206 protein-coding genes, 3 tRNA genes, 1 pseudogene and 1 riboswitch (1 of these 211 only partly in view) are annotated in these 226,101 nt (G+C 70.1%); of the genes and pseudogenes, 132 read left to right on the top strand and 78 right to left on the bottom strand.

What is annotated here, in order from left to right; all coding sequences use genetic code 11:
- The 3 genes from ABZ470_RS01050 to ABZ470_RS01040 all read left to right on the top strand — a co-directional run.
- Positions 1 to 551, top strand: partial view of an HdeD family acid-resistance protein gene (locus ABZ470_RS01050; RefSeq protein WP_362909172.1) — the 3' portion only. It extends 16 nt beyond the left edge of the window; only the last 551 of its 567 coding nucleotides appear in the window; the start codon falls outside the window, past its left edge; its stop codon occupies positions 549 to 551.
- A 113-nt stretch (positions 552 to 664) separates the two neighbouring features.
- A complete protein-coding gene (lat, locus tag ABZ470_RS01045) occupies positions 665 to 1,966 on the top strand; it encodes an L-lysine 6-transaminase (RefSeq protein WP_362909170.1) in 1,302 nt (433 codons plus the stop codon).
- A 492-nt stretch (positions 1,967 to 2,458) separates the two neighbouring features.
- Entirely contained in the window at positions 2,459 to 3,574 is a 1,116-nt protein-coding gene (locus ABZ470_RS01040) for a glycosyltransferase family 4 protein (RefSeq protein ID WP_362909168.1), read from the top strand.
- 902 nt (positions 3,575 to 4,476) lie between these two features.
- Here the strand turns inward: ABZ470_RS01040 and ABZ470_RS01035 are convergent.
- A complete protein-coding gene (locus ABZ470_RS01035) occupies positions 4,477 to 4,872 on the bottom strand; it encodes a hypothetical protein (protein ID WP_362909166.1) in 396 nt (131 codons plus the stop codon).
- A gap of 132 nt (positions 4,873 to 5,004) precedes the next feature.
- On the opposite strand from ABZ470_RS01035, the gene ABZ470_RS01030 reads away from it, so the two are divergent.
- Complete coding sequence (locus tag ABZ470_RS01030) at positions 5,005 to 6,345, top strand: APC family permease (protein WP_362909164.1); 1,341 nt, start codon at positions 5,005 to 5,007, stop codon at positions 6,343 to 6,345.
- Positions 6,346 to 6,649: 304 nt separating this feature from the next.
- Here ABZ470_RS01030 and ABZ470_RS01025 read toward each other — a convergent pair whose 3' ends face one another.
- Positions 6,650 to 7,834, bottom strand: a complete 1,185-nt coding sequence (locus tag ABZ470_RS01025; protein ID WP_362909162.1) for a hypothetical protein — start codon at positions 7,832 to 7,834, stop codon at positions 6,650 to 6,652.
- A 246-nt stretch (positions 7,835 to 8,080) separates the two neighbouring features.
- Here ABZ470_RS01025 and ABZ470_RS01020 point away from each other — a divergent pair, with 246 nt between their 5' ends.
- From ABZ470_RS01020 to ABZ470_RS01010, 3 genes are all read left to right on the top strand, one after another.
- Complete coding sequence (locus ABZ470_RS01020) at positions 8,081 to 8,449, top strand: STAS domain-containing protein (protein WP_352010548.1); 369 nt, start codon at positions 8,081 to 8,083, stop codon at positions 8,447 to 8,449.
- A gap of 87 nt (positions 8,450 to 8,536) precedes the next feature.
- On the top strand, positions 8,537 to 9,505 hold the full coding sequence (locus tag ABZ470_RS01015) for a helix-turn-helix domain-containing protein (protein ID WP_352010549.1): 969 nt from the start codon (positions 8,537 to 8,539) through the stop codon (positions 9,503 to 9,505).
- A 209-nt stretch (positions 9,506 to 9,714) separates the two neighbouring features.
- Positions 9,715 to 10,971, top strand: a complete 1,257-nt coding sequence (locus ABZ470_RS01010) for a DJ-1/PfpI family protein (RefSeq protein ID WP_362909159.1) — start codon at positions 9,715 to 9,717, stop codon at positions 10,969 to 10,971.
- A gap of 14 nt (positions 10,972 to 10,985) precedes the next feature.
- On the opposite strand, the gene ABZ470_RS01005 is transcribed toward ABZ470_RS01010, so the two are convergent.
- Positions 10,986 to 12,083, bottom strand: a complete 1,098-nt coding sequence (locus ABZ470_RS01005) for an ROK family transcriptional regulator (protein WP_362909157.1) — start codon at positions 12,081 to 12,083, stop codon at positions 10,986 to 10,988.
- Between the two features lie 45 nt (positions 12,084 to 12,128).
- Here ABZ470_RS01005 and ABZ470_RS01000 point away from each other — a divergent pair, with 45 nt between their 5' ends.
- Positions 12,129 to 13,298: an MFS transporter gene (locus ABZ470_RS01000; protein WP_362909155.1), complete on the top strand. Its 1,170-nt coding sequence runs from the start codon at positions 12,129 to 12,131 to the stop codon at positions 13,296 to 13,298.
- 4 nt (positions 13,299 to 13,302) lie between these two features.
- Here the strand turns inward: ABZ470_RS01000 and ABZ470_RS00995 are convergent, their stop codons facing one another.
- On the bottom strand, positions 13,303 to 14,049 hold the full coding sequence (locus ABZ470_RS00995) for a hypothetical protein (RefSeq protein ID WP_362909153.1): 747 nt from the start codon (positions 14,047 to 14,049) through the stop codon (positions 13,303 to 13,305).
- A 133-nt stretch (positions 14,050 to 14,182) separates the two neighbouring features.
- Here ABZ470_RS00995 and ABZ470_RS00990 point away from each other — a divergent pair, with 133 nt between their 5' ends.
- Positions 14,183 to 14,860: a DUF427 domain-containing protein gene (locus ABZ470_RS00990; protein WP_362909151.1), complete on the top strand. Its 678-nt coding sequence runs from the start codon at positions 14,183 to 14,185 to the stop codon at positions 14,858 to 14,860.
- Here the strand turns inward: ABZ470_RS00990 and ABZ470_RS00985 are convergent, their stop codons facing one another.
- The 4 genes from ABZ470_RS00985 to ABZ470_RS00970 all read right to left on the bottom strand — a co-directional run bounded on the left by ABZ470_RS00985 (position 14,861) and on the right by ABZ470_RS00970 (position 16,957).
- Positions 14,861 to 15,286 carry a type II toxin-antitoxin system VapC family toxin gene (locus ABZ470_RS00985; protein ID WP_362909149.1) on the bottom strand — a complete coding sequence of 142 codons (426 nt, stop codon included), beginning with the start codon at positions 15,284 to 15,286 and terminating at the stop codon, positions 14,861 to 14,863.
- Positions 15,286 to 15,537: a type II toxin-antitoxin system Phd/YefM family antitoxin gene (locus ABZ470_RS00980; RefSeq protein ID WP_362773636.1), complete on the bottom strand. Its 252-nt coding sequence runs from the start codon at positions 15,535 to 15,537 to the stop codon at positions 15,286 to 15,288. The genes ABZ470_RS00985 and ABZ470_RS00980 overlap by 1 nt, the downstream gene beginning before the upstream one ends.
- A 60-nt stretch (positions 15,538 to 15,597) precedes the next feature.
- Positions 15,598 to 16,317 (bottom strand): glycosyltransferase family 2 protein, encoded by a 720-nt coding sequence (locus ABZ470_RS00975; protein ID WP_352010556.1) that lies wholly within the window; start codon positions 16,315 to 16,317, stop codon positions 15,598 to 15,600.
- A gap of 355 nt (positions 16,318 to 16,672) precedes the next feature.
- On the bottom strand, positions 16,673 to 16,957 hold the full coding sequence (locus ABZ470_RS00970) for a hypothetical protein (RefSeq protein WP_352010557.1): 285 nt from the start codon (positions 16,955 to 16,957) through the stop codon (positions 16,673 to 16,675).
- A 228-nt stretch (positions 16,958 to 17,185) separates the two neighbouring features.
- On the opposite strand from ABZ470_RS00970, the gene ABZ470_RS00965 reads away from it, so the two are divergent.
- Genes ABZ470_RS00965 through ABZ470_RS00955 form a run of 3 tightly spaced genes read left to right on the top strand, consistent with a single transcriptional unit; the run spans position 17,186 to position 20,007 of the window.
- Positions 17,186 to 18,643 (top strand): XRE family transcriptional regulator, encoded by a 1,458-nt coding sequence (locus ABZ470_RS00965; RefSeq protein WP_352010558.1) that lies wholly within the window; start codon positions 17,186 to 17,188, stop codon positions 18,641 to 18,643.
- Complete coding sequence (locus ABZ470_RS00960) at positions 18,643 to 19,548, top strand: aminoglycoside phosphotransferase family protein (RefSeq protein ID WP_352010559.1); 906 nt, start codon at positions 18,643 to 18,645, stop codon at positions 19,546 to 19,548. Before ABZ470_RS00965 ends, ABZ470_RS00960 begins: the two co-directional genes overlap by 1 nt.
- 24 nt (positions 19,549 to 19,572) lie before the next feature.
- Positions 19,573 to 20,007: an SRPBCC family protein gene (locus tag ABZ470_RS00955; protein ID WP_352010560.1), complete on the top strand. Its 435-nt coding sequence runs from the start codon at positions 19,573 to 19,575 to the stop codon at positions 20,005 to 20,007.
- A gap of 140 nt (positions 20,008 to 20,147) precedes the next feature.
- On the opposite strand, the gene ABZ470_RS00950 is transcribed toward ABZ470_RS00955, so the two are convergent.
- A complete protein-coding gene (locus ABZ470_RS00950; RefSeq protein WP_362909146.1) occupies positions 20,148 to 20,399 on the bottom strand; it encodes a hypothetical protein in 252 nt (83 codons plus the stop codon).
- Between the two features lie 446 nt (positions 20,400 to 20,845).
- Here ABZ470_RS00950 and ABZ470_RS00945 point away from each other — a divergent pair, with 446 nt between their 5' ends.
- The 3 genes from ABZ470_RS00945 to ABZ470_RS00935 all read left to right on the top strand — a co-directional run bounded on the left by ABZ470_RS00945 (position 20,846) and on the right by ABZ470_RS00935 (position 23,466).
- On the top strand, positions 20,846 to 21,679 hold the full coding sequence (locus tag ABZ470_RS00945) for an SDR family oxidoreductase (RefSeq protein WP_362909144.1): 834 nt from the start codon (positions 20,846 to 20,848) through the stop codon (positions 21,677 to 21,679).
- An 82-nt stretch (positions 21,680 to 21,761) separates the two neighbouring features.
- A complete protein-coding gene (locus tag ABZ470_RS00940) occupies positions 21,762 to 22,241 on the top strand; it encodes a MarR family transcriptional regulator (RefSeq protein WP_352010563.1) in 480 nt (159 codons plus the stop codon).
- Between the two features lie 10 nt (positions 22,242 to 22,251).
- Positions 22,252 to 23,466: an alpha/beta fold hydrolase gene (locus ABZ470_RS00935; RefSeq protein ID WP_362909142.1), complete on the top strand. Its 1,215-nt coding sequence runs from the start codon at positions 22,252 to 22,254 to the stop codon at positions 23,464 to 23,466.
- A 58-nt stretch (positions 23,467 to 23,524) separates the two neighbouring features.
- Here the strand turns inward: ABZ470_RS00935 and ABZ470_RS00930 are convergent, their stop codons facing one another.
- Positions 23,525 to 24,499 (bottom strand): aldo/keto reductase, encoded by a 975-nt coding sequence (locus tag ABZ470_RS00930; RefSeq protein WP_362909140.1) that lies wholly within the window; start codon positions 24,497 to 24,499, stop codon positions 23,525 to 23,527.
- A gap of 346 nt (positions 24,500 to 24,845) precedes the next feature.
- Between ABZ470_RS00930 and ABZ470_RS00925 the strand changes: the two genes are divergently transcribed.
- Positions 24,846 to 25,562 carry a DUF998 domain-containing protein gene (locus ABZ470_RS00925; RefSeq protein WP_362909138.1) on the top strand — a complete coding sequence of 239 codons (717 nt, stop codon included), beginning with the start codon at positions 24,846 to 24,848 and terminating at the stop codon, positions 25,560 to 25,562.
- Positions 25,563 to 25,671: 109 nt separating this feature from the next.
- Entirely contained in the window at positions 25,672 to 27,114 is a 1,443-nt protein-coding gene (locus ABZ470_RS00920) for a WGR domain-containing protein (RefSeq protein WP_352010567.1), read from the top strand.
- Positions 27,115 to 27,238: 124 nt separating this feature from the next.
- Here ABZ470_RS00920 and ABZ470_RS00915 read toward each other — a convergent pair whose 3' ends face one another.
- Both ABZ470_RS00915 and ABZ470_RS00910 read right to left on the bottom strand, forming a co-directional pair.
- Entirely contained in the window at positions 27,239 to 29,575 is a 2,337-nt protein-coding gene (locus tag ABZ470_RS00915) for a Tex family protein (RefSeq protein WP_362909136.1), read from the bottom strand.
- An 86-nt stretch (positions 29,576 to 29,661) separates the two neighbouring features.
- Complete coding sequence (locus ABZ470_RS00910; RefSeq protein ID WP_362909134.1) at positions 29,662 to 31,380, bottom strand: sialidase family protein; 1,719 nt, start codon at positions 31,378 to 31,380, stop codon at positions 29,662 to 29,664.
- Positions 31,381 to 31,535: 155 nt separating this feature from the next.
- Here ABZ470_RS00910 and ABZ470_RS00905 point away from each other — a divergent pair, with 155 nt between their 5' ends.
- Positions 31,536 to 33,149: a beta-N-acetylhexosaminidase gene (locus ABZ470_RS00905; RefSeq protein ID WP_362909132.1), complete on the top strand. Its 1,614-nt coding sequence runs from the start codon at positions 31,536 to 31,538 to the stop codon at positions 33,147 to 33,149.
- 47 nt (positions 33,150 to 33,196) lie between these two features.
- On the opposite strand, the gene ABZ470_RS00900 is transcribed toward ABZ470_RS00905, so the two are convergent.
- On the bottom strand, positions 33,197 to 33,673 hold the full coding sequence (locus tag ABZ470_RS00900) for a GNAT family N-acetyltransferase (RefSeq protein ID WP_362909130.1): 477 nt from the start codon (positions 33,671 to 33,673) through the stop codon (positions 33,197 to 33,199).
- A 115-nt stretch (positions 33,674 to 33,788) separates the two neighbouring features.
- On the opposite strand from ABZ470_RS00900, the gene ABZ470_RS00895 reads away from it, so the two are divergent.
- Both ABZ470_RS00895 and ABZ470_RS00890 read left to right on the top strand, forming a co-directional pair.
- Entirely contained in the window at positions 33,789 to 34,007 is a 219-nt protein-coding gene (locus ABZ470_RS00895; protein ID WP_362773604.1) for an EF-hand domain-containing protein, read from the top strand.
- A gap of 185 nt (positions 34,008 to 34,192) precedes the next feature.
- Positions 34,193 to 34,594, top strand: a complete 402-nt coding sequence (locus ABZ470_RS00890) for an ATP-binding protein (RefSeq protein ID WP_362773601.1) — start codon at positions 34,193 to 34,195, stop codon at positions 34,592 to 34,594.
- A gap of 35 nt (positions 34,595 to 34,629) precedes the next feature.
- On the opposite strand, the gene ABZ470_RS00885 is transcribed toward ABZ470_RS00890, so the two are convergent.
- From ABZ470_RS00885 to ABZ470_RS00870, 4 genes are all read right to left on the bottom strand, one after another.
- The gene (locus ABZ470_RS00885) at positions 34,630 to 34,899 is read right to left on the bottom strand and encodes a hypothetical protein (protein ID WP_352010574.1); all 270 of its coding nucleotides are present in this window, start codon (positions 34,897 to 34,899) and stop codon (positions 34,630 to 34,632) included.
- A gap of 117 nt (positions 34,900 to 35,016) precedes the next feature.
- Positions 35,017 to 35,385, bottom strand: a complete 369-nt coding sequence (locus ABZ470_RS00880; protein WP_352010575.1) for an STAS domain-containing protein — start codon at positions 35,383 to 35,385, stop codon at positions 35,017 to 35,019.
- 128 nt (positions 35,386 to 35,513) lie between these two features.
- The gene (locus ABZ470_RS00875; protein WP_362909128.1) at positions 35,514 to 36,314 is read right to left on the bottom strand and encodes a hypothetical protein; all 801 of its coding nucleotides are present in this window, start codon (positions 36,312 to 36,314) and stop codon (positions 35,514 to 35,516) included.
- 134 nt (positions 36,315 to 36,448) lie between these two features.
- On the bottom strand, positions 36,449 to 36,751 hold the full coding sequence (locus ABZ470_RS00870) for an isoamylase early set domain-containing protein (RefSeq protein WP_362909126.1): 303 nt from the start codon (positions 36,749 to 36,751) through the stop codon (positions 36,449 to 36,451).
- A gap of 310 nt (positions 36,752 to 37,061) precedes the next feature.
- On the opposite strand from ABZ470_RS00870, the gene ABZ470_RS00865 reads away from it, so the two are divergent.
- Positions 37,062 to 37,691, top strand: coding sequence for a uridine kinase (locus ABZ470_RS00865; protein ID WP_362909124.1), 630 nt, complete (start codon positions 37,062 to 37,064; stop codon positions 37,689 to 37,691).
- A gap of 62 nt (positions 37,692 to 37,753) precedes the next feature.
- Here ABZ470_RS00865 and ABZ470_RS00860 read toward each other — a convergent pair whose 3' ends face one another.
- Positions 37,754 to 38,056 (bottom strand): hypothetical protein, encoded by a 303-nt coding sequence (locus ABZ470_RS00860; RefSeq protein WP_352010579.1) that lies wholly within the window; start codon positions 38,054 to 38,056, stop codon positions 37,754 to 37,756.
- Positions 38,057 to 38,146: 90 nt separating this feature from the next.
- Positions 38,147 to 38,359, bottom strand: coding sequence for a hypothetical protein (locus ABZ470_RS00855; protein ID WP_352010580.1), 213 nt, complete (start codon positions 38,357 to 38,359; stop codon positions 38,147 to 38,149).
- A gap of 115 nt (positions 38,360 to 38,474) precedes the next feature.
- Here ABZ470_RS00855 and ABZ470_RS00850 point away from each other — a divergent pair, with 115 nt between their 5' ends.
- Together ABZ470_RS00850 and ABZ470_RS00845 are read left to right on the top strand one after the other, a co-directional pair.
- Positions 38,475 to 39,380, top strand: a complete 906-nt coding sequence (locus ABZ470_RS00850) for a hypothetical protein (protein WP_362909122.1) — start codon at positions 38,475 to 38,477, stop codon at positions 39,378 to 39,380.
- A gap of 240 nt (positions 39,381 to 39,620) precedes the next feature.
- On the top strand, positions 39,621 to 40,502 hold the full coding sequence (locus ABZ470_RS00845; RefSeq protein WP_362909640.1) for a helix-turn-helix transcriptional regulator: 882 nt from the start codon (positions 39,621 to 39,623) through the stop codon (positions 40,500 to 40,502).
- Here the strand turns inward: ABZ470_RS00845 and ABZ470_RS00840 are convergent, their stop codons facing one another.
- Positions 40,503 to 41,309 (bottom strand): SAM-dependent methyltransferase, encoded by an 807-nt coding sequence (locus tag ABZ470_RS00840; protein ID WP_362909120.1) that lies wholly within the window; start codon positions 41,307 to 41,309, stop codon positions 40,503 to 40,505.
- A gap of 275 nt (positions 41,310 to 41,584) precedes the next feature.
- Between ABZ470_RS00840 and ABZ470_RS00835 the strand changes: the two genes are divergently transcribed.
- Entirely contained in the window at positions 41,585 to 42,298 is a 714-nt protein-coding gene (locus ABZ470_RS00835) for an SGNH/GDSL hydrolase family protein (RefSeq protein WP_362909118.1), read from the top strand.
- Positions 42,299 to 42,407: 109 nt separating this feature from the next.
- Here the strand turns inward: ABZ470_RS00835 and ABZ470_RS00830 are convergent, their stop codons facing one another.
- The gene (locus ABZ470_RS00830; RefSeq protein ID WP_362909116.1) at positions 42,408 to 42,581 is read right to left on the bottom strand and encodes a hypothetical protein; all 174 of its coding nucleotides are present in this window, start codon (positions 42,579 to 42,581) and stop codon (positions 42,408 to 42,410) included.
- Between the two features lie 16 nt (positions 42,582 to 42,597).
- On the opposite strand from ABZ470_RS00830, the gene ABZ470_RS00825 reads away from it, so the two are divergent.
- From ABZ470_RS00825 to ABZ470_RS00800, 6 genes and pseudogenes are all read left to right on the top strand, one after another.
- Entirely contained in the window at positions 42,598 to 48,621 is a 6,024-nt protein-coding gene (locus tag ABZ470_RS00825; RefSeq protein ID WP_362909114.1) for an amino acid adenylation domain-containing protein, read from the top strand.
- 72 nt (positions 48,622 to 48,693) lie between these two features.
- Positions 48,694 to 48,873: pseudogene (locus ABZ470_RS00820) on the top strand (MbtH family protein); the annotation flags it as partial.
- Entirely contained in the window at positions 48,870 to 50,540 is a 1,671-nt protein-coding gene (locus ABZ470_RS00815) for a condensation domain-containing protein (protein WP_362909112.1), read from the top strand. The pseudogene ABZ470_RS00820 and the gene ABZ470_RS00815, both read left to right, overlap by 4 nt.
- 190 nt (positions 50,541 to 50,730) lie before the next feature.
- Positions 50,731 to 52,305, top strand: a complete 1,575-nt coding sequence (locus tag ABZ470_RS00810; protein WP_352010586.1) for an MFS transporter — start codon at positions 50,731 to 50,733, stop codon at positions 52,303 to 52,305.
- A gap of 313 nt (positions 52,306 to 52,618) precedes the next feature.
- A complete protein-coding gene (locus ABZ470_RS00805; RefSeq protein ID WP_362909110.1) occupies positions 52,619 to 53,752 on the top strand; it encodes an esterase-like activity of phytase family protein in 1,134 nt (377 codons plus the stop codon).
- 62 nt (positions 53,753 to 53,814) lie between these two features.
- Positions 53,815 to 54,057 carry a hypothetical protein gene (locus ABZ470_RS00800; protein ID WP_352010588.1) on the top strand — a complete coding sequence of 81 codons (243 nt, stop codon included), beginning with the start codon at positions 53,815 to 53,817 and terminating at the stop codon, positions 54,055 to 54,057.
- A 39-nt stretch (positions 54,058 to 54,096) separates the two neighbouring features.
- On the opposite strand, the gene ABZ470_RS00795 is transcribed toward ABZ470_RS00800, so the two are convergent.
- Positions 54,097 to 55,605, bottom strand: a complete 1,509-nt coding sequence (locus tag ABZ470_RS00795) for a GMC family oxidoreductase N-terminal domain-containing protein (protein ID WP_362909108.1) — start codon at positions 55,603 to 55,605, stop codon at positions 54,097 to 54,099.
- Positions 55,602 to 56,441 carry an SDR family oxidoreductase gene (locus ABZ470_RS00790; RefSeq protein ID WP_362909106.1) on the bottom strand — a complete coding sequence of 280 codons (840 nt, stop codon included), beginning with the start codon at positions 56,439 to 56,441 and terminating at the stop codon, positions 55,602 to 55,604. Before ABZ470_RS00790 ends, ABZ470_RS00795 begins: the two co-directional genes overlap by 4 nt.
- Before the next feature lie 193 nt (positions 56,442 to 56,634).
- On the opposite strand from ABZ470_RS00790, the gene ABZ470_RS00785 reads away from it, so the two are divergent.
- From ABZ470_RS00785 to ABZ470_RS00775, 3 genes are all read left to right on the top strand, one after another.
- Positions 56,635 to 57,693, top strand: coding sequence for an ABC transporter permease (locus ABZ470_RS00785; protein ID WP_352010591.1), 1,059 nt, complete (start codon positions 56,635 to 56,637; stop codon positions 57,691 to 57,693).
- 143 nt (positions 57,694 to 57,836) lie between these two features.
- Positions 57,837 to 58,955, top strand: coding sequence for a sugar ABC transporter substrate-binding protein (locus ABZ470_RS00780; protein ID WP_362909104.1), 1,119 nt, complete (start codon positions 57,837 to 57,839; stop codon positions 58,953 to 58,955).
- Between the two features lie 106 nt (positions 58,956 to 59,061).
- Positions 59,062 to 60,573 (top strand): sugar ABC transporter ATP-binding protein, encoded by a 1,512-nt coding sequence (locus ABZ470_RS00775; RefSeq protein WP_362909102.1) that lies wholly within the window; start codon positions 59,062 to 59,064, stop codon positions 60,571 to 60,573.
- Between the two features lie 660 nt (positions 60,574 to 61,233).
- Here the strand turns inward: ABZ470_RS00775 and ABZ470_RS00770 are convergent.
- Positions 61,234 to 62,412, bottom strand: coding sequence for a transcriptional regulator (locus ABZ470_RS00770; protein WP_362909100.1), 1,179 nt, complete (start codon positions 62,410 to 62,412; stop codon positions 61,234 to 61,236).
- 237 nt (positions 62,413 to 62,649) lie between these two features.
- Between ABZ470_RS00770 and ABZ470_RS00765 the strand changes: the two genes are divergently transcribed.
- The 3 genes from ABZ470_RS00765 to ABZ470_RS00755 all read left to right on the top strand — a co-directional run bounded on the left by ABZ470_RS00765 (position 62,650) and on the right by ABZ470_RS00755 (position 64,413).
- Positions 62,650 to 62,865 (top strand): hypothetical protein, encoded by a 216-nt coding sequence (locus ABZ470_RS00765; protein WP_362909098.1) that lies wholly within the window; start codon positions 62,650 to 62,652, stop codon positions 62,863 to 62,865.
- A 1,048-nt stretch (positions 62,866 to 63,913) separates the two neighbouring features.
- Entirely contained in the window at positions 63,914 to 64,159 is a 246-nt protein-coding gene (locus ABZ470_RS00760; protein WP_362909096.1) for a hypothetical protein, read from the top strand.
- Between the two features lie 32 nt (positions 64,160 to 64,191).
- Positions 64,192 to 64,413 carry a BldC family transcriptional regulator gene (locus tag ABZ470_RS00755; protein ID WP_362909094.1) on the top strand — a complete coding sequence of 74 codons (222 nt, stop codon included), beginning with the start codon at positions 64,192 to 64,194 and terminating at the stop codon, positions 64,411 to 64,413.
- A 435-nt stretch (positions 64,414 to 64,848) separates the two neighbouring features.
- Here ABZ470_RS00755 and ABZ470_RS00750 read toward each other — a convergent pair whose 3' ends face one another.
- Positions 64,849 to 65,838 (bottom strand): helix-turn-helix domain-containing protein, encoded by a 990-nt coding sequence (locus ABZ470_RS00750; RefSeq protein ID WP_352010600.1) that lies wholly within the window; start codon positions 65,836 to 65,838, stop codon positions 64,849 to 64,851.
- 241 nt (positions 65,839 to 66,079) lie between these two features.
- Here ABZ470_RS00750 and ABZ470_RS00745 point away from each other — a divergent pair, with 241 nt between their 5' ends.
- The 3 genes from ABZ470_RS00745 (at position 66,080) to soxR (ending at position 69,925) form a co-directional block, all read left to right on the top strand.
- The gene (locus ABZ470_RS00745) at positions 66,080 to 67,585 is read left to right on the top strand and encodes an aldehyde dehydrogenase family protein (RefSeq protein ID WP_362909092.1); all 1,506 of its coding nucleotides are present in this window, start codon (positions 66,080 to 66,082) and stop codon (positions 67,583 to 67,585) included.
- Between the two features lie 401 nt (positions 67,586 to 67,986).
- Positions 67,987 to 69,282, top strand: coding sequence for an esterase-like activity of phytase family protein (locus ABZ470_RS00740; RefSeq protein ID WP_362909091.1), 1,296 nt, complete (start codon positions 67,987 to 67,989; stop codon positions 69,280 to 69,282).
- Positions 69,283 to 69,433: 151 nt separating this feature from the next.
- Positions 69,434 to 69,925 carry a redox-sensitive transcriptional activator SoxR gene (gene soxR, locus ABZ470_RS00735; RefSeq protein WP_352010603.1) on the top strand — a complete coding sequence of 164 codons (492 nt, stop codon included), beginning with the start codon at positions 69,434 to 69,436 and terminating at the stop codon, positions 69,923 to 69,925.
- A gap of 65 nt (positions 69,926 to 69,990) precedes the next feature.
- Here the strand turns inward: soxR and ABZ470_RS00730 are convergent, their stop codons facing one another.
- Complete coding sequence (locus ABZ470_RS00730) at positions 69,991 to 71,388, bottom strand: MFS transporter (protein WP_362909089.1); 1,398 nt, start codon at positions 71,386 to 71,388, stop codon at positions 69,991 to 69,993.
- A 174-nt stretch (positions 71,389 to 71,562) separates the two neighbouring features.
- On the opposite strand from ABZ470_RS00730, the gene ABZ470_RS00725 reads away from it, so the two are divergent.
- A complete protein-coding gene (locus ABZ470_RS00725; RefSeq protein ID WP_362909087.1) occupies positions 71,563 to 72,510 on the top strand; it encodes a serine hydrolase domain-containing protein in 948 nt (315 codons plus the stop codon).
- 101 nt (positions 72,511 to 72,611) lie between these two features.
- Here ABZ470_RS00725 and ABZ470_RS00720 read toward each other — a convergent pair whose 3' ends face one another.
- The 3 genes from ABZ470_RS00720 to ABZ470_RS00710 all read right to left on the bottom strand — a co-directional run bounded on the left by ABZ470_RS00720 (position 72,612) and on the right by ABZ470_RS00710 (position 75,635).
- Complete coding sequence (locus ABZ470_RS00720; protein ID WP_362909085.1) at positions 72,612 to 73,250, bottom strand: GPP34 family phosphoprotein; 639 nt, start codon at positions 73,248 to 73,250, stop codon at positions 72,612 to 72,614.
- Positions 73,251 to 73,334: 84 nt separating this feature from the next.
- Positions 73,335 to 74,744: an APC family permease gene (locus tag ABZ470_RS00715; protein ID WP_362909083.1), complete on the bottom strand. Its 1,410-nt coding sequence runs from the start codon at positions 74,742 to 74,744 to the stop codon at positions 73,335 to 73,337.
- A 321-nt stretch (positions 74,745 to 75,065) separates the two neighbouring features.
- Positions 75,066 to 75,635, bottom strand: a complete 570-nt coding sequence (locus tag ABZ470_RS00710; protein ID WP_352010609.1) for a YceI family protein — start codon at positions 75,633 to 75,635, stop codon at positions 75,066 to 75,068.
- Between the two features lie 181 nt (positions 75,636 to 75,816).
- Here ABZ470_RS00710 and pabB point away from each other — a divergent pair, with 181 nt between their 5' ends.
- The 6 genes from pabB (at position 75,817) to ABZ470_RS00680 (ending at position 80,575) form a co-directional block, all read left to right on the top strand.
- Complete coding sequence (pabB, locus tag ABZ470_RS00705) at positions 75,817 to 77,964, top strand: aminodeoxychorismate synthase component I (protein WP_362909638.1); 2,148 nt, start codon at positions 75,817 to 75,819, stop codon at positions 77,962 to 77,964.
- Between the two features lie 141 nt (positions 77,965 to 78,105).
- Positions 78,106 to 78,357: a carbohydrate-binding protein gene (locus tag ABZ470_RS00700; protein ID WP_362773525.1), complete on the top strand. Its 252-nt coding sequence runs from the start codon at positions 78,106 to 78,108 to the stop codon at positions 78,355 to 78,357.
- A 136-nt stretch (positions 78,358 to 78,493) separates the two neighbouring features.
- Positions 78,494 to 78,757: a hypothetical protein gene (locus ABZ470_RS00695; protein ID WP_362909081.1), complete on the top strand. Its 264-nt coding sequence runs from the start codon at positions 78,494 to 78,496 to the stop codon at positions 78,755 to 78,757.
- A gap of 204 nt (positions 78,758 to 78,961) precedes the next feature.
- Positions 78,962 to 79,264: a hypothetical protein gene (locus ABZ470_RS00690; protein ID WP_362909079.1), complete on the top strand. Its 303-nt coding sequence runs from the start codon at positions 78,962 to 78,964 to the stop codon at positions 79,262 to 79,264.
- A gap of 94 nt (positions 79,265 to 79,358) precedes the next feature.
- Complete coding sequence (locus tag ABZ470_RS00685; protein WP_362909077.1) at positions 79,359 to 79,772, top strand: hypothetical protein; 414 nt, start codon at positions 79,359 to 79,361, stop codon at positions 79,770 to 79,772.
- A gap of 11 nt (positions 79,773 to 79,783) precedes the next feature.
- A complete protein-coding gene (locus ABZ470_RS00680; protein ID WP_362909636.1) occupies positions 79,784 to 80,575 on the top strand; it encodes a nucleotidyltransferase domain-containing protein in 792 nt (263 codons plus the stop codon).
- A 52-nt stretch (positions 80,576 to 80,627) separates the two neighbouring features.
- On the opposite strand, the gene ABZ470_RS00675 is transcribed toward ABZ470_RS00680, so the two are convergent.
- On the bottom strand, positions 80,628 to 81,206 hold the full coding sequence (locus ABZ470_RS00675; protein WP_362909075.1) for a TetR/AcrR family transcriptional regulator: 579 nt from the start codon (positions 81,204 to 81,206) through the stop codon (positions 80,628 to 80,630).
- A 79-nt stretch (positions 81,207 to 81,285) separates the two neighbouring features.
- Between ABZ470_RS00675 and ABZ470_RS00670 the strand changes: the two genes are divergently transcribed.
- On the top strand, positions 81,286 to 81,699 hold the full coding sequence (locus ABZ470_RS00670; RefSeq protein WP_352010617.1) for a VOC family protein: 414 nt from the start codon (positions 81,286 to 81,288) through the stop codon (positions 81,697 to 81,699).
- 77 nt (positions 81,700 to 81,776) lie between these two features.
- Here ABZ470_RS00670 and ABZ470_RS00665 read toward each other — a convergent pair whose 3' ends face one another.
- Positions 81,777 to 82,613 carry a helix-turn-helix transcriptional regulator gene (locus tag ABZ470_RS00665; protein WP_352010618.1) on the bottom strand — a complete coding sequence of 279 codons (837 nt, stop codon included), beginning with the start codon at positions 82,611 to 82,613 and terminating at the stop codon, positions 81,777 to 81,779.
- A 102-nt stretch (positions 82,614 to 82,715) separates the two neighbouring features.
- Here ABZ470_RS00665 and ABZ470_RS00660 point away from each other — a divergent pair, with 102 nt between their 5' ends.
- On the top strand, positions 82,716 to 83,927 hold the full coding sequence (locus tag ABZ470_RS00660; RefSeq protein WP_362909072.1) for an MFS transporter: 1,212 nt from the start codon (positions 82,716 to 82,718) through the stop codon (positions 83,925 to 83,927).
- Between the two features lie 67 nt (positions 83,928 to 83,994).
- Here the strand turns inward: ABZ470_RS00660 and ABZ470_RS00655 are convergent, their stop codons facing one another.
- Genes ABZ470_RS00655 through ABZ470_RS00635 form a run of 5 tightly spaced genes read right to left on the bottom strand, consistent with a single transcriptional unit; the run spans position 83,995 to position 90,554 of the window.
- On the bottom strand, positions 83,995 to 86,601 hold the full coding sequence (locus tag ABZ470_RS00655) for a family 78 glycoside hydrolase catalytic domain (RefSeq protein ID WP_362909070.1): 2,607 nt from the start codon (positions 86,599 to 86,601) through the stop codon (positions 83,995 to 83,997).
- A gap of 14 nt (positions 86,602 to 86,615) precedes the next feature.
- Complete coding sequence (locus ABZ470_RS00650; RefSeq protein WP_362909068.1) at positions 86,616 to 87,605, bottom strand: serine hydrolase domain-containing protein; 990 nt, start codon at positions 87,603 to 87,605, stop codon at positions 86,616 to 86,618.
- Positions 87,602 to 88,420: a carbohydrate ABC transporter permease gene (locus ABZ470_RS00645; protein WP_352010622.1), complete on the bottom strand. Its 819-nt coding sequence runs from the start codon at positions 88,418 to 88,420 to the stop codon at positions 87,602 to 87,604. The genes ABZ470_RS00650 and ABZ470_RS00645 overlap by 4 nt, the downstream gene beginning before the upstream one ends.
- Positions 88,417 to 89,271 carry a sugar ABC transporter permease gene (locus ABZ470_RS00640; protein ID WP_362773502.1) on the bottom strand — a complete coding sequence of 285 codons (855 nt, stop codon included), beginning with the start codon at positions 89,269 to 89,271 and terminating at the stop codon, positions 88,417 to 88,419. Before ABZ470_RS00640 ends, ABZ470_RS00645 begins: the two co-directional genes overlap by 4 nt.
- Positions 89,265 to 90,554: an ABC transporter substrate-binding protein gene (locus ABZ470_RS00635; RefSeq protein ID WP_352010624.1), complete on the bottom strand. Its 1,290-nt coding sequence runs from the start codon at positions 90,552 to 90,554 to the stop codon at positions 89,265 to 89,267. The genes ABZ470_RS00640 and ABZ470_RS00635 overlap by 7 nt, the downstream gene beginning before the upstream one ends.
- A gap of 167 nt (positions 90,555 to 90,721) precedes the next feature.
- On the opposite strand from ABZ470_RS00635, the gene ABZ470_RS00630 reads away from it, so the two are divergent.
- The 5 genes from ABZ470_RS00630 (at position 90,722) to ABZ470_RS00610 (ending at position 96,360) form a co-directional block, all read left to right on the top strand.
- The gene (locus tag ABZ470_RS00630; RefSeq protein WP_362909066.1) at positions 90,722 to 91,732 is read left to right on the top strand and encodes a LacI family DNA-binding transcriptional regulator; all 1,011 of its coding nucleotides are present in this window, start codon (positions 90,722 to 90,724) and stop codon (positions 91,730 to 91,732) included.
- A gap of 71 nt (positions 91,733 to 91,803) precedes the next feature.
- A complete protein-coding gene (locus ABZ470_RS00625) occupies positions 91,804 to 93,387 on the top strand; it encodes a hypothetical protein (RefSeq protein WP_362909064.1) in 1,584 nt (527 codons plus the stop codon).
- A 277-nt stretch (positions 93,388 to 93,664) separates the two neighbouring features.
- Positions 93,665 to 94,522: an alpha/beta hydrolase gene (locus ABZ470_RS00620; protein ID WP_352010738.1), complete on the top strand. Its 858-nt coding sequence runs from the start codon at positions 93,665 to 93,667 to the stop codon at positions 94,520 to 94,522.
- Between the two features lie 70 nt (positions 94,523 to 94,592).
- On the top strand, positions 94,593 to 94,766 hold the full coding sequence (locus tag ABZ470_RS00615; protein ID WP_362909062.1) for a hypothetical protein: 174 nt from the start codon (positions 94,593 to 94,595) through the stop codon (positions 94,764 to 94,766).
- A 1-nt stretch (position 94,767) separates the two neighbouring features.
- Positions 94,768 to 96,360 carry an AMP-binding protein gene (locus ABZ470_RS00610; protein WP_362909060.1) on the top strand — a complete coding sequence of 531 codons (1,593 nt, stop codon included), beginning with the start codon at positions 94,768 to 94,770 and terminating at the stop codon, positions 96,358 to 96,360.
- Positions 96,361 to 96,448: 88 nt separating this feature from the next.
- On the opposite strand, the gene ABZ470_RS00605 is transcribed toward ABZ470_RS00610, so the two are convergent.
- Positions 96,449 to 97,456: a LacI family DNA-binding transcriptional regulator gene (locus ABZ470_RS00605; protein ID WP_362909059.1), complete on the bottom strand. Its 1,008-nt coding sequence runs from the start codon at positions 97,454 to 97,456 to the stop codon at positions 96,449 to 96,451.
- A 206-nt stretch (positions 97,457 to 97,662) separates the two neighbouring features.
- Here ABZ470_RS00605 and rhaI point away from each other — a divergent pair, with 206 nt between their 5' ends.
- The 6 genes from rhaI (at position 97,663) to ABZ470_RS00575 (ending at position 106,232) form a co-directional block, all read left to right on the top strand.
- Positions 97,663 to 98,829 carry an L-rhamnose isomerase gene (gene rhaI, locus ABZ470_RS00600; RefSeq protein ID WP_362909057.1) on the top strand — a complete coding sequence of 389 codons (1,167 nt, stop codon included), beginning with the start codon at positions 97,663 to 97,665 and terminating at the stop codon, positions 98,827 to 98,829.
- A 49-nt stretch (positions 98,830 to 98,878) separates the two neighbouring features.
- Entirely contained in the window at positions 98,879 to 100,933 is a 2,055-nt protein-coding gene (locus ABZ470_RS00595) for a bifunctional aldolase/short-chain dehydrogenase (RefSeq protein WP_352010631.1), read from the top strand.
- A complete protein-coding gene (locus ABZ470_RS00590; RefSeq protein WP_362909054.1) occupies positions 100,930 to 102,357 on the top strand; it encodes a rhamnulokinase family protein in 1,428 nt (475 codons plus the stop codon). Before ABZ470_RS00595 ends, ABZ470_RS00590 begins: the two co-directional genes overlap by 4 nt.
- A gap of 498 nt (positions 102,358 to 102,855) precedes the next feature.
- The gene (locus tag ABZ470_RS00585; RefSeq protein WP_362909052.1) at positions 102,856 to 103,632 is read left to right on the top strand and encodes a hypothetical protein; all 777 of its coding nucleotides are present in this window, start codon (positions 102,856 to 102,858) and stop codon (positions 103,630 to 103,632) included.
- A 439-nt stretch (positions 103,633 to 104,071) separates the two neighbouring features.
- Positions 104,072 to 104,806 carry a polysaccharide deacetylase family protein gene (locus ABZ470_RS00580; protein WP_362909050.1) on the top strand — a complete coding sequence of 245 codons (735 nt, stop codon included), beginning with the start codon at positions 104,072 to 104,074 and terminating at the stop codon, positions 104,804 to 104,806.
- 352 nt (positions 104,807 to 105,158) lie between these two features.
- Positions 105,159 to 106,232 carry a PDZ domain-containing protein gene (locus tag ABZ470_RS00575; RefSeq protein ID WP_362909048.1) on the top strand — a complete coding sequence of 358 codons (1,074 nt, stop codon included), beginning with the start codon at positions 105,159 to 105,161 and terminating at the stop codon, positions 106,230 to 106,232.
- A gap of 861 nt (positions 106,233 to 107,093) precedes the next feature.
- Here the strand turns inward: ABZ470_RS00575 and ABZ470_RS00570 are convergent.
- The gene (locus tag ABZ470_RS00570; RefSeq protein WP_362909046.1) at positions 107,094 to 107,276 is read right to left on the bottom strand and encodes a hypothetical protein; all 183 of its coding nucleotides are present in this window, start codon (positions 107,274 to 107,276) and stop codon (positions 107,094 to 107,096) included.
- 236 nt (positions 107,277 to 107,512) lie between these two features.
- Here ABZ470_RS00570 and ABZ470_RS00565 point away from each other — a divergent pair, with 236 nt between their 5' ends.
- From ABZ470_RS00565 to ABZ470_RS00555, 3 genes are all read left to right on the top strand, one after another.
- Positions 107,513 to 110,335 (top strand): hypothetical protein, encoded by a 2,823-nt coding sequence (locus ABZ470_RS00565; RefSeq protein ID WP_362909044.1) that lies wholly within the window; start codon positions 107,513 to 107,515, stop codon positions 110,333 to 110,335.
- Positions 110,336 to 110,478: 143 nt separating this feature from the next.
- On the top strand, positions 110,479 to 111,159 hold the full coding sequence (locus ABZ470_RS00560) for a GntR family transcriptional regulator (protein WP_362909042.1): 681 nt from the start codon (positions 110,479 to 110,481) through the stop codon (positions 111,157 to 111,159).
- A 39-nt stretch (positions 111,160 to 111,198) separates the two neighbouring features.
- The gene (locus ABZ470_RS00555) at positions 111,199 to 112,107 is read left to right on the top strand and encodes an aminoglycoside phosphotransferase family protein (protein WP_362909040.1); all 909 of its coding nucleotides are present in this window, start codon (positions 111,199 to 111,201) and stop codon (positions 112,105 to 112,107) included.
- On the opposite strand, the gene ABZ470_RS00550 is transcribed toward ABZ470_RS00555, so the two are convergent.
- On the bottom strand, positions 112,104 to 113,348 hold the full coding sequence (locus ABZ470_RS00550) for a hypothetical protein (RefSeq protein ID WP_362909038.1): 1,245 nt from the start codon (positions 113,346 to 113,348) through the stop codon (positions 112,104 to 112,106). The genes ABZ470_RS00555 and ABZ470_RS00550 overlap by 4 nt on opposite strands.
- Before the next feature lie 453 nt (positions 113,349 to 113,801).
- On the opposite strand from ABZ470_RS00550, the gene ABZ470_RS00545 reads away from it, so the two are divergent.
- The 19 genes from ABZ470_RS00545 (at position 113,802) to ABZ470_RS00455 (ending at position 127,571) form a co-directional block, all read left to right on the top strand.
- Entirely contained in the window at positions 113,802 to 113,972 is a 171-nt protein-coding gene (locus tag ABZ470_RS00545; protein WP_362909036.1) for a hypothetical protein, read from the top strand.
- 11 nt (positions 113,973 to 113,983) lie between these two features.
- The gene (locus ABZ470_RS00540) at positions 113,984 to 114,379 is read left to right on the top strand and encodes an RNase adapter RapZ (RefSeq protein WP_362909034.1); all 396 of its coding nucleotides are present in this window, start codon (positions 113,984 to 113,986) and stop codon (positions 114,377 to 114,379) included.
- 284 nt (positions 114,380 to 114,663) lie between these two features.
- Entirely contained in the window at positions 114,664 to 115,257 is a 594-nt protein-coding gene (locus ABZ470_RS00535) for a hypothetical protein (protein ID WP_362909032.1), read from the top strand.
- A gap of 18 nt (positions 115,258 to 115,275) precedes the next feature.
- Positions 115,276 to 115,446: a hypothetical protein gene (locus ABZ470_RS00530; RefSeq protein ID WP_362909030.1), complete on the top strand. Its 171-nt coding sequence runs from the start codon at positions 115,276 to 115,278 to the stop codon at positions 115,444 to 115,446.
- A gap of 104 nt (positions 115,447 to 115,550) precedes the next feature.
- On the top strand, positions 115,551 to 116,120 hold the full coding sequence (locus ABZ470_RS00525; RefSeq protein WP_362909028.1) for a WhiB family transcriptional regulator: 570 nt from the start codon (positions 115,551 to 115,553) through the stop codon (positions 116,118 to 116,120).
- Positions 116,121 to 116,306: 186 nt separating this feature from the next.
- On the top strand, positions 116,307 to 116,762 hold the full coding sequence (locus tag ABZ470_RS00520; RefSeq protein ID WP_362909026.1) for a hypothetical protein: 456 nt from the start codon (positions 116,307 to 116,309) through the stop codon (positions 116,760 to 116,762).
- Positions 116,759 to 117,496 carry a M48 family metalloprotease gene (locus tag ABZ470_RS00515; protein WP_362909024.1) on the top strand — a complete coding sequence of 246 codons (738 nt, stop codon included), beginning with the start codon at positions 116,759 to 116,761 and terminating at the stop codon, positions 117,494 to 117,496. The genes ABZ470_RS00520 and ABZ470_RS00515 overlap by 4 nt, the downstream gene beginning before the upstream one ends.
- A complete protein-coding gene (locus ABZ470_RS00510; protein WP_362909022.1) occupies positions 117,493 to 117,732 on the top strand; it encodes a hypothetical protein in 240 nt (79 codons plus the stop codon). The genes ABZ470_RS00515 and ABZ470_RS00510 overlap by 4 nt, the downstream gene beginning before the upstream one ends.
- On the top strand, positions 117,729 to 118,766 hold the full coding sequence (locus tag ABZ470_RS00505; RefSeq protein WP_362909020.1) for a hypothetical protein: 1,038 nt from the start codon (positions 117,729 to 117,731) through the stop codon (positions 118,764 to 118,766). Before ABZ470_RS00510 ends, ABZ470_RS00505 begins: the two co-directional genes overlap by 4 nt.
- Entirely contained in the window at positions 118,766 to 119,065 is a 300-nt protein-coding gene (locus ABZ470_RS00500; RefSeq protein ID WP_362909018.1) for a hypothetical protein, read from the top strand. Before ABZ470_RS00505 ends, ABZ470_RS00500 begins: the two co-directional genes overlap by 1 nt.
- Entirely contained in the window at positions 119,062 to 119,412 is a 351-nt protein-coding gene (locus tag ABZ470_RS00495; protein ID WP_362909016.1) for a hypothetical protein, read from the top strand. Before ABZ470_RS00500 ends, ABZ470_RS00495 begins: the two co-directional genes overlap by 4 nt.
- 25 nt (positions 119,413 to 119,437) lie before the next feature.
- The gene (locus ABZ470_RS00490; protein ID WP_362909014.1) at positions 119,438 to 119,818 is read left to right on the top strand and encodes a hypothetical protein; all 381 of its coding nucleotides are present in this window, start codon (positions 119,438 to 119,440) and stop codon (positions 119,816 to 119,818) included.
- Positions 119,818 to 122,130, top strand: a complete 2,313-nt coding sequence (locus ABZ470_RS00485) for a hypothetical protein (RefSeq protein WP_362909012.1) — start codon at positions 119,818 to 119,820, stop codon at positions 122,128 to 122,130. The genes ABZ470_RS00490 and ABZ470_RS00485 overlap by 1 nt, the downstream gene beginning before the upstream one ends.
- Before the next feature lie 334 nt (positions 122,131 to 122,464).
- On the top strand, positions 122,465 to 122,878 hold the full coding sequence (locus ABZ470_RS00480) for a hypothetical protein (RefSeq protein ID WP_362909010.1): 414 nt from the start codon (positions 122,465 to 122,467) through the stop codon (positions 122,876 to 122,878).
- Positions 122,875 to 123,963 (top strand): DNA cytosine methyltransferase, encoded by a 1,089-nt coding sequence (locus ABZ470_RS00475; RefSeq protein WP_362909008.1) that lies wholly within the window; start codon positions 122,875 to 122,877, stop codon positions 123,961 to 123,963. The genes ABZ470_RS00480 and ABZ470_RS00475 overlap by 4 nt, the downstream gene beginning before the upstream one ends.
- Positions 123,960 to 124,286 (top strand): hypothetical protein, encoded by a 327-nt coding sequence (locus tag ABZ470_RS00470; protein ID WP_362909006.1) that lies wholly within the window; start codon positions 123,960 to 123,962, stop codon positions 124,284 to 124,286. Before ABZ470_RS00475 ends, ABZ470_RS00470 begins: the two co-directional genes overlap by 4 nt.
- A gap of 94 nt (positions 124,287 to 124,380) precedes the next feature.
- Complete coding sequence (locus tag ABZ470_RS00465) at positions 124,381 to 125,901, top strand: YfjI family protein (RefSeq protein WP_362909004.1); 1,521 nt, start codon at positions 124,381 to 124,383, stop codon at positions 125,899 to 125,901.
- A 27-nt stretch (positions 125,902 to 125,928) separates the two neighbouring features.
- The gene (locus tag ABZ470_RS00460; protein WP_362909002.1) at positions 125,929 to 126,123 is read left to right on the top strand and encodes a helix-turn-helix domain-containing protein; all 195 of its coding nucleotides are present in this window, start codon (positions 125,929 to 125,931) and stop codon (positions 126,121 to 126,123) included.
- Entirely contained in the window at positions 126,120 to 127,571 is a 1,452-nt protein-coding gene (locus ABZ470_RS00455) for a tyrosine-type recombinase/integrase (protein ID WP_362909000.1), read from the top strand. The genes ABZ470_RS00460 and ABZ470_RS00455 overlap by 4 nt, the downstream gene beginning before the upstream one ends.
- A 20-nt stretch (positions 127,572 to 127,591) precedes the next feature.
- Here ABZ470_RS00455 and ABZ470_RS00450 read toward each other — a convergent pair whose 3' ends face one another.
- Positions 127,592 to 128,641: an abortive infection family protein gene (locus tag ABZ470_RS00450; protein ID WP_362908998.1), complete on the bottom strand. Its 1,050-nt coding sequence runs from the start codon at positions 128,639 to 128,641 to the stop codon at positions 127,592 to 127,594.
- A gap of 339 nt (positions 128,642 to 128,980) precedes the next feature.
- Positions 128,981 to 129,054, bottom strand: a tRNA-Arg gene (locus ABZ470_RS00445).
- A 210-nt stretch (positions 129,055 to 129,264) separates the two neighbouring features.
- Here ABZ470_RS00445 and ABZ470_RS00440 point away from each other — a divergent pair.
- The 5 genes from ABZ470_RS00440 (at position 129,265) to ABZ470_RS00420 (ending at position 136,462) form a co-directional block, all read left to right on the top strand.
- Positions 129,265 to 130,065, top strand: coding sequence for an aminoglycoside phosphotransferase family protein (locus ABZ470_RS00440; RefSeq protein WP_362908996.1), 801 nt, complete (start codon positions 129,265 to 129,267; stop codon positions 130,063 to 130,065).
- Entirely contained in the window at positions 130,049 to 130,996 is a 948-nt protein-coding gene (locus ABZ470_RS00435) for a cobalamin biosynthesis protein (RefSeq protein WP_362773448.1), read from the top strand. Before ABZ470_RS00440 ends, ABZ470_RS00435 begins: the two co-directional genes overlap by 17 nt.
- Before the next feature lie 230 nt (positions 130,997 to 131,226).
- Positions 131,227 to 132,792 (top strand): cobyric acid synthase, encoded by a 1,566-nt coding sequence (locus tag ABZ470_RS00430; RefSeq protein ID WP_362908994.1) that lies wholly within the window; start codon positions 131,227 to 131,229, stop codon positions 132,790 to 132,792.
- 3 nt (positions 132,793 to 132,795) lie between these two features.
- Positions 132,796 to 133,005: an SHOCT domain-containing protein gene (locus tag ABZ470_RS00425; protein WP_362773442.1), complete on the top strand. Its 210-nt coding sequence runs from the start codon at positions 132,796 to 132,798 to the stop codon at positions 133,003 to 133,005.
- 82 nt (positions 133,006 to 133,087) lie between these two features.
- Positions 133,088 to 136,462, top strand: coding sequence for an NACHT domain-containing protein (locus ABZ470_RS00420; protein ID WP_362908992.1), 3,375 nt, complete (start codon positions 133,088 to 133,090; stop codon positions 136,460 to 136,462).
- Positions 136,463 to 136,465: 3 nt separating this feature from the next.
- Here the strand turns inward: ABZ470_RS00420 and ABZ470_RS00415 are convergent, their stop codons facing one another.
- Positions 136,466 to 137,497 carry a 1-acyl-sn-glycerol-3-phosphate acyltransferase gene (locus ABZ470_RS00415; protein ID WP_362908990.1) on the bottom strand — a complete coding sequence of 344 codons (1,032 nt, stop codon included), beginning with the start codon at positions 137,495 to 137,497 and terminating at the stop codon, positions 136,466 to 136,468.
- Positions 137,498 to 137,511: 14 nt separating this feature from the next.
- A complete protein-coding gene (locus tag ABZ470_RS00410; RefSeq protein WP_352010648.1) occupies positions 137,512 to 138,342 on the bottom strand; it encodes a patatin-like phospholipase family protein in 831 nt (276 codons plus the stop codon).
- A gap of 84 nt (positions 138,343 to 138,426) precedes the next feature.
- On the opposite strand from ABZ470_RS00410, the gene ABZ470_RS00405 reads away from it, so the two are divergent.
- Positions 138,427 to 139,779: an FAD-dependent monooxygenase gene (locus ABZ470_RS00405; protein WP_362908988.1), complete on the top strand. Its 1,353-nt coding sequence runs from the start codon at positions 138,427 to 138,429 to the stop codon at positions 139,777 to 139,779.
- A 15-nt stretch (positions 139,780 to 139,794) separates the two neighbouring features.
- Here ABZ470_RS00405 and ABZ470_RS00400 read toward each other — a convergent pair whose 3' ends face one another.
- Genes ABZ470_RS00400 through ABZ470_RS00370 form a run of 7 tightly spaced genes read right to left on the bottom strand, consistent with a single transcriptional unit; the run spans position 139,795 to position 147,225 of the window.
- On the bottom strand, positions 139,795 to 140,754 hold the full coding sequence (locus ABZ470_RS00400; protein ID WP_352010650.1) for a quinone oxidoreductase: 960 nt from the start codon (positions 140,752 to 140,754) through the stop codon (positions 139,795 to 139,797).
- Between the two features lie 57 nt (positions 140,755 to 140,811).
- The gene (locus tag ABZ470_RS00395; protein WP_362908986.1) at positions 140,812 to 142,557 is read right to left on the bottom strand and encodes a serine/threonine-protein kinase; all 1,746 of its coding nucleotides are present in this window, start codon (positions 142,555 to 142,557) and stop codon (positions 140,812 to 140,814) included.
- A 40-nt stretch (positions 142,558 to 142,597) separates the two neighbouring features.
- Positions 142,598 to 143,269 carry an HAD family phosphatase gene (locus ABZ470_RS00390; RefSeq protein ID WP_362908984.1) on the bottom strand — a complete coding sequence of 224 codons (672 nt, stop codon included), beginning with the start codon at positions 143,267 to 143,269 and terminating at the stop codon, positions 142,598 to 142,600.
- A complete protein-coding gene (locus ABZ470_RS00385) occupies positions 143,259 to 144,302 on the bottom strand; it encodes an ABC transporter ATP-binding protein (RefSeq protein ID WP_352010653.1) in 1,044 nt (347 codons plus the stop codon). Before ABZ470_RS00385 ends, ABZ470_RS00390 begins: the two co-directional genes overlap by 11 nt.
- Positions 144,299 to 145,162 carry an ABC transporter permease subunit gene (locus ABZ470_RS00380; protein ID WP_362908982.1) on the bottom strand — a complete coding sequence of 288 codons (864 nt, stop codon included), beginning with the start codon at positions 145,160 to 145,162 and terminating at the stop codon, positions 144,299 to 144,301. The genes ABZ470_RS00385 and ABZ470_RS00380 overlap by 4 nt, the downstream gene beginning before the upstream one ends.
- A complete protein-coding gene (locus tag ABZ470_RS00375) occupies positions 145,150 to 146,034 on the bottom strand; it encodes an ABC transporter permease subunit (protein ID WP_352010655.1) in 885 nt (294 codons plus the stop codon). Before ABZ470_RS00375 ends, ABZ470_RS00380 begins: the two co-directional genes overlap by 13 nt.
- Positions 146,035 to 146,037: 3 nt before the next feature.
- Positions 146,038 to 147,225 (bottom strand): ABC transporter substrate-binding protein, encoded by a 1,188-nt coding sequence (locus ABZ470_RS00370; protein ID WP_362908979.1) that lies wholly within the window; start codon positions 147,223 to 147,225, stop codon positions 146,038 to 146,040.
- Between the two features lie 232 nt (positions 147,226 to 147,457).
- On the opposite strand from ABZ470_RS00370, the gene ABZ470_RS00365 reads away from it, so the two are divergent.
- Together ABZ470_RS00365 and ABZ470_RS00360 are read left to right on the top strand one after the other, a co-directional pair.
- Entirely contained in the window at positions 147,458 to 148,252 is a 795-nt protein-coding gene (locus tag ABZ470_RS00365; protein WP_352010657.1) for a GntR family transcriptional regulator, read from the top strand.
- A gap of 68 nt (positions 148,253 to 148,320) precedes the next feature.
- Positions 148,321 to 148,587 (top strand): DUF6504 family protein, encoded by a 267-nt coding sequence (locus ABZ470_RS00360; protein WP_352010658.1) that lies wholly within the window; start codon positions 148,321 to 148,323, stop codon positions 148,585 to 148,587.
- Here the strand turns inward: ABZ470_RS00360 and ABZ470_RS00355 are convergent.
- Both ABZ470_RS00355 and ABZ470_RS00350 read right to left on the bottom strand, forming a co-directional pair.
- On the bottom strand, positions 148,527 to 149,276 hold the full coding sequence (locus tag ABZ470_RS00355; RefSeq protein WP_362908977.1) for a DUF4328 domain-containing protein: 750 nt from the start codon (positions 149,274 to 149,276) through the stop codon (positions 148,527 to 148,529). The genes ABZ470_RS00360 and ABZ470_RS00355 overlap by 61 nt on opposite strands.
- 66 nt (positions 149,277 to 149,342) lie before the next feature.
- Positions 149,343 to 149,993, bottom strand: coding sequence for a response regulator transcription factor (locus tag ABZ470_RS00350; RefSeq protein ID WP_352010660.1), 651 nt, complete (start codon positions 149,991 to 149,993; stop codon positions 149,343 to 149,345).
- Between the two features lie 115 nt (positions 149,994 to 150,108).
- Here ABZ470_RS00350 and ABZ470_RS00345 point away from each other — a divergent pair, with 115 nt between their 5' ends.
- The 17 genes from ABZ470_RS00345 (at position 150,109) to ABZ470_RS00265 (ending at position 172,609) form a co-directional block, all read left to right on the top strand.
- A complete protein-coding gene (locus ABZ470_RS00345; RefSeq protein ID WP_352010661.1) occupies positions 150,109 to 150,801 on the top strand; it encodes an ABC transporter ATP-binding protein in 693 nt (230 codons plus the stop codon).
- Positions 150,798 to 152,768 (top strand): ABC transporter permease, encoded by a 1,971-nt coding sequence (locus ABZ470_RS00340; protein ID WP_362908975.1) that lies wholly within the window; start codon positions 150,798 to 150,800, stop codon positions 152,766 to 152,768. The genes ABZ470_RS00345 and ABZ470_RS00340 overlap by 4 nt, the downstream gene beginning before the upstream one ends.
- Positions 152,769 to 153,033: 265 nt before the next feature.
- Complete coding sequence (locus ABZ470_RS00335; protein ID WP_352010663.1) at positions 153,034 to 153,930, top strand: ABC transporter substrate-binding protein; 897 nt, start codon at positions 153,034 to 153,036, stop codon at positions 153,928 to 153,930.
- Positions 153,931 to 154,069: 139 nt separating this feature from the next.
- The gene (locus tag ABZ470_RS00330) at positions 154,070 to 155,539 is read left to right on the top strand and encodes a sulfatase (protein WP_352010664.1); all 1,470 of its coding nucleotides are present in this window, start codon (positions 154,070 to 154,072) and stop codon (positions 155,537 to 155,539) included.
- A gap of 63 nt (positions 155,540 to 155,602) precedes the next feature.
- Positions 155,603 to 156,334: a (Fe-S)-binding protein gene (locus ABZ470_RS00325; RefSeq protein ID WP_362908973.1), complete on the top strand. Its 732-nt coding sequence runs from the start codon at positions 155,603 to 155,605 to the stop codon at positions 156,332 to 156,334.
- Positions 156,335 to 156,366: 32 nt separating this feature from the next.
- Positions 156,367 to 157,752, top strand: coding sequence for a lactate utilization protein B (locus tag ABZ470_RS00320; protein WP_362909633.1), 1,386 nt, complete (start codon positions 156,367 to 156,369; stop codon positions 157,750 to 157,752).
- Positions 157,749 to 158,378 (top strand): LUD domain-containing protein, encoded by a 630-nt coding sequence (locus ABZ470_RS00315; protein ID WP_352010666.1) that lies wholly within the window; start codon positions 157,749 to 157,751, stop codon positions 158,376 to 158,378. Before ABZ470_RS00320 ends, ABZ470_RS00315 begins: the two co-directional genes overlap by 4 nt.
- Positions 158,379 to 158,447: 69 nt before the next feature.
- Positions 158,448 to 159,050 (top strand): GNAT family protein, encoded by a 603-nt coding sequence (locus ABZ470_RS00310; RefSeq protein WP_362908971.1) that lies wholly within the window; start codon positions 158,448 to 158,450, stop codon positions 159,048 to 159,050.
- A gap of 125 nt (positions 159,051 to 159,175) precedes the next feature.
- On the top strand, positions 159,176 to 160,003 hold the full coding sequence (locus tag ABZ470_RS00305) for a sirohydrochlorin chelatase (RefSeq protein WP_352010668.1): 828 nt from the start codon (positions 159,176 to 159,178) through the stop codon (positions 160,001 to 160,003).
- Positions 160,004 to 160,053: 50 nt separating this feature from the next.
- Positions 160,054 to 161,121 (top strand): nicotinate-nucleotide--dimethylbenzimidazole phosphoribosyltransferase, encoded by a 1,068-nt coding sequence (cobT, locus tag ABZ470_RS00300; RefSeq protein WP_362773404.1) that lies wholly within the window; start codon positions 160,054 to 160,056, stop codon positions 161,119 to 161,121.
- Positions 161,122 to 161,278: 157 nt separating this feature from the next.
- Positions 161,279 to 162,511: a uroporphyrinogen-III C-methyltransferase gene (gene cobA, locus ABZ470_RS00295; RefSeq protein WP_352010670.1), complete on the top strand. Its 1,233-nt coding sequence runs from the start codon at positions 161,279 to 161,281 to the stop codon at positions 162,509 to 162,511.
- Complete coding sequence (locus tag ABZ470_RS00290) at positions 162,508 to 165,660, top strand: GTPase (protein WP_362908969.1); 3,153 nt, start codon at positions 162,508 to 162,510, stop codon at positions 165,658 to 165,660. The genes cobA and ABZ470_RS00290 overlap by 4 nt, the downstream gene beginning before the upstream one ends.
- Positions 165,657 to 167,297, top strand: a complete 1,641-nt coding sequence (locus ABZ470_RS00285) for a YfjP family GTPase (RefSeq protein WP_352010672.1) — start codon at positions 165,657 to 165,659, stop codon at positions 167,295 to 167,297. The genes ABZ470_RS00290 and ABZ470_RS00285 overlap by 4 nt, the downstream gene beginning before the upstream one ends.
- Positions 167,298 to 167,577: 280 nt before the next feature.
- Positions 167,578 to 168,348, top strand: coding sequence for a single-stranded DNA-binding protein (gene ssb / locus ABZ470_RS00280; protein WP_362908967.1), 771 nt, complete (start codon positions 167,578 to 167,580; stop codon positions 168,346 to 168,348).
- Positions 168,349 to 169,348: 1,000 nt separating this feature from the next.
- Positions 169,349 to 170,404 carry a GGDEF domain-containing protein gene (locus ABZ470_RS00275; protein ID WP_352010674.1) on the top strand — a complete coding sequence of 352 codons (1,056 nt, stop codon included), beginning with the start codon at positions 169,349 to 169,351 and terminating at the stop codon, positions 170,402 to 170,404.
- 26 nt (positions 170,405 to 170,430) lie between these two features.
- Complete coding sequence (ettA, locus tag ABZ470_RS00270) at positions 170,431 to 172,095, top strand: energy-dependent translational throttle protein EttA (protein ID WP_352010675.1); 1,665 nt, start codon at positions 170,431 to 170,433, stop codon at positions 172,093 to 172,095.
- Positions 172,096 to 172,192: 97 nt separating this feature from the next.
- The gene (locus tag ABZ470_RS00265) at positions 172,193 to 172,609 is read left to right on the top strand and encodes a thioesterase family protein (protein ID WP_352010676.1); all 417 of its coding nucleotides are present in this window, start codon (positions 172,193 to 172,195) and stop codon (positions 172,607 to 172,609) included.
- 62 nt (positions 172,610 to 172,671) lie between these two features.
- Here ABZ470_RS00265 and ABZ470_RS00260 read toward each other — a convergent pair whose 3' ends face one another.
- The 4 genes from ABZ470_RS00260 to ABZ470_RS00245 all read right to left on the bottom strand — a co-directional run bounded on the left by ABZ470_RS00260 (position 172,672) and on the right by ABZ470_RS00245 (position 176,362).
- A complete protein-coding gene (locus tag ABZ470_RS00260; RefSeq protein ID WP_362909631.1) occupies positions 172,672 to 174,201 on the bottom strand; it encodes an alpha-amylase family glycosyl hydrolase in 1,530 nt (509 codons plus the stop codon).
- A 29-nt stretch (positions 174,202 to 174,230) separates the two neighbouring features.
- Complete coding sequence (locus ABZ470_RS00255) at positions 174,231 to 174,629, bottom strand: globin (protein WP_362773388.1); 399 nt, start codon at positions 174,627 to 174,629, stop codon at positions 174,231 to 174,233.
- 9 nt (positions 174,630 to 174,638) lie between these two features.
- Positions 174,639 to 175,682, bottom strand: a complete 1,044-nt coding sequence (locus tag ABZ470_RS00250) for a mechanosensitive ion channel family protein (protein ID WP_352010678.1) — start codon at positions 175,680 to 175,682, stop codon at positions 174,639 to 174,641.
- Between the two features lie 431 nt (positions 175,683 to 176,113).
- The gene (locus ABZ470_RS00245; protein ID WP_362908964.1) at positions 176,114 to 176,362 is read right to left on the bottom strand and encodes a hypothetical protein; all 249 of its coding nucleotides are present in this window, start codon (positions 176,360 to 176,362) and stop codon (positions 176,114 to 176,116) included.
- 555 nt (positions 176,363 to 176,917) lie between these two features.
- On the opposite strand from ABZ470_RS00245, the gene ABZ470_RS00240 reads away from it, so the two are divergent.
- Entirely contained in the window at positions 176,918 to 178,303 is a 1,386-nt protein-coding gene (locus ABZ470_RS00240; RefSeq protein WP_352010680.1) for an XRE family transcriptional regulator, read from the top strand.
- Positions 178,300 to 178,791 (top strand): GNAT family N-acetyltransferase, encoded by a 492-nt coding sequence (locus ABZ470_RS00235; RefSeq protein ID WP_352010681.1) that lies wholly within the window; start codon positions 178,300 to 178,302, stop codon positions 178,789 to 178,791. The genes ABZ470_RS00240 and ABZ470_RS00235 overlap by 4 nt, the downstream gene beginning before the upstream one ends.
- A 173-nt stretch (positions 178,792 to 178,964) precedes the next feature.
- Here the strand turns inward: ABZ470_RS00235 and ABZ470_RS00230 are convergent, their stop codons facing one another.
- Entirely contained in the window at positions 178,965 to 179,402 is a 438-nt protein-coding gene (locus tag ABZ470_RS00230; protein ID WP_362908962.1) for an NUDIX domain-containing protein, read from the bottom strand.
- A 144-nt stretch (positions 179,403 to 179,546) separates the two neighbouring features.
- Between ABZ470_RS00230 and purU the strand changes: the two genes are divergently transcribed.
- Positions 179,547 to 180,449: a formyltetrahydrofolate deformylase gene (gene purU / locus ABZ470_RS00225; RefSeq protein WP_352010683.1), complete on the top strand. Its 903-nt coding sequence runs from the start codon at positions 179,547 to 179,549 to the stop codon at positions 180,447 to 180,449.
- Between the two features lie 48 nt (positions 180,450 to 180,497).
- Here purU and ABZ470_RS00220 read toward each other — a convergent pair whose 3' ends face one another.
- Positions 180,498 to 182,570 (bottom strand): prolyl oligopeptidase family serine peptidase, encoded by a 2,073-nt coding sequence (locus ABZ470_RS00220; RefSeq protein WP_362908960.1) that lies wholly within the window; start codon positions 182,568 to 182,570, stop codon positions 180,498 to 180,500.
- Between the two features lie 347 nt (positions 182,571 to 182,917).
- On the opposite strand from ABZ470_RS00220, the gene ABZ470_RS00215 reads away from it, so the two are divergent.
- The 3 genes from ABZ470_RS00215 to ABZ470_RS00205 all read left to right on the top strand — a co-directional run bounded on the left by ABZ470_RS00215 (position 182,918) and on the right by ABZ470_RS00205 (position 184,666).
- Positions 182,918 to 183,427, top strand: a complete 510-nt coding sequence (locus ABZ470_RS00215) for an HNH endonuclease (protein WP_352010685.1) — start codon at positions 182,918 to 182,920, stop codon at positions 183,425 to 183,427.
- A gap of 59 nt (positions 183,428 to 183,486) precedes the next feature.
- Positions 183,487 to 184,311, top strand: a complete 825-nt coding sequence (locus ABZ470_RS00210; protein ID WP_362908958.1) for a GNAT family N-acetyltransferase — start codon at positions 183,487 to 183,489, stop codon at positions 184,309 to 184,311.
- A 133-nt stretch (positions 184,312 to 184,444) separates the two neighbouring features.
- Complete coding sequence (locus ABZ470_RS00205) at positions 184,445 to 184,666, top strand: zinc ribbon domain-containing protein (RefSeq protein WP_352010687.1); 222 nt, start codon at positions 184,445 to 184,447, stop codon at positions 184,664 to 184,666.
- Between the two features lie 45 nt (positions 184,667 to 184,711).
- Here ABZ470_RS00205 and ABZ470_RS00200 read toward each other — a convergent pair whose 3' ends face one another.
- The 3 genes from ABZ470_RS00200 to ABZ470_RS00190 all read right to left on the bottom strand — a co-directional run bounded on the left by ABZ470_RS00200 (position 184,712) and on the right by ABZ470_RS00190 (position 188,134).
- Positions 184,712 to 185,218 carry a WYL domain-containing protein gene (locus ABZ470_RS00200; protein ID WP_352010688.1) on the bottom strand — a complete coding sequence of 169 codons (507 nt, stop codon included), beginning with the start codon at positions 185,216 to 185,218 and terminating at the stop codon, positions 184,712 to 184,714.
- A 106-nt stretch (positions 185,219 to 185,324) separates the two neighbouring features.
- Positions 185,325 to 187,163 carry a dihydroxy-acid dehydratase gene (gene ilvD / locus ABZ470_RS00195; protein ID WP_362908956.1) on the bottom strand — a complete coding sequence of 613 codons (1,839 nt, stop codon included), beginning with the start codon at positions 187,161 to 187,163 and terminating at the stop codon, positions 185,325 to 185,327.
- 146 nt (positions 187,164 to 187,309) lie between these two features.
- On the bottom strand, positions 187,310 to 188,134 hold the full coding sequence (locus ABZ470_RS00190; protein WP_352010690.1) for a nuclease-related domain-containing protein: 825 nt from the start codon (positions 188,132 to 188,134) through the stop codon (positions 187,310 to 187,312).
- 299 nt (positions 188,135 to 188,433) lie between these two features.
- Between ABZ470_RS00190 and ABZ470_RS00185 the strand changes: the two genes are divergently transcribed.
- From ABZ470_RS00185 to ABZ470_RS00175, 3 genes are read left to right on the top strand one after another with little or no spacing between them, the layout of a single operon-like run.
- Positions 188,434 to 188,730: a hypothetical protein gene (locus ABZ470_RS00185; RefSeq protein ID WP_352010691.1), complete on the top strand. Its 297-nt coding sequence runs from the start codon at positions 188,434 to 188,436 to the stop codon at positions 188,728 to 188,730.
- Between the two features lie 31 nt (positions 188,731 to 188,761).
- Positions 188,762 to 189,133, top strand: coding sequence for a DUF5130 family protein (locus tag ABZ470_RS00180; protein ID WP_352010692.1), 372 nt, complete (start codon positions 188,762 to 188,764; stop codon positions 189,131 to 189,133).
- Positions 189,134 to 189,152: 19 nt separating this feature from the next.
- Positions 189,153 to 189,785 (top strand): hypothetical protein, encoded by a 633-nt coding sequence (locus ABZ470_RS00175; protein WP_362908954.1) that lies wholly within the window; start codon positions 189,153 to 189,155, stop codon positions 189,783 to 189,785.
- A gap of 6 nt (positions 189,786 to 189,791) precedes the next feature.
- Here ABZ470_RS00175 and ABZ470_RS00170 read toward each other — a convergent pair whose 3' ends face one another.
- Together ABZ470_RS00170 and ABZ470_RS00165 are read right to left on the bottom strand one after the other, a co-directional pair.
- Complete coding sequence (locus ABZ470_RS00170) at positions 189,792 to 190,754, bottom strand: hypothetical protein (protein ID WP_362908952.1); 963 nt, start codon at positions 190,752 to 190,754, stop codon at positions 189,792 to 189,794.
- Positions 190,755 to 190,766: 12 nt separating this feature from the next.
- Entirely contained in the window at positions 190,767 to 192,287 is a 1,521-nt protein-coding gene (locus tag ABZ470_RS00165) for a serine/threonine-protein kinase (RefSeq protein ID WP_362908950.1), read from the bottom strand.
- A 117-nt stretch (positions 192,288 to 192,404) separates the two neighbouring features.
- On the opposite strand from ABZ470_RS00165, the gene ABZ470_RS00160 reads away from it, so the two are divergent.
- Positions 192,405 to 193,124 carry a winged helix-turn-helix domain-containing protein gene (locus tag ABZ470_RS00160; RefSeq protein ID WP_352010696.1) on the top strand — a complete coding sequence of 240 codons (720 nt, stop codon included), beginning with the start codon at positions 192,405 to 192,407 and terminating at the stop codon, positions 193,122 to 193,124.
- Positions 193,125 to 193,187: 63 nt separating this feature from the next.
- On the opposite strand, the gene pepN is transcribed toward ABZ470_RS00160, so the two are convergent.
- Positions 193,188 to 195,755 carry an aminopeptidase N gene (gene pepN / locus ABZ470_RS00155; protein WP_352010697.1) on the bottom strand — a complete coding sequence of 856 codons (2,568 nt, stop codon included), beginning with the start codon at positions 195,753 to 195,755 and terminating at the stop codon, positions 193,188 to 193,190.
- Between the two features lie 221 nt (positions 195,756 to 195,976).
- Between pepN and ABZ470_RS00150 the strand changes: the two genes are divergently transcribed.
- From ABZ470_RS00150 to ABZ470_RS00140, 3 genes are all read left to right on the top strand, one after another.
- The gene (locus tag ABZ470_RS00150) at positions 195,977 to 196,597 is read left to right on the top strand and encodes a disulfide bond formation protein DsbA (RefSeq protein ID WP_352010698.1); all 621 of its coding nucleotides are present in this window, start codon (positions 195,977 to 195,979) and stop codon (positions 196,595 to 196,597) included.
- Positions 196,598 to 196,786: 189 nt separating this feature from the next.
- Entirely contained in the window at positions 196,787 to 198,196 is a 1,410-nt protein-coding gene (locus ABZ470_RS00145; protein WP_362908948.1) for an aldehyde dehydrogenase family protein, read from the top strand.
- A 108-nt stretch (positions 198,197 to 198,304) separates the two neighbouring features.
- Positions 198,305 to 198,742 carry a hypothetical protein gene (locus ABZ470_RS00140; RefSeq protein ID WP_362773354.1) on the top strand — a complete coding sequence of 146 codons (438 nt, stop codon included), beginning with the start codon at positions 198,305 to 198,307 and terminating at the stop codon, positions 198,740 to 198,742.
- A gap of 13 nt (positions 198,743 to 198,755) precedes the next feature.
- Here the strand turns inward: ABZ470_RS00140 and def are convergent, their stop codons facing one another.
- Positions 198,756 to 199,244 carry a peptide deformylase gene (def, locus tag ABZ470_RS00135; protein ID WP_352010701.1) on the bottom strand — a complete coding sequence of 163 codons (489 nt, stop codon included), beginning with the start codon at positions 199,242 to 199,244 and terminating at the stop codon, positions 198,756 to 198,758.
- Positions 199,245 to 199,341: 97 nt separating this feature from the next.
- On the opposite strand from def, the gene ABZ470_RS00130 reads away from it, so the two are divergent.
- Positions 199,342 to 199,809, top strand: coding sequence for a ribose-5-phosphate isomerase (locus ABZ470_RS00130; protein ID WP_352010702.1), 468 nt, complete (start codon positions 199,342 to 199,344; stop codon positions 199,807 to 199,809).
- Here the strand turns inward: ABZ470_RS00130 and ABZ470_RS00125 are convergent.
- Together ABZ470_RS00125 and ABZ470_RS00120 are read right to left on the bottom strand one after the other, a co-directional pair.
- Positions 199,788 to 199,985 carry a hypothetical protein gene (locus ABZ470_RS00125; RefSeq protein WP_352010703.1) on the bottom strand — a complete coding sequence of 66 codons (198 nt, stop codon included), beginning with the start codon at positions 199,983 to 199,985 and terminating at the stop codon, positions 199,788 to 199,790. The genes ABZ470_RS00130 and ABZ470_RS00125 overlap by 22 nt on opposite strands.
- Positions 199,986 to 200,022: 37 nt before the next feature.
- A complete protein-coding gene (locus ABZ470_RS00120) occupies positions 200,023 to 201,255 on the bottom strand; it encodes a GNAT family N-acetyltransferase (protein WP_362908946.1) in 1,233 nt (410 codons plus the stop codon).
- Positions 201,256 to 201,373: 118 nt separating this feature from the next.
- On the opposite strand from ABZ470_RS00120, the gene ABZ470_RS00115 reads away from it, so the two are divergent.
- Positions 201,374 to 202,489, top strand: coding sequence for a PP2C family protein-serine/threonine phosphatase (locus tag ABZ470_RS00115; RefSeq protein ID WP_352010705.1), 1,116 nt, complete (start codon positions 201,374 to 201,376; stop codon positions 202,487 to 202,489).
- 8 nt (positions 202,490 to 202,497) lie between these two features.
- Here ABZ470_RS00115 and ABZ470_RS00110 read toward each other — a convergent pair whose 3' ends face one another.
- Positions 202,498 to 203,103 carry a response regulator transcription factor gene (locus tag ABZ470_RS00110; protein WP_362908944.1) on the bottom strand — a complete coding sequence of 202 codons (606 nt, stop codon included), beginning with the start codon at positions 203,101 to 203,103 and terminating at the stop codon, positions 202,498 to 202,500.
- A gap of 193 nt (positions 203,104 to 203,296) precedes the next feature.
- On the opposite strand from ABZ470_RS00110, the gene ABZ470_RS00105 reads away from it, so the two are divergent.
- Together ABZ470_RS00105 and ABZ470_RS00100 are read left to right on the top strand one after the other, a co-directional pair.
- Complete coding sequence (locus ABZ470_RS00105; protein ID WP_352010707.1) at positions 203,297 to 204,598, top strand: site-2 protease family protein; 1,302 nt, start codon at positions 203,297 to 203,299, stop codon at positions 204,596 to 204,598.
- 42 nt (positions 204,599 to 204,640) lie between these two features.
- The gene (locus ABZ470_RS00100; protein ID WP_352010708.1) at positions 204,641 to 205,159 is read left to right on the top strand and encodes a MarR family winged helix-turn-helix transcriptional regulator; all 519 of its coding nucleotides are present in this window, start codon (positions 204,641 to 204,643) and stop codon (positions 205,157 to 205,159) included.
- Between the two features lie 14 nt (positions 205,160 to 205,173).
- Here ABZ470_RS00100 and prfH read toward each other — a convergent pair whose 3' ends face one another.
- Positions 205,174 to 205,818, bottom strand: a complete 645-nt coding sequence (gene prfH / locus ABZ470_RS00095) for a peptide chain release factor H (protein WP_362908942.1) — start codon at positions 205,816 to 205,818, stop codon at positions 205,174 to 205,176.
- 7 nt (positions 205,819 to 205,825) lie between these two features.
- On the bottom strand, positions 205,826 to 207,001 hold the full coding sequence (locus ABZ470_RS00090) for an RNA ligase RtcB family protein (protein ID WP_362908940.1): 1,176 nt from the start codon (positions 206,999 to 207,001) through the stop codon (positions 205,826 to 205,828).
- 317 nt (positions 207,002 to 207,318) lie between these two features.
- On the opposite strand from ABZ470_RS00090, the gene ABZ470_RS00085 reads away from it, so the two are divergent.
- Entirely contained in the window at positions 207,319 to 207,984 is a 666-nt protein-coding gene (locus tag ABZ470_RS00085) for a winged helix-turn-helix domain-containing protein (protein ID WP_362908938.1), read from the top strand.
- Here ABZ470_RS00085 and ABZ470_RS00080 read toward each other — a convergent pair.
- From ABZ470_RS00080 to ABZ470_RS00060, 5 genes are all read right to left on the bottom strand, one after another.
- The gene (locus tag ABZ470_RS00080; RefSeq protein ID WP_362773333.1) at positions 207,981 to 208,958 is read right to left on the bottom strand and encodes a hypothetical protein; all 978 of its coding nucleotides are present in this window, start codon (positions 208,956 to 208,958) and stop codon (positions 207,981 to 207,983) included. The two genes, ABZ470_RS00085 and ABZ470_RS00080, sit on opposite strands and share 4 nt — an antisense overlap.
- Before the next feature lie 2 nt (positions 208,959 to 208,960).
- Positions 208,961 to 209,095: riboswitch (cyclic di-AMP (ydaO/yuaA leader) on the bottom strand.
- Positions 209,096 to 209,166: 71 nt separating this feature from the next.
- Positions 209,167 to 210,246, bottom strand: coding sequence for a galactose-1-phosphate uridylyltransferase (gene galT / locus ABZ470_RS00075; protein WP_362908936.1), 1,080 nt, complete (start codon positions 210,244 to 210,246; stop codon positions 209,167 to 209,169).
- A complete protein-coding gene (locus ABZ470_RS00070) occupies positions 210,243 to 211,031 on the bottom strand; it encodes a DeoR/GlpR family DNA-binding transcription regulator (protein WP_362908934.1) in 789 nt (262 codons plus the stop codon). Before ABZ470_RS00070 ends, galT begins: the two co-directional genes overlap by 4 nt.
- Before the next feature lie 82 nt (positions 211,032 to 211,113).
- Positions 211,114 to 211,710, bottom strand: a complete 597-nt coding sequence (locus ABZ470_RS00065) for a metal-dependent phosphohydrolase (RefSeq protein ID WP_362908932.1) — start codon at positions 211,708 to 211,710, stop codon at positions 211,114 to 211,116.
- Positions 211,711 to 211,882: 172 nt separating this feature from the next.
- Positions 211,883 to 212,455, bottom strand: coding sequence for a TIGR03086 family metal-binding protein (locus ABZ470_RS00060; protein WP_362908930.1), 573 nt, complete (start codon positions 212,453 to 212,455; stop codon positions 211,883 to 211,885).
- A 123-nt stretch (positions 212,456 to 212,578) separates the two neighbouring features.
- On the opposite strand from ABZ470_RS00060, the gene ABZ470_RS00055 reads away from it, so the two are divergent.
- Positions 212,579 to 213,796 (top strand): NAD(P)/FAD-dependent oxidoreductase, encoded by a 1,218-nt coding sequence (locus tag ABZ470_RS00055; RefSeq protein ID WP_362908928.1) that lies wholly within the window; start codon positions 212,579 to 212,581, stop codon positions 213,794 to 213,796.
- A gap of 1 nt (position 213,797) precedes the next feature.
- Here ABZ470_RS00055 and ABZ470_RS00050 read toward each other — a convergent pair whose 3' ends face one another.
- Complete coding sequence (locus tag ABZ470_RS00050; protein WP_362908926.1) at positions 213,798 to 215,528, bottom strand: SpoIIE family protein phosphatase; 1,731 nt, start codon at positions 215,526 to 215,528, stop codon at positions 213,798 to 213,800.
- Positions 215,529 to 216,007: 479 nt separating this feature from the next.
- Positions 216,008 to 216,078, bottom strand: a tRNA-Gly gene (locus ABZ470_RS00045).
- 87 nt (positions 216,079 to 216,165) lie between these two features.
- Here ABZ470_RS00045 and ABZ470_RS00040 point away from each other — a divergent pair.
- A tRNA-Pro gene (locus ABZ470_RS00040) sits at positions 216,166 to 216,239 on the top strand.
- An 86-nt stretch (positions 216,240 to 216,325) separates the two neighbouring features.
- Here ABZ470_RS00040 and ABZ470_RS00035 read toward each other — a convergent pair.
- Entirely contained in the window at positions 216,326 to 216,835 is a 510-nt protein-coding gene (locus ABZ470_RS00035) for an ATP-binding protein (RefSeq protein WP_352010720.1), read from the bottom strand.
- A gap of 243 nt (positions 216,836 to 217,078) precedes the next feature.
- On the opposite strand from ABZ470_RS00035, the gene ABZ470_RS00030 reads away from it, so the two are divergent.
- The 6 genes from ABZ470_RS00030 to ABZ470_RS00005 all read left to right on the top strand — a co-directional run bounded on the left by ABZ470_RS00030 (position 217,079) and on the right by ABZ470_RS00005 (position 225,493).
- Complete coding sequence (locus tag ABZ470_RS00030) at positions 217,079 to 217,945, top strand: helix-turn-helix transcriptional regulator (RefSeq protein ID WP_362908924.1); 867 nt, start codon at positions 217,079 to 217,081, stop codon at positions 217,943 to 217,945.
- A 208-nt stretch (positions 217,946 to 218,153) separates the two neighbouring features.
- Entirely contained in the window at positions 218,154 to 219,542 is a 1,389-nt protein-coding gene (tig, locus tag ABZ470_RS00025; RefSeq protein WP_362908922.1) for a trigger factor, read from the top strand.
- 436 nt (positions 219,543 to 219,978) lie between these two features.
- Complete coding sequence (locus ABZ470_RS00020; protein WP_352010742.1) at positions 219,979 to 220,572, top strand: ATP-dependent Clp protease proteolytic subunit; 594 nt, start codon at positions 219,979 to 219,981, stop codon at positions 220,570 to 220,572.
- Between the two features lie 11 nt (positions 220,573 to 220,583).
- Positions 220,584 to 221,228, top strand: a complete 645-nt coding sequence (locus ABZ470_RS00015; RefSeq protein WP_352010723.1) for an ATP-dependent Clp protease proteolytic subunit — start codon at positions 220,584 to 220,586, stop codon at positions 221,226 to 221,228.
- 192 nt (positions 221,229 to 221,420) lie between these two features.
- Complete coding sequence (gene clpX / locus ABZ470_RS00010; protein ID WP_184724068.1) at positions 221,421 to 222,701, top strand: ATP-dependent Clp protease ATP-binding subunit ClpX; 1,281 nt, start codon at positions 221,421 to 221,423, stop codon at positions 222,699 to 222,701.
- A 215-nt stretch (positions 222,702 to 222,916) separates the two neighbouring features.
- The gene (locus ABZ470_RS00005; RefSeq protein ID WP_362908920.1) at positions 222,917 to 225,493 is read left to right on the top strand and encodes a valine--tRNA ligase; all 2,577 of its coding nucleotides are present in this window, start codon (positions 222,917 to 222,919) and stop codon (positions 225,491 to 225,493) included.
- Positions 225,494 to 226,101 lie beyond the last annotated feature (608 nt).

Below are 226,101 nucleotides of genomic sequence, written 5' to 3'. Positions count from 1 at the left end.
GCACCTGGTGGGTGTATCTGGTCCGTGGTGTCTGCGCGATCCTGTTCGGCGTGCTGGCGCTGATCTGGCCCGCCATCACCGTCCTCGCCCTGGTCGTCGTCTTCGGCGCCTACGCCATCGTGGACGGTGTCTTCGCCCTGTTCGGCGCGGGCAGGGGAGCGGGCCTCGGTTCCCGGGGATGGATGATCTTCTACGGCGTCGTCAGCATCCTGACGGGCGTCGCGGTCTTCGTCTGGCCGGGCATCACGGCCCTGGTCCTGCTGTTCTTCATCGCGGCCTGGGCGGTCGTCACCGGCGTCCTGGAGATCGTGGCGGGGATCAGGCTGCGCGGGACCGCGGCGAACGAGTGGATGTTCGTCATCAGCGGCGCGCTCTCGGTGCTGTTCGGCGTCCTGCTGTTCATCCGGCCGGCTCCTGGCGCGCTGGCCCTCGCCTGGCTCATCGGCATCATGGCCATCCTGTACGGCATCGCCCTGGTGGCGCTGTCCTTCCGGATCAAGGGGCTCGCCTCCCGGTGGCGAGGGCCCTCGGGCACCCCTCGCGTCGTGTGATCCAGGACAATCTCCCGAAAAATCAGCTTCTCCGCGTAATGTCTCCATATAGAAGTGTCATTTACGGGGAATAATCCCTTCGAATCGCTATGGGGGAGACCTGTGGAGGGGACATGGACGTGCACGACCGCCTCGCTCGACATCTGCTCGTGGACGGCTACCGGCTGGTCCTCGACCTCGACCGGAGCAAGGGCTCCCGGCTCGTCGACGCCCGGACGGATCGCCGCTACCTGGACTTCTACACCTTCTTCGCCTCGGCGCCACTGGGCCTGAACCCCTTCGACGACGACCCCGAGTTCCTGGCCCTGCTCGGCAGGATCGCCGCCAACAAACCCGCCAACTCCGACCTCTACACCGGCCACCTCGCCGACTTCGTCGAAACGTTCGACCGCGTGCTCGGCGACCCGGAACTACCGCACCTGTTCTTCGTCGAAGGCGGGGCCCTGGCCGTGGAGAACGCGCTGAAGTGCGCCTTCGACTGGAAGAGCCGGCGCAACGAGGCGGCGGGCCGTCCCAGGAGCCTCGGCACCAGGGTGCTCCACCTCACCCGCGCCTTCCACGGCCGCAGCGGCTACACCCTCTCCCTGACCAACACCGACCCGGTCAAGACCGACCGCTTCCCGATGTTCGACTGGCCCAGGATCGAGGTGCCCGCCATCCACTTCGGGAACGTCGAGGCGGCCGAGACGCGGGCACTGGCCCAGGCGCGGGCCGCCTTCGAACGGCACCCGCACGACATCGCCTGCTTCATCGCCGAGCCCATCCAGGGTGAGGGCGGCGACAACCACATGCGCCCCGAGTTCCTGCAGGCCATGGAACGCATGTGCCACGAGTACGACGCCCTGTTCGTCATGGACGAGGTGCAGACGGGCGCCGGGATCACCGGGACCCCGTGGGCGCACCAGCAACTCGGCCTGCGCCCCGACATCGTGGCCTTCGCCAAGAAGATCCAGGTCGGCGGGATCATGGCCGGCCGCAGGGTCGACCAGGTGCCCGACAACGTGTTCCGCGTCAGCGGCCGGATCAACTCGACCTGGGGTGGCGGCCTGGTCGACATGGTCCGTTCCCGCAGGATGCTGGAGATCATCGAACGCGACGACCTGATCATCCGCGCGGGCGAACTCGGTCAGGACCTGCTCACCTCGCTGCAGAAGATCCAGGCCCGCTTCCCCGGCCTGGTCCGCAACGCCAGGGGGCGCGGCCTCATGTGCGCCTTCGACCTGCCGGACACGACCGCCCGCGACCGCCTGGTCGCCAGGCTCAGGCGCGAGGAGGGCGTGCTGGTCCTGCCCTGCGGTGACCAGTCGGTACGGCTGCGCCCCGCCCTTTCGGTGACCGCCGAGGAACTCGCCGAGGGCACGAACGCCCTCACCAGAGCCCTGGAGGCCTCCCAGGACCTTCGCCTCTCCGCGTGACGGTGTCTCTTTGCGCCCTGCCTCTTTGCGACGCCTTCGGCGTCGCGGGCTTGGGCGCTTCGGGTCGGCGCTTTCCCTCGTCACTGCGTCGCTGCGCTCCTGCGTTCCTCAGTCCAAGCACCGACGCGCCCAAGCCGACACTCTTCACACACGGCACCGGGAAAGCACAAGACATGTTGTCCCGCGTCACCTTCGGCGTCGCGGGCTTGGGCGCTTCGGGTCGGTGTCTTTTCCCTTGTCACTGCGTCGCTTCGCTCCTGCGTTCCTCGGTCCAAGCACCGACGCGCCCAAGCCGTAACCCCTTGTGTGACACCGGTACCCCCGGACAAAACCTTAGAGGGGGTGACGGGATCCGAGGCATCGGCAGGGTCTTGGGGAGTTCGTGGGGTCCGGGTCGTCGTGGGCGTGGGCGGATGGTGGCCTGAACGGGGGTTCTTCCGTGGGGTCCCGGGGGCGCGGGGTGGGGTGGGGCGGACGCTTTAGGCTGGCACGGTGAGGATCCTCCACGTCAGTGACTGTTACCTGCCGCGTCTGGGTGGGATAGAGGTGCAGGTGGCCGATCTGGTCCGGATGGAGCGGGAGGCGGGCCACGAGGTCGAGGTCGCGACCGCGACGCCGGGGGAGACACTGCAGGGCGTGTATCGGATCGTTGCGAAACTCCCCTTCGACCTGCCTGTTCACCCGTTCGGCGTCGGTCACCTGTTGCGTCTGGTGAAGGCACGACGGCCCGACGTGGTGCACGTTCACATGGGCGCGGTCTCACCGTTCGCCTGGATGGGGGTCCGCGCCGCCGTACGGGCAGGGCTGCCCGTCGTGGTGACCGTGCACAGCATGTGGGACCCGGTGACCCGTGCCCTCTACCGGGGGCTGCGGCTGCTGTTCGAATGGCACCGCTGGGGGCTGGTCGGCACCGCGGTGAGTGAGGCCGCGGCCCGGCCGATCCGCTCGGTCGCGGGGCGCAGGGTGCCGGTCCACGTGGTCTCCAACGGCCTGGACGTCTCGGCCTGGCGCCAGGCCGTTCCCGGCTCCGGCGGCGAAGCCGATCAGGACGCTCCCGTGCACGTCGTGGCGGTCGGACGGCTCGCACCCCGCAAGCAGCCGGTCAGATTGCTCAGGCTCCTCAAGGAGGCCCGCGCCCTGGTGCCCGCCGAGACGCGGATGCGGGCGACCGTCGTGGGTGACGGCCCGGCGCGCTCCCAGATGGAGCGCTATCTGCGGGCGAACGAGATGACGGAGTGGGTCTCGCTCCCCGGCCGCTACAGCCGTGAGCGAATCCGTGAGCTGCTCGCCTCCGCCGACGTCTTCGTCGCCCCCGCTCCCAGGGAGTCCTTCGGACTTGCGGCGCTTGAGGCCAGGGTGGCCGGGGTGCCGGTGGTGGCGCGGGCCCAGAGCGGAGTGGCCGACTTCGTCCGTCCCGGCAAGGAGGGACTGCTCGGCGAGAGCTTCGAGGGTCTGGTCGCCTCGGTGGCCAAGCTGGTACGCGACCGCGGTCTGCGCGAGTCGATCGCGGCCCACAACCGTGAGACGGAACCGGTGCGCTGCTCGTGGCCCGCCGTGCTTGAGGGCTTCGAGCAGTGCTACGCCGAGGCCCGTGCTCTGCGGGGCTGACAACGGGCTGACACCCGGTAAAGAACCCCCTGGATCAGCCTCACTGTCTGGCGCGCGATGCATGTTTATGGCACGCGGCGCACAGTCGGCAGGAGGCTGCCGGACGACGAAGCCCCCACCGGACGGCGGGGGCTTACCGGACACGGCATGAACTCGGCCCGGCCGAGCTCGGGTTCCCGGCCCGGTCGAACTCAGGCTGGGGAAACGCCCTGGGCGCCGACCCGGGCTCACCCGACCCCCAGAGCCATCGGTTCGGACGCCGATCTCTCAACGGTCCCAACCCGGGTGTCCAACACCAGAGCGTCGTTCTCCGCGTGGGTGTCCCCGTAACGCGCCTCAACCCAGGGCGCCCGGCACTGGAAACGAAGAGTTCGCCCCGTCTTTCCCGGCGTCAAGCGCGAGGAGCTCGGCTTTTGTGCTTCCCCGGCGCTAAGTGTGGAGAGTGCCGGTTTGGGCGCGTCCTCGGATCTGGACTGCGGAGCGAGGGGGCGTATCGGACGGACGATGAGGGAAGACGCCGACTCGAAGCGCCCAAACCCGCGCCGCCGAAGGAGCCACAAAGCAGCACATCTTGTGCTTTACCGGCCCCAAGTGTGAGGAGTTTCGGCTTGGGCGCCGTCGGTGCTTGGACTGAGGAACGCAGGAGCGAAGCGACGGAGTGACGAGGGAAAGCGCCGACTCGAAGGCGCCCAAGCCCGCGACGCCGCCAGGCGGAGCAAAGGGGACACAGCGACGAGGGAAAGCGCCGACTCGAAGGCGCCCAAGCCCGCGACGCCGAAGGCGGAGCAAAGAGACACAGCGCCGCCCCGCGCTGCCCCCCGCAGGCGGAGCGGCGCTGTGTCCCTCGGGTGTGCCTCCCTGGGAGCGGGAGGCACGGGGTGGAGAGGTCAGATCAGATCAGATCAGGAGGAGCAGGCCTTGCCCAGCTTGACGGTGGCTTCCTGGGCGCTCTTGGCCATGTTCTGCACGGTGGCGCCGGCTCCGGCCAGGTCCTTGGGGTCGATCTTGAAGTCACCCCAGGTCTTGGCGAGGTCGTTGAGCGCGGAGGCGAGGTCTCCGTCGGTCTTGCCGGCGAGCTCCTTCAGGTCGGCCGACAGCTTCTGGCTGGCGTCGTTGAACTTGCTGAAGTCGGTGCCGGCGCTGGCGGTGGCGGTGGTGTAGTCCGTGAAGGCCTTGGTCCAGGGCGCCTGGGCGCAGAACTCGGCGTTACCGGACCCGCCACAGGCGGCGGTCAAGGAGAGAAGTGCGGCTCCCGCGACGGTGGCGGCGATACGACGGGAGGAGAGGACGGAGAACATTTCTGCCTTTCATTACTTCTTGTGACAGAGAGAACAGTAGGGGATCTCCTTGCGGCGCACTTTCATGACGCTTACAGGTGGTGCCCGAGTGACGGTGGGTGAGATCCGCCAGAGTGCGGGTAGGAGCGCGGCATGGCTGAGGCGGTGATCGATTCCGGCGCGGCCCAGCACTCGCTCAAGCGGGTGATCGGGCGCCGGGTCCTGTTGCTCTTCGTGGTCGGCGACATCCTCGGTGCGGGGATATACGCCCTGGTGGGGAAGGTCGCCGGATATGTCGGCGGCGCTCTGTGGCTGCCGTTCCTGGTGGCCTTCGTGCTGGCCGCGCTGACCGCGACGGCCTACGCCGAACTCGTCGGGAAGTATCCCCAGGCCGCCGGGGCCGCGCTGTACACGAACAAGGCGTTCAACATCCCCTTCCTGACCTTCGTCGTGGCCTTCGCGGTGCTGATGAGCGGGATCACCTCGGCGAGCGCGGCGGCGCGCGCGTTCGGCGGCAAGTACCTCGGGGAGTTCGTCACCCTGCCGGTGATGGCCGGGGCGTTCGTCTTCCTGGGGCTGGTGACGCTGGTGAACTTCGCGGGCATCTCCGAGTCCATCAAGGTCAACGTGGTCCTGACCGTCATCGAGGCGTTCGGGCTCGTGGTGATCATCGTGATCGGGATCTACGCGTTGCTGTCCGGGGAGGGCGAGCCCGCCCGGGCCCTGGAGTTCCACCCGGCGAACGGCGCCTTCCTCGGTGTCCTCGGCGGTACGGCGCTCGCCTTCTACGCGTTGCTCGGCTTCGAGGACTCGGTCAACCTGGCCGAGGAGTCGAAGAATCCGCAGCGCGACTACCCCAGGGCGCTCTTCGGTGGTCTGGCGGTCGCGGCGCTGATCTATCTGGCGGTGGCGTTCACCGCGACGATGCTGGTGGACGCCAAGACCCTGACCAGTTCGACGGGCCCGCTCCTTGAGGTCGTCAAGGTCGCGGGCCTGGCGTTCCCGCCCAAGCTGTTCGCGCTGATCGCGCTGCTGGCGGTCGGCAACACCGCGCTGATCAACATGATCATGGCCTCACGCCTGGTGTACGGCATGGCCCGAGAGGGCATCGTGCCGAAGGTCTTCGCCTCGGTGCACTCGACCAGGGCGACGCCCTGGGTGGCCGTCCTGTTCACCACCGCGATCGCGGCGGTGCTGGTCGCGACCGGCGATGTCGGCGATCTGGCCGACACGACGGTGCTGCTGCTGTTGCTGGTCTTCGCGCTGGTCAACGTGGCCGTGCTCGTGCTGCGCAAGGATCCCGTCGGCCACGACCACTACCGGGCGCCCAGTTGGATGCCGGCGCTCGGCGCGGTTGTCTGCCTTGTGCTCGCGCTGCCGATCACGGGGCGCGGCGCCGACGTCTACGTGCGGGCGGGTCTGCTGCTCGTCGTCGGGGTGGTGCTCTGGTTCGTCAACAGGTTGTTCCTGTCAGAACGGGAGCGCTCGTCCTGAGGGGGTGCGCAGGTCGAGAGAGACGGGCTGACGTGGCGGCCGAGGCCTTTGGGTGATTCTTATGCGTTTCATGTCAGACTCCCTCTTTATTGGAGTTTGGGAGAGAGTACGACATTCCAAGGGCGATTTGGGGTGTCCATGGGTGATCGAATTTGTTTCGAGCCGTCCGGAGAGTTAAAACGGAGCATTCTCCGGATCGTGGGCGGGCTGGGAAGTCCGATGGGGCAGGGGATGCGTACGCCGGTTGCCGGTCTGAAGATCACGGCGAGGCGACAGGTAAAACTTGAAGTCGGAAGGAACGGACTCAGCGTCTGAGGACGAAATCGTCCTCGTCGTCACCGACGCCGACCGAGCCGACCGCCCACAGCGTGGCCGTACCGGGCGCCCGGGTGACACCCGTCCTGGTGACGTGGTCACTGTCCTCGTACTGCTGGTCGGGACGGCGGGGACGTAGGAGCGGGCCGTACTCGCGTGTCCACGCCGTGCCGTCGAAGCGGAGCATGAGCGCCTGCCCCGGATGGTCGGCGTCCACCCCGCTGATCCACACCTCGCCGGGACCGGAGGCGGTGACGCCCTGCAGGGCACCGCGGGCGACCGGCACCTCGGCCCTGGCCCACCGGGTCCCGTCCCAGTGCAGGACCAGCGGCTGCCCCTGCCTGATCCGGGCTCCGTCCCGTACGGCCCCGGCGGGCGCGACCTCGCCGACCGCCCACACGTCGGACGGGGAGACCTGCCAGACCCGCCGTAGCGTGCCACCGGGGATGGCGGGTGTCCGCGACCGCTCCCAGCGGTCGGGGGAGCCGTGCCAGACCAGCGGTGTGCCGTCCTGGGCCGCTCCGACCGCCCAGACGTGCCCCTGCCTGGCGGTGACCGCCTCGAAGGTGCCGCCGCCGGTGGGCACGTTGCGGAAGGCCGTGCCGTCCCACCGGATCAGCACCCCGCCGGACGGGCCGTTCCCGGTGAACCACGCTGTGCTCCCTGTGCCGCCCGTGGCGGCGACGTCCGTCAGCCGGTAGTCCTCCGCGACGCCGAAGGGCCGCCGCGCCGTCCAGCGCCGCCCGTCCCAGCGCGCGGCGAACGCGTTCACCCCGTTGCCCGCGACCCAGACGTCCCGGGGGCCGGCCACGCTGACGCCCGTCAGGTGGTTGACGTCGTGATCGTTCAGCCCGGTGACCTCGCGCCATCTCACACCGTCCCACCTGGTCACGGCGGGAGTGCCCTCCCGGTCCTCGGCGCCCCTCTGGTAGCCGACCGCCCACACCTCACGCGGCCCGGCCGCCGCCACGTCGAGCAGCGCGGAGCTCGCCGCCAGCTGGGCGGGCCTGACGGCCTTCCAGGCGGGGGAGACCGGCGACGGGTTCCGCTGCGCCGTACGGCTCGGCGGCGGTGCCTGGGACGCGGTGGGGGACGGCTCGGGGGGATGCGCGCCGCAGGAGGCCATCAGGGTCACCCCGGCGAGCACGAGCGTGACAGAGCGTAGATGTCCCATGCGGGCATCCTCCCTCAGAGTGCCCTCCGGACGGTGCCGATCCTGAATAGACCTGTCAGCCCTGGGCACCCTGACAGGGCGAGCGAGGACGCGTTCTCCGCCGCCTGGGCCGGGGACGAGGCACGTCAGACGGGACGGTGGGGCAACAGGGGGGATACGTCCGGCGGCATGGCCGCCGGGCTCACGAAGGGACCCGTTCCGTGTGAGACAGTTACACGGCTGGGAGAGGTTCGGTACAGAAGGTTGATGATGTTCGCGGGAAAAGAGCCGGAGCCGAGTTTCAGCGCCACGTCCGGGCTGCACGGTACGACGCTCGTGGTGCGGGTGAGCGGGGAGCTGGACCACTACCACACGCCGTTGCTGCGTGCGGAGCTCGGCAGGGCGTGGGAGCTCCTGCAGTCGCCGACCCTCATCCTCGACCTGTCGGCTCTGACGTTCTGCGACTCCTCCGGCATCGGTGAACTGCTCCAGGCCCGTCACCAGGGCCAGCTCGCGGGAGTACGGCTCATCCTCACCGGTGTCCAGGGAAACCTGGCCCGCAGGCTCAACCTGGCGGGCCTGACCCAGGTCTTCGAGGTCTTCCCCTCCGTCGCCGACGCCCTTGAGGCGGCCTGACCGGAGGTTCACGGTGTCCTGATCCGTCCGGTGCGAGGCCCGTACGGCCCTGCCGGGGCCGGGGTGACGGCCGGTAGCGTCGGCGTCGTGGCTGATGAGGGGACCGGAAGTACCGGCAGGGTCGTGGTGCTGGTCCTGCCCGAGGTGAACCTGCTCGACCTGGCGGGTCCGGTGCAGGTGTTCGACACCGCCGCGTTTCTCGGCGCGGGATACCGGATCGAGCACGTCGCCGACGCCGAGCGGGTGGCGACCGCCCAGGGGGTGAGCCTCGCGGGGCTCGGCGCCCTGCCGCAGGTCGCGGCCGGTGATCTGGTGCTGGTCCCGGGCCCCAGGCTGCGTGAGCACCGCGAGCCGTACGTCTCGGAGACCGTGGTCGGCTGGCTGCGTGCGGCGGCCGCCACGGGGGCGCGGCTGGCGTCGGTCTGCACCGGCGCGGTGGCGCTGGGCGAGGCGGGCCTGCTGGACGGGCGCCGCTGCACCACGCACTGGTCGCTGGTCGAGGCGATGCGCGCCAGATACCCGGCGGCGAGGGTGCAGGAGGCGGTGCTCTACGTCCACGACGGCCCGGTCAGCACCAGCGCGGGCGTCTCGGCAGGGGTCGATCTGGCGCTCTCGCTGGTCGAGCGGGACCACGGCCCGGCCCTGACCACGGCCGTCGCCCGCGAACTGGTGGTCTACCTGCGCAGGGACGGCGCGGGGGAGCAGATCAGCCAGTTCCTGAGGCACCGGTCGCACCTGGACTCCGCCGTCCACCGGGTGCAGGACCATCTCGCGGGGAGCATCGACGCCGCGCACACCCTGGCCGAACTGGCCGAGGTGGCGAACCTGTCCCCCAGGGGGCTCAGCCGGGCCTTCACCGCGGCGACCGGGATCACCCCGCTGGAGTACCGGCAGCGGCTGCGGCTCGAACGCGCCATGTCCCTGCTGCGCGAGACCAGCCTGCCGGTCGACGCCGTGGCCGTCCGGTGCGGCTTCCGCGAGGGACGGCACTTCCGCCGCCTGTTCAAGGCCAGGTACGGCGGGCCGCCCTCGGAGTTCCGGCGGGAAACCGGCTGACCGTCCGGGTTCTTCTCGTTCCCTTTCTTCCGCCGTCACGCGGCGTTCTCGTTCTTCTCGTTCCCGGTTCCCGATCGGGCCGGGACCCCTCACACCTCAGGAGCTTCCGCATGCCTCAACGCGCCAGATTGCTCGTACGGATAGTCCTTTTCATCGCCATCTGGGGTGTTCTCGTTGGTGGAACATGCGCGGCCGGGGTCGTGGTCTCCATGCGGGACAGCTACCCGGGGGCCCCGCGAGCCGTACCCGGGAAGCCTCCGGCGGGAGAGGCGCCGCGGGGACGGATCAAGGTCGCGGTCGTGGTCGGGACGAGCGGTTCGGTGACCACCGACGTGCTCGGGCCGTACGAGGTCTTCGCCCGCTCCGATCGGTTCCTCGTCCGCACGGTGGGCGCGCGCAGGGAGCCGGTCCCGTTGTCCGGCGGCCTGCGCCTGCTGCCCGACCGCACGCTTGAGGAGACGGAGACCGGGGACGCGGTGCCCGACGTGGTCGTGGTTCCGGCCGTGGTCGACCCCGAGGGCGAGGCCGAGGCGCCGCTGCGCGCCTGGATCGCCCGTCGGGCCGCCGCGGGCGCCCGGATCCTGGGCGTCTGCGCGGGCTCCCGGCTGGTCGCGGCCGGTGGCCTGCTCAGGGGACGCGCCGCGACCTCGCACTGGGGGGTCATCGGCGCTCTCCGGAGTGACTATCCGGACACCCGCTGGGTTCAGGGCAGACGTTACGTCGAGGACGGCCCGGTCACCACGACCGCGGGTGTGACCTCCGGCGTCGTCGGCGCGTTGCGGCTGGTCGAACTGCTGGCGGGGGAGGCCGAGGCCCGGCGTGTCGGCGCCGAGGTCGGTTATCCCGGCTGGTCGCCCGGCGCCTCGACCGTGATCCCGGCCGACGAGCCGGCTCTGGCGGACCTGCCCTACGCGCTCAACGCGGCCTTCCCCTGGTTCCGGCCGGTCGTCGGCATCGGGCTGAACCCGGGGACCGGTGAGATCGACGTCGCCGCGGCGTTCGAGGTCTACGCGGGAGGCTCCTTCGCGGCCCACGCGGTCGCGCTCGCGGGCACCCCTGCGGTCACCACCCGGCACGGCGTGACCCTGGTGGCCGAACCGGCGGACGGTACGGCGCCGGCCCTCTCCCGGCTGGTCGTCCCCGGGGTCGGCGCGGCAGGGCAGGTCGATCCCGCGCTCACCCGTCTGGCCGCCGGGCGTGGGCTGGCCGTCGAACTGCCGCACGCGGGGCGCGCCGCCGCCGAGTCCGGCTTCGACCCGGTACTGCGCGACCTGGCCGTCCACACCGACGTGGCCACCGCCCGCGCGACCGCGAAGTACAACGAGTACCCCGTCGAGCACCTCGCGTTGACCGGTCCCGCCTGGTCGTGGCGGCCGACGCTGTTGTTCCTGCTGACCGTGGCCGGTGCCGGGCTCATCGCCCATGTCGCCCTCCGTTCCCTCCGCCGTCGCCGTACCGGGCCCTGACCGGAGGGCGGTCGTCACATCGGGGGGTCGCCGGGGGCGTCGCCGAAGACGTCCCGCTGGGCGATGGACAGGGCCGTGAACAGGGCGCCGTTGAGGATCGCGTTGCCCTCGACGGTGCCCGCGCGGACCTGGGTGGGGACCGGTGAGAGCGTGTCGAGGTGCTCGCCGACCCGCGCGGCCAGTTCCTCACCGCCGGAGCGGCCCGTCTCCCCGCCGAGGACCACGAGTCCCGGGTCGAGGACGGCGACCGCGGTGAAGGCCATCCGGGCGATCCTGGCGGCCAGGGTGTCCTGGTCGAGCCCGGCGGCGGCCTTGGCGTCCAGCAGGTCGCAGAAGGAGCCCTCGGGGAAGCCGAGCGGCGTGATCTCACCCGCGCCACCCGAGGCGCCCCTGCGCAGCCTCCCGCCGAGGGTGACCGCGGCGCCCACGGCGTCGTCGAGCCAGAGCAGCACGAAGTCCTCGCGTCCCTGCGCGGAACCGGCGCGGTGCTCGGCGACGGCGGCGAGGTTGACGTCGTTCTCCAGGTCGATCCGCGCGTCGATCCTGCGGCGCAACGTCTGGAGCAGGTGCGGCTGCCAGCCGGGCACGCCGTTGTCCACGGCCAGTTCGCCGCTGTGCGGGTCGACCATCCCCGGCACGCCGAGGACGACGGCGTGCAGGCTCCGGGAACCGGCCGCCTCGGCGACGGCGTCGGCGACGACCCCGGCCAGGGGGGTGGCCGCCCTGGCGTGCTGGGGGTAGGTGGGCGAGGCGATCAGGGCTCCGTTCCCGGGGCCGATCTCGCGGCTCGCCGAGCCGACCGGGCTTCCGGTGATGTCGGAGACGGTCACGGTGACCGTGTCACGCCGTATGTCGGCTCCGGCCACGTGGGCACGGCCGGCCACGATGCCGTACAGGCGGGCGTTCGGCCCCCGGCGTTCGTCGCCGCTCTTGCCGACGACCTCGATGAGCCCGTTGGTCTGCAGGCGTTCGATGAGGTCGGACACGGTCGGGCGGGACAGCCCGGTGAGCGCCCGTAGCTGCGGGGCGGTCAGCGTTCCGTGTTCGAGCAGCAGGTCCAGGGCGAGGCGGTCGTTGATCGCCCTGGCCATCTGCGGAGTCGCGGTCCTCATTTATCCCCTTTTAATCAGGAAGCCTGCCTGTTAGTTTCTCACACCATGCGCAACGACAATCAACGCGCCCGCATCGCGGTCGCGGCGGTGTTCGCCGTCCACGGGGCGGTAGCGGGAAGCATGGCGACCCGCGTCCCGTGGCTGCAAGACCATCTGAGTCTCGATCCCGCTGCACTGGGGATCGCCCTGTTCTGTCCTGCGGTGGGGGCTTTCGTGGCGATGCCGATGGCCGGCCGCCTCGTCCACCGCATCGGCGGGCGCGCCGCCACGAGGATCCTGCTCGCCCTGTGGTGCGTCGCCCTCGCGATCCCCTCCCAGGCCCCCGGGTTCGTCTGGTTGTGCGCGATCTTCCTGGCGTACGGCGCGGCGGCGGGCACGTGCGACGTCACCATGAACGCCCAGGGGGTGATCATCGAGCGGCGCCTGGGACGTTCGATCATGTCGGGGCTGCACGGCATGTGGAGTGTGGGCAGCCTGGCCGGTGCCGGGATCGGGGTCGTCGCCGCCCAGGCCGGAATCGACGCGCGCCTGCACCACGGCGCCGTCGCGCTCGTCCTGCTGGTCGTCGGTTTCGTGGCGAGCCGCGGCCTGCCGGACGTCCGCCCTGAGCCGGGCGAGCAGGCACCGCCCCGCTTCGCCGTACCCTCGCGGGCCATCCTGGCGATCGGCGCGGTCGGGTTCTGCGCGACCTTCGCCGAGGGGGCGAGCATGAACTGGTCGGCCGTCTACGTCACGGACGTCACCGGGGCGGGGCCGGGCATGGCCGCCGCGGCCTACGCGACCTTCGCCCTGGCCATGGCCGTGACCAGGCTGCTGGGAGATCTGATCGTCCAGCGCCTCGGGCCGGTCGCCACCGTACGGGCCGGTGGCCTGCTCGCGGTCGCCGGAGGGACGGTCATCGTCACGGCGCGCGACCCACTGCCGGGCGTCGCCGGGTTCGCGCTGTTCGGCCTGGGAATAGCCGTGATCGTGCCGCTGACCTTCGCCGCCGGAGGCAGGGCGACCGCGGCGCCGAGTCAGGGCGTCGCGGGGGTGGCGACGATCACCTACCTGTCGGGGCTGCTGGCCCCCGCGGTGACCGGCTGGGTCGCCCACCTGACGTCGCTTCCCGTCACCTTCGCCGTGCTGTCGGTGATCGTCCTGACGACCGTCGTCACCGCGGGCGCGCTACGCCCCCGGGCCCCTCTGGGAGGCCGGACAGAGGCGGGCGCCTGAGCTCTCAGTGGGCCGCCCGCTCGGCGTAGCCGTTGATCGCTCCGGTCGCCGTGCAGGTCTGGGCTCCGGCGTCGCCGTAGGGCACGATCCGGTAGGGCGCCCAGACCTTCGATCCTCCCCGCCAGACCCGCGCGTACATGCAGTTGCCGTCGGGCCCCTCCCTGAGCGCGATCCCGACCGTCCTCCCCTTCTCCGTCTCCCCCTCGGCGATCTCCCGGACGACCCGCGGGTCCAGGTCCAGCCGCTGTACGGCCTCCCGGACCTTGGCCAGGTCCGGTCTGCCGGGGAGCGTCTCCTGCAACCGCTCATACATCCGGGGAGGAAACCTGGCGTGGGCCCTGAAGCCGAGGGGAGTGGTGGCCGGGCACGTGACCTCCTTGAGGGAGACGTCCGCGAAGAAGTCGGGAAAGGCGTTGCCGGAGGCGACGGCCTCGAAGCAGCCGACGACGTCGGGAACGGCACGGAGCGTCTCACGCCTGCCCTCCCAGACCTTGATCATTCCCTTGCCGGTCACCCTGACCACGGCACGGAACGGGTCCCGCCGGGTCCGCTCGGCGACGGACAGGACCTCGACACCCTCCCGCCGGGCGATGAGGAAGCCGAGATCCTCACTCTCCTTGAACCGGGTGCCCTTCAGAGTCTCGGTCAGGGTGCCGGCCTTCGCCCAGAAGTCCGCCCGTGCGGGGTCGTTCACGCCGCATCCCGTCAGCAGGAGCGCCAGCGCGGCCAGGGGGAGGAGAAGTCGGCGCACAAGATCATGTGTATCCCACGCGGGGAAACCGGTGCGAGACCTGTGCCGGAATAGTCCCGAGACGGTCAGGGTTGGCGGTGGCATGGAACCGGTTACACGTGGGCGTGTCCGTGTGGAGCGGAGCGCGAAGAGAGTGCGGGTCCTCTTCGGGGGCAGGGTGGCCGCCGACACCACCCGGGCACTGCTGGTCTGGGAGGTGCCCTACTACCCGACCTACTACTTCCCCCGGCGGGACGTCGCCGTCGAGCTGGAGCCCAACGGCGGGAGCGCGCACTCGCCGAGCCGGGGCGAGGCGGTGCTGTACGACGTGGCGGGAGTCGCCGGCGCGGCCCTCGCCTATCCCGAATCGCCCATCGAGGAACTGCGCGACCACGTGCGGTTCGAGTGGGAGGCGGCCGACGCCTGGTTCGAGGAGGACGAGGAGGTCTACGTCCATCCCCGCGACCCCTACACCCGGGTCGACGTCCTGCCGTCCTCGCGGCACGTGCGTGTCGAGGTGGACGGCGTCGTCGTCGCCGACTTCCACCACCCCAGGATCCTGTTCGAGACGGGCCTGCCGCCGCGTTACTACCTGCCGAAGACCGACGTCCGGCTCGACCTTCTCGTTCCCACCGAGACCGTGACCCGCTGCCCGTACAAGGGGGTGGCGGAGTACTGGAGCGTCAACGGCCGGCCCGACCTGGCCTGGTCCTACCGGACCCCGCTTGAGGAGAGCGGGCGTGTCGCCGGGCTCGTCGCGTTCTACGACGAGAAGGTGGACGTCTACGTGGACGGCGTCCTGCAGGAACGCCCGAAGACGAAGTTCGCCTGATCAGGCGGGCGGCAGGTCGAACGGATCGACGAGCGAGACCCCCGTCCCCTCGAAGTCCTTGACGTTGCGGGTGACCAGCGTCCAGCCGTTCACCCTGGCCGTCGCGGCGATCAACCCGTCCGCCGTGGGAATCGGCCGCACGGCGTTCAGCCGTCCCCACTCCTCGGCGACCTCGGGGGTGATCGGGGCGATGCGGTCACCGAACTGCCGCAGCAGTTCGGAGAGCCAGCGTTCCAGCACGGCGGCCTGTGCGGGATCCCTGCGCCTGCGGAGTTCGACCCCGCGGCGGATCTCGCCGACGGTCAGGCCGCTGAGGTGGAGGACAGGGCCGTGCGTGGCGGCGATCCACTCTCTGACCAGGGGATTCCCGTTCCGCTTACGCGCCTCGGAGACCACGTTCGTGTCGAGGAGGTACCCGGTGCCCATCAGTCGAGGTGAACCGTTCGGGGAAGGTCTCGGTCACGGGGGAACTCGACGTCGTCGTCCCAGTCGGGGGCCGAAAGCAGGAAGCGTCCGAAGTCGGGGGTCTCGCCCCTGAGACGACGGTATTCGGTGATGTCGATGACGACGGCGACCTCCTCCCCGTGCCGGGTGACGGTCTGAGGCCCTTCGCTCAGAGCACGCCGGATGACCTCGCTGAAACGCTGCTTGGCCTCCTGGAGTTGCCATCCGCCCATGGGTGCCTCCGCCGGGATCGACTGTCCAGTCTGTCTAGACGCACATATTGGCCGCCCGGGTCAGACGGAGGCGTGCTCGCGCCGGGGAGAGGCGGTGCGGCGGCGCTCGCGCAGAATGGTCCTGAGCACGCGCAGGCCGTCCCGTACGGCGTGCAGGTTGCTGACGCCGTGGATGCGGCTGCGCTCGTGGCTGGGCACCTCGCGGATCACGAGCCCGGCCTTGGCGGCGCGCACGTTCATCAGCGTCTCGATCTCGAAGCCGTCGCAGTCGAGGTTCAGGACCTCCAGATGACGCGCCCAGAAGGCGTTGTAGCCGTAACACAGGTCGGTGTAGCGGGTGCCGTAGAGACGGTTGGTGATCATCGTGAGGACGCGGTTGCCCAGGGAGCGGGTCCGGCTGATGTCGTCGGAGCCGCCGCCGGGGATGTAGCGGGAACCCTTGGCGAAGTCGGCGCCCTCGGTCAGGGCGGTCACGAAGGCGACGATCTCCCGCCCGTCCGTCGAACCGTCGGCGTCGATCATGACGATGATGTCGCCCTTCGCGGCGGCGAACCCCTCGGTGAGGGCGTTGCCCTTGCCCCTGCCGGTCTGCGTCACGACACGCAGCCCCGGACGGAGCCTCTCGGCGACGGCGACCGTGTCGTCGGTCGAGTTGCCGTCGACCAGTATGACCTCGTCCACCCACTCCGGCAGCGTCGCGAAGACGTGCGGCAGGTTGGCGGCCTCGTTCATGGCGGGGACCACCACGCTGACACTGACGGTGAAGAGAACGCTGCTCATGGCCGCAAGGATGGCCCGGGACCCCTGCAAAGTACTTGAAGTTACCTTGAAAGGGGGACTCAAAAAAGGAGAAATTTCCCTTGAAAGGGGCTCCTAAGGGGAGAGAGGCGACGCGCTCCGCGGCCGTGACCCGTCGCTGCGGCGCGGGGCGGCCGCCGGAGGGCGGCGGTCAGAAGGGGATGTATGGCGCTGAAAGGGGTCAAAAAGGGAGGGCTCTGCCCGAGGGAGTGCGCAGGTCGAGCGGAACCGGCTCACGCGGGGGCCGGGGGCGCTGGATGAGGTGGATCCTTTTCACGTTCCCGCTCCTTTCTGGGCTTGATCATCGGGTGTTACCCATGTGGAGCCCAAGAATCACCTATCGACGTATCACATGGAGCACACTGGCCACACGCTCCGCAGCCGTCGCGACGTCCTCGGCCTGACCGATACGCCCCGCCCACGAGAGCCAGAACCACCATTCGCCGTCCTCGTCGTGGGAGGCGAGGACGTCCTCCGTCATGGTGGGGGCCATCGGGTTGACCACGTGGAGGCGGGGATAAGGTCCGTGGGACGACCTCAGGTGCACCTGGAAGGAATGGGCCTCCAGCTGGGAGGCGAGCCGGCGCAGATGGTCGACGGCCTCGCCGCGCTTTGCCGTCATGTGGATCACTCCTGGCGGACGGTGTTGGCTTTAATGTGCAGAGTGCGGTTCGGGGGCATGTGAGGCAATCGGCCTTCGGGCCGGATCGGCGCCGGATCAGTGGAATACCTGGGAAAGTTGTCGCCGTTCCGTGCGTAAACCGCGAATAAAGGGAAAGCAATGCATGAGCATGCTTACGCTGTGCTTCGCTCTCGTTAATCTTGTGTAAACAGCGACGGGGAGGGCGCCGTGGCCCGAGGTGAACATTCTCCCGCGTGTGCGCGCCGCTGGCGTGAGCAGGCCGGTTCCGAGCAGTGGACGCCCTGGCAGACGGCGCAGGCCATCCACGGTTGCTGCGGGGTCAGCCTCCTGAAGGCCCACCGGCTGGCCAGGGGGTGGTCGGCCAGGCAGGCCGTACAGGAACTTGAGGAGATGTGCCTGCGCCAGGACCTGGGGGAGGCCCGGGCCAACATCGACCTCCTCAACGCCTGGGAGAACAAGCGCGCCCGTCCCCGCCCGCAGACCATCGACCTGCTGGCCCGGCTCTACCGGGCCAACGCCGTACGGCTCGGCCTGGCGGGTGACTACTGCGACGACGAGAGCGAGGCCAGGGTCGTCGTGCTCTCCGGGGGTGAGGGGCGCCAGCCGTACCGGGCCGAGGAACGGCGCGAGGGCGACGGCGCGGCTGACGGCAGGAACGACATGGAACGGCGGGCGCTGTTCCACCACGCGCTGCTCGGCTCCCGCTTCGTGATGAACGGGCGGCTGCTGGCCGAGGTCGAACGGACCCGCCAGGAGCTCGACCGCACCCTCGCCCGCGCCACCGTCACCGAGGACCAGCTCGACGCGCTCGACGAGCAGGTGCTCCGCTACCGCCGCGAGTACATCACCAGTGCCCCGCTGCCGATGCTCTACCGGCTGATGCTCGAACTGTGCGACGTGCGCGCGCTCGTCACCGCCCGCCAGCCCGCGATGGCCCAGCGCCGCCTGCTGAGCGCGACCGTGATGCTGGCGTTGCTCTCCGCGGACGCGCTGATGAAGCTCGGCGACACCCGCCAGGCCCACGCCTGGTACGGCACGGCGCGCACCGCCTCCGACGACATGGGCGACCTGCGGCTGCGAGCCCTGGTCAGGGCGCAACAGGCGATGCTGCCCTACTACTACGGGGACCTCGCCGAGACCGTACGGCTCGCCAGGGAGGCCAGGACACTCGCGGGGAACGCGCCCAGCTCTCCGGCGGCCCTCGGGGCGGCGGCCGAGGCGCGGGCGCTGGCCAGGCTCGGCGAGCACAAGGCCGCCAGGGCGGCGCTGGCCGAGGCGGAGCGGATCTTCGCCAGGATGCCTCCCGAGGGGCACGACCACCTGGCCTTCCGCTTCTCCGAACGCCGCCTGCAGTTCTACCGGATCGGCACGCTGATCGAGCTGGGGGAGGAGGTCGACTGGACGCCGGGTCCCTCCGGGGCCTACACCATCGACCCGGTGCTGCTCCTGCTCGACCAGGCCGCGCACATGGCCCGCGGGGGCAAGGCCGACGACGCCTGCCACCTGGCGGAGAAGGCCCTGCTCCAGGTGCCGCCGGAGCACCGCACCTCCATCGTGCTCAGCCGCGCCAGGGTGGTGCTGTCGGAGGTGCCGGAGGGCAGGCGCAGAGCCGCGGCGGTGCGCCGCCTGACAGACCTGGTCGTCGATGCCCTGCCGGTGAGCTGATGGGCCCGCTCGCGGAGGGGGCGTTCCGGGTCCTGCGCGAGGTCTGCGAGGATCTCGGGATCGATCACCGGGACGCCGAACTCCTTCGTGTGCGAAGCAACGCCGTCTTCAAGCTGCGCGGCGGGATCGTGGTCAGGATCGCCACCGCGCCGAACGCGCGGACCAGGCTTCCACTGGTGCTCGCGGTCGCCCGCTGGCTCGCCCAGCAGGGCTTTCCCGCGGTGCGTCCCGCCGACGAGATCTCCGAGCAGCCGGTGACCCACGAGGGCGGCGTCGTGACCTTCTGGCACTACGTGCCCGCGAGCGGCCGTCCGACGACCACCGAGCTGGGAGAGATCCTGCGCAGCCTGCACCTGCTGCCGGTGCCCCCGGTGGCGTTGAAGCGCTTCGCCGATCCGCTGGCCGAACTGCGGGTGACGGTCGACGGGTCGGCGGTGCTCACCCCCTGCCAGCGGGCCTGGCTGCGCGACCGCATCGCCGAGCTCTCCGAGCGCTGGGCGGGGCTGGACATGGACGGCTCGCCGGTGCTGCTGCACGGGGACGCCTGGATCGACAACCTGCTGCGCTGCACGGACGGTCACGTGGTGCTGTGCGACTGGGACGGCGTCGCGGTCGGACCCCGTGAGTGGGACCTGGTGCACACCTACCACGGTCAGCGCCGGTTCGGGCTGAGCGCGGCCGAGGTGGACGCCTTCGCCGACGCCTACGGCAGTGACCTGCGCTCCTGGCCGGGCTACTCGACGCTCATGGAGATCCGGGACATGTACGCCGTGGGCATCCACATCCGCAACGCCGGGGCCGACCCGTTCTCCCGCAGCGAGCTGCCCCGCAGGCTCGACTCCCTCACCCGAGGTGAGCAACACACCCGGTGGTACATGTCGGAACCGGCTACTGTCTCCCCCTAAAGATCATGATTTGGGGGACATGTCATGCCGAAAGTCACGCTGCACAACACCTTCCATGTGCGTAACACCCCGGCGGCGCTCCGGGCGCACCTGAGCCAGCCGCAGAGCTACGTGGGGCTCTCGCCGCTGGTGGTCGCGGTCAGGGACGTCAGCACGGTGGACGGGGAGACGCGCTACGTCTCGGTCGAGCGGCTCAGGCTGCTCGGTCTCGTCAGGTACGAGAGCCTGGTGAAGGTGACGCTCAGGAGCACTCCGGAGACCGTCGAGGGGGAGGCCGCGGGTCCCGGCGGGGTCAAACTCGGCTACCGGTTCACCCTGCGGGACCGGGACGGCGGGACCGAGGTCGAGGACAGGCTCGTGGTGCAGGCCTGGAACCGTACGCTGCTGGGTCGTGCGGTGCGGAGGGCGCGCGAGGCGCAGCTCGCGCGTGCCGGGGTCCTCGTCTCACGCCTGGGCTGAGCCGGTCTCCGGGAGACTCACCGGGCCTTCATCGGGCCCTCACAGGACCTCCACAGGGCCCTCGTGGGTCTTCGCGGGGTCTTCGCGAGGTCTTCATGGGGGTTCTTCCGCGAGGACGGAGTGGGGTGCGGGACGTGGGATCAGTGCGTTCCGCGCCTGCCCAGGCCCGAGGGCTTCAGGGTGTTCGTCCATGAGATGCCCGGCTCGACCTCGCCGGGATCCACCGGTTCTCCCATGCCGGAGCCGGGCCCGGTGGCGGGGGCGACGGTGGAGACAGGGGCGGAGGCGGCGGGGCCGGCGGCAAGGGCGGGCAGGGGCGCGAGCGCCGCGAGGGCGACTCCCAGGGCGGTGACGGACAGGGCGCGGGCGGGTCTGTTCCCAGGGCGCATCATCACTCCATGAAAAATAGTCCGAAGGTGGAAAAACGCCGCGACATGCTTCCGGGCGCGAGTTCAATACTCCCCTGGTGCTCTTCTTGGTAAACGACACGCAGCCCGTATCAATGTTCGAGTAAAGTGCCATAATTGGCGTGAAAAATAATGATATTTCGTGGATTTTCGTGATGATGCGGCCTTTTCTGGGCGGTCCTCCGAGTTCGTCGGCCATGACCTTCGCGCCCACCGGTGTGGCACCGCGGCCCGGAGGGATCGGGATGTCCCCGGGGAGGGCGGGCTCGGGAAGGCTGGAGTTGACAGCGGTATACGGCCACCCGTCAAGTGATTCGGATGGGCGATCTAATGTCTTATGGGGCATGCCGCCGGGGATTTGTCGCTTTCCGCTGAGTCGTCCGGGGGCATGCCTGCCCGGTGGCCGTGAGGGGCGCCAGTACCTTTCAAGCATGACCACCATCGCTGTCACAGGAGTAACCGGCAGGCTCGGCGGGCGTGTCGCCGCCAGGCTCGCCGCCGCGGGGACCAGTCAGAGGCTCGTCGTCCGCGATCCCGCTCGCGCGCCCCGGTTGGACGGGGCCCAGGTCGCGCGGGCGGACTTCGCCGACGGGGAGGCCGCGCGCCAGGCCCTCGACGGGATCGAGACCCTGCTCATGGTCTCGGCCTCCGAGGCCCCCGACCGCGTCGCCCAGCACCGGGCCTTCGTGGACGCCGCGGTCGCCGCGGGCGTCGGCCACCTGGTGTACGTCTCCTTCTACGGGGCCGCCCCCGACGCCACGTTCACCCTCGCCCGCGACCACTGGGCGACCGAGGAGCACATCCGGGCCACGGGGGTGCCGTTCACGTTCCTGCGGGACAACATGTACGCCGACCTGCTGCCCCTGATGGCCGGTCAGGACGGTGTGCTGCGCGGTCCCGCGGAGGACGGGCGGGTGTCGGTCGTCGCCCTCGACGACATCGCCGACGCCGCCGTCGCGGTCCTGGGCTCACCCGGCGAACACGCGGGCGCGACGTACGACCTGACCGGCCCCGAGGCGATCACCCTTGAGGAGGCCGCCGCGATCATCACCGAGGTCACCGGGCGTCCCGTCACCTACCACCGGGAGACCGTCGAGGAGGCCTACCGCTCCAGGGCGCACTACGGCGCCCCCGACTGGGAGGTCGACGCGTGGGTCTCGACCTACACGGCCATCGCCAAGGGTGAGCTGGCCGGGGTCGGCGACGCCGTACCGCGGCTGACGGGGCATCCGGCGACCCCGCTGGCCACCGCGCTGGCCCGCTGAGTCCCGTGGTTCCCTCGGGAGGGGGTTCGCCCCCTCCCGAAATAGATAAGCAACTTATATAAGTCGGTGATACAGTCCTGCCGTGTCGCCGCACGAGTCATCGGACGGCCTCGACGTCGAGGCCCTCGCCCTCGCCGTGGAGAGGTTCACGGGAGTCTTCATCCGCCTCGCCTCCGTTGAGCGGATGAGCTTCACCACACTGGGGGTGCTGCACACCCTGGCCGGCAGAGGGCCGTTGCGCCTGTCGGAGCTGAAGGAGAGCGAACAGGTCACCCAACCGGCGATCACCCAGCTCGTCACCCGTCTCGAACGCGACGGCCTGGTCAGGCGGCGGCCCGACCCGACCGACGGCCGGGCCGTGCTCGTGCACATCACCCCCGCGGGCGCCGAGATCGTCCACAGCCGCCGCGAGAACCGGATCGCCAGGCTCGCCGAGCTGGCCCGGCACCTGGACGCCGGGCAGCGACGGGCGATCGCCGAGGCGCTGCCCGCGCTGTCGGAGATGTCCGCCCTCGCCGTACGGCCGCCGGACGAACCGCCGCCCGCCGCCGGTGACCGGTGAAAGGAACCGCATGATTCCCCTCGAACCGACCCCGATCCACGTGCCCGACCAGGTCCTGGACGACCTGAGGGTACGGCTGAGCCTGACCCGCCCACCGCTGGAGGAGGACGGCGACTGGTCCTACGGCGTCCCCCGCGGCTACCTGAACGAGCTGGTCACCTACTGGCGCGAGGAGTACGACTGGAGGGAGGCCGAGGCCGCGATCAACGCCTACGAGCACTACCGGGTGACCGTGGACGGCACCCCGGTGCACTTCATGTACAAGGCGGGGGCAGGACCCCGGCCGGTTCCGCTGATCCTCACCCACGGCTGGCCGTGGACGTTCTGGCACTGGTCGAAGGTCGTCGACCGGCTCGCCGACCCCGCGGCCTTCGGCGGCGACCCGGAGGACGCCTTCGACGTCATCGTGCCCTCCCTGCCCGGGTTCGGGTTCTCCGGTCCGCTCCCAGGGAGCCACGACGTCAACTTCTGGAAGGTCGCCGACCTGTGGCACAGCCTCATGACCGGCGTCCTCGGCCACTCCAGATACGCCGCGGGCGGGTGCGACATCGGCGCCCTGGTCTGCGGTCAGCTCGGCCACAAGTACGCCGCCGAGCTGTACGGCATCCACATCGGCTCCGGCCAGAAGCTCACCCTCTTCAACGGCGACCGGGCCTGGGACCTCGCCCAGGGCGCGCCCATCCCCGAAGGGGCGCCCGACTCCGTCCGCGAGCGGATCCTCGCCCTCGACCGGCGCTTCGCGGTGCACCTGGCCGTGCACATGCTCGACTCAGGCACCCTCGCCCACGCGCTGAGCGACTCACCCGCGGGCCTGCTGGCCTGGCTCCTGGAACGCTGGACGGCCTGGAGCGACAACGGCGGCGATGTCGAGACCGTCTTCGACCGGGACGACCTGATCACGCACACGATGATCTACTGGGTCAACAACGCGATCGGCGCCTCGATGCGCTACTACGCCAACGCCAACCGGCACCCCTGGGCGCCCTCCCACGACCGAGAACCCGTCGTCGAGGCCCCGACCGGCATCACCTTCGTCGGCTTCGAGAACCCGCCCGGCGTCACCACCGACCGGCGGGTGCGCTCCTTCCTCGACGGCGACCGGGCGGGCTGGTACAACCACGTCAACCTCACCGCCCACGACCGGGGCGGCCACTTCATCCCCTGGGAGATCCCCGGCGCCTGGGTCGACGACCTGCGCCGCACCTTCCGCGACCGCAGGCCCTGAGGCCCTGCGGTCCTGGGCCCGTGCCCGGCACGGGCCCGGGACCGTGTGACGGTACGGCTCAGCCCTCGATCAGCGCCATGCTCGGGTAACGATCACCCTTGACGCTGTCCGGGGGCACGGCCGCGTCGAGCGCGGCGAGCTGGTCGGCGGTCAGGGTGACGTCAACCGACGCCGCGTTCTCCTCCAGATAACGCAGCCGCTTGGTGCCGGGGATGGGGATGACGTCCTCACCCCGGCCCAGCAGCCACGCCAGGGAGAGCTGGGCCGGAGTGCAACCGGCCTCCTCGGCGATCTTGCGGACCTCGGCGGCGAGCTCCTCGTTGCGCGAGCCGTTCTCCCCGGCGAAGCGGGGAAGATACCTGCGGAAGTCGTCGTCGGGAAGCCGGTCTCCCGTGCCGAGGCCGCCGAGCAGTCCCCTGCTGATCGGAGAGTAGGCGACGAGCGCGACGCCGAGCTCCCTGGCCGCGGGCAGGATCTCCGTCTCAAGACCCCGGGCGAACAGTGAGTACTCACTCTGCAGCGCGGCGATCGGGTGCGTGGCGTGGGCCCTCCTCAGGGTGTCCGCGCTCACCTCCGACAGGCCGATCCGGCCGACCTTGCCCTGCGCGACCAGCTCGGCCATCGCGCCGACGGTGTCCTCGATCGGCACCTGCGGGTCACGGCGGTGCAGGTAGTACAGGTCGATGTGGTCCACGCCGAGCCTCCTGAGCGAGGCCTCGGCCGCCTGCCTGACGTAGCCGGGGCTGCCGTCGACCCCGCGCTCCTCGCCCTCCCCTCTGACGACGCCGAACTTGGTGGCCAGCACCACCTCGTCCCTGCGGCCCCTGATCGCCCGGCCGACCAGTTCCTCGTTGTGGCCCCTGCCGTACATGTCGGCGGTGTCGAGGAAGTCGATCCCCAAATCGAGCGCGCGACGGATGACCGCGACCGACTCGGACTCGTCGGCCTGACCGTAGAATTCCGACATCCCCATGCAGCCGAGTCCGATGGCCGAGACCTCCGGCCCGTTCTGACCAAGACGACGCCTGTTCATGTGAACTCCTGTGCCCTGTAGAAGTCGATCAAGTGATCGAGGCCCCTGTGTTCGGGGCGGCCCCGGTGTCCCACGATGTCTCTTCGAGCGCGCTCAAGGTCAAGTCTCGGGTAGCCCCAGCTCTACCCTGAGAAGGGCTACCCTGATGAGGTCTGCCCTACCCTGGGTGGTCTTCTCCCAGTTCAGCGCCCTGGGGTGACGAACGGCCCCCTGAAGGTGACCCCACCCCGCCCCGGGGTTCCTCCGGGAAGGCTCAGGGATCACTGGGGACCGTCTCCGGTACTGCGGAACGAGGCCGCTCGCCAAGGTTGAACCCATGGCACGTCAGGCTTTTGCGGGATCGAAGATGCTTGTGGGCGGTTACGTGGCGATCGGCGCCGGGGCCGTGACGATGACGGGACTTCACCTGGTCACCGGGCTCGACCCGGTGCACACGGTGATCAGTGAATACGCCTTCCAGACCGACGGCTGGCTGCTGCCCGTCTCCCTGGGCCTCTTCGCCGCGGCCGCGACCACGTTCGGCGTCCTGCTCGCCCGGCGCGGTGAGGACCGGGGGGCCGCGACGCTGATCGCCGTCTGGGGGCTGTGCATGCTGCTGATCGGCGCCTTCCCCACGGACAAGCCCGGTGTGCCGCTGTCGATGTCCGGCGGCATCCACAGGTACGCGGCGTTCGTGGCCTTCCTGGCGATGCCGCTGGCGGGCCTGATCCTGGCCAGGAGGTACGCGAGCAGCCCGTACTCCCGCCCGGTCCGGCTGCTGAGCCTGGCCTCCCTGGGCGTGCTGGTCCTGGTGGTCGCCCCCTACGTCGTACGGATGCTCGGCATCGACCTGACCAACGACGACATCCCGGCCGGGGTGACCCAGCGGCTGGTCGTGCTCTTCGAGGTCGGGGTGCTCGTGATGCTCGGCCCGGTGCTGCGGGCCTGCCACAGCCGGGAGCGGGCCACCGCCAGGGACGCAGTCAGGGCCACCGTCCAGGCCACGGTCCCGGCCTCTCCGGCGGGCGTGGCCGTACGGGGGGACAGGGGGCAGGGCGCGCCCGCTTCCATGGCGCTTCGATAGGCGGTTCTTGAGTGGGTGACCTGCGGTTCAGCGGAAAACATCTGTTTTGTCGCCCATCTGCCGTACGCTCCCGGAAAATCGATCGACCGAATCGACCGAGAGGTGTGGCATGGCGGCGCGGAGCACGTACCTGGAGCTGTCCGAGGACGGCGGAGGCTCCCACAAGTTCTACGAGGTCGTGCACGACGGGCTGCAGGTGACCATCAGCTACGGCCGCATCGGCGACTCGGGCCAGACCAAGATCTCCTCGTTCACGACCGAGGAGAAGGCCGCGGCCGCGGCCGCCAAGAAGATCGCGGAGAAGGTCAGGAAGGGCTACGCCCCGGCCGTGCGCGGGGTGCGGCAGCGCCGCTCGGTCACCCGGCGCAGCGTGGAGAGCGTCCGCTCGACCGCCTCCCAGGCCCCGGTGCTGTGGCGCTTCGCCAGTGGAGCCGCGGCCTTCGGCATCTTCGTCGACTCGGAGCGCTGCTGGGTCGGCAACCAGAACGGCGACGTCTACACCGTCACCCACGGCGGCACCGTCACCGGCCGTTTCCGGCTGCCCGATGGGGTGAAGTGCATCGTCGCCGACGACTTCTGGATCTACGCGGGCGCCGACGACGGCAAGGTCTACGACCTCAGCGGGAAGGTGCCCAGGGTCGCCTACGAGATCGCCGACGACGTCGACATCTACTGGCTGGACATCCACGACGGCGTGCTCGGCGTGTCGGACAGGGCGGGCCGGATCACCACGATCGACCACGAGGACGAGTTCCAGTGGGCACGCAAGGGGCGGGGCGAGTACGCCTGGATGGTCCGCTGCGACGACGACGCCGTCTACCACGGTCACTCCACCGGCGTGGCACGCTACGACGCCGCCGACGGCAAGCCGGTCTGGGAGACCGGTGTCGCGGGCGCGGTGCTGTTCGGCTGGCAGGAGGCCGACTCGGTCTACGCGGGCACCGGCCGGGGCGCCGTGCACAGGCTCGCCAAGTCGGACGGCAGGACCGAGGCGGTCTACCGCTGTGACGCCACCGTCTTCTCCTGCGCGACCGCCCCCGGCGGCCGGTACGTCTTCGCCGGCGACAACCACTCCTCGATCTACTGCTTCGACCAGAGCGGCGAACGCCTGTGGAAGCTGGGTACGGGCTGCGGCTCGGCCTTCTCCATGCAGTACCTCGACGACCGCCTCTACATCGTGACCACCGACGGCACCCTGGCCTGCATCGACGCCACCGAGGAGGCGATCAGGGCGGCCCAGGCGGGCACCGTCCCCCAGGCGGTCGACGTCAAGGCCGCCGCGAGCCTGGCCGCGGTCGAGCCGGTCGCGACGCTGGAGACCGTGGTGTTCGACGCCGTCACGGACGCCGCGGGCGGCGTGGTCGTCGAGTGCTTCAGGGAGGGTGACCGGCTGCGGGTGCGGGTCGTCAGTGAGGGCTACGACCCGCGCTGGAACGTGCAGTTCCCCAAGGAGGTGCGCGAGGCGGGTGCCCGCTACCTCGTCGAGGGCGTCCGCCAGTCGGCGCGGGGCGGCTTCTACCGTGCCTACGGCGACATCAGGCGCCTGCTCTGACCTCACCGCCCGCGGGCCCGGCCGGGAGACACAGCGGGCCCGCGGGAATCAAACAGCCGCGGACTCGGCGGGAAGGACACAGCGGGCCCGGCGGAAGAGCCGCCGGGCCCGCGTCGCCGTACGGCTAACGCCCTGAGTCGGAGCCGCCGAGACCGGCCCGGCGCAGGGCGTCGGCCATCGCGCCGCCCGGCGCGCTCCGCCGGTCGCCGCCGCGCTCCTGCCGCTGCCTGCCGCCGCCGTTCTCCCTGCCGCCACGCTGACGGTCGCCACCCTGCCCCCTGGGGGCGCCGCCCTTCGCAGGCCCCTGGGCGGGCTCGTCCTCAAGGCGGAGGGTGAGCGAGACGCGCTTGCGCGGGATGTCGACGTCGAGCACCTTCACCCTGACGATGTCGCCGGGCTTGACCACCTCGCGCGGGTCCTTGACGAAGTTGCGCGACAGCGCGGAGACGTGCACCAGGCCGTCCTGGTGCACGCCGACGTCGACGAACGCCCCGAAGGCCGCCACGTTGGTGACGACGCCCTCCAGCAGCATGCCGGGCTTGAGGTCCGACAGCTTCTCCACGCCCTCCTTGAACGTCGCGGTCTTGAAGGCCGGACGCGGGTCACGGCCCGGCTTCTCAAGCTCGGACAGGATGTCGCTGACGGTCGGCAGACCGAAGGTCTCGTCAACGAAGTCCTGCGGCCGCAGCGAACGCAGCACGGTGCCGTTGCCGATCAGCCGGGTGATGTCGCCACCGGTCGCCGACAGGATGCGCCGTACGACCGGGTAGGCCTCCGGGTGCACGCTTGAGGCGTCGAGCGGGTCGTCGCCACCGGGGATGCGCAGGAAGCCCGCGCACTGCTCGAAGGCCTTGGGGCCGAGCCTGGCGACGTCCTTGAGCGCCTTGCGGGAGCGGAAGGGGCCGTTGGCGTCGCGGTGCTGGACGATGTTGTCCGCCAGCGTCGAGCCGATGCCGGAGACCCGGGTCAGCAGCGGGGCCGAGGCGGTGTTGACGTCGACGCCGACCGCGTTCACGCAGTCTTCGACCACCGCGTCGAGCGAGCGGGACAGCTTGGTCTCCGCGAGGTCGTGCTGGTACTGCCCGACGCCGATCGACTTGGGGTCGATCTTGACCAGCTCGGCCAGCGGGTCCTGCAGGCGGCGCGCGATCGAGACGGCGCCGCGCAGCGAGACGTCCAGCCCGGGAAGCTCCTGGGAGGCGAAGGCGGAGGCCGAGTAGACCGAGGCCCCGGCCTCGGAGACCACGATCTTGGTGAGTCCCGGGACCAGCTTGACCAGCTCGCCGGCGAGCTTGTCGGTCTCCCGAGAGGCGGTGCCGTTGCCGATGGCGACCAGCTCGACGTCGTGCCGCTTGGCCAGTGCGGCCAGCGTGGCCAGCGACTCGTCCCAGCGCCTGCGCGGCTCGTGGGGGTAGATCGTGTCGGTGTCCAGCACCTTGCCGGTCGCGTCGACGACCGCGACCTTGACGCCGGTGCGCAGCCCCGGGTCCAGGCCCATGGTGGCGCGGCTGCCCGCGGGGGCGGCCAGCAGCAGGTCACGCAGGTTGGCGGCGAAGACGCGCACCGCCTCGTCCTCGGCCGCCTGCCACAGGCGCATCCGCAGGTCGATGCCCAGGTGCACGAGGATGCGGGTGCGCCAGGCCCAGCGGACGGTGTCGGCAAGCCACTTGTCGGCGGGCCTGCCCTGGTCGGAGACGCCGAAGCGGTGCGCGACGCGCCCCTCGTAGGTGCCGGTCGGCTCGGGCTCGGGCTCAAGGGTGAGGGTGAGCACCTCCTCCTTCTCGCCCCGGAACATCGCCAGGATGCGGTGGGAGGGAAGCTTGGTGAACGGCTCCGCGAAGTCGAAGTAGTCGGAGAACTTCGCGCCGCCCTCCTCCTTGCCCTCGCGGACCGCCGCGACCAGGCGGCCCTTGGACCACATCCGCTCACGCAGCTCGCCGACCAGGTCGGCGTCCTCGCTGAAGCGCTCGACCAGGATCGCCCGCGCCCCGTCGAGGGCGGCGGCGGTGTCGGCGACCCCCTCGCCGACGAACGCGGCGGCGGCCGCCTGCGGATCGACGGACGGGTCGTTCAGCAGGCCGTCGGCGAGCGGTTCGAGCCCGGCCTCCCTGGCGATCTGCGCCTTGGTGCGCCGCTTCGGCTTGTAGGGCAGGTAGATGTCCTCAAGGCGGGCCTTGGAGTCGGCCGCCGCGATCTGCGCCGCCAGGGCGTCGTCGAGCTTGCCCTGGGAGCGGATCGACTCCAGGATCGCGGCACGCCGTTCCTCAAGCTCACGCAGGTAACGCAGACGCTCCTCAAGCGTGCGGAGCTGCGCGTCGTCGAGCGCCCCGGTGACCTCCTTGCGGTAGCGGGCGATGAACGGCACGGTGGCCCCGCCGTCGAGCAGCTCGACCGCCGACTGCACCTGCCGCTCGCGCACCCCCAGCTCTTCGGCGATCCGCTGATGAATAGACGTCGTCACGATCTCTCTTCCCTTGTGATGGCAGCCACCAAGCTACCGCGTGACGGGCGGCGCCGACCTCGGGGAAGGCGGATCGAACGGGACGGTCAGAGCCGGGCGCGATCCCGGCGGAAAGGGGTCAGCCGTGTCCACTCGACGGTCGCCTCGGCGGCGTTCCCGCCGGGCGTCCCGGTCACCCAGTGGGCGAGCTGGGGCCGTTCCCTGCTGTCCTGGACGACCCAGGTGACCCCGGTGTCCGCGCCGTCGCGGAACAGGCGGGCGACCCCGGCGCTGTCCACGTCGACCCGCCACGTCGCGAGCGCTCCCGCACCGCCGAGGGGGTGGACCCGTTCCCAGACGGCCGAGCCCTTGCGCATCGTCCAGACCCCGCCGCGCTGGACGGTCAGCATCAGCCTTCTCGCGCCGTTGGCCACCTTCGCGCCGAGGCAGACGCCGGCGCCGGTGCGCGGGTCGAGCGCGCTGTCGTCGTCGACCCGCCCCCTGAACTCCAGGGTGAAGTCGCACCCCCTGGAGACGTCGAGGGGGCGCCAGGCGTGGGAGGGCACGGGGCCGGTGCTCCTGAGACGGATCCGGCCCGCGTCGATCCGCGCCCCGCCGGTGAGCGTCCAGTCGCCGGTCGGCAGGTCGCCGTCAGGGAAGGGGCGGGAGATGTCGAGCCTGGCGACCTTGATGTTGGTCTGGTTGTGCTCCCAGACGACCACGAGACGGCCGGGTTCGTACTCGTCGGCGCTGGGGTAGACGTCCCACCCCCTGGCCGCCCCCCTGGTCAGCCTGGGGCCGTCGGCGAAGAGCCGTCCGGGCTCCCACGGTTCGCCGGGACGCCTGACCTTGTAGTGCAGGACCTCGCGGTACTGGTCGGGCTTGGCGGCCGAGGGGCCGGTGAACGGCCCGGCGAAGGTGTTGTAGATCGCGAGGTGGCGGCCCTGGGAGTCGCCGCAGAAGAACGTCTTGACGTAGTAGTTGGGCAGTTCGGGGTCCGGTCTCATCGGCGACCACGTCAGCCCGCCGTCCCGGCTGACGGCCGTGGCGCAGTAGGCGGCGTTCGCGCGGTAGTGGGCGTCCCGTTCGGCGGGGGAGGTCCCTCCGGTCAGGTCGAGGGTCCTGGCCACCATCACGATCGCGCCCGGCTCGTCCTGGGACGGAGCGATCTGCGGCTCCTCGACCGCGACGCCCGGCGGGTTCTCCGCCAGGCCGCCGGAGGTCCAGGTGACCAGGTCCGCCGAGCGCAGCACTCCCGCCCTGGTCGTGTTCCCCGCCCGCCGCCAGTACGGCACCAGCCACAGTCCGTCGTGCCTGAGCGGTCTGCCCGCGACGACCACCCCCCTGGCGTTGCCGGGCACGTCGACGACGACGGGGAGGTCGGCCCAGGACACGCCGCCGTCGAGGCTCCGCTTCGCGGTCATCGTGACGGGGAAGCCGTCGAGGTCGCCGGAGGGGTCGCGGTCCTCGGCGACCGTGATCCGCCCGAGCAGCGCGTACAGCGCGTCCCCGTCCTTCAGGAAGATCACGTAGTGGTAGCGGTGGACGGCGGTCGCCCCGGCCAGCGTGCCGACCGTCCAGGTCCTCCCGCCGTCGGCCGACCTGGCGTACATGATGGAGCCCTGGTCGGTCGGCGCCGGGTCGCGGGGGTCACCCACCCCGGCCCGCCAGGCGACCACCAGGCGCCGGGCGTCGAGGGCGACGATGTCGGGGACCCGGTTGCCCTCGTGCGCCAGCTCCCCGTCGGGGGTCCGTTCCGCGACGCCGTACACGATGACGGGGGTGGTGACGTCCGATCCGACGGCTTCGGTGTCCGGCCAGGCCATGGAGCACAGCGAACAGGTGCCGGATGGCCGGGGGGTTGCCGGGAGGTTACGTCCCGGTGGTCATGATGGCTTCCCCTGGGCGCCGTGTCCTGCTTGACGCCGATCGTCCCGTCGGCGAGGGTTGTCAGCCAGAGATCATCCGGTGAGGGGACGCCATGGCACCGACTCCGGCCCGCCTGTGGCGTTCCAGGCCCGTACGTCTCACCGCCGTCGCGGCTCTCGTGCTCGGCGCGGGCGTGGTGGCGCTGACCACGGGTGCCCGTACGGCCCCCGCCCCGATGGGGGAGGTCCTGCCGGTTCCCGTCTCGGTACGGCCCGCGGCGGACGCCTCCTACACGCTGCCGCCGGACGCGGTCGTCCACACCGAGGCGGGCTCCGCCGAGGCGGCGAAGGTGGGCGCCTACCTCGCCGGGCTGCTGCGCCCCTCGACCGGCTACGCCCTGCCGGTCGTCCAGGACGGGGGAGGTAAGGGGATCTCGCTGCTGCTCACGGGGGCGGACCCGGTCGTCGGCTCCCAGGGGTACCGGCTCGACGTGACCGGCGAGGCCGTGGTCATCCGCGCCAGGACGGGCGCCGGGCTCTTCAACGGGGTGCAGACGCTGCGCCAGCTCCTGCCGCCGAAGGTCGAGAGCCCGACCGCCGTGCCGGGGCCGTGGACGGTACGGGGCGGGCGGATCGTGGACTACCCGCGCTTCCCCTACCGGGGCGCGATGCTGGACGTGGCCCGCCACTTCCTCCCGGTCGAGACGGTCAAGCGGTACATCGACCGGATCGCCCTCTACAAGATCAACCACCTGCACCTGCACCTCTCCGACGACCAGGGCTGGCGCATCGCCGTGGACAGCAGGCCGAGACTGGCCGCGTACGGCGGGCGCACCCAGGTCGGCGGCGGCCCGGGCGGCCACTACACCAAGGCGCAGTACAGGGAGATCGTCGACCACGCGGCGCGGCGGTACGTCACGGTCGTCCCCGAGATCGACCTGCCCGGCCACACCAACGCGGCGCTGGCCTCCTACGCCGAGCTGAACTGCGACGGCAGGGCCAGGCCGCCCTACACCGGGACCGACGTCGGGTTCAGTTCGCTGTGCACCACGAAGGAGGAGGTCCACACCTTCGTCAAGGACGTCCTGGGAGAGGTCGCCGCGCTGACCCCCGGCCCCTATCTGCACATCGGCGGCGACGAGGCACGGGCCACCCCGACCGCCAGGTACGCCGCGTTCATGAACCGGGTCCAGCCGATGGTCGCCGCGACGGGCAAGACGGTCGTGGGCTGGCACCAGATCGGCGAACCCGGGGTGCGCCACCAGGAGGGACGCGTCCTGCAGTACTGGGGGCGAACCGGCTCAGACCCGCTGGTGGCCGAAGCCGTGGCCCGGGGCGCCCGGGTGGTCATGTCACCGGCGAACCGGGCCTACCTCGACATGAAGTACGACCCGGAGACCGTGCCGGGCCAGAAGTGGGCGGGCTACGTCGAGGTGCGCGACGCCTACGACTGGGACCCGGGCTCCCACCTGGAGGGCGTGCCCGCCTCGGCCGTGCTCGGCGTCGAGGCGCCGCTGTGGACCGAGGCGATCTCGACGGAGGAGGAGATCGAGTACATGGCCTTCCCCCGGCTGCCCGCCGTCGCCGAACTCGGCTGGTCGCCCGGGGCCACCCACGACTGGGCGGCCTTCGCGCGCCGCCTCGGCGCGCAGGGGCCCCGGTGGGCGGTCATGGGCATCGACTTCCACCGATCACCGCAGGTCAGCTGGGACGAACAGGGCGACTGAGCCCGTTCCCTCCGGAGGCCGCCCGGGACGAACAGGGCGGCCGAGCCCTACCGTGCGGCGAGCTTCTCAAGCGCCTGCCCGGTGATCCGGTACGGGATCCACTCCTGCTGGGGCCCGGCGCCGAGCGAGACGTAGAACTCCGCGGCCGGGGTGTTCCAGTCGAGCACCTGCCATTCGAGCCTGCCGTACCCCCGCGCCACGCAGAGGCGGGCCAGCTCGGCCAGCAGCCGCCTGCCGTACCCCCGCCCCCTGGCGGACGGGAGGACGAAGAGGTCCTCAAGGTGGATGCCGTGCCTGCCGAGCCAGGTCGAGTAGGTGACGTACCAGATCGCGAAGCCCACGACCCGTCCCTCGTCGGGGTCCTGCGCGACGTGGCAGAACACCGCGGGCTCGGGGCGGAAGAGGGCCTCGTGCAGCTGCTCGGGCGTGGTCTCGACCTCCCGCAGGGCCTTCTCGTACTCGGCGAGGCCGCGGATCAGGTCGACGATCGCCGGGACGTCCTCCGGCGTTGCGGGACGAATCATGCCCGCAGTCTAGGGTCACGGGCCGGGCGGCCCGGCGTGGCCGTACCGGGGGTGCGTCCCGTAGGTTGTCTGGTCACACACGGGATGTCGGAAACGTCGGGAAAGGCGGGCAACCATGCGGGAAGAGCCGACCGGTGAGCGGTTGACGGAGCTCAGGCGGAGGTTCGACGCCATCGACGCCGACGGGGACGGCTTCGTCACCGAGGAGGAGTTCGGCGCTCACTTCCCCGGCCTGCCCGCGGAGGCCCTCGGCTCGCTGAACCGGGACGCGGACGCCGACGGCGACGGGCGGCTGTCCTTCGAGGAGTTCGTCAGGATCGTCGCCGGCGACTGACGGGTGGCCCTTCGAAGATCGCTTTCAGGGGGTCGGGTAGTGTGACGATACCTGGACCACCAACGGATCTCTCGGTGAGGACATGGCCATTCGCCCGGACAGACGGACGGACCTCGACGGGTCCCCCGTTCTCGTCCCGGCCGGTGAGCCGGGGCGGACGGTCCGCGCCGCGGGGGACGACCCCCGTGGCTGAGACGACCCGTGGCGAGGCGCGCAGGACGTCCTTCCCGATCGGGGATGACCTGTCCGAGATGCGGCGCCGGGCCAGGGAGTTCCTCGCGGCGGCGGCGCTCGGCGAGCTGCGGGAGACCAACTTCGTCCTGGCCATCAGCGAGGCCGCGAACAACGTGCTCGACCACGCGGGCACCGAGGGCCTGGTCGTCCTGCGCTGTGACGCCGAGCGGGTCGTCGCGGAGATCATCGACGAGGCGGGACTGCTCACCGACACCGGGGCGGGACGTGTCCAGCCGCCGATCGGCTCCCGCAGGGGCTACGGGCTGTGGCTGATGCGGGAGATGTGCGACTCGGTGGAGATCCTCACCGAGCGTGGCGCCTCGACGGTACGGCTGACCATGCTGCGTTCCTGAAGGTTCCTGAGGGTTCCTGAAGGCCACCGGGAGGGTCAGTCGCGGGAGAGCGGGTCGCGTCGTTCGCTGATCAGCGTCGCGCACCTGCGCACCCGGGCCTCGTTGAACGTGCGGGCCCCCGGGATCTGCAGCAGGCTCGCGCGCAGCGTCTCGTAGACCTCCTCGACGGGGTGCCCCTCGTGTGAGGCGCCGACCCGGCGGATCACCTGGGAGGCCCGGACGTCGAAGCCCGCCTCACGCGCGGCGGCGCCGGGCACCACGTCGCGCAGCGCGGCGTTGTCCATCGTGATGCGGACACGACGCATCCCTGGCTCCCCCTGTGGGCTCGGCCTACCTGGCCCGATCACCCTAGGAAGCCGTGCGGGGCCCGCGACGTCGTCGTTGCCGTGTCACGGCCCTTTCGTCGACGGGTCTTTACCCGTTCAGCGGGGGGTGGGGACGCTCTCCCCGAACACCCTCATCTGGGACTCCTGCACGTCCCGGTCGATGGGGAACGCGTCGGCCAGCCTGGTCAGTTCGAGCATCCGGCCGAGCACCCCGTGCACGCCCGCCAGACGCAGCCAGCCGTTGAGCTCGTAGGCCCGCCGCAGCGTCGTGAGCAGGGTCCAGACGCCGCTTGAGTCACAGAAGCCGAGTCTCGTCGTGTCGATGATGACGCGCGACTGTCTCCGCGTCAGCACCTCGGTGAGCGTCTCCTCAAGCCGTGGGGCCGATGTTTTGTCGAGATCGCCGTCGAGCGAGACCACGGAGAACCGTGGATGGTCGTTCACGGTGACGGAAAGCCGTGTCATGATGCCCCGCTGTCTACCTCAGCCTGAGACAGCGCCCTTATGGGAGCCGTGCGAAGACGGAAACCACTCCAACCACCGTACGCCCATGGCTGAGGACAGTTCAACGGGCGGGCAGGAACGGCGGACGGTCAGCGGACGGCCCGTCCCCGGCGGGAACCCGCGTAGGCGGCGAGCCGGGTCGCCTGCAGCCGCTCCGAGGGCCGCAGCGCGGGGTGGCTGTTCAGGACCGGGTCGAATCCCGGCGGATCACCGGCCTGGTCCGGCAGGGGGGTGTGGACGCTCAGCCGTACCAGGGGACGTCTGTCCGCGCCGTCGACGCCGAGGGTGAACTCCAGCGGCCCGTCCGCGACGGCCTCCCCGAGGAGGGCGGGTACGGCGGGCACTCCGGCGGCCGGGCCGTGCCCGACGGCGAGGAAGCGCAGCGGTTCCCCCGCGCGGTCGTAGGCCAGGATCGTCGAGTAGACCCCGGGGACGAAACGGCGCCGGGGCAGGGGCAGCAGGCCGGGCCACAGCGCCGAGCACAGCAGCAGGTCGAGGTCGCCCCCCGCCCCGCCCGCCCCGGGCAGCCGTACGGCCAGGCCGAGCACGTCGGGCAGGGGAGCGGGCAGGAGCCCGGCCCTGGACAGGCGGACCAGCGCGGGATGGTCGCCGGGTCCGTCGAGGGCGGGGACGCCGAACATCGGATGGTCAAGCGGGCGGAGCGTGGCGTGGAAGGTGGCGCCGTCCGCGAAGATCGCGCGTTCGCCGCGCGCGGAGGCGAGTCCTCGCGCGAGGGTCCCGGCGGCGGCCCTGAGGGTGGCCCTGGCAGTGGCTCCGACGTTGGCTCCGACAGTGGCCCCGACGTTGGCCCCGACGGTGGCTCCGGTGACGGTTCCCGCGACGGGCCCGGTGGCGGTGCCGGCCGCCCGGCCGGTGTGGGTCGTCCGCATCCGCTCCCCCTGTCGTCGTGCCCACCGTTACGGATACCCGCCGGTCGGGCGTGAAACAGGCGGGACGTGCGGGGGGAGGCCGTCTCGCCGGAGGTGACCGTGGAGACGGCGAGATCCCGTCGTACCGTCCGTCCCTAGGCGCCGGCGAGCTGTCCGGCGGGGTGGAGGTGGCCTCCCTGCTCGTCGTGGTGGTCGGCGTCCGCGTCGTCGAACCAGACCCCGCCGTCGGCGAGGTAACGGAAGCGGATCGGCTGCTGGGACGGGACGGTGAGGGTCACCTGGTAGGTGCCGTTCTCCTTGCGCTCCATCGGGTGGGCGTAAGGGTCCCAGCCGTTGAAGTCGCCGACCAGTGAGATTCCGCCGACGGCCCGGTCGGACGGCACGGTGAAGGTGAGTCTGACCTTCCCGTTCTTGGTGGGCTTACCACGCTTGATCATCGAGTCTCTCCTGACATCACTGTCTCCGTAGGTAACCGACCGTGATCGGCCAGGCGGCACGGGCCTCGGCCGCGACCCTCACCTGTGGGCCGCGATCAGGAAGCCGACATCCGGGTCACGACTGGCGGTAACGATCCACATGGATGGTTACCGCCAGTCATCGATCGGCAACATGGGGTGGTGAGTTTTGGCCGGGTTCACGTCCGACCTTGACTGGATCGTGATGCTCGGGTGGTTCGGGTTAACCTGCCGATGCTCGTGGAGATGGTCGGCGGAGTCCACGGTGCGGGTGGTTCGATAAAGATGTCCCGTGGACATCACTCCTATCTCGCCATCACACCTCGTCGAGGACCTCGCCGACCGGATCGCCGCGGGACCCCGTGCCTCCTGGGTGCGGGTGGCTCTCGACGGCGCGCCCGCCGCGCGCCCGGAACGGCTGGCCGAGGAACTGGTCGCCCCGCTGCGGTTGCGCGGGCGCGAGGTCATGCGGGTGTCCGCCGGTGACTTCCTGCGTCCGGCGTCGCTGCGCTTCGAGTACGGCAAGACCGACCCCGACGCCTTCTACACCGACTGGCTCGACGTCGGGGCCCTGGGCAGGGAGGTGCTCGGCCCGCTGGAGCCGGGGCGTTCGGGCAGGGTCCTGCCCACGCTGTGGGACGTCAGGACCGACCGGGCGACGCGTGCGCCGTACGTCACCGTGCCGCCGGGCGGGGTGCTGCTGCTGGACGGCGCCCTGCTGCTCGGCAGGGGGCTCGCCTTCGACCTGACCGTGCACCTGTGGCTCTCGCCGGGCGCGCTGGCCAGGCGGACGGAGGAGGGGGCGCGCTGGACGCTGCCCGCCTACGAGCGTTACGAGCGGGAGGTCGGGCCGGTCGGTGCCGCCGACGTCGTCGTCCGGATGGACGACCCCCGGCATCCCGCGCTGGTCGGACAGAGATGAGACGGCAGAGGTGAGACAGGGGTGGGGGCGGGCGGTGGTCGGCCGCCCGCCCGGCCGGGTCGTCAGACCCCGGTGCGCGAGGGCATCCTGCCCTCGGCGTAGCCCGCCTCGATGAGTTCGTCGCGCGTGCCGTGCGTTTCCCTGGAGGAGATCTCCGGGCCGTGGGTCTCCTCGATGCGCAGGGCGACGCCCAGTGCGAAGAAGGTCGGCGCCCACTGGCCGACGAAGATGCCCCAGCGGTCGGCCCGGTCGATTCCGGCGTGCTCGGCCGAGCGGGACGCCACCCAGGACGCCACCGACAGGCCGATCGACGCGAAACCCGCGGCGTACATGGTGCCGGACTTCACGCCCATCTTGCGAAGCATGTTGATCATTGTTCCCCCCGATGAGTGTTCGCTGGTATCGGTACCCTTTCGGGTTTTGTGTAACCAAATGTCCCGATCGGGGGGTGTGTTCTAGAGGTCGCCGACCTGTTTGAGCAGGCGCTCCCGCCGTTCCTCAAGCTCGTCCGCGAGGGCCTCCTGCTGGTCGGCCATGGAGATCAGCGCCGACCGGTCCATGGCGTCCGTCGGGCCGAGGTCGCCGACCTGTTCACGCAGCCCGGCGACCTCGGAACGCAGCCTGGCCAGGTCCTCTTCGACCTGGCGGAGTTCATCGTGGATGCTCATCCGCTGTCCATACCCCCATCCGGGGGGCCGATTCCACGCCCTACTCCACGGGGCGTAGCCGAGGGGCCCTCCCCGGTGGGATTCCCGCACCGGGGAAGCGGACGAGGCTTGGACCATGCGCCCTCATCAACGGTTCTGGTACGGCGTCGCGGCTCTGCTGCTCGCCGGGAGCGCCTTCCACCTGGCCGTCTACGCCGTGGACGGCGGCGGCTGGGCGGGGCCGGTCTCCTGGCGCAAGCCGATCCTGTTCGGCTTCTCCTTCGGTCTGACGCTGGCATGCCTGGTCTGGGTCACCGGCAGGCTCAGGCCGCCTCCCGCGCGGCCCCGGCTGCTGCTGGGCGCGCTCGGCACGGCCTGCGTGGTCGAGGTGGCGCTGATCGACCTCCAGCGCTGGCGCGGGGTGCCCTCCCATCTGAACTTCGGCACCCCGTTCGACACGGCCGTCTCGGCCGTGCTGGCCGTGACCGCGTTCGCCGGGCTGATCCCGCCGATCGTGGTCATCGCGGTCCGGGCCTTCCGGGGGCTCGACGCCTCGCCGAGCATGAGCCTGGCGATCAGGGCGGGGCTGGCCGTACTGCTGCTCAGCCAGGTCGCGGGCGGGGCGCTGATCGCCAACGGCAGGATCATCGGGCTGCCGCCGGACCGAACCGACCTGTCGATCCTCGGCGCGGCCGGTCAGCTGAAGGTCCCGCACGCGGTCACGCTGCACGCCCTGCAGGCGCTGCCCGCGCTCGCGGCGCTGCTCACCCTGACCTCCTGGGGTGAGCGCGCCAGGACGCGCCTGGTCGCCCTGGCCGTCGCGGGGTACGGCGGGCTCGTCGTGGTGAGCGTGCTCCAGGCCGTCCAGGGGCTCGCGCCGGCCGACCTCACCCCGCTCTCGGGGGCCGTGCTACTGGCGGCGGTGGCGGCCCTCGGCGTCGCGGCCGCGGCGGCACTGGTACGGCTGGACGCGCGCCGGGTCAGGGCGCTGGTCAGGCCGTCGGCGGGGACATTGGTCGGACGAAACGCCCGAAATGCATAGAACGCATGGAATATGCGAGGTTTGCACGACATGCGAGGCGTAGGGGATTAACGAAAAAGACGAACGCTTTCGAACACCACCTTAAGTCTCCATTAGGGAAAGATCCCATGTCATCCAGATATCCAATGTGTGGACAAGGCTGCCAAAGTTGTACTATCCGCGTCTGGAACAGAAGCCGTTGCACCGTCCTCGGGTGACAGGGAGCAAGCCATGGGCATACAGCATGCCGAAGACGGTGCGATGGGTGGTGTCCTCGCCTACTCGGGCGGGAGCAGTCCGACCATCCTGAGGATCCTCCTCGGCACGCAGCTGCGGAGACTGCGCGTGGCCAGGGGCGTCTCCAGGGAGGACGCCGGGTACGCCATCCGCGCCTCCCATGCCAAGATCAGCCGTCTTGAGCTCGGGCGGGTCGGCTTCAAGGAGCGCGACGTCGCCGACCTGCTGACCCTGTACGGCGTGATCGACCCCGCAGACCGGGACCCGCTGCTCGCGCTGGCCAGGCAGGCCAACGCCCCCGGCTGGTGGCACAAGTACGGTGACCTGCTGCCCGGCTGGTTCCAGGTCTACGTGGGCCTGGAGGAGGCCGCCTCCGTCGTCAGGAGCTACGAGGTCCAGTTCGTCCCCGGACTCCTGCAGGGCGCCGACTACGCCCGCGCGGTCATCATGCTCGTCCACGGCACCGCCTGCGCCGAGGAGATCGACCGCCGGGTCTCCCTCAGGCTGGCCAGGCAGGAACGGCTCAGCAGGCCGAACGCGCCCATCCTGTGGGCCGTGGTCGACGAGGCCGTGCTGCGCCGTCCCATCGGGGGGCCGCAGGTCATGGCCGCCCAGCTCGACCACCTGCTCCGGGTCACCGAGCTGCCCAACGTCAGGCTGCAGATCATGCCCTTCCACCGGGGCGGGCACGCGGCGGCGGGCGGCCCGTTCTCCATCCTGCGCTTCCCCGACAAGGACCTCCCCGACGTGGTCTACATGGAGCAGCTCACCAGCGCGCTCTACGTGGAGAAGCGGGAGGAGACCGACCACTACACGCAGGTCATGGACAGCCTGTGCGTGCAGGCCTACTCGATCTCCGACAGCAGGCGCTTCCTCGGCGAGCTGCGCGAGCGGCTGCCGTACTGATCAGGCCGGTTCCGCGCCGCCCTTCCTGGCCACCCCGCCGAGCACGATCATGCTCGTCGGGCGGGACGGCATCCGGGGGTGCCACGTCGCCACGTCGACCAGGCCCGGTTCGACCAGGTCGAACCCGTCGAAGAACGGCAGGATCTCCTCGTGCCTCCTCAGGGTGACCGTGACCGGACCGCCGGCGAGCGCGGCGCGGGCCCGCGCGACGGCCTCCTGGTCGCCCTCCGCGCTCGGGTGGCTGACGGCCAGGAGGCTCCCCTCGGGCAGGCGCTCACGCAACGGTCCGAGGACGCGTTCCGGCGTCTCGCCGGGGAACAGCTGCAGCACCGAGAGCAGCAGCACGCCGACCGGTTCGCCGAAGTCGATGAGCCGCAGCAGGTCGGGGTGGTCCAGCACGGTCCCGGGGCTCCCGAGGTCGGCACGGATGGAGACCAGCAGGGCGTCGGTGGCCAGGAGCACGTCGTTGTGGACCGAGACGACGGGGTCGTTGTCCACGTAGACGACCCGCGCGTCCGGGTGGGTCTCGCGGGCGACCTCGTGCACGTTCGGTGAGGTGGGGATGCCCGCGCCCAGGTCGAGGAACTGCCGGATTCCCGCCCGCGCCATGTACTCGACCGCCCGGCTGAGGAAGCTCCGGTTCGCCCTGGCCAGCACGGGATAGTCGGGCATCTGGGCGACGATCCTGTCGGCGTACTCGCGGTCCGCCGCGTAGTTGTTCTTGCCGCCCAGCACGTAGTCGTACACGCGCCCCACGTGGGGGGTGCCGGCGTCGATGCCGTCGGGCGGGGACTGGTCGCGGCTCACGCGGCGAGTGTAATCACCTCATCCTTAAACGATCTAGGGCGCCTCCGGGGTCTGACCTTCCTTACCGATCCGTGAGGAAGCAGTCGTTCCGCTTGTCAGGACTCGGGAAGCGGCCCACATTCTGAGCACCGGAACCGACGAATCCGCAGCTCAGGAGGCCTGGTTTGTTCGCCCCCCGTCTTTTTCCAGCTGTCGCCCTCTCTTTTTCCGTGGCCCTCGCACCCGCCCTCGCCCCAAGTGCGGCCACCGCCCGGACCCGGGCGCCGATCACCTCGATGGCCTCGCTCGGAGACTCCATCACCCGTGGCTTCAACGCCTGCGGCTTCTACCTCGACTGCCCCTCCCGATCCTGGTCGACGGGTTCGTCCTCGTCGGTGAACAGCCTCTACCTGAGGCTGAAGGAGGACAACCCCGACATCGTCGCGCACAACGACGCCAAGACGGGGGCCAAGGTCGCCGAACTGCCCGGCCAGGCCGAGAAGGCGGTCTCCCAGCAGGCCGGATACGTCACGATCCTGATCGGGGCCAACGACGCCTGCACCGCCTCCGAGGAGGACATGACCTCGGTCGCCGACTACGAGGCCGCCTTCCGTACGGCGCTGCGGACCCTGAGCGGCGGCCTGCCCGAGGCGGAGATCCTCGTCGCCAGCATTCCCGACGTCCGGCGGCTGTGGGAGGTCGCCAAGGACAAGACGGCCGCCCGCGTGGCCTGGGCCACCCTGCACATCTGCCAGTCGCTGCTCGAACGGCCCCGCTCGAACGACCCGGAGGACGTGGCCAGGCGTGAGCGGGTGCACGCCAGGGTCGTCGACTTCAACCTGGTCGCGGAGAAGGTCTGCGCCGAGTACCCCACCTGCCGCCACGACGCCGGAGCGGTCTTCGACCGGCGTTTCGAGCTGTCCGACATCAACGCCTGGGACTACTTCCACCCCAACGCCGGCGGCCAGCGCCTGCTCGCCGAGCTGGTCCACGCGGCGGACGATCGGTGAGCCGGTGGGCCGGCCACACACCGTGACCGGCCCGGCGATCCGACCGTTCCGCGACGAGGCGAGGGCGTTCCCGGGGGAGTCATATTCCCCGGGGGCGCCCTCGCCGCTGTCAAAAGGCGTTCTTACTTGAAAGTGTCTTTAAAGTTGGCGCCGATTCGTCAATGCGGCACACCAGCGTCGAGAGAGAAAGTCCTGCAAAAGGGGGCTTGTAACGCTCCAGCAACGCGTGGTTCACTGTCGCCGTCTCGGCAATTGTAAGTAAACTTTCCAGTAAGTGCGTCATAGTTGGGTGGTAAGCCATGGAACAGATCCAGCCGCTCTCCTACGGGCAGGAACGGCTCTGGTTCCTTCACCGCTTCGACCCCCGCGACCACTCCTACAACACCTGCCACGCCTACCGGCTACAGGGCGAACTCGACGTCCCCGCCCTCGAAGCCGCCTTCGCGGCGGTCGTGCGCAGGCACGAGACCCTGCGCACCCGCTTCGACGAGATCGACGGCAGGCCCGCCGCCGTGGTCCTGCCCGCCGGGACCGTGACGATCGACCGGTTCGAGGCCGGCTCGGAGGAGGAGGCCAGGCGGATCGTCGCCGAACGGGCCAACGCCCCCTTCGACCTGTCCGCGGCGCCGCCGGTGCGGGCCTCGCTCGTCCGCCTCGGCGCGCAGGACCACGTCCTGGCCGTGACACTGCACCACATCATCGCCGACGGCGCCTCGGTCATCGTGCTGCGCGACGAACTGGCCCACCACTACGCGGGCCGCGACCCCCTGCCGCCGCTGGCCCTGCAGTACGGCGAGCACGTCCGTGAACAGCGCGCCAGACAGGACGAGGCCGACGTGACCGAGTGGGCCGCGCGCCTGTCGGGCGTCCCCGCGCTCGACCTCCCCACCGACAGGAAGCGCCCTCCGCAACGCAGCGGCGACGGCGCCGAACTGGTCTTCGGCCTGCCCCCGGAGCTGGTCGCGCGGGTCACGGAGTTCGCCCGCGCCCGGCGGGCCACGCCGTTCATGGTGCTGCTGACCGCCTACCAGGTGCTCCTGTCACGGCACAGCGGCCAGACGGACTTCTGCGTCGGCACCCCCGTCGCGGGCCGCGACAGCACCGAGCTGGAACCGATGATCGGCTTCCTGTCCAGGATGCTCATGCTGCGGGCCGACCTGTCGGACGAGCCGTCCTTCGACGAGGCGCTCAGGCGCACCCGCAGGACCGTCATCCAGGCCATGGGCGCCTCCGACGTGCCGCTCGAACGGCTGCTCGGCGAACTCGGCCTCGAACGCGACGCCAGCAGGACCCCGCTGTTCCAGACGATCTTCGCCCTGCACACCCAGAGCGGCGAGGTGAGCGAGGGCCCGCTGCCCGGCCTGCGCGAGGAGTCCTTCCCGCCCGGCTGGGCCGCCGCCAGGACCGACCTGTCCCTCGACCTGTGGCCCCTGCCCGACGGAGGCCTGTCCGGCTCCCTCGTCTACAGCACCGACCTGTTCGACCGGGAGAGCGCGGAACGGCTCGCCGCCCGGCTGCCCGTCCTGCTCGCCGCCGCGCTCGACGCGCCGCACACGCCCGTCGGCACCCTGGACATCCTGCCCGACGGGGAACGCCGGTGGCTGCTGGACAGGGCGAACCCCGCGGAACGGCCGAGCGAGACGCTGGCCGACATGTTCCTCACCCAGGTGGCCGCCCGGCCCGACGCCGTCGCCGTCACCGCGGAGAACGGCCCCGGCCTCACCTACGCCGAACTCTGCGCGAGGGCGACCGCGCTGGCCGTACGGCTGCGCGAGGCAGGCGTCGGCAGGGGGTCGCTGGTCGCGGTCAGGGTGCGCAGGGGCCCCGGCACACTGGTCGCGCTGCTCGGCGTCACCCTGTCCGGCGCGGCCTACCTGCCCGTCGACCCCGCCTACCCGCAGGCGCGGGTGGACTACGTGACCGAGGACTCCGGCGCCGCGCTCGTCCTCACCGACGACGACCTTCTCGACCTGCCCCCGGCGGACCCGGCCGTCACCCTGCCCCGTCCCCACCTGGACGACACCGCCTACGTGCTCTACACCTCCGGCTCGACCGGCCGTCCGAAGGGCGTGGCCGTACCGCACTCCGCGCTGGCCAACACGCTGCTGGCCATCGGCTCCCTGGTCGGAGCCCGCCCCGAGCACGCCTGGCTCGCCCTCACCTCGATCGCCTTCGACATCTCCGCCATCGAGCTGTACCTCCCGCTGGTCACCGGGGGCAGGGTCGTCGTCGCCGAGGACGCCAGGGACGGCACCGCGGTCGCCGAACTGGCCCGCAGGGCCGGGGTCACCCACGTCCAGGCGACGCCGTCCGGCTGGCGCGTCCTGCTGACGGGCGACCTGCCGAAGGTCACGGGCGTGACCGCCGGGGAGCCGATCCCGCCGCAACTGGCCAGGGAACTGCGGTCCAGGACGAACCGCCTGATCAACGGCTACGGCCCGACCGAGACGGCGATCTACTCCACCACGTGGGACATCCCCGTGGAACCGTACGAGATCGTGATCGGGCGGCCGATCACCGGGAACACCGTGCACATCCTCGACCCCGCGGGCGGCCTGGCGCCGCTCGGCGTGCCGGGCGAGCTGTTCATCGGCGGCCTCGGCGTCGCCGACGGTTACCTCGGCAGGCCCGCCCTCACCGCCGAACGCTTCGTGCCCGACCCGTACGGCGGGCCGGGGGAGCGCCTCTACCGCACCGGGGACGTGGGCCGCTGGCTGCCGGACGGGACGATCGAGTTCCTCGGCAGGACCGACAACCAGGTCAAACTACGCGGTCACCGGATCGAGCTCGGCGAGGTCGAGGCCGTCCTGGAGACCCACCCCGCCGTACGGCAGGCCGTGGCCACGGTGCACGAGGAGACCCTGGTCGCCGTCGTCGTCGCACCCGATCTGCCGGGCACCGGCGCCCTGCGCGAGCACATGGCCGCCCAGCTTCCCGGCTACCTGGTGCCGCAGTCGTTCGTCGTCCTGGAAGAACTGCCGCTGACCCCCAACGGCAAGGTCGACCGCAAGGCGCTGCCGGCGATCCTGACCGGGGCCATGCGGGAGCTGACCACCGCGGACACGACGCCGCCGCGCACCCCGAACGAGCGCCTGGTCGCCGAGGTGTTCGCCGAGGTGCTGGGACGCGAGACGGTCGGCGCGCACGACGACTTCTTCGCCCTCGGCGGCCACTCCCTGCTGGCCACCATGGTCACCGCCCGGCTGCCGGTGCGCGTCCCGGTGCGGGAGGTGTTCACCAGGCCGACGGTCGCGGCGCTCGCCGAACTGCTGGACACCGAGGACACCGGCCTCGGCGACGTGCCCGTCCCGCGCCCCGCGGGGATGACGCCGCCGCTGTCGCCCGGGCAGGAGCGGCTGTGGTTCCTCAACCGGTTCGACCCCGCGGGCAACGCCGCCTTCAACATCAACCTCGTCCTGCGGCTGACCGGTTCCCTCGACGTCGAGGCGCTCGGCAGGGCCTTCGACGGGGTCGTCGCCCGCCACGAGACCCTGCGCACCCGGTTCCCCGAGGTGGACGGCCAGCCGGTCGTGGTGATCGACCCGCCGAGGCCGGTGGAGATCGAACACCTCAAGGGGGACGCGACGACACTCGTCCCCGAGCGGGTGAACACCCCCTTCGACCTCACCGGGGAACCGGCCGTGCGGGTCACGCTCATCGAGCAGGGCCCCGACGACCACGTCCTGTGCGTGGTCGCCCACCACATCCTCGGTGACGGCTGGTCGCTGAACATCCTGCGCGACGAACTGGCCGTGCTGTACTCGGGAGGCTCGCTGCCCCCGGTGCCGCTGCAGTTCGGCGACCTGGTCGTGTGGCAGCGCGGGCGGGACTCCTCGAAGCTGTTCGACTACTGGAGCGCCCAGCTGGCCGACCCGACCCCGCTGGCCCTGCCGACCGACCGGCCGCACGCGGTCGGCGGCACCAGGCACGGCGCCGTCGTGGGCTTCAGGCTCGACCCGGCGGAGGCGGACGCGCTCGTCGCGATGGGCCGCCGCAGGGGCGCGACGCTGTTCATGACCCTGCTGGCCGCCTACCAGGTCCTGCTGTCCCGGCACAGCGGCCAGGACGACATCCTGGTCGGCACCTCGAACGCGGGCAGGGACACCGTCGAGCTGGAGTCGGTCATCGGCTACATCACCGACGTCCCGGTGCTGCGCGGCGACCTGTCGGGCGACCCGACGTTCACCGAGTTCCTCGCCGCGACCCGCGCGACCGTGCTCGACGCCTTCGCCAACCAGGGGCTGCCGTTCGAGGAACTGGTCGGCTCACTCCAGATCGAACGCGACCTGACCCGCACCCCCGTCTTCCAGACGATGGCGGTCCTGCACACGGAGAACTCCGGGCGGGTGCCCAAGCCCTTCCCCGGGCTGTCGGCGGGCCAGTTCTCCGGGGGCCGCGCGCAGGCCAAGTTCGACCTGATGCTTGAGGCCTGGCACGACGCCGGGGACCTGTACGTCGAGCTTGAGTACGACACGACGCTGTTCGAACGGGCGACCGCCGAGGCGTACGCCACCCGCCTGGAGACCCTGCTGCGCGGGATCATCGCCGACCCCGACCGGCGCCTGTCCGAGCTGCCCATGCTCACCGAGGCCGACGAGGCCTTCCTCGCCACCGCCTCGCGCGGACCGGCGCTGACCGCCCCGGTGCCGGTGCCCGAACTGCTCGCGCGGGCCGTGCGGGAGCGCGGGGACGCCCCGGCCTTCGGCTGCGCCGGACGGGTCGTCACCTACCACGAGCTGGACGAACTCGCGGAGAAGGCCGCCGCGGGCTTCGAGAGGGGACGGATCGCCGTCGTCCCGGTCGACCGCACCCCGGAGGGCGTCGCGGCGCTGCTCGGGGCCTGGCGTGCGGGCGCCGCCTACCTGCCGCTCGACCCGGCGCTGCCCGAGGAGCGGCGCGCCTTCGTCGAGGAGGAGATCGAGGGCGTCGCGGCCGAGGGGGTCGCCTACGTGATCTACACCTCGGGCTCCTCGGGGACGCCGAAGGGCGTGCTCGTCGAACACGACGGCCTGGCCGCCCGGGTCGCCTGGATGACGGGGGAGTACGGACTCGGCCCCGACGACCGGGTCGTGCAGTTCGCGACCCTGAGCTTCGACACCCACGCCGAGGAGATCTACCCGGCGCTGGCGGCGGGGGCGCGCCTCGAACTGCTGCCCGAGGGCGCGGTGACCCTGCCCGACCTGCTCGCCACGCCGGAGGGGAGCAGGGTGACCGTGCTCGACCTGCCCACGGCGTACTGGCACCACCTGGTCGGCCAGATCGACGAGATCGCCTGGCCGCCCGCGCTACGGCTGGTCATCCTGGGCGGGGAGGAGCTGAAAGCCGACGCGGTCGCCAGGTGGCGCGAACGCTTCGGCGACCGGGTGCGCCTGGTCAACACCTACGGCCCGACCGAGGCGACGATCATCGCGACCGCCGCCGAGATCGCCGGGCCGGGCGCGCGCGTGGGGGAGACGGGGGAGCGGCCCCCCATCGGGCGGCCCATCGGCGGCGTCCACGCCGCGATCCTCGCCGAGGACGGCTCGCTCGTGCCGCCCGGCGCCCCCGGCGAGCTGTGCCTTGGCGGCTCGGGCCTGGCCAGGGGCTACCTGCGGCGCCCCGGCCTGACCGCCGAGCGCTTCGTGCCCGACCCGTACGGCGCGCCGGGTGAGCGCCTCTACCGCACCGGCGACCGCGCCCGCTGGCGTCCCGACGGGAACCTGGAGTTCCTCGGCCGGATCGACGACCAGATCAAGGTGCGCGGTTTCCGGGTCGAGCCGGGCGAGGTCGAGGCGCGCCTGCTGGCCCACCCCGCCGTACGGCAGGCCGTGGTCACCGCCGTGGAGGACACCCTCGTCGGCTACGTCGTGGTGGCTGAGGACGGAGGCGTGGACCCGGTGGCCGAGCTGCCCGGCTTCCTCGCCGGGAGCCTGCCGTCCTACCTGGTCCCCTCGGTGTGGGTGACGCTCGGCGAGCTGCCCCTGACCCGCAACGGGAAGGTGGACAGGAAGGCGCTGCCCGCGCCGTCCATCGACCGGCGCGCCCCCTCGGTGCCGCCGAGGACCGACGCCGAGCAGCTGGTCGCCGAGGTCTTCTGCGAGGTGCTCGGCGCCGCGGAGGTCGGCGCGCTCGACGACTTCTTCGCCATCGGCGGTCACTCGCTCCTGGCCACCCGCGTCATCGCGCGGATCAGGGCCATCACCGACATCGACATCCCGATCCGGGCGATGTTCGAGAACAGCACGGTCGCCGGTCTGGCCGGTCTCGTCGAGGAACTGCTCCTGGCGGAGATCGCCGGGCTCTCCGACGAGGAGGTCGCCCGCCTCGCCCAAGGGGCCTCCTGACCGGCCGGGACCCCATCCACGGAAAGGCCGCCGCCCGGTCCGGCGGCGGCTTTTCCGCACAACCACAGCAAGGAGCATCCCCCCGTGACCTACCAAGTCGTGGTCAACCACGAGGAGCAGTACTCGATCTGGCCCGCCGAACGCCCCCTCCCCGGATGCTGGCGGCCGGACGGGACCTCGGGCAGTAGACAGGAGTGCCTGGAGCACATCGAACGGGTGTGGACCGACCTGCGGCCGAAGAGCGCCCGATGAGCGCGGGCGGGCAGGTCGCCGAGGCCCTGCCCGGCAGCCCCGCCGGGCTCGTGGTCCGTTTCCAGGGCGGGCGCACGGCCAGCGGGCCGCCGACCTCCGGTCAGGCCAACATGATCCGCTGCGTGCTCACCGACCCGCCGGAACACATGAACTACGGTTTCGTGCTCACCGTCCCGCCGGGGAAGACGCTCGACGACGTGGTCGCGGCCGTGGTCCTGCTCATCTCCCGGCACGAGTCGCTGCGCACCACGTTCCGCGACGGCCTCCAGCACGTCGCGGGCGAGGGCGAACTGGTCATCGGGGTGCACGATTCACAGGGCTCCGCCGACCTCGCCGACGAGGTGGCCGCCAGGCTGCAGGCCGTACGGTTCGACCCGGAGGGGGAGCTTCCCGTGCGGGTGGCGGTGACCCTCTCCGACGGGGTGCCCGAGCGCGTCATCCTGGTGCTCACGCACACCACGGTGGACGCCGTGGGGCTGAGCCTGCTGCGGGTGGAGCTGAACCGCCTGCTGTTCGGGGAGACCCCGGAGCCCGTCACCGCCCCCCAGCCGCTCGACGTGGCGTGGACGGAGCGGAGCCCGGCGAGCCTCAAGCGGGCGCAGGCCGCCATCGAGTACTGGCGGACCAACCTGGAGCGGATTCCCCGCTCGACCTTCACCGCCTCCGTGGACGACGGCGACAACGACTGGCTGATGCCCAGGTTGCAGGTGCGTTCGACGGTGGCCGCCCGGGCGCTGGGACGGATCGGGGCCCGTACCGGCGTCAGCCGCTCGGCCGCCGTGCTCGCCGCCTACACCCTGCTCGCCGGACTGCGGTCGGGACAGCGTACGGCCGTCGCCCTGGCGATCTCGGGCAACCGGTTCCGTCCCGAACTGCGGGACTACGTCGGCCCGCTCGCCCAGGACGCCCTGGTCCCGATCGACCTTGACGAGCCCACGTTCGACGGTGTGCTGCGGCGTACCAGGGCGGCGGCGCTGGCCGCCTACCAGAACAGCCGGTTCGACTCCGACGCGCTCATCCAGGTCATGGAGGAGGTGCAGCGGTCGAGGGGGGTCTTCTTCGCCAGGGACATCGTCTTCAACGACATGAGCGTCCACGGCCAGGGGCGCCGGGCGGGCCGTACCGAGGAGTACGAGCAGGACGTGCGCTCCCACTGGCTGCCCGAGGCGACGATGCCGACCCGCGTCTCACTGTGGGTGCGCACCGTCGAGGGGGAGGTGGACTTCACCCTCTGGGCCGACCCGCGCTGCCTGCCGCGCGCGGACGCCGAGGCGTTCGGCGAGGGGATCGCACGGCTGCTCATCGAGGCGGCGGACCGGGACGTGCCGCTGTCCGAGGTGTCCGGGCTGACCGGGGTCGTTCCCCTGGAACGGGGGGAGGGGTGGACGACGATCGACGCGTGCTGGGTCCACCTGCCGGAGGTCGAGCGGCTCGTCCGCGACGCGGTCGGGGACCGTCCCTTCCACGTGACCGAGGACGGCGGGCGGCTGGTGTGCCACCTCGCCGGGCCCGTCTCGCCGGTCGAGGTCCACACCGCCTGCGTGGGGAGGCTGTCGGGACGGATGGCGGCGATGGCCCCCCACCACTACGTGGTCCACGACGGCGCGCCCGCCTCCCCGGACGGCTGGGCCGCCCTGCCGGTGCTCGAAGAGGGGACGGGCCGGTGAGGCGCCGCTCCTGTGGAGGCCCCTGGTCCTCCTGGTGCTGGCCGGACCGCGACACACGCCGAAAGTCGTCCTGACGTGCGGTGACATGTCGTGATGTGAACTTCCGGCCGGTGCGGTGGCCGCGCGCCGCACCGGCCGGAAACCCCCCTCGGAAGGGAGCGGGAAAGGGCGTCGATTAAGAACTCGCACGATGTGCGAGTTCTATAGTACGGTGTGCGAGAAAGGTCTCGAACACCGTACGAGTCATGGAGTAGTCATGTCGTCCCCCCACCCAAGACGGTGGTTGATCCTCGGTGTCCTCTGCCTGAGCCTGCTCGTGCTGGTCGTCGACAACGGCATCCTCAACCTCGCCATCCCCTCCCTCATGCGGGAGCTCGGCGCGACCCCGGCGGACATCCAGTGGATCATCAACGCCTACATGCTGGCCTTCGCCGGTGTGCTGCTCACGGTCGGCGCCCTGTCCGACCGCTACGGCAGGCGGCGCTTCCTGGTCATCGGCCTGGCGCTGTTCGGCGGGGCCTCTCTGATCGCGACGTTCGCCCAGAACCCCGCCCAGCTCATCGCCTGCCGGGCGCTGATGGGGTTCGGCGGATCGTTCCTCATGCCGAGCACCCTGTCCATCATCATGAACGTCTTCGACCAGTCCGAGCAGCGCAAGGCCATCGCGGCCTGGAGTTCGGTGCTCATGGCCGGCGGGATCGCCGGGCCCTCGCTCGGCGGCTTCCTGCTCGACCACTACTGGTGGGGCTCGGTCTTCCTGGTCAACGTCCCGATCAGCGTGATCGCGATCGCCGCGGCGCTGCTGCTCATGCCGGAGTCCCGCGGGCAGGCCAGGCCCATCGACCTCCTCGGGGCGGTGCTGTCGACCGCGGGCATGGTCGCCCTGGTCTGGATGATCATCTCGGTGCCCGAGCGGGGCTGGACCTCGCCCGCCGTGCTGGCCTCCGGGCTGGCCGCGATCGTGCTGCTGACCGTCTTCTTCCTCTGGGAGCGGCGCAACCCGCACGCCATGCTGCCGCTCGGGCTCTGGCGTGAGCGCAACTTCAGCGGCGCCAGCTTCTCGATCGTGCTGCTGGCCTTCTCCGCGGGCGGCCTGCTGCTGATGCTCACCCAGTACCTGCAGTTCGTCCTGGGGTACGGGGTCCTCCAGGCGAGCCTGGCGCTCATCCCCTACATGATCGCGGCCATCGTCTTCAACGGCCTGGGCGCGACGCTGGGCAAGAAGCTGTCCAACCGCACCCTGGTGACGGCGGGCATGCTGGTGTTCGCGGCGGGCTTCGTGGTGCTCACCCGGCTGACGCCGGACAGCGGCTACGGCCTGTTCATCTGCGGCCTGATGGTGATGGGCGTCGGCGGCGGACTGGTCGGGCCCGCGGCCTACGCCTCACTGATGAGCGCGGTGCCGCCGGACCGGGCGGGCATCGGCTCGGCGCTCAACGACACCGTCCAGCAGACCGGTGGCGCGCTCAGCGTCGCCCTGCTCGGCAGCGTCCTGGCCGCGGCCTACTCCTCGGGCATGCCGGAGGGCGCGCCCGCTCCGGCCAAGGAGTCGATCGCCGTCGCGCTCTCCCTCGGCGACCCGTCGCTGGCGAGCGCCGCCAAGGCGGCCTTCGTCAACGCGATGTCCTCGGGCATGATCGTCGGCGCCGTCGGTTCGGTGGCCGCCGCGTTCATCGCCTGGGCCCTGTTGCGCCCGATCGCGACACCCGTCATGGAGGGGGCCGGGTCTCCGGCGGATTCCCGGGAACAGGTGGAGCAGGTCTGAGCCTCGCTCACCTTAGAAAAGGGCCGATAAATATACATTTATCGGCCCTTTTTTCTGTTCTTGAGCTTTCTTCGTATTTGAGGGGGTTGTGGCCCTTGTTGGGTCGCTGACCAGGTGAATCACGGCCTCCGCTGTCGCCGGGAAAGTGATTCGACGCGTGTTCTGCCGGGTTCTCCGTGGCCTCCTCCGGCCAGCCGTACACCCGGATTCCGATTTCCGTGGACAGTCGTCGCGTTTCGCGGTCTCATGTCTCCGCCAGTTCTGTATGAGGCATTTTCGGGATTCGGAGAAACGCATGAAGAATCGGCGAACAATGACGCGAGCCCTCCTCGCGGTCGTGATGATGGCCGGGCTGGGAACCGTCCAGGCGCAGCCCGCGGCGGCGGCGCCCGCCGACGGGATCCGCATCACCCACTTCCTCGGTGAGCGGGACCTGCCGCACAGGGCCCAGTTCCAGGGGACGGTCGTCGGTGGCCTGTCCGGCATCGACCGCGACCCGCTCACCGGAACGTGGTACTTCATCTCCGACGACCGGGCGCGCTACAACCCCGCCCGCTACTACACCGGAAAGATCGACATCAACCCGCTCACCCGGCGCTTCGAGGGCGTGAGCATCACCGGGGTCACCACCCTCCTGCGCCCCGACGGGACGCCCTACCCCGGCTACGGCCAGCCCGAGGCCGCCGACCCGGAGGCCATCCGCTTCGACCCGTGGAGCCGCAGGATCCTGTGGAGCAGCGAGGGGGACAGGCCGAGGGAGGGCACCACGGGCAACCCGGTCGTCCAGATGTCGCTGCGCTGGGTCGACCGGGGCGGCCACGACCGCGGCGGCCTGCCGATCCCCGGCAACCTCACGATGACGAACACCACCTCGGGCCCCCGCCACAACGCCGGGTTCGAGGGCCTGACCTTCACCCCCCACGGCATCGCGGCCATCGTCGAGGGACCCCGCTTCGAGGACGGCGACATCATGACGACCGAGCGCGGCGCGCTCTCCCGCATCACCGTGTGGGACAGGAACGGCAGGACCCGCGCGCAGTACGCCTACCCGATCGACCGGCTGCCCGCCGCCCCCGTCCCGGAGACCGGCAGGTACGACGGCGGCGTCTCGGAGATCCTGGCCGTCGACGACGACCGGCTGCTGTCCCTCGAACGGTTCTGGATCGAGGGCGTCGGCTACCGGGTCAAGCTGTACGAGATCGACCTGCGCGGCGCGACGAACGTGCTGGGCAGGGACAGCCTGACCGGCGGCGCGCCGTACCGGGCCGTCACCAAGCGCCTGGTCCACGACTTCAACGCCGGTGGAGCGACGGTGCAGAACCTGGAGAGCCTGGGCTGGGGGCCGCGCCTGGCCTCCGGCGAACGCGTCCTGGTCGTCGGCTCCGACGACAACTTCGACGAAAGTGAGATCACCCAGTTCCTGGCCTTCGCCGTCCGGGACCACTGAGCGGTCGCCGGAGTTAGCCTGGTTGCGGGTGACATATCCCATACCGGGTCGAGGAGGTCGCGGTGGCGCGGGAGGACGAGAACACGTGGGTTCCCGAGGCGGTCCGCAGGTCGGGTGACCACACGGACCAGAGCCACGAACACGTCGTCAAGGAGGTCAGGGACATCACCAGGGGCGGCAAGAAGGTGGTGTTCGAGATCAACCCCGGCGGAGGGGTCGACACGGCCCTGCGGCGCCTGTTCCCGGTGACCTACGACATCGACCTCGACCACGCCGAGGTCAGGGAGACCGGCGAGGACAAGTGACGCGTCCCGGCGGCGGGCGACCGCCGCCGGGACACTCCCTCAGGAGGTCATGAACTCCGCGGCCCGCTCCGCGATCATGATGGCCGGGGCGTTCGTGTTGCCCGTCGTCACCGCGGGCATGATCGAGGCGTCCGCGACCCGCAGCCCGGTGACGCCGTGGACCCGCAGCCTCGGATCGACCACCGCCGCCTCGTCCACCCCCATCTTGCAGGTGCCCGACTGGTGGTGGTAGGTGACCACGCTCTCCCTGATGTAGGCGTACAGCCCCTCGGTGGTGTCGGCCAGCACCCCCGGGTAGAGCTCGTAGGCCCCCAGGTCCTCCCGCAGCGCGGGAGCCGCCGCGATCTCCTGGCACAGCCGTACGGCCGCCGCCAGCGCCTCGACGTCGGCGTGCTCGGCGAGCACGTTGGGGTCGATGAGCAGCGGGTCCGCCGGTGAGGGGCCGGAGAGCCGGATGTCGCCGTGACTGGCCGGGCGGACCAGACCGGCCATGAGCGAGACGCCGTCCGGCGGCCCCTCCATCCACCGCTCGTACAACGGCGCGTCGAAGTGCAGCGGCTGCAGGTCGGGCACCGCCAGATCGGGCCTGCTACGCCAGAACAGATGGCTCTGGGTGCGCGGCAGCCCGTGCGAGACGGGAAGCTGCCGCTCCATCCCGGCGATCACCGGGACCAGCCAGTGGTCCTGGAGGTTGCGCCCGACCCCGGGCAGGTCGGCCAGTACGGCGATGCCGTGCGCGCCCAGCTCCCCGGCGTCGCCGATGCCCGAACGCAGCAGGATCTCCGGCGAGCCGATGGCCCCGGCGCTCAGCACGACCTCGTGCCCGGCCAGACCCCGTTCGAGCACGCCGTCGCGCTCCCACTCGACGCCGACACAGCGCTCGCCCTCGAACAGCAGCCGGTGGACGTGCGCGCCGGAGACCAGGGTGAACCCGTCACGCCCGGCCAGCGGCCCGAGATAGGCGTCCGCGGTCGTCAGCCTGCGGTGGTCCTGGATGGTGAACTGCATGAAGGAGACGCCGTCCTGCGACGCCCCGTTGTAGTCCGGATTGAACGGCAGCCCGGCCTGCTGGGCGGCCTCGACGATCGCCAGGTGGGCGGCCGAGGGCTCGTAGCCGGTCAGGATGTGCAGCGGGCCACGCGGCCGGCTCTGCGCCGAGTCGACGGCCTCGATCCTGGCGAAGACCGGCCGCACGTCCTCCCACGCCCACCCCGGGTTGCCCCTGGCGGCCCAGTCGTCGTAGTCGGCCGGGTTGCCCCGCACCCAGATCATGGCGTTCAGGTTGTGCGACCCGCCGACGGCCCTGCCGCGCGGCAGGTGCAGCCGGCGGCCGTGGGCGTGCCGCTGCGGGACCGTACGGTAACCCCAGTCGAGGGGGGAGTCCCACAGCTCGTGCATCCGCGTCGGGTCGTCGACCGCGGGGAAGCGTCCCTGCGGCCCGGCCTCGACGAGCAGCACGCTCGCCCCCGCGTCGGCGAGCCTGCGCGCGAGCACGGACCCGGCGGAACCGGCGCCGACCACGATCACGTCGGCCTGGAGTCGGGTCATGCGATCACCAGGCCGCCGTTGGGGCTGAGCGTCTGGCCGGTGAAGTAGCTCCCGCCCTCCCCGGCGAGGAAGGCCACCGTGTCGGCGATCTCCCTGGGCAGTCCGAACCGGCCGAGGGCGATGCGCTCCTCAAGGTCGGCGCGCATCCGCCCGCCGATGACCGACCCGAGCGGGGTCTCGATGTAGCCGGGCGCCACGCAGTTGACGCGGATGCCGTACGGCGCGACGTCGCGGGCCACGGCCCTGGTCAGGGCCTGGATGCCGCCCTTGGCCGCCGAGTAGTGCGGCAGGTGCTCGCAGCCGGTGAGGCCGCAGATCGAGGAGACGTTGACGACCACCCCGGAGCGCTGCCCGGTCATGACCCGCAGCGCGGCCCTGGTGCAGTAGAACGTGCCGTCGAGGTGTACGGCGATCATGTCCCGCCAGGCCTCGTCGGAGATGCTCACGGTGGCGTCGACCGTGGTGGCCGCGGTGCCGTCGGTCCGCAGCTCGTCGAGACGGGTGTCGAGCCTGGCGAAGGCGTCCTCGGCCTCCTGCCCGCCGCGTACCCCGGCGTTGTTGACCAGAATGTCCAGACGGCCGTGGGTGGCGGCCACCTCGGCGACCGCCGCGTCGATCGAGGCCGAGTCGGACACGTCGGCGACCAGCGCGTGGGACTTACGAAGCGTCCCCGCGGTCAGCTCCGCCGCCGACCTCACCCGGTCGAGCACGACCACGGTCGCCCCGTCCGCGTCGAGGCGCCTGCAGATCGCCTCACCGATGCCCGAGCCACCTCCGGTGACCAGGGCGACCCTGTCTTTCAAGGGGCCTTCCAAGGGGTTCACGAGTGTGCTCACCTCTATGTCCTTCTTGAGTCACGCCAGGCGCGATGACAGTCACGCTAACCACGGGTAAGCTCCGCGCACCTCGCCGGAGAGGGACAGGGTGAGCGAAAGACAAGGAGTGGTCACTCAGGGTCAAGTACGTTCACCTCCCTGTCCGGGAGCCTTAGCGGAAGTCCGGTACCACGACAAGAGACGGAGGGACGCCGTGAGTGTCGACGATGTCGGAACTAAGGGGACGCCCGCGCTGGACGCCCCGGATGTTCCGGGGGAGCGTCCTGGCGGTGGACTTGCCGCCCTGGCGCGCCGCGTTCCCGCGATGGAGTCCATGAGCGTGCTGGTCGCGACGATCGCGCTGGTCGTCGTCATCGGCATCCTGCACCCGGACTTCCTGTCGGCCGCGCAGCTGCTCGACACCCTGCAGGCGTCGGTCTACGTCGGCCTGCTCGCCGGAGGCATGGCCTTCCTGATCTCCATGCGGGAGATCGACCTCTCGGTCGGCTCGATGTTCGGCCTGTCACTCATCAGCATGGGCCTGCTGATCAACCAGGGGCTCTCCCCGTGGCTGGCGGGGCTGCTCGGCGTCGTGCTCGGCGGCGTCCTCGGCCTGGTGAACGCGCTCGTCGTGCAGTACATCGGCATCCCGACCATCGTGGCGACGCTGGCGACCCTGTCGGTCTATCGAGGACTGTCCCTGGCCCTGAGCGAGGGCCAGCAGGTGACCGGCATGCCGGTCGAGGACTCCTTCTTCACGATCCTGGGCGGCAAGATCTTCGGCGTCTACACGAGCGTGTGGGTGCTGATCATCTTCGCGATCGTGCTCACGGTCGTGCTGCGCTTCACCTCCTTCGGCTACCGGGTGCGCTCCATCGGCTCCAACCCCGACGCCGCCACCTTCTCCGGCATCTCGGCCAACCGGGTCAGGATGCAGGTCCTGGTGCTGGTCGGCCTGCTCGCGGGTGTGGCCGCCGCCCTCGGCCTGGCCTTCTTCACCTCCGGTGACCCCAACATCGGCACCGGGTTCGAGCTGCAGGCGATCGCGGCGGCCGTCATCGGCGGAACCCCGCTGCGCGGCGGCACGGCGACGGTGGTCGGCGCGATCTTCGGCGCGATCCTGCTGGCCGTGGTCGGCAGCGGCCTGCAGTACTTCAACATCCCGGTCAACTGGAGCTCCTTCGCCACCGGCGCGGTGATCCTGCTGGCCGTCTCGCTGGACAGCCTGCTGCGCAGGCGCCGCAGGCGCAAGGACGAGGCGCTCGGCCTGTAGGGCCTTCCGGCCTGCGGGGACCCGCGGGGAACGGCCTGTGGGGACTGTTCCATCCACCTCTAACAAAACCCGGTGAGCCGAACTCGGCTATCCGGAGAAACCTGATTTATCCCATAAAAATAGAAATTAAGAGGAGCCAACCCATGACCGCTGGACCGAGGCGCCGCCGCCGTACGTTCACCGCCCTGTCGATTCTCACCGCCTCGGCCATCGCGCTCACGGCCTGTTCCTCTGGCCCGTCCGGCCCGTCCGGTTCGCAGGAGACGGCGGGCGCGAGCGGGGGAGGGGACGCCAAGAAGCCCCTGAAGATGGGCTTCATCTACGCCACGTCCACCCAGAACCCGTTCCAGGAGATGGCGTTCGGCGCCAAGGCCGCCGCCGACCAGGACGGCAACGTCACCCTCAACCAGGCCGCCCCCGTCGGGGTCAACGGCCCCGCCCAGGTCCAGCTCTTCCAGTCCGCGATCAGGAACTCCCCCGACGGCATCGGCCTGGAGACCCTCACCCCCGACCTGTTCGTCCGGCCGATCAACCAGGCGACCGACCAGAACATCCCGATGGCCGCCGTGGACACCGCGCCCCCGCCCGGGACCAAGGTCGGCCTCTTCGTCGGCAACAGCAACACCGAGCTGGGCGTCGCGCTCGGTGAGGAGTTCATCAAGCACGTGCCCGAGGACGCCACCGGCGACGTCGTGATCGGCAACGACATCCCCGGCCTCCAGCTGCTCAACCAGCGCATCGAGGGGCTCGTCTCGGTCATCAAGGCCAAGCGTCCCAAGCTGACGATCAAGGGCCCGTTCGACGCCAAGTCCGAGCCGACCGACAACTTCAACGCCTGGCAGGGCATCGTCAAGGCCAACCCGAAGGCCATCGCCTTCCTCGGCGTCGGCGGCCAGGACGGCGTCTCGCTGCCGCTGATCAAGCAGCAGACCGGCCGTGACTTCCTCGCGGGCTCGGCGGACATCCCGCCGGAGGCGCTGCAGGCCGTCAAGAAGGGCCAGCTGTTCGCGCTCTCCTCGCCCGAGCACTGGCTCAAGGGCTACATCGCGATGCGCCTGCTCATCGACAGCAAGCGGACCGGCAAGCCGGTGCCGACCGGCTGGTGGAACCCCGGCACGCTGGTCGTGAACAAGGACAACGTGGACGAGATCATCAAGCGGCAGACCGACGAGACCAGCCGGGCCGCCTACTTCAAGGCGGTCGTGGACAAGCAGCTCGCCGACCCGAACACCTACCTCAAGCCCATCGGACAGGCCAACTGATTCCGCGGGGCGGTCGGCCACCCCGCTCTTTCGGCCCGGCCGCCCCGCCGTACCCCCTCTCCCCGACAGTCAGCCCGCAGCATCCGCAGTAGGAGGAGCGCACACCATGGCGATCCTGGAGGCCAGGAACATCGGCAAGACGTACGGGGGCGTCGTCGCCCTCAAGGACGCGGGCATTCACATCGAGGCGGGCTCCGTCCACGCCCTCCTCGGTGAGAACGGCGCGGGCAAGTCGACGCTGATCAAGATCATGTCCGGTGCGGTGACCCCCGACCGGGGCGGTATCACCCTCAACGGCAAGCAGGTGCGCTTCCGCAACACCGGTGACGCCGCGCGGCACGGCGTCGCCGTCGTGTCCCAGGAGCTCAACCTCTTCCCCGACCTGGACATCCTGGCCAACCTCTACCCGGTGACCGGCCCGCGCAGAGGACCCTTCCTCGACCGCAGGGCCATGGCGGAGGCCGCCGCCCCGGTGCTCGACCAGCTCGGCCTGAACGTCCCGGTCAGGACCAGGCTCGGCGACCTCTCCCTGGCGCAGCGCCAGCTCGTCGAGATCGCCAGGGCGCTGCTGACCAAGCCGCGCGTCCTGATCCTTGACGAGCCGACCTCCGCGCTCGAACAGGCCAGCGCCGACCGGCTGCTGAACGTCGTACGGGTCCTGCGCGAACACCAGGTCGGCGTCGTCTTCGTCTCGCACATCCTCGAAGAGGTCATGGCGCTCAGCGACGTCATCACCGTCCTGCGCAACGGCCAGGTCGTCATGGAGGCCCAGGACAGGAAGTCGCTGTCCATGGCCGAGGTGGTCACGGCCATGCTGGGGGACAAGACCGTCCAGGTCCAGGAGAAGGCGACGCTCACGGCCTCCCCCGAGACGGCCGGTACGGCGGGCGGCGAGCTGAGGATCGTGAACGCCGGATCGCGGGGCGCGCTGTCCGAGGTGTCGCTGACCGTACGGCCCGGGGAGATCCTCGGCCTGGCGGGCCTGGCCGGCTCCGGGCACCAGGCGACGCTCGAACTGGTCGCGGGCCTGCGCAGAGCCGACAGCGGCGAGGTGCGGCTCCCCTCAGGACGCCGCGCCCCCAACGGGCTGCGCCGCAGCATCGCGGCGGGCGTCGCCGTCGTCTCCGGCGACCGCCGCAGGTTCGGCCTCATGCTGGACAAGCCCATCTGGGAGAACATCGCCCAGGTGCGGGCCGTGGCCCTCAACCGCGACGGACTCTTCCTGCGCCGTACGGCCCTGCGCACCCGGGCCCGTGACCACGGCGAACGGATGAGCCTGCGCTGTTCCAGCGTCGACCAGCGCACCGGCCTGCTCTCCGGTGGCAACCAGCAGAAGGTCGTGCTCGCCAAGTGGCTCGACGCCGACCCCTCCGTGCTGCTGCTCGACGACCCAACCCGGGGCGTCGACGTGGGCGCCAAGGCCGAGATGCACACGCTGATCCGTTCGGCCACCCAGACGGGGACCGTCACGATGCTCTGCTCGACCGACGTGGAGGAACTGGCCTCCCTGTGTGACCGGGTGGCGGTCTTCTACCGGGGCAGGGTGGCGGCCATCCTCGAAGGCGAATCCCTGACCCAGCACAACATCCTGGAAACCATGAACACCGGCGAATCCTGATTTTTCTGGATTTTCTGGGTGAGTGGAGACCGCGAACGCCCCGCCGGCCAACCGGCGGGGCGTCGTCATGCTCGTATCGAGCCGAGCGACCGTAGCGCTTCCGTACGGCGGGCAGGAAGGACGCCCGAGACTCTGCGCGCTGACTCACCACCCTCCGGCAACCCGGCCTGTTCCGCCGGTATCAGGATCGTCTTGACCTTCTGTTCGGGTGCTTCGACGTCGCGCTTGAGGCTGTCGACGGACAGGCCAGCGTTCGTCAGCGGGGGAGACGACGATCCTGCTGGACGTCGCCACCGGTTCCCGCGCCGACACCAGACCCGCCCCGGGTGGCGGGTGGATCGTCCACCAGCACGGTCCGGTTCGGCTGTGGGACGCGGTGAAGGAGGCCGTACTGCTGTGGCAGGAGGCCGGATCACCGCACCAGTCCGCCTTCGGCCTCACCGCCACCCGCGAACGCCAGTACGTATGGCTCGGCGATTCCACCGGCCCAACCTGGGATCTACCCGCATGATTGACATGCGGGCTTTGGGGGTCCTTCCCGAACTGGGGATTCTTGCAGGTCTACGGCTCGGAGGGCTCACCGGTGATCCGCAAGAGCACGCCCCGCCGATCACTGACCGGCGGGGCGTCGTCATGCTGGGAGGGGATCGGACTGAGCGATCATCTGTTGTTCGGCGGCATCGGATGATGGGCGAACAACTCCCGCACCTCGGGAAGGTCGCGATACGGCTGAAGATGCTCCAGGATGACGCGGGAACGCCGGGCGAGCCGGTCGCTGACCACCTCTCCCGACAGATTCAGCATGCGCCATGCCACACGAACGGCTTCCTCTGGTTCGCCACCGTCTGCCAGGGCGACCGCGAGCCACGACAGATAGAGGGCAAGTTCCCGGGTGTGTGAGGCGTCGTAGCGGCCGAGCACGTCAACCAGCAGGGGCACCGCCCTGAGCGGTCGGCCCAATTCGGTGTATACCCGGGCCTCCATGATCTGGAGTTCTCCGGTGTTCACCCAGTAGACGTAAGGAGGGTCAGCATCCCGAGAGCCGACGGCGAACGCCGTGGCGGCTTGCCCGAGTGCCTTCATCGCGGCTTGAGCCTCTCCCACACGAGTGTGGGCCCAGGCCAACCGATCCCAGGCGAGCGCGCGTACCCCAGGTGAAGGGTGTCGTTCGGCGGTCTTCAACGTCGCGTGGGCGAGTTGGACGCCCTCGCCGGGATCACCGGTGTTGGTTATCTGGTAGGCCAGAGACCCCAGGAGGTAGGACTCCAGGGCGGCGTCTCCGGCTTCCCGCGTCGCGTTGATACCGAGCCGGTAGGCCTGAGCTGCCTGTTCGTGGCGCCCGGCGTCGCTGGCGACCCATCCGGCGATCTGGGCGAACTCTCCGACGCTGACGAGTAGTGACCGGCCCACTTCTTCGGTGTGAACCGTCTCCCGGTAGAGCCGTACGGCGGTGTCCAGTTCACGGAACGCTGGTTCGATGAGGTCGCCTCCGGCGAGGACGTCGTCAGCCAGTCTCAGGCCGTGGACGCGCGCTGAAAGGTCGGTGACGGCGCCCATGCTGATCCGGCGCCCCGTCCCGGTGGTGAGCAACGCCTTGGGATCTCCCTCTGGTAGAACCCGCGCCAGGATCTCTTCGGGCGTCCTACGGGGCCTTTTGTATGGATCGCTGAACAAGCGGTCTTCGGCAATCCCGAAAGCGTGTGCATACAGGACACGATAGGGGTCTTTGGGTTCATGTTTTCCCGCTTCCCAATTTCCGATATTTCGGACAATGCTCTCCCGTAAGGGAAGGGAGCGTCGAGTTTCCTCGTTGGCGACCTCCATCAGCCGTTTGGCCATGTCCCGCTGTGACCACTGACGACTGCGCCGCTCATCGCGTAGTCGCGCAGCCCAGGGGGGAATTTCGTCAGCCACGGGTGCACCTCTTCCGGGAAGGGGAAAGGCTCTTTCCTCTAGTTTCCTCCGTCCCCGACTAGGCGCACATGCTTTCGCTGCGATCTCATGAAGTCGTCTGAAAGCGGAACCCCACAGACTGGCAGGCCGTGTGGGGTTCCTGATCGCAACGGAGGTGCGATCGTGAACGATGGTAAGGCCACTGCGCCTTCACCGACCATCCCGGGCTGGCGGCTGATTCTCAGTGATCAGAGCCGTTTCTGGGCTTTTCGCCGGAAGCCTTTCTCCGATGCGGCACGAAGGGCCGGGGCCGAACCGGATGTGGACGCCGACACCTTCGACGAGATTCGGGCCGTCGTCGAACACCAGGAGGAGATCGCCCGGGGAGTCGCGTCGTGATCGGACGACCCCGGCACAGCGGGCGGCACCGGGACGGGCAACCGCTCACACAGGTGTACCGGCGGCTGTGGGACGGCCCCGCCCGTTCCGAGGCGGAAAATATGGACCGTTCCATCCAGGGATGGAGCGTGTTCTACAGCCTGGGCCGGCGCCGCTTCTACGCCATCGCGGCCTGGCCGACCCCCGAACCACTCATCGTCTCCGACCCCGACGCAGAAGGGCTTCGGCAACAGATCCACCAGGTGGAGACCACCCTCATCCGGCGGACCCTCCCACCCATCCCCGGGCAGACACGACCTCCTGAACAGGCAGGACCTCCCGGGCAGGTACGGCCTCCCGGGCAGGCAGGGCCTTCCGGGCAGGGGCGAGCCCCTGAGCGGGCACGGCCCCCCGAGCGGGTACGGCGACGCCCGGCCTCGGATGTCCGGCGTGACGCCGTACCGCCCTTGGCCGAACGCGGCGGAACCCGACTCCCGGCTGTTCGGCGCGGAGCCGTACCGCCCCTGGGCGAGCGTGGCGATCCTCGGTCCCGAGCGCCGGACCGTCCCCGACCGCTTTCCGAGGCGTGATCTTCCAAGCCGGTACGGCGGGCGGGGAACTCATCCCACCCCCTGCCCGCCGTACCCCGTGAACGTGCGGTCCAGGAGGAGGGGCCTGGGCCGCACACCCAACGGCGGCTCCCGAGCGCATCGGGGAAGGGGAGCCCGTCGGCGCCGGTCACCACGGAGCGACCGGCCTCCTCAGGCGCCCGGCCAGGCAACCCCGCCGGCCGGGCGCCCTCCCTGCCATCCGTCGCGGACAGGAGTCCCGTGAAGAACCCGCTGAGCGCTCTGCTCGACCTGCTCTCCATAGCCCTCCCCGGGCTCCCGGGCGCAGAGACCAAGCCTCAACTTCCCGGAGAGCCTCTGAAACCGCCCACGCCCACGGCGCCTCCGGAGAACCGGGAGAACTCCTGACATGGCGCCGGGGTCGAGCCGGCTCTGTGGATCGCGGTGCGGGACTCTCTCGCATGGCCGGTGATCGCTGTCCGGCTACGAAGGGACCGTCCATGACCGACCATGATCCCGAGCATGAGCAGCGGCTCATCGAACTGCTCGGCACCATCCATCGCGGCTGGAGATACCAGGCCCGGAACGTGCCCGGTCTGCCCCGGTGGTGGGCCTGTCGCTACCAGCCGGTCACCCCGGCTCAGCACGCCGCCGGAGCACGTGACGTCCTCGCCCGCACCACCGTCCGCCGCCTGGCCCAAGCCCTGGGCCGCCAGGACGAGATCACCCACATCATCCGCACCTGAACCCGCCTCATACGGGACCTGAGGAGAATCACATGTCCCCTTTCAAGGTCGTCACGCCCGACGGCACCTTCACCACCGGCCCGGACACCACCGAACGCCTCCTGACCCCCGGCGAGGTGGCCAGGATCTTCGGCGTGGACCCCAAAACCGTCAACCGCTGGGCCCTGACCGGTCGCATCCCCTCGGTGAGAACCCCCAGTCGCCAACGCCGCTACCGAGAAAGCGACATCAGAACCCTCCTCAACGGCGGATAGTCCCTACGGCGCCGTGAGGTCGCGCACCCGGTACTTGACCTAGATCTCCTGCGCCACATCGGCCTCCCCGGTCTCTGCTGGGACGCGGGGAACCCACCGAGAGCGTGCGCGACCTGGCAGGAAACCTGCGCGGCCCACCCTGGAGAGGCAGACGCCAAGCTCACGCTCCAGAGCAACCGCCCGAACGCATCAACCCCAAGGGGGAGGGCTTTGGATACCGGCCCCGAACGTGAGGGTTTTGATCGTGTGCTTTACCGGTGCCGTGCGTGAGGAGTGTCGGCTTGGGCGCGTCGGTGTCTGGACTGAGGAGCGAAGGAGCGCAGCGGATGAGCGACGAGGGAAGACACCGACTCGAAAGCGCCCAAGCCCGCGCCGCCGCCAGGCGGAGCAAGGAGACACAACCTGCGACGCCGAAGGCGGAGCAAAGAGGCAGGACTACGCCGTTTCCCAAGCAGAAACCGCCATCCCGCCCTGGGCGTCCCTGGTGAGGCGGTATTCGCGGGGGGAGACGCCGTAGGTCGCCTTGAAGAGGCGGCTGAAGTGGGCGGCGTCGACGAAGCCCCAGTGGGCGGCGACGGTGCTGACCGAGAGAGTCCACTGGTCCGGGTCGACAAGGTCGCGGCGGCAGTGCTCCAGCCTGCGTTCCCTGATGAACCGGGAGACCGTGGTCCCCTCCATCCTGAAGAGCTTGTGCAGGTAGCCGGTCGAGATGTGCACCGCGGCGGCGACCGTGTCCGGGGTGAGGTTGCCGTCGTCGAGGTGGGCCTCGATGAAGGCCCTGATGCGCAGCAGGAGCGACTGGGGGGAGCTGGGCGGCGGTGTGCCCTGTTTGCCGAGCCGTTCGGAGAACAGGGTGGCGAGCAGGTCGAGGATGTTGTCGGCCAGCTGGAGCGACTGGTTCTCCCCGATCTCGTCCATCTTGGTGACGAGGTTCATCAGCAGAGGGGAGACCAGCGCCCCGACTCCCTGGCGTCCGGAGACGCGGTTGGCCGTCACCTGGTGCATCTCGTGCGGCCGCAGCCTCAGGAAGCGCTGGGGGAACATCAGCACCAGCATCCGGCAGGTGTTGTCGAAGGCCACGGTGTACGGCCTGCTGGTGTCGTAGACGGCCAGGTCACCGGGGGTGAGGGGGGCCTCACGGCCGTCCTGCATGACCAGGCAGTAGCCCTGCAGCGGCATGCTCAGCTTGTAGTAGTCGGTCTCCGACCTGGCGATCAGACGGCGGGTCCGTTCGGCCTTGTGGGCGTCGGCCGCGACGTCGCTGACCAGCATCACGCCGAGGCTTCTGCTGCGCATCTGGCCCCGGAACGTCTCGCCGTTGGCGAGGGTCATGTCGAGGGGCACGAACGCCTCGGAGATCGCCGAGCACCAGAAGTCGGCGCGTTCGCGGGCCGGCAGGTCGGCTGTGCGCAGTAGAGACGACATGCTTCCTCCTGCATGGGGCGGTGCGTCCAACTGCAGGAATGGTGCATCGCGTGCCGTTATTTGGCAATGGTCCCGCAGTGTCCCTGTCACATGACAGTAACCGGAAACCGCTGGAGCGTGACAGGCAAGTGCTGTGCCGTCACAGACAAGGCCGCTCGGTGCGCGACGCCGTACAACTGATCCTGACCGTCCCTACAGGCGGTCGAAGGGCGACAGCGAGCACGGGGAGGCCGTGGAGAACATGGCAGTGTCGACGTTTCTGCGACCGCAGGAGAGCGGTCCCGACTCTCCCGTCCTGGAGAAGCCCGGCAGGCTGCTCATCGGTGGTGAGTGGGGCTCCGGCAACTCAGGGCGGACCTTCACGACCTACGACCCGGCGACGGCCGCCCCGCTGGGTGAGCTGGCCGAGGCCGACGCCTCCGATGTGGACGCCGCCGTCGACGCGGCCAGGAAGGCGCTGCGCAACCCCGACTGGGCGCAGATGTCGCCCGCGGCACGGGCGCGGGTGCTCTGGCGGATCGCGGACCTGATCGAGGCCAACGGCGAGGAGTTGGCGTACCTGGAGACGAGGGACCAGGGACAGCCGCTCGGGGTCGCCAGGGGCGTCTCGGTCACGGGCGCGGCCGAGCACTTCCGCTACTACGCGGGCTGGACCACCAAGATCGAGGGCGCGACCTCTCCGATCTCCCTGCCGAACACCCTGCACTACACCCGCAGGGAGCCGGTCGGGGTCTGCGCGCTGATCACGCCGTGGAACTTCCCGCTGATGATCCTCACCTGGAAGCTCGCCCCCGCGCTGGCCTGCGCCAACACGGTGATCATCAAGCCGGCCGAGCAGACCTCGCTGACCGCCCTGCGCCTGGCCGAGCTGTGCGTCGAGGCCGGGGTGCCCGAGGGCGTCGTCAACCTCCTCACCGGCGGCCCCGACGTCGGCCGCGCCCTGGTGGCGCACTCCGGGGTGGACAAGGTGTCCTTCACCGGCTCGACCGAGGTCGGCCGGGAGATCATGCGCGCCTCTGCGGGCAACCTCAAGCGGGTCACCCTGGAGCTCGGCGGCAAGACCCCCACGATCGTGGCGCACGACGCCGACCTCGACAGGGCCGTCGCCGGTTGCGTCCAGGGCGCCCTGTTCAACAGCGGCCAGGTGTGCGCCGCCTACTCCAGGTTCTACGTGGACCGCAGCCGGGTCGACGAGTTCACCGAGAAGGCCGCCGCCGCTGCCGCCGCGCTGCGGCTGGGCCCCGGCCTTTCCGACACGACCGACCTGGGCCCGCTCGTCACCGAGGAGCACCTGCGCAACGTGGACGGCTTCGTGCGTTCCGGTGTCGAGCAGGGCGCCCAGCTGGTGACCGGGGGGCAGCGTGCCGACGGGGACCTGGAGAAGGGCTTCTTCTACCGGCCGACCGTCTTCGCCGGGGTGACCGACGACATGCGGATCGCCAGGGAGGAGATCTTCGGCCCGGTCATCCCCGTCATGGCCTACGACGACCTGGACGAGATCGCGGAGCGGGCCAACGACAGCGAGTTCGGTCTGGCCGCCTCGGTGTGGACCAAGGACCTGTCGACCGCGCACACGCTGGCCGCCGCCGTACGGGCGGGCACGGTGTTCGTCAACATGCTGCACGTCCCCGACCCCGCCGCGCCCTGGGGCGGCTTCAAGGCCAGCGGGACCGGCCGGGAGATGGGGCCGTACGCGCTGGAGGCCTACACCGAGGTCAAGGGAGTCTTCGTCAACCTGGACCGGTGAGGAACCTCTGTGGTTCCCGGCCGGTGACAGGCCCGGTGACCGAGGGGTAGGGGGCCGGGTACGCCGGTGTGTTCGCGCGGTGGGCTCCGCGTGGACACACCGGCTCTCCTTTTTCCGGCGCCCGGCGCCCGGCGCCCGGACGGGGCGTGTAGAAGAGGGGCCGCGTTCGGATGGGCACCTGCCCTGCGAGGAGGTCCCTGTCCCGCGAGGGGTCAACCGGGAGGCCGTGGCCGTACGGAAATCCCGCCCGTGGAGGAGCAAGATCGCAGGTGGGAGGCGGCTCGATGTGTCCGGTGTCACCGTACGCCTTCTCTTCGTGTTCACCCGGGCTTAGGGTTCAGGTCGCCCGGCGTCGATAGCTTCCGGATCTCGTCACAGACCAGGTCGTAAAGGAAAGCTCCATGTCACGTCCCCTCCTCGCCGCCCTCGCCACCGCGGCGGCGTTCACCGTCGCCCTCACCGGCGCGGCCGTGGCTCCCGCCGCCGCCGCTCCCAAGGAGAAGGCTCCGCGGGTCACCTCCGACGTGACGCTGCCCGCCCCCGCCCTGGCGGAGTTCGAGAGCGGTCTCGTCAAGGACGACCGCGGTGTGAAGCTGGGCGGTGTCGGCAGCGGCCTCTACCCGGCGGGCCGTCCCGGCGAGTACTGGATGGTCACCGACCGGGGCCCGAACGGCGAGCCGAAGATCAACGGTGAGAAGCGGCGCACCTTCCCGGTGCCGGAGTTCGCGCCCGCCATCGTGCGCGTCGCCGTACGGAACGGCAAGGCGAAGATCGCCGAGACGATCACGCTGAAGACGTCCGACGGCACGCCCATCACCGGTGTGTCGAACCAGGAGGGCCACGACGAGGTTCCCTACACCTGGGACGGCATGGCCGAGCTGCCCTACGACCCGAACGGCCTGGACACCGAGGACATCGTCGCCGACGGGCGCGGCGGCTTCTGGCTGGTCGAGGAGTACTCGCCCTCCCTGGTGCACGTGGCGGCCGACGGGCGGATCCTGGCCAGGTACGTGCCCAAGGGCCTCAACCTGACCGGGACGGGTTACCCGGTCCGCGAGACGCTTCCCGCGATCTTCGCCAACCGCCAGCAGAACCGCGGCTTCGAGGCGCTGGGCATCTCGCCCTCCGAGCGCGCTCTCTACGTCGCCGTGCAGAGCCCGCTGGGCAACCCTGACAAGAAGACGGGCAAGGCGTCGAGCGTCACCCGCATCCTGCGTGTCGACCTGCGCACCGGGCGGCCGACCGCCGAGTGGGCCTACAGCATGGAGAACGTCGCGACCTTCGACCCCAAGGCCGAGCAGGGCGACATGAAGATCTCCGCCCTCAACGTGCTGAGCCCCGGCCGTCTGCTGCTCCAGGAGCGCACCGACGCGGTCGCCCGCCTGTACACCGTCGACGTGCGCCGGGCGACGAACCTCCTCGGCGGCGCGCAGGACGACCCGGCGACCAAGCCCTCCCTTGAGGCCTCGCTGCCCAAGAACGTCACCGTCGCCACCAAGTCCCTGGCCGTCGACCTGGCCGCGATCCCCGGCCTGCCCGGCAAGATCGAGGGTGTCACCGTCCTCGGCCCCAAGACCATCGCGATCGCCAACGACAACGACTTCGGCCTCGGCTCCTTCGGTTCGGACGGCCGTCTGGTCGACTCCGGCGTCACCAGCCGCATCCTGACCATCAGCCTGCCCCGCCCGCTGAGGTAACCCCGCAATCCCCTCTCCCGACGACCCCCGTGGGCCGCCGCCTCCTCGGCGCCCACGGGGGTCGTTCTTTCTCCCCGGAAAACCCGGCCGTCGGCTGGAGTAATATTCGCGCGAGAACCTCAATATTTATTGATGCCTGGGAGGGGGGAGGATGGGTGACCTTCCGGCTGAACTCAGTGTCGGGGAACTCTCCACGCGCAGCGGTGTCGCGATATCCGCTCTGCATTTCTACGAACGGCAGGGGCTCATAACGAGCCGCCGCACGGAGGGCAACCAGCGGCGCTACCGGCGTGACACACTGCGGCGGGTGGCGTTGATCCGCGTCGCGCAGCGGGTGGGGATACCGCTGGCCGAGATCGGCACCGCCCTGGAGGACCTGCCGAGCGCGCGTCCTCCCACACGGCAGGATTGGGAGCGCATGTCCACGCGGTGGCGTGACCAACTCGACGCCCGGATCCGCGAGCTCCAGAAGCTGCGTGACGACTTCACCGACTGCGTCGGCTGTGGATGCCTGTCGATCGACCGCTGCCCGATGGCCAACCCGGACGACACGCTCGGCAGGCTGGGCTCCGGCCCGCGGCGCCTGCTGGAAGGGGTGGGCGAGGCCAAACGGGCGGAGGCGAATACGGCGTGCTGCCGGTGAACGGCCGCCCTTTCCCGGCCATAATTTCATGGAGGTTTTAGGGGTAATCCGCGGCCTTCCGGAAATCACACGGAAACGCCTTTCTCCGCCGCCTGCCGTACGGCGGAGCCACCGCGCAGCAGGAACGCGCACAGCAGCACGGAAAGCAGCGTGAGACCCGCCATCGCCCAGAGCGTCAGCCGCAGCCCCTCGGTGAAGCCGGGCCCGGCCAGCCGTCCTCCGGTGGTCGCGGCCAGTACGGCACCGCACGCCGCGATGGCGATGGTCTCGCTGCCCAGCCGCGCGGTGTTGAGCATGCCCGCGGCGGTGCCCGCCCGGTCGGCGGGGGCGCTGCCGATCGCCACCCCGTCGATCAGCCCGATCGAGGCGCCGACGCCGAGCCCGATCGTCAGCAGCGGTCCCGCGAGACCGGGTGTCCCGGCCTCCGGCCCGGCCAGCGCCAGCCAGGCGGCCCCGGCGCCGACCAGGACCAGCGACAGCACGACGACGGCCGCCGGTGACACCCATCTGGTGACCGGCCCGATCAGCGAGGGCAGGACGAGCGTCGGGGCGGTGAGCATGATCAACGTGGCGCCCGCCCGCTGCGGGCTCATCTCCAGCACCTCGGTGAAGTAGGACGGCAGGTAGACCAGCAGCGGCACGAGCACGCAGACGATCGTCGCCGCCGCCGTGGAGAAGGCCAGGAAACGCGGGCCGGTGAACAGCCCGAAGTCGAACATCGGGTCCGGCCTGCGCCGTTCGATCCCGGCGAACACCGCGAGGCACACCAGGGAGGCGGCGAAGGCCGCCAGCGGCAGCGGCGAGGTCCACCCGAGGTCGGGCCCCTCGACGAAGCCGGTGATCAGCAGGAGCAGGAACAGGGTGAACGTGACGGCCCCTCCGGTGTCGACGCGGCGGGGCGCCGGGTCCCGGGACTCGGGCAGCAGGGGCACCACGCAGAGTACGGCGAGCGCCACCGCGGCGGGCAGGCCGAACACCATGCGCCAGCCGAACGCGCCGATCAGGGCTCCGGCGACGGTGGGACCGAAGGCGAGGCCGACCCCGAGCGCGGTGCCGAACAGGCCGAAGACACGGGTCCTGGCCCGCCCCTCGAAGGAGGTGGCGAGCAGCGCGCCCCCGCTCGCCCCCGCGGCGGCCGCGCCCGCTCCCGCGACGGCGCGGACCACGTCGAGCAGCACGATGTCGGTGGCGAGGGTGCTCAGCAGGCCGGTGACGGCGAACACCGCGACCCCGGCCGCGTAGACACGGCGTCTGCCGGCCAGGTCGGCCAGCGAACCGGAGACCAGCATGAAACTGGCGAAGGTGGCGTTGTAGCCGTTCACCACCCACTGGACGGGGGCGAGCCGCGCGCCCAGGTCCGCGGCGATGTCCGGCAGGGCGACGGAGGCGCCGGTCAGGGTGATCGGCAGGGAGACGGTGGACAGCAGGACGGCCACAAGGACGAGGATCTGTTTTTTTCGCATATCGCTCCTGTTCAATGGGAAATTTCGGGATTTCTTAAGCGTGGGACGTCAACAAACGTTGAGGTCAAGGGGGTTTTCCGGGGTCCGCGCTCAGGCCGCCCTCACGACGGGCCCTTCCCTGACGGCCACCGGCCGCTGGACCCTGACACCGTGTCAGGCCGTACAAGGGGAGGCATGCCGATGGACATGGAAGCCGCGCTGGCCGAGATCGTGCGTGAGGGCAGGGCGCCGGATCTGCACGGCGTCGTCGTGACACGCGGGCGGGACCTGATCTTCGAATACTACGGGGAGGGGCCGGACGTCGCCTGGAACGCCCCCCTCGGCACCGTCACGTTCGGGCCGGACACGCTCCACGACCTCAGGTCGGTCACCAAGAGCGTCGTCGGCCTGCTGTACGGCATGGCCCTGGAGGGAGGCCATGTCCCCGACCCCGCCGAACCGCTGTACGCGTGTTTCCCAGAATATCCTGATCTAGCGGGCCGTACCGGACTGACGGTGGGACACGCGCTGACGATGACGCTGGGCCTGGAGTGGGACGAGAGCGTCCCCTACACCAGCCCGGCCAACAGCGAGATCGCGATGGAGACGGCGCCCGACCGTTACCGGTACGTCCTGGAACGGCCGTCCGTCGAGGAGCCGGGCACGACCTGGCGGTACTGCGGCGGCGCCTCCACCCTTCTTGGCGGCCTCATCGCCAGGGGAACCGGCGTGCCGCTTGAGGAGTTCGCGCGTACGGCGCTGTTCGAACCGCTCGGCATCACGGCCTTCGAGTGGGCCAGGGGCGGCGACGGCGTCGCGGCGGCGGCCTCCGGGCTCAGGCTGACCCCCAGGGACCTGGCCGGGATCGGTCGGTACGTCCTGGAGTCGGACTCCCCGTGGATCTCCCGCATGCTCACGCCGTACGTGGCGATCGGGGAGGGGCTCGACTACGGCTACCAGTGGTTTCTCGGGCCCGGCTGGGTCGCGGGGGTCGGCAACGGGGGGCAGCGGCTGTACGTACGGTCAGACCTCGGGCTCGTCGTCGTGGTGACCTCGGGCCGGTACAACCTGCCCGACGCCCAGGAGACCCCGGTCTTCGTCATCGAGGAGGTGGTGCTGCCCGCCCTGCTTCCCGGCGGATGAACCGCGCTCAGGCCACACCTTCGCACGGCCGGCGGGAACGGCTCTGGGCCGGGCCGCGCCCGCCGGTCCCGTACGGTGAACGGCACCGGGTCTCCTGGGGGTCAGCGGTAGATGGCGACGGCGGCATCGCGGATGAGGGTCTCGACGATGCCGATGACCTCCCTGATCATGGGGGAGTGCTCGGCGGCGATGGCGCGCAGGCGGACGACGAGCTGGTTCGACGGCTGGCCGAGATAGAGCGCCGCGTCCACCTCCAGCACGCCGACCAGGCCGCACAGCGCGGCGCAACGCGCGTCGGGCGGCTCCCTGCCCTCCGCCGCGGCGCGCACCCCGGAGCAGGCCCGCACCACCCACGCCATGTCGGTGATCTCGTGGCGGGTCTGCGAGAGCAGGCCCATGCGGCGCCTGGTCACCTGGGCGAGGGCGCCCGCGGTGACCAGGCTCGCCTGGGTGTGCCGGCAGACCTCCCCGGCGGCCTGCCTGATCCAGGACCTGACGTCCCCGCCCGAGCGGTCCCGCCGTACCAGGGACAGCAGGCCGTCCACGACCGCGTCACCGAGAGTGGTGTCGTCGGCCAGGGCGCCCCTGCCGCCGGAGACGGTGACACGTTCGCCGACGACCAGTTCGAGCAGCGCGGCCCCGGCCAGCCCGATGGCCATCGACGAGGGATGGACCAGGGGTCTGCCCGACTGGTCGTGGGCGATGAGGTACAGCTCCTGGGGGAGCGGCAGCCCGTTCATGCGTGGTCGTCCTTCGCTACGGTCGTCTTTCGCCTTCGCCGAGGTCGTCCTTAGCAGCGGCCGGTCCGGGACGGGGCGGGGCCCCTACCGGCCGTGTACGGCCTTGCTCTTCCCTGCCTCGTGGGAACCCGGCAGGTCGGGCAGGGACGGCCTGCGGCCCATGGCGTACAGGGCGGCCAGGACCAGGGCGCCCAGGGCGAGCCAGAGCAGGCCGACCGTCTGGGCCATGACGTTGGCGTTGATCACGACGAAGATCAGGATCGCCATCCCGACCAGCGGCACGACGAGATGCGACCAGAAGGCGGCCGAGCGCATGCGGACCACGTAGTGCACGACGACCGAGACGTGCAGCACGACGAAGGCGACCAGCGCGCCCATGTTGATCAGGCTGCCGAGCAGGCTGACGCCGTCCTCCCTGGCGGACATGAACAGCCCGAGCGCGACGGAGAGCCCGGCGACGAGCAGGATGGCGTTGGTCGGCACCGAGTGCCGCACCGAGACCTTGGCCAGGAAGGACGGCAGCTGCCTGTCCCGCGCCATCGCGTAGAGCAGGCGGGAGACGGCGACCTGGGCGACCAGGGTGTTGGCCAGCCCCCAGGAGATCGCGGTCGCGGTCGCGGCGATGTGGGAGAGCGTCTCGCCGCCCGCGACGGCCGCGGCGTCGTAGAAGGCGGTGTCCGAGGCCTGCTTCAGCAGCCCCTCGGGGTCGGGTACCAGCAGGGCGGCGACCCAGACCTGGGCGACGAACAGCACGCCCGCCAGGATCAGGGCCAGCCGCATGGCCCTGCCGACCTGGGCGGATCCGCCGGTCGACTCCTCGACCAGCATGCTGATCCCGTCGAAGCCGAGGAAGGACAGGACGGCGATGGACACCGCGCCGAACACGACCGGCCAGGAGAAGGTCTCCGGGTTGAACAGCGGGGAGAGGCTGAAGTCCCTGCCCCTGCCCTCAAGCAGGGCCCAGAAGCCGATCACCAGGAACAGCGCCAGCACGGCCAGCTCGGCGATGATCATCACCTTGGTGAGGTTCATCGTCATCCGGACGCCCCGCAGGTTGATCACGGTGTTGACGGCCACGAAGAAGAGCAGCCACAGCCACACCGGGATCTGCGGCACGGTCGAGTGCATCGCGATCGAGGCGACGAGGTACAGCAGGCACGGGGCGAGTACGTAGTCGAGCAGGATCGCCCATCCGGTCATGAAGCCGACCGGCGCGGAGATGCCACGGCCCGCGTAGTTGTAGACCGAACCGGACAGCGGGAACGCCTTGACCATCTGCGCGTAGGAGGCCGCGGTGAACAGCAGCGCGACCATTCCCACCAGGTAGGTCAGGACCGGCATGCCGCCCGAGGTGAAGTAGACCGAACCGAAGATTGCGAACGGGGCTATGGGAACCATGAAGATCAGGCCGTAGAACACCAGGTCGACCAGGCCGATCCCACGGCGCAGTTCCTGCCGGTATCCGAACCGCTCGATGCTCTCCTGCGGCTGCACGACAGCCTCCTGTGGCGTCATCTGTCAATGTGCGGGCGCGTCCGCCCGCCCGGGGGGTGATGACGGACGGTGGCGGAGCGTGTCCGGTGATCCTTCCGCAGTGCACGGAATGCCGCAAGCGCGTACCATATATCGTCATATTTTCCCCAAAAACAGGGGTTATCTGGCGGCCTGGGAAGTCTGATGGCGCGCCGGGTCAAGCACCCCGCAGGAGAGGCGGCTCACGGGGTGAGGAGCCGGACGGGCGCGGTGTGAGGCGCCCCGTGAGAGGTTCGGGGCGAGCGGGCGGGGTGTCAAGAGCCCTGTGAGGGGCGGGATCCGTCAGGCGTCCCGCGAAGGGACGTCCGGCGCGAGAACCAGGTCGAACCAGACGCCGACCTCGTCGCTCAGGCGCAGCGCGCCGAACAGGGCGGAGTAGGGCTTGATGCCCCACCGGCTCTGTGTGAGCGTGACAGAGCCGCGCACGCGCCCGTCCGCCAGCAGGGCGTCGATCGTGACGGGCCGGGTGACTCCGGCGAGGGTGAGGTCGCCCTCGACGCGGAACGCCTCCGGGGCGCCCGCGACCAGGGAGGACCGGAACGCGATCACCGGATGCCGGGCCGTGCCCAGGACCTTCTCCCCGATGTTGCGCAGGATGTCCCGCCGGTCGGCGTCGCTCAGGGGCCTGACCCCGCCGACCCCCTCGCGCACCTGGAACGAGGTCGCGTCCACCTCGACGGACACCGAGGAACGGGCCGGGTCCTCGGCGTCCACGACCGCCTCGCCGTGCCAGCGGGCCGCCTCAAGCGTCAGGTCGTGCCCGGCCTTGGCGCCCAGCCCGGTGCGGGTCGTGCGCACCAGCAGCGGACCGTTGCCCGGGCCCAGCGGGTAGGTGCCGGTGACGATGTCCACCCCCTCAGGCTAACTCCGGTCGCGGTCTCCGCCGTCCGGGGGAACCTCCGGGGTGACCGTAGACTTGGCGGCGCCGTGCGGGGACGAAAGGGACAAACGGCCGCGCCGAATCGTCTCACGGGCCGACGAGCTCCAGGCGGCGTTCCGTTCCCGGCGGCAGGCCGTTGACCCTGGAGGCGTCGTGCGGGTGCTGCTCATCGACAACTACGACTCGTACACCTTCAATCTGGCGCAGCTCATGGCCCAGGTCTACGGGCGGATGCCGGTCGTGGCCCGCAACGACTCGGCCGCGCTGCGGGAGGCCGGCCAGGCGGACTACGACGCGATCGTGGTCTCACCCGGCCCGGGAAGACCGCAGGAGCCACGCGATCTCGGACTGGCCGCCGACCTGCTGCGCACGACCCGGCTGCCCGTGCTCGGCGTCTGCCTCGGCCACCAGGCCCTCGGCTGGCTGGCCGGTGGCGAGGTCGTGCCCGCCCCGGAGCCGCGTCACGGCTACGTCGACCGGGTCAGGCACCTGGGGACGGACCTGTTCACCGGGATCCCGCAGGACTTCGCCGCGGTGCGCTACCACTCGCTGTGCGTCGAACCCGGCGGGGCGCCCGACCTCGTCACGACCGCCTGGACCGGGGACGGGGTGACGATGGCGCTGCGGCACCGTACGCGCCCCTGGTGGGGGGTGCAGTTCCACCCCGAGTCCGTCGGCACCCGGTACGGCGCCCGCCTGGTGGAGAACTTCGCCACCCTCGCCCGCGAGCGGATCACCCTCACCCGGGGCGGCGCCGTACCCTCACGGGAGCACGAGCCTGAGGCCGTGCCCTCACGGGACCGCGATCCCCTGGTGGAGCACGGCCCGGTGGCACCGGGGGAGCGCGGGCTAGGCGGTGGATGGCTCCTCAGGGTGCGCACCGCCGCCTTCGAGGCCGACGCCGAGCGGACCTTCCGCCGCTGGTTCGCCGAGAGCCCCTCGGCCTTCTGGCTCGACAGCAGCCGGGTCGAACCCGGTCTGTCCAGGTTCTCCTTCGTCGGCGACGGAGGCGGCCGCCACGGCGAGACGCTGCGCTACCGGGTCGGCGACGGGAAGGTCACCTCGACGGCCGCCGACGGCACGACGACCTCCCTGCCCGGCTCCGTCTACGACGTCCTCGCCAGGCGGCTGGCCGAACGCGCGCTCGGCGACGACCCCGGCCTGCCCTTCGACCTCGACGGCGGATACGTCGGCTACCTGGGCTACGAGATGAAGGCCGAGTCGTTCGGCTCGTCCGGAGCCGCCGCCCACCGCTCCGGCCTGCCGGACGCCGTGTGGATCTCGGCCACCCGTTTCGTCGCGATCGACCACCTGGCGGGCCGCACCTACGTGGTCGCCCTGGCCGGGCCCGGCCCTGAGGACGCGCGGGAGGCCGACCGCTGGGCCGACCTGGTCGCCGCGGACCTGCCCGCCGGGGGAACCTCCGGGGAACCCGCCGCCCGACCCGCCGCCCAGGAGGAGTTCGACGTCGAACCATGGCTGGCCCGCTCCCGCGACGGCTACCTGGCCGACATCGCCGAATGCCACCGCCTGCTGCGGGCGGGGGAGAGCTACGAGATCTGCCTGACCACCACGGCGCGGCTGCCGTACACCGGGGACCCGCTGGACTTCTACACGCGCCAGCGCCTGCTCAACGCCGCGCCGTACGCGGCCTTCCTGCGGTGGGACCGGCACCGGGTCGCGTGCTCCTCACCGGAACGCTTCCTGCGGGTCACCCGTGACCGCACCGTGGAGTCGAAACCGATCAAGGGTACGGCCCCGCGCAACCCCGACCCCGTCCTCGACCGTCTCGTCCGCGACGGCCTGGCGGGGGACCCCAAGACCCGCGCGGAGAACCTGATGATCGTGGACCTGCTCCGCAACGACCTGGGGCGGATCTGCGAGGTCGGCACGGTCGAGGTGCCGAACTTCATGGCGGTCGAGTCGTACACGACCGTGCACCAGCTGGTCTCCACCGTACGGGGCAGGCTGCGCGCGGACGTGGACGCGCTGACCGCCACCCGGCACTGCTTCCCCGGCGGCTCGATGACGGGCGCGCCGAAGATCAGGACCATGGAGATCATCGACAGGCTCGAAGGCGCCCCGAGGGGGATCTACTCCGGGACGCTCGGCTACTTCGCGCTCAGCGGCGCGAGCGACCTCAACATCGTGATCCGCACCGCGGTGATCGGCGACGGCCACCTCACCGTGGGCGCGGGAGGGGCCGTCGTGCTGGACTCGGACCCGGCCGCCGAGTACGAGGAGATGCTGCTGAAGGCCCGTGCCCCCCTGCGCCCGCTCCAGGCCGTACGACCACACTGACGACCGGGCCTCCCGGAGAACGGGCAGGGCGGATCAGGGCACGGTCCGGCCGGAGGTATAGCGGCGGGGCATGGAAAAACGTTGGCTATCGGTTCCCGCCGAGTACGGACATTGTGGGAGGAACACCCTGAAGGAGGCACCATGAAGCGCAGTGTCATCGCCGCCCTTCTCACCGCCGCCGCGCTGGGCGCCATCCCGTACGGCGCGCAGCCCGCGACGGCCGAGGTCGCCCACCACGCGGTGGGGATCCAGGCCTGGCAGGTCGGACGTTCCTGCAACGTGGGCGACCTGTACTACTACGAAGGCCACGTCTACCGCTGCCTGGCGAGTCACACGTGCAACCTGAGCTGGGCGCCGCCCAACACCCCGGGCCTGTGGCAGCTCGTGCAGTGACGGCCCGCGTCCGGCCGCCCCCGGTTCCCCCGCCGGCCGGACGCGGTTCGGTGGTCTTCTCATCCCGAGGCATGGAGTTCGTGCCGGTCGTGCGCGGTGGCATGCTGGAGGGCCGGCGACCGCGAGGAGCACAGCGATGACCCTTTCCCCCAGCACACGGCGCACCCCCCTCGACCAGGAGGAGAGAGTCCGGGCGGAGGCGGGCTTCGTCCCCCTCGTCGTCCACCACCTCACCACCGACGGGAGCTTTCGGGTGTCCGCCGACACCCCGGAGATGGTCGAACTGTTCCAGTCGGTGGCCCGCAGGGCGGGAGAGCTGCTCCAGCGCCCCGTGACCAGCTACGCCAACGGCAGATACATCGTCATCGCCTTCGCCCAGGAATCCCTCCCACGGGTCTGACCGTCGGCACGGAGTTTCAGACGCCTTTCTCCTGAACGGGGACGGCTTCCTTTCCCGCGCCCGTGAACCCAACCGGTCGGCGTCCCGCACACGGCCCTGTGCGCCGCCTCCCCGTGGGCGTGGAACGAGCGGGCACGCCGGTGGTGGTCCCGGTCCGGGAGAGGGTCAAATGGACCTCTCCGGACCGGAAGCGAGGAAACAGCAGTGACCACTCTGCGGATCACGGTCACCGACGTGACCGATGACCAGTACGGCGCCGTCGTCCAGGCGCTTCGCGACGCCGGTCTGCCACCGAGCCAGTGGAGTGTCAGGACCCAGGCCGAGGTGACGCCTTCCGGCCCCGCCATGTGGCTGGCGCTCGCCCTGTTCGCCATGGCGGTGGCGATGCTGCTCGCCTGGATCTGGGCGGGGGAGTGGCGCTGGGGCGCCACGGCCGTCTTCCCCCTCCTGGCCGGAGTCATCAGCCTCGGGGCGTCCCTCTCAAGGGGAAATCCGAAGAGGAAATAGCGATCTCACTGTTAGCCTCTTTCCTCCGTTCCCTCCATAGAGGAAGAAGAGTGAGCGAAATGCCGGTCTTCGGGGTTGAAAGGTGCGATGTCCGGTGAGTCCCGTGTGGATCGTGGACATCGACGGCACTCTCGCTCTGCGCGGAGACCGGCGCCCGTACGACTGGCACCGGGTGGGGGAGGACACTCCCAACCCTCCCGTCGTCGCCGTCGTCCAGGCCCTTCTCCTCGCCGGACACCCCGTCGCGTTCGTCTCGGGACGCAAGGAGCAGTGCCGCCGCCAGACCGAGATGTGGCTCGCCACCCACGTCACCAGCCTCGGCGACACCGAGGTGTGGATGCGTGGTGACCACGACGACCGGCCCGACACGGTCGTGAAGCGCGAGATCTACACCAGGCGCTTCGCCCACCGTCCCGTCGCCGGGGTCATCGACGACCGGGCCTCCGTCACCGCCATGTGGCGCTCGCTGGGCTTGACCGTGCTCCAGGTCGCCGAGGGGAACTACTGATGGCCGGGTGGATGAAGCACGGCGGCCCCGAGTTTCAGGAGATCGCCGACAAGCACACGATCTTCCGCTTCCAGGTCGGGTCCGGGCTGCACGGCACGGCCATCGCGGGCACCGACGACCGCGACGAGATGGGCATCTGCGTCGAGCCCGCCGCCTACGTCGTGGGGCTGCGCAGGTTCGACCAGTACGTCTATCGCACCCAGCCCGAAGGCGTCCGCTCCGGCCACGGTGATCTCGATCTGACCGTCTACAGTCTCCGCAAGTGGATGCGGCTGGCCCTGGACGGCAACCCCACGGTCCTGCTGGGGCTCTTCGTGCCCGAGTCCGAGATCGTCTCCATCACCGACCTCGGCCGTGACCTTCTCGCGGAGGGGCCCGGTTTCATCCTGTCCCGCCAGGCGGGCCACCGCTTCCTCGGCTATCTCCGGTCCCAGCGGGACCGCATGGTGGGGCACCCCAACGGGAAACGCACCAACCGGCCCGAGCTGATCGCCCTGCACGGATATGACACGAAGTTCGCAGGGCACATGGTCCGCCTCGGCGCGCAGGGGGTCGAGCTCATGGAAAACGGCACGATCACCCTCCCCATGCCCGAACCGTGGCGGTCCCTGATCATCGGCATCAGGAAAGGCGAGTACACCAGGGAGGAGACCCTCGCCGTCGCCGCCGACCTCGAAGCGCGCCTCGAAAAGCTGCTGTCCACCTCGCCGCTGCCCGAGACCCCCGACGGTGACCGCGCCGACCGATGGCTGATCGACGCCTACACCCGCACCTGGTCCGCCGAAGGAGACCAGCGGCCCTGAGAGCCTGATCCTTTCTTTGGGGGCTGGGGTCACGGTCGTCCTCAGATGAGGGTCAGGAGCGCAGGGACTCCAGCATGCGGGTGAGGGCGGCTTCGGTCTCGGCGAGGTCGCCGGGGTCGGCCGAGTCGGCGAGCCACAGGGCGGCCTCGTTCATGGCGCCGGAGAGCAGGTGGGTCAGGGGGGCGACCGGTCGCTCGGGGATGACACCGGTCTCCATCAGCAGGGTCAGCGCGTCGGCGAGATGACGCGCCGAGGCGGCCTCGTCGAGGGCGCGCCACTCCCTCCAGCCGAGTACGGCGGGGCCGTCGATCAGCATGATCCGCCGGACGTCCGGGCCGGTGCTCGCGGTGAGGAAGGCGTGGCATCCGGCGACGAGCCGGTCCCAGGGGTCCGGCTCGGCGTCGGCGGTCGCGGCCACGTGCCGGCCGACCTCCTCCTGCACCTGGGCGAGGACGGCGCGAAACAGCGCCGCCTTGCCGTCGAAGTGGTGGTAGAGGGCACCCTTGGTGACGCCGGCGGCGTCGACGATCTGGGACAGGCCCACGGCTCCGTACCCCTCGGCCGCGAACAGCCGCCTGCTCTCCCGCAGCAGTGCGCGCCTGGTCTGCTCGCGTTGCTCTGCTCTGCCCATGTCCCTCCTCGCGCTTTTGACATACCGATGGTACGCCAACTAGCTTTCGCATACCAACGGTATGTGAAAGGGGTTCGCCATGATCCTGACCAGCTTCTATCCGGTCGTCTGCACCGAGCACCTGGCCGAGAGCCGGGACTTCTACGTCGAGTTGTTCGGTTTCGAACCGACCTTCGAGGCGGACTGGTACGTGAGCCTGCGGCGTCCCGGCGCGCAGCCGTACGAGCTGGCTCTGCTCGACCACCGGCACCCGTCGCTGCCCGAGGCCTACCGGGCGCCGGTGCGGGGGCTGCTGCTCAACTTCGAGGTGGAGGACGTCGACGCGGAGTGGGAGCGGCTGGTCGTACGGCACGGCCTGCGGCCCGAACTGGAGCTGCGCAGCGAGGACTTCGGGCAGCGGCACTTCATCGTCGCCGACCCCAACGGGGTGCTGATCGACGTGATCACACCGATCGAGCCCTCCGCCGAGTACGCCGAGCAGTTCAGGGAGTGATCTGTGTCCGCGGCCGGCGCCACGGCCCGGCTTGAGAGGCCTGCCCGGCCCGGTCGAAGCCCGTCTCCTGAGATCCCTCAGGAGATGGACCGGAGACGGCCGTGGGAGCGGCGCCGGAGGTGGTCGACGGCCTCGGCCGTCCGGTCGTCGGCGGGGAGGAAGACGACGAGCTGCTGCGCCTCGGCGGGCAGTTCGAACGTCTCGCGAAGCAGGCGAAGCCGGTGTCCTTCCGGGTGGTCGAGCCGGAGAACACCACGTCGTGGCACCGCGTGACGCCTCAGGCGGCGGGTGAGGTCAGGCCCGGCGACGGGGGTGAGCTCGGCGGTGAGCCACTCCAGGTTCTCAAGGGACGGCGCCTGCCACAGGTCGAAGGCCTGCTCGTCCGCGACGTCGTCCCAGTCGACGAAGAACGTCCGGGCGCGGGGGTCGGTGAACAGGTAGCGGTTGAGGTTCGGACGGGCGGCGTCGAGCAGGCCGGTTCCCTCGGTGATCGACCGGTAGCCGCTGGTGTGGGCGAGGACGTCACCCAGCCGGTTGGTCACGATGGCGACACCGGGTTCGAGGAGACTCAGTGTCCGCAGGACGGACGGCCGCACGTGCCGGGACGGCGGCACGGGCCGGATGTGGACCGAGCACCCCTCGCCGGTGATCTTCGCGAGGTAGCGCAGGTGGTTGCGTTCGGAGGGGCTGAGACGGAGCGCGTCGGCGAGGGCGTTGACGACCGCCGGAGACGGGTTGCGGTCGCGGCCCTGCTCGATACGGGTCAGATACTCGACGCTGACACCGGCCCGCGCGGCGAGGTCCTGCCGCCGCAGACCGGGTGACCGGCGGCGGTCACGGTCCGGCAGCCCGCAGGACTCCGGCTGGATGCTGTCACGTCTGGCCCGGATGAAATCCCCCAGTGGCGTTCCCACTCCGAAAAGGTATCCGGTCGTGCGCCCAGGAGGGTGGCCCTCCTGGGGCCAGCCTGGGTTCGGTCTGGCCGCCGGACACCGTGTGGCGTGATCGTGGTGCGCATGGAGAATGTGTCGACACGACGTTCCGGTCAGGTGTTGCTGGTGTGGGGGCTGCTCGTGGTGGCGGCGAACCTGCGGGCGAGTCTGACCGGTGTCGGGCCGTTGCTGGATCAGGTGCAGGCCGATCTGGGGTTGGTCCCGGCCGTGGCGGGCCTGCTGAACACGCTGCCGCTGCTGACGTTCGCGGCGCTGTCCCCGCTGGTGCCCCGGCTGGCCGTGCGGTGGGGGGCCGAGCGGCTCCTCGGGGGCGCGCTCATGGTGCTGACGCTGGGGATCGCACTGCGGTGGGTGCCGGTGGCGGCCGGCCTGTTCACGGGAACCGTACTGATCGGGGCGGGCATCGCCGTGGGCAACGTGCTGCTGCCGAGTCTCATAAAGCGCGACTTCCCGACCAGGGTGGGGATGCTGACCAGCGCCTACGCCACGGTGATGGGTGGCGTCGCCGCGGTCGCGTCCGGGGTGGCGGTGCCGATCAGCGAGGTCGCTCCCGGCGGCTGGTACACCGCGCTGGGCTGCTGGGTCCTGTTCGCGCTGGTGGCCGTCCTGCTGTGGCTTCCGCAGATGCGGGCTCCACGGCGTGCCGTACAGGCCGTTCGAGGGCACCGGTTGCCGTGGGGCTCCGGGCTGGCGTGGGCGGTCACGGCGTTCATGGGGCTGCAGTCGCTGGGTTTCTACGTCGTCGTGACGTGGCTGCCCCGGTTCCTTCAGGACAACGGCACGAGCGCGGCCACCGCGGGATGGCTGCTGTTCCTGTTCCAGGCGGTCGCGGTGCTGACCAGCCTGGCGGTACCCGGTGTGATGCGCCGGGCGGGTGACCAACGCGTGCTGGCGGCGATCTGCTCGGCGGTCATGCTTCTCGGCTACCTCGGGCTTCTCGTGGCGCCGGGGGCGGCGCCGCTGTGGAGCGTCGTCCTGGGGCTGGGCGGCGGAGCCTGCCTGGTGCTCGCGCTGGCCTTCATCGGCCTGCGCGCCCAGGACGCGAACGTGGCGGGGGCGTTGTCGGCGATGGCGCAGTCGATCGGTTACCTGCTGGCCGCGGCGGGGCCGGTGGTCTTCGGGCTGCTGCACACGGTGAGCGCCGGGTGGCGGGTGCCGATCGTGGTGATGTGCGCCGCCGCAGCCGGCCAGACGATCGTCGCGCTGGCGGCGGGCGGGGGTACGGTGCGCCCGGCCACGGGCGAGGTTCCCGACCGCGTTCCGGCGCCCCGGTAGCGCCGGAACCGTACCGCCGAAGGACGTCCCTCCAGCCGGTGAACCGGAGAGACGTCCGCGCGGAGGTTCACCGGGCCAGGTCGTCCCACTCCTGGAGGAGGTGGGCCGTGGCCGCGGCGGGAGCCGTGAACGACCAGCGGCCCGGCGGCAGGTTCAGGGCGCAGCCCCCGTCGGCCAGCCTGGTGGTCGGCAGCTGTTCGTTGAGGCCCATGAGGAAGGTGCCGTTGACGGTCATCCCGTCCCACGCGCCCCGCACGGGCAGCACCGCGCGGGCGGTCACGCCCTCCGGGACGGAGAAGGTGAACTGGACCCCGTCGGGCCCGGCCCGCCAGCCCGACTCGACGGTCCCCGACGCGCTCTCGTAGCGGGCGTGCGCCTGGCGCAGCAGCGGGACGGGGCCGGGGCGCAGCAGCAGCTCGCCGAAGCCGCCACCCGTCCCGCGCGGGTCGTCGCCCAGGCCCGCCACGTGCCGGAACAGCCAGTCGCCCACGCAGCCGTAGGCGTAGTGGTTGAAGGAGTTCATGGCCGGGGTCTGCAGGCCGTGCCGGTGGTGCCAGGCGTCCCAGCGCTCCCACATGGTCGTCGCCCCGGCGCGGAGCTGGTAGCGCCAGGACGGGTAGCCCTCCTGGTTGAAGATCCGGCCCGCCAGGTCGTGGTGGCCGGTCTCCGACAGCACGGGCAGCAGCAGGGCGGTGCCGACGAAGCCCGTCATGAGCCGGTGCCCGTCGGCGCGGACCAGGTCGGCCAGCGCCTGCGCCGCCGCGGTCCTGTCCTCGGGCGGGACCAGGTCCCAGGCGAGGGCGACGGCGTAGCCGGTCTGCGTCTCGGTGTGCAGCCTCGGCCCGCTGAGGAAGGCCCGCTGGAAGGCACCTGACACGCGGGTGAACGCCTCGCCGTACTCCGGTGCGTGCGGCTCGCCGAGCACGTCGGCCACGTTCGCGACCAGGCGGAGGCTGCGGGCGAGGGCGGCGGTGGAGATGAGGCTCTTGGGCGTCTCGACCGTGCCGGGGGCCAGCCAGTCGCCCAGGGCCCTGCCCGGCCTGATGCCGTCCTCGGCCTGGGCCAGGCAGTAGTCGGCCCACCGCCGCATCGGGTCGTACGCGCGGCGCAGCGTGCGGTCGTCGCCGTAGCGCCGCCACAACAGCCACGGCACCTCGACCAGCGCGTCGGACCACACGGGGGAGTCGTATCCGTACTCGGGCAGGACCGGCGCGACGTGCGGGATCGCGCCGTCGGCCCGTTGCCCGTCGATCAGCGTCGTCACCCAGCCGGACAGGAACGCCTGCGTGTGCCGCAGGAAGCTGAGCGTCGAGCCGAACACCGAGATGTCGGCCGTCCAGCCGGTCCGCTCGTCACGCTGCGGGCAGTCGGTCGGCACGCTCACCAGGTTGCCGTCCGCCGACGCGCCGATGTTGGCGACGAGCTGCCGTACGGCGGGGTCGCTCACGGTCAGCGAGCCGGTGACGGCGAGCGCGGAGGACAGCAGCACCGCCTCCAGGTCGTCCGGCGTCAGCGCGCCCGGCCAGCCGGTGACCTCCGCGTAGCGGAACCCGTGCAGGGTGAACGCGGGCTCAACGACGTGCGAGCCGGGGCCGAGGACGAACTCGTCACGCTGGTCCGCGGTGCGCAGGTTGTCGGTGTAGAGCCGCCCGGTCGCGGTCAGCTCCTCCCCGTGCCGCACCACGATCCGTACCGGGCCCGGCGCGTCGACGCGCAGCCGTACCCGTCCGACGACGTTGCGCCCGAAGTCGGCCACCTGGACGCCCGGCGCGGGTTCGGTCACGGAGACGGCCGGCACCGTGCCGATCACCCGCACCGGGGGAGCGGGGTCGGCCTCGACCAGGATCTCCGGGACGGCCGTCGTCTCGGCGGGTTCGGCGGTCCGCTGGGAGGGGGCCTGGACGGTCTCGCCCATCACCAGGTCGGCGCGCGGGCGGCCGAGATCCCGCCGGGTCCAGGCCACGTCGGTGGCGAGCACGCGGTGGACCCCGTCGTCGTCGCGCACGAGCACCTGGGCGCTGGCGGCGGGCCGGTCGCCGTAGCGGCGCGGGCCTCCGCCGGCGACGTGGCCCGCGTACCAGCCGGGGGCGAGCCACAGCTCCAGCTCGTTCTCCCCGGGCACGAGCAGCTCAGTGAGCTCCAGCAGCCGGTAACGCGTCCTGTGGGCGTAGTCGGTCCAGCCGGGGGCCAGTTCCTCCTCGCTCAGCCGTACCCCGTTGAGCAGCGCCCGGTAGACGCCCAGCGCGGTGACGGCCAGCCAGGCGCGCCCGGGAGCGGGACGCCAGGTGAACGACCCGCGCAGGCTCACCGCCGCCTGGGGGTCACCCGCCAGCCAGGGGGCGTCCCACGCGCCGCGCGCCCGCAGGCCCGTGGTGAACGCGCCGGTCGCGTGCCCCTCCACACTCCACGTGTACGGCGTCAGCGGCTCCAGCCGCCCATCCGGCACGTCCACGTCGTGCGACCCGGCGGGTACGGACGACCGCCACACCTCGCGCCCGTCCGAGGACACCACCACGGTGGCCTCCCCGGACAGCCGGGCGTTCCACGACAGCCGGGGCGACGGCTCGTCCACGCCGACCGGATCCGCCAGGCCGCACGTCAGGCCCGCCGGTGACCGGGGCGGGGCCGAACGGATGAACGGCGTCTGCGCGCCTGAGACCTGCACCTCCAGCACCCCCGAATCCCGGTTCACGCATCTAGCCCGGTGGTGAAGGCGTTGTGCAGGCCGTCGATGTCGACACCGGACAGGTGCGGCGCCAGCACGTTGATCAGCAGCACGAAACACGCGTCCTGCTCCGGGTACATCCACCACTGGCACCCCGAGGCGCCACCGTGCCCGTACAGCCGCCGTTCGAGCAGCCCGGGAGCCGAGTGGCGCAGGTTCCAGGTGAGGCCCCAGTCCTGCCCGGCGTTGACCGGGTCGGGCTGCAGCTTGACCAGGCCCGTCGTCTGCGGGGTCGTCATGGCGGCCAGGGTGGTCGGGTGGATCAGCCCGCGGTCGCCGCGCAGCAGCGCCCCGCCCAGCGCCAGGAGGTCCTCGGCGCGGGAGAACAGCGCCCCCGCCGGATGGCGGAGCCGTACGAACTTGTCGAAGTCGAAGCCGGGCCCGAGCAGTTCGACACCGTGGACCTCGGCCGCGTCGCACGCCGGGTCGAACGTGATGCGCCCGCCGCCCGGCACCAGCGTGTTCAGATCGGAGTCGATCAGGTCGGCCAGGTCGCGCCCGGTGACGTCGCGGACCATCTCCGCGATGCCGGCGAAGGCCAGGTTGGAGTAGTGGCTGAGCGTGCCCGCCTCGAACATCGACGGTGCGGTGGCGAGGTGTTCCAGCAGGTCGTCGGGTGTGAGCGTCTGCTCGGCGATGCCGCCGGTGTGGGTGAGCAGGTGCCAGAGCGTCACGTCGGGCCGCGCGAAGTTCGGCAGCGCGTCCCGCAGCGGGCGGCGCAGTGACAGCAGCCCGCGTTCGACCTGACGCATGGCGACCAGCCCCGTCAGCGGCTTGGTCACCGAGAACAGCGCGAAGTGGTCCTCGATCCGGGTCGCCCGGCCGTCGTGCTCGCCGAAGGCCTCCAGCACCTGGATCCCGTCGGAGGTGGCGGCGCCGAACACCGCACAGGGCAGCCGCCCCTCCTTGATCTCGCGCCTGACCCAGTCGAGCGCGATGTCGTGAGTGGTCATCCTTTCAGGGAACCTTCCGTGAGGCCGGCCAGGACGCGCTTCTGCGCGGCGACGTACACCGCCACGAGGGGCAGCGTGGTGAGCAGGACGTGGGCGAAGACGAGGTTCCAGTTCAGGCTCTGCAGGGTGCCCGAGGCGAACTGGAACAGGCTCAGCGGCAGCGTGGCGTTCGCGCTGCCCTGGAGCAGGAAGAGGGCGAAGAAGAAGTCGTTCCAGACGTTGATGATCAGGATCACGCCGCCGACGAACAGCACCGGCCGCAGCAGGGGCAGCAGGATGCGGAAGAAGACCTGCGGGCGGGAGGCGCCGTCGATGGAGGCGGCGTGCTCCAGGTCAGGAGGGAACGCGCGGACGAACCCGGTCGCCAGGAAGATCACGACGCCCAGGCGGCAGCCGGTCATGGTCAGCACGTAGCCGAGCGTGCCGCCGTCCAGCGACAGGGCGCGCAGCAGGTAGACGGTCGGGATGATCGACGGCGGCAGCAGGATGGACAGCCCCATCACGAAGTAGGCCGCCTGCAGCCACCGCGACCGGCTGCGTCCGAACGCCCACGCCGCCGCCGCGCCGAGGAGCACCACGGCCACCACGATCGGCACGGTCACCTTGAGGCTGTTGAACAACCCCGTCAGGTAGCCGCCCCGGTCGAGCACGATGCCGTAGTTCTCGGCGACCGCCCACGTCCTGGGCAGTCCGAGGCCCAGTTCGGCGGCCTCACCCGCGGGTTTGAACGAGTTGACGACCACGAGCCAGACGGGTACGAGCACCCACGGGATCGCGAAGAGCGTCAGCGCCGTGTACTTGAGGACCGCCCTCATCCCGTCACCTCCCTACGCCGCAGCCACCACACGAGGGGCACGGCGGTGGCGATCACCAGCAGTGTCACGGTGAAGCCCAGCGCGCTGGCGGAGCCGAAGAAGCCCTGCCCCCACTGCTGGCGCATCACCACGTTCAGGGCCCGGGTGTGGTCGCCGGGCCCGCCGCCGGTGGTGGCGGCGATCACGTCGTAGGCGCTGAGCGCGCCCACCAGCGTGACCGCCACGTTGAAGGTCAGCGCCGGGGCGAGCATCGGGAACACCACCCGCCGGAACCGGGTCCACGGCCCGGCCCCGTCGACGGTCGCCGACTCCAGCAGCGACTTCGGGATGGAGTTGAGGCCCGCGATGTAGACGAGGGTGATCAGCCCGCTCCACTTCCACGCGTCGATGAACGCGACCGTCACCAGCGCGGTCGACGGTTCGCCAAGCCACGCCCACTCGATGCCGAGGAAGGAGTTGATCGCCCCGTCGGGGGCCAGCAGCCCGCGCCAGATGTATCCGGCGGCCAGCGGCGAGATGAGCGTCGGCAGGAAGAAGGCCGAACGGAAGACGGTGTTGACCCCGCTGGTCCGCTGGAGGGCCATGGCCAGCGAGAGGCTGACCGTGTTCTGGATCGCCATGCACATGATCGCGTACAGCACGGTCACGGTGACCGCGTTGGCCAGCAGGTCCTGCTCGATCAGGGTGCGGACGTTCTCCAGCCCGTTCCAGGTGATCTCGGCTCGGAAACTCGTCCAGGAGGAGAACGCGAACCGGACGTTGAGCAGGAACGGGGCGACGAAGAAGACCGTGACCAGCACGATCGCGGGCAGTGCCCACGGCAGCCAGGCCGCCCTGTTCCGCATCACCATCCGGGCAGCCCTGCCGCCTTGGCCGCCTGCTCGACCTGGCCCTGCAGCTGGGTCGCCGCCTTCTGCGGGTCCTTCTGCCCGGCGATCAGCTCGGACATGAGCTGCGCCAGGCCGCCCATGCCGGGGATGTCGGAGTTGAAGGCGATGACCGCGCCGGTGTCGTAGGCCTTCTTGACGTCCTGCAGCACCGACGAGACGCCCTGCGGGTTGGGCACGTCCTTGAAGACGGGGAAGGTCTTGGACGCGGTGATGTACTCGTTGTAGGCCGGGCCGGTCATGAAGCGCACGAAGTCGAGCGAGGCCTTCTCCCGCGCCGCGTCACCGGTCTTGGGCAGATAGAACGTGCCAATCGGGCCGGGCGCGTAGGTCGCGAGCGGCTTCTCGCTCGACAGGCCGACGAAGCCGACGGACTCGTCGACGGTCTTCTGGTCGCCGCCCGCGGCCGCGAGGAGGGCCGGGAGCATGTCGGAGTGCTGGGCGACCATGGCGGCCTTGCCGGTCACGAGGGCCTTCATGGAGTCCTCGAACTTGGCGGTGACGATGTCCTTGTTGAAGCAGCCGTCGGCCTGCAGCTTGGCGTAGGCGGTCAGGCCGGCGACGAAGGGCGAGCCCGGGTCGGCCAGGGTGCTGGTGTGGCCGGAGATGGCCTTGCCGTACGCGTTGGACTGGTTGGCGCTCGCCAGGTAGAGGATGGGCAGGATCTGCACCGGCCAGATGGACCCGCCCGACTCGAAGACCGGGGTGACCCCGGCGGCCTTGAGCTTGGGGCAGGCGGCGGAGAGCTCGGTGAAGTTCGTGGGCGGGGTCAGCCCGGCCGAGGTGAAGACCTTCTTGTTGTAGTAGAGGCCGAAGACCTGGGGGAAGCCGGTGATGGCGGCGTAGACCTTGCCGTTGACGGCTCCGGCGCTCTGGTAGAGGTCACCGGACCTGGCGATGTACGCCTCGCCTGTCAGGTCGCGCAGGTTCTCGGCCGGGTTGAGGGCGAGCAGGCCGCTCGCCGTCGCGTGGTACTCCAGGATGTCCGGGCGCTCGCCGGTGGCCCACTTGGTCTGGGTGGTGTCCTCGAAGCCGTCGGACGGGATCGACACGAGCTCGATCTTGTGGCCGGACTGCTTCTCGAACTTCTTGTACATCTCCAGCAGGGGCGCCGGGTCCGCGCTGTTGTGCCAGAGGGTCAGCTTCACCTGACCGGTCCCCTCCGGGGCGGAGGATCCGCAGCCGGAGAGGGACAGGGCGAGGACGGCGCCGATCGCCGCGCTGAGCATACGGGATGGTGCGTTCACGCCCGTGCTCCTGTTCGTTTGGGAGGTATCGTGTAGAACGTTCTCCATTGGTAGGGCACGAGAGAATCGTCCGTCAAGAGGTAGACCTGAGGATCAATGACGGGCTAGCCTCCCTCCACAAGAAAAGTGTGTAGTTCGTTCTACGAAAACTCTGCGAAGGATGACGCGTGACGAGCCGACGGGTGACGATCGCCGACGTGGCCAGGCGAGCCGGGGTTTCCACGGCCGCCGTGTCCAAGGTGGTACGCGGGGCCTACGGCGTGAGCGCGGAGATGCAGGCCAAGGTGACACAGGCCATCGACGAGCTGGGTTACCGCCCGCACGCCGCGGCCCGTGCCCTGCGTGGGCGCACCTACACCCTCGGTGTCATGCTCTCGGACACCCGTAACCCGTTCTTCCCCGACATCATCGAGGGCGTCACCGGCCGGCTGGGCGACACCGAGTACCAGGTGCTGCTCGGGCCCGGCGGGATCGAGCCCAAGACGCAGGCCAGGATGACCGACGCCATGATCGACCGGAGCATGGGCGGGCTCATCCTGATCTCACCGGTCATGACGGACGCGGAACTCGCCGCCATCGCGACGACCATCCCGGTCGTCGTGGTCGGCAGGCACGGCGGGGCCACGACCTACGACGCGGTCGTCAACGACGACGTGATGGGGGCGGGGCTCGTGGTCGACCACCTGGTCGGGCTCGGGCACACCCGGATCGCGCACATCACCCACCTGGAGCGGGCCCACGCCCAGGGACTGCCGCACACGGTGCGCGCCGAAGGCTACCGCCAGGCGATGCGCGCCCACGGACTCGCCGACGACGTGCTGGCCACCTCCTTCACCGAGGAGGGCGGCTTCGAGGGCGCGCGGGAGTTACTCGCGCGCGACGACCGGCCCACCGCGATCTTCGCCGGGGCCGACATCGCGGCGCTCGGCGTGTTACGCGCCGCCGACGAGGCGGGCCTGTCGGTGCCGGAGGACCTCTCCGTCGCCGGATACGACAACATCGGCATCGCCTCTCTCAAGCGCATCTCACTCACCAGTGTCGACCAGGACGGGCACGTGATCGGGGCCACCGCCGCGCAACTGCTCGTCGAACGCATCGAGGGACGCTCACGATCGGTGACGTCGTCGGTGTCACCCACGCTGATCGTCCGCGGAACCACAGGACCGCCTCGCCCCTGAGAACCGACCGCACGTCGGGGGGACTGTCGCGGATCAAGTGTTGAAACGATTCAATGGAAGGACCCCCCCACGTGAGACGACTCTCCCTCCTCGCCCTTCTCCTCCCACTGGTGGCCGTGCCCGCGCAACCGGCCATCGCCCAGACGTCCGCCGTGACCTGCCCGGTCAGGGTCGACCCCGCCGCGTTCGCCTCAGAGGCCCGCCTGAGCGCCCTGGCCGACAAGCAGGCGACGTTCGGCGCCAGGCCGACCGGATCGCCCGCGCACGCCGACTACGTCGACTGGCTGGAGGAGGAGATGTCGGCCATCCCCGGCATCCAGCTCTCTGCCCTGCCCTACACCATCGACCGCTGGGACAACCTCGGCACCGGCCTGACCGTCGGCGGTACGGCCGTGCAGGTCGCGGCCCCCGTGCCGTTCTCCTCCTCGACCGGATCGGGTGGCGTCTCGGCCCCGCTCGTCCACCTGGCGGCGGGGACGAACATCACCGCGGCCAACGCCGCCGGGAAGATCGTGGTCCGGGACCTGCCGTGGACCAACGTGCCCAACCTGCTGTTCTATCCGCCCACCCTCGGCTACTCCATGTATGACCCGGGCCTCACGATCAACCTGCTCGGCTCGGAGTCGATGGAGGCCCCGGCCGCGGCCGACGCCGACCTCAAGGCCGCCGCGGCGGCGGGCGCGCTGGGCGTGATCGAGATCAGCCAGCTCCCGCACGCGCAGATCAAGGACATGTACGCCCCCTACGAGGGCCTGCCGTACGGCGTGCCGGGCGCGTACGTCGGCGCCGACCAGGGCAAGCAGATCAAGGACGCGCTGGCCGCCGGGCAGCCGGTCCAGGCCTCGCTGACCGTGAACGCCGCCTGGACGCCGACGCCGACCCGCACCCTGCTCGCGACGCTTCCCGGCGGGAACGCCCAGAAGATCGTCGTGGAGAGCCACACCGACGGCATGAGCCCGGTGTGGGACAACGGCCCGCTCACCATGATCGAGATGGCCCGCTACCTGTCGTCGCTGCCGGTGGAGTGCCGCCCGCGCACCGTGCAGTTCGCGTTCGTGACCGGCCACCTCTACCAGCACCTGACCGGCCCCAACGTCCGTGAGGGCGGCGCGGGCCAGCTCGCCGCCCAGCTCGACGCCGAGTACGACCAGGGCAAGGTCTCCTCCGTCGTCGTGCTCGAACACCTCGGCGCCAAGCGCTACGACGCGGTCGCCAGGCCGAACGGCCTGCCGGGCAAGCAGCTCGTCGCCAGCCCCAACCTCACCGAACTGCTGCTGGTCCCCGTCAGCGAGAGCACGCCGCTGCGCGAGCTGGTCAAGGGCCACATCGAGTACTGGGACGTCAGGCGCACCGCGATCCTCAAGGGCCTGTCGGCGGCAGACCTCGGCACGGTGCCGCGCCACTGCAGCTTCGGTGGCGAGGGCACGCCGTACAACCAGCACCTGCTGCCCGTCATCTCGCCCATCGCCGCGCCCAAGACGCTGTTCTCGCCGCAGTTCGGTCCCGAGGCGATCGACCTGCAGGTGATGCGCAAGGCGTCGCTCGCCTTCACCGACGTCGTGCTCGACCTCGGCCCGATGGCCCAGACGGCCGTCGCGGGCGACGTGACCGCCATGCGCCAGCAGCGCGCCTCCGGCACGCCGGGATGCGCGTGAGCGTGGACGACAGGACGCCCGTGCGTCGGCGCACCGCCGCCGGCGCCGGGCGTCCGCCCACCGCCGGTGACGGCGGTACCCGGACAGATCCGACAGACACCACGCACGCGCACGCCGTACGGCTCACGCCGCGACCCCACCTGAGTCCGCGCACATGTCCTCGCCCGTGTCCTGGACGTGACCGGCACCGGGCGTGTTCGTTCCTTGACACCACTCACCGATCGCATTTCCCTCTCCTTGGAGGCGTTCGCGTCTCCGGACAATCCACGAGGTGACCATGGAGAACTTCACCCGTCGGCAGGCCCTGCGGGCAGGGGCGCTCGGCCTCATGTCGGCCGGATTCCTGTCGTGGACCGCCGAGGCCAACGCCGCCTCGACCATCGAGACGATCTACAAGGCGGCGGGTCCGTGGCCGGTCGCCACCGGCACCTCGGGCGGCCACCGGCTCTACTACCCCTCGACCCTGGGCGCAGGCGGCGTCGTCCACCCGATCGTCACCTGGGGCAACGGCTCGTGGGCCACCCCCGACAACTATCCGGGACTGCTCAACCACCTCGCCTCGTGGGGCTTCGCCGTGGTCGCCTCGACCGACACGACCACGGGCACCGGCGCCGAGATCATCGACGCCGCCCAGCACCTCGTCGGCCTCAACACCGACCCCGCCAGCGTCTTCCACGGCAAGCTGGACACCGCCCAGGTCGCCGCCGTCGGCCACTCCCAGGGCGCGGGCGGGTCCATCAACGCGGCCAACAAGTCGGCCGGGCTGATCAAGACCGTCGTGCCGATCGCCGTGCCCGCGCAGTGGATGGCCGGCCCCGGAGACGAGTTCTCCGTCGCCGCCCTGACCTGCCCGGTGCTCTTCCTCAGCGGCGCGGACGACTGGCTGATCTCCTCGGCCGGGACCCTGCAGGGCTACTACGACCAGGCGGGCGCCGGAGCGGGTAAGGCACTGCTCAAGGGCGCGGGACACAACGACATCCAGAACACCGGCGGGGCCTTCCTCGGCTACGTGACCGCCTGGCTGCGCTACCGCCTCCAGGCCGACACCCAGGCCCGCGGGGCGTTCGTCGGCGCCACCGCCGAACTCCCCACCAACACCGCCTGGCAGAACCAGGCCCTCAAGAACCTCACCTAGGAGAACCACCGTGGCGGATCACGCGCGGCGCGGACCCGCTCGCCGGGGCGGCGACCGGACGGCGCCGCGCGTGATCACGCGGACCACCGCCGGGCCGGTCCTCCCCGGTACGCCGCCCTTCGTCTCCGAGGCGCCGGGCGCCGGACACGCCGCGGGCCGTGGCCCACGCGACGCGCACCGGCGCCCCCGGCCGTCCGGGCACATCATGATCTTCAACGCACCCACCGACGACCGGAGGTTGTGACATGCAGTCCTACTCGAACGCGGCGGCGCCGACCCCGCTGCTGGGCGAGACCATCGGCGACAACTTCGAGCGGACCGTACGGCGCTTCGGCGACCGCGAGGCGCTCGTCGATGTGCCCTCCGGTCGCCGCTGGACCTACACCGAGCTCGACGCCGACGTGAACCGGCTGGCCCTCGCGCTCCTGGCCTCCGGGATCGCCAAGGGGGACCGGATCGGCATCTGGGCGCCCAACTGCGCCGAATGGGTGATCGTCCAGTACGCCACCGCGAAGATCGGCGCGATCCTGGTCAACGTCAACCCCGCCTACCGCAGTCACGAGCTCGACTACGTCGTCAGGCAGTCGGGACTACGCCTGCTCGTCAGCGCGCTCACGCACAAGGGCAGCGACTACCGCGCGATGGTCGAGGAGATCGGGTTCACCGACGTCGTCTACCTCGGCGACCCCGGCTGGGACCGGCTGCTGGCGCTGACCGCCCCCGAGGAGCGGCTGCGCGAGCGCATGGCCTCGCTGGGCGCCGACGACGCGATCAACATCCAGTACACCTCCGGCACGACCGGCTTCCCCAAGGGCGCGACGCTCTCGCACCACAACATCCTCAACAACGGGTTCTTCGTCGGCGAGCTCCTCCACTACGACGAGCACGACAGGGTGTGCCTGCCGGTGCCCTTCTACCACTGCTTCGGCATGGTGATGGGCAACCTCGGCGCCACCTCCCACGGCGCGTGCGTGGTCATCCCCGCGCCCGGCTTCGACCCCGAGGCGACGCTGCGGGCCGTACAGCAGGAACGATGCACCTCCCTGTACGGCGTGCCGACGATGTTCATCGCCGAACTCGCCCTCGCGGGGCGGTACGACCTGTCCAGCCTGCGCACCGGCATCATGGCGGGCTCGCCCTGCCCCGTCGAGGTGATGAAGCGCGTCGTCACCGAGATGAACATGGCCGAGGTCGCCATCTGCTACGGCATGACCGAGACCTCGCCCGTCTCGACCATGACCAGGTTCGACGACAGCCTGGAGCGCCGCACCGAGACCGTCGGACAGGTGATGCCGCACGTCGAAGTCAAGATCACAAGCCCGGAGAGCGGGCTGACCGTGCCGCGCGGCGAGCCGGGTGAGCTGTGCACGCGCGGCTACTCGGTGATGCTCGGCTACTGGAACGAGCCGGAGCGTACGGCCGAGGTCATCGACGACGCCCGCTGGATGCACACCGGTGACCTGGCCACCATGGACGCCGACGGCTACGTCAACGTGGTCGGCCGGATCAAGGACATGGTCATCAGGGGCGGCGAGAACGTCTACCCGCGCGAGATCGAGGAGTTCCTCTACCGCCATCCCGACATCGCCGACGTGCAGGTGATCGGCGTGCCCGACGAGAAGTACGGCGAGGAGCTCATGGCCTGGATCGTCATCCGCGAGGGCGGCACCCCCCTGACCGCCGAGGCCGTCAGGGAGTTCTGCGCGGGCAAACTCGCCCACTACAAGATCCCGCGCTACGTCCACGTCGTCGACGCGTTCCCGATGACGGTCACCGGCAAGATCCGAAAGGTCGAGATGCGTGAGGAGGGGGTGCGCCTGCTCGGGCTCGACCGGTGAACCGGTCATGAGGCCCGCGGTCACCACTCGTCTCGGGTGGTGACCACGGGCGCCCTGCCCGCGTGGCGCCGTTGGAGCGGGGACGGAGTCAGGCCCGCGTCGAGGCCCGCTCCACGAGTTCGGGCCGGAAGACGACCTGCCTGGGCTCCTCCGCTCCCTGGCCCGACGCCTCCTGGAGCAGCAGGTCGACCGCCGTCCGGCCGAGCAGGGCCGCCGGCTGCCTGATCGAGGAGAACGGCACGATCGCCGTGGCGGCGAAGTCGATGTCGTCGTACCCGATCAGCGCCATGTCCTCGGGAACCCGGAGCCTTCCCCGCAGCATGAGCGCCTGCAGCAGTCCCATCGCGAGCAGGTCGTTGGCGGCGAACACCGCGTCGGGGCGCTCGGCGGGGGAGCGCTCCTGCAGGGCCTCGCCGACGGCACAGCCCTCCGGCACGGTCAGGCTCCCGGTCGGGACCACCTCGATCGCGGCGCCCGCGACCTCGGCGACGGCGCGGCGGGCGCCCTCAAGACGGTCGGAGACCTGCCGGATGCCCAGCGGCCCGCCCACGAAGGCGATCCTGCGGCGGCCCCGCCCAAGCAGGTGCCGTGCGGCGAGGAACCCGCCTGCGACGTCGTCGACCGCCACCGAGGAGAAGCTGCGAGGGGGAGCCTGCCTGTCGACGAGCACGACCGGGGTGCCGCCGCGGCGCAACCGTTCGAGCCTGGCGAGATCCTCGTTGAGCGGCGTGATCAGCAGGCCGTGAACCCGCTGCTCCTCGAAGAGATCGAGATACGCCGCCTCGCGGGTGCCGTTCGCGCCGCTGTTGCCGAGCAGCACGGTCAGGCTCTCCGCGGCGGCCCGATCCTCGGCGCCGCGCGCGACCTCGGTGAAGAAGGGGTTGCGCACGTCGAGCACGACCAGGCCGATCGAACGGCTCCTCCCGGCCCGTAACTGCCGGGCCGCGTCGTTGCGGACGAAGCCCAGTTCCTCGATCGCGGAGAGCACGCGTTCGACGGTCGCCGGGGCGACCTTGTCCGGATGGTTCAGGACATTGGAGACGGTGCCCACCGAGACCGACGCCGCGGCTGCGACGTCGCGGACGCTCACCGTCATGGGTTCTCCCTCGCTGCGCCGGTCCGGCCCCGGATCGCCGGGACTCTTCGAGAAGATAGCGCGCCTCGGCCGACGTGACTTGCCCGCGCCGGGTCGTTGTAACTACAGTTTGAAACGTTTCAATTCTACCCTTCACGCTCTCGGCCAAGCCCCGCCACCGCGAAACCCGTTCGACGGCGGCATCCGACCGGCAGAAAGAGACGACCGTGACCACGCTCTCCCCCGACATCCTGGCCGAGCTCGAACGGCAGGCCATCGAGTTGCCGAGCTGGGCGTTCGGCAACTCGGGCACCCGCTTCAAGGTCTTCTCGACGCCGGGCACGCCGCGCGACCCGTACGAGAAGATCGCCGACGCCGCACAGGTGCACGCGTACACGGCCCTCGCGCCGACCGTGGCCCTGCACATCCCGTGGGACAGGGTCGACTCCTACGACGACCTGCGCCGGCACGCCGAAGGGCTCGGCGTCGCCCTCGGCACGATCAACTCGAACACCTTCCAGGACGACGACTACAGGTTCGGCGCCCTCACCCACGAGGACCCGAGGATCCGGCGCAAGGCGATCGACCACCACTTCGAGTGCATCGACGTCATGCACGCCACCGGCAGCCGCGACCTGAAGATCTGGCTCGCCGAGGGCTCGAACTACCCGGGCCAGGCCGACCTGCGCGGCCGCCAGGACCGCCTGCACGAGTCACTGAGGACGATCTACGACCGGCTCGGCGACGGGCAGCGCCTCGTGCTTGAGTACAAGTTCTTCGAGCCGGCGTTCTACCACACCGACGTGCCCGACTGGGGAACGAGCTACGTCCAGGTCGCCGCGCTCGGCGACAGGGCCGTGGTCTGCCTCGACACCGGCCACCACGCGCCCGGCACCAACATCGAGTTCATCGTCATGCAGCTGCTGCGCCTCGGCAAACTCGGCTCCTTCGACTTCAACTCGCGCTTCTACGCCGACGACGACCTCATCGTCGGCGCGGCCGACCCGTTCCAGCTGTTCCGCATCCTCTTCGAGGTCATCCGCGGCGGCGGCCTCAACCACCCCGACGTCGCGTTCATGCTCGACCAGTGCCACAACGTCGAGGACAAGATCCCCGGCCAGATCCGCTCGGTGCTCAACGTGCAGGAGATGACCGCGCGCGCCCTGCTGGTCGACCGTGCGGCCCTGGCCGCCGCCCAGCGCGGCGGCGACGTGCTGGAGGCCAACCACGTCCTCATGGACGCCTTCCACACCGACGTGCGCCCGGCCCTCGCGGAGTGGCGCGAGTCGCGGGGCCTGCCCGCCGACCCGATGAGGGCCTTCGCCGCGTCGGGCTACCTCGCCAGGACCGCCGAGGAACGCGTCGGCGGCACACAGGCGGGCTGGGGCGCGTGAACCCGTACGGCCCTGTGACCACCATCCGCCACACCGAAGGACTCCACTCATGACGAACCAGGCAGCCGCCGACCTCATCGCGCGGTCGAACCGCCTCGGCGCCGACCCGAAGAACACGAACTACGCAGGAGGCAACACCTCGGCGAAGGGCACCGAGACCGACCCGGTCACGGGCGAGCCCGTCGAACTGCTCTGGGTGAAGGGCTCAGGAGGTGACCTCGGCACCCTCACCGAGGCCGGACTCGCGGTGCTGCGCCTCGACCGGCTCCGCGACCTCGTGAAGGTGTACCCCGGCGTCGAACGCGAGGACGAGATGGTCGCCGCGTTCGACCACTGCCTGTTCGGCCTTGGCGGGCCGTACGGCGGAGCCGGCGCCGCGCCGTCGATCGACACGGCCATGCACGGCCTCGTCGACGCCGCGCACGTCGACCACCTGCACCCGGACTCGGGCATCGCCGTCGCGACCTCCGCCGCGGGCGAGGAGCTCACGAAGAGGATCTTCGGGGACCGGGTCGTGTGGGTACCGTGGCGCCGCCCGGGCTTCCAGCTCGGCCTCGACATCGCGGAGATCAAGGCGAAGAACCCGCAGGCGGTCGGCTGTGTCCTCGGCGGCCACGGCATCACCGCGTGGGGCGAGACCTCCGAGGAGAGCGAGCGGAACTCGCTCTGGATCATCGACACCGCCGCGGCGTACATCGCCGAGCACGGCAGACCGGAACCGTTCGGCGCGGTCGTACCGGGCTACGAGCCGCTGCCCGAGGCCGAACGGCGCGCGAAGGCCGCCGCGCTCGCGCCGACGATCCGCGGCCTCGCGTCGCACGACAGGCCGCAGCTCGGCCACTTCACCGACGGTGAGGCGGTGCTCGACTTCCTCTCCCGAGAGAAGCTGCGGCCGCTCGCGGAGCTCGGCACGAGCTGCCCCGACCACTTCCTGCGCACGAAGGTGAAGCCACTCGTGCTCGACCTTCCGGCGTCGGCGAGCGTCGAGGAGAGCATCACGCGCCTCAGGGAACTGCACGAGCGCTACCGCGCCGACTACCAGGCGTACTACGACGCCTACGCGACCGAGGACTCTCCCGCGATCCGCGGCGCCGACCCGGCGATCGTGCTCGTGCCCGGCGTCGGCATGTTCTCCTTCGGCAAGGACAAGCAGACCGCGCGCGTGGCCGGGGAGTTCTACGTCAACGCGATCAACGTGATGCGCGGCGCCGAGGCGCTGTCGACCTACGCCCCCATCTCCGACGAGGAGAAGTTCCGCATCGAGTACTGGGCGCTTGAGGAGGCCAAGCTGCGGCGGATGCCGAAGCCCAGGACGCACGCCACGCGCGTCGCGCTCGTCACCGGCGCGGCCTCCGGCATCGGCAAGGCCGTCGCCACCCGGCTCGCGGCCGAGGGCGCCTGCGTCGTCGTCGCCGACCTCGACCTGGAGAAGGCGCGGGCGGTCGCGGCCGAACTCGGCGGCACGGACGTCGCGATCGGCGTGTCGGCGAACGTGACGGACGCCGCCCAGGTGAAGGCCGCGATCGACGAGGCGGTGCTCGCCTTCGGCGGCCTCGACCTCGTGGTGAACAACGCAGGTCTCTCGCTCTCGAAGCCGCTCCTTGAGACGACCGAGGCCGACTGGGACCTGCAGCACGACGTCATGGCCAAGGGCTCGTTCCTCGTGTCGAAGGCCGCCGCGCGGGTGCTCATCGAGCAGGGACTCGGCGGTGACATCGTCTACATCTCCTCGAAGAACTCGGTGTTCGCCGGCCCGAACAACATCGCCTACTCGGCGGCGAAGGCCGACCAGGCCCACCAGGTGCGTCTGCTCGCGGTCGAACTGGGGGAGTACGGCGTCAGGGTCAACGGCGTCAACCCGGACGGCGTCGTGCGCGGCTCGGGCATCTTCGCCTCAGGCTGGGGCGCCAACCGGGCGAAGACCTACGGCATCCCCGAGGAGGACCTGGGCAGGTTCTACGCCCAGCGCACGATCCTGAAACGCGAGGTGCTGCCGGAACACGTCGCGAACGCGGTGTTCGTGCTCACCGGCCCCGAACTCGGCCACACCACCGGCCTGCACATCCCGGTCGACGCGGGGGTCGCCACCGCGTTCCTGCGATGACCGCCGGGTCGGTCGCCGCGGTCGACCTCGGGGCCACCAGCGGCCGGGTCGTCGTCGGGCACGTCGACCAGGCGGCGGGCGCGCTCGGACTCGACCACGTCGCGAGGTTCCCGAACGGGCCCGTGCGCCTGGCGTCGGGCCTGCACTGGAACCTCACCGGCCTGTACCGCGACCTCACACACGGGCTCGCGGACGCCTTCCGCCGCGAGCCCGGCGTCACGTCGATCGGCGTGGACTCCTGGGCCGTCGACTACGCGCTGCTGCGCGGCGACCGCGTCCTCGGCGAGCCGTTCCACTACCGCGACGAACGCAACGAGGCCGCGGTCGAGGCGGTGCATGCGCAGGTGCCGTTCGAGGAGCTCTACCGCCGCAACGGCCTGCAGTTCCTGCCCTTCAACACCGTGTACCAGCTCGCGGCCGAACGGGCCGGCGGATGCCTCGGCCTCGCCGACTCGCTCCTGCTCATCCCCGACCTCGTCGGCTTCCAGCTCACGGGCGAGAAGGCCGCCGAGCGCACCAACGCCTCGACGACCGGACTGCTGGAGGTCAGGACGGGCGAGTGGGACCGCGAACTCGCCGACCGGCTCGGGCTCGACGCGTCCGTACTGCCCCGCCTCGTCTCGCCGGGCGCCTCGCTCGGCGGCCTGCGGCCCGAGGTCGCCGCGGAACTCGGCGCTCCCGCCGGGACGCGGGTCGTGGCCGTCGGCTCGCACGACACGGCCTCGGCGGTCGTCGCCGTGCCGATGCGCCCTGAGGCCGCGGCCTACATCTCCTGCGGCACCTGGGGCCTCGTCGGCGTCGAACTCGAACGGCCGGTGACCACGGACGCCGCGCGCGAGGCGAACTTCACGAACGAGGGCGGCGTCGACGGCCGGGTGCGCTTCCTGCACAACGTCATGGGGCTCTGGCTGCTGTCGGAGTCGGTGCGCTGGTGGGAACGCGACGGGTCGCCGATCGACCTGCCCGGGCTTCTCGCGCAGGCGGCCGCGGTCACGACCGCGGTGCCCGTGTTCGACGCGAACGACCCGCGCTTCCTCGCCCCGGGCGACCTGCCGGGGCGCATCGCGCGGTGGTGCGCGGAACACGGGGTCGCCGCGCCGAGAAGCCGTGCGGAGTTCGCCCGCTCGATCGTCGAAAGCCTGGCCGAGGCGTTCGCGAACGCCGTGCGCACGGCGTCGGCCCTCTCGGGCGTCGGCGTCGAGACGATCCACGTCGTGGGCGGCGGCGCGCTCAACACGCTGCTCTGCCAACGTACGGCCGACCGCTCGGGCCTGCCGGTGCTGGCGGGCCCCGTGGAGGCCACGGCCATCGGCAACGTCCTGATCCAGGCTCGCTCCGCGGGCTTCGCCAACGGCGACCTGGAAACCCTCCGCGCCCTCGTCGCCCACGCCTTCACCCCGACCCGCCACGACCCGGCCGGTTGAACGGCGTGTACCGGTTCGAACTCCATGCGGGGGAGGGGTGACCTGTCCGTGAAGGGCGCACCGGATCGCGTACGGCCAGACTTGGCGGTGTCCGGCGTGTCCTGGCTCCCCGGCCTCCGGCCATCGACGAGAAGACTTTGGTGACTGTTCGTCGGCGGACACGCGGTGGGGCCGGTTCCCGGTGACGGAGACCCTGTGGTTCCCGTCGGAGATCGCGCTCGGCACCGCCCTGGACGACCCCGCTTCTCCGCGATACCTCCAGGACCGCCGAACGCCTGATGGGGAAACACTCCGCGACCGGCAGTGTGCGCGGTGGCGTACGGCGGCGGGCCTGCCGGTCGATGACCACCGTTGCCGTCGGCAAGGTCGCTCCACGTCACCTTTACTTGGACGGGTCACTTTATCGTGGCCTGCTGCCCCCGGACCATTGTCCACAACATCGGTCGCGGTTTAATCTGGGCGGATTCGGCCACCACCAGACATGCGTGAGGCGGCTTCATGGCGAAGAGGAAGCGTGGCGGTCCATCGCAGACACGAAAGGTTACTCGCCCGGAGCCTCCGGAGGCCGACGCATCAAATCCGACAGCTACCCCCGCCGGTGCCTCGTCAAATAAGAGAAGGCTGACGGTTGCCAACGTCACCGGAGTCGTATCGGCACTGGCGGCCGTCATCGGCCTTCCAATATCGGTCTGGGCCATTGTGGCGGACAGGGATGATCCGTCCGGCAGGACCACAACTTCCAGAACCGCTCCGCCTGGATCTGTGACACCAGATTCAAGTGTAACAACCGAACGGCTCCCACCGATCGCCGACGGTGTCTACCACATAAGGACCACGGGGCGGTACTGGCTGATCCTTGGGGCGAACTTCGCTTTCACTCGATTAGTCGAGGGGAAGGACAGGTTGTCTGACTACTCGGCGGCCTGGAGCGTTACCGAGAATCCCGAACGGGAAAACGAGGCCAGTATCAGATACGTCTCCGGACCCCCGTTCGATGATTATGGATATGACTCGAAAGATGATGTCAATAAACTCAGCTGGAATGTCAAGGACGATGAGGGTGACCCGATTCTCTCGTACAGCGAAGGGCGGGATTGGAATATCGTTCCCCTGCCGGACGGGTCGGGATACTGGATCACTCCCTCCTATGGGGGCGAATTCTGCCTGACAAGCAAGGGGCAGGCCAGGGAGCTGGTTCTGGCCCGGTGTCAGATGTCGAGCAAGTTGCAGCAATGGCACTTCGTGCCTGTCGGAGAGGCGACCGCTCACGAATAGACTGTTCGCCCGGCCTCCGAGCCCTCCGCGGCCGGTCATGGCGCCGGACCCCTTTGACCCCGGGACCAACAGGAGCGCCGCTGCCAGGCACTCCCGGGGAGCCCTGCCGGACGGCGTCGGTGCGGACCCCGCCTGCGCCGGGGGCGGGCGGGTAGCCGTAATCGCTCGTCGCGGTGCGGGGGAAAGACCCGTCCCCCGTAGATGAGGGTTTTCGACCGAACGCAGTGGAGCGATCGATCCCGATCAACCGCACAAGGGTCGTCGCCGCCGGGTGCGGCGCTCACGAGACGGTCCACGACCAACGTGTGGGCGGTCGAAACCATCCGCGAGATCCGGGACCGCGCGCCGTACCGCCGCGGTGCCCTCCCGGAAGGTCCCGTCCGTGGGCCGCGGACGGGAGCCTCTTCCCTTGCTCCGATTCCTGCTGGAAGGTACAGACATGCGATGGTTTCTCGCCATGGTCGTCTGTATGGCGGCGGCCATCGGCGTGTCGACCGCGGCCATCCGGGCCGGTTCACCCACCGATACGGCTCCCGTCCCTCTGTCCCGCGCGGCCCCCGTCACACAGCCGCCGACAAAGGCCGCGGCGACGTCGCCGCGCGTCAACTGCAAGATCACCAAGTGCATCGCGCTGACCTTCGACGACGGACCTTCCATGTACACCGAGCGACTGCTGGACATCCTGGAGGCGCAGCGGGTCAAGGCCACCTTCTTCGTCGTGGGCTACAACGCCGCCGCCCGGCCCCGCATCCTGCGCCACATCCACCGGGCCGGACACGAGATCGGCACGCACACCCAGAACCACCTCTCCCTGACCCGGCTGTCCTCCGCCGGGATCAGGCGGGAACTGCTCGGCCCCATCCGCCACATCAAGGCGGCAGGCGCCGAGGTACGGCTGTTCCGGCCGCCGTACGGCGCGACCAACAGCCGGGTGCGGCGCATCGCCAGAGGACTCGGCCTGACCCAGGTGTTGTGGACGGTGGATCCACAGGACTGGCTCCACCGCAACAGCGCCACCGTCACCCGGCGCATCCTGTCGGCGACCAGACGCAACTCGATCATCCTGTCCCACGACATCCACAGGACGACCGTCGCGGCCATGCCGAAGATCATCAGGACCCTGAAGGCCCGGGGCTACACCTTCGTCACAGTCTCGGACCTGCTCGACCGATGACAGGACCCTGAACCGGCGTTGTCGATTCCTCGGCGACCGTCAGGTGAGACTGTCGGCGCGTCCTGTTCCGGGGCCTTCCGCAACTCGCCCTCGTCGTCCACCCCACCGGGCGCACAACGGGCACGTCTGCGAGGCGCAGTCGGTTTTACCGGGCCGTGCACCGGGTTCGTGAACACGACCGTGTCCCGGTCCGCCCGCACCCAACACCACCGCCACACTCCTGAATGTGATCTTGCGTCAGCGGTCTACGTCATGGGTAAATCATTAAATGCCGGATGTGTCCGATGGAAATTCCGCTGACGTCACCCAGGACTTCCGAGCTCCTCGCTCTCCGGATGGCACCGAGGGTCTCATGGAACGGCTCTCGGCACTGGAAAAGAAAACAGCGGCGGAGAACAAGCCGTGGTGGCGGGAGACGTCCAACATCGTCGCGATCATCTCGTTGGCGCTTGCCGTCGCATCTGTGGTCGTGGGGCGGATCGACCTGTCCACGTCGGGCGACCAGGCACGGATGGAGAAGCTGGATGGCGTGGTCCAGAAACTGACCGCTATCGAGCGCGAGTACATGGAGCTGATGCGAAACTCCCAACAGGACAGGAAGGCGTACCCGCCTGATTATGTCAACAACATCAGCAGCAATCTGAACACGGATCGCGTCATACTGGCCCGCCAGGCCGCCAACCTCGTCGAGCAGGTCCCCCACCTGGCCACCTCGGCCGAGGTCTACGTGGTGGCCACACAACTCGCCGAATCGGGCGAGACGGACCGTGCTCTGGAGATATCCGTCAGGGCGGAGGAGATAGCCAAGAATTACCTGGAATACACCGCCACGGTTAGACTCCGCGCCCAGATCTACTTCACGATGGGGAAAATCGCCCAGGGCCGCACCCAGATGCAGCGGGCTGAGAACACGTTCACCGATCGGAAGGATTTCGCCCAGGCCACCACCCAGGCCCAGAAGGACTCGATAATCATCGACACCGAGCTCCGTTGGGCGCCTCTGGAATCGTCCGACTGCCAAGCCGCGTGGTCGCATGTCACGAAAGCCGCGGCCCTTCTCGACAGGGCGCAGATCGCAGGACCCGACAAGATAATCATGGAACAGAGAAGTGACGACCTTCGCCAAAGTACGCAGAAGCGGTGCCCGGCGGTCCTCGGGGTCCAGGTGAACGACGCGGTCGGGGCCGATGGTTCCGCGGGGGGCGTGCTCATCGTGAACGTGACGGCGGGCGGTCCCGCCGGCAGGGCGGGAATCAGGGCCGGAGACATCGTTGTGAGTGTGAACGGCGAGCAAACGCCGAAAGCCTCGGCCCTTCAGCAGGTGATGGCCAATCTCAAGCCAGGCGATTCGTGCCAGGTGGAGGTCATCACGCAGGGCAGCACGAGGACCATGATCGTGATACTGGGCCAACGCCCCACGTCCTGATCGCCTGCCCCGGGCGAAGGGCGTCACCTCCGGGCCGCATGAGTGCCCGGGGCGGGCGACGATCCAGGTGAGACACGGGGAATCCACGTAGGGGGCGCACCCCGGAACATTCCGCGTGCGGTCCACGACCGATGTCATCCAGTCACCGGTCGTACACATGGGAAAGGCCAGGTCAGAGTGCAGATGACCTGGTCCTGATCGCGCGCCCTGCAGGATTCGAACCTGCGACCGTCGGATTAGAAGTCAAGAGCGCAGCGACAGGGGATTGTGCCGCTCACCTGCGAGAACTCTCCTGGAGAGCGCCCGTGGACCTGGATTTGCGCACGTATTTGGCACGGCGAAGCTCTGGGCACTTCCTAGGTACGTGCATCCCCGGCTGTCGCGCAAGGTGTTCCCCGCTGTGGCAAGGGGGCTGCATGAGGCGCTTGCTGCCCTCGAAGGGCGCATAAGGTCGCTCTCCGTGTCTGAACGGCATGGATCTGGTTGGTCGGCCTCTCTGGGGTACGGGGTCGTCTAGCTCTTCATGTGCTGACTCTGCCGCAGAAATAGCAGAATCAGCAGAATCGACCGTGGCGGGATGTTCTCGCAGGTCACAGGCAGTGGCTCCACCGCTTGATCGTCTCCTGCAGAATCCCGCAGATTCCCGCAGAATAGCTAGATGCCTCCTGGTCAGGTTCCTGCGGGGGTAGGGCCGGGTTAATTCTGCAGGATTCTGCGGGATTCTGCAGGAGACGATCTACGCCTAGCGAGACGGTCGCTGAACTGCGAAAACACCCTGCCATGGCTGATTCTGCTGATTCTGCTATTTCTGCGGCGGCTCCTGCAGGGCCAGGGGGCGACGCGCTCAGGCGTACTGTCCGGTCAGTGATAAGCGGCGATAGCGGCGAAGTACAGGCCGAGACCGGTGGCGCCCGCGCCGGCACCTGCGAGGATCGCGTTCGCGATGCCGACACCGGCCCGGCGCGCGACCAAGGCTCCCGCGATCGCGATGTTGAGGGCGATGGAGAGGGCCAGCAGCAAGGACATGATCTCTATCAGGCTCATCGGGATGACTCCGAGGGACGTCGCGTTGGTCGACTCCTAATATCGGGAGCCGCTGAACACGACCGAGGCTGACTGTCTAGTAAGCCGTCCAGCAGGAATCGCATCGCAGATTGGACACTTCTACGGCAAGGGGGCTGGTCCTGGTCCTAGGGTGCGAGGCGAACTGAGGGTGTCTGGGTTGGGTGTCCAGGGACATGGCGGGCACCTGCTTTGGCGCATGAGGGAAGGGGGCGGTGGTGGCGGATTCTGCGGCTAGAGCACGGGAACCGGATTTCGCCGCATTGATCGCTGAGTTGGTGAAGTTTCGCGATGAGCGACTGAATCGCGAGCCATCGGATCGCGTACTCGCCAAAGCCGCCACCGTCAGCCCAACCACGATCGGTACGTGGTTACGCGGGGATAGCTTTCCCCAGCAGATAGATCAACTACTCAAGCTGCTGCAGGCCATACGTGGACAGGCTGAGGCCATGGGGTTGATCCGCAAGGCTGGGGTAGCCGCTCTGCTGGACTCAGACCGATGGCGCCGTGCCCACGAGGCCGAAGCCCGTCGGCGAGCGGAGGGAACCCGCGCTGCGGTGCAAGCGCAGCAAGGTCGGATCGTGCTGGAACGTATGCGACCGGGGCGACCTCTGGAAGAGGTGAGCGATCCCTTCCAATTGGAGGTGCACCACGCTATCGAAGCTGAGGGCGAGAGTACCGATCTTCCGGTATTGCCGGTGTACGTACAGCGTGAGCATGATCGGCTGCTAGAAGCGGTGGTGGAGCAAGCAGCAGCCGGTGGCAGCAGGATCGCAGTGTTGGTCGGCGGATCGTCGACAGGCAAGACCCGAACTTGCTGGGAGGCCCTACGACCGCTGCGGGAACAAGGGGGATGGCGGTTGTGGCATCCGATCGACCCCAGCCACCCCGACGCCGTGCTGGCCGACTTAACCTATGTCGGGCCGCGAACCGTGGTGTGGTTGAATGAAGCTCAGTTCTATCTAGATGACGCCTTAGGCGAGCGTGCTGCCGCCGGGCTGCGAGAGTTGTTGCGCGACTCAGGGCGGGCGCCGGTGTTGGTGTTGGCCACCTTGTGGCCGAAGCATTGGGACACCCTAACCACACGCACCACCCCAGACCTCCATGCTCAGGCCCGTGAACTTCTGGATGGTCACAAGATCAAGGTGCCGGACGCTTTCACCAGTCCTGACCTCGTTGTTTTGGCCTCTCAAGCCGCCAACGACCCTCGACTCGGTGAAGCTGCCGCACACGCTCAAGATGGTCAGATCACTCAGTATCTGGCCGGAGTACCTGTACTGCTGGACCGCTACCAGGAAGCACCACCGCCGACCAAAGCACTGATCCACGCCGCGATGGACGCGCGTCGACTGGGATGTAGGTCACCCCTCCCCTTGACGCTTCTAGCCGACGCTGCCCCGGGCTATCTGACCGACGCTCAATGGGATCAGACAAACGACGACTGGCTACAAGAGGCACTAACCTATGTGACCGCTGCCTGCAAAGGTATCCCGGGCATTCTTACCCCCGTTAAGCCCGTCGCAAATCGCAATCGTCGCCCTGGCCCCGCCAATTATTCGGTACAAATAGGATCTGGGCCACTGTATCGGCTGGCCGACTATCTCGACCAGCATGGCCGCCGCCATCGCGCCAACGAAATTCCACCCGTTGCCTTCTGGGGTACTGTAATTCGCGCCCACCCTGACGACCTGACTGCCCTCGGGGAAGCCGCCTGGGGCCATGGTATGCGCCGGGACGCTGCCCAGCTCTACAAAAACGCCACTTCCTACGGCAATGCCGAAGCTGCCTACAACCTTGTTAACCATCTGCGTGACATACACCCCACAGACCACCGTCCGGCTCGCTGGGCTGTCATCCACGCTAGTCTCGACAACCCGTCCGCTGTAGCTGAGTTATTGAATGCTCTACGGATGGCTGAGGCTCATGAGCAAGTGGCTGCTTTGTTGGCTCGTGATCCTGCCGCTCACGTCAGCTTTAATCGTCCGTTTGGCATAGGCGAGCTCTTGAATGCTCTGCGAAGGGCTGAGGCTCATGAGCAAGTGGCTGCTTTGCTGGCCCGTGACCCTGCCACCCACGCCAGTCTCGATAACCCGTCCGCTGTAGCTGGGTTGTTGAATGCTCTGCGGATGGCTGAGGCTCATGAGCAAGTGGCTGCTTTGTTGGCTCGTGATCCTGCCGCTCACGTCAGCTTTAACCATCCGATTGGCATGCGCGGGCTCTTGAGTGCCCTGCGGGAGGCCGGAGCTGATAGCCAATTAGCCGCATTGGCCGAACGCACCATTATTCGCGCCAACCCCGATTCTCCGGTTGTCGCGATTTGGTTGCTGAACGCATTGCAAGAGGTCGGGGCTCACAGCCAAATGACCAGGCTGGCCGAGCGTTTCATTACCCAGATTAGCTTGTATAAAATATCCTTCGTGGCCCGGCTGTTGTATGCCCTGTGGAGGGTTGGAGCTCATGAGCAAGTGGCTGCTTTGTTGGCTCATGATCCTGTCGCTCGCATCAGCTTTGACGATCCGTTCGGCATAGGCTGGTTGTTGGGTGCCTTGTGGAGGGCTGAGGCTCATGAGCAGGTAGCTGCGTTACTGGCCCGTGACCCTGCCGTCCACGCCAGCCTTGATGACCCGTCCGCTGTGGCTGCTTTGTTGGATGCTCTGCGGGAGGTTGGAGCTCATGAGCAGGTGGCTGCTTTGTTGGCTCGTGATCCTGCCGCTCACGTTAGCTTTAACCATCCGTTCGGCATAAGCGAGTTCTTGAATGCTCTGAGGGCGGCTGGGGCTCATGGGCAGGTAGCTACATTATTGGCCCGTGATCCCGCTGCCCAGCTTGGCCTTGAAGATCCATTAGCCGTTATTCGGCTGTTGAATTTGCTACAAGAAGCTACGTCTGACGATCATTTCAATACGCTGGTCGAGCGGCTTCCTGGGGCAGGATACTTCGATCAGTTCGTTCAAATTGGTGATCATGGAAAGCGATTCAAATTTGGGCGAGAGCCTGACGGGAGTGCCGCATCTTCTTGGACATGGGATGACCTTGAATAATCAAACGGGTGTTGATCTTTAATTAATGACCCCTTCAAGAGGATTCACGGTTTTCGCGAATCTAGGCTTTGATCAACTAGGAAGGCAGATGTTGGCGTCTGCCGTCGTAGTCTGGAGGGCAATGTGCCTCAGTGAGGAGCACGATGAGTCAGCACAGCGAGCAGCCCACCTATCTCCGGATCGCGGATGACCTCCGCAGCCAGATTCAAGCCGGCGACCCCCCACCGGGTGGCATGTTGAAGTCGGACGCCGCCCTCGTGCGAACGTACGGCGTTGCCCGAGGCACCGTCCGGCAGGCCGTCGCCGAACTGGAGCGCCTTGGCTTGGTGGTGAGCGAGATGGGCAAGGGGCGGCGGGTCGTCGGCAGCGTGATCGGTGAGCCCAGCCCCGCCTCAACCCGGTATGAGGCCATAGCCGCGGCTCTACGCGAGGACATCACCAGTGGTGAGCTAAAGCAGGGCAACCAGCTTCCTCAAGAGGCGGCTCTCGCTGAGCGGTTCGAAGTGTCCAAAGGAACAGCACGGCAAGCGCTCCAGCTGCTGGCCTCCGAAGGTCTGATTGCGTCGGTTCACGGCAAGGGTTGGTTCGTAGGCGGAGGACAGACCGCGTTGACTCGCACTGACGAGATTGCTCATTCCATTCGCAAGGCAATTCTCGCAGGGGATTTCCCGGCCAGCTCCCGCCTCCCAGGAGAAGCGACACTTGCCGGGCAGTACGGGGTAGCACGGGTTACCGTAAGGCGCGCCTTGGCCATACTGGAAGAAGAAGGAATCATCGTGAGCAAACGAGGAGTTGGACGAATCGTCACCCGCTCCTCCAGATGAACGGCAAGCAGCGCATCGACTAGTGAGTAGGTCTCTTACATGAACGAGTCGCAATCCGCTCCCCTGCCCTTCACGGCCGCCGAAGCACGCAAGGCCCTCGACGCCGCATGCCAGAAAAACGGCCTTCCCGTCGATGACGCGAAACTCATCCGTCTCGGCGAGAATGCAATATTCCAGCTTTCCGCAGAGAAGGTTATCGTTCGAATCGCTCGCGGTATCGAAGTCCTTCCCGATGTGATGAAAGAGGTTGCTGTCGCGGACTGGCTTCGCGAGTCGGGCCTGCCAGCAGCTGAGCCCGCAGACTACGAACAGCCCGTGATTGCGCTGGGCAGGCCGGTCACCTTCTGGCGACTGATCGAGGACAGCGGCGAGAAAGCGAGCGTGAGAGACCTCGCACGGATTCTCAGGCGGCTTCATCACCTCCCAGTTCCTTCTGACCTTCCTTTGCCTAGGTTCGACATCTTCAACCGTGTGTCCGAGCGCGTCGCCAAGGCAGAGGTGCTCTCCGATCAGGATCATGAATTCCTGGTGAGTCGCATAGCTGAGCTACGCGAAAGGCATCAAAACCTTCACTACCGACTGCCACCATGTGCCGTCCACGGAGACGCTCATCAGCAGAACCTGATTCCGGCCGTCGATGGCACGGTATTTCTCATCGACTTTGAACGGTTCGCCTTTGGGCCTCCGGAAACGGACTTGGCCGTCACCGCCACCGAGCGCTTCGTGGGCTGGCACACAGCCGCCGATTACGAGAGCTTCGCCGACGTCTACGGATTTGACGTCACAGCATGGGAAGGCTTCGCCGTGCTCCGTTCGATCAATGAGCTGAAGATGACCACATGGCTCATGCAGAACGTCAACGAAAGTGAGAAGGTGGCCCGCGAGTTCAGAACGCGCTTCACCTCGCTCCGCAGCGATGGAGCAGTGCGTTCGTGGACTCCGTTCTAGGAAATCGACGGATACTTCTCGCCGACCAGTCCGAAGAACTTCTCAACGTCGCGATTCCCGCGATACTCCCTCAGATCGGTGCAAAGATCAGAGACATACCGAATGTAACGCATCGACTTGAGAGATCCGGCAAGCTCTACCGCTTGGGTCGCCAGGGCAACAGCCTGGCACGGTTCACCCTGGTGGACGTACGTCACCGCCTGCACCATCCGGATGAAGGCGAGAGTGCGAGCGTATGCCGGATCAGTAAGCTCAAGGCATCGCTCGACGAACTCTTGTGCAATACGCGGCTTCCGTAGATCACGGAAACAGTGCGCGCTCTCACCCGCCAGTTCGGCATCGTCAAAATAACTGATCCACTCGGGATCGTTGGTAATGTCCCGGGTTTCGAAGAGCTTCTCTGCCTCGCGAAGCACCTGAGAGCAGGCTGCGTCGTCACCGTTCCCCGCATGGGCTCTTGCTTCCATGGCGAGAAAACTCGCCATGGTGGTAGCGCTGGCGACCCCCTTTGAGCCCTCCTGCGCCGCTCTGGCAAGCTGTATCGCCTGCTGGAAGTTCCCAAGGTAATTCGCTTGGTGGCTCATGTTGCCGAGCAGGCGTCCCCCGAGCATTCGGTCTCCTGCGGCTTGAGCGAGACGCAATGCCTGGATCATGTAGCGCTGGGCAAGTCCGTGGCGCCCAAGGTCGTAGGCCGTCCATCCCAGAAGCTGAGCGACTTCGGCAGCAGCGGAGAAGAGCGTTCTGCCGACAGATTCGGTGAATCTGCCTTCCAGGAGCGGACTGACATCCCGAACGTAGTACTGAGCGAGGGCTGCGCGAGCGTGTCCACCACCGAATTGGAAGTCCAGCTTCATGAAGAGCTGGGTGGTCATGCGGACGGCCTGGACGTCGGATTCGCCTACGTTGACCTTCATGCCGTTCGGCGCCGGCAACGGTTCGGCCCTCGATAACAGCCATGTCAGAAGCGGCTGCGTCCATGCGGAGGGCACCACAGCAGCTTCGACGGCAAGCGGATCTTCCGCCAGATCCCGGCGAGTGAGCCCCAGTAGCCGAGAGCCAACCTCAGGTACGGCATCGGCGTATTCGAGCCCTCGTTCCAGAGTCGTCGGCGCGGTCACTCCGCCCATACCGATGTCCTCTAGAGAGAAGCGCACACCGGTTTTACGGCTGAGCGCCTCGGCTATGAACTGCGCCGTTGTGGGACGCGGCTGGACCCCTTCGAGCCAACGCTTGACGTCCACATGCGTGCAACGGAGGGTAATTCCCTCTTCCTGCGCGACAAGCTGGACACGCGACGCGAGTCCCTTGTTCGAGCAGTCAGCCCGACGCATAGTCTCAGCCAACGCAAGGTTGGGCATCCGGGACATTCCCACCTCCGATCATGCTGCCAAGGGCAGGATGGCCCCAGTCAAGTCCGCTGGACCAGCGCTTCCGCTGAATTCGTAGATCTTGTTTGTCCAGCTCAGGGGTTAAATCACCCCCGAAAATCACCCCTCAAGCAACTGGGCACCTCTGCGATCACTCTGCCAGCAGCCCTGCGGCCTGCGGTTTCCTGGAGTCAGTCACAACGAGCGAGGTCCGGCGCGACGGGATCCCAGAGGAAACCAAGGCCTAGTCCTTGACTCTTGGCGACTGTACATGTTCTATGTCTCATAGAACTTGCTCAGCAAGTTCTGGCCTTGGAAGGACTCTCGATGTACTCCTCTCACCGTCCCTGGCGACGCGCAGCAGCCGTGGTCATTACGGCTCTGCTGCTGTTCTTCGTGGTTCGCGACCCGGCCCGGGCGGCCGACCTCACCACGCGGGCTGCCGCCGGTCTCGGCGTCGTCGCCGAAAGCCTCGTGACCTTCCTCGGAAGTTTCTGAAGGAGATCCGCATGACCACCACGACCAGCACGCAGGTCCGTATCGAGTCGTTCGGCTACCTGCACGGTGAACCGCCAGCCGCGCACCTGACCATCGACCTGCGCCGACACTTCCGGGACCCGCACGTCTCTCCGCAACTGCGCTACCTGACCGCCCATGATGCGCCGGTACGGGCTGCGGTGCTGTCCACCCCGGGCATCACGGACCTGATCGAGGCGACCGCCGCCGCCGTACGTGCGTTCGCCTGCGGTCCGAGCGCCGGACCGGTGCTCGTGGCCGACGGGTGCGCTGGGGGCCGTCACCGAGCCCCGACCTTCGCCGCCGCGCTCGCCGACCGGCTACGCGCGGCAGGGCTCACAGTCACGCTGTCCCACCGCGACCTGGACAAGCCCGTCGTCCAGCGCTGACCCGCTCCACCAGCCCCGACGGTCGAAGGCAGGGTTCGACTCCCTGCCGGGGCGCTCCGACCAACAGGCCGGTAACTCACCCGGGGACGGCCCCCATCCGCCAAGACCGAGGCCGCCCCCTTCGACTCCGTAAGGAGCGTATTCATCATGCTCCACCGAGCGACCCCGGCCAAGTCCGAGGTGTGCACGTCGGACTGCCGCAATGGCCAGATCTGGAACCCCGGCTCCGGTCCCTATCCCTGCCCTCTGTGCCAGGGCAACAACTCCACGCAGAAGGCCGACCGATGAGCAACCTGCGGCACGCCTACCTCACCTGGCGGCCCGCCGGCCATCTGCCCGGCTGCCGCCGTCCCGCCTGGGACGTGCAGACCCTCACCGTGGAGCGGCCCGGCGGGATGAGTGAGCTGGGGATGCGGGCGGTGTGCTGGTCGTGCGGCACCGTCCACAACCTCACCGCCCACATCGTCCCTGACACCGAACCCGACCTCGACTCCGACGCTCCCGGCGTCGACACCGGTGGTGAGGAGATGCGGTCGGAGGCGCATCTGCGGCTGACCGCGACCTGGGTCACCGGCTACGGCCAGCCCGCCATCCGGTCGGCTGGGCTGTGGCTGCACCCCGGCCCGGCTGTCCTGCGCCGCATCAGCACCCCGCCGGACCCGGTCGGCTACCTGGTCACCACCACCCCCGCCACCCCCCGCACCGCCGCCGACGTCGCCGGGTTCATCACCCGCCGCCGCGGCCCGCGAGGCGGGGTCGTGTGGAGCGCTGGCGTCGGCTACGACCCGCCCACCGTCACCCGGCACGGCCTGCCCTCCCGGACAGCTGCGGCCCGCTGGATCGCCGCCACCATCACCGCTCAGACCACCCGTCCGTAACCCTCGAAGGAGCACGTCATGGGCAAGAAAGTCGACTTCGCCGTGTACCGGACCAACCCCCACGCCCGGTTCACGATGGCCTACATCTGCTCGTGCGGTCAGCCGACCATCGGCTACAGCGACGACCTCAAGGGCCTGTACACCGGCGAGTGCGCCAACGGCCACTCCTCCACCGTGATGGCTAGTTGACCGGCCAGGCCCTCAGAACCAACCCGGGGCGGCGCACATCCGCCAAGACCCGCACCGCCCCGGTCTCCTTCTCCACTCTTCAGTAGTCAGGAGTTCTCGCCATCATGGCAAATCTCGTTCGCCTGCACACCACCGACTCGAACCGGCACACGGTGGGGGTCGAGCCCATCACCGACGGCCTCCGTCTGCGGGACCCGTCACTACCCGCGAACGCGCGTCTGGCCGTGGTAGAGCGCACCGGTGGCCGGTTCGGCACGGTGTGCACCACCGACCTGACCAACCACAGCGGCGCCGACCTGGGCGCCATGGCCCGCGTTTACGCCGACGCTTACGGCGCCCGGCTCGCGCTGAGTCTGCACCCGTCCCGGATGACGGACGAGCAGCTCGTCGCGGCCTGGGGGGTCGAGGGTGAGCCGCCGGTCTCTGAGTGCGCCTACGACCCCGCCTTGCACACCGGCCCCGAGCACAACGCCGAGACGCCCGGCGAGCAGGCCGCCCGCGAGGAGATCGCCCGCGAGGTGTGCGCCACCTGCCCCGCCCTCCGGTTCTGCGGCCTGTACGCCGCCAAGGTCGGCCCTTCCTCCGGCGTCTGGGCGGGCCGTACGCCCGAGCAGGTCGCCGAGCACGCCGCCCGCCTCGACCGGGTGGCCGAGTTCGGCAAGCAGGTGGCGTGATGGCCGCCCGGTTCCAGTGCTTGACCTGCACGCGCCGCCACAACGCCCTGATCGGGTGCACGCGTTGCGCGACCGGCCCCAGTGAGCAGATTCTGCGCTGCCCGACCCATGGTGCTCGTTCGTCGGCCCAGTGCGGTGCCTGCCGCATGATGCGCTCCCCGGCCGGTTGTTGAGATGTTCGCCCCTTTGCTGACCGACCCGGCGGGGTTGTTCTCCACCCTGACCGGTCTGCGTCTGCCCCACGGCTCGTATGTGATCTGCGGATCGGCCGCGTTGTATGTGCGCGGTCTGCGCGCTCACCTCGGTGACCTGGACGTGTTGGCGACCGGCTCGGCCTGGAGCATCGCCGCCACACTCGGCGCCCCACGGCCGACCCCCTCCGGACATGGTCAGGTCATCCACCATCCGCACGCTGCCATCGAGTTCGTGGACCGGTGGACGCCCGGCTGGTCTACCGACCGGCTGATTGCCACCGCCGACACGATCGACGGCCTGCCCTTCATGCGCCTGTCCTGCCTGCTGGCCTGGAAACAGGCCGCGCGCCGTCCCAAGGACCTGCCCGATATCGCCGCCGTGTCCGCCCTACGCCGGATGTGGACCGGCCATCACATCTCCGCCCTTGAGAGGAGGCCCGCATCATGACCACCACCCTTCCCTTGGCCGTCACCGCCGAGCGGACGGTGAGTGAGCTGGCCGGGCTGGCCGACCTGGCCGCCGCGCTACGTTCCCACGCCACCCGGCCTGGCCTGCTGATCACCCTGGCCCCCGACCTCGACCGCAACGCCGAGGCGTCGGTGAGCCTGTGCGACGGCACCGCCCGCATTGACGTCGGCCCCGCCTTGCTGACCTCCGACCCGCAGGCGTTGTATGGGGTGCTCGCTCACGAGATCGCTCACCACGCGCTGAACCACGGCGATGGCATCGTCCGCCGGTACCGGGCACGTGTGGCCCAAGCCGCCCTGCTGGGCGGGCTGGCCTTGAGCCTTCCCTCCCTGGCCGTGCTGGCGCTGGCCCTCCTGGTGATCGGTGTCCATCTGGCGGATGCGCGCCGGTCCCGGCTGGAGGAGTACGACGCCGACGCTCACGGGGTCCGGCTGCTGGAAGCGACCGGTCTACCTGGGCGCCAGATCATGGCCGCGGCGCTGGCCGATCTGCCCGCCGAATCGACTGGTTACCGCCTGGCGGGGTGGGTGTTCGGTCAGCACCCGACGGCCCGCGCCCGCCGCCGCACCCTCGCCGCGGGCCGTCCGGCCCGGCGGTTGCGGTGGGCGCTGATCTGGCAGCGCACCACCACCCCAGCCGCCGCCTGCTACGGCCTGGCCGTCACCCGCCCCGACATCACCCGCCCCGTTCCGGCGCCGGAGGTACACCCATGAGCCACCAGCACGAACCGCAGACCGTGGACTTCCTGATCATCCTGACCGCGAGCATCCCGATCTACAACGGGTCCCAGCAGTTCACCATCGCCCGCACCCTCGCCGTTGGCCCCCGCTCGACCCGGGAGGGGCTGCTGTCCTGGGCGCTGGACCAGCTGCCGGAGGACACCGCGGGCCGCGCGAACATCCTGTTCTTCTCCGCCGAGCCCAACGCCCTGCCGGGGGTGACGGGATGAACACCGTCCCCGCCCCATCCCCGGAGCCGTCTCCGGAGGAGATCGCCCAGGGGCTGGCGGAGATCGAGCGTTACGCCGCTGGAGTTGCCGCCCTCCGCGACCCAGCCCCGGCCGACGACCCGGCTGACCCGGTCCCCCCAGCGGTCCCGGTCGAGGACGGCGAGACCAAGCGAGTGCAGCAGCTGCGCGCCCAGGTCGCCGAGGCGCACCAGCTCGTCGAGTTGCAGGCCGATGAGGCGCCGCTGCTGGTCGATACGGCCAAGGTCCGTAAGCGTCGTGCCCGGGTGGCCGAGGCCGCGCGACTGTACGCGCTGAGCCAGGACCCCACCACGTTGGCCTGGGCTGATGCGCGGATGCGGCGGATCAGCACGGTCATGGCGATGTCGGCTGCCATCATCGCCCTGGCCGTCTCCTCCATCGGCGTGCAAGCGTCGATGGCCAAAGGGCTCGGCCTCGCTGACGGGGCGCTCGGGTGGTGGGCCGCCTTCGGCGTCGAGCCGGTCCTGAGCTTGCCGCTGCTGGCGGCTGTGGGGGTTCAGGCGTACGCCGCGATGCGCGGCAAGCCCGTCGATCGTAAAAGTGCCGAGGGCAAGCGGCTCTCCCGGATCGAGGCGCTGCTGCTGGGGCTGACGCTGGTCCTCAACTGCTGGCCGGCGCTCATCAACGGGCACGGCTCCCTCGACCAGGTTGCCCTCGGGTTGATCGTGCACAGTCTCGGCCCGGTGGGTGCGGTGGTCGCGGTGTGGACCCTGCCCACCCTGTGGGCGGTCCTGGCGACCCTGCCTGTACCGGGGGGTACCGGAGCCTGTACCACCCCCGGTATCAGCGAAAACACGTCTCCCGGCGAGGGTGGGGAGTACAGCCGGTACACCGGCGACCGAGCCGACATCGAGGTCCTGGCCGACCGGGTACGCCGACTGATCGCCGCCGGGCAGCTGCCCGCGGCCCCTGGGATTCACAAGATCCGCAAAGCGCTCGGGTGCGGCGCCACCACCGCCACCCGGGTGCAGGCGGCCCTGGGCGGGGGCGCCTGATGACCCCATCCCCGCACGAGCACCCCATGGTGCACATCCCCTCACCCGCCCAGCCACGGATGGGCTTCTGGCAGCGGGTGCGGGTCATCGCCCGGATCGCGGTGGCGCTTCTGGTGCTGCTGCTCACCGCCGCCGACGAAGGCATCAGCGCGCTGCTCGGCTGGCCGCCGCTACTGCCGACCCTGCGCCACCTGGTCGCCGTCGTCGCCGACGAGTACCGGGCCGCAGCCGACCGCTTCGCCAACGGTGACGTGGTGGAGGCCGATGTGATCGATACCGATGAGGAGGTCTGGCGATGAGCCGCCCCAATCCCAACCCCGCCCGTCCGGTCAGCCGACGTGGCATCACCGAACTGTCCGGCATCGAGTTCACCGGCTCCCTCGGGGCCGCGTTCCTCGCCTACGGGCGGGCGCTGACCGGCCTGGCTGAGCGGTGGAACGTGGAGCTGGAGATCGCCGCCGCCGACGCCGAGGCCGCGATGGGTTCCATGAAGGGTCACGCGTTGCTGTTCGGCCTGGACTCCAAAGTCCGCGCCCGCCGGGTGGCCCGGCGTCTCAAGCGCGCTCAGACCCTGGTCGCTGCGCTCGGTGCGCGTGGTGAGGAGTTCCACCGCAGCTACCGGCGCCACTTCATCCCCAACGCTTAACCCGACCTAGGAAGGAGGCCCGTTCATGGGGACTGGACAGCAGCGGCTGGATGAGATCGCCGCGATCGAGTTCCACGGCAAGGTTCCGGCCCAGATCACCGCCTACACCGTCGCCACCCAGCTCTTCGCCCACGACATCGCCCGCGAACTCAGCCACGCCGAATCGGCCGCGGAATCGGCGATGACGCAGTTGAAGGGGCACCCGCTGCTGCTGGGCATCGACATCCGCGCCCGCGCCTGGCGGGTCGCACGGCACCTGCGGGAAGCGAAGGAGTTGGCCGAGGGGATCTCGGCTGAGGCGGTCAAGTTCAACCTGCAGTTCCGCCAGGAGTTCCTGGAGGCGCTGCAGGCATTGGAGCAGCGCTCCGCCAAGGGCAAGGACTACAAGGGAAAGGTTGAGCTGTGATGGGCCGCAAGAGTTCCGCTCCGTCTCTGCAGGTGGTGCAGGAGGCCACCATGGACCGCCTGGCCGCCTCCGCCGTCTCCAAGGTCGGCGTCCTCGTTCCGCCGTGGGCCGTCCTCGGTGCCGAAGCCGCCGCCGGAGCCGTCTCCCATGGCCTGTGGGGGCAGGCCCCGGCGGTGACGTGGGCCGCGGTCGGCTGCACCCTCGGCTCGACCGTGCTGACCGGGTTGACATGGGCGGTGACGCACCAGCGGCGCCTGATCGGCCGGTTGCACGCCACCGCCACCACCGCCGCCGCGGCGACCTGGTTCACCGCCGCCACCATCACCGGCCTCGGAGCGCCCGTGGTCAGCGGCGCCCTGTTCTTCGGGGGCGCCACCCTGGCCCTGTCGTGGAACATCCGGACCGTCATCCGCAACACCTCAACCGACGGGGAGGGTGAGGGTTCCGGGGATGCGCTGGGGTCGCTGTTCGCCCGCGCCCGCGAGCAGGCCGGACTCAAAGGCGCCCGCGTGCGGGCCACCGAGGTCACCGCGCACAAGGTCAAGGGGCAGATGCAGCTGCCGCCCGGGGAGAAGACCGCCGATGAGGCGATCAAGAGCATCGACCGGATCGAGTCGGGCATGCAGCTGCCGCCCGGCAGCGTCACCGTCTCCCGCGACGACGACCGCGCCGATCGGGCGCACATCACGGTGTCCGACCCGCGCGCGATCCGCCAGCCGATCCCGTGGCCCGGCCCGTCCCACCCCGGCGCCTCCATCGACAAACCCCTCAGGATCGGCCTGTATCAGGACGGCGACGACGTGCAGTACCGGTTCGTCGGCCATCACCTGCAGATCATGGGCATGACCGGGTCCGGCAAGTCCATCGGCGGGGCGTGGAACATCATCGGGGAGATCATCACCCGCCACGACGCTGCGGTGTTCTCCATCGACATCAGCAAGGACGACCAGACCATGGGCCCTTTGCGGGAGGGGCTGGCCCGGTTTGAGAGCACCAAGGCCGGGGCGGTGCAGCTGATCCGCGCCCTGCACGCCGAGATCCCCAAGCGCACCAAGTGGTTGGCCGAACACGGCTACAACACCTGGGAGCCCGGCTGCGGCCTGACCTACTGGTACCTGCACGTTGAGGAGATCGCCAAGCTCATCAACGAACTCGGCTCCCAGGACGAGGACCTGCTGGGGGAGATCCTCAAGGAGATCCGCTCCGCCGGGGGCAGTGTGATCCTGTCGCTGCAACGCGCCGACTACACCCAGATCCCCACGATCTTCCGCTCCCAGATGGCCAAGATGTGCTTCGGCCTGTCCGACCCCGACGACGTCAAGTACGGGGTCTCCTCCCGCCAGAGGAAGGCCGACGTCGAGCCGCACGAGTGGGAGGACCATCACCCCGGCATGGCCTACCTCGACGGCAAAAGCGTCCGCCCCACCCACTACGCCATGCCGATGCGGACCTTCACCTGGGGCAGCAGTAGCGCCGAAGCGCGGGCCGCGATGGTCGCCCACGCCGCCGCCTTCCCGGCCGCCGGAAAGAAGATGGACGTCTTCACCGCTGCGCTGGCCCGCCCGACCATGCCTACCGCGTCCGTTCCCGCTGGGGGCTCTGTGCCCGCGCTGCAGCCCGTCCCGTCCGCTGAGGGGGAGCCTGATGAGCAGGAGGAGTTCGCTGCCGTGTTCGCCGACCTGCTGGCCGACGCCGCCGCACTCGTCATCGCGACCCAGCACGCTTCCCCGGCCATGCTGGGGCGCAAGCTGCGCGCCAACCGGCATGACTGCCTGCGGCTGCTGGAGGCGTTGCACCGCAAGGGCGTCATCGGCGCCCCGCACCCTGGCACGGACGAGCGGCCCGTCCTGATCGGCGCCGACGACCCCGCCGTGGCCGGGATCGTCGAGCAGCTGCGGACCGTCGGCGACGTCGTCACCGCTGCCCTCGCCCAGCTCGATGACCCCGACCCGGCACTCACCGCCACGCCCGACGACACCGTCCAGGCCCCGACCCCGGCGGAGGCCGACGCGTTGCAAGCCGACGGTCCCGCCACCCAGATGGACCCTCTGCAGGCGCGTGACCTTGTTCACGCCTGGCTGCGCCAGCGCCACCAGAGCGGGCGGCGCACTTTCACCGCCACCGATGATGAGCTGACCGCGACCCGCCGCGCGACCGGGTTCGGCCGCGGCTGGATCTACAAGGTGCTGACCGACCTGACCGACCGTGGCATCCTGGCCGTCGACAAGGCCGGAACCACCCGCACTTTCACCATCGTCGACTTGTCCCCCCTCGACGGCGACAGCGACGACGGCTACGAACGCGCCGCCTGACCAAGCGGCCCCAGGGCGGCGCCGGTCTGACCGGCCGGAGCCGCCCCACCCACCCGGCAGCCCCCGCTACGCCTCGCGTGCGGCTGCGCGTGGGGGAGAGCGACCGCCCCGAAATGATCTTGTCACGGGTGTCACGGCACCTGTCACGGGGGCTGTCACACCCCTGTCACGCCCGTGTCACGGGGTCGCTGTCACGGTGTCACACCCCCTCTGACCTGTAACTCCCTCCCCCGACCCCCGGCCGTGACAATCCCGGCTTGTCACACCCACCTCCGCTCCACCCTTTTGGGCCGTACCCGGCCCTCCATTTCTTCACCGAAGGACGTGTTTCCTCATGACGATCCGCCTCATCGGCCTACCCGACGAGACCGCCCCCGCTGTGCCCGCCGTGTCCGCGACCGTCCCGCTCACCGTCATCTACTGCGGCAGGCGTTACCGGTTGTGGGAGGGGCGCATCCTTCTCGACTGGAGCAAACGTCCCGTCCTGCAGCACCGCGTCGGGTGCGTGCTGTGCTGCCAGGAGCGCATCACCGCCGGTTCCAGCTCACCGGCCCGGCACCTGCCCACCTGCCACAACTGCATGACCTACCCCGGCCCTCGCCCTGACCCGTGCTGGTCGTGCGGCACGACCGCGCACTTCCGTGACGACGACGGCCGCCCCACCCACAAGGTCTGCCTGGAGCAGACCATCACCGCCGCCGCCCTCGCCGGACACGTCCCGACCGTGCTGGAAGGACAGGCCGCATGACGCACGCCGACGTGCTGAGCGTCGGGTCGGTGTGCACCGGCTATGGCGGACTGGACCTGGCCTTCTCGGCCGTGCTCGACACCCGCCTGGCCTGGGTCGCCGACCCCGCCCCCGCCCCGGCCGCGATCCTGACCCACCACTGGCCACACGTGCCCAACCTCGGCGACCTCACCACCCTCGACTGGACCACCGTCGAGCCGGTGGACGTGCTGACCGCCGGGTTCCCCTGCCAGGACCTGTCATACGCCGGACGCGGCGCCGGCATCACGGAAGGAACCCGCAGTGGACTGTGGCTCACCATCGCCCGAGCCGTCCATACGCTACGACCCCGCCTCATCCTCCTGGAGAACGTGCGGGCCATCGTTGGTCGGCGACCTGGCCTTGACGTCGTCCTCGCTGACCTTGCCCGCCTCGGGTTCGATGCGGAATGGACATGTGTCCGCGCGTGTGACGTCGGCGCCCCCCACCAACGCGAACGCTGGTTCCTCCTGGCCTGGCCTGCCGACTCCCACGGCCCGCGATTGGAAGGGCACCGGCTACCCCGGGCAGCTGCCGAACACGGTGGCTCTGCTGCCGACCCCCACGACCTCGGAGGGCACCGGAACCGGACCACCCGACAGCCCCCGCAACGACACCCTGCGAGCCCAGGTCGCACTACTGCCGACCCCACGAGCATCGGCAGCGGAGAACCGGCAGACCCGGCGCACCCCCTCGCAGCAGGCAGGCACGCACGGACTGTGCCTGGCCGCCGAAGTGGCCGAACTACCGCCCGCCCCAGGAACGACCTCCGAGACGAAACAGCTGTCGAATGGGGCCGCTACGGCCCGGCCATCACCCGCTGGGAGACCGTCACGGGCCGCCGCGCTCCCCGGCCAGCTGACGATCGACGACGCCTCGCCCCCGCCTTCGTCGAATGGCTGATGGGCCTGCCGCCCGGGTGGGTCACCGCCGTACCCGGCCTGACCCGCAACCAGCAACTCCACGCCCTGGGCAACGGCGTCGTCCCCCAACAGGCCATCGCCGCCCTGCACACCCTCCTGCCCGCCCACCGAACCACACCGACCGGGAACGAGGCCGCCGCATGACCACCCTGACCGAGGCCTACCGCGCCATGGCCGCGCTCGTGGCCGACCTTGACGGCCAGCATCGCCGCGAACGAGCCGCCTACGAGCAGGGCTACCGCGACGGCCACCGCAACGGTTGGGAGACCGGCTACGGCCACGCTCACCACGAGATGGCCAGCCACTGGGCCCGCCTGGCGAAGCACGTGCGCGAACTGGCCCGCACCCGCCCCTATGGAGAGCTGGACCAGCGCCGCTGGGACGGCCACCGCGCCGACTTCGCCCACCCCCGCCCCACCGATCGTCAGCGTCTTCGACTCGCGGCTCAGGCCCGGCGAAGCGCGTAACCACTGACCGACACCCGCATCCAGCCGCAGGAGGATCTGTGCTCGTATCACCGTCCGCAGCCAAGCCCGGCCGGGTCCCGGGAGCGGGAACGCGATGAGTGCCCCGGCCGACGTGCCCTGGCCTCACGAGCAGGCCGCCGCGCCGCGCACCTGGGAGGCCCCGCTTCCGATCGGTGCGCGGCCCGCGCTCCCGGCCTTCCCCTCCCACGCCTTCCCCTCCTGGCTGGCCGACTTCGTGGCCGCCCTGGCCGAGGAAACCCAGACTCCGCATGACCTGGCGGGCTGCATCGCGCTGGCCGCCATCTCCACCGCTGCCGGGGGCCGCGCCATTGTGTGCGTGCGCGGCACCTGGAGCGAACCGGTCAACATCTACACCCTCGTGGCCATGCCACCCGGCTCCCGCAAGTCCCCGGTGTTCCGGGCCATCGTCTCCCCGCTGCTGAGCGCAGAGAAGCTTCTGCAAGAGCAGATCAAGCCGCAGATCACCGAAGCCAAAATCGCCCAGAAAGTCGCCCAGGAAGCCGCCGAGAAGGCCACCCACAAAGCCACCACCGGCCGTGGGGACCCATCCCTGCTGGCCGAAGCCCAAAGCGCCGCCCTGGCCGTGGACACCATCACCATCCCGGTAGAACCCCGCCTGGTCTCCGACGACGCCACCCCGGAAACCGCAACCACCCTGCTCGCCGAACAAGGCGGACGCCTCGCCGTCCTGTCCGCCGAAGGCGGCATCTTCGCCACCCTCGCCGGCCGCTACTCCGGAACCCCCAACCTCGACCTCTTCCTCAAAGGGCACGCCGGAGACCTGCTCATCGTCGACCGGCGCGACCGCCGCGAACGCGTGGACAACCCCGCCCTAACACTGGGGCTGGCCGTTCAGCCGGAGATCATCACCGAGATCGCCAAATCCCCCGGCTTCCGCGGCAAAGGACTCCTGGGCCGGATCCTCTACAGCCTGCCCGCGAGCAACGTCGGATACCGCGCGATCGACCCCGACCCCATCCCCGACCTGGTCACCGCCACCTACACCGCGAACCTGGAACGCCTCGTGCTGACCATGCACGGCTGGACCGACCCCGCCCGCCTCGTCCTGTCGCCCGAAGCCGCCGAACTGTTCGCCGAACAACGCCGCCACACCGAACCCCGCCTACGCCCCGAAACCGGCGACCTGGGCCACATCGCCGACTGGGCCGCCAAATTCGACGGCGCCGTCGCCCGCCTGGCCGGACTCCTGCACCTGGCCACCCACATCGACGACGGATGGCGCCGACCCATCGACGGCCCCACCATGGCCGCCGCCATGGAACTCGGCGAGTACTTCACCACCCACGCCCTGGCCGCCTTCGACGCCATGGGCACCGACCCCGACCAAGAAGCCGCCCGCACCGTCCACGAATGGCTCACCCGCACCCGGCCTGAGCGCTTCACCGTTCGTGAGGCGTTCACCACGCTTCCACGAAGCCGCTTCCGCAAGGTCGGTGACCTGGAACCCGCCCTCGACCTGCTAGAGCAACTCGGCTGGATCCAGCGCGAGCCCGAACCGCCCCGCACCGGCCCCGGCCGCCGCCCTTCACCCAGGTACGCCGTCCACCCCGATCTCTGCCGCCCTGCCACCTGACCGCCGAAAAGCAAGGAGACACCACCCATGGCCACGGCCAAGCCGCGAGGGACGCTCACCCTCGCCGAACTCTGCGCCGAACTCCAGATCAGCCGACGCACCTTCTACGACTGGCGCGCGAAGGGCCGTGCCCCGCGCTGCCTCAAGCTGCCCAACGGTGACCTTCGCATCCGCCGCACCGACTTCGACCGCTGGCTTACCGACCTGGAGAGCGCCGCTTGAAGGACATCACCTACGACGTCCGCGTCTACAAGACCGAGATCTACAAGGGCAAGCGGGCCACCACGTACTACGTGCGATGGAAGGCGGGGGGCGAGCAGTGCAGGAAGCCGTTCCACAACGCGGCTCAGGCCGACACCTACCGGGGCGAGATTCAGGCCGCCGCGCGGAAGGGGGAGGCGTTCAGCACCCTCACCGGCGAGCCTGTCTCGTGGAACCGCGCGGAGCGCCCGGAAATGGGCTGGTACACCTTCCTCTGCAAGTTCGTGGACATGAAGTGGAAGGCCGCTTCGGCGAAGTACCGCCAGGACATCGCGCGGGCGCTGGTCGCAGCCACCCCCGCCATGCTCGCGAGCGACCGCGGCAAGCCCGATGACCTCGTTCTGCGTACGGCCATGCGCCGCTGGGGCTTCAACACCAAGCAGCGCGACGAAGCGCCCGGAGACATGGCCGATGCGCTCGCTTGGCTGGAGGCCAACACCAAGCCCGTGTCCGCGCTGGCCGACGACCCCGGCCTGGTGAGGGCGATGCTGGACCTGGCCACCTCCCGCCTCGACGGCAAGCGGGCCGCCACGAGCACGGTCCTGCGGAACAAGACCATCCTGCAGAACGCCTTGGACCACGCGATGGAGTTGAAGCTTCTCCAGGAGAACCCCATCAGGGGCATCAAGTGGAAGGCGCCCAAGAGCACGCACGAGGTGGACCGTCGCAGCGTCGTCAACCACACCCAGGCCCGTGCCCTGCTGGCCGCGGTGGAGGCTCAGAAGCCCAGCGGAAGACGCCTGGTAGCGTTCTTCGCACTCATGTACTACGCAGGTCTGCGCCCCGAGGAGGCCGTCCGCCTGCGAACCCACAACATCGCCCTTCCGCCCCTGGTCCTGAACGAGGAGAGCGGGCAGTGGGAGGAACCGGTGGGGGAGTGGGGTGAGGTGCGTCTGGACAAGGCCGCTCCGTTCGCTGGGCGGGAGTGGACCGACGACGGCGCGCTTCGCGAGGAACGTCCCCTCAAGCACCGCGCGAACGGAGAAGTCCGCCCCGTGCCGATCCCCCCGGCGCTGGTCCGCATCCTTCGGGCGCACCTGGCCGAGCCGTACGGCAAGGGCCCCAACGGCCGGCTGTTCTCCGGAGTCCGCGGGGAGGAACTGCCCAACATCACCTACCGGCGCGTCTGGGCCAAAGCCCGGCAAGACGCTCTCACACCGGAGGAAGCCGCCTCACCGCTGGCCAGACGGGTCTACGACCTCCGCCACGCCTGCGTCTCCACCTGGCTCAACGCGGGGGTGGCACCTACCCAGGTGGCCGAGTGGGCCGGACACAGCGTAGAAGTCCTGCTCCGGATCTACGCCAAGTGCATCGTCGGCCAGGACGAGGCCGCCAAACGCCGGATCGCCGAAGCGCTAGGGGAGGACGTCGAGCGATCTAAGGCCGGCTCGGATCTTAAGCCGAGGTGATTCAGAACGGTTCATCACGTCTATTCGGTGGGGCTTATAGGCGCAGCTGGCGAGCCCCACCAAACGGTGGTCATCTCCAGACGGCTGCCGGGATTGGCGGTGAATCGGTTGGCGATCTCGACCCAAAGGCGTTGGGCTTCTTCGTCTGCCAGAAGGCCCGTCACGCCGTTCATGGCGGTAACTGATACTTTGCGAAGATCATCCTGTGTTGTAAATCGATACGACCAAGCAGCGTGATCTAGCTTCCCGGAAAGATCTTTTAGAACCTTGACCGCATCGGGGTGGCCTGCCAGTACAAGGCCTGCGTAGTGACCTCCCCACTTATCGGCTCGTACGTATCCTTCGCGGTCGAGGAACATGCCCTCAACCAGTCCTGCGCGATAATCCGCTGGCCATGAGTCAAGGTCTGACGATGTCGCACACGCCTCGACCCCATCTGTTCTGACCACATAGGTTTCGTTCATAGCCCTCTGGCCCACTGCGACCCCGAGCAGGTGCTGCTCGGCTGGCTGAAGTGCGCTCAGGTTAGCTGCCTGAAGTCGGCGTGTAAGTTCACCGCTGCGGAAAACTCCCCCATCTCGAAGATCTCGGACCAGCACCGCTGGCTCACCGTCGATAAGGTGGCCGAGACGTCGAAGGCTCCAACGAGTCCATAGCAGTGCAGCTTCGATGCTGACAAAGATCATTTCTTCGGCGATTTCAGGCTGGACCTGACGCCCATGGCCAGTCCCATATTGGTTACGGATTTCGGCTAGCTGGAGCACGATTGTCCGTGCTCCCTGGGCCACGTTCCTTATCGGAAGGTCCTTCGCCAGCCCCTTTCCTGGCTGTCGGTCCAGGATTGCATGGGCGCCGTTTACGACACTGGGGAAGTCTGCACTGCTCGGGGCAGTCTGTCCGCGTGCGTCCAGAACTACCCTGGCCGTAGCTTCCACGAGTTCCTTCGCGGTTCCGATCACCAGCGCGTGATCTTGAGCGGCTAGGGCTCCTTCAAGCCGAGTTCGGTAGCTCTCGATCGAGGACCATGTGGAGGCATCAAGGCCCGCAGGGCGAGGAAGCTGTAGATCCATCCCCTAATTCTGGGGCTTCGTGGCACCTTGTGACCGCACCTTCGTGGGGTGCTATGGAGATCCTCGCAGTCGTACTCCGCATCTGCGGGGTCATCGTCCTCGCTCGGATACACGCGATGCTTCCAGGCGGACTGACCGCTCTGCATGGGCCGAGCAAGCGTTGGTGTCTTCGACGCTCTGAGGGCGGACGAGCGCTTGGAGCCTCCTCGAAACTTGCGCACGTATTTGGCACAACCAGCCGCAGCCACCCGCCTCTGACCGCACACCACCGCACACAACACGAGAGCCTCTGCCCGGCGTTGCCGCTGGTCAGAGGCTCTTTTGGCTGGTCATGCATAGCGCGCCCTGCAGGATTCGAACCTGCGACCGTCGGATTAGAAGTCCGGTGCTCTATCCAGCTGAGCTAAGGGCGCTCCCGCTTAATTGTGCATGATCCGGGGAGTGCGTACGCATCGGTTTCCCGTCTGTGTCGCGAGGATCACTCCGCAGGCCGGGGGCCGGGGAGCGTACCCAGGGGACATCTGCCCGGCGGAGTGGTCGTAGGGGCGGTGATCTGCGGCGCGTTGGGCGTTTCACCGGAAATCGTTCTCCTCGAAGGGAAAGGCGGTCTACGCTCGTATGCCATGTTCGCCGTCACGTTCCAGAAGGAGATTCCCCTGCTGGGCGGTGACGTGACCGACGGTGTCGTGCGGGTCGGCGACACCGTCCGCAGACCGGTCCGCACCTCGACGCGGTCGGTGCACGCGCTGTTGCGGCACCTGGAGAGCGTCGGATTCGACGGGGCGCCGAGGACCATGGGGTTCGACGAGGAGGGCAGGGAGATCCTGACCTACGTCGTGGGGGAGTCGGCCCCCAGGCCGCTGCCCGCCTACGCGCTCACCGACGAGTCGCTGGTCGCCCTGGCGGAGTTGCTGCGGCGCTTCCACGACGCCTGCGCCGGGTTCGTCCCGCCCCGGGGCGCCTGCTGGGAGACGGGGTCCAACGACGACGCGCCCGCCGAACTGGTCGGCCACTGCGACGTCAACCTCGACAACGTGATCTTCAGGGACGGGCTGCCCGCCGCGTTGATCGACTTCGACATGGCCAGGCCGACGACCCGGTTGTTCGACGTGGTGACGACGCTGCGGCACTGGGCGCCGATCGCCGACCCCGTCGACCTGGAGCCGCTCCAGGCCGATCTCGCGGTCGGGCCGAGGCTGCGACTGTTCTGCGACGCGTACGGCCTGGCGGCCCGGGACCGCCGCCGCCTGCTCGACCTGTCCAGGCTTCGCTTCAACCGCTCCTACGTCGCCATGCGCGCCAGGGCGGAGTCCCTGGGCGGTGGCTGGGCCCGGATGTGGGAGGGTGGCGCCGGGGCACGCATCCGTCGGGCGTGCGCCTGGCTTGAGAGGAACCAGGACCGGCTTCATGGCCATCTCATCTGAAACCCGGGCAGAGGCTCTGGGGATGCTCGCCGGGGTCGTCGCGGACGCCGTACTGGGTGATCCGAGGCGTGGACATCCGGTCGCGTTGTTCGGCCGGGCCGCGGCGGCGCTGGAGAGCCGTCTGTACGGCGACGCCCGCCCCGCCGGGGTCGTCCATGTCGCGTTGTGCGTCGGCCCGGTGGCGTTGCTCGGGGTGGCCGTGGCCAGGACGGGCAATCCGGTGCTGCGGGGCGCGCTGAGCGCGGTGGCCACCTGGGCGGTGCTCGGCGGCACGACGCTGGGGCGCGAGGGCGTGGCGATGGCGGAGTTCCTTGAGGCGGACGACCTCGCGGGCGCACGCGGCAGGCTCTCGCACCTGTGCGGGCGCGACCCCTCCCGGCTTGAGGCGGCGGAACTGGCCAGGGCGACGGTCGAGTCGGTCGCGGAGAACACCTCGGACGCCGTGGTCGCGCCACTGTTCTGGGGGGCGGTGGCCGGGGTCCCCGGGCTGCTGGCCTACCGGGCGGTCAACACCCTGGACGCCATGGTCGGCCACCGCAGCGCCCGCTACGAGCGGTTCGGCTGGGCCGCCGCCCGGCTCGACGACGTCGCCAACCTCGCCCCGGCACGGATCACCGGCCTGCTCACGGCCGTGTGCGCGCCCGTGGTCGGCGGCTCGGCCCGGCGTTCTGCACGGATGCTGCGCAGGGACGGCCATCGCCATCCCAGCCCGAACTCGGGTCGCTGCGAGGCGGCCTTCGCCGGGGCGCTCGACGTCACGCTCGGTGGCGTCAACGTGTACGGCGACCGCGTGGAGCACCGCCCGGAGATGGGGGACGGCCCCAAGCCCTCGGTGCCGGACATCCGCCGCGCCGTACGGCTGGCCAGGGCGGTCGGGTTCACCGCGGCGGGCGTGGCGGTGCTGGCGACGCTCCTGCGCCGACGGCGGTAGGGGCTTCTGAGTTCACGGCGCCGGAAAGGGCCTCCTGTGCCGGCGGCGCCGGGAGCGATCCTTTGCGGCTGCGGCGGCAAGAGAGGCGAGAGCGGCCCCCGGCGGTGCGAGCGAGCCCCAGGCCCCGGCTCCCTGGCCTGCATCGACGAAGGCGGCGTTTTTCGGACCCACGCCGACAGGGCCCGCCCACGCCGCCAGGCCGACATGGGCGGTACGGCATGCTGTGAGGTATGACGAGCCTTCCCCCACATGATGCTCCGGCCCCGGTCAAAGGGGCGTTGCTGGTCGCCGGGACCACCTCGGACGCGGGCAAGAGCGTCGTCACCGCCGGGATCTGCCGCTGGCTGGCCAGGCAGGGGGTGCGGGTGGCGCCGTACAAGGCGCAGAACATGTCGCTGAACTCCTTCGTCACCGCCGACGGCGCCGAGATCGGCAGGGCGCAGGCGATGCAGGCCGCCGCGTGCGGCCTTGAGCCCTCCGCGGACATGAACCCGATCCTCCTCAAGCCGGGCAGCGACCGGCGCAGCCAGGTCGTGGTCATGGGCAGACCGCTGGCCGAGGTGGACGCCATGGAGTACTGGGACGTCAAGGAACGGCTGCGCCAGGTGGCCGTGGACGCGCTCGGGCGGCTGCGGGAACGCTACGACGTGGTGGTCTGCGAGGGGGCGGGCAGTCCCGCCGAGATCAACCTGCGCAGGGGCGACATCGCGAACATGGGCCTGGCCAGGGCGGCGGACCTGCCGGTGGTCGTGGTCGGGGACATCGACAGGGGCGGCGTCTTCGCCTCGCTGTACGGCACGGTCGCCCTTCTCGATCCGGACGACCAGGCGCTGGTGGCCGGGTTCGTGATCAACAAGTTCAGGGGGGCACCGGAGATCCTCGCCCCCGGCCTCGACATGATCAGGGGACTGACGGGCCGCGAGGTGTACGGCGTGCTGCCCTGGCTGGACGGCCTGTGGCTGGACGTGGAGGACTCCCTGGCCCTGAACGGCAGGCCCACGGCCGCCCGCCCGCCGTACGGCCGGCAGACCCTGAGGGTCGCGGTGGTGAGACTGCCGAGGGTGTCCAACTTCACCGACTTCGACGCGCTGGCCGCGGAGCCCGGGGTGACGGTCAGGTTCGTGACCTCGCCCGCCGAACTCGACGACGTCGACCTGGTGGTGCTGCCAGGGTCCAGGGCCACGGTCTCCGACCTGGCGTGGCTGCGCGCGAGCGGACTGGCCGACGCGCTGCCGGGGCGGGCGGTGCTGGGCATCTGCGGCGGTTACCAGATGCTCGCCGGGGCGATCCACGACGACGTCGAGTCGGGGGAGGGGACGGTCGAGGGGCTGGGGCTGCTGCCGGCGACGGTGGAGTTCGCCGCGGAGAAGACGCTGGGGCGGCCCTCGGGGGTCGCCTACGGCTGCCGGGTCGAGGCCTACGAGATCCACCACGGCGTGGTGACCGCGCACGGGGGAGAGCCCTTCCTCGACGGCTGCCGATCCGGCTCGGTCTGGGGTACCACCTGGCACGGGGCGCTGGAGAACGACGACTTCCGCAGGGCTTTCCTCGCCGACGTCGCGGCCGTCAGCGGGCGTGACTTCGTCCCGGCTCCTGACGTCTCCTTCGCCGCGTTGCGGCAGGAGAGGCTGGACGCCCTGGGCGACATGGTCGAGCGGCACCTGGACACCGGCGCCCTGCTCCGGCTGCTCGACGGCGGTGCCCCCCGGGGTCTGCCGGTGCTGCCACCGGGCGGGTCCTTGCGTGAAGCGCCGGACTTCTCGCAGAATTTCGCACAACAGAAGCATGGGAGGTGAGTGATGCTCCGGCTCGTACTGCCCCTGCTCGTCATCGCGGTGATCATCCTGGTGGTCGTCCGCCCGGGGCCGCTCGTGCGCATGCTGCGGGGGAAGCCGCGGCCCGCGCTCGAAGAAGACCCTCGTGAGATCCTCAAGCGCCGTTACGCGGCGGGAGAGATCGACGAGGACGAGTATTTCCGTCGCATGTCGGGGCTCTCCCAGGACTGGTAGCTCCGTGGTTATCCGGATTTTTCAGTAACCGGCGTCTTTTTGGTTGATCATTGGAGGGGATCACCGCGCGCCGAGGAGCAGCATGTCCGGACTGGAAGCCGTCGTCGCCGCAGCGGGCAGAGCCGTCGCCGAACGCGCCCTGCGGGAGGGCCTGGCCGCCCGCGCCGCCAAGGCCGAACGCGACGCCGACCTGTCCGAGCTGATCCGGGCCGGCTTCCCCGACCGGTTCGTACGGCGCAGCCTGGAACGCCAGCTCGCCGCCATCGCGGACGGCGTCGAACGGCGGATCGCGGTCCTCGCCGAGCAGGAGTACGGCGGCCTCACCGAGAACGACAGGACGGCCGTGCTGCACGAGGTCGTCGCCGCCCTCGAATCGGCCGATCTGTCGGACAGGGCCCTCATGGCCGCTGACATGGACCCCGTCAAGCTCGCCAAAGATCTCAGGAAGGGCCTCGGCGACCCCGCGCGCCAGCTCGGCGAGGCCGGGGCCAGGCTGTACGACGTGCTGCTCGACGAGTGCCTCGACTGCCTGCTCAGGATCGTCAGGCAGCTGCCGCAGTATCTCCCCAGGGCCGCCACCGAGGCCCTGAGCCGCCTGTCCGCCGTGGAGGAGCGGATCGCCGCCCTCGGCCAGCAGGTCGCCTCAGGACTGGCCAGGCTGCCCGCCCGCTCGCTCGACGCGCCGACCGGCACCCAGGACGACGCGGAGTTCGAACGCCGCTATCTCGAACACCTCGGCACCACCCTCGACGAGGTCGAGCTGTTCGGCGTCCGGGTGGAGAACTACCGCCCCCGCGCGACGCTGAGCGTCGCCTACATCAGCCTCAACGTCTCGCTGGAGGACCGCTCGCGCGAGCGCGTCCCCGAGCGGATGCGCTTCGCCGACCTGACCGACCTGCCCGGTGCGGGCGGTGGGTACGAGGCGGCGACCCTGCGGGTGGAAAGTGCCCTCGGCCGTTCCCGCCGGGTGCTGCTGCGGGGCGACGCGGGCTCGGGCAAGAGCACGCTGCTGCGCTGGCTGTCGGTGACCGCCGCGCGGAACGGCTTCTTCGGGGACCTGGCCCCCTGGAAGGGCCGTGTCCCGCTCTTCGTCAAGCTCCGCAGCCACCCCTCGGGCAGGCTGCCGGGCCCCGAGGACGTCCTCGCCGACGTCGCGGCGCCGCTCGCGGGCCGGATGCCCGAGGGCTGGGCGCACCGGATTCTCGACGCGGGACGCGCCCTGCTGCTCGTGGACGGGGTGGACGAACTGGCCGTACGGCACCGGCCCGCGGTCAGGCAGTGGCTCGGCGGGCTGCTGGCCGCCTACCCGGGGACCGTGACCGTGGTGACCTCCCGGCCCGCGGCGGCCGACGCGCGCTGGCTGGCGGAGGAGGGCTTCTCCCCGGTCCTGCTGGAGCCCATGACCCCCGCCGACCTGCGCGAGCTGGTACGGCAGTGGCACGTCGCGATGCGGGGCTCCCGGAGCCTGCCGTGCGCGCCGGAGCGGCTCGACGAGTACGAGGGCGCGCTGCTGGCCAGGTTCGAGAGCAGCCCGCACCTGCGGGCGCTGGCCTCGACGCCGTTGCTCGCGGCGATGCTGTGCGCGCTCAACCTCGACCGGGGCAAACAACTGCCGCGCAACCGGATGGGGCTGTACGAGGCCGCCCTGGAACTGCTGCTCGAACGCCGGGACGCAGAACGCGGCATCGCCGTCGAGGTCACCCTCGAACCCGAGCAGAAGGTCCGCATTCTCCAGGACCTGGCCTGGCGGCTCACGATGCTGGGCCGCTCCGAGCTCTCCTCGGCCACGGCGCTCAAACGGGTCGAGGAGCGCATCGGGACCATGCCCAGGGTCGAGGCACCCGCGCGGGCCGTACTCGACCATCTGCTGCAGCGCAGCGGGGTGATCAGGGAGCCGGTTCCCGGGCGGATCGACTTCGTGCACCGGACGGTCCAGGAGTATCTCGCGGCCAAGCAGGCGGCCGACGACGCCGACGTCGAACCGCTGGTCGAGCGGGCCCACCTGGACCAGTGGCGCGAGACGGTGGTGATGGCCGCCGGGCACGCCAACGCCCCGGTACGGCGGGAGCTGCTCGGCGGCCTGCTCGACCGGATCGACGGCCGGGACAGGCACGCGCGCAGACTGCGGCTGCTGGCCGCCGGCTGCCTGGAGACGATCCAGGAACTCCCGCGCGACCTGGAGGAACGGGTCGAGGCGTGCCTGGCCGAGGTGATCCCGCCCAGGAACGCGGCCGAGGCGAGGGTGCTCGCGCTCGCGGGAGAGGAGGTCCTGCGCCGTCTTCCCGACGACCTGGGCGGCCTGTCGCAGGCGCGGGCGGTGGCGACGGTGCGGACCTGCTGGCTGGTCAACGGCCCGCGCGCGCTGCGCAGGCTCGCCGGGTACCGGGACGACCCTCGGGGGAAGGTCCAGGAGGAACTCATCGCCGGGTGGGACTACTTCGACCCCGACCACTACGCCACCGAGGTCCTCGCGGACGCGCCACTGCTCGATGAAAGGCTGGAGGTCGACAACCCGCGTCTGCTGGGCAGCCTCCACCGTCTGGAGCGGCTGCGCAGCCTCCACGTGTCCTGTCCCGTTTCCGGTGGGCTGGAGTTCCTGCGCGGCCTGCCGAGGTTACGCGGGCTGACCGTGTACTCCATGGACTCCATGGACGAGGCCGACCTCGGCGCCGTGGGGACTCTGACGGGCCTGGAGTGGCTGTCGATCGACGTGGAGTCGTCACTTCCCGCCGACCTGGAGCCCCTCACCCGGCTGTCCGCGCTGGAGGATCTGATCCTGCAGGGCCGGGGCTTCACCGGAGATCTCGCCTTCCTCGACCGGATGCCCCGTCTCGACATATTGACCCTCGCGGGTCTGGCGCTGATCGACGACTTCGGTCCGGTCGCCAGGCAGACCGAGCTGAGAAGTCTGCACCTCCATCAGGTTCCCCACCTGAAGGACCTGAGATTCCTCGCGGATCTTCCGCGGCTGGGGAGCTTCGCTCTCTCCGGCGGCGACGTCGCCGGCGGGCTACGCGTCCTGGCCGATCACTGTCCGCGGCTTCGTTCGGTGAGCCTGTGGGACACCACCGTCGACGACCTGGACGCGCTCGACGCCTTCGACGACCTCTTCCTGCTGCGTCTCGGGAGGTGCCCGGTGAGGGACCTGTCACCCTTGGCTCGTCGGCGCGGCCTCGAAAGCCTGACCCTCTACGAGACCCCGGCCTCCGACCTCGGTCCGCTGGCCGAGCTGTCGAAACTTGAGTTCCTTTCCCTTGAGAGATCCTCCCAGGTGACGGATCTGTCGCCGCTCGCTTCTCTGACCGAGCTGCGGTCGGTCTGCGTGCGAGGCATGACATCCGACCTCGACCTGGCCCCGCTGGCCGGGAAGCCGGGGCTTCGCGTGATCGCTGACCCAACTCAGAAGTTCCGCAACGTCCACCTGCTGCACCGCAGCGCGAAGATCGAGAGATCCTAACCCTCAGTCCCCGGCGACCGGGGCCGAGCGGTGTTCGGTGATCCAGGCGTCTATCCTGTCCCACTGGTCGAACAGCCAGGTGATCCGTTCCTCCCGGCCTGTGGGCACGTCCTCCGCCCGCACCCGCCACCACCCCGCCCTGACCTCCGCGCGCACCGGCAGCCTGCGCCAGACGTCGCCGAGGGTGACCAGGTCGTCCAGGCCGGTGTGGGCGACGAAGACCACGTCGGCGGACGGGCAGGCCTCGATGGCGGCCAGGGCCCCGTTGGGGCGGGGCGGCAGCAGGTGTTCGAGGCGCCGGGCGCGGGCGGCCTCCTCACGCAGCCCCCGGTCCTCCAGGCGCAGGATCGCCCGTCCCCGGCGTTTCGGGGTGAAGTTGCCCCCCTCGGGGAAGATCACCAGGGCGTCGTCGGCCTCCATGTCCGAGGCCAGGCGGCGGATCTCGGTGACGACGCCGCCCGTCTCCACGTCGGGCGGGACGAAGGCGTTCGGCAGCCGGTTGACCACGACGTCCAGGGACGGGTCGAGCTGCAGCGCCGCCTTCATCACGATCCTGGGGCGCCTGCCGTACCGGGTGAGCAGGTGGTGGACGAGCAGGACGGAGTCGCCGGGGCCCGCGTGCCGGGACAGGACGATCACCGGACGGGTCAGGCGGCGGGACAGCTCCTCGGGGGTCGCCCTCGGCTCGTCGATCTCGACGCTCAGCCCGAAGATCCGTACGGCGGCGCCGTACACGCTGGACAGCAGCCATCTGACCAGGGCGTAGTGCCGCTCCTCACGTTCGTCGTGGCTCAGCCTGCCGCCCAGGTCGATGATCCACAGCCACAGGCAGGCGATCAGCGCCATGGACTCCAGCGTCAGCCACGCCACCGCGAACCAGACGAGCCGGGTGCCGCGCCGTTGCGGGGGCGGCAGGCGCAGTGAGGCCGCGGTGACCACCAGCAGCCAGACAGGCAGGGTGACCACCGCGGCCACGGTGAGCACGATGACGAGGGGGGCGAGGACCAACCGGCGGATGATGCGCGGAGGAAGCACGGCCACCCCCTCTTCTATCGGGCCAGTTCGGCGAGGTAGCGGGAGGAGGCCTCGTAGGCTCGCCGGATGTGTCCGGAGATCTGCGAGGAGTCCCGGTAACGCAGCTGGGAGAGGTCGACGCCCGGCCTGTTCTCCGAGCCCGAGGGCATGACGTGCACCTCGACCCCTCCGGGCAGGGCGGCCATCTCCTCGGCGAAACGGTGCCTGCGGGCGATCTCGAAGGCGATCAGGCCGACCTCCCAGGGACGGCGCGGGACGGTCAGCGGCCGTTCGATCCGGCCGACGTGCAGGACGTAGACGCGGCGGGCGCCCAGGGCGACCGCCCGGCCGACCGGGATGCTGTGCACCAGGCCGCCGTCGAGGAAGTGGTCGTCGCCGACCCGGATCGGCGGCAGCAGGCCGGGCACCGCGCACGAGGCCAGGACCGCCTCGACCAGCGGGCCCTCGGTGAACCAGTGGGCGCGGGCGTGCTCCACGGAGGCGGCGACGCACTGGAACGGCACCGCCAGCTCCTCGATGCGGGACACGGGCAGCGTCCGGGTCAGCAGTTCGCGCAGCGGCTCCGGGGAGTGCAGGTGGGTGCCGCTCCTGGCCAGCGTGGACAGGCGGGTGACCCACGATCCGGCGAAGGCCGTACGGACGACCTCGGAGCGCCACAGGGAGGTGAGGTGCCTGACCGCGTCACCGGGGTGGGCCGCGAGCACCACGCCGTTCAGCGCTCCGACGGAGGTGCCGACGACCACGTCCGGTTTGACGCCCGCCTCGTCGAGCGCGCGCAGCATGCCCACCTCGTGGGCCCCGAGCACGCCTCCGCCGCCGAGCACGAAAGCGGTGTCCACATCCATGGCTTCACGATAGACGGCTTCGTCCCGGCTGTTTCCTGACGTCAAGTCTCGATCTTCGGTGATCTTTCCGGCAGATTCGAACCGTTGGTACGGCGACGGGAGGCGATGATGATCCGCAGGGCTGGGAAACACGCGGTTGTGCTGGGGGCGGGGATGGGCGGGCTGCTCACCGCGCGGGCGCTGGCCGACTTCTACGACCGGGTGACGCTCGTCGAGCGGGACGACCTGTCGGGGGAGGGGCCGGACGGGCCGCGCAGGGGCGTGCCGCAGGGCTTCCACGCCCACGCCCTGCTGCCCAGGGGGTTACGGATCATCGAGGAGCTGTTCCCCGGCGTCACGGAGGAGATGGTCGCGGCCGGGGCGGTGGCGTACGAGATGATCGTGCACTTACGGATGATCATGGGGGGCCACGAGTTCGCGCGGACGCCGACCGGGGAGCGGGGCATCTCGGCGACCAGGCCCTTCCTCGAACGGCACGTGCTGGGCAGGGTACGGGCGTTGCCGACGGTGACGGTACGGGACCGCAGCCAGGTCACCGGCCTCATGACGGACGACTCCTCCGGGACGGCACGGGTCGCCGGGGTGCGGATCGCCGCCGCCGGACGGGCCGGTGCCGACGAGGAACTGCCCGCCGACCTCGTCGTGGACGTCATGGGCAGGGGAGGGCGGACGCTCGCCTGGCTGGAGACGATGGGGTTCGAGCGGCCCGAGGAGGAGGTCGTCAAGGTCGAGGTGTCCTACGCGACGTGGTACCTGCGCCTTCCCGAGGGGTCGATGAAGGACAGGCTGGTCCTCGTCGGCACCTACCCGGGCCAGCCGAAGGGGGTGGCGCTGTGCCAGGTCGAGGGGGACCGCTGGCTGGCGACGCTCGGCGGCAACGCGGGCGCGCCCGCGCCCGCGGACCCCGCCGACTTCTTCGCCTGGGTCGATGAGGTCGTCCCCGCCGAGGTGGCCGCGGCGGTGCGCGCCGCCGAACCGCTCGGCGAGATCGGGCTGGCCAGGATTCCGGCCAGCGTACGGCGCCACTACGAGCGGTTGACACGCTTCCCGGAGGGGCTGCTGGTCGCCGGGGACGCGTTGTGCAACTTCAACCCGATCTACGGGCAGGGGATGTCGGTCGCCGCGCTTGAGGCGTCCGCGATGCGCGAGTGCCTGCGCGAGGGCACCGAGGGCCTGGCCCGCCGCTACTTCACCGCGGCGGCCAAGGCCCTCGACCCCGCCTGGCAGCTGTCGACGGGCGCCGACCTGGCCGCGCGCGACACGGGGGTGCCCATGACCCCGCAGGCCAGGTTCATGGACGCCTACGTCCGCAGGCTGCAGCGGGCCGCCTCGCACGACGCCGAGGCCGCGGTCGCCTTCACCCGGGTGACCGGCCTGCTCGACCCTCCGTCCGCCCTCATGCGCCCGTCCGTCATGTGGCGGGTCCTGCGGGGCTGAACCCTCGCAGGGTCCCTACGGGAGCAGGAGGAGCTTGCCGGTGGTACGGCGGGCCTCCAGGTCCCTGTGGGCCTGGGCGGCCTCGGACAGGGGGTAGCGGGCGGAGATGTGGACCCTGAGGTCGCCGGAGGCCACCCAGCCGAAGATGTTCGAGGCCCGCCAGGCCAGCTCGTCGCGGGTGGCGACGTAGGGACCGAGGCTGGGGCGGGTCAGGAACAGGGAGCCGCCCCTGGCCAGGACCTGCGGGTCGACGGGCGGGACCGGGCCGCTGGCCTGGCCGTACAGGGCCATCATGCCGCGCGGGCGCAGCGAGGCGACGCTGTCGTCGAAGGTGGCCGCGCCGACGCCGTCGTAGACGACGTGCACGCCGGAACCGGTCAGGTCGCGCACCGCCTCGGCGAAGCCGTCGTAGCGCAGCACCTCGTCCGCGCCCGCCTGGCGGGCCAGCGTCTCCTTCTCCTCGGTCGAGACCGTGCCGATCACCCGGGCGCCGCGCAGCTTCGCGATCTGGACGAGCAGCAGGCCGACGCCCCCGGCCGCCGCGTGCACCAGCACGTCGTCGCCGGGCTTCACCTCGTAGGTGGAGTGGGTCAGGTAGTGGGCGGTCAGTCCCTGCAGGGTCACCGCCGCCGCCTGCTCGGCGTCGATCCCCTCGGGTACGGCCAGCAGTTGCGAGGCGGGCACCACCGCGCGGGCGGCGTAGCTGCCCATCACTCCGGCCCAGGCCACGGTGTCACCGACGGACAGACCGGTCACGTCCTCACCGACGGCGGCCACGGTGCCCGCGCCCTCGTTGCCGGGGACGAAGGGCAGCGAGAGCGGGTAGCGGCCGATCCGGTGGTAGACGTCGATGAAGTTCACCCCGCTGGCGGCGACGTCGACGAGCACCTCACCGGGATTCGGCTCCGGGTCCGGGTGATCGGTGTAGGCGAGGACCTCGGGACCGCCGGTCGCGGAGACGACTATGGCACGCATCGTGCTGGCTCCTTCGCTCGTTGGATGGTTCGATCATCGTCCCCAACCCCGTGGGGGTCACTCGCTGTTCCCGCCGGAGGGCGTGGGGGAGTCGTCCTCGCGGGGGACGCCGCGCATGGTGAAGTTGTCGAAGGACGCCCTGAGTGTCGCGCTGCTCTTCTCCCCGACCCGGGCGAGCACGCCGACCTGGCCGCTGGGCAGCGGGTTGGCGTCGAGGACGGTCCCGACCTGCTCGCCGTCCACCCACATGGTCAGCCGCACGCCGTCGGGGCCGCCGGCGCACTCGGCCTGGATGCGTACCGGGCCCTTCTCCGGCAGGTCGACCGGGACGGCCTTGATCAGCTCGCCGCCGCCGCTCTTGACGGCCTTGCGGATGCGGGCCGTGCCGAGGGTGTCGACCAGGAACTCGTAGCGGGTCGCCTCGTAGCTCTCCTCGCCGCGGCAGAACAGGCCGTACTCGCCGGGCCCCTCGGTTCCTGGGCGGGTCCCGGCGTCGACGCCCAGCAGGAACCGGTCGGGGATGACCGGGGTCGGGCTGGCCAGGAGGTTGGGGACCACGGGCGGGGCGGTCAGGAAGCCGATCGGCGCCTTCTGCCGTCCCACCGGGTAGCCGCCGTCCACGTCCACGGCGTAGAAGCCGTCGGGGGAGTAGCCGTACCGGTCGGACGTGCCGTCGTAGACGCCGCCGCTCCAGCCGTTGCCGCTCTGGGTGAAGTCCTCCTGGTAGAGCAGGGGGAGGTTCTCCGGCGGCCCGCCCGAGGCCAGGCTGAGCAACAGCCCGGCTCCCGCGACCACCGCGGCCAGGGCGGAGACCGCCCCGACCACGACCGTCCTCGTGGTACGGCGTCGCCGCGGAGGGGGCGTGCCCGGCGGGACCGTCGTCCCGAGCGGCTCCTGGCCGGTCCACACGGCCGTCCCGCCCGCCTCGACGAAGTCGGGCACCGCGGGGCCGCGCTGCCAGGCGGCCTGGACCGAGTCCGCGGCCTGCTCGTGCGGGGCCGAGCGGCCGACCAGGTGGTCGAGGATCTGCTGGGAGGTCGGCCTGCGCAGGGGGTCCTTGGCGATGGCGTGGGTCACCAGCTCGCGCAGCGACCCCTCAAGGCCGTCGAGGGAGGGTTCGGTGTTGAGCACCTGGTAGAGCACCGACGGCAGGCTCTCCCCGCCGAAGGGGGCCTTGCCGCTGGCGGCGAAGGCGACCAGGCAGCCCCAGGAGAAGACGTCGCACGCCGCCGACAGCGGTTCGCCGCGCAGGGCCTCGGGCGCCATGTAGCGGGGGGTGCCGAGGATCTCGCCGGTCCCGGTGATCCCGCCGAGCGTGTCGAGCGCGCGGGCGATGCCGAAGTCGATCACCCGGGGGCCCACCGGGGAGAGCAGCACGTTGGAGGGCTTGAGGTCGCGGTGGACCACCCCGGCGGAGTGGATGGCGGCCAGCGCGGTCGCCACGCCGACCGCGAGCGAGTCGAGGCTGGAGCCGCGCAGCGGCCCGCCGTTCTGTACGGCCTCCTCCAGGTTGGGGCCGGGGACGTACTCGGTGACGACGTAGAGCTGGTCGCCGTCGAGCGCGGTCTCGATCACGGCGGCCGTGCAGAACCTGCGTACCCGCTGGGCGGCGTCGGCCTCGCGGCGGAAGCGCATCCTGAACTGGTCGTGGCGGCTGTACTCGGGGTTGATGACCTTGATGGCGACTCGCTGCCCGTCGGGTGCCTCACCGAGGTAGACGGTGCCCATCCCCCCTCTGCCGAGCCGGCCGACCACCCGGTACTGCCCTATTTGGAAGGAATCACCCGCATCCAGATCGTCCACCGCCACACCTAACCACCGCATCCGCCATTGCACGAACGGCTCAGCCTATCGAGATCTCCCCCGCCACCAGCCTCCGCAGCAGCGTGACGTCGATCTTTTCCAGGCTGTTCACGGAGAGTACGCCGTACGGCACGGCGCGCGCCCCCGCGACGGCGACCGCCCTGCACCCCGCGGCCAGGGCGGAGGCCAGGCCGACGGGGCTGTCCTCGACGGCCACGCACACGGCGGGGTCGAGGCCGAGACCGGCTGCGGCCAGCAGGTAGGGGTCGGGCGCGGGCTTGCCGCGCGGGGCGTCCTCCGCGGCGACCACCAGACGGAAGCGCTCCGCCCCGACCGTGCGGAGCACCGGTTCGACGATCCGCCGGGAGGAGGCGGTGACCAGGGCGGTCGGCACCCCGGCCGAGGCCAGGCCGTCCAGCAGCGCGAGCGCGCCGGGCAGCGGGGTCACCCCGAGGGCGATCAGACGGGCGAACTTCCCGGTGAGCCGCTCGCTGATCCACCCGAGGGGAACGCCGGGCCGTTGGAGGTGGGCGGCGGTGTGCTCGGCGGGGCGGCCGTGCACGTGTTCGGGGTCGACCTCGCCGGGCCGCAGGCCGAGTTCGGCGGCCACTTCCGCGCACGCCCGCCGCCACAGCCCCTCGGTGTCCACGACGGTGCCGTCCATGTCGAACAGGACGGCGCCCAGTTCAGGGGGCGGCGGTTCAGGGAGCATCGGCGCGGCCCGCGACGAGGACGGGCCGCCGTACGAGACCGACGCCGACCCTGGTGCCGGGCGCCAGCCGGGCCGTGTCGTGGCCGGGCACGTCGCTGAGCATCTCCAGGTCGCCGAGCCGTACCCGCAGCCTGGCCGAGGAGCCGCGGAAGGAGGAGGCGACGACGAGTCCCTCCCCCTCGGGGTCGGGGGACAGGAGCACGGCCTCGGGGCGGGCCAGCACGTCCACCTCGGGTGTGGCGGGCAGCGGGCCCTCAACGGGCAGCCTCAGGCCGAGGACCGTGACCTCCCTGCCCGAGAGGCGGCCCGGCAGGTGGTTCATCGTGCCGACGAACTCGGCCACGAACGGCGTGGCGGGCCTGTCGTAGACCTCGGCGGGCGGGGCGCACTGTTCGAGCCGTCCCTCCCGCATCACCGCGACCCGGTCGGCGACCGAGAGCGCCTCCTCCTGGTCGTGGGTGACGAAGACGGTGGTGATGCCCAGGTCGAGCTGCAGCCGCCGGATCTCCTCCCGCAGGGTGAGGCGCACCTTGGCGTCGAGCGCGGACAGCGGCTCGTCCAGCAGGAGTACCCGGGGCTCGGGTGCCAGCGCCCTGGCCAGCGCGACGCGCTGCTGCTGGCCGCCGGACAACTCGTGCGGGTAGCGCTCGCCGTGCGTGGGAAGCCCGACCAGTTCGAGCAGTTCGGCCGCCCTGGCGTGCCGTTTCGCGGCGGGCACCTTGCGGACCCGCAGGCCGAAGGCCACGTTGTCGCGGACGTTCAGGTTGGGGAACAGGCTGTAGGACTGGAAGACCATGCCCGTGTCCCTGCGGTTGGCCGGCCTGCGGGTGACGTCCTCGCCGTCGACGATCACGGCGCCCTCGTCGGGGTGCTCGAAGCCCGCGACACAGCGCAGCGCCGTGGTCTTGCCGCAGCCGGACGGCCCGAGCAGCGCCATCAGCTCACCGGGCCGGACGGTCAGGTCGAGGCCGTCCAGGGCGACCGTACGGCCGAACACCCGCCGCAGCCCGCGGAACTCGACACCGGCGGTCACGACGACCTCCTTCGTTCGACGCCCGCGCCGGACAGGGCGAGCGAGAGCAACCAGATGATCAACAGGCTCAGCAGCGAGACGGCGACGGACAACTGCCCCTCGGAGCCCGCGACCGTCACGATCCAGACGGGGAAGGTCCGGTAGCCGAGCAGCGCGGCGACGGTGTACTCGCCGAACACCAGCGCCAGGGTGAGGAACGCGGCGCCGGTGATGGCCGAACGCAGGTTGGGGACGATCACCCGCAGCAGCACGTACGGCCACGAGGCCCCCAGGCCACGGGCCGCCTCGACGAGGGTGCGCACGTCGATCGCCCGCAGCCCCGCGTCCAGCGACCGGTGGGCGAACGGCAGCGCCAGCACCACGTAGGCCAGCACCAGCACCACGGGGAACCGCTCGTCCTGGATCGCCATCAGCGTCCCCCAGAACGGCGTCGCGGCCAGCGCGTCCGGCCCGAACCGCAGCACCGTGCCGATCCCGGAGACGAACGTGATCGGCGGCACCACCAGCGGGAGCGTGCAGACCACCTCCAGCACCGGCCGCAGCCGGGGCGCGCCGAGCCGTACGGCCAGCGTCGCGGGCAGGGTGAGCCCGAGCGTGACCACGATCGTCGCCACGGCCAGGCCGAGCGACAGCAGCATGCTGGTCCCGAAGCCCTCGGCGGACACGATCCTCGGGTAGGGGGCCAGGGAGAACCCCTGACGCTCGTTGTAGGCGGTGAACCAGAACGAGGTGGCCAGCGGGAGCAGGAAGTAGACCGCCGCGAGTCCCAGTGTCAGGCCGCGCCACAGGCGGACCCGCCGCCTCCCGGCGGGGGCGAGGCCCCGGGGGGCGGCCTCAAGGACGGGGGTCACCGCAGCCATCGGCCGCTCCTCCTCTGCAGCGGCAGGTGCACCGCCATGACCAGGCCCGCCACGACGACCATGTCGAGGCTGAGCGCGAGCGCGACGTTCTCGTGCCCGACGAGCACGTCACCGGTGAGGGCGTCGGCGATCTGCAGGGTCACCAGGGGGACCGTGCTGCCGGTGATCGCCGCCGCGGTCGCGTACGCGGCGAACGCGCCGCCGAACAGCAGCACGAAACCGCCGAGCAGCGAGGGGGCGAGCACCGGGACGCCGACGTGCCGCCAGTACTGCCAGGCACTGGCCCCGCTGCTGTCGGCCGCCTCCCGCCACTGCGGTCTCAGACCCTCAAGGGCGGGCGCCATGACCAGCACCATCAACGGCACGGAGAAGTACATGTAGACCAGGACCAGGCCCCAGAAGCCGTACAGGCTCCAGCCCGACTCGCCGAGCCCGAAGACCGTGGTGACCACCCCGGAGTTGCCCAGGGTCGCCACCCACAGGAACGCCAGCGGCACCCCGCCGAAGTTGGCCAGCACGCCCGAGGCGGACAGCACCGCCCCGCGCAGCGCCGCCGAGGAGGAGGTGACCACCGCCTGGGCGAGGAGGGCGCCCAGGAGCGCGCCGAGCGCCGCGACCACCGCCGACAGGCGCACGCTGCCCAGCAGGGTCGTGAGGTAGTTGCCCCGCAGGCTCTCGGCCAGGTTGGCGGTGCCCAGGAAGGTCCGGCCGCTCGCCGGGTCGGTGACGGTGAAGGCGCCCGACAGCAGCGCCACCGCGGGAATCCCGAACGCGAACGCCATGAAGGCCAGCAGGGGCACGGCGGCGGGCCAGGCGCGCCCGGTACGGCGTCCCGCGGCGGCCGTACCGGGAGGGGACATGGTTTCGGCCATGGGTCAGCCGCCGACTGCGGCGCCCCAACCGGTGGCCAGGACTTCCTTCGCCTTGGCGACCTGGGCGTCGGTCGGGAAGGTCGGCTCGCCCTCGACGGGAGGCAGGTTGGCCTCGGCCGCCTTGTCCACCGAGCCGTCGGCCTGCATCGCGGGCAGCAGCACCGGGCGGGCGAAGCCGCCGAGGTAGAGGTTCTGGCCCTCGGTGCTGTAGAGGAACTCCTGCCACAGGCGGGCGGCGGCCGGGTGCGGGGCGTCCTTGTTGATGGCCTGCGCGTAGAGCTGGAAGTACTTGCCGTCGGAGGGGATGACGGTCTTCCAGTCGAGGCCCTTTTCGACGAGCTTGGGGGCGTAGGCGGCGTTGTTGTAGTCCCAGTCGACGCTGATCTGGGTCTCGCCCTTCTCGATGGTCGCCGGGGTGGTCTCGACGGGGTTGAAGTTGCCCGCGGCCTTGAGCTTCTTGAAGAAGTCCAGGCCCGGCTGGATGTCGTCGAAGGAACCGCCGTTGGCCAGGGCCGCCGCGTAGACGCCCGCGAACGCCGAACCCGACTTGGTGGGGTTGCCGTTCATCGCGACCTTGCCCTTGTACTCGGGCTTGAGCAGGTCGGCGAAGGACTCGGGGCACTTGGCGATCTTCTTGGCGTCACAGCCGATCGAGACGTAGCCGCCGTAGTCGTTGAACCACAGGCCGGTCGGCTCCTTCTGGTTGTCCGGGATCTTGTCCCACGTCTGCACCTTGTAGGGCGCGAACAGGCCCTCGGCGGCGCCGCTGATGGCGAAGGACTGGCCGAGGTCGAGCACGTCGGGGGCGCGGTCCTGGCCCTTGCGGGTCTTCACCGCGTTGATCTCGTCGGCGCTCGCGGCGTCCGGGGTCTCGCTCTCGATCTCGATGCCGTACTTGGCGGTGAACGCCTCGATGATCTTGCCGTAGTTGGCCCAGTCCGGGGGCAGCGCGATGACGTGCAGCCTGCCCTCCTTCTTGGCGGCCTCGACGAGCTTGTCCAGCCCGCCGAGGTCGGCCGCCGAGGTGGCGGTGGCCGCCGCGCCCGCCGCCGGGGCCTGCCCCGCGGCGCCGGAGGCCGCGTCCGAGGAGGACGCGGCGGGGGACGCGGTCGTCGGGGCCGCGCCGCACGCCGTGACGCCCGCGGCGAGGAGGGCGGCCAGGCCCGCGAGGCGGACGCGAGATGAGATCACGTTCTCTCCCAGAGGGGATGTCGTGCACTAAGCACAGAAATTCACGAACTTGTCCAAACAAGCTAGCCTTGGCGGGTCGGCTCCCGGTTGCCCCTCGATGAACGCTCGAAGTACGTCAGGGGAACGCATGAGCTGTGGCTTCATGAGTCATTCACCCTTGTCTAGGGTGAGGAAGGCGAAGCACCCGACGCGCCCGATGCGCGCAGCGCGGACACGAGGAATGGACGGGGCCTTGGTTGACACGGGAAACGGGGCGGAGCCCGGCGGCCGGGCCGCGGCGCGCTACGTGGGGATCGCCGCCGAGCTGAGGGAGGCGATCATGTGCGGCGAGTACGCCGTGGGCTCCCAGCTCCCCTCGGAGACGACGCTCGCCACCCGCTTCGACGTCTCACGCGGCACCGTCCGTCAGGCCGTCGCCCTGCTCGCGGCCGAGGGTCTGGTCGGCTCCCGGCAGGGGGCCAGGCGCATCGTGGTCGGCCGCGAGCGCAGCCAGAGCTTCGCCGAGCTGAACAGCTTCGCGCAGTGGGCGCAGGCGATGGGCTACCGGGTCAGCGGCCAGGTGCTCGAACAGCGCCGCCGGGGCGCGGACGCGGCCGAGGCCGTACGGCTGGCGCTCCAGCCGGGTGACCAGGTGCTCTCCGTGCTGCGGTTGCGCTCCCTCGAAGGCGAACCGGTGATGCTCGAACGCACCGTCTACGCGGGCTGGATCGCCCCGGCCGTCGAACGGATCCCCCCGGACTGCGAGTCGATCACCCAGGCCCTCTACGAGGACGTCGGCCTGGTCTTCGCCTACGGGGAGCACCTCATCGACGCGGTCTCCGCCGGCGTCGAGGACTCCCGCCTCCTGGTCGTACGGCGTGGCAGCCCGCTGCTGCGTCAGCGCCGGGTCACCACGACCCACGAGGGTCGTCCCGTGGAGTGGTCCGACGACCGCTACCGCGCGGGCAGCGTGACCTTCAGCATCCGCAACTCGGTTGACGCCAACCCACTGGTGAGACAGATGGGGGACTTGCGCCTCATGTCATGAGAACGTATGTTCGACGGGTCAGGCCCGTCTTCCCCCGGGCGCGGACGCGAACCGTGGGGAGATGTGCCGTGAGCAGACTCTACGGTGATCCGATCGAGGTCTGGACCCGTGACGGCCAGCCGGTCCAGTTCGTCTGGCGCGACCGGCTCTACGCCGTGCGCCAGGTGCTCGACCGGTGGGTGGTCGCACGCGAGTGGTGGAAGACCTCGGAGGGCGACCCGGGAGAGCGCCGTTTCTGGCGGGTCGAGGCCGACCCCGGAGACGGGCGGGGCACCTACGAACTGCGCTTCGACACCGCGGGTGAGGGCTGGCTGCTGATGCGGGCCTGGGACTGACGCCGTCCGCCGGCCGCCACGTGGAACGGCCCCGCCTGCGCGGCCAGGGTGAGGGCGTGTGCCGAGGCCCGCGCGCCCGCCGTCTGGATCGCGGTGACCTGCCGCACCGTCGCCGAGCACAGCAGCGCGCCGAGCGCGACGACCGCCAGGTCGGCGAGGCCGAGGCCGGTGAGGTCGGAGTTCCCGTGCGGGGCGCCGAAGGGCAGCCGGATCACGGCGACGGCGAGCGTGGCCAGCCAGCTCAGCCACCAGGCGGCCAGCAGCGCGACCCAGCGCGGGCGCCGGTCGGCGGGCGGGCGGGAGGCCCGCCACAGGCGGTGGACCAGCAGCGGAGGCAGGACCAGGTTGACCCCGGGGACGAGCCAGGCGGCCAGTACGGGCAGGGCGGGCGTCCAGGAGAGGGCGGCGTTCTGCCTGGCCTGGACCAGCCAGGTCAGATAGGCCGCCGCGCCCGCGACCGTGGCGACCGCGACCAGCATGACCAGGACGGCGAAGACGGTCACCGCGCCGACGACGGCCTGCGCGCCGGGGGCGTGCGGGTCACCGCCGAGCGCCGATATCTCCCGGGCGAGCCGCCTGCCCCGCACGTGCTCGAAGACCACCAGGGCGGCGACCGTGAGCACCTGGGCGGCGAGGGCCACGTGGACGACGAGGGCCGATCTCCTGGGCACCGGCGGGACGAAGCGCATGTGTCTCTCCCCCCGGGACGCGCTGAAGGACCTGCCCTTCTTGTATCCCGTCGGCCGCCCGGCTAATCAGCCCACAACGCCAGATTCCCAGGCCCAGGCCGCGACCTCCACCCGGTTGCGCGCGCCGAGTTTCGCCTGGATGCTCCCCAGGTGCGTCTTGACCGTCGAGAGCGAGACGAACAGCTCCGCGGCGATCTCCTGGTTGGTCCTTCCCCTGGCCACCAGACGGACGACGTCGAACTCGCGTTCGGTGAGCGGCTCGCTCGGCGGCCTGCCGCCGCCGTGGCGGGGACGCGCCAGGTGTTCGAGCAGCCGTACGGTCACCGAGGGCGAGACGAGGGCGTCCCCGGCCGCGGCGGCCCTGATCGCCTCGATGAGCAGGGTGGGCCCGCTGTCCTTGAGCAGGAACCCGGTCGCCCCGGCGCGCAGCGCGCCGTAGACGTACTCGTCCAGGTCGAAGGTGGTGACGATGACCACCCGCATCGGGTCCCTGGCCCCGGGCCCGGCCAGCAGCCTGGTGGCCTCAAGGCCGTCCAGCTTCGGCATCCGGATGTCCAGCAGGCACACGTCGGGCCGGAGCCTGCGCGCGTGCTCGACCGCCTCGGCGCCGTTCGCGGCGGTCGCCACGACCTCCATGTCCGGCTGGGCGTCCAGGATCATCTGGAAGCCGGTCCGCACGAGTTCCTGGTCGTCGGCGATGAGTACCCGAATCGTCACGCGATCGATTCTGCCAGCCCAACGCCGATGTCGGTCTTTCGGCTGATAAGGGAGTCCGGTTGTCGGGCCGGTCGGCCGATCCGCCGTACGGCCCCGCCGGGAGAGGGTCTTGGCCATGAGTGTTGTTCTTGAGGGAATCGGCCTGGTCAAGCGGTTCGGCCCGACCGTGGCGCTGGGCGGGGTCGGCCTCGCCCTGGCCGGAGGGGAGGCGCTGGCCATCATGGGGCCTTCAGGGTCGGGGAAGTCGACCCTGCTGCACTGCCTCGCCGGGATCATGAAGCCGGACGCGGGCGAGGTCAGGCTGCTCGGCGAGCGCATCGACGCGCTGGGGGAGCGCCGCCGCAGCGAGCTGCGCCGTACCCGCTTCGGGTTCGTCTTCCAGTTCGGGCAGCTCCTGCCCGAACTGCCCGCGGAGGAGAACGTCGCGCTGCCGCTGATGCTCGGCGGCGTGTCCAGGGGCGACGCCGTACGGCGGGCCCGCGAGTGGTTCGGCCCGCTCGGCCTGGGCGGCATGGAGGGGCGCAGGCCGGGTGAGCTGTCGGGAGGCCAGGCCCAGCGGGTCGCCATCGCCCGCGCGCTGGTCACCGGACCCGCGGTGATCTTCGCCGACGAGCCGACCGGCGCCCTCGACCAGGGCACCGGACACGACACGATGAGCCTGCTGGTCGAGGCGACCAAGCACAACGGCGCCTCCCTGGTCGTCGTCACCCACGACCTCCAGGTGGCCCGCTGGTGCGACCGCGTCGTCGAGGTCCGCGACGGGCAGGTCATTCCCGGTTCCACCCAGGCGATCGGGGTCGGGGGATGAACGGGGTCGTCGGACTCGCCTGGCGATTGCTGCGCGGCGGCGGTCGCAGAGGGCTGCTCGGCTCCGCGCTGACCGTGGTCGCGGTGGCCGTGTCCACCGGGCTGCTGCTGTTCGCCGTGACCGCCAACCTCGCCTTCCAGGGCAGGGCGGACCGGGGGGCGTGGCGCAACCCGGTCGAGGCCACCCGGGACGCCGTCGCGATCCAGGCCGTGCACCTGGACCACGTGGAGAACCGGCCGATCACCGTCGTCGACGTGGCGGCCCTCGAACCGGGGGCGCCCGCGCCCCCGGGCCTCGACCGCTTCCCCGCGCCCGGCGAGGTGTGGCTCTCCCCGGCGCTGGCCGAGCTGGTGAAGCGGCTGCCCGAGGACCGGCTCGCCGGACGGTTCACGGGGAAGGGCGGCGGCAGGGTCGGCGACGCGGCCCTGGTCCATCCGGACGAACTGGTCGCCGTCCGGGGGCAGGCCCCCGGCTCCCCGGCCATGACCGCGGGACCCGCCGTCGACGGGCACGACGACATCGCCCCCACGAGGATCTCCGGCTTCACCGGCACCAGGACGGACAACGCGATCGGCTACCAGATCCTGGCGCTGATCGCGAGCGTGCTGATGGTCGTGCCGCTGCTGGTCTTCGGCGGAGCGGCGGCCAGGCTCACCGTGGCCCGCAGGGACCAGCGCCTGGCCGCGCTGCGGCTGGTCGGGGCCACTCCCGGGCAGGTCGTCACGATGACCGTCGCCGAGGCGATGATCACAGCGTTCGCCGGGGCGGTGCTCGGCGCCGTGCTCTACTTCCTGATGACCCCGCTGCTCACCAGGATCTCGATCGACGGAGGCCCCTGGTTCGTCGCCGACACCTGGCCGGGGGTGCTCCCCGTGCTCGGGGTGCTGGCCGTGGTACCGCTGCTCGTCGGCCTGTCCGCCGTCGTCGGCCTGCGCCGGGTCGTGGTCAGCCCGCTCGGCGTCGCCAAGAGGGAGACGCCACCCGCGATGCGCTTCGTCCGGGTCCTGGCGCTGCTGGCCGTCCTGGCCGTGGTGCCCACCCTCGGGATGGGGGCGAGCGTCGGCGTGGTCACGGTCGTCCTGAGCCTGGCCTTCCTGGCGGTCAACCTGGTCGGCCCGTGGGTGGTCGGCCTGCTGGGCAGGATCGTCGCGGCCTCGGCCAGACGCCCCGCGGGGCTCCTCGCCGGGCGCCGCATGATCGACGACCCCCGAGCCGCCTGGCGGACCGTGAGCGGTGTCGCGCTGACCGGGTTCGTGGCCGGGTTCATCGGCCTGCTCACCCCGGGGGCCGGGCTGCTCGGTCACGCCGACGCCGAGAACCTGCGCCTGTCCGTGCCGCCCGCCAAGGCGGCCGAGCTCTCGGCGACGGCCAGGGAACGGCTGTCGGCCGCGGGGGTGCGGGCCACGGTCACCGTCAAGGCAGGCGGCGGACGCGGTAAAGGGCAGGGCAGGGTGCTGGTCGCGGCCCTCGGCACCTCCGACGTCGCCGTCGTGGACCGGGCGCGCACCGCCCTGGACGGCCTGGTGCCGGGCCGCAGCGCGACCACCGCGGCCGACGACGACCGCTCCGGCTTCCGCGTCCTGGACGACATCCGCACCGGCACGGTCACCGTGCTCGCCGTGTCGTTCCTGGTGGCCGTCGCCAGCGCGGGCATCACCGCGGCCTCCTCGATCCTGGACCGCAGGCAGACCTACGCGCTGCTGCACCTGGCGGGCACCCCGATGAAGGTGCTCGACGCGGCCCGCCGTACCGAGACGCTCCTGCCGCTGGCCGTCATGGGAGGCGGGGCGATCGCGGTCGGCATGTTCTGCGCGCTGCCGTTCGCGCTGTCCACGATGAACGTCTCCGGCCTGGTCACGCTGCTCGTCTGCGTCGGGCTCGGCTTCGCGGGGGTCGCCGCGGCGGGGGCGGCGAGCGCGCCGCTGCTGCGCTCGGTCACGGCCAACCCGGCGCCCAGACCCGACTAGTATCCCTATTCAACTGGTAGGGAAAGTTGTAAATATGCCGACGGGTCGTTACGGTAGGACCCACGGAGACCCCGGCAGGTGAAGGTGCCGCGGCGGGCGCTGACCTTCCCGCCGGGATCTCTCCGAAGACGGGGACGGCGCCTCACGGCCACGGGCGTCGCCCGCGGGACGGAGCCGGCGGCTCGCCTCGTTCGCCGGCTCCGGTTCGGGGCCCTGCGGGAAAAGACCGTTCGGGCCCTCCGGGAAAAGATCAAGGAGCGATTCGATGGCGATCCGTGTCGGGGTGCACGTCGACAATCCCTCGCTGTTCTTCCTGTCCCACCTCGACCACCTGCTCGAAGGCATCGAGATCCACCGCTACTCCGACGCGGGCAGGACCGGGGAACTGCTGGCCGACGGGGTCATCGACCTGGGCGGGACCGGCTCGACGCTCCCGCTCGCCGCCCAGGCGGCGCACCTGCCCGTCGCCTACGTGGCCGCCTCCGCGCCGCGCCACGGCCACGGCGCCCTGCTGGTGGCGAAGAACGGGCCGGTCATGACCGTGACCGACCTGCGGGACCAGCCGGTCTCGCTGCGCGTCGGCTCCTGGCAGACCCACTTCCTGGCCAAGGTCCTCGCCGACGCCGGGCTGTCCTACCAGGACATCGAGCCCAGGCCCGCCGCCTCGGAGGCCAGGCTCTGGCTGCGTGACGGGGTGGTGGCCGGCTGGGTCGCCGAGGGCGCCGACCTGGTCGAGGCCGAACGCGCGGGGCACTTCACCAGGCTCTCCGGCACCGCCGGGGTCGTCGCGGACCGCTCGGTCCTGTTCACCCGCAGGAGCCTGGCCGAGTCGGCGCCGCAGGAACTGGCCGCGGTCGTCTCGGCGCTGCGCGAGGCGGACAGGTGGGCGGCGGAGCATCCCGTCGAGGCCGCCAAACTGGTCGTCGAGGCCGTCGGCGGCTCCGTCGACTCCTGGACGACCGCGCTCAGACGGCTCCCCTGGCGGCTCGAACCGGTGAGCGGGACGTTCGTCGCCGAGCAGCAGGACGCCGCCGACGTGCTCTACGACGCCGGGTTCCTGACCGGCCGCGTCGACGCGCGGGCGGCGGTCGTGCCCGCCCTCGACCAGGTCGTGGCCGCGCGGCTTGGGGAGCCCCGGCGGGTCCAGGGCGTCGCGGCCTGACCGCCGGTCTCCGCCGATCTCCGGCTGTGGCGCGCCCGCCGCGGCCGGGCCGTCTCTCCCCCCGGAAGCAGAGCTCGTTCCGTACCGGTGCCCCTTCGGTGAGGTGTCGGAATTCGGCCTTCTGGGAAGCGTGATGTGTGTGCTCAATGCTGTCCGCAAGCTCATGTGCCTGGTCCTGTTGTCCGGCCTCGGAGCCTCGGGACTCGGTCCCGCGGTGGCGCGGACGGTCGCCCAGCCCAACATCGTGTTCATCCTCGTCGACGACCAAGAGGCGGGGGACCTGCAGAAGTTCCCGAACATCTGGAACGAGCTCGTCCGGGGCGGCACCTCCTTCGAGCACTTCTTCGTCTCCAACTCCTGGTGCTGTCCCTCCCGGTCGTCGATCCTGCGCTCGCAGTACGTGCACAGTCACGGGGTGCTGACCAACACGGCCCCCGAGGGCGGCTTCACCAAGTTCCACGACTCCGATCTGGAACGTTCCACGATCGGCACCTGGATGAAGGCGGCCGGCTACCGCACCGGCCTGATGGGCAAATACCTCAACCACTATCCCGGCGGCGCCGCCGAACCCACCTACGTGCCGCCGGGCTGGGACGAGTGGGACGTGCCGGTGCGCAAGCTCTACAACGAGTACGGCTACACGCTCAACGAGAACGGCACGCTCAGGCCGTACGGCTCCGCGGACGCCGACTACCTGCCCGACGTGCTCTCCCGCAAGGCCAACGCCTTCGTCTCGCAGGCGGGGGAGAGGCCGTTCTTCCTGTACCTCGCCCCCATCGCGCCGCACAACCCGTCCAACTTCGCCGCCAGGCACCGCGACGCCTTCGCCGGGGCGACCGCCCCCCGGACCCCGTCCTTCGACCAGGAGGACGTCAGCGCCGAACCGCACTGGCTGAGTTCGCGCGAGCGGTTCGGCGACAGGACGATCGCGGGCATCGACGAGCGCTACCGCCGCAGGCTCAGGGCCATGCTCGGCGTGGACGACCTCGTCGGCTCCCTGGTCGAGACCCTGCGCGTCGCCGGGAAGCTGGACGACACCTACCTCTTCTTCGCCTCGGACAACGGCTTCCACCTGGGGCAGCACCGGCTGGCCCAGGGCAAGACGACCCCCTTCGACGAGTCGATCAGGGTGCCGCTGGTGGTCAGGGGGCCCGGCGTCAGGGCGGGCGGCTCCGTCGGCGCGATGGCCGCCAACGTCGACCTCGCCCCGACCTTCGCCCAGCTCGGAGGCGCGACACCGGCGCCCTTCGCCGAGGGCCGCTCGCTGCTGCCGCTGCTGCGCGGCCAGACCCCGGCCCCGTGGCGGCAGAACGTCCTGCTTGAGTTCTACCGGCCGACGAACAGCAGCTCGGCCCGCCAGACCCCGGTCCCCGCCTACCAGGGCATGCGCACGGCCCGCTACACCTTCGTGCGCTACTCGACCGGCGAGTACCAGCTCTACGACGACGGCAGGGACCCCTACCAGCTCTACAACCTCGCCGCGCGGGTTCCCCCCTCGGTGATCACGGACTTCAACCGGCAGCTCGACGCCCTGGCCTCATGCTCGGGAGCCACCTGCCGTACGGCCGACTCCGTCGAACCGCCCTCCCTCACTCCCGGTCATTCGTAACGAAAAGTGGGCGGATCGGGCATCATGGCGGTTGATCGCGACCTTTACCGGAAGGAGCGCGCCTTGCGCGTCGCCCTCTTCGTCACCTGTGTGAACGACACGATGTTCCCCGGAACCGGCCGGGCCACGGTGACGCTGCTGCGCCGCCTCGGCTGCGACGTCGTCTTCCCCATGGGGCAGACCTGCTGCGGCCAGATGCACCTCAACACCGGATACCCCGAGGAGGGTGGACGTCTGGCGCGGCACTTCACCGACGTCTTCGCCGGACACGACGCGGTCGTCGTGCCCTCCGGGTCGTGCGCGGCGATGATCCGCGAGCAGTACGCGAGACTCGCCCCCGCCGCCACGGCCTTCGCCGAACGGGTCGCCGAGACGGTGCCGAAGGTCCACGAGCTCTCGGGGTTCCTGGTGGACGTCCTCGGGGTCACCGACGTCGGGGCCTACTTCCCGCACCGGGTGACCTACCACCCGACCTGCCACTCGCTGCGCGGCCTGCGCCTGGGCGACCGTCCGGTACGGCTGCTCGAACAGGTCAGGGGTCTCGAACTGGTCCCGCTGCCCGCCGCGGACGAGTGCTGCGGCTTCGGCGGCACCTTCGCGGTGAAGAACCCCGCCGTCTCCGCCGCCATGTGCGCCGACAAGGCCCGCAACGTCACCGCGACCGGCGCCGAGGTGCTCTGCGCCGCGGACAACTCCTGCCTGATGCACATCGGCGGCACCCTCGGCCGCCAGCGCACCGGCGTCAGGACCATGCACCTGGCCGAGATCCTCGCCTCGACGGAGGCCGCCCGATGAGGCCGGCGACGGGGCCGGTGACCTTCCTCGGCATGCCGGCCTTCCCGGCGAACGCGGCGGCGGCCGTAGGGAACTCCCAGCTCAGGTTCAACCTGCGCAAGGCCACCCACACGATCCGCGAGAAGCGGGCCTCCGTGGTCGACGAGCTTCCCGACTGGGCGCGGCTCAGGCAGGCGGGCAAGCAGATCAAGGACCACACGCTGCGGAACCTGGAGCGCTACCTCCTCCAGCTTGAGGAGGCGGTCACCGCGGCCGGCGGCCACGTCCACTGGGCGGCCGACGCGCGGGAGGCCAACCGCATCGTCACCCGGCTCGTCAAGGAGACCGGGGAGAGCGACGTGGTGAAGGTCAAGTCGATGGCCACCCAGGAGATCGGGCTCAACGAGGCCCTTGCCGAGGCCGGGATCACCGCCTACGAGACCGACCTGGCCGAACTGATCGTGCAACTCGGCGACGACCTGCCCTCGCACATCCTGGTGCCCGCGATCCACCGCAGCCGCGCGGAGATCCGCGAGATCTTCCTGGAGAGGATGGCCGCCTGGGGACGCCCCGCCCCCGAGGAGCTCACCGACGACCCGCGCGCCCTGGCCGAGGCCGCCCGCCGCCACCTGCGCGAGCGCTTCCTGTCCACCAAGGTCGCGATCTCGGGCGCCAATTTCATGATCGCCGAAACCGGGACACTCGTCGTGCTCGAATCCGAGGGCAACGGCCGGATGTGCCTGACCCTTCCGGAGACGCTGATCAGCGTGGTCGGCATCGAGAAGCTGCTGCCGACCTGGCGGGACCTTGAGGTCTTCATGCAGCTGCTGCCCAGGAGCTCGACCGGCGAGCGGATGAACCCCTACACCTCGACCTGGACGGGCGCGACCGAGGGCCAGGAGTTCCACCTGGTCCTGCTCGACAACGGCCGCACCCGGGTCCTGGCCGACGAGGTCGGCAGGCAGGCGCTGCGCTGCATCCGCTGCTCGGCCTGCCTGAACGTCTGCCCCGTCTACGAACGCGCGGGCGGGCACGCCTACGGCTCCGTCTACCCGGGTCCCATCGGGGCGATCCTCACCCCGCAGCTGCGCGGCATGTCCTCACCCCTGGACGCCTCGCTGCCCTACGCCTCGACGCTCTGCGGCGCCTGTTTCGACGTCTGCCCGGTCGCGATCGACATCCCCGAGGTCCTGGTCAGCCTGCGTGGCAGGGCCCCGCACCCGCGCGCGGAACGGTTCGGCATGCGCGCGGCCGGCTGGGTCCTCGACCGCCCGGAACGGATGGCACGCGCCGAGCGCATGGCCGGACGGCTGCGCCGTTTCGTCCCCCGGCGGATGCCCGGCCCGCTGTCGGCGTGGACCGACACCCGAGACCTGCCCGAGATCCCCGCCGAGTCCTTCCGCGACTGGTGGCTGCGCACCGACGGAGGAAGCCGGTGAACGACAGGGAACTGATCCTGGCCAGAATCCGCGCGGCCGTCACCCCGGGAGGCCCCGGGGAGCCCGGGGAGCCCGGGGAGATCGTCCGTGACTACCTGACCTCCGCCGGGCCACATGACGAGGCCGGGCTGATCGAGCTGCTGGCCGAACGCGTCGCCGACTACCGGGCCGTCGTGCACGTGACCGGCGAGGACGAGGTGGCCGCGACGATCGCCTCCGCGCTGGCCGTACAGGGTCTGACGAGGCCGGTCGTCCCGGGTGGACTGCCCGCGCAATGGGTGCCCGAGGGGGCCGTCCAGGACGATCCGGAGCTGTCGGCCGAGGAACTCGAAGCCGCCGGAGGCGTGGTCACCGGCTGCGCCGTGGCGATCGCCGAGACCGGGACGATCGTGCTGGACGCCGGACCGGGTCAGGGCAGGCGGGCGCTGACCCTGCTGCCCGACTACCACCTGTGCGTGGTGCGGGCCGGGCAGATCGTCGCGGGGGTGCCGCAGGCGCTGGCCGTACTCGACCCCTCCCGCCCGCTGACCTGGATCAGCGGGCCCTCCGCGACCAGCGACATCGAGCTGAACCGCGTCGAGGGCGTGCACGGACCGCGCACCCTTGAGGTGGTGATCGTCCGCTGACCGCGGGTTGCGCGGAGGCGGTCCCGTGAGATGGGCTTGGCGGCGTCCACCGCCCGCCTGGGAGGGTGATTGACCGCCTTCGCACCCGGTCTGTCCGTCACGACGCGACGGCTCCTGCTGCGCCCCTTCGACCCCTCGGACGCGCGCCGGATTCGCGTCGTGATCGAGACACGCGCCCCCTTCCTGCCGCCGGGCGCACCGGGCCGTCCCTTGGGCGTGGCCGCCTGGCTGGCCAGGGGCGCGCACGAGCTGCGCCGCTCCGGCCAGGGCGCGCACCTGGCGATCGAGGCCGACGGGCTCATCGTGGGGGCGATCAGCCTGTTCGGGACCCGGTGGGAGGCGGGGACGACGGAGATCGGCTACGGCGTGCACCCCCTGCACCGGGGACGCGGCTACGCCCCGGAGGCCGTACTGGGCCTGGCCCGCTGGACGTTCGAGAACACCTCCCTGCGCCGGATCGAGCTGCGCGCCGACGCCGACAACCACGCCTCCCTGCGGGTGGCGGAGAAGGCCGGGTTCGTCAGGGAGGGGACGCTGCGCGCCGCCGCGATGCGGCCGGACGGCCCACGTGACGTCGTGGTGTTCGGCCTGCTCGGAAGCGACCTCTTCCGAGGGGAGAACGGCCCCGGAGACGGGTCGGGCGGGACGGGGGAGACCGTTCGGTGGAGGTGAGAAAGATGGGGTCATATCCGATGCGTTTTATGGTTTCGTTACCTGTCCATGTCGAGCCGTTATCGGATATCCTCGCCAGTCGCTGCCGCGTATTCCCAGGTCAAGGTCATTGGAGTCCTGTTTCTATGAAGCCGCCGCTGCTGCTCATCGGGCAGGGCTCGCACGAGGACAACGAATCCGTCGAGTTCGGCAGGTTCGTCCATCGCCTCCGCTGCAGGCTCGACCGCAGCGCCGCCGAGGTCTCCGGCGGATACCTCACCAGGGCCAGGCCGCGACTGCGTGACTCGGTCGCCTCACTGGTCGCCCGCGGCCACCACCGCATGGTCGCGCTGCCGCTGAGCCTCACCGGCGACCTGCGCGCCGACGCCGAGACCCTCGCGGCGATGACCAGGGAGCAGGAGCGCCACCCCACGCTCACCTGCGACTACGGACGGCCCCTCGGCTCGGACCCCCGGATCCTGGCGCTGCTCGCCGAGCGCCTGGCGGACGCCGCCGCCGAGGTCGCCAGCCTCCGTCTCGTCCCCGCCGCCGCGGCCCCGCTCGACGACGAGCCCGAGCGCATCGAGATCGGCGAGACCGCCGTCGTGCTGGTCGGTGACGGCTCGACCAGTCCCGCGACGAACGCGGACGTGCACCGCGTCTCCCGGCTGTTCTGGGAGACCCACGCCCACGAGTACATGACCGTGGAGACCGCCTTCACCTCGCTCACCCCGCCCGGCGTGCCCGGCGGCATCGAGCGCTGCCGCCGCCTCGGCGCCCGGCGGGTGATCGTCGTTCCCTACCTGCTGTTCGCCGGGGGCGTCCTGGACCGCATCTGGGCCCAGGCCATGGCCTACGCCGCGGGCCATCCCGACCTGGACGTCCGCTGCGCCGACGTCATCGGCGACTGTGAGGGACTGGCCGACGTGGTCGTCGAGCGCTACGAGGAGGCGCTCAGCGGCATCACCTGGTGAACCGCTCCCCGGATGACCGTTCCTTGACCTCTGGCGGGACACTTGGGGACATGACCATCCTTGAGCAGACCCTGGCCGCGATCCGGCCCGCCGACCCGGACGCCCTCGCCGAGGCGAGGGCACACCAAGACAGGCTGACCAAGCCGAGGGGCGCCCTGGGCGTGCTCGAAGAGGTGGCCGTACGGCTCGCGGGCGCGGCGGCGGTGAACCCGCCCCCGCTGCCGGCCCCGGCGGCCCTGGCGATCTTCGCCGCAGACCACGGCGTCCACGCCCAGGGCGTGTCCCCGTGGCCGCAGGAGGTCACGGTCCAGATGGTCGGCAACTTCCTGGCGGGCGGCGCCGTGGCCAACGCCTTCGCGGCCCAGGTGGGCGCCTCGGTGACGGTGGTCGACGTGGGGGTCGCGGCCGAACTCGCCCCGGCCCCCGGCCTGACGCACGGCAAGGTCGCCCACGGCACCGCCGACATGTCCCTCGGCCCGGCGATGACCGTCGAGCAGGCGGTCGCGGCGCTGGAGACCGGGATCACGGTGGCCCGTGACCTCGTCGCTCAGGGGGCGCGCTGCCTGGTCACCGGGGACATGGGCATCGCCAACACCACCGCCTCCGCCGCCCTGATCTGCGCCTTCACCGGCCGTGACCCGGCGGAGGTGACCGGCAGGGGAACCGGCGTGGACGACGAGACGCTGGCCCGCAAGGTCGAGGTCGTACGGCGCGCCCTGCGGGTGAACGGCCTGGACGGTTCGAGCCTGTCCGCACTGGAGACGCTGGCCGCGGTCGGCGGCCTCGAACACGCCGCGATCGCGGGGTTCCTCCTCGGCGGGGCGGCCCTGCGGGTGCCGGTGATCCTCGACGGTGTGATCGCCGGATCGGCGGCGCTGGCCGCGGCCGGGCTCGCCTCGGACGTGGTCGACCACTGTGTGGCCGGGCACCGTTCCGCCGAGCCGGGTCACGCCGTGGCGCTCGCCCATCTCGGCCTGCGCCCTCTGGTCGAGCTGGAGCTCCGGCTCGGTGAGGGGACCGGAGGGCTGCTCGCCCACCCGCTGGTCTGCGCGGCCGTCCGGGTGATGCACGAGGTGGCCACCTTCGACTCCGCCGGGGTCACCGACAAGGAGGCCTGATCGTGGGGCTTCCGGGAACCCTGTGACGGACCGGGTGCTCCGTTACCTGGAGAACGCCGAACGTTACCCGGGGAGCAGCGAACAACGAGGCATTAACCGGTAGGTTTACCTCCTAACACTTCCTGCACAATTCATTGCGAACGGGAGATCTGTCACCATGTCGCCCTACCTGCTCGGTTTGCACCTCTCCGGGCGGCGGGTGCTCGTCGTCGGCGGGGGGCGTGTCGCCCAGCGACGTGTCCCGGCGCTGCTTGAGGCAGGTGCCCAGGTCACCATCGTCTCGACGAGCGTCACGCACGCTCTCGACGACCTCATCGCCTCCGGCCAGGTGACCTGGGAGGCCAGGCCGTACCGGGTGGGCGACGTGGACGGGGCCTGGCTGGTCCAGGCCTGCACCGACGACCGCGCGGTCAACACCGCGGTCGCCGCGGAGGCCGAGGCCAAGCGTGTTTGGTGCGTCCGCGCCGACGACAAGGACGCCTCAGCCGCCTGGACCCCGGCGAGCGGGCGGGTGGCCGAGGTCAACGTGGCGATCACCGCGGGAGGAGACCCCCGCAGGGCGGCCGGCATCAGGGACGCCGTCGTCGAGGCGCTTCGCGACGGCACGGTCGACGCCCGGCGCAACCGGACGAAGCCGGTCGGGGTCGCGCTGGTCGGCGGCGGACCGGGGGACCCCGGCCTGATCACGGTCCGCGGGCGGCAGCTGCTGGCCCAGGCGGACGTGGTCGTCGCCGACAGGCTCGCGCCACGGGCCCTGCTCGACGAACTCTCCCCCGACGTCGAGCTGATCGACGCGGCGAAGATCCCCTACGGCCGTTTCCTGGCCCAGGAGAAGATCAACGAGCTGCTGGTCGAGCACGCCAAGCAGGGCAGGTTCGTGGTCAGGCTCAAGGGAGGCGACCCGTTCGTCTTCGGCCGTGGCGGCGAGGAGATGCTCGCCTGCGCCCGCGAGGGCATCCCCGTCATCGTCGTTCCCGGCATCACCAGCCCGGTCGCGGTGCCCGCGGCGGCCAACGTGCCGGTGACCCATCGCGGCGTCAGCCAGGAGTTCCATGTGATCTCCGTGCACGTCCCGCCGGGTGACGCCCGCTCGACCGTCGACTGGCCCAACCTGGCGAGATCCTCGGGGACCCTGGTGCTCATGATGGCGGTCGAACGCATCGGAGCGATCGCCGAGACGCTCGTGCAAGAAGGACGTTCGCCGGAAACTCCCGTAATGGTGGTACAGGACGGTACTCTTCCCACCCAGCGCGCTCTTCAGGCCACTCTGGCCACAGTGGCCGAGCGTGTGGCCGAGGCTGGGATACGGCCACCCGCGATCGTGATCGTTGGCGATGTCGTGAAGGTCGGCCAGGAGGTCGAGATGGTTCGAGCGGAGCGGATACCGTGAAATCGGCTGCCAACAGGCCCACGCCTCAGGGCGAGCGTGACCGCCGCGGCGCCGAGGCTCCCCAGGGTTCCTCAGACGATGTCGCCGGAGACGAGGAGTCTCCCGGCGAGCGGACGATGACGTTCCCGGCCATCAGGCCCGACGAGCCTCCGCAGGCCCCCGGTGACGCCTTCGAGGACTTCCGGCGTACGGCGCAGGCCGCCATCTCGTCGGTGAACAAGGTGGTCGAGGCCGTCCAGGCGAAGGGCGACGCGCCCGCCGCCAAGGCACCCAAGGGCGCTCAGGGTTCCGGCGCCACGGGCACCCCGGCGCCGAAGAACCCCGCGCCACCGAAGAGCCCCACGCCCAGAAGCCAGCCCTCCCCGGGGCAGCCCTCCTCGGGCCGGACCGCCCCCCTCAGGCGCCCGGTCCTCCCGGCTCCTGAGGCCCCCGCCACTCCTGCCGCTTCTGGTGGAGACGGTGGAGCGGGGTCCATCTTCCGCTCGGGAAGCGGTCGCGGCCGGGGCAACTTCCAGGCGAGGAGAGGCACCACCTCACCCGCGCGGGACGGGCTCGCCGCACCGCAGACGGGCGCCCCGGGCCCCGGTACGGCACGGCCGGCGGGTGAGGCCCCCCAGGGTCCCGCGGCGAGGAGCGGCGCTCCTCAGAGCGACACGGCCCAGGACGGCGCCTCCCAGAGCAGGGCTTCCCAGGGCGGCGCGTTCCAGGACGGCGCTTCCCAGAGCAGGACTTCCCAGAGCAGGACTTCCCAGGACGGCGCTTCTCGGAGCGGTGCCTCCCAGGGTGGCGTTTCCCAGAGCGGCGCGACGATGCCGGTCGACGACGCCTTCGAGGCCTTCCGGCGCGCCGCCGAGGCCGCCATCTCCTCGGTGAACGAGGTGGTCGCCAAGGCCACGGCCGCGACGGCGGACCCCTCGGCGCCCGTCGGGGCGGACTCCCGATCAGCGAGCGAGCCCCCCGCCACCGAAGTTCCCGTGGCCGAGTCCGCCACTGAAGTCCCTGTGGCCGAGTCCGCCACCGAAGTCCCCGTGGCCGAGTCCGCCACCGAGACCTCCACCATCGAACCCCCCGTCGTCGAGACCTCCGAGGAGACCTCTGGGGATCCGGCCGAGGACTCTCCCGAGGAGGGCGCCGAGGCCACCTCCGGAGAAACGGCCGAGAACACGCCCGAAGAGGCCCCGGAGAACACCCCCGAGGGCCATGACCGGGACGAGGAGACCCCCACCGCCGAGGACCTCCCCGAGGAGGCCGCCGACGGCGAGAGCCGTACCGGTGAGGAGAACGATCCCGAGGACGACGAGGCGGCCGCGCTGATCGCGGCCGAGCGCGCGAAGCTCCTCGTCATCGAGGAGGAGGTCGGGGAAGAGGCCGGGGAGGAGACCGAAGCCCCGGGCGACGAACCGGAGGAGTCCGACGAACTCCCCGAGGGCGGACACGAGGACGGGGACGACCGGGTCCGGGAACTTCCGTTGCCGGAGGCCGTCTCCGAGGCCCTGACCAACGCGCTCGCCGCCCTGCGCAACACCGTCACCGACCTGCACTTCGGCCTGGAACTCCCCGGCGCGGAGGAGGCCAGGCGGGCCCAGAGCGAGATCCTGGCCCAGCTCGACGACTACGTGATCCCCAGGGTGCACATGAGCACCGCCCCGGCGCTCGTCGTCATCGCGGGCTCGACCGGGGCGGGCAAGTCCACGCTGCTCAACACCCTGGCCAACGCCAAGGTCAGCGCGACGGGCGTCCGGCGCCCGACCACCGGAACCCCCGTCCTCGCCTGCCATCCGGACGACCGCGAGTGGTTCGCGGGCAGCGACCTGCTCGGCAGTCTGCGGCGGCTCGACGCCCCCGAGGCCACAGCGGAACCGGGCGGCCTCGTCCTCGTCTCGACCGAACGCCTCCCCACGGGCGTCGCCCTGCTCGACACGCCCGACATCGACTCGGTCGTCGAGGAACACCACGAGATCGCCCACCGCATGCTCGACGCGGCCGACCTGTGGATCTTCGTGACCACCGCCGCCCGTTACGCCGACGCCCCCGCGTGGCGGCTGCTGCGCCTGGCCAAGGAGCGCGGTGCCAGGCTGGCCATCGTGCTGTCCCGGGTGCCGGTCAAGTCCCGCGAGGTGGTCACCAAGCACTTCGTCAGGATGCTCACCGAATACGGCCTCGGCGAGGTCGAGCGGTTCGTCGTCGACGAGAGCAGGGTCACCGACGGCATGCTGCCCGACCACGAGGTCACCGACCTGCGGCTGTGGCTGACCGAGCTGTCCGTCGACGACCAGCGCCGGGCCCAGGCCATCAGGACGACCCTGTCGGGGGCGCTCGACAGCTTCCGCATCCGCATCCCCGCGCTGGCCAGGCAACTTGAGGCCCAGGTCGCCTTCAGGAACGAACTGCGCGGAGACGTGGAGGCCGCCTACTCCGGTGCGCTGGCCGAGATCGAGGAGACCACCGGGAACGGCACGCTGCTGCGCGGTGAGGTGCTCGCCCGCTGGCAGGACTTCGCCGGGTCCGGAGACCTCATGCGGACCCTGCACCTGCGCAGGCCCGGCAGGTTCGCGGGCAAGGCGAGCCAGCAGGCGCCCGAACGGCTCAGCGCGCTGAAGTCCGCGCTCAGGGCCGGCCTTGAGTCCGTCGTCGTCTCGGCGGCGCAGCGGGCCGCGGAGGAGGCGGTCACCCGCTGGCTGAGTCGTTCGGGAGCCGGGGAGTCGCTGGCCGCGACCGCCGGGCTCGGCGACGTCTCCGACGACTTCTCCCGCAGGGCGGGCAAGGCCGTGAGCGGCTGGCAGGACCACATCATCGAGCTGATCCGCACCGAGGGGGTGACCAAGCGGGCGGTGGCCAAGCTCGTCTCCTTCGACGTCGAGTCGCTGGCGGTGATCTTCGTGATCGGCCTGCTCGGGTACGGCTCCGCGGAGGCGGAAGGCGCGGGCACCGGCGGGCTGCCGCAGCGGCTGGTGCACGCCCTCCTGGGAGCCGAGTCACTGCGGACCATCGGGGCCAAGGCCCGTAGCGACCTGCGCGCCCGGATCGCCACGCTGTTCGACGACGAGACCTCACGCTACTTCCAGGTCCTCGACGGCGCGGGCGTTCCCGACGAGTCCATCGCCACCCGCCTCTACCAGGCAACGTACAACCTTGAGGTCGCCCGATGAGTGTTGGCACCACCCAGACGCGTCAGGGGCTCGGCGGTCGTCTCGCCGCGCTGTCCCGGATCGTGGAACTGGGGCCGGGCAGGGTCGATCCCAAGCTCCTCACCGACTCGGGGCAGTTGCTCCTGCGCGCCGGTGACAGGCTCAAGCTGTCCTCGGAGCACACGGTGGTCGCGCTCGCCGGAGGAACGGGAAGCGGCAAGTCCACGCTGTTCAACGCCGTCTCGGGCCTGGAGCTCTCCCCGACCGGCGTCCGCCGCCCGACCACGGCCCGTGCCCACGCCTGCGTCTGGGGCCTGGACGGCGCGGGACCGCTGCTGGACTGGCTGCAGATCCAGTGGCGTCACCGATTCGCCAGGGCCAGTGCCCTGGACAAGGGGGAGGGCAGGCTGCACGGCCTGATCCTGCTCGACCTCCCCGACCACGACTCCATCCGCGCGCTCACCGACACCGAGGCCGACCGGCTGATCCAGGTCGCCGACCTCGTCGTCTGGGTGCTCGACCCGCAGAAGTACGCCGACGCCTCGACCCACAGGCGCTACGTGACCGAACTGGCGGGCCACGACGCGGTGACGGTCTTCGTGCTCAACCAGATCGACCGGCTCTCCGCCGAGGAACTGGCCGAGTGCGTCGCCGACCTGAACGACCTGCTGCGCCGCGAGGGAGTCGACGCCCCCGTCATCGTCCCCACCTCCGCGACCAGGGGGGAGGGGGTCGACGAGCTCAAGGCCGTCCTCGCCGAGACGGTGACCAGGCGCGGGGCCGCGGTCCAGCGACTGGAGGCCGATCTCGACCGGATCACGCTCCGCCTGCTGAAGGCCATGCCCGCCGAGGGTGTCCCCGTGCCCGCCTCCTCCGTGGACGACGCCCGCAGGATCGGCCTCACCGACTCCCTCTGCGACGCGGTCGGCGTGCCGGCCGTCGGCGAGGCCATGGAGAACGTGTACGGCGTGCGCTCGGCGGAGTGGGTCGGCTGGCCGTACACCCGCTGGGCGGCCAGGCTCAGGCCCGACCCGCTGAACAGCCTGCGCCTGAACGACCTCAAGGACGAGATCAGGGGAGAGGCGGCCGGGGCGGTCAGCGCGCAGGCCGCCGAGGTCGACAACGCGGTGCGCGCCCTGTCCGACGGGCTCACCGCGGGGATGCACGAGGCCTGGCAGAGCGGCGTCAGGGAGGCCGCGCGCTCGCACTCGGCCGAGCTGCCGCGGCTGCTGTCCGCGGAGCTGTCCGAGATCGCGCCCCGCCTCGACCGGGTCCCCGTCTGGTGGCGGCTGCTGCTGGTCTGGCAGTACTTCCTGGTCCTGCTCTTCCTCGCCGGGATCGCCTGGCTGGGTACGGCCCTGGCCTACGGCGTGTTCGAGGCGGGCACGCTTCCGCCGGGCCTTGAGGTGTTCGGCGAGACGGCCTCCATGCCCTGGGTGGGGCTGATGATCGTCTCCGTCCTCGGGCTCGGCCTGCTCACCGCCGTGGCCAGCCGTAACTTCGTCATGCTCGGGGCGGGTAACGAACGTGACAGGCTGGAGCGGGAGATGCGACGCAGGGTCGGGGCGGTGGCCTCGACCACGGTGATCGAACCGGTCGAGCGGGAGCTGGCCAGATACAACGAGTTCTACTCCGCGCTGCGGGGCGTGCGGGGCTGACCCATCAGGTCGGCGGTGCCGTTCCTCGGTAAGGAACATCCTTCAGAGCGCGGGTCTGCCGGGCCGGGCCGGGTGACCCGCGGCACGAGGCCGCCCATCGGTGGCGGACGAGGAGCTCGGGGTTTCCGATTTCCGGTGGATTATCCGGAAGGTTTTCCACAGCCCCGTCCCGGCGCCTGAGTTTTCCACAGAACGCCGTTCGGCCCGCCGGGTTCCGGTCCGCGCGGGCCACTGTGTCTTTCACACGCCGGGCACCTGGCCCGTTCTCCTGGGAGGCACGATGAACGACATCCACATCACGTTGACCGGCAACGTCGCGGCTGCGCCCCGCCAGCACACCTTCCCGGACGGCTCGCGGGTCACCTCGCTCAGGGTCGCCTCGACAAGCCGTTACTTCGATCGGGAAAGCCAGCAGTGGTGCAACGGCGAGACGACGTATTTCGGCATCCGTTGTTTCCGCGGGCTGGCCGACAACGTCGCCCAGTCGATCCGGGCCGGCCAGCCGGTCGTCGTCCAGGGGCGCCTGCGGATCCGCGAGTTCACCCATGAGGGTGAGCGCCGCTTCCTGCCTGAGGTCGAGGCCAGCTCACTGGGGCACGACCTGCGCTGGGGCCTGGGCAGCTTCAGCAAACCCCAGCGGGGCGGGGCGGCCCCGGTGCTGGGCAGGCAGGAGCGGCACGAGCTCGACAGGGAGACCCACGACTGGGCCATGGGCGGAGGCGCCGCATCCCTCGCCCCCGATCCCCACCCCGCTCTCGCGGACGGTTCCGGCTCCCTGTCCCTGGTGAGAGGCGGTGCCGACGAGGACGAGGCGCCCGGAGACTCCACGGGTCCCGGCGCCTCGGGGGAGTCCGGTGGCTCCGGAGGCTCACCCGGGGGCTCAGGAGGCGGAACGGCGAGCCGGACCGGCACAAGACGCGGTCGGGCGGCCCGCGACGCAGGGCAGACGAGCCAGGGCCCCGGGCGGGCGACGGGCACGGCGCGTGAGCCGGACGAGGCCGAGTCGGAGGACGAGACGCCCTGGCCCACACAGGCGCATCCGGCGGCCTGAACCGCAGACCCGAGTTCCCCCGCACTCGTGGTCGGCATCCTCACCGGGAGTGAGAGGATGCCGACCCTTCGAAGGACGTCATAAGGGACGCCATAAAGGACGAGGTGCCGGAGCGACCGGCGGAGGTGGTCCCACCGGGTGCCCGGAGCACCGTACGGTCCGGCCTGGCAGATCTCCCGGTGGGCCCGCGGGCCGCCCCGTCGGTTCGCCATGGTCCACCGGCGCACCGCACGAGGGCGCGCCGGACGGACCACACGCCACGGAAGTGACTCGTCCGGCCGGATGGCGGTCGCCATCGCCGGGTGACGCTCGCGTCGGATGGGTGTGGTCGGCAGCGCGTTGATCAGCGGTGTGCGATCGGCGGTGCGCCCGGTTGGTGGTCTGTGTCGGCGATGCTCAGATCAGCGGAGCACCGCGAAAGGAGGGGTCCAACCGGCTGGGGGACCGGGACATCCCGGGTTCCCACGTCGAACACGAAGCTTGCGCGGTGTTTTCGCGGGACGGGGTGGAACGTCGCGAGATGCCGCCTGAAGCGGCCGCGGGAGGTGAGAGATCTAGCGGGCAGGGCCTATGTCCAGGTCACACCTCGCAGCATGGGCTGCTCCTTTCCTCCATGGACCGTTCTTCGGCTGAGCTCGGTCCCCAACGGTGAGCCACCTGACAAGTGGAGCCACTCCGCCAAGGTAGCGGTTCCCATCGCGCGGCGCACACTCCGCAACTATCGTGTTACACATCGTTAGTCGGAGAAGGGGACGACATGGCGGCTCCCAGTCACACCTCGGTCAAATCGCGCGACACTGTGACGACTCTGGCCGATCGGTGGCCCATCCTTGGGCAGCGCCGTCCACTGGTTGTCTATCTTTGCGGCATCGTGGTGCTGGATTTCACGGCAATCGGGTTTTTCGCCGCATCTGCTGACTTCCACTGGCACGATCTACTCACCTTCGTCGCGTTGATGGCCTGCGGTGCCGTCTGTATCGAGGCGACCCGAAGGCTCGGTATGCCCGCGGGTGTCTCCCGTGACCTGTTGTCGGCCTGGTGGCTGCCCGCGGCCCTGCTGCTGCCGCCGGTCTACGCTCTTCTGGCGCCCATTCCGCTGCAGATCCTGCTGCAGAAGCGGGTGCGCGAGACAGTGGTCTACCGGAGGGTCTTCAGCTCCGCCGCCATCAGCCTGGCCGGGGGAGCCGCCTCGGTGCTGTTCCACAGCGTGGTCGGTGAGCTGGACATCCCGACCCAGGGGACGGGCGGGCCGATCCTCGTCGCCATCGGCTGCGCCGTCCTGTTCACGGTTCTGAACACCGCGCTGATCGCCATCGCGGCCCACACCGCCGTCCCTGACACCCGCTGGCGGGAGGTGCTGTGGGACCGCGAGAGCCTGATGCTCGACGTGGTCGAGCTCTGCCTGGGGGTCCTCGTCGCCATCGCGTGCGGGGTGAATCTCGCCCTGCTGGCGCTGGCGCTGCCGCCGGTCGTGCTGCTCCAGCGCAGCCTGCTGCACGCCCAGCTCCAGGCCGCGGCCCGCACCGATCCCAAGACCGGGCTGCTCAACGCCGCCGCCTGGCAGCGGGAGGCCGACACCGAGATCGTCAGGGCGCGCCGTACCGGTGAGACGCTCGCCCTGCTGATCGTCGACATCGACCACTTCAAGAGGGTCAACGACACCTACGGGCACCTGATCGGCGACCAGGTGCTGATCGGGGTCGCGGCGACCATCCGCAGTCAGCTGCGTGACTACGACGTGGTCGGACGCTTCGGGGGCGAGGAGTTCGTCGTCCTGCTGCCCAGGGCCGACGTGACCGAGGCCCGCCGGGTCGCGGAACGGCTGCGCTCCCGCATCGGCCGCATGGCCGTACCCGCGGACGAGAACATGGTCACCGTCACGATCTCCGCGGGCGTCGCGATCATGAGCATGCACGGAGACGACCTGATCGAGTTGCTCGCCGCGGCGGACCTGGCCCTCTACCGTGCCAAGGAGCTCGGACGAGACCGGATCTGCCTGCCAGCGACGCCCGTCCCCCCGGCGAGGCGGCCGGGGCCGGAGGCCGCCCCTAGCTGAGTCCGTCAGGCTCTAAGCTAGGGGACATGCCGGAGTACATCTACACACTGCAGCGCGTGCGCAAGGCGCATGGTGACAAGGTCGTCCTCGACGACGTGACGCTGTCGTTCCTGCCGGGTGCGAAGATCGGCGTTCTCGGGCCGAACGGCACCGGGAAGTCGACGCTGCTGAGGATGATGGCAGGCCTGGAGCAGCCGTCCAACGGCGATGCCCGGCTCATGCCCGGCTTCACCGTCGGCATGCTCCAGCAGGAGCCCCCCCTCAACGAGTCCAAGACCGTGCTCGGCAACGTCGAGGAGGGCGTCGCCGAGACCAAGGCCATGCTCGACCGGTTCAACGAGATCGCCGAGCTGATGGCGACCGACTACAGCGACGAGCTGCTTGAGGAGATGGGCAAGCTTCAGGACGCCCTCGACCACCGCAACGGGTGGGACCTCGACAGCCAGCTTGAGCAGGCGATGGACGCCCTGCGCTGCCCGCCGCCCGACGCCGACGTCACCCTGCTGTCCGGTGGCGAGCGGCGCCGGGTCGCCCTGTGCAAGCTGCTGCTGGAGCAGCCCGACCTCCTGCTGCTCGACGAGCCGACCAACCACCTCGACGCCGAGAGTGTCCAGTGGCTTGAGGCGCACCTGGAGAAGTATCCCGGGACCGTGCTGGCCGTCACCCACGACCGCTACTTCCTGGACAACGTGGCCAACTGGATCCTGGAGCTCGACCGGGGCCGCTGCCACCCCTACGAGGGCAACTACTCCACCTACCTGGAGGCCAAGGCCGCCCGCCTCAAGCTTGAGGGGCAGAAGGACGCCAAGCGCAAGAAGCGCCTGGAGGAGGAGCTGGAGTGGGTCCGCTCCAACGCCAGGGCCCGCCAGACCAAGAGCCGCGCGCGTCTGCAGCGCTACGAGGAGATGGCCGCCGAGGCCGACAAGTACCGCAAGCTGGACTTCGAGGAGATCCAGATTCCGCCGGGTCCCCGCCTGGGCACCACGGTCATCCGGGCCGAGAACCTCACCAAGGGTTTCGAGGACCGGGTGCTCATGGACAACCTGTCGTTCGACCTGCCGCGTAACGGCATCGTGGGCATCATCGGTCCGAACGGCGTCGGCAAGACCACGCTGTTCCGGATGATCACCGGTGGCGAGACGCCCGACGCCGGAAAGATCATCGTTGGCGACACCGTCAAGATCTCCTACGCCGACCAGAGCCGGGGTGGCATCGACCCGGCCAAGAACGTCTGGGAGGTCGTCTCCGACGGGCTCGACTACATCAAGGTCGGCCAGGTCGAGATGCCCTCGCGGGCCTACATCGCCGCGTTCGGGTTCAAGGGGCCGGACCAGCAGAAGAAGGCGGGCGTGCTGTCCGGAGGCGAGCGCAACCGGCTCAACCTCGCGCTGACCCTCAAGCAGGGCGGCAACGTGCTGCTGCTGGACGAGCCGACCAACGACCTCGACACCGAGACGCTCTCCAGCCTGGAGAACGCCCTGCTGGAGTTCCCCGGCTGCGCGGTCATCACCTCGCACGACCGGTGGTTCCTCGACCGCATCGCCACCCACATCCTCGCGTGGGAGGAGGGCTCGAACTGGTTCTGGTTCGAGGGCAACTTCGCCGACTACGAGAAGAACAAGATCGAGCGGCTCGGGATCGACGCGGCCCGCCCGCACCGGGTCACCTACCGCAAGCTCACCCGGGACTGATGTCCTCCTCCGAGCTCCCGGCGCGCCCCCGCCGTGCGCCGGGAGCCGGGGAATCGCTACCTTCTTGCTTGTGCTTGAACAGAGCTTGGCAGAGACCGTGAGCGATTCCCGCAGGCATGTGTTCCTCAGGGCGGTCAGGTTCGCCGACATCGACTCCCAGGGCCACGTCAACAACGTCAGGTTCCTCGACTATCTCGAGGACGCGCGCCTGGAGATGTTCCACCTCGACCTGCACCGTGAGGGCGGGGAGATCTTCAGCGGCCTGGTGGTGGCCAGGCATGAGATCGACTACCGGCGTCCTCTCACCTTCCGCGCGGACCCGGTCAGGGTCGAGTCCTGGGTGACCGAGATCAAACCGGTGAAGTTCGTCCTCAACTACGAGATCGTCGACGATGAGACGCTCTTCGTCCGGGCCAGGTCGGTGCTCGTCGCCTACGACGTGGAGAAGGCCAGGCCGCGCAGGCTGGAGCAGCACGAGCTCGACTACCTGGAGCGCTTCCTCATAGCCGGCTGAGCCGTCGCCGGAAACGGCCGGCGCGCCCGCCGTACGACGGGCGCGGGGACCGGAGGCGATCGTCAGGGAGTGTGGAGCCAGGCCGCGGTGTCCGGGGGCAGCAGGTGACCCTCGACCGGGGCGCTGCCGATCACGACGTGGTCGTGCGGCGGCAGCGGTACCGCCTCGACCCCGCAGTTGACGACGCACGTCAGCGCACCCCGGCGGAAGAACAACGCGTCCTCCTCGCTCTCCAGCCAGGTGAGGCCGTCGGGCAGCGCGCCGCGCAGTCCCCGGCGGGCGCGCAGGGCCTGCCGGTAGAAGCTCAGGGTCGATCCCGGATCGTCCGCCTGCCGTTCGGCGCTCAGCGCCGTCCACTCGACCGGCTGGGGCAGCCAGGGCGCGGTGCCCTCGGGCGCGAAGCCGTACGGCTGCTCCTGTCCGGACCAGGGGAGGGGCACCCGGCAGCCGTCCCGTCCGGGCAGAGTCCCACCGGAACGGGCGAAGATGGGGTCCTGACGGGCCTCGGCGGGCAGGTCCCGGACCTCGGGAAGGCCGAGTTCCTCGCCCTGGTAGAGGTAGGCCGAGCCGGGCAGGGCGAGCATGGCCAGCAGCGCCGCCCGCGCCCGGGCCAGCCCCGTCGTGGAGTTGGGCAGGCCCTCGCCGTACCTCGTGACGTGCCTGACCACGTCGTGGTTGGACAGCACCCAGGTGGGGGCGGTCATGTCGGCGAGAGTGTCGTCGATGACCTTGCGGAAGGCGGTCGCGGACCAGGGAGCCTCAAGCCAGGCGAAGTTGAAGCTCTGGTGCAGTTCGTCGGGCCGGACGTAGCGGGCGAGATCCTCGGCGGAGTCGGTCCACACCTCGCCGATGGCCATCCGCTCGCCGGGGTAGGAGTCGAGCACCTCACGCCAGCGCCGGTAGACCTCGTGGACCTCGGGCCTGCCCCAGATGGGCGACTCGCCCTTGAACGCCTGATCCGTCGCGGGGGCGTCGGGAAGCCCCTCCGCCTTGTACAGGCCCATCGCCACATCGATCCTGAACCCGTCGACCCCACGGTCCAGCCAGAACCGCAGCACGTCGAGGAACTCCGCGTGCACCCGTGGGTCGCGCCAGTTGAAGTCCGGCTGCTCGGGGGCGAACAGGTGGAGGTACCACTGCCCGTCGGGAGTCCTGGTCCAGGCCGGGCCGCCGAAGGTGGACTGCCAGTTGTTGGGCGGCAGATCCCCGCTGTCGCGGAAGACGTACCGGTCGCGGTTCTCGCCGCGCAGCGCCGCCCTGAACCAGGGGTGCTCGCTGGAACTGTGGTTGGGCACGATGTCCACGATCACCCGCAGGCCGTGCGTGTGGGCGTCGGCGACGAGGGCGTCGAAGTCGGCCAGCGTGCCGAAGAGCGGATCGACGTCACGGTAGTCGGCCACGTCGTAGCCCCCGTCGGCCATGGGGGAGCGGTAGAAGGGCGTCAGCCAGATCGCGTCGACACCGAGATCGGCGAGGTACGGCAGCCGCCCCCTGATACCGGGCAGGTCGCCCACGCCGTCTCCCGAGGCGTCGGCGAAGCTGCGTACGTAGATCTCGTAGACGACGGCGTCACGCCACCAGGGGATTTTCATGTGCATGGGCTGCCCCTGCCCGGCGGGGTTTATGCGTCAGGGGCGTTGACCATGCTGTGCGCGGCGTAGACGAGGTAGTCCCACAGGCGCTTCTCCAGCTCCTCGGGCAACTCCAGGGAGATGACCGCGTCGTGCATGTGCTTCAGCCACGCGTCACGCTCGGCGGAGCGGATGACGAACGGGTTGTGCCGCATGCGTAGGCGCGGGTGCCCACGCTGCTGGCTGTAGGTGGTCGGACCGCCCCAGTACTGCATCAGGAAGAGCTGCAGCCGCTCCTCGGCCCCGGCGAGATCGTCCTGGGGGTAGAGCGGCCAGAGCAGGGGGTCTTTGACGACGCCCTCGTAGAAACGGTGGACGAGGAGCCGGAAGGTCTCCTCGCCACCGACGGCGTCGTAGAAGGACTGGGGTTCCTCGGGGTTGGCGGACACGCCCCAAGCCTAAGCGACGTTCGCTATGGGGATGGAAGCCTGGTCGAGCGCCGACTTGATGCGGATACGCAGCTCCCGTGCGATCTCGCTCTGGTGTGAGGGGATGGTCTTGGCGTTGACCCGGAAGACGACCGCCGTGCCGGAGATCTGCTCGATCCCCCAGACCTGCGGCTCCTCGACGACGACGGAGTCGCGGTAGTCGGGGTCGTTCCAGATCTCCTCGACGACCTTCCTGAGCAGGTCGCGGACCACGGGGATGTCGGCGGTGTAGGCGACCGGCACGTCGACCGTGGCACGGGACCACCCCTGGGACTCGTTGCCGACGCGGGTGATGGTGCCGTTGCGGACGTACCAGACCCGGCCGTCGGCGTCGCGCAGCCTGGTGATGCGCAGGGTGACGGCCTCGACCGTCCCGGACGCGGCACCGGCGTCGATCACGTCGCCGACGCCGTACTGGTCCTCAAGGAGCATGAACATGCCGGCGATGAAGTCCTTGACCAGTTCCTGAGCTCCGAAGCCGATCGCGACGCCCAGGATGCCGACGCTGGTCAGCACGGGGGCGATGGGGACGGAGAGCCGTTCGAGGATGGTCAGGGCGGCGGTGCCCAGGATGATGACCGAGGCGGTCGAGTTGAGCACGGACCCCATGGTCTCGGCCCGTTGCCTGCGCCGCTCGGCCATGATGGCGTCCAGGCCTTCGAGGGGGGCGGGATCCTTGCCCCGTAGCCGTCCCGCCAGGGTCGGCCTGCCGGAGGAGGCCCGCTGCACGATTCCGGTGATCAGGCGGACCGCCACCTTGCGCAGGATCAGCGCGACGGCGGTGATCAGCACAATGGCGATCAGTGTCGCGAGCACACTCGCGACGAAGGGGGCCCACGCCGGAGGCAGCACGGTCTGCGCGAGTTCGCAGATTATCCCGCCGTCACGTCCGCACGCACCGTTCACTAAGGCCGCTCCCATGTTCGTGAGGTCCTCCAGGCCGGGCAGGCTCGACGGTGACGGTGTGGGGGACGGTGTCACGGTGGGGGTGGGTGAGGGGACGAGCAGGAACACGGAGAAGATCCCTCCCGGATCGGTTCGTCTGGCAAATGGGGGCAAGTCACGTGACCTACCTATATTGCCGAGCGAACCGGCCGTCGTCACATCACGCCGGGGAGGACGGGAACACCGGATCCAGGCCCTGGAGGCTGGTCCGGACAGTCCGGTGACGAACGGCCCGGCGCGGGGCACGCACCCGGAAGCGTGTCCCGTGCCGTTCCGGGAGGAATCCCTCCGATCCCCGTCCGGAGTTTCGTCCGGACGGCGGCTTGTCGTCGTGTCGGCCGCCCCGCGGGGCGCCCACGACAGATTGACCTCGTTCTCGAAGCCGGTGGGGAACCCAGCGTCCCGAGGACGCTCCGCACCGGGCGCCCCACCGGCTCCGCCGCGCCGCGACGGGTACGACGGACCGGATGGCTGCGATCCCATCCGGTTCGCCGCCTAGTTCACTCCCCCACCGCGGCGAGCACTCGGGCGACCTTGGTCGCCGCGCCGGCAGGGTCCTGGGCCGTGTGCATCCGCTCCCCCCAGGACCACCAGTAGTACCAGTCGCGGTGGCTGTGGGCGGTCTGCGCGCGGCAGGTGACGTTCTCCGCCAGGCTGGTCGCGTTCGGGTTGATCACGCGGACGAAGGCGCGGCCCGTATGGGTCCGTACCACCCGGGCGTGCAACCCGCGAGCGTCAAGTTCTGACACCAACCGCTCCAGGTGCCCGAAGCCGTCTTCCCCCACCTCGTTCCTCCTCTTGGATTCAGCCGATTCGTCATCGAACCGTGTTTGGTCGGTTACGCGAATCGACGCTGGTTGGCCAAAGATGACTCACCGAGTCCGACGGGTCAATGCCGGGTTAACCAAGATCGGGATGCGCATTCTGCCAAGGAGGTTGAAAGAAACAGTCCATCAGAGGACGATCCTTAGCCGGTGGCCTCATTCGCGCGTTCCGGGTGGGGCAACGGTGGTCCATTATTCTCTCTAGGCGCAGTGCGATACCCGAATCACACTGGGTCTACGGGGAGAGGACCGGTCGGGACAAGCGTGCCAACCAGCCCAGCTGGCCGCGAGAGAGGGGCCGGTATGTCCGGCAGGCAGCACAGGGAGACGGAGTTAGCGCGGCGAATCCGCGCCAGGGGCCTCGCAACGGGGCATAACCCGGCCCAGATCGCCGAAGAGATCCACGACAAGTGTGGTCAGCAGTTCGGGACCACCCGCATCAAGGCTCATCGTCTCGCACACGGTGTCGCTCTGGCCGACGTGATCGAACAGATACGGGCGCTGTTCGAGCGCGACGGCAAGGCCGCTCCGGGGATCGGGGAGACGCTTCTGTCCGCCTACGAGAGCGGTCTGAAGCGTCCCGGGCCCGAATACCTCCACTACCTGTGTTCCGCATACCGGGTCGAGCCCCCCTCCCTCGGCTACGAGGGGCCCTGCATCTGTGGCCACGGCCACAGGATGCCGGGTGCCGTCCGGAGTGATCTCCAGGATGGAAGACCCGACACTTCCCCTGGTCCGCGTGAGTCGTTGATCCGGCAGATCGGCGGCGGCCCCTCCGCGGACGGGAGCGAGGAGGACGAGAACGTGTTGCGGAGAACGCTCTTGAGGATTCTGGCGGGCGGCACCGCCGTCGGCCTCGACGGGCAGGTGCTCGGAGCGGTGGAGAACATCCGGCGGAGGATGGACGAGACCCTGGTCTCGGGCACCGTCTCACCCGCGATGCTGGACCAGTGGGAGGAGTCCACCGTCGGCTTCGGCCGCCAGTACATGAACACCCCGCCGTTACGTCTGCTGTGTGACGTTCTGCTGGAGTTCAGCGCCGTGCGCAAGGCCATGGAGCACCGCCAACCGGTCGACCTGCAGGAACGGCTGTGCCGGATGGCGGCCCAGCTCGCCGGCCTCAGCGGCATGATCATGATCAACCTTGGTGACCAGAGAATGGCCCGCTCCTTCTTCAGGACGGGCAGGATCGCCGCGGACGACACCGGTGACCGCGCGCTGCGGGCCTGGGTCATCGCCAGGGAGGCCTTGGTGCCGCTCTACTACGGCGATCCGCGCGAGGCGCTCAACCTCGCCAGGAAGAGCCGCGATCTGGCCGGGCAGACACCGTGCGCGGCCCAGGCCATGGCACCCGTCGTCGAGGCCCGCGCGCTGGCGATGATGTCGAACGCGGGCAAGAAGGACGTGGTCGACCAGGCCAAGCGGGCACTGGCACGGGCCAGGGCGGCCTTCTCCCAGATGGGGGCGGCCGAGCAGGAGGACGCGGCCTTCGGATACACCGAGCGGCAGCTCTACTTCCACCAGGGAGACGCCCTGGTCAAACTGGGGCAGCCCATGGAGGCCGACCTCATCCTGGAACAGGCCCTCACCAAGTACGGCCCCGGCGACTGGCTCGATCCGACGCTCATCAAGTTCGACCGGGCCAAGTGCAAGCTCCTCGAAGGAGACGTCGGTGAGGCGCTGAACATCGCCAAGGCCGCGCTCGCCGGTCTGGGGGAGGGGTTCAAACCCGACATCCTCATGCAGCGGGCCCACGAGGTGGCCAGAGACGTCGAGGGCAAGAATCCGGACAACCCCGAGTTGAAGCTCTATCTGGAGATGCTGCGCGAGGCGGCCCTGCCGGACCCGATCGAGGAGGAGGTGTGAGGATCCGGCGTTATCGCCGGTCTGACCTCGACTCCGTCCGGGCACTGCACCAGGTCTGCCTCGCCCAGGTCGGCCTCTTCCCCGGTGACGGGGTCTACTACGACGACGACCTTCCACGGATCGAGGAGATCTACCTCGCCGACGGGGGAGAGTTCCTGGTCGGAGAGGCCGTCGAGGGGCGAGTCATGGCGATGGGCGCTCTGCGCAGGGTCGATGACGCCTCGGGGGAGATGTGCCGTCTGCGGGTCCACCCCGAGTTCCAGCGGCGCGGGTTCGGCGACCGGATGGTCGCAGAACTGGAAAGCCGCGCGATCGGGCTGGGATACGCCCGGCTTCGCGGGGACACCACACTGAACCAGCCCGCCGCGATCCACCTCTATCGAAAACACGGCTGGCGTGAGATCCGCCGCGAGGGACGCGGTGAGCACACCGTGGTCTACATGGAGAAGGACCCGCTGATTTCTTCCACGGCCGTCTCAACTGAATAACACGGTTTACCGCTTTTAGTTATTATTCGGTGAAATGTCGGGATAATTGCTGTTTACTCCCTCGTGGGGACTTTGTTGAAGCCTGTTCCAGCGGGGCGTCCGTGAAATCCCCCGAGGGTCCGGCGTCGTTTCCCGGTTTCCAAGAAGTCGCTCATCGCCGCTGGGCACGTGGGTCACACCAGCCGGGAGACGATCTCGGGCAGCGCCGGGGGTTCGAGGGCGTCGGGAAGCGCGGCCATCGCCTCAAGTGAGAACCAGCCGTGGCCCAGATAGGTGTCGTTCTCCTCCTCGGGGACGACCCGGGGCGTGTGGTCGAACCTCGCCAGATAGAACCGTTCGGTCCGCACATAGCGGACACCGAGCCAGTCGAGCTCCCTGGGCACCGGCAGCCACCGGTCGAGCACCGCCGTACCCGGCAGGCCGGTCTCCTCGGCCAGTTCCCGCCGGGCGGCCTCCAACGGCGTCTCCCCCGGCTCGATACCGCCGCCGGGTGGCTCCCACAGGGTCCTGCCCGCGACCGGGTCGTGCCAGTGCAGCAGGAGCACCCGCCCGTCGCCCGCCACGCAGACCACCCGGGTCGCGGGGCGGTCGCTCACCTCAGGGTCGTTCATGGATTCCGGACGCTACCAGCACGGCCCATCGGTGGCACCGCGCGGCACCGGGTGGCGTGCGCGGGCGGGTGTGGGTGACGCGCTGTACTCTGCCCAGGTCGGTGTTGTGGCACCGTACGATCCGACCCCTTCGAGAGTGAAGTCATGAGCGAGCGAGTCACAGGGCCCGGCGCGGGCCACCATCGGCTGAACGGGGGCTCCGAGGCCCAGTTCGTCCTGACGCTGTCGTGTCCGGACCGTCCCGGGGTGGTGGCCGCCGTCTCCGGCCTCCTGGCCGGGCGGGAGTGCAACATCATCGAGAGCCAGCAGTTCGGAGACCCCGTCTCCCAGCGGTTCTTCATGCGGGTGCAGTTCTCCTCGCCGCTGTCCGACGCGGCCCTGCGCGAGGCCTTCGCCGCTCTGGCCCCCGACTTCGGCATGGACTTCAAACTGCGCGACACCGCGGTCAGGCAGCGGGTGCTGGTGCTGGTGAGCAAGTTCGGCCACTGCCTCAACGACCTGCTCTATCGGACGCGCTCAGGCCTGCTCGACATCGACATGGTCGGCGTGGTCTCCAACCACCCGGACCTGCGCCCGCTGACCCAGTCGTACGGCGTCGACTATCACCACCTGCCGGTCACCCCGGACACCAAGGCCAGGCAGGAGGCGGAGATCCTCGCCCTGGTCGAGCACTACCAGGCCGACCTGGTGGTGCTCGCGCGCTACATGCAGGTGCTGTCCGAGGACCTGTGCGTCAAGCTGGCCGGGAACGTGATCAACATCCACCACTCGTTCCTGCCGTCGTTCAAGGGCGCCAAGCCGTACCACCAGGCGCACTCGCGCGGGGTGAAGCTGATCGGTGCGACCGCCCACTACGTGACTGCGGACCTCGACGAGGGCCCGATCATCGAGCAGGAGGTCGCCCGGGTCAACCACACCCACTCGCCGGAGGACCTGGCCGCCATCGGCCGCGACGTCGAGTGCCAGGTCCTGGCCCGCGCCGTACGGTGGCACACCGAGCAGCGTGTCCTGCTCGACGGGCACAAGACCATCGTCTTCCCCCGCTGACGTGCCCGCGCGGGGCCGTTCCCGACGGCGGCCCCGCGCGGTGGGCCGTCAGACGGCCAGGCCCGTGTGGTGGGCGAGGAAGGTGAGCTGGTCGGCCGCGAGCTCGACGGTCTTGCTGACCGCCCGCGCCCCGTGACCCGTCTCGGCCTCGTTGCGCAGCAGAATCGGCCGGTCCGAGGCCTGGGCGTGCTGCAGGGCGGCACACATCTTCCAGGCGTGCAGCGGGTGGACCCGGGTGTCGGACTGGAAGACCGTGAACAGCGTCGCCGGGTAGGAGACGCCCTCACGGACGTGGTGGTAGGGCGAGTAGGCGTTCAGCCAGGCGAACTCCTCGGCCTTCGCGGCGGAGCCGTACTCGACGTTCCACGTCGCGCCCAGGCCGAACAGCTCGTAACGGATCATGTCCAGCAGCGGGGCCGAGCAGACGACCGCGGCGTACAGCTCGGGGCGCTGGGTGAGGGCAGCGCCGACCAGGAGGCCGCCGTTCGAGCCCCCGGAGATGGCCAGCTGCTCCGGGCTGGTGATCCCGGTGGCGATCAGGTGCTCGGCCGCCGAGTGCAGGTCGTCGAAGACGTTCTGCTTGTTGGCGAGCATGCCGGCCCTGTGCCACTCCTCGCCCTGCTCACCACCACCGCGCAGCTGGGCGATGGCGTAGGCGCCGCCCGCCTCGACCCAGGTCAGGATCGACGCCGAGTAGCCCGGGGTCATCGAGATGCCGAAGCCGCCGTAGCCGTACAGGATGGTGGGGCGCGGACCCTCGACGCCCGGCTTGGTGATCACCAGCATGTGGACCTCGGAGCCGTCCACCGAGCGGTAGACCACCTGCTCGGTGTTGACGGCGGGCACCTCGACGGCACCGGGGGAGGCGGCCCACAGGGTGGTCTCCCCGGTGCGTGCGTCGTAGCGCTGGATGCTCGGCGGGGTGGTGTTGTCGGTGTAGACGAACCAGGCCTCGTGACCCCCCTCCGGCCGTTCGGAGATGGCGCCGATCGTGCCCAGCCCCGGCGTCGGCACCCGGCCGACGCGCTCACCCGTCACCAGGTCGTGCACGGAGATCTCGCTGATCGCGTGGCGGGTCCAGCCCGCGAGCATGACCGGGCGGTCAAGGTCGTCGAGGATCGAGAAGTCCGACAGCACGGCCTCGTCGTCCTGCGGGATCAGGTCACGCCAGTGCTCGGGCTGGGGCAGGGCCGGGTCGGCGACGCAGATGCGCGCCCGGGGGGCGTCCAGGTCGGTGAAGACGTAGAGCCTGCCGTCGCGGCCGAAGTGCAGCGCGGTCTGGGCGTCGAGCCCCTCCTGGACGACGACCAGGTCGGGAGAGTCCGGTGCGGAGGCGGCGAGGTCGGCGATCCACAGGTCGTTGCGCGGCGCCGTACCCCTGGAGGCGGAGATCTGCAACCAGCGGCCGTCGCGGGAGACCGCGACACCGTAGTAGTTGGTCTTCTCCATGTCCTTGCCGAAGATCAGCACGTCATCCTCGGTCGAGGTGCCGACCCGGTGCAGGTAGACGCGGCGGTGGAACTGCTCCTCCCCCTCGGGCACCTCGGTCGCGGGCAGCCTGCGCACGTAGTAGAACGCCTTGCCGCCGGGCAACCAGGCGATCGGGGAGTAACGGCACCGGTCGATCGGCCCCTCGACCCGCTCGCCCGAGGCGACGTCGAGCAGGTAGAGGGTGGACTCCTCGTCACCGCCGACCGAGACCTGGTAGGCGAGCAGCCTGCCCTCCTTGTCGGGCTGCCATGAGTCGAGCGTGGTGAGCCCACTCGGGTCGAGCGCCGTCGGGTCGAGCAGCGCGCGCTCGGTTCCGCCGGGGTCGACGGTGTAGAGGACGGCGTGCTCCTGGTCGGGGGTACGCCGCATGAAGAAACGTCGCTCGCCGCGCCAGGCCGGAGCGCCGATCGAGCCCGACCTGAGCAGCTCGGCGACCCGCGCCCTGAGCCGGTCGCGGCCGGTGAGCGCCCCGAGCTCGGCGGAGAGGAGCTTCTCCTGCGCGGCCAGCCACTCCTCGGTCGCCGGACTGCCCGGGTCCTCCAGCCATCGATAGGGGTCGGCGACGGGGACGCCGTGGAGCTCTTCGACGAGGTCGTCACGGCCTGCTGGTGGATATGGCTGTCGGGTCATGGCAGGAACCCTACGACCTCGGGAAGGCTGGTCGAAGCCATTGCGCGAGGGGCGTATTCGATCTTGGGAAGGGCCGTGACGTCGATCTTCGGATCGAGGAGTAAAAACTGGTAATGCGGGCATAAAACGTACCAGGCGTCTCTCCTGTCATTTATGGGTGGCGGAAATGACGATGCAGAAGCCAAACTTGGTGGAGGACGGTGCCGTGGTGACCATCCGCTGGGCCGTCCGGCGGAGGTCCCTGTGACGGAAGCATCCGGGCCCCAGGAGGGGCCGCCAATCGGGGTACGCGCCTGCGTGCCCCCTCAGACTCAGACGAAGCGTCGCGCGGCGGGGAAGGCACGCTGATGCGCCAAGTCCTGCTGCTGAACGCAACCTACGAGCCCCTGACCACCCTCTCCCTGCACCGCGCGGTCGTGCTGGTGCTCAGGGAGAAGGCGGATGTCGTGCACCGCGACGGGCGGGGCGCGGTCGTCCGCTCGGCGACCCGCACGCTCGACGTGCCGTCGGTGATCAGGCTGCGCCGCTACGTGCGCATTCCCTACCGGTCGAGGATTCCGCTGACCAGGACCGCGCTGATGCGCCGGGACGACTACCGGTGCGCCTACTGCGGACAGCGGGCCGAGACCATCGACCACGTGATCCCGCGGTCGAGGGGAGGAACCCACACCTGGGAGAACTGCGTCGCCTCCTGCACGCCGTGCAACCACCGTAAGGCGGATCGCATGCTGGAGGAGCTGGGCTGGACGCTGGACGTCGCCCCCGTGGTCCCACGGGGCGTCCACTGGCGTCTGATCGGCGCGCACAACGTCGGAGACCCCCAGTGGGCGCCCTACCTGGAGGAAAGCGCCGCCTGACGGTCCACGGCGCGATACCCGTTCGCCCCGGCGGAGTCCGTGTCTGCACAATCGGGTGCATGAGATGGACCTTCACCTCCGATCCAGAGGTGTACGCCGGGGCGGCGGAGCAGTGGTTGTTGCGTGAGCCGGTGCGCAACACGATCCAGCTCACGATGCTGCGCGCGCTCCGTGAGGGGCTGTGGAGTGAGGACCCCCTCATGGGATGGGCGGCGGACCCCGGGGGTGAGATCGTGGCCGCGGCCCTGCACGCCCCTCCCCAGCTCCTGATGCTCGCCGACATGCCGGCCGAGGCCGTCCGCGAACTGGCCACCGCACTCATCGAGGCCGAACGTCCCGTCCTCGGCGTCCGGGGCGGCGTCGCCCTCGCCGAGGCGTTCGCCGCGGCCTGGTGGCGCCCGGAGAGGACGCGGCGCTCCGAACGTCTCTACCGCCTGGACACGCTCACCCCGCCGCCTGCCCGCCCTCGGGGCGCCCCTCGTACGGCGGGCACCCAGGACCTCGAACTGCTGGTCGCCTGGGGACAGGCCTTCCAGCGGGAGGCGGGCGGCCATTCGTCCGGCGGTCTCGCGGCCGTGCTCGCCGGGCGGGTCGGCAGGCGGGAGATCCTCCTGTGGGAGGTGGAGGGGCGGCCGGTGGCCTACGCGGGCGCCTCGGTGCCGATCGGGGGCGTTTCGCGGGTCGGCCCGGTCTACACCCCTCCCGGAGAACGCGGCAGGGGGTACGGCACCGCGGTGTCCCATGCCGTCACGGCCAGGGCACGGGAGTGGGGGGCGGCAGAGGTGCTGCTGTTCACCGACCTGTCCAACCCCGTGTCCAACTCGATCTATCGGACGATCGGCTACCGGCCCGTGGCCGACTACGCCTCCATCGTCTTCGGCTGACCGACGGCCGTGTCCTGGGGTGGGGACGAGACGCGCTCGTGACGCCCCGCCCTTTCCGGACGGGCTCGTGCCCTGATCTCCTCACGACCGTACGGCCGTGCCCGTACGGTCTGCGGCTGAGTAACCTGGTGCCATGCCGCGTTACGACTTCCGCTGCCGCGCCTGCGGATCGACCTTCGAGATCTCCCGCCCGATGGCCCGTTCCGGCGAGCCCGCGCTCTGTCCTCAGGGCCACGACGACACCGTCAAGCTGCTGTCCACGGTCGCCGTGACGGGTGGCTCAGGCGTCACGGCGCCCCGCCCGGCCGGTGGCGGCGGTGGCGGGTGCTGTGGGGGCGGTTGCTGCGGCGGCTAGCCGCTTCGCCGCCCACCACGCCGGTGTCGCCGTGGGGCCGTGGGGTCAGGCGGCCTCGCGGCCCCGCTGGACGGCGCGCCTGCCCTGGAAGGGCAGGAAGTCACCGGCCCTGTGCGGGCGGGCGGGGATGAAGGTCGGCTCGGTGGCCACGATCCGGTCGAACCTGAAGGCGCGGATCGCGCCGCGCATGCGGCACATGCCCACGAGATACCAGTAGTCGCGGTGCACCATGCACGTCACGGGATCGACGTCGCGCACCGTCACCCGCCCGGAGACGTCACGGTAGTGGAGCCGGACGACCAGGTGGGAGGTGATGGCGTTGGCGATGGTCCTGGCCCGGTCGGCGACAGGGTCGGGCATCGGCTCGGTCAGGGTAGCCAGGGTGGTGGAGACGACCTCGTCGTCGATCTCCATGTGCTCGAACGCGTGACGCAGGCCGCTGCGGGCGGCGGTTGCCTGCGGGTCGGAGCCCAGATGGGCCAGGGACAGGGCGAGGGCGGCGATCTCGGCGGTCGTCAACGGGCTGCGTGCGGGCTTCATGACGTTGGCCATGGTCACATGGTATGCTCCGCCACCGACAATTTTCGAACTGCCTGTCGGATACAGCGGCCTTCCCTCGGGAGACACGGCCCAGCCGTACCCCCCGAGGAGACGGTCGTCATCGCGACAGCTGGGACAGGTCCCTTGAGGCGCCGGTCGAGGCCGAGGTGGTCAGCGCGGCGTAGGCCTGCAGAGCCGCGCTGACCGGACGGTGCCGGTCACGGGGGCGATAGCCGCCCAGCTCGGCCAGCAGCCGCTCACGCCTGGTCACGAGCTCCTCCTCGGCGACCTTCAGCTCGATAGACCGGCCCGGGATGTCGATCTCCACGATGTCGCCGTCCTCGACCAGGGCGATGGTGCCGCCCTCCGCGGCCTCGGGGGAGGCGTGCCCGATGGACAGCCCGCTCGTGCCGCCGGAGAAACGGCCGTCGGTGATCAGCGCGCAGGCCTTGCCCAGGCCCTTTCCCTTGAGGAAGGAGGTCGGGTAGAGCATCTCCTGCATGCCGGGGCCGCCCTTGGGGCCCTCGTAGCGGATGACCACGACGTCGCCGGGCTTGACCCGGTTGTTCAGGATGCCCTCGACCGCGTCGTCCTGGGACTCGAACACCACGGCGGGCCCGGAGAAGCGCCAGATCTCCTCGTCGACCCCGGCCGTCTTGACGATGCAGCCCTCGGTGGCGATGTTGCCGTACAGGACGGCCAGACCGCCGTCACGGGTGTAGGCGTGCTCGGAGTCGCGCACACAGCCCTCGGACCGGTCGAGGTCGAGGGAGTCCCAGCGGGCCTCCTGCGAGTAGGGCTTGACGGTGCGGACGTTGCCGGGGGCCGCGTGCCACAGCTCGGTCGCCTCGGGCAGGACACCCGCCGAGCAGGGGTCCCAGGCGTCGATGTAGTCGCCGATGGTGCCGCCGTTGACGGTGTGCGTTTCGCGGTGGATCAGGCCCGCCCGGTCGAGCTCGCCGAGGATGGCCGGGATGCCGCCCGCGCGGTGGACGTCCTCGACGTGGTACTTCGCGGTCGCGGGGGCGACCTTGCACAGGCACGGCACCCGCAGCGAGATCTCGTTGATCTCCTTGAGGCCGAAGTCGACGCGAGCCTCGCGGGCCGCGGCCAGGATGTGCAGGATCGTGTTGGTCGAGCCGCCCATGGCCACGTCGAGGGCCATGGCGTTCTCGAACGCCTCCTTGGTGGCGATGCTGCGCGGCAGGACCGACTCGTCGTCCTGCTCGTAGTAACGGCGGGTGATCTCGACCAGCTGCCGACCGGCGTCCTGGTAGAGCTTCTTGCGCGCCTTGTGGGTGGCCAGAATCGTGCCGTTGCCGGGCAGTGCCAGGCCGATGGCCTCGGTGAGGCAGTTCATCGAGTTGGCGGTGAACATCCCGCTGCACGAACCGCAGGTCGGGCAGGCGTTCTCCTCCATCTCCAGCAGTTCGGCGTCGGAGACGGCGTCGTCGGCGGAGGCGATCATCGGGTCGATCAGGTCGAGCTTGCGGCCCGGGGTCTTGCCGGCCTCCATCGGCCCACCGGAGACGAAGACCGTGGGGATGTTGAGCCTGAAGGCGGCCAGGAGCATGCCCGGGGTGATCTTGTCGCAGTTGGAGACGCAGATCAGCGCGTCGGCGCAGTGCGCGTTGACCATGTACTCGACGGCGTCGGCGATCAGCTCGCGGCTGGGCAGCGAGTAGAGCATGCCGCCGTGGCCCATCGCGATGCCGTCGTCGACCGCGATGGTGTTGAACTCACGCGGGATCGCGCCCGCCTCCCTGATCGCGCCCGCGACCACGTCGCCGACCTCGCGCAGGTGGACGTGGCCCGGGACGAACTGGGTGAAGCTGTTGGCCACCGCGATGATGGGTTTGCCGAAGTCGCCCCCGGCTACGCCCGTCGCCCGGAGCAGGGCCCGGGCACCGGCCATGTTCCTGCCGTGCGTGACCGTACGAGACCTGAGGGCGGGCATGAGGCTTCTCCCATCATCGAAACCGTGTCCTCAAATGGTACGGCCATCGCCCGGTGCGTGAGACGGGCGTCCACGGCGCGAGACACGAACCCCGGGACCTCGGCAGGGAGGAGTCCCGGGGTGCGTGGAGGAACGGTGAGAAGGGGTCAGGGCTCGGGGTAACGGGCGGGCAGGACCCGCTCGGCGGCCTCGTAGATCTCGTCGATCTCGGCGTCGGTGAGCGACCGCTCGCGCTTGGTGATCCACTTACGGACACGGCCGCCGTCGAAGACGTCCACATCACGCACCGTGAGGACCTTCCACGGGATCGCCGGGCCGTAGATCGCGAGGGAGGGAATGATCGTCACCTCGTGGCCGAGCGCCTCGCCGATCAGTTCGGAGGCTCTGGAGGCCTCCCAGCGCGCCTCGTCGAGACGGGGCTTCTGGTTGAAGGGGCCGTGGAACAGCTTGCGGTGCGACTGGACGCGGACCGGAAGGCGCTTGTCCCATTTCTCCGAGTCGACGGCGTAGACCCCCGTCGGGCCGACCACCAGGTGGTCGATCTGGGCCTCGCTCTCGGGGATCGCGCGGGCGTGCAGGCTTCGGTAGCCGCCCCGCTCCATCCTCTTGAGCTGCGCCTCGGTCTGACGCTCCGCGACCGAGCCGCGGCGCCAGGCGGGCACGGTCGAGTGGGTGCGGGCCCGCAGTACGGTGTCGACGATCGCGCCGATGATCGCGCAGGTGACGCCCAGCCGTATGTCGGAGAAGAGGATGCCTCCGACGACGCCCGAGGCGACCGCGACCAGGACACGTCGTCTGAGATGGCCGTAGCGGGGGTCGTCGAGCAGGACGCGCAGCGAGGTGCGCTCGACGGGCGCGTACTCGGACGCGGGTGTGGCGGGTCGAGACGGCGGCCTGTCGTCGGCCGTGCGGTCGCCGACCCAAATGGGTGACGTAGTGTTACCGTCTTCTGGTGCCTGACCGGAATCCACGTGACTCACCGTAGCTGACGCCTATGTGGGTGCCTAGTATTGCGTTTCTCATACTTTTGTGGCCTTCGCCTTTCGCATGACGTTTATCCGAACCGGGTATGTCTGTTGTTTCTCTCTAGAGAACCCAGGTCGTTCGCGAGAAGGCGTCGCCCGCTACGTGATCTTACCGTTCCCGGCGTTCCCGGGCCCGGGGAACGCCGGAAGCCGCAGGTCGTCACCTGGACGCCATGTGAGGGCCGTGAGCGGCGAGGTCACGGACAGGACTCGACGGGTCGGCGGCGTGGATCTACCGTGGACCTGTGGACACGATCCAGGTCATGGAGCTCCTGTTCGGTGCCTCCGGCGGCCTGTTCCTGATCATCAGTGCCTTTGTCCTGCTTCCCGGCAGGATGCGCGCGAGCGCGATCAGGGGCACCTCGGCGGCCGCGGTGTGGTTCGGCGGTCCGTTCCGCAGCGAGCGGGAGGCGCTCTCCTCGGGCCAGGTCCTGGTCGACCCCGTGCCGTCTGCGAACCTCGCCCCCGAAGTCGACTGGGTGGCCCTGGCCCGGGTCTCCGAGCCGGGCAGACGGGTCGGAGGGGCTTCTGCGGCATGGTGAGGACGCGGCATGGTGAGGAAACAGTGAGGACATGCTGACGGTCGGTGGCCTCACCTCGACGCAGGCCCGTGACATCCGGCAGGCGATGCGCGTGGCGGAGCGCCGCAGCGGCCTGCGCTTCGCCGTCTACCTCGGCCCCGCGCTCGGGCCGCGCCGCCACTTCTCCGAACGGCTGCACGCCGCGCTGGGGGAGGAGGCGGACACGGCCGTGCTCGTGTTCGTCGACCCCGACGCCAGGGCGGTCGAGGTGGTCACCGGTCCCGTCGCCAGGCTGAGACTGGGCGACGGTGAGTGCCGCGTCGCCGCGGTCTCGATGGCGACGGCCTTCGGTGGCGGCAACCTCGTCGGCGGACTTGTCACAGGAATGTGGATGCTCGCCGATCTGGCTTCCCGGCGCAGGTGAGTTCTCGGATAATGCGGGCGTGCTGAAGATCGGGCGTGATTCCCAAGGCGTCCCACGGGAGGGCGAGGTGGCCCAGGAGAGGGACGAGGTGCTCTCCTATCTCGACGAGGTCCTGGCGGAGGTGCGCGCGGACAACCGAGGGCAGAACAGGAAGGCGGTCGCTCTGCTGGTCGCGGCCGTCCTCGCCGCGGTCGTCGCGGGGATGCTGAAACCGGGAGTCCTGCCCGGCCAGGTGGAGTGGCTGTGGTGGACGGGAGCGTTCTTCTGCACGATGGGCGCGGTGATGCTCGTCGGCGCGTTGCATCCGCTCAGCTCGGGACTCGCGGGCAGGAGCATCGAGCGCCGCCGTTCGTACGCGGGCCGTCTGCACACCTGGAGCCCGCCCGTCCGGCAGGAGGACGAGGACCGGACGCGGAGCGGCAGCAGGTCGCGCGGAGCCTTCTCCGACGAGGCCCTCGCCGAGCTGTGGGCGAGACTGGGCGGCCAGGACACCCGGGCCGGCGCCGACGACCTGGTGCTGCGGATCAGGAGGCTCGGCGCCGTGGCGCAGGCCAAGGACCGCTACATCCGCAGAGGGATGCTCCTGTTCCTCGTGGCCGCGGCCTGCTGCCTGTTCGCCGTCGCCGTCGGCCAGGCCATCCTGGGCGCCTGAGGGCCTTCAGGAGCGCAGGAGCCGTACCAGGTGGGTGCTGATGTCCGACAGGAGCGTCGAGGGCGTCGTCGGAGCGGTGGCGATCGCGGAGAACAGACTGGGCAGGCCCGCGAGCGGGAAGCCGTCGTCCTCCGTCGCGGCGTTGCCGATCTCGTTCTTGGCCAGGATCGTACGGCTGCGCTCCCAGGCGTCGAGCACCTCCTCGGGAGAGGGAACGCCGAACCCGTGACCGACGGGGGCGGCGTGGCGCAGCCGTACGAGGGGGGTGTCGGCGAAGGTCAGCGCGACCCTCGCCCGCGTGGACAGGTCATCGCGGCGGGAGGGCTCGATCCATTCCATCGCGGAGCACGGGGTGCGGCAGGTCGCGACACAGGTGGCGAGCGCGCCCGCGACCTGGCTGTGCTGGCGGTCGAAGTAGGCCCGCCAGCCCTCCCCCGGCTCCCCGGCGACCCGCAGGGTCCGGTTGGCCGCCGACTGCTCGGCCTTGGTGTGGTCGCACTCGCGTTCGCCGATGACCCCGAAACGACTGCCCGGCGCGGCCAGCCCGGGCGGCCAGCGAGCCGGGTCGCCGGCGTTGCCGAGCACCGGTTCGAAGGCGAGCAGCGGGAGATACTCGCTGGCGATGTGCAGCGCGGCGACCATCGGGCTCAGTTCACGCCTGTGCCACCGGATCGCGATCACTTCGAGCAGCAGCGCGTAGGCCGGGCGCAGTGACTCAAGCGCTCCGCGCGGCTGCTCCTTCGGTGTCTGCGGCATGGTGCACGCCCGTGCCCGCCGCCTCAGGTCCGCGGGCACGGACCGCGCCTCGGCGGCGAAGTCCTCCGCGTCCAGCGACATGAGCCGCTGCCCGAACTCGCACACCGCCTCGATCTCGTCCGCCCCGGCCACGACGTCCGCCGCGAGTGCCCCGACGTCGGCGAAGGCGTACCTCCGGGCCAGGGATACGAGCAGATCACGGGCCGATTCCACTTGATCACCCTTTCACGGTCGGTGAACGACGGCGATGTCGTACTGCGCAAAATATGGCTTTTCGGCGTCCTCCCAGGAAGTGCCTATTCTTATCATCGTTTGGCGGCCGACCAGACCACGGGGCAGTGACCGGGAACCCGTCAGGGGCAGATAGGCCCTGAGATAGAGGCCGACCCTGGCGACGTGCTCACGCCACCGCGCGGGCACCCCTCCAGCCTGCCGTACGGCATCGGACGAGCTGCGGTAGAGACCGGCCAGATTCAGCGCGGGGTCGCCGGGCACGTCCCGTATCCGGGGGCCGAGCGTGCACAGGAACCTGCCGATCGCGGGGATGGCGATCTCCGGGTCCATCGCCCCGGCCAGGGGCGATCGCGAGTAGTTCGGCGGCAGGTAGGCGGCCAGGACGTCGGGTGTCCAGCGGGCGATGCCGTACTCGCCGGCGGTGGCGTCGGCCAGGCCACGGTCGAAGCCGCTCTCCGCCTTGAGCATCGCGGCGACGAGCGCGGGGCTGAGGCCGGGGACACCGGTGCACCAGGTGCCCGCCTCGACGATGGCCGCGCGGTAACGCCCCGGGAGGTCGGCGTCCGGCCGCAGCCACCGTCCGTAGTCCTGGTCGTCCCCGGTCAGGGCCAGCGCGACACCTCCGGCCACGGCGGCCGCGGCCAGGGCGAGCGCGACCGGTGGGCGCCACCCCGGCCTGAAGGGGACACGTCGTGCGCGTTCCCGCACCCGTGTGCCGTCCGCGGTCTCGCCGCCCGGGGAGGAGGCCTCCTCACGGGCGGCCCGGGCCAGCGCCGCGGCGAAGGAACGGACGTTCGGCCACCGCTGCGCGCGGTCGTCGGCGAGTCCCCGGGCGACGACGTCGCCGACGGGGCCGGGGAAGGAGCCCGCCATCGCGCCGGGCGGCCCGCCGGTGAACAGGTGGTGGGCCACCGCGGCCAGGCCGTACACGTCGGCGCGTTCGTCGGGGAGGGAGCCGGGCCGCAGCTGCTCGGGCGCCATGTAGCCGGGGGTGCCGCCGCCGACCGTGAGCCCGGAGGTCTGGGCGAGCTCACCCGCGATGCCGAGGTCGGCGACGAGCAGCCGCTCCCCGCCGGCGGGCAGGGAGCGGACCAGGATGTTGGCGGGCTTGAGGTCACGGTGGACGATGCCGTTGTCGTGCAGCGCGGCCACCCCCGCGGCGATCTGGAGCACCTGTTCGACCGCCTCCGCCCACGGCACGGGGCCGACGGCCAGGCGGTCGCGCAGGGTGCCGCGGTCGGCGTAGCCCATGACGAAGAACGGCCGTCCGTCGGGCAGCGCGCCGACGTCGTGGACCTGCACCACGTGAGGGGAGTCGGCCCTGCGGATCATCCGGGCCTCCTGGGTGAAGCGCCTGCGTATCCGCCGGTGGTCGGCCCAGTGGGCGGCCAGCACCTTCACCGCGACGGGAGCGCTCAGGTCGTCGTCATGCGCGAGCCACACCGTGGCGAACGCGCCTTGGCCGAGAAACCGCTCCACGCGGTAGCGGCCGATGGTCGGGGGGACTTCCATGCACTCATCGTTACCATGTCATGACCGTGTGTCAGCGCATCTCGCGGCGCGGCTCGCGGTCCCGTTTTCCTCCCCTTTCCTCTGCGGAGGGTCACCGGGTACGCGAGGATCGTCACCGTGAGTATCCGTAAGCTTTCAGGAATCCTCGTCCAGAGGGGGGAGCAGGTGCTGGAGCTCGCTCCCGGCGAGCATGTCACCTTCGGCAGGGGAGCGGTCGACCTGGTGCTGCCCGACCTTTCCGTCTCCCGGCTCGCCGGACGGATCGACGCGGTTGACGACTACTGGACGATCTCCAACCTGAGCCGCCGCTCCACCTACGTGGTGGACACCCCGGAGGGGGACGGTGAGTTCGTCAGGGTGCCCGCGGGGCGGATGCGCGCCCCGATCCCCTTCGAGCTGGGCAGGGTACGGCTGTCCGGGGACCCGTCAGGAGGTATGGCGTCGTTCCTGGTGTTCGCCCCCGAACACGTCCTTCTCCGCCCCGACGCCCCCAGACGCGAGCGGGAGACGGCGCAGACCGTTCCGCTGGACGCCACCGCGACCTACTTCCTGATCCTGGTCGCCCTCTGTGAACCACGGCTGCGCGATCCGCTCTGCGGCGTCGTCCCGACCATTCCGGAGATCATCATCCGGCTGGCCCACCTCGGGCTGGGCCGTTCTGCGGTCAACTTTCACATCGACTATCTCGCCAGGGTGAAGCTCCAGGTGAGGATGCCGGAGCGGCCGGTGAGGCCCGACTGGCGACGCGTCGCGCTGGTGTCCCTCGCGCTGCGGCACGACCTGGTGACGACCGAGCACCTGGCGTTGCTCGAAACGCGAAGCCACATCCTGCCCTGACACCTGACGCCCCTCATCGAACGAGGACGAGGGGCGTCAGGTCGTCACGCGGAACCCGGTCGCTCAGGCCGCGGAGGCGTCCTTCGCCTGGGCGCGCAGGGCACGGCTGATGCCGTCGGCGCCCTCAAGCAGCAGCCGTCGCAGTGCCTGCGGAGGCTGGCTCTCCGAGATCAGGTCCTGGGTCCTGGCCACCGTCTCCGGTGAGATCGCCAGGATGGGGTAGCAGCCGTTGGCGAAGTTCTGGGCGCTGTCGGAGGTCCAGGACTTCCAGATCCCGCCGATCTCCTCGAAGTAGCGCTCCGCGTACGGGTCGAGCAGGTCCGGGTGGCGTGGGTCCACGAAGCCCAGGATCGTCGAACGCAGCAGGGCGCCGCTCAGCCCGCCCTCGGTGATGGCGGCCCACGCGGCGGCCTTGCCCTCGGGCGTCGGGATCGCGGCCCTGGCCAGCGCCGCGGAGCGCTCACCGGTCGCGGTCGCGTCACGCTGCAGCTCCCGCGCGATGTCCTCCTCGCCGAGGACGCCTGCGGACACCAGGGCCTGGACCAGCGTCCAGCGCAGGTCGGCGTCCACGGTCAGCCCTTCGAGGGTGGCCGAGCCGTCGAGCAGGCCCTTCAGGAAGGCCAGGTCCTCCTCGTTGGAGGCGACGGCCGACAGGGCGTTGACGTAGGCGAGCTGGTGGTCGGAGCCGGGCTCGGCGGAGGCGACGAGCGAGCGCAGGCGCGCGGCCAGCGACGCCAGGCCCTCCTCACGCCAGGACGGGTCGGCGTACTGCTGGACGGCCAGGCGCGCCTGGCGCAGCACCGTCTGGGCGACGGTGATGTCCTTGACCGACTCGATGCCCGAGTTCACCAGCGCGACGTAGTCGCGGGTGGACATCTCGGCGTCACGGGTCATGTCCCACGCCGCCGACCAGCACAGGGCGCGCGGCAGCGACTCGGTGAACCTGGCGATGCCGCCGTCGACCAGGGTCTGCAGCGAACGCCCGTCGAGCCTGACCTTCGCGTAGGTCAGGTCGTCGTCGTTGATCAGGACCAGGTCCGGCTGGAGCTCACCGACCAGCTCGGCGACCGCGGTGCGGGCGCCGACCACGTCGAGCTCGACCCGCCGGGTGCGGACCAGGGCGCCCTCCCGCAGGGAGTACAGGCCGATGGCGACGCGGTGCGAACGCAGCGTCGGGTAGTCGGCCGGGGCCTCCTGCAGCACGTCGAACTCCAGGAAACGCCCCTCGGCGTCGGTGGTGAACGACGGACGCAGCGTGTTGACCCAGGAGGTCTCCAGCCACTCCTTCGACCAGGAGGACAGGTCGCGCCCCGAGGTGCGCTCAAGCGCGCCGAGCAGGTCGGCGAGCGTCGTGTTGCCCCAGGCGTGCTCGTTGAAGTAGTCGCGGACACCGGCCAGGAAGTTGTCCAGGCCCACGTAGGCGACGAGCTGCTTGAGCACCGAGGCGCCCTTGGCGTAGGTGATGCCGTCGAAGTTGACCTCGACGGCGTGCATGTCGACGATGTCGGCGGCGATCGGGTGCGTCGAGGGCAGCTGGTCCTGGCGGTAGGCCCAGGCCTTCTCCACGTTGGCGAACGTCGTCCAGGCGCCCTGGCCCCAGCGGGTCGCCTCCGCCTGGCACAGTACCGAGGCGTAGGTGGCGAACGACTCGTTCAGCCACAGGTCGTCCCACCAGCGCATGGTCACCAGGTCGCCGAACCACATGTGCGCCATCTCGTGCAGGATCGTCTCCGCACGGCGCTCGATGATCGCGTCGGTGACGCGCGAGCGGAAGACGTAGTCCTCAAGGAAGGTCACGCAGCCCGCGTTCTCCATAGCGCCCGCGTTGAACTCCGGTACGAACAGCTGGTCGTACTTGCCGAAGGGGTAGCGGATGCCGAAGACCCGGTGGAAGAAGTCGAAGCCCTGCCTGGTGACCTCGAAGAGGTTGTCGGCGTCGAGGTGCTCGGCGAGCGAGGCCCGGCAGTACAGGCCGAGCGGGATGCCGTCGTGCTCGGAGGTCACCTTGTGGTACGGCCCGGCGCACAGCGCGGTGATGTAGGTGGAGATCGCCGGGGTCGGCGGGAAGTGCCAGCGCCTGGCGGCCTGGAGTGTGCCGTGACGGCCGCTGTGCTCCTGGAGCTCCTCGGCCGACTCGGGCGCCGCGTTGGAGATCACCTCCCAGGAGGAGGGGGCGAGCACGGTCAGCTCGAAGGTGGCCTTGAGGTCCGGCTGGTCGAAGCAGGCGTACATCCGGTGTGCGTCGGCCGTCTCGAACTGGCTGTGCAGGTAGACGCTGTCGTCGACCGGGTCGACGAAGCGGTGCAGGCCCTCCCCGGTGCGCATGTAGGAGCAGTCGGCGTCGACGCGCAGCTCGTTGCTCTCGGCCAGGTTCGGCAGCGGCAGCCGTCCGGTCTCCGGGTCGTAGGTGTCCACGTCGAGCTCGACGCCGTTCAGCACGGCCTTCCTGACCTTGGCCCCCGCCAGGTCGATGAAGGTTTCCGCGCCGGGACGGGTGCCGGTGAAGCGAACCGTGGTGATACTTTCGAAGCGTTCGTCTCCCTCGGTCAGATCGAGCTCCACGACATACGACTGCACGCTGATCAGCCGTGCGCGCTCCCGCGCCTCGTCACGGGTCAGATTGCCTGCCACTACCGCTCCCTCGTCAACAAATTCCCCCGCTTCGTTGCGAAGGGGTGCCTGAATCCTGCCACGTGAGGCCCTGGATCGTCGCCCCCGCCGGCCTGGGAGTCGACTGTCGATCATGTTCGGGGATAAAGGGGCCGGTCAAGGTGATAACCCGTCGTAGGAATAGGAAACTCGGTGATGCGGGTTGTCGCTGTGCGAAGCCCTCACGATCAGAAAGCTGAGAGATGACTGAGCGCACCCCGGTCGACCTCTGGTTCGACCCCTTCTGCCCCTTCGCATGGATGACCTCCCGCTGGCTGCTGGAGGTGGAGAAGGTGCGGCCCATCGAGCCGCGCTGGCACATCATGAGCCTCAACATCCTCAACGAGGACAAGGACGTCCCCGAGACCTACCGCGAGATGATCGCCAGGGCCATCGGCCCGGTTCGCGTGGTCGCCGCCGTGCAGGACAAGTACGACTCGGAGACGGTCGGCAGGCTCTACACCGAGCTCGGCACACGCCTGCACAACCAGGGCAGGCTCAAGGAACTCGACAGCCTCCGCGAGACCGTCGAGGAGGCCCTTGAGGCCGCCGGGCTTGAGCGGGCCTTCGCGGACGCGATGGACTCCGAGGAGTTCGACGAGATCCTGCGCGCCTCCCACAACGACGGCATCAACCGGGTCGGCCAGGAGGTCGGCACCCCGGTCATCGCCGTCGGGGACGTCGCCTTCTTCGGTCCGGTCGTCTCTCCGGCCCCGAAGGGCGAGGAGGCGGCCAAACTCTGGGACGGCGTCAGGCTCGTCGCGGGCATCGACGGCTTCTTCGAGCTCAAGCGCTCCCGCACCCGGCCTCCGATCTTCGACTGAGCCCGGCCGGTCCGGCGTCCCGCCGTCTCCCGGCCCGGCGGGACGCGCGCCGCCCGGATGTCACGAGTTCTCATGGATCTCAAGGATTCCCCACTCGGGGGAGCGCCTGGCCGTACGCTCGTCGCGAAGGCGGACGGACGCGGCCCGTGGAGCCCTCGTCCCGCCACCACTCGCGCGAGGATGAGAGACATGCGTCATCTGTACCTGAACGGAGCATGGCGGCCGTCGGCGTCCGGCGAGGGGTTCGACGTCGTCAATCCCGCGACCGAGGAGACGATCGACCGCGTTCCCGCGGGTTCCCCCGCCGACGTCGAGGTCGCCGTCGCCGCCGCCCGTGAGGCCCTGCCCGCGTGGTCGGCCACGGCTCCCGCGGAACGGGCCCGCCTGTTGAACGCCGCGGCCGGCCTGATCCGGGACCGCGCCGACCGGATCGCGAGCGTCATCGCCACCGACGTGGGCACCCCGTACGGCATCGCGACGCGGGTGCAGACGCTCCTGCCCGCGGAGGTGCTGTCCTCCTACGCCGGACTGGCCGAGAGCTACGACTTCGAGGGCGGCAGGGTCGGCAACTCCCTTGTCCTGAGAGAGCCCGCCGGGGTCGTCGGAGCCATCACCCCGTGGAACTACCCGCTGCACCAGGCCGTGGCCAAGGTCGCCCCCGCCCTGGCCGCCGGATGCACGGTGGTGCTCAAACCCAGCGAGGTCGCGCCGCTGGCCGTGTTCGCGCTGGCCGAGATCCTCGACGAGGTAGGGCTGCCGCGCGGGGTCTTCAACATGCTCAGCGGCCGGGGCCCGGTCGTCGGTGAGGCACTGGTCACCCATCCCGACGTGGACATGGTCTCCTTCACCGGCTCGACCAGGGCGGGCAGAAGGGTCGCGGCCCTGGCCGCGGAGACCGTCAAGCGCGTGACCCTCGAACTCGGCGGCAAGTCGGCCAGTGTCGTGCTGCCGGACGCCGACCTGGAGACCGCGGTCAAGGCGACCGTGGCCAACGCCTTCCTCAACTCCGGCCAGACCTGCTCGGCCTGGACCCGCATGATCGTCCACCGCGACCAGTACGACCAGGCCGTCTGGCTGGCGGCCGAGATCGCCAAGGCCCACACCGTGGGCGACCCCTTCGACGAGGGCACCCGGCTCGGTCCCCTGGTCTCGGCCGCGCAGCGCGAGCGGGTCGTGCGCTACATCAACCGGGGTGAGGAGGAGGGTGCCAGGCTGGTCACGGGCGGCACCGACAACCCCCGTGGGCGAGGCTTCTACGTCGAGCCGACGGTCTTCGCCGGTGTCGAGCCCGGGATGGTCATCGAGCAGGAGGAGATCTTCGGCCCGGTCCTGGTGATCGTCCCCTACAGCCGGGGCGAGGACGAGGCCGTCGCCATCGCCAACGGCACGCCGTACGGCCTGGCGGGCGCGGTGTGGGCGGGGGAGGAGAAGCACGCGCTCTCGGTCGCGCGCAGGCTGCGCGCGGGCCAGGTGACGGTCAACGGGGGCAGGTTCAACCCGCTCGCACCCTTCGGGGGATACAAGCAGTCAGGTATCGGCAGGGAACTGGGCCAGTCCGGGCTTGAGGAGTTCCTGGAGACCAAGGCGATCCAACTGTAGGCCGATGTCCGGTATCGGACGGTCAGCACAGGACATCATGGGTAAAACCCTCCGGAAGGATTCGTAAGGACCTGCACGTAAGGCATCGCCTCTGCCGGAGGGCGCCGCATGAGACTGGGCACCACGCGTCTGACCGCCTTCGACCTGGTGATCGTCGCCGGAGGACTGCTGCTGGTGGTGCTGGCCGCGCAGAACCTCGGTCCCGCCCTGGCGGCGCTGCGCGGGGTGGGCACCTGGGGCACCTTCACCGCCAGGCGGGTCGAGTGTGTCTCCCACCCCGGCCACGAGCAGTGCACCTGGACGGGGGAGTTCAGAGGCGGCCGGGTCGTCCGGCCGGAGGTCGGTTTCTACGGAGGTGACCGCGACACCTTCACCCCCGGCCAGACCGTCAGGGCGTTCGACACCGGCCGCCAGGGCCACGTGTACGGCGAAGGCGGCTCCAACGAGTGGATCGTGGTCGTCCTGCTGCTGGCCGCGGGGCTCGGCCTGATGTCCTGGCCCCTCCTTCGCCTTCGCCGCCGTCCCTCCGCTGAGCCTTCCCCCTGAGGGGCGGGCGCGCTCAGCGAGCCTGGAGAAGGACCTTGCGGGCGGCGTCCTTGGCGAGGCGGTCGACGTACAGCATGCCGTCGAGGTGGTCGGTCTCGTGCTGGAAGCAGCGCGCGAGCATGCCCCTGGCCTTGATCTGGACCGGGCGGCCGAGCCGGTCGAGGCCGCGCACCGTGACTCCGGCGGCGCGGGGGGTCCCGGCGTAGATCGGGGTGCCGCTGTCCTTGCCGGGGATCGACAGGCAGCCCTCCTCTTCGAGGACCTCGGCGTCGTCGTCGACGGTCAGCACGGGGTTGATCACGTGCCCCTTGCGCTTGCTGCAGTCGTAGACGAAGATCCGCTTCGAGACGCCGATCTGCGGACCGGCGAGCCCGACGCCCTGTGCGGCGTACATCGTGTCGAACATCTCGTCGATCAGACGGCGCAGATCACGGTCGAACTCGGTGACCGGCTCGGCCGGCGTACGCAGGACCGGGTCGCCGACCACTCGGATGTCACGCATGAGGACTCTCTCTGGTAAGGGCTGAAGCGGTATGCCGACCGTTACCTTATCCGGGGTGGGGGTCGAGGCGGCCAGCCGTACCTGCGAAACTGGGCCTGTGCGTGTCTACATCGGTGCCGACCATGCCGGCTATGACCTCAAGAACCATCTCGTCTCCTGGCTCAAGGAGCACGGCCACGACGTGACGGACTGCGGGCCGTTCGTCTACGACGCCGAGGACGACTATCCCGTGTTCGTGCTGCGCGCGGCGCAGGGCGTCGCCGACGACTCGGGCAGCCTGGGAATCGTCATCGGCGGCTCGGGCAACGGCGAGCAGATCGCGGCGAACAAGGTGCGCGGCATCCGCGCGGCCCTGGCCTGGAGCGAGGACACGGCCAAGCTCGCCCGCGAGCACAACAACGCCAACGTGATCAGCGTCGGCGCCCGGATGCACACGCAGGAGGAGGCGGTCGGCTTCGTCGAGCTGTTCCTCACCACCCCCTACTCGGGTCAGGAGCGGCACAACCGCAGGATCGCCCAGCTGACGTCCTACGAGACGATCGGTCAGCTTCCGCCGCTGCCCTGACGTTCCTCCCCGGGCCTCGACGTGGAGGCCCGGCGGCGTGCGGAAGCCTGTCCGCGCTGTGTCTCATCCCGCAGGGGCCGTCTGTCGGCGGCCTCCTGCTGCTCACGCGTCGGCCGGGAGACGTCCCTGGCCCGCATGGCGACGGTCGCGTTGATCTGCAAGCTCTGCAGTGCCATGCCTCACCCTAACCCGCGTCGCGACGCCGGGGGAGGCTCAGAAGATCAGTCCGCACCAGGGAGCCGGGTCCCACGACATCGCGGCCGACAGCTGCCTGACCGCTCCCTCCCGCAGCTCGCGTACCACCCCGGCGGCCTGCACCGCCGCCAGCGGACGCCCGCCCAGATAGGCCGCGCCCAGCACGGAGACCGGCAGGACCACGTCGGCCTCGGCGTCGTCGGCGGGAACGCATCGGGCCTGCCGAGTGTCGGCCGACAGCCGCCAGCGGCGCGCGTTCCACGGGCAGACCGTGTCCTCGACCTCGATCACCACGTCCACGGGCGCCGAGTAACGCCGCAGGGGGAGCGCCCGCTCGACGTCCACGAGACGGACCCACAGCTCGTCCATCCACGCCGCGTTGAGGTGACGGGGCTCGGCCAGCAGGTGGATCAGCGGGTCGTCCGGGGGACGCTGGGCCGTCCTGACCCGGGAGACCAGGTCACGGTCGAGAACGTGCCGCCAGAGCAGGGCGTAGGCGGCCGGGTCGAGACCGACCAGTTCCTTGAGCCGCAGCTCGCCGTCCGGCACGTCATGGGTGGTGAAGGCCAGCTTGATCCGGAAGATCGCGTAGCCGCGAGGACCCTCGTCGTCCTCGACGACCACGGCGCGCAGCGGGCCGGCACCGCCCTGGTCGCTCTCCTGGTCCGACAGGAACGTGTCCCAGCGGGCCGGCGTGCGGGCGTAGAGCCCGGGACGGCTGTCGAGCTGGGCCTCGAAGACCTTCTCGAAGACGCTCCTGGCCGCCACGGGGTCGACGACGCGCAGCCGCAGCGAGGGATCGACCGGGGCGTGCCTGACGAAGGCCGAGCCGTGGGTGGGGATGTCGAAGGCGAGGTTGTCCGAGGCCCTGCCGTACCCGAAACGTCCGTAGATCGCGGCCTCGGAGGCGTACAGGGCGGCGATCGCCTCACCCTGCTCGCGGAGCGCGCCGAGCTGGCGGGTCATCAGGCCGGACAGGACGCCCCTGCGGCGGTGCGAGGGCAGCACGGCGACAGCGGTGATACCCGCGACCGGGACCGGCCCGCCGGGCACCGTCATCGTGAAACCGCAGATGCAGGTGGCGCCGACGAGCTCCTCGCCGTCGAAGGCGCCGAGCGACCGGTCGAAGTCGATCAGTTCCTTGAACAGCTCACGCCGATGCGGGGGGATGGGGTTGCCGAAGGCCTCTTCGTCGGTCCGGATCCACGCCGGGTAATCGTTTTCGGTCAGGGGACGCAGGTTAAGGCTCATTTGTCCTACGGTATGGCGGACAAACCCTCCCGGCCATTCAATATCCGTCCTTAATGATCAAGGCATTGGTCAAGTGGGCTGCCCAAACGGGGTGCGGGCCGATACAGTCGAGCGCATCATGAGTTCCCGTCCGGTGCCGCTGATACCTCCGGCGCTCCGTGCGTTCCTGGTGAGGGTGCCCTTTCTGGTCCCTCTCGTACGGCTTCTGCGCCGCGGGCCGCTGGCCCGTGACCGTAACCTGCTCGTCACGCTGACCGTGCTCACCCTGGTGCTCGGTGGCCTGGCGGCCAGGGTCTCCGCGGAGTGGTTCTCACCCGCGCTCATGATCCCGATCACCCTCGTCGGCGGCCTGCAGCTCAGGCTCCGCAGCCTGGTCAAGCTGCTGTGCGCGGTCGCCGCCTGCCTGCTCTACGTGGGGATCGCCCTCGGCTTCAGACACATCGGCCCCGGTCTGATGGCCACCTTCGGCTTCACCGGTGTGCTGGCCACGCTGATGGCCCGCACCAGGGGCAAGCTCGGCGTGCAGGGGCTGCGCGGTGACGCGATGCTGCTCGAACTACGCGACCGGCTCAAACGCCAGAGTGAGCTGCCCAGGCTGCCCAAGGGATGGGACTCACGGGTCGTGCTCACCCAGGCGGGTGGCTCCTCCTTCGGAGGTGACTTCCTGGTCTCCATGCGCGAGGGCGACACGGTCGAACTCGCCCTGGTGGACGTCTCGGGCAAGGGGGTCGACGCCGGGACCAGGGCGCTGATGCTCTCCGGGACCTTCGGCGGTCTGCTCGGCTCCGTCTCCGACTTCCTGGGCTCGTGCAACACCTACCTGCACCGTCAACGCGAGGCCGAGGGTTTCGTCACGGCCGTGCACGTACGGCTCAACCTCGCCACCGGCGAGTACGTCATCACCTCGGCGGGTCACCCTCCGGTGGTCAAGTTCGACTCGGGGGCGGGCGCCTGGCGGGTCTCCCCGGCCAAGGGCGTGGTCCTCGGCATCGTCCCCGACCTGCACTGCGAGCCCGACCGGGGGATGCTCCGCAAGGGTGACGCCCTCATGCTCTACACCGACGGGCTGATCGAGCAGCCAGGACGCGACATCGACGCGGGGCTGGACCGCCTGCTCGGGGAGGCGGAACGGCTGCTTCCCTCAGGCTTCCGCAGCGGGGCCCGCAGCCTGGTCTCCTCCATGTCGGCAGGGCACAACGACGACTGCGCGCTGATCCTCATCTGGCGTCCCTGAGCGAGGGCTCACAGCCACCCTGAGTCGCTGGCGATGCGTACGGCGTCGAGCCTGCTGCGGGCCCGGGTCTTGCACATGATCCGTGACAGATGGTTACGGACCGTTCCAACGGAGAGGAAGAGCTGGTCGGCGATCTCGTTGGACCGCGCTCCGAGAGCGGCCAGCCTGAGCACGTCCATCTCCCTGCGGGTCAGCGGGTTCTCCGCGATCTCCAGGGCGGCGACGGCCAGTTCGGGATCGACGACCCGCTGCCCGGCCGCGACCCTGCGAACCCCCGAGGCGAGCTGCTCCGGGCTGACGCCCAGGCTCATGAGCCCGAGCGCGTGCGCGGCGAAGGCCCGGCGGACCTGACCGGGCCTGGGGCGGTGTGAGACCAGCAGAACCCCGCAGTCAGGGGCCCGCGCGTGCAGATCGAGCGTGACGGCGAAGGCGTCGGCGCCGGGCAGGTCGAGATCGACGACGGCGGTCTCGGGGCGGTGTTCGAGGACCGCGGGCAGAACGGCGTCTCCCGTGCCGACCGCCGCGACGACCCTCATGCCCGCCTCGCCCTCCAGCAAGGCCACCAGGCCCCGGAGGACCACCGGCCGGTGCTCGGCAACCAGGATCCCGATCACGTTCGCCCCCTCGACAGCTCTCTCGCTGGGTCACCGAGCGGTCGCTCACTGTCAACGAAGTCTCTCCGCTCGGCAAGGCCCGCGCAAGGGGCGGAACGTGGGGACGTTCGCCCGTGACGCCTGGAACCGCGATAATTCGGCTAATCTCTTAGGGGGCGTTGTCCGCGGCTCCGCGACCGGGGGGTAGGAACCTGTGAGCTGGCTCTTCGGGATCGCTGTCTTCTTCTTCGGACTGATGGCGTCGATCGCGCTGCACGAGGTGGGCCACCTGGTCCCGGCCAAGCTGTTCGGGGTCAAGGTCACCCAGTACATGGTCGGCTTCGGCCCGACGATGTGGTCACGGCGCAGGGGCGAGACCGAGTACGGCGTCAAGTGGATCCCTCTCGGCGGCTACATCCGGATGATCGGCATGCTTCCGCCGAGGCCCGCCGACGATCCGAACAAGCTGCGCGCGGTCTCGACCGGCCCGTGGCGCGCCCTGATCGAGAACGCCCGTGACGTGGCTCTCGAAGAGGTCAAGCCGGGCGACGAGAACCGGGTCTTCTACCGCAAGCCGTGGTGGCAGAAGGTCATCGTCATGGCGGGTGGTCCCGCGATGAACTTCGTGCTGGCCTTCGTGCTGTTCGCGGTCGTGCTGATGGGCTTCGGCGTCGGCGTCCTGACGAACCGGGTCGACGCGGTCCCCGAGTGCGTCAAGACCACCGCCGAGTACACCAAGAACCCCAAGTGCACCTCCGCCGACCCGGCGAGTCCCGCCGCGGCGGCCGGGTTGCGGCCCGGCGACGTCATCGTCTCCGTGGCGGGCAAGTCGACCCCGACCTGGGAGGAGGCGACCCGGGCCATCCGGGGGCACGGCGCAGGACCGGTCGCGATCGGCATCACGCGGGGCGGGCAGGCGGTCACGCTGAACGCCACCCTCATCGCCCAGGACCGCGAGTCGCTGGACGTGCCGGGGAAGATCGAGAAGGGGGTCGGCTACCTCGGTGTCAGCCCCACGACGGTCATCGAACGGCAGGGCATCGGCTCGGTGACCACCCAGATGTGGAACCTCACCGCGGCGACCGCGGGCTCGCTGATGCGCTTCCCCGAGAAGATGGTCGGTGTGTGGAACGCCGCCTTCTCCGGTGAGGAGCGCGACAAGAACGGCCCGATCGGCATCATCGGGGCGGGCCGTATCGGCGGTGAGATCGCCGCCTCCTCCGCCCCGCTGGAGAACAAGGTCGCCACCTTCATCAACCTGCTGGCGGGCTTCAACCTGGCGATCGGCCTGTTCAACCTCATCCCGCTGCTCCCGCTCGACGGCGGGCACATCGCGGGCGGTCTGTGGGAGGGCCTCAAGCGGGCCTTCGCGCGGGTGACCCGCCGTCCCACACCCGGGCACGTGGACATCGCCAAGGCGCTTCCGCTGACCTACGCGATCGCCTTCGTGATGGTCATCATGGCCGGTCTGCTGATGTACGCCGACCTGGTCAACCCGGTCCGTCTGGCCGGCTGAATCCTTCCGGGAACCGGTCGTGCGCACCGGTAAGGTTGCGTCGTGAGGGACGTAACGCCGGGAGCGGCGATCGACGTGGCGCTGTTCAGGCTGCGCAGGATCTGGGCGCGGCCGCTGCGTCCGCGCCGGGCCGCCGATCAGCACCGGGCGGTGCAGATGTCGAACGTGATGGTCGTGCACGCGGTGCACAAACTGAACCTGAGCGTTCCCGAGGTGACGGTAGGGGCCGTCGCCGAACAGCTCGACGTCGACCCCTCCACCGCGAGCAGGCTGGTCAACGACGCGGTCGGTGCCGGGTTCGTCGAGCGTGAGGAGTCCGAGGTGGACGCCAGACGGGCCAGGCTGCGGCTGAGCCCGCGAGGCCGACGGGTGCTTGAGGTGGTCGTCGCCTCCAGGCGAGCCTACGTGGACAGCCTGATCGCCGACTGGGACGAGGGAGACCGGGAGGTCTTCGCCAGGCTGCTCACCCGTTTCGCCGAGGAGAGCGTGGCCCACCCGCCGGACCTGACACATCTCGACCGGCTCATCGCGGAGGCCATCGCGGAGACGGCCGTGGGCTGACCTCGGGCAGGCCGTCACGGCCGTCGGCGGGCCGGTTTCCGCTCCGGCGTCTCCGGACGTTCGACACGGACGGGGTCGCCGCGTACGAGCTCGTCGTGGACGTGCCAGCGGGCGGTGGTGACGGCACGCTCCGCCGTCTCGTCTCCGTCCTCGATGCGCTGCCGCAACAGCCGCATGGCGATGCGGCGGTTGAGGCTGAACTGCCGTTCGGTGTCGACCACGACGACGATCCCCGAGGGCCGGTGGGTCGCCCGTACCGCCGTGCTTGCCTTGTTCCGATGCTGGCCGCCGGGGCCGCCGGTACGGCAGGCGACGACGTCGACGTCCGCCTCGGTGAACGTCGTGCGCGGGGCGTCGACCTGGCACGGCTGGGCGATGACGTACCAGTTCTTCCGGCCCGTGCCGGTGCGGTACGGGCTGGCGGCCTGCCAGCACAGGGTTCCGGTCCATGAGGCGGCGAACGCCTCGGCACCGGCTCCCGACATCTGGATCAGGACCGATCGGTAGGTGTCGGGCCGGTCGCCGGGAACGACCTGGACCCGGCGGGTCTCCAGGTTCTGCCGGGCGGCGTCGACTTCCAGGCGGCGCAGCAGGCGGGCCAGGGCCCAGGCGCATTCCTGCGGGCCACGTCCGGCCGACAGGAGCAGGTGGACGCTCACCTCGGCCTCACCGCCGGCCTCGCCTGCGGCGCTGGTCCCGCTGGGGCGCGGACCCGAGGTCGGGTGTCTTGTAGGTGACCAGGGGGACCGTGGTGGCCACGGGCGTGGCCAGGCCGTGGCCGACGAGGTCGGCGATCACCTGCTCGATGCGCTTGTAAGCCGTCGGCGCCTCCTCGAAGAGGAGCTGACGGTCTCCGCACACCACCAGCGAGCCCACCGGCGTGCGGCGCAGCTCCTCGACCGTGTGCTTGGCCCGGCCCCGGCGCAGGGCGTCCGCACGCGACATCTTGCGTCCCGCGCCGTGCGCGACGGAATGGTTGGCGTCCGGCCCGGCGTGGGCGGCCACGAGATAGGAGGGGGTGCCTCGCGTCCCGGCGATGAGCACGTCACGGCCGTCACCCGGTGCCGCCCCCTTGCGGTGCAGGTAGACCCCGTCGCGGACCTCGACCAGGTTGTGGCACTGGTCGAGGAACGGCTCGGCGGGCTCGGCCCCCAGAGCGTGGGCGACCCGGGCCGCCAGCAACCGCCGGTTGAGCGATCCCCAGCGTACGGCGTCGTCGTGCATCGCCAGGTAGGCGCCGGGATCAGGGGCGGGGCCCGCGCCGTGGACCGCGGTGTGCTCCCGCAGGATCCGTTCGCCCAGCCCCCGGGAACCGCTGTGGACGACGAGGACGAGGTCGCCCGCGGCGAGCCCGAGACGGCTCGCGTGGCCCGGGTCGAAGACGGTCCCGATCCGGGCCAGCTCGACGAAATGGTTGCCCCGGCCGACCGTCCCGAGGCCCTCGACGTGACCGGCGGGGATGTCGCCCTCCACGACGGCCCAGGCCGGATCGTCGGCGTCCTGCTCGGGGTCCAGTGCGCGATCGAGGTCGGGGAAGCGGGCGGCGAGCTTCTCGGGCACGGCGCGCTTGAGCTTCATGGGGAACACGGCGATGCCGCAGCCGATGTCGGAGCCCACCAGGAACGGGTACAGCACGGTCGACGCCATGGCGGCGCCGATGGGGGCGCCCTTGCCGGGGTGCAGGTCCGGCATGGCGGCGACGTGCGTCATGCCGTCGAGGGCGGCCACCTGGTGGCACTGCGTGAGGGCGTCGGACTCGATCCAGCTCTCAGGGGAGGCGAACACGGCGACGGTGGCCGGGCCTGCGGCCGTGGACGGCAGAGGGGGGCGTTGTTGCGACAAAAGGCTCTCTTCCCTTAAAAGGGGCAGGCTGACAGCGCCGCGGGGCGCGTTGACGCCGTGGCGTCTCGGAGTGGCGGGGCGCTGTCCGTCAGAGCGTCATGGACACGGCGCCATGAACACCACGTTCCCTGAGCCCGCCACGCGAGGGCAAACGGTTTTGCGCCCACCGCCGTCTCGCGACCCGGCCGGCGTACGGGAAGCACGAGGCCGGCTCCTTCATCGAAGCCCGGATGAGCAGCGCGATCGGTAGTGGCGGAGAGTCTTTTTCTGACTGTGTGAATGCTGGTCGGTGAAATCACACCTGGCAGGGAGGTGGCATGGAGGCGTTGGCCTCCAAGGGGCCGGGCGGGGAGAGGTGCCGGCTGGACGAGCGGCGCCTGCAGCGGCTGCGGGCCGGGTTGGAGCGTGGTCCGGCCGCGCACGGATATGTGGAGGACCAGCGCTGGACGCCGGTCCGAATCGCCGACCTGATCGCGGTGTTGTTTCACGTCCGCCACACCTTGCGTGGGGTGTCGTGTCTTCTGCACCGCCTGGGCTGGAGTCCGCAGATCCCTGCGCAGCGGGCTGTTGAGCGTGGCGAGGGGGTGATCACCTCGTGGGTCGTCGAGGAGTGGCCGGCGATAGAGGGCGGCGCTCGACCTGGGCGCCCGGCTGTGCTGGGAAGACGAGTGCGGGCAGAACCTGAGGCCGCCCCGGGGCCTCCTGGACGTGGATCTTTACCTCGCCGTCGACCGGCGGCCTCTCGACGACCAGTGTGCCGGTGTCGGCCTCGGGCACGCCCCGGGAGCTTCGTGACCACTTCAACCGTTGGCGGATGCGTTGCCGCGCCCAGAGCGCCGAGACCGTGGGCACGATCGCGGCCGGAGGCCCAGGAACCAGCCACGTTTGTGAGCGCGGTCCAGCCGGTGGCTCGGATCCACTCGACCAGGTCCAGGGTGGCCGGCTCGATCGAGCGCGCCGCCGCGGGGTCCGATCTTCTCTAGTACATCGAGATGTGCACGTGGTCGTAGTGGTTGGCGGTCACACCGCCCCGGTTGGACATGGCACGCCAGCCGGAACCGGTGTTGATGCGCTGACGCCAGATGACGTACTTGACGCCGAGCCTGTCCCTGTTCTTCAGGGCCCAGGCGGCGAGCTCGTCGCCGAGCTTGACGTTGGCCGCGGTGGGCATGGACCCGCCGGTGCTCATCATGAAGTCGCAGGCCCGGCCGAGGGGGTGCTCGCCCCCGTCGTTCGCCGATCGGTAGCAGCCCACCTCGTGGGGCAGCTGGAAGGCCTGTCCGACGGCCTCGCGCATGATCCGCGTGCGGTCGGTGATGTTGTCGGACCCGGTGGGCAGCTGGGGCGCCCAGCTGCCGTCGGAGCGGCGCCCCGAGCCTGTGGGAACGAGCTGTTCGAGCTTGTCCTCGATCACGCGGATGACCTTCTCCGCGTCCTCACGCTGAACCTGCACCGTCTTGGCCTCCTGCTCGATCTGCCTGGAGAGCTGGGCCGTCCTGTCCGCGGCCTGTTTCATGAGGTCCCGGCTCCGGGCGAAGCCCTGCAGCTGGGCGATCTGCTGGGCGGTCAGCTGTTCCATGACGGCCGCGCCGCCCACCTCGGGGGCCGACAGGATCGAGGGAAGGTCGAGGGGGCCGTTCTGGTAACGGATCTGGACGATGGAGGCGACCTCCCTGCCCGCCTCGGCGTAGGCCGCTTCCGCCTGGCGCAGGTCGGCCTGCGCGACCTTCTCCGCCTCCTGCGCCTTCTTCAGCGACTCCCGTTTGGCGGCGTACGCCTCGATGAGCCGGTCGACTTTCTTGTTGAGCTGGGTCAGTTCGGCGCGGAGCCGGGATTCGTCGGGCTTCGGCGCGGCGCCCGCCGTTCCCGTGCCGCCGAGGGCGAAGGCGAAGGTGAGGGCCGAGGCCAGGCAGGCGGCGGCCGTACGTCGATGGAAAGCGGGGGACAGAGCCGTCACAGCTCTCCTCTCCTCACGCCGACCGGGTTAGCTGACGGGTTCGGGCTGGAGGAAGCCCTTCCACCGAAGTGGTTCACCCCAGATGCATGGGTCCCCGGTTCTCAGGTGAGGCACCTGAGATTAGGCATATCGTGCTGTTTGTCCGATGCGTGAGGATAGTAATGGTAAAAAGGTGACCGCGCGACCCCGAGTCGAGACCGATCGGTGATCATTCCGTGACAACGGCGCGCAGGCGCCGAGCTGTCTCCTCAGGCGGAACGTCGTTCACGAAGGCCCCCATGGCCGACTCGGACCCGGCGAGATACTTGAGCTTGTCCGGCGCCCGGCGGATGCTGAACAGCTCAAGATGCGTGTACGCCAGGTCCCTGTCCACCCGCACCGGTGCCTGGTGCCAGGCCGAGACGTACGGCATGGGCACCCCGAACAGCCCGTCCAGGCGGCGCAGCACCTCGGTGTAGAGCGGTCCGAACGCCGCGCGCTCGGCGGGGTCGAGTCCGTCGAGGCCGGGAACCCCGCGGTGCGGGTAGAGATGGACCTCGACCGGCCAGCGGGCCGCGGCGGGCACGAACGCCGTCCAGTGCTCGTTGGCCGCGACCACACGCTCGGCGGCCTCCCGTTCGGCCGCGAGCACGTCGGCGAAGAGGTCGCCACCGGTGCGCTCCCTGTGCCGCCGCGCCGCGCCGAGCAGGGTCCGGGTACGCGGGGTCACGTAGGGATAGGCGTAGATCTGGCCGTGCGGATGGGGCAGGGTGATGCCGATCTCCGGGCCGCGGTTCTCGAAGCAGAACACCTGCTCGACCCCGGGCATCGCGGAGAGCGCGACGGTGCGGTCGATCCACGCCTCCATCACCAGCTCGACCCGCTCGGGAGAAAGCATGGAGAAGGAGGAGTCGTGCTCGGAGGTGAAGCAGACGACCTCGCACCTGCCGACGCCGGGCCGTACCTCACTCAGGCCGCCGACCTGCGGGTAGGCGCCCAGGTTGGTGGAGAAGGACGGGAAGCGGTTCTCGAAGACGGCCACGTCGTAGGTGGGGGAGGGGATCTCGGTCGGACGGCCGGGCGCCGACGGGCACAGCGGGCACTCGTCGGCGGGCGGCAGGAACGTACGGCCCTGCCGGTGCCCGGCGACCGCGACCCACTCCTCGGTGAGCGGGTCGTAACGCAGCTCGGAGGCGGCGGGCCTGGGCGGCAGGTCGCGCGTGTCGACCGCGCCGCGCGCCGCGTCGTCCCGCAGGTCGAAGTAGAACAGCTCGCGGCCGTCGGCCAGGTGGGTCGCGGTGCGCCTCATCGGTCGCGGGTCCCGTCACCGGCGACGACCAGCTCACCGACCCTGGCGGCGAGTTCCTCGCGGGCCTCCCGCCCGAGCCCGGAGTCCGTGATCAGGACGTGGGCCTCGGACAGCTCGGCGATCGTGCTGATCCCGACCGTCCCCCACTTGGTGTGGTCGGCGGGCACGACCAGGCGGTGCGCCGAGGCCACGAGCGCCCGGTCCGTCTCCGCTTCGAGCAGGTTGGGGGTGGTGAACCCGGCGCGGGCGCTCATCCCGTGCACGCCGAGGAACAGGGTGTCCACGTGCAGCCCTCTGACGGCCGCGACGGCCACCGGGCCGACCAGCGCGTCCGAGGGGGTGCGCACCCCGCCGGTCAGCACCACGGTGCGGTCGGCGCGCGGCGCGCGGTGGAAGACCTCGGCGATCCGGATCGAGTTGGTGATCACCGTCAGCTCTGGCACGTCGGTCACGAAGTGGGCGAGCGTCCAGGTGGTGGTGCCCGCGGAGAGCGCTATCGCCGTGCCCGGCCTGACGAGCCCGGCGGCGTGCCTGGCGATCGCCTCCTTCTCCGACTGCTGACGCGCGGACTTGGCGGTGAACCCGGGCTCCTCGGTCGAGCCGGGTCCCGTGGCCGTCGCCCCACCGTGGACCTTCTCCACGAGACCGCGCTCCGCCAGCGCCTCAAGATCCCTGCGGATCGTCATGTCGGAGACACCGAACTCGCGGACCAGGTCGGCGACCCTGACCCCGCCAGTGCCGCGCACCCGTTCGAGAATCACCTGCTGCCGCTGCTGGGCGAGCATCGATCCCCTCCTTAATCCACCAGACTCCAGCAAATTACCACAGACTCACAGGAGTGAATGTTGGATTATGGGGGTTAAGTGCTCACAGTCGCTCAAGTTCGGCATGGATGTTGGCCCGCGCCCGCGTCTCAAGGTCCGCGACGTGGAAGATCACGGGAAGGTCGAGCAGCGAGCGCAGCACCGCGGCCCTGCCCTGCCTGAAGAGCTCGTCGGGGACGAAGAAGTACTCCTCCCGCACCGCAGCCGCGTAGACGGCGTACTCCTGGGGAGAGGAGGCGAGGATCGCCAGGTCGGCGTCGCACAGCACGGCCCCGTCGGCGTCCCCTGGCTCGGGGGCGTGTGTGATCGTGAGCCTGACCAGCCGCGCGACCGTCCCGACAGCCTCCGGTGACATCCCGAGCTCGGGCAGCGCCCGCTCGGCGAGCCTGGCGCTGCGCTCCTCGTTGTCGCTGCGCCGGGGGTCGTAGACGGCGTCGTGGAACCAGGCCGCGAGCCGTACCAGGTCCGGGTCGGTGGCACTGCCGGCGAGCGCGTCGACGTGGTCGAGTACGGCCGTCAGATGTGCGGTCGTGTGGTATTTGCGGTGTGGCTCGCCGTACCGGGACAGCAGGTCCGCGCCGAGCCGGTCGGCCTCGGTTCCGGCCAGGAGGCGCCAGCGCTCCATCAGCTTCTCGCTCATGCGAGGCAGCCTAGATCCGCCCTCTTGTACGGCGGGTGCCCCGGGAGGAACGTAAGAGGCGGATCCCGCACCCGGCGGGGTTCACGGAAGGAGGCCGCGTGGGCAAACGAGCGCGTAAGAACCGGGCCCGCAAACGGAACAAGGCCAACCACGGAAGACGCCCGACGTCGCGTTAGCCGCGTCGTCCCCAGGAGGCGAGCAGCCGGGTCTGGGCGTCGGTGCCGGAGGCGATCGGCTGCTGCTCCCCGATGACCCCCGCCTGCCGGTAACCGGCCTCGGCGCCCGCGACCCACGCCGCGCAGGCCTCGACCAACTCGGGATCGAGCTGTTCGTCGGCGCCGATCGCCCTGGCCAGGTCCCAGGTGTGGATCAGGACGTCGGCGAACAACTCGGTGACGTACTCCCCGCCGGGCACGTCCCCGAAGGAGAGTCTGGCCAGGCGGGTCAGCGCCCCCTCCCCGTAGGCGGCCTGCACGGCGGCGGTGGCGGAGGTGTCGAACGCCTTCAACGGGTCGTCGCCGAGCAGGTCGCCGTCGAAGTCGTCCCCGACCTCGGCGGCGGTCCGCCCGCCGAGCAGTTCCGGAGCCCACAGGTTCTCGCCCACCACATGTTCGACCAGATCCCGCACGTCCCAGTCGACACAGGGTGTCCGGTTGTGCCACTGCTCCGGGGTGATCCTGTGAACGAGAGCGCCGAAGTCGTCCAGCGCGCGGCGGTAGGCCTCGCGTACGTCGGTGATCATCATGCCCTCCCAGCTCCTCATTTCGACCGTAACTCCTGGGAGGCCAGTAGTCATCGCGCTTGTCGGGCATGACACCGGGGTGTGACGGACTCGCTCGACGAGCCTCACGATGGCCGATAGTGAGGTATGACGAACTCGCGAGTGGCGATCATCGGTGGCGGCCTCGGGGGGCTGTGCCTGGCGCAGGGGCTGCGCCGGGCGGGCGTGGAGGTGACGGTCTACGAGCGTGACCGCACTCCCGGCGACCGGCTCCAGGGTTACCGCATCCACATCGACCCGACGGGGGCCCGCGCGCTCAACGAGTGTCTGCCTCCGGAGTTATGGGAGACGTTCCTGGCGTCGGCCTCCGGGAGCGGGCGGGACTTCGGCTTCCTCACCGAGAGGATGAACCCCCTGATGGTGATGGAGACCCCGCGCGGGCCGGACCCGCTGGACAACCACCACTCCATCAGCCGGGTCACGCTCAGGGAGCTGCTGCTGACCGGCCTGTCCGACGTCGTACGGTTCGACAGGACCTACGAGCGCTACACCCGTGAACCGGACGGGAGCGTGACTCTGCACTTCGCCGACGGGACCACCGAGAACGCGGACGTCGTGGTCGCCGCGGACGGAGGCAACTCCCGGGTCAGAAAGCAGTACCTCCCGCACGCCCGGCGGATCGACACCGGCATCCTCACGGTCGCGGGCAGGTTCCCGCTCACCGGCGAGACACGCGCCCAGGTCGCCCCCCGGCTGTGGCGGGGCCCCAACATGATCATCCCGCCGAGGGGGTGCGGCATGTTCACCGCGCCGCAGGAGTTCGGACAGCGGGACGCCGGAGGCGACGGAGCGGGCGACTACGTCATGTGGGTCTTCGGCGCCTCGGCGGGACGCCTCCCCACCGGACTGTCCGGCATGAACGGTCAGGAACTCAGGGACGCCGTCGCCGGGCTGGTCGCCACCTGGCACCCCGACCTGCGAAGGCTGGTCACCGCCTCGGCCCCCGAGAGCGTCTCCCTGCTGCCGATCCGCACCGCGGTCCCCGTCGATCCCTGGCCCGCGACGAACATCACCCTGCTCGGCGACGCGGTGCACAGCATGACCCCGATGCGGGGGATCGGGGCGAACGCCGCCCTGCGTGACGCCTGCCTGCTCACCCGCGCCCTGCGCGACGGAACGGACCCCGTCACGGCCATCGCCGGCTACGAGACCGAGATGCGCGAGTACGGCTTCGCCGCCGTGCGCAGGTCGCTCAGGGCCGCCAGGCAGTTCGTCGACGACAGCCGCCTGGCCAGGGTGGCCTTCAGGGGCGCGCTCAGGCTGGCCGGGCGCATGCCCTCCCTCAGGAGAAAAGCCCTGTCCTGACCTACGGCAGGCGCTGCTCGACCCAGACGACCTTCCCCTTGGCGGTCGTCCGGGAGCCCCAGCGGTGGGCGAGCCAGTTGACGAGGTGGAGGCCGCGGCCGGTGTCGTCGTCACTGCCCGCGTCCCGCATCGACGGCAGCACGGTGGAGCGGTCGCTCACCTCGCACACCAGCGTCGGGCCGCGCAGCATGCGCAGTCCGACGCTTCCCGAACCGTGCTCGACGGCGTTGGCGACCAGCTCGCTGACCATGAGCTCGACGTTGTCGACGATCGCCTCAAGCCGCCACTCGGCGAGGGTGGCGCGCACGAAGGCACGGGCCTGCCCCGCGGAGCGGGGGTCGGGGGGCAACAGGAGGTCGACGACGTCGTCCTCGTCCAGCTCGCGCACCCTGGCGAGCAGGAGCGCGATGTCGTCGCGCTCGTGCCCGGGACGCTGCGCGCCGATCGTGAGGTCGCAGAGCTCCTCAAGGTCGTGACGCCCGCCGGTGAGCAGGTCGCGCAGCATGCCGATGCCCTCGTCGATGTCCCGGTCACGGCTCTCGACCAGGCCGTCGGTGTAGAAGGCGAGGATCGAGTCGTGCGGCAGCACCAGCTCACGCCGTTCGAAGGGCTCGTTGCCGATGCCCAGGGGCAGACCGGCGGGCAGTTCGAGCAGCTCGGTCTCGCCGCCCGGCCGTACGAGGACGGGTGGGACGTGGCCGGCGCAGGAGATCGCGCAGGCCCGGGTGACCTGGTCGTAGGTGGCGTAGAGGCAGGTCGCGATCTGGGTGGTGTCCAGGTCCTGGCTCATCCGGTTGAGCCGGAAGAGCACTTCGGAGGGGCACAGGTCGAGACTGGCCAGCGTACGGGCGGCGGTGCGCAGCTGGCCCATCGTCGCGGCGGCCCTGATGCCGTGCCCCATCACGTCGCCGACGACGAGGGCGACCCGGCAGCCGGGCAGCGGGATCACGTCGTACCAGTCACCGCCGACCCCGACCAGGTCGCTGGCGGGCAGGTAGCGGGAGGCGATCGTCAGACCGAGCGGCTGGTAGAGGTCGGCGGGCAGCAGACTGCTCTGCAGGGTCAGCGCGGTACGGCGTTCGCGGTTGTAGAGCCGGGCGTTGTCGAGGCAGACCGCGGTCCTGGCGGCCAGTTCCTCGGCGAGGTTGACGTCCTGCTCGTCGAAGGGCTCGCTGTCCGGCCTGCGGGTGAAGATGACGAAGCCGAGCACCCGGCCCCGCGCCTTCAGCGGCACCGCCAGGAAGGAGCTTTCCTCCAGGACCCGGGCGACCGAGTCACGCTTGGAGGAGCGCCCGATCTCCTCCGAGGTCCTGCGCCCGAGGCGGGGGTAGAGGATCGGGTTTCCGGTGGCCATGCACCTGGCGTACGGCGTCCACGCCGCGTAGCTGGTGACCTCGTCCACCGGGAAGGCCTCGGCGTACTCGTCCGGGGTCGTGCTGGAGACCCCGACGGCGATCCGCCGTACGAGCGCCGAGCCGTCGATGCTGCGCTGGGCGAACTCTCCCTCGGTCAGCAGTCTGTCCTGGACCAGGATGCCCGCCGCGTCCGCGAAGCGCGGCACGGCGACGTTCATCAGCTCCCTGCCGGTCTCGAACATGTCCAGCGTGCTGCCGATCCGCTTGCTGGCCGCGTTGAGCAGGGAGAGCTGCTCGTGCATGGTCGCCGGGCTGCTCATCCTGGGGGTCGACGACGCCGGATCCTTGGCGACGAAACGGCGGTTCACCCGTTCCACCGCAGCTCCGTGCCCCGCCTCCCGCTGTGCGCCGGGACTCCGGCGGCCCCGCGGGCGCCGCAGCGAGGGGTCACCGGACCCGGTCCGCCGGGGTGACCGCCCGCGCGGCCGATCATGACGCCCTCGAACCCCGCCACGTTCCCTCCGGTGACTTGACTGCCGCTCATGGAGAATCGTAAAGAACGATCTATATCCCGTATCCGCATTTGGCGCAGATTTCCCGATATTTCTCCGCAGCGTAAACCCGATGGCCGTCGAGTCCCCAATCCGGTGCGGCCGGTCCCGGGCCTCGCGCGACGTCCGTGCCGTACGAGGCCGTCCCCCGTAGTGCGGACCGTTCCCCGCCGGACGGATGGTCATCCTTCGCGACACGGCCGGACGAAAGATCGGAAGCGTGAGAACGGCCACAGAGGATCGGACGGTTCCCGATAGCGGAAGGGCCAGGACACCATGGAGGTGACCTGGCCCTTCGCCATCTGAGCGGACGACGGGAATCGAACCCGCGTAGCCAGTTTGGAAGACTGGGGCTCTACCATTGAGCTACGTCCGCGCGAGCCGGTGTCAGTCTGGTCTAGACTTCATCCGGTCGTCAGGGCGTAATCGTACCGGAGATCCGGAGCGAGCGCGCACCGACGTACGGGGTGTGGCGCAGTTTGGTAGCGCACCTGCTTTGGGAGCAGGGGGCCGCAGGTTCAAATCCTGTCACCCCGACGCTGGTGGGGGCCGATCCGATCGGATTCGATCTGGGTCGGCCTTTTCATCTGGTTCGCCTGGCTCATCCGACTCTGTCGGGTGGGTCAGTGCGTCCCGCTGAAGAGCGCCCAGACGGCCTTGCCGCCGCGGTTGAGGTGGTCCCAGCCCCAGCACTTGCTGTAGGTCTCCACGATGTAGAGGCCGCGGCCGTTCTCCGAGATGAAGTCCGGCTCCTTGGGGGTGGGGACCTCGTCACTGGGGTCGGCGACGGCCAGCAGCACGTGGGGAGACAGGTGCAGCAGCACGAGGGTGATCGGGTTGGCCTCCATCGTGCTCGGTGGACGTAGCGCGTAGCGCACCGCGTTCGTCACGAGCTCGGAGACCACCAGGGCCGCGTCGTCGCTCAGCTCCGACAGGCCCCACTCCCGCAGCTTCGACCTCGTCACCTCGCGGGCGGTCTTCACCGAGTCCGCCTGGTGGGGAAGCGGGCACGCCGTGGCGTCGGAGTGCCTGGCCGCGAGCAGGTCGTCGAAGCTCACCTCGCGAGTCGCCTGCAGGTAGCCGGCAGCCGATTTTGGCTCCTCCACCATCCTGCCGGTATCTCCCGCTCTCATCGTGAGTCTCCGCGCTGGTTGTGAGTTTTCAGAGCTTGTGCACCATAAGCCCAATATGCACTAGGCCATCATGGGTCACCGGAACGCCCGCTGCAAGACCCAAATGCACGTGCAGTTGCATCGTGCAGGCGCATGGGCGAACAGTAGAAGAGGTTGTCGGACCGGACACGGAGTTGGGACCTTGTCATTGCGCCTGGAAGTGGTGACACTGTGTGCGCTGGCCCAACTGAATAGGGAGGCGAAGTGACGCAGGTTCAACCGGGCTCGGGTCCCACGGCTCTGCGGATTCTCCTGGGCTCCCAGTTGCGCCGGCTGCGCGAGGCCAAGGGCCTGTCGCGTGAGGAGGCCGGGCACCTCATCAGGGGGTCGGAGTCCAAGATCAGCAGGATGGAGCTCGGCAGGGTCGGCCTGCGGGAACGTGACGTCGCCGACCTGCTCACCTTCTACGGTGTCAAGGAGGAGGAAGCCAGGGCGGCCGTCATGGAGCTGCTGCTCAAGGCCAACGAGCCCGGCTGGTGGCACCGCTTCAACGACCTGCTCCCCTCGTGGTTCCAGACCTACGTCGGCCTTGAGGAGGCGGCCTCCCGCATCCGCACCTACGAGGTGCAGTTCGTGCCGGGCCTGCTCCAGACCAAGGAGTACGCCCGGGCGGTCATCACCGCGGGCAGCGCGGGCATCTCCCCCGAGGAGATCGCGCGCCGCGTCGACCTGCGGATGCAGCGCCAGCGGGTGCTCGAACGCCCGGACGGCCCGTTCTTCTGGGCCGTCATCGACGAGGCCGCGCTGCGTCGCCCCATCGGTGGCGCCGAGGTGTCCCGCGCACAGCTGGAGCACCTGCTTGACCTCATGCGCCAGCCCAATATCACGATTCAGGTCATGCCGTTCAGCTTCGGCGGTCACAGCGCCGAGGGCGGCGCCTTCAGCGTGCTGCGTTTCCAGGACAGCGAGCTTCCCGACGTGGTCTACGTCGAACAGCTCGCCAGCGCCCTCTACCTGGACAAGCGTGAGGAGGTCGACCGCTACAGCGAGGTCATGGAACGGCTGTGCGCGGTCAGCACCACTCCGGGGGAGACGACCGACATCCTGCGGAGAATCATCAAGGAGAACTGAACGAGCGCCGGTCGCTCCCAGGCGCGGCTCTGCCCTAGACTGGCCAGCGGCGTTGGACACCCGCCACAGTTGATCATGCCCTAATATCGCATGTCTGAACGGCTGTGTCCGGTGCCGCTCATGTGGGCGCGGCGCGCGAGCTTGCCGCGGTAGCCGTACGACTTGACGCGCCCGCGATCACTCGAAGCTTGATCAAGGAGACCACCCCGTGAAGACCGCTGTCGAGGAGCTCAGCCCGACCCGGGTCAAGCTCACTGTCGAGGTGCCGTTCGAGGAGCTCGGCGAGAGCATGCAGGCGGCGTACAAGAAGGTCGCGCAGCAGGTGCGCGTCCCCGGCTTCCGCCCCGGCAAGGTCCCGGCCCGGATCATCGAGCAGCGCTTCGGCCGCGCGGTGGTTCTGGAGGAGACCCTCAACGACGCGGTGCCGAAGCTGTACGGCCAGGCCGTCGACGAGAGCGACATCTTCCCGGTCAGTCAGCCGAGCATCGAGGTCACCAAGATCGATGACGGCGAGCAGGTCGAGTTCACCGCCGAGGTGGACGTCCGCCCGAACTTCGACGTTCCCGACTACGAGGGCATCGAGGTCACCGTCCCGGTCGCCCAGGTGACGGACGAGGACGTCGAGGCCCAGCTGGACGGCCTGCGCCAGCGCTTCGCCACGCTGACCGGCGTCGAGCGCGCCGCGGCCAACGGCGACTACGTCGTGATGGACCTGGCCGCCGCGATCGACGGTGTGAACATCGAGGAGCAGCAGGCGGGCGACGTCTCCTACGAGGTCGGCGCGGGCTCCGTGCTGCAGGGCCTCGACGACGCGCTGGTCGGCATGTCCGCCGGTGACGTCAAGGAGTTCACCACCAACCTGGTCGGCGGGCAGAACGCCGGCGAGGAGGCCGTGGTGACCATCACCATCAAGAGCGTCAAGGAGAAGGTCCTCCCCGAGCTCGACGACGAGTTCGCCCAGCTGGCCAGCGAGTTCGACACCCTCGACGAGCTCAAGGAGAGCGTCCGCGAGCAGGTGCGCCGCACCAAGCTGATCGAGCAGGTCGTCCAGGCGCGCGAGAACGCCCTCGACGCGCTCCTCGACAAGCTCGACATTCCGATCCCGGAGAGCGCGCTCAAGGCCGAGGTCGACAGCCGCAAGCACAACCTTGAGCACCAGATCGCCGAGAGTGGCCTGAGCAAGGAGGCTTACTTCCGCCTCTACCAGACCACCGAGGAAGAGCGTTTCGCCGAGTTCGACACGAGCTCCGCCAAGGCGATCAAGACCGGCTTCGTGCTCGACAAGATCGTCAAGAACGAGGAGCTCGGCGTCAGCGAGCAGGAGCTGACCGACTTCGTGGTGCGCCGCGCCATGCAGATGAACGTCGCCCCCAACGCCCTCGCCAAGCACCTGGCCGACAACGACCAGCTCACGCTGGCCATGGTCGAGATCGTCCGCGACAAGGCCAAGAGCGTCGTCGGTGACGCGGCCAAGGTGGTCGACGAGGCCGGCGAGACGGTCGACCTCAAGGCCATCTACAGCGAGATCAACGGCCAGGAAGTGGTCGAGGAGCCCGCTGAGGGCGCCGAGGGCGACGCCGACAAGGCCGCCGAGTAGACCACAAGGCGGTTCCACGACCTACGTGACGCCTCCCCGGTGCCGGGCACCGGGGAGGCGTCACGCTTTCCCACACGCGGGAAACCCCCATCGGGCAGTCAGGTACGGCTGAGCGCCCGCACAGGTGTCCCGGCGTGTCGCGCCGTCCTTGTCCGGGGGACCGCCCCGAATGTCCTCCAGGGGCCTTCCTGCGCCGTGGACGCCGTCCTACACGGCGGATTCGGCGGCGGGGCCGTAGGGGCTCGGACCAGGCGAAGAGGTGTGGGACGGTGCGGGGAGCATGCGCCGTCAGCGAACAGCACGTGGAGGGGGCATGTCCGGTAGGCGCCGCGCGTTAAGGTCACAAGCAAAGCCAATCGATTACGACGCATCGGAAGGTGACGCTGTGACCAGCCCGCCGACCTTCTACCAGCCGACCGGCTCCGGGCCCGAGTCGATGAGCCAGCAGAACGGCTCGTTCAGGCTCGAAGACCAGCTCTATCAGCGGCTGCTGCGTGAGCGCATCATCGTGCTGGGCACCCAGGTCAACGACGAGATCGCCAACCGAATCTGCGCCGAGCTGCTGCTGCTCGCCGCGGACGATCCCGACAGGGACATCTGGCTCTACATCAACTCGCCGGGCGGATCGGTGACCGCCGGTATGGCGATTTACGACATGATGGAATACGTGCCCAATGATGTGTGCACGGTCGCGATGGGACTGGCCGCCTCCATGGGGCAGTTCCTGCTCTGCGCCGGTGAGAAGGGCAAGCGTTACGCGCTCCCGCACGCACGCATCATGATGCACCAGCCGTCCGGGGGCATCGGTGGCACCGCCGCCGACATCGCCATCCAGGCGGAGCAGATGCTCTACGTCAAGAAGACCCTTGCCGAGCGCATCGCCTTCCACACCGGTCAGCCGCTCGACCAGATCGAGGCCGACTCCGACCGTGACCGCTGGTTCACGGCCGAGGAGGCCAAGGACTACGGCTTCATCGACAATGTCGTGCGCAGCGCCCGGCAGGTGCCCTCAACGGGCGCCGTCTCCTGAAGGGGCAAAAGGTGAGTGAGTTGATCCGGCCGGGAGACATCAACGGCCGTTACGTTATCCCTACCTTCGTCGAGCGCACGTCGTACGGCGTCAAGGAGATGAGCCCGTACAACAAGCTCTTCGAGGACCGCATCATCTTCCTCGGCGTGCAGGTTGACGACACCTCGGCCAACGACGTCATGGCGCAGTTGCTGACGCTGGAGTCGATCGACCCCGACCGCGACATCAGCATCTACATCAACTCGCCGGGCGGCTCGTTCACCGCCATGATGGCGATCTACGACACGATGCAGTTCGTCCGGCCGGAGATCCAGACGGTCTGTCTCGGTCAGGCCGCCTCGGCGGCGGCGATTCTGCTGGCCGGCGGCACGCCCGGCAAGCGGTTCGCCCTGCCCAACGCCCGCATGCTGATCCACCAGCCCTCAACCGAGGGTGGCGGCCAGGGAAGCGACATCGAGATCCAGGCGCGTGAGATCCTGCGGATGCGCACGCAGATGGAGTCGATCCTGTCCAGGCACTCGGGCAGGAGCGCCGAAGAGGTCCGCAAGGACATCGAGCGGGACAAGATCCTCGATGCCGAGGAAGCCAAGGCGTACGGGCTGATCGACGACATCATCCCGTCGCGCAAGAAGCTCGCCAAGGCCATAGCCTCCTAATGAGGTCTATCGCACCGGAACGGTGCCCAATTGGGCACCTTCCGGTGCGACTCGCCGCTAGGGGGCTCACTGAGGGCTCAGAAGACGGTAACGTCGAAACCTGAGCGGGATGACTTTTCGCACCGGGTATCGGTCCGGTCGGAAGAAACGGACCGCGAAGCCAGGGCGGTCCCACGCAAAGGAGTATCTGGGGTGGCACGCATCGGCGACGGGGGAGACCTGCTGAAGTGCTCTTTCTGCGGGAAGAGCCAGAAGCAAGTCAAGAAGCTCATCGCCGGACCCGGCGTATACATCTGCGATGAGTGCATCGATCTCTGCAACGAGATCATCGAAGAGGAGCTCAGCGAGTCCTCCGAGCTCAAGTGGGACAGTCTGCCCAAGCCGAGGGAGATCTACGAGTTCCTCGACGCCTACGTCATCGGTCAGGACCAGGCGAAGAAGGCGCTCTCGGTGGCGGTCTACAACCACTACAAGCGGGTGCAGTCCGGCGAGCGCGGGCGTGACGACGGCATCGAGCTGTCCAAGTCCAACATTCTGCTGTTGGGCCCGACCGGTTCCGGCAAGACACTGCTCGCCCAGACGTTGGCGAAGATGCTGAACGTGCCGTTCGCCATCGCCGACGCCACCGCCCTGACAGAGGCGGGCTATGTGGGCGAGGACGTCGAGAACATATTGCTCAAGCTGATCCAGGCCGCTGACTACGACGTCAAGAAGGCCGAGACCGGCATCATCTACATCGACGAGGTGGACAAGATCGCTCGCAAGAGCGAGAACCCCTCGATCACCAGGGACGTCTCCGGCGAGGGCGTGCAGCAGGCCCTGCTGAAGATCCTGGAGGGCACCACCGCGAGCGTGCCGCCCCAGGGCGGGCGCAAGCACCCCCACCAGGAGTTCATCCAGATCGACACCACCAACGTGCTGTTCATCTGCGGTGGCGCCTTCGCGGGTCTTGAGAAGATCATCGAGTCCCGGGTCGGCAGGAAGGGCATCGGCTTCAACGCCATCATCCGTTCCAAGGACGACATCGACACCTCCGACATCTTCGGAGACGTCATGCCCGAGGACCTGCTGAAGTTCGGCATGATCCCCGAGTTCGTCGGCCGCCTCCCGGTCATCACCAGCGTGCACAACCTTGACCGCGACGCGCTCATCCAGATCCTCACCGAGCCGCGCAACGCCCTGGTCAAGCAGTACCGCCGCCTGTTCGAGCTGGACAACGTCGAGCTGGAGTTCAGCGACGACGCCCTGGAGGCCATCGCCGACCAGGCGATCCTGCGGGGCACCGGTGCCAGAGGCCTGCGCGCCATCCTGGAGGAGGTCCTGCTTTCGGTGATGTACGAGGTGCCCTCCCGACAGGACGTGGCCCGCGTCGTCATCACCCGAGAGTCGGTGCTTGAGCACGTCAACCCGACCCTCGTGCCTCGTGACCAGCTGAACAAGCAGCAGCGCACGCCGCGCGAGAAGTCCGCCTGACCTCAGCGCCGGATGATCCGAAGCGGCGACGCCCCCGCGTTCCTCTACGCGGGGGCGTCGCCGTGTCCACGGTCTTTCCGGGTCTTTCCGGTGGCTGGAGTCCGGCCGCCATCCGAAGAGAGACATGTCTGGACAGGGCGGAAGGTGTGCGGACACCTGACGACGGCCGCGAGTCGGGGACATCGACCGTCCGGACGTCTCTAGAATTGGACACCGTGACGACGCCAGAGCTGCCTACCCAGTACACCCCCGCCGACGTGGAGACCCGGAGCTACGAGCGCTGGGTGTCCGAGGGGTACTTCACCGCCGACCCCAGCAGCGAGCGCGAGCCGTACAGCATCGTCCTGCCCCCGCCGAACGTAACCGGTGTCCTGCACATCGGCCACGCCCTCGACCACTCGATCCAGGACGCGCTGACCCGCCGCGCCCGCATGCGCGGGCAGGAGACGCTCTGGCTGCCGGGTATGGACCACGCGGGCATCGCCACCCAGAACGTCGTCGAGCGTGAGATCGCCAAGGAGGGCCTCTCTCGCCACGACCTTGGCCGGGAGGCCTTCGTCGAGCGCGTCTGGCAGTGGAAGGAAGAGTCCGGGGGCCGGATTCTCGGGCAGATGCGGAAGCTCGGCGACGGCGTCGACTGGTCCCGCGAGCGCTTCACCATGGACCCCGGTCTCTCCCGCGCGGTCCAGACCATCTTCAAGAAGCTCTTCGACGACGGGCTCATCTACCGCGCCGAGCGCATCATCAACTGGTGCCCGCGCTGCCTGACGGCGTTGTCCGACATCGAGGTCGAGCACAGCGAGGACGAGGGCGAACTCGTCTCGATCCGGTACGGCTCCGGCGAGGACGAGATCATCGTCGCCACGACCCGCGCCGAGACCATGCTGGGCGACACCGCGGTCGCCGTGCACCCCGAGGACGAGCGCTACGCGCACCTGGTCGGCAGGCAGGTCGAGCTCCCGCTGACCGGCCGCAGCATTCCGGTCGTGGCCGACGAGCACGTCGACCCCGCCTTCGGCACCGGAGCGGTCAAGGTCACTCCGGCGCACGACCCCAACGACTTCGAGATCGGGCGCCGTCACTCGCTGCCCTCCCTCATCGTCATGGACGAACGCGGAGTGATCACCGCACACGGTCCGTTCGAGGGGCTCGACCGCTTCGAGGCCAGGCCCGCGGTCGTGGCCGCCCTGCGTGAGCAGGGCCGGATCGTCGCGGAGAAGCGGCCCTACCTCCACTCGGTCGGTCACTGCTCACGCTGCAAGACAGTGGTCGAGCCGAGACTGTCGCTGCAGTGGTTCGTCAACGTCTCGCCCCTGGCGAAGGCCGCAGGCGACGCGGTCCGTGAGGGACGCACCCGGATTCACCCGCCGGAGCTGGCCAAGCGCTACTTCGACTGGGTCGACGACATGCACGACTGGTGTATCTCACGGCAGCTGTGGTGGGGACATCGGATTCCGGTCTGGTACGGCCCAGAGGGTGAGGTCGTCTGCGTCGGCCCCGACGAGGAGCCGCCCGCCGGCTACGTCCAGGACTCTGACGTCCTCGACACCTGGTTCTCCTCGGGACTGTGGCCGTTCTCGACCCTGGGCTGGCCGGAGAAGACCCCCGAACTGGCCAAGTTCTACCCGACCTCCGTCCTGGTCACCGGTTACGACATCCTGTTCTTCTGGGTGGCCAGGATGATGATGTTCGGCATCTACGCGATGGAGGGTCGTCCTCCGTTCCACACCGTCGCGTTGCACGGGATGGTCCGAGACCAGTACGGCAAGAAGATGTCCAAGTCGTTCGGCAACGTGGTGGACCCGCTCGACTGGGTCGAGCGCTTCGGCGCGGACGCCACCCGTTTCACGCTCCTGCGCGGTGCCAACCCCGGATCCGACGTGGCGATCAGCGAGGAATGGGCAGGCGGCTCCCGCAACTTCTGCAACAAGATCTGGAACGCCACCCGCTTCGCGCTCATGAACGGCGCGACGGTCGGTGAGCTTCCTGTCGAGGAGCTGACCGCGGCCGACCGCTGGATCCTCTCCCGGCTGCAGGAGGTCGTCGGTACGGTCGACGCGGCCTTCGAGGAGTTCGAGTTCGCCAGGGTCTCCGATGTGCTGTACCACTTCGCCTGGGATGAGGTCTGCGACTGGTACCTGGAGCTGGCGAAGATCCAGCTGGCCGCGGGACAGGAACACACCCGGCTGGTGCTCGGGCACGTCTTCGACGCGCTGCTCCGTCTGCTCCATCCGCTGGTGCCGTTCGTCACCGAGGAACTGTGGCGAGCGGTGACCGCGGCCCCCTCCATCGCGGTCGCCCCGTGGCCCGTGGTTCAGGAGTCGCTGCGTGACGGTGACGCGGAGAAGGAGATCGTCGCCCTCCAGGGGCTGGTCACCGAGATCCGCAGGTTCCGTTCCGACCAGGGTCTCAAGCCAGGCCAACGAGTAGCGGCACGACTCTCCCTCACCGGTACGTCCCTGGCCCCGCACGAGGGGGCGATCAGGTCGCTGCTCCGCCTCGACCAGCCGTCCGACTCCTTCGCCGCGACCGCGCGCCTCGACGTCGGCGGAATCCAGGTGGAGATCGACACCGCGGGGACGATTGATGTGGCGGCTGAGCGCAAGCGTCTGGAGAAGGATCTCGCGGTGGCACGCAAGGAAGCCGCCCAGGTGGCCGCCAAGCTTGGCAATGAGCAGTTCATGTCGAAGGCGCCTGATGACGTGGTGGCCAAGGTGCGTGCCCGTGCCGCCCAGGCGGATCAGGACATCGCGAGACTGACGGCCCAGCTCGACGCGCTGCCTGCCGGCTGAACACTCGATCGCATTACAGAGCCCGGGATCGGTTGGTGGTCCCGGGCTCTCGCGTGTCGGCTTCGGGCACACGTTTGAGACATGGTGACCCAGGGAAGACTTAGTTGTTACCGGCAAGTTGGTCCTGAGAGCCCGAATGGACTGCTAGAGTTCTTCAAGTGGGACGAGATCCCACACACCCCTCCAAAAGATCACTGAAGACCTAGCCTGTCCGAGGGATTGGACAGAAGCTGGATGTCAGAGTAAGTTGGAAGGGTTGCTCCGGAGACGGGGTGAGCGAGATCCTAGCGGGTCTGGCGGGTTGGTGTCGAGTGGCTGCGAAGGCGGCGGGTTGACACGGACCGGCCGGAAATGATAGGATGGAAACGCGGAAGTTTGTGCCCCTGAAGTGGTCGCACTGGGTGGTGTGGCGGCGGACGGTGAACGCGTCCGTTTCTTGAGAACTCAACAGTGTGCTAAAAGCCAGTGCATGAAGCACAAACCCGTCCTAACGCACGACATGGCGACATGATCCGTGCGGGGATGGATTCCTTTGGTTGATACACCCGCCTCCCGTCGTTTCGGCGTTGAGGTGGTGTGCTTTCAGCCGGGGTTGACTCGAAAAGCAT

This window comes from Streptosporangium sp. NPDC020072 (assembly GCF_040631445.1).
GTDB lineage: Bacteria > Actinomycetota > Actinomycetes > Streptosporangiales > Streptosporangiaceae > Streptosporangium.
This window is presented reverse-complemented; position numbering and strand designations above follow the sequence as displayed.

Excerpts from the sequence above, each read along its gene's own strand:
- lat (WP_362909170.1), top strand. The coding sequence starts at position 665 with ATGGACGTGCACGACCGCCTCGCTCGACATCTGCTCGTGGACGGCTAC.
- ABZ470_RS01035 (WP_362909166.1), bottom strand. The coding sequence starts at position 4,872 with ATGTTCTCCGTCCTCTCCTCCCGTCGTATCGCCGCCACCGTCGCGGGA.
- ABZ470_RS01030 (WP_362909164.1), top strand. The coding sequence starts at position 5,005 with ATGGCTGAGGCGGTGATCGATTCCGGCGCGGCCCAGCACTCGCTCAAG.
- ABZ470_RS01025 (WP_362909162.1), bottom strand. The coding sequence starts at position 7,834 with ATGGGACATCTACGCTCTGTCACGCTCGTGCTCGCCGGGGTGACCCTG.
- ABZ470_RS01020 (WP_352010548.1), top strand. The coding sequence starts at position 8,081 with ATGATGTTCGCGGGAAAAGAGCCGGAGCCGAGTTTCAGCGCCACGTCC.
- ABZ470_RS01010 (WP_362909159.1), top strand. The coding sequence starts at position 9,715 with ATGCGGGACAGCTACCCGGGGGCCCCGCGAGCCGTACCCGGGAAGCCT.
- ABZ470_RS01005 (WP_362909157.1), bottom strand. The coding sequence starts at position 12,083 with ATGAGGACCGCGACTCCGCAGATGGCCAGGGCGATCAACGACCGCCTC.
- ABZ470_RS01000 (WP_362909155.1), top strand. The coding sequence starts at position 12,129 with ATGCGCAACGACAATCAACGCGCCCGCATCGCGGTCGCGGCGGTGTTC.
- ABZ470_RS00985 (WP_362909149.1), bottom strand. The coding sequence starts at position 15,286 with ATGGGCACCGGGTACCTCCTCGACACGAACGTGGTCTCCGAGGCGCGT.
- ABZ470_RS00980 (WP_362773636.1), bottom strand. The coding sequence starts at position 15,537 with ATGGGCGGATGGCAACTCCAGGAGGCCAAGCAGCGTTTCAGCGAGGTC.
- ABZ470_RS00975 (WP_352010556.1), bottom strand. The coding sequence starts at position 16,317 with ATGAGCAGCGTTCTCTTCACCGTCAGTGTCAGCGTGGTGGTCCCCGCC.
- ABZ470_RS00970 (WP_352010557.1), bottom strand. The coding sequence starts at position 16,957 with ATGACGGCAAAGCGCGGCGAGGCCGTCGACCATCTGCGCCGGCTCGCC.
- ABZ470_RS00960 (WP_352010559.1), top strand. The coding sequence starts at position 18,643 with ATGGGCCCGCTCGCGGAGGGGGCGTTCCGGGTCCTGCGCGAGGTCTGC.
- ABZ470_RS00955 (WP_352010560.1), top strand. The coding sequence starts at position 19,573 with ATGCCGAAAGTCACGCTGCACAACACCTTCCATGTGCGTAACACCCCG.
- ABZ470_RS00950 (WP_362909146.1), bottom strand. The coding sequence starts at position 20,399 with ATGATGCGCCCTGGGAACAGACCCGCCCGCGCCCTGTCCGTCACCGCC.
- ABZ470_RS00945 (WP_362909144.1), top strand. The coding sequence starts at position 20,846 with ATGACCACCATCGCTGTCACAGGAGTAACCGGCAGGCTCGGCGGGCGT.
- ABZ470_RS00935 (WP_362909142.1), top strand. The coding sequence starts at position 22,252 with ATGATTCCCCTCGAACCGACCCCGATCCACGTGCCCGACCAGGTCCTG.
- ABZ470_RS00930 (WP_362909140.1), bottom strand. The coding sequence starts at position 24,499 with ATGAACAGGCGTCGTCTTGGTCAGAACGGGCCGGAGGTCTCGGCCATC.
- ABZ470_RS00925 (WP_362909138.1), top strand. The coding sequence starts at position 24,846 with ATGCTTGTGGGCGGTTACGTGGCGATCGGCGCCGGGGCCGTGACGATG.
- ABZ470_RS00920 (WP_352010567.1), top strand. The coding sequence starts at position 25,672 with ATGGCGGCGCGGAGCACGTACCTGGAGCTGTCCGAGGACGGCGGAGGC.
- ABZ470_RS00910 (WP_362909134.1), bottom strand. The coding sequence starts at position 31,380 with ATGGCCTGGCCGGACACCGAAGCCGTCGGATCGGACGTCACCACCCCC.
- ABZ470_RS00905 (WP_362909132.1), top strand. The coding sequence starts at position 31,536 with ATGGCACCGACTCCGGCCCGCCTGTGGCGTTCCAGGCCCGTACGTCTC.
- ABZ470_RS00900 (WP_362909130.1), bottom strand. The coding sequence starts at position 33,673 with ATGATTCGTCCCGCAACGCCGGAGGACGTCCCGGCGATCGTCGACCTG.
- ABZ470_RS00895 (WP_362773604.1), top strand. The coding sequence starts at position 33,789 with ATGCGGGAAGAGCCGACCGGTGAGCGGTTGACGGAGCTCAGGCGGAGG.
- ABZ470_RS00885 (WP_352010574.1), bottom strand. The coding sequence starts at position 34,899 with ATGCGTCGTGTCCGCATCACGATGGACAACGCCGCGCTGCGCGACGTG.
- ABZ470_RS00880 (WP_352010575.1), bottom strand. The coding sequence starts at position 35,385 with ATGACACGGCTTTCCGTCACCGTGAACGACCATCCACGGTTCTCCGTG.
- ABZ470_RS00875 (WP_362909128.1), bottom strand. The coding sequence starts at position 36,314 with ATGCGGACGACCCACACCGGCCGGGCGGCCGGCACCGCCACCGGGCCC.
- ABZ470_RS00870 (WP_362909126.1), bottom strand. The coding sequence starts at position 36,751 with ATGATCAAGCGTGGTAAGCCCACCAAGAACGGGAAGGTCAGACTCACC.
- ABZ470_RS00860 (WP_352010579.1), bottom strand. The coding sequence starts at position 38,056 with ATGCTTCGCAAGATGGGCGTGAAGTCCGGCACCATGTACGCCGCGGGT.
- ABZ470_RS00855 (WP_352010580.1), bottom strand. The coding sequence starts at position 38,359 with ATGAGCATCCACGATGAACTCCGCCAGGTCGAAGAGGACCTGGCCAGG.
- ABZ470_RS00850 (WP_362909122.1), top strand. The coding sequence starts at position 38,475 with ATGCGCCCTCATCAACGGTTCTGGTACGGCGTCGCGGCTCTGCTGCTC.
- ABZ470_RS00845 (WP_362909640.1), top strand. The coding sequence starts at position 39,621 with ATGGGTGGTGTCCTCGCCTACTCGGGCGGGAGCAGTCCGACCATCCTG.
- ABZ470_RS00835 (WP_362909118.1), top strand. The coding sequence starts at position 41,585 with ATGGCCTCGCTCGGAGACTCCATCACCCGTGGCTTCAACGCCTGCGGC.
- ABZ470_RS00830 (WP_362909116.1), bottom strand. The coding sequence starts at position 42,581 with ATGACGCACTTACTGGAAAGTTTACTTACAATTGCCGAGACGGCGACA.
- ABZ470_RS00825 (WP_362909114.1), top strand. The coding sequence starts at position 42,598 with ATGGAACAGATCCAGCCGCTCTCCTACGGGCAGGAACGGCTCTGGTTC.
- ABZ470_RS00815 (WP_362909112.1), top strand. The coding sequence starts at position 48,870 with ATGAGCGCGGGCGGGCAGGTCGCCGAGGCCCTGCCCGGCAGCCCCGCC.
- ABZ470_RS00810 (WP_352010586.1), top strand. The coding sequence starts at position 50,731 with ATGTGCGAGTTCTATAGTACGGTGTGCGAGAAAGGTCTCGAACACCGT.
- ABZ470_RS00805 (WP_362909110.1), top strand. The coding sequence starts at position 52,619 with ATGACGCGAGCCCTCCTCGCGGTCGTGATGATGGCCGGGCTGGGAACC.
- ABZ470_RS00795 (WP_362909108.1), bottom strand. The coding sequence starts at position 55,605 with ATGACCCGACTCCAGGCCGACGTGATCGTGGTCGGCGCCGGTTCCGCC.
- ABZ470_RS00780 (WP_362909104.1), top strand. The coding sequence starts at position 57,837 with ATGACCGCTGGACCGAGGCGCCGCCGCCGTACGTTCACCGCCCTGTCG.
- ABZ470_RS00775 (WP_362909102.1), top strand. The coding sequence starts at position 59,062 with ATGGCGATCCTGGAGGCCAGGAACATCGGCAAGACGTACGGGGGCGTC.
- ABZ470_RS00770 (WP_362909100.1), bottom strand. The coding sequence starts at position 62,412 with ATGGCCAAACGGCTGATGGAGGTCGCCAACGAGGAAACTCGACGCTCC.
- ABZ470_RS00760 (WP_362909096.1), top strand. The coding sequence starts at position 63,914 with ATGACCGACCATGATCCCGAGCATGAGCAGCGGCTCATCGAACTGCTC.
- ABZ470_RS00755 (WP_362909094.1), top strand. The coding sequence starts at position 64,192 with ATGTCCCCTTTCAAGGTCGTCACGCCCGACGGCACCTTCACCACCGGC.
- ABZ470_RS00750 (WP_352010600.1), bottom strand. The coding sequence starts at position 65,838 with ATGTCGTCTCTACTGCGCACAGCCGACCTGCCGGCCCGCGAACGCGCC.
- ABZ470_RS00745 (WP_362909092.1), top strand. The coding sequence starts at position 66,080 with ATGGCAGTGTCGACGTTTCTGCGACCGCAGGAGAGCGGTCCCGACTCT.
- ABZ470_RS00740 (WP_362909091.1), top strand. The coding sequence starts at position 67,987 with ATGTCACGTCCCCTCCTCGCCGCCCTCGCCACCGCGGCGGCGTTCACC.
- soxR (WP_352010603.1), top strand. The coding sequence starts at position 69,434 with ATGGGTGACCTTCCGGCTGAACTCAGTGTCGGGGAACTCTCCACGCGC.
- ABZ470_RS00730 (WP_362909089.1), bottom strand. The coding sequence starts at position 71,388 with ATGCGAAAAAAACAGATCCTCGTCCTTGTGGCCGTCCTGCTGTCCACC.
- ABZ470_RS00725 (WP_362909087.1), top strand. The coding sequence starts at position 71,563 with ATGCCGATGGACATGGAAGCCGCGCTGGCCGAGATCGTGCGTGAGGGC.
- ABZ470_RS00720 (WP_362909085.1), bottom strand. The coding sequence starts at position 73,250 with ATGAACGGGCTGCCGCTCCCCCAGGAGCTGTACCTCATCGCCCACGAC.
- ABZ470_RS00700 (WP_362773525.1), top strand. The coding sequence starts at position 78,106 with ATGAAGCGCAGTGTCATCGCCGCCCTTCTCACCGCCGCCGCGCTGGGC.
- ABZ470_RS00695 (WP_362909081.1), top strand. The coding sequence starts at position 78,494 with ATGACCCTTTCCCCCAGCACACGGCGCACCCCCCTCGACCAGGAGGAG.
- ABZ470_RS00680 (WP_362909636.1), top strand. The coding sequence starts at position 79,784 with ATGAAGCACGGCGGCCCCGAGTTTCAGGAGATCGCCGACAAGCACACG.
- ABZ470_RS00675 (WP_362909075.1), bottom strand. The coding sequence starts at position 81,206 with ATGGGCAGAGCAGAGCAACGCGAGCAGACCAGGCGCGCACTGCTGCGG.
- ABZ470_RS00670 (WP_352010617.1), top strand. The coding sequence starts at position 81,286 with ATGATCCTGACCAGCTTCTATCCGGTCGTCTGCACCGAGCACCTGGCC.
- ABZ470_RS00660 (WP_362909072.1), top strand. The coding sequence starts at position 82,716 with ATGGAGAATGTGTCGACACGACGTTCCGGTCAGGTGTTGCTGGTGTGG.
- ABZ470_RS00650 (WP_362909068.1), bottom strand. The coding sequence starts at position 87,605 with ATGACCACTCACGACATCGCGCTCGACTGGGTCAGGCGCGAGATCAAG.
- ABZ470_RS00645 (WP_352010622.1), bottom strand. The coding sequence starts at position 88,420 with ATGAGGGCGGTCCTCAAGTACACGGCGCTGACGCTCTTCGCGATCCCG.
- ABZ470_RS00640 (WP_362773502.1), bottom strand. The coding sequence starts at position 89,271 with ATGGTGATGCGGAACAGGGCGGCCTGGCTGCCGTGGGCACTGCCCGCG.
- ABZ470_RS00620 (WP_352010738.1), top strand. The coding sequence starts at position 93,665 with ATGGAGAACTTCACCCGTCGGCAGGCCCTGCGGGCAGGGGCGCTCGGC.
- ABZ470_RS00610 (WP_362909060.1), top strand. The coding sequence starts at position 94,768 with ATGCAGTCCTACTCGAACGCGGCGGCGCCGACCCCGCTGCTGGGCGAG.
- ABZ470_RS00605 (WP_362909059.1), bottom strand. The coding sequence starts at position 97,456 with ATGACGGTGAGCGTCCGCGACGTCGCAGCCGCGGCGTCGGTCTCGGTG.
- ABZ470_RS00595 (WP_352010631.1), top strand. The coding sequence starts at position 98,879 with ATGACGAACCAGGCAGCCGCCGACCTCATCGCGCGGTCGAACCGCCTC.
- ABZ470_RS00590 (WP_362909054.1), top strand. The coding sequence starts at position 100,930 with ATGACCGCCGGGTCGGTCGCCGCGGTCGACCTCGGGGCCACCAGCGGC.
- ABZ470_RS00585 (WP_362909052.1), top strand. The coding sequence starts at position 102,856 with ATGGCGAAGAGGAAGCGTGGCGGTCCATCGCAGACACGAAAGGTTACT.
- ABZ470_RS00580 (WP_362909050.1), top strand. The coding sequence starts at position 104,072 with ATGCGATGGTTTCTCGCCATGGTCGTCTGTATGGCGGCGGCCATCGGC.
- ABZ470_RS00575 (WP_362909048.1), top strand. The coding sequence starts at position 105,159 with ATGGAACGGCTCTCGGCACTGGAAAAGAAAACAGCGGCGGAGAACAAG.
- ABZ470_RS00570 (WP_362909046.1), bottom strand. The coding sequence starts at position 107,276 with ATGAGCCTGATAGAGATCATGTCCTTGCTGCTGGCCCTCTCCATCGCC.
- ABZ470_RS00560 (WP_362909042.1), top strand. The coding sequence starts at position 110,479 with ATGAGTCAGCACAGCGAGCAGCCCACCTATCTCCGGATCGCGGATGAC.
- ABZ470_RS00555 (WP_362909040.1), top strand. The coding sequence starts at position 111,199 with ATGAACGAGTCGCAATCCGCTCCCCTGCCCTTCACGGCCGCCGAAGCA.
- ABZ470_RS00545 (WP_362909036.1), top strand. The coding sequence starts at position 113,802 with ATGTACTCCTCTCACCGTCCCTGGCGACGCGCAGCAGCCGTGGTCATT.
- ABZ470_RS00540 (WP_362909034.1), top strand. The coding sequence starts at position 113,984 with ATGACCACCACGACCAGCACGCAGGTCCGTATCGAGTCGTTCGGCTAC.
- ABZ470_RS00535 (WP_362909032.1), top strand. The coding sequence starts at position 114,664 with ATGAGCAACCTGCGGCACGCCTACCTCACCTGGCGGCCCGCCGGCCAT.
- ABZ470_RS00530 (WP_362909030.1), top strand. The coding sequence starts at position 115,276 with ATGGGCAAGAAAGTCGACTTCGCCGTGTACCGGACCAACCCCCACGCC.
- ABZ470_RS00525 (WP_362909028.1), top strand. The coding sequence starts at position 115,551 with ATGGCAAATCTCGTTCGCCTGCACACCACCGACTCGAACCGGCACACG.
- ABZ470_RS00515 (WP_362909024.1), top strand. The coding sequence starts at position 116,759 with ATGACCACCACCCTTCCCTTGGCCGTCACCGCCGAGCGGACGGTGAGT.
- ABZ470_RS00510 (WP_362909022.1), top strand. The coding sequence starts at position 117,493 with ATGAGCCACCAGCACGAACCGCAGACCGTGGACTTCCTGATCATCCTG.
- ABZ470_RS00505 (WP_362909020.1), top strand. The coding sequence starts at position 117,729 with ATGAACACCGTCCCCGCCCCATCCCCGGAGCCGTCTCCGGAGGAGATC.
- ABZ470_RS00500 (WP_362909018.1), top strand. The coding sequence starts at position 118,766 with ATGACCCCATCCCCGCACGAGCACCCCATGGTGCACATCCCCTCACCC.
- ABZ470_RS00495 (WP_362909016.1), top strand. The coding sequence starts at position 119,062 with ATGAGCCGCCCCAATCCCAACCCCGCCCGTCCGGTCAGCCGACGTGGC.
- ABZ470_RS00490 (WP_362909014.1), top strand. The coding sequence starts at position 119,438 with ATGGGGACTGGACAGCAGCGGCTGGATGAGATCGCCGCGATCGAGTTC.
- ABZ470_RS00485 (WP_362909012.1), top strand. The coding sequence starts at position 119,818 with ATGGGCCGCAAGAGTTCCGCTCCGTCTCTGCAGGTGGTGCAGGAGGCC.
- ABZ470_RS00480 (WP_362909010.1), top strand. The coding sequence starts at position 122,465 with ATGACGATCCGCCTCATCGGCCTACCCGACGAGACCGCCCCCGCTGTG.
- ABZ470_RS00475 (WP_362909008.1), top strand. The coding sequence starts at position 122,875 with ATGACGCACGCCGACGTGCTGAGCGTCGGGTCGGTGTGCACCGGCTAT.
- ABZ470_RS00470 (WP_362909006.1), top strand. The coding sequence starts at position 123,960 with ATGACCACCCTGACCGAGGCCTACCGCGCCATGGCCGCGCTCGTGGCC.
- ABZ470_RS00465 (WP_362909004.1), top strand. The coding sequence starts at position 124,381 with ATGAGTGCCCCGGCCGACGTGCCCTGGCCTCACGAGCAGGCCGCCGCG.
- ABZ470_RS00460 (WP_362909002.1), top strand. The coding sequence starts at position 125,929 with ATGGCCACGGCCAAGCCGCGAGGGACGCTCACCCTCGCCGAACTCTGC.
- ABZ470_RS00450 (WP_362908998.1), bottom strand. The coding sequence starts at position 128,641 with ATGGATCTACAGCTTCCTCGCCCTGCGGGCCTTGATGCCTCCACATGG.
- ABZ470_RS00440 (WP_362908996.1), top strand. The coding sequence starts at position 129,265 with ATGTTCGCCGTCACGTTCCAGAAGGAGATTCCCCTGCTGGGCGGTGAC.
- ABZ470_RS00435 (WP_362773448.1), top strand. The coding sequence starts at position 130,049 with ATGGCCATCTCATCTGAAACCCGGGCAGAGGCTCTGGGGATGCTCGCC.
- ABZ470_RS00430 (WP_362908994.1), top strand. The coding sequence starts at position 131,227 with ATGACGAGCCTTCCCCCACATGATGCTCCGGCCCCGGTCAAAGGGGCG.
- ABZ470_RS00425 (WP_362773442.1), top strand. The coding sequence starts at position 132,796 with ATGCTCCGGCTCGTACTGCCCCTGCTCGTCATCGCGGTGATCATCCTG.
- ABZ470_RS00420 (WP_362908992.1), top strand. The coding sequence starts at position 133,088 with ATGTCCGGACTGGAAGCCGTCGTCGCCGCAGCGGGCAGAGCCGTCGCC.
- ABZ470_RS00410 (WP_352010648.1), bottom strand. The coding sequence starts at position 138,342 with ATGGATGTGGACACCGCTTTCGTGCTCGGCGGCGGAGGCGTGCTCGGG.
- ABZ470_RS00400 (WP_352010650.1), bottom strand. The coding sequence starts at position 140,754 with ATGCGTGCCATAGTCGTCTCCGCGACCGGCGGTCCCGAGGTCCTCGCC.
- ABZ470_RS00390 (WP_362908984.1), bottom strand. The coding sequence starts at position 143,269 with ATGCTCCCTGAACCGCCGCCCCCTGAACTGGGCGCCGTCCTGTTCGAC.
- ABZ470_RS00380 (WP_362908982.1), bottom strand. The coding sequence starts at position 145,162 with ATGGCTGCGGTGACCCCCGTCCTTGAGGCCGCCCCCCGGGGCCTCGCC.
- ABZ470_RS00375 (WP_352010655.1), bottom strand. The coding sequence starts at position 146,034 with ATGGCCGAAACCATGTCCCCTCCCGGTACGGCCGCCGCGGGACGCCGT.
- ABZ470_RS00355 (WP_362908977.1), bottom strand. The coding sequence starts at position 149,276 with ATGCGCTTCGTCCCGCCGGTGCCCAGGAGATCGGCCCTCGTCGTCCAC.
- ABZ470_RS00345 (WP_352010661.1), top strand. The coding sequence starts at position 150,109 with ATGAGTGTTGTTCTTGAGGGAATCGGCCTGGTCAAGCGGTTCGGCCCG.
- ABZ470_RS00340 (WP_362908975.1), top strand. The coding sequence starts at position 150,798 with ATGAACGGGGTCGTCGGACTCGCCTGGCGATTGCTGCGCGGCGGCGGT.
- ABZ470_RS00335 (WP_352010663.1), top strand. The coding sequence starts at position 153,034 with ATGGCGATCCGTGTCGGGGTGCACGTCGACAATCCCTCGCTGTTCTTC.
- ABZ470_RS00320 (WP_362909633.1), top strand. The coding sequence starts at position 156,367 with ATGCCGGCCTTCCCGGCGAACGCGGCGGCGGCCGTAGGGAACTCCCAG.
- ABZ470_RS00305 (WP_352010668.1), top strand. The coding sequence starts at position 159,176 with ATGAAGCCGCCGCTGCTGCTCATCGGGCAGGGCTCGCACGAGGACAAC.
- cobT (WP_362773404.1), top strand. The coding sequence starts at position 160,054 with ATGACCATCCTTGAGCAGACCCTGGCCGCGATCCGGCCCGCCGACCCG.
- cobA (WP_352010670.1), top strand. The coding sequence starts at position 161,279 with ATGTCGCCCTACCTGCTCGGTTTGCACCTCTCCGGGCGGCGGGTGCTC.
- ABZ470_RS00285 (WP_352010672.1), top strand. The coding sequence starts at position 165,657 with ATGAGTGTTGGCACCACCCAGACGCGTCAGGGGCTCGGCGGTCGTCTC.
- ssb (WP_362908967.1), top strand. The coding sequence starts at position 167,578 with ATGAACGACATCCACATCACGTTGACCGGCAACGTCGCGGCTGCGCCC.
- ABZ470_RS00275 (WP_352010674.1), top strand. The coding sequence starts at position 169,349 with ATGCCCGCGGGTGTCTCCCGTGACCTGTTGTCGGCCTGGTGGCTGCCC.
- ettA (WP_352010675.1), top strand. The coding sequence starts at position 170,431 with ATGCCGGAGTACATCTACACACTGCAGCGCGTGCGCAAGGCGCATGGT.
- ABZ470_RS00260 (WP_362909631.1), bottom strand. The coding sequence starts at position 174,201 with ATGAAAATCCCCTGGTGGCGTGACGCCGTCGTCTACGAGATCTACGTA.
- ABZ470_RS00230 (WP_362908962.1), bottom strand. The coding sequence starts at position 179,402 with ATGAACGACCCTGAGGTGAGCGACCGCCCCGCGACCCGGGTGGTCTGC.
- purU (WP_352010683.1), top strand. The coding sequence starts at position 179,547 with ATGAGCGAGCGAGTCACAGGGCCCGGCGCGGGCCACCATCGGCTGAAC.
- ABZ470_RS00220 (WP_362908960.1), bottom strand. The coding sequence starts at position 182,570 with ATGACCCGACAGCCATATCCACCAGCAGGCCGTGACGACCTCGTCGAA.
- ABZ470_RS00215 (WP_352010685.1), top strand. The coding sequence starts at position 182,918 with ATGCGCCAAGTCCTGCTGCTGAACGCAACCTACGAGCCCCTGACCACC.
- ABZ470_RS00210 (WP_362908958.1), top strand. The coding sequence starts at position 183,487 with ATGAGATGGACCTTCACCTCCGATCCAGAGGTGTACGCCGGGGCGGCG.
- ABZ470_RS00205 (WP_352010687.1), top strand. The coding sequence starts at position 184,445 with ATGCCGCGTTACGACTTCCGCTGCCGCGCCTGCGGATCGACCTTCGAG.
- ABZ470_RS00200 (WP_352010688.1), bottom strand. The coding sequence starts at position 185,218 with ATGGCCAACGTCATGAAGCCCGCACGCAGCCCGTTGACGACCGCCGAG.
- ilvD (WP_362908956.1), bottom strand. The coding sequence starts at position 187,163 with ATGCCCGCCCTCAGGTCTCGTACGGTCACGCACGGCAGGAACATGGCC.
- ABZ470_RS00180 (WP_352010692.1), top strand. The coding sequence starts at position 188,762 with ATGCTGACGGTCGGTGGCCTCACCTCGACGCAGGCCCGTGACATCCGG.
- ABZ470_RS00165 (WP_362908950.1), bottom strand. The coding sequence starts at position 192,287 with ATGGAAGTCCCCCCGACCATCGGCCGCTACCGCGTGGAGCGGTTTCTC.
- ABZ470_RS00150 (WP_352010698.1), top strand. The coding sequence starts at position 195,977 with ATGACTGAGCGCACCCCGGTCGACCTCTGGTTCGACCCCTTCTGCCCC.
- ABZ470_RS00145 (WP_362908948.1), top strand. The coding sequence starts at position 196,787 with ATGCGTCATCTGTACCTGAACGGAGCATGGCGGCCGTCGGCGTCCGGC.
- ABZ470_RS00140 (WP_362773354.1), top strand. The coding sequence starts at position 198,305 with ATGAGACTGGGCACCACGCGTCTGACCGCCTTCGACCTGGTGATCGTC.
- def (WP_352010701.1), bottom strand. The coding sequence starts at position 199,244 with ATGCGTGACATCCGAGTGGTCGGCGACCCGGTCCTGCGTACGCCGGCC.
- ABZ470_RS00125 (WP_352010703.1), bottom strand. The coding sequence starts at position 199,985 with ATGGCACTGCAGAGCTTGCAGATCAACGCGACCGTCGCCATGCGGGCC.
- ABZ470_RS00120 (WP_362908946.1), bottom strand. The coding sequence starts at position 201,255 with ATGAGCCTTAACCTGCGTCCCCTGACCGAAAACGATTACCCGGCGTGG.
- ABZ470_RS00115 (WP_352010705.1), top strand. The coding sequence starts at position 201,374 with ATGAGTTCCCGTCCGGTGCCGCTGATACCTCCGGCGCTCCGTGCGTTC.
- ABZ470_RS00085 (WP_362908938.1), top strand. The coding sequence starts at position 207,319 with ATGGAGGCGTTGGCCTCCAAGGGGCCGGGCGGGGAGAGGTGCCGGCTG.
- galT (WP_362908936.1), bottom strand. The coding sequence starts at position 210,246 with ATGAGGCGCACCGCGACCCACCTGGCCGACGGCCGCGAGCTGTTCTAC.
- ABZ470_RS00070 (WP_362908934.1), bottom strand. The coding sequence starts at position 211,031 with ATGCTCGCCCAGCAGCGGCAGCAGGTGATTCTCGAACGGGTGCGCGGC.
- ABZ470_RS00065 (WP_362908932.1), bottom strand. The coding sequence starts at position 211,710 with ATGAGCGAGAAGCTGATGGAGCGCTGGCGCCTCCTGGCCGGAACCGAG.
- ABZ470_RS00060 (WP_362908930.1), bottom strand. The coding sequence starts at position 212,455 with ATGATGATCACCGACGTACGCGAGGCCTACCGCCGCGCGCTGGACGAC.
- ABZ470_RS00055 (WP_362908928.1), top strand. The coding sequence starts at position 212,579 with ATGACGAACTCGCGAGTGGCGATCATCGGTGGCGGCCTCGGGGGGCTG.
- ABZ470_RS00035 (WP_352010720.1), bottom strand. The coding sequence starts at position 216,835 with ATGAGAGCGGGAGATACCGGCAGGATGGTGGAGGAGCCAAAATCGGCT.
- ABZ470_RS00020 (WP_352010742.1), top strand. The coding sequence starts at position 219,979 with ATGAGCCAGCAGAACGGCTCGTTCAGGCTCGAAGACCAGCTCTATCAG.